Genomic DNA, 218943 nt, shown 5'->3' with positions numbered 1-218943 from the left:
TCCGAGACGCCGATCTCCCTGGTCCGGTAGCCCCGCGAGCGAAGGAACGCGGCGGCGAGGTCCTCGAAAGTCGCCTCGTCGACCGTATCGAGCGCGTAGTCGAGCTCGTTCATGGCGGACGTACGCCGATGACGGTAATCAATCCAATGTGGCGGCCCCTCGTCCCCGGTCGATCCCGAGTTCGCCATCGACCCGGTTCGGAGGGCGCTGTTCGTCAGTTGTCGACCACCGATAGAGGCAATTGTTGTTCATTATAAAACCACTATTACATAACGATCCTAAGATGTCCGTGGGTAATGTCACAAAGACACACACCGGAGCTCACGTCCGACGACCGACGGGAGCTGGCGTCGGCCTTCGGGTACGATCGGCCGACGGGCGGCGACGGTCCGACACTCGATGAGATCCGGGCGGAGGTGCGAACCGAGACCGCTCCGGAGCTCGTCTCGATGGGGGAGGCGATCCGGAGCGACCTCTCGGGGAAACTCGCCGGCGAGCTTCTGGAGGAGGCACTGGAGGAGATGCCGAGACGGTTCGAACGACTGGCGTCGATCCGCGAGGTCGGCGTCCCGCGGGGTGAGGAGGGTGCCGAGGAGCTCTATCGGGAGCTCCTCGATCCGTTCTGGCTCGTCTACGACCACCTCGAGGAGGTGGGGTTCTTCGAGAGCGTGGAGGCGAACCTGCCGGCGTTCACGCCCGAGCACGTCGAACACACCGCCCACGAACTCGTCCAGGCCGAGCCGCTGACAGAGGCGCTCGAGAAGTGTGGATTCGACGACCACGAGCGCACCGCGATGATGATGAACGTGGTGAACAACAACACGCGGCTCTCGCGGTGGACGCCGACCAGGGAGATCCCCGACGGCGTCGAGTTCAACGTCGACTACGTCCCGCCGCTGCACCAGCGCGCGATGGGCGGGGCCTTGCTGTGGCTCAACGCGCTCGACGAACACCTCTGGCGGAAGGAGATCCTGATCACGGAGACGATACTGGACGACGCCAACTGGCACGCCGAGGAGATGCTCGGCGGACTGTATCTGATGGCGCGGGCGGCTCGAGGGATCGCGGCGGGCGAGGAGGCCTCGCTCACGAACGCCCAGCTAACCGCGGCACTGACCGCCGGTGCGGCGACACTGATCGTCAGCCAGGAGGAGATGATGAAGGACGTCTTCTGGATCACCGAGGAGAAACGCGCGCCCAGCCGGGCGAGATAACGAACCAACGGAGAGGAGACACTACAATGGCAATCGAGGACGACAAGGCAATCAAGGCCGCGAGCGACACGATCGTCGAGGAGACCGAGCTGGGCTATCAGGTGTTCAACGCACCCGACGAGTCCGTTCTCCATCAGACCGATACCGACCGGATCCCCCGGTTCGACGTCACCCAGGAGATGCTCGACGAGTCCGGCGAGGACCCCGAGAGCTGGCTGATGTTCTCCAAGAACTACGAGGCCCACCGCTACACACCCTGCGACACCATCACGAAGGAGAACGTCGCTGACCTCGAGCTCGAGTACGAGATGGAGGTGGGAGCGAACTCCAGTATGGAGGGAAGCCCGCTGATCGTGCCGGGCGACCCGCCGATCATGTACCAGACCAACGGCCCGAGCCACGTGAAGGCGATCGACGCCCGCGAGGGGGAGGTGCTCTGGAGCTACACGTTCGCCGCTCCCGACGACGCGGTGCTGTGCTGTGACGACAACAACCGCGGCGTCGCGGTCTGGAACGACAAGATCTACATGACGTCGCTGGATTCAGGGGTGCAGGCGCTCGACCGGTACACCGGCGAGGAGGTGTGGTACGCGAGCACCGCGGACCACAAGGAGGGGTACTCGGCGACGTGGGCACCGATCGTCTGGAACGGGATGCTCTTTACGGGCAGCGCGGGCGGCGAGTTCGGCGTCCGGGGCTTCCACTGCGCGTTCGACGCCGAGACCGGCGAGGAGCTCTGGCGGCTCAACAACTGCCCCGAGGAGGAGTACGTCGGCGACAGCATCAAGCAGTCCGGCGGGACCAACTGGATGACGGCGACGTTCGACCCCGAACGCGAACTGCTCTACTACAACGTCGGCAACCCCAGCCCGGACTTCAACGGGACCGTCCGACCGGGCCCGAACCGCAACACCTGCTCGACGCTCTGTGTCGATCCCCACTCCGGCGAGATCCAGTGGGTCCACCAGGAGTCCGCCCACGACATCTGGGACTACGACTCGGCCCACCAGCGGATGATCATCCGCGACCTGGAGATCGACCACCTCGATCTGAAGCAGGACGTCGTCTACAACGGCGGGAAGACCTCCTGGACCTACACGATGGACCCCGACACCGGGAAGCTCCTCGTGCGGGGCCAGCCCATGACCCAGCAGGTCAACATGATGACGATGGTCCCCCACGTCGAGGAGGAACGCGACTACGTCATGTTGCCGGGGCTGCTCGGCGGCCACGACTGGCAGCCGCCGGCCTACTCCCCGGAGACTGGCCTCTGCTATCATAAGACGCTCAACACGCCCCACGAGATCTACTGGCGAAACGAGGAGTACAACCCCGGCGAGAAGTTCTGGGGCGGGATCGTCGACGTCGAACCCGACGAGGAGCTGATCCCCGACGAGTACAACGGCCACATCAGCGCGATCGTCGCCGTCGACCCCGCGACGGGGAAGGTGGCGTGGCGCGACTGGATCGACAGCGACCGTTACCTCTGGGGCGGGACGATGACCACCGCGACCGGCCTGCTGTTCGCCGGCACGCAGAACGGGAACATGATCGCGTACAACGGCGAGAACGGCGAGCGTCTCTGGGAGTTCGACGTCAGCGACAAGGCCGTCAGCGGCGACCCGGTGAGCTGGTACGATCCCGGCACCGAGAAGCAGTACGTCGCGATCCAGGTCGGCGGCAGCGGGTTCGTCGGCCGCGGGCCTCGCGGGGACCGGCTCGTGGTGTTCTCGCTCGGCGAGTGACGATCCAGCCGGCCCCGTCGGTCCGCGCGAACGTTCGTCTCACGTCCTCGGAGCCGGTCGGCGGAGTCGAGGGATGAGCGATCACGAATCGCTCGAACGGCTGGTGAGCGACGACCCCGACGTGATCGCCGACCACGCCGAGCGGCTGTACCGACGTCTGGACGCGACCGACACCCACGATCGGGTCGACGCCGGCAGGGCGCTTCGGACGGCGGCCCGACACGATCCCCGGCTCGTCGAGCCGCATTCGGACGCGCTGATCGCGCTGCTCGCCGACCCGCACGGCTCGCTTCGCCTGTCGGGCGCCGTCGGCCTCGCCGAACTGGCCGAGGCGACCCCTACGTCGGTCGTGAGGGCGGTACCGGAGCTGACCGCGCTGCTCGCGGACGACGCACCGGCGGTTCGGATGGCCGCGATCCGCGGGCTGGCCCGGATCGGCGAGCGGTTTCCCGGGGCCGTCTCGGTCGCCGACGAACCCGCCGCGGCGCTCTCTTCGGCGGCCAGCCCGCGGATCAGAACCGCCGTCCTCTCGGTGTTCGCCGCCGCGGTCCTCGCCGATCCCGCCCGGTTCCCCGAGACGGTCGGGGCCTACGAGCGCGCGCTCGACGACGACGACCCTCGGGTCCGCCGGTGTGCCGCCTCGGCGGTCGCGTCGGTCGCGAGAGTCGATCCGACGGCGCTTGAATCACCCGAACGGACGCTCGAACGGATCGAGCGGATCGAACGGCGGACCGACGCCCAACCCTGGAACCACGACGGGAAGACGACGAAGGCCGCACGGACGCTCCGTTCGGTGGTCGAGGACGACACGTAGACTCGAGTCGGTCGGAACCCCCGGTTCACCCCCGGTTCTGGGCGACGTCCCGCACGTACTCCATCCTGATCGCGCCACAGACGATTCGGACCTCGTCGCTCCTCGGCCGGCAGGTGCACGTCAGGCGCATTCCGCGTTCCTCGACCTCCTCGTCCTCCAGAAACAGGTTCACGTCCATCTCCGCCTCGCCCTCCTTGAGGACGGCGGTGCACATCGCACACGATCCCGACCGGCACTGAAACGGCCACTTCAGGTCGTTCTCCTCGGCGGTCCGGAGCAGGGACTCGTTGCGGTCGGCCTCGATGACGCCGTACTCGCTCTTCTCGAGGTCGGCGGCAGCGGCCTTCTCGAAGAGGTCGTCGTCCTCGAGGTCCCAGCCGTTCTCCTCGATCGTCCGGTAGTCGAGGTACTCGACGGTCGACGGCGGCCGGTCCTCGGCCTCCGATTCGGCGTGCGATCGGACCGCCGGGAGCTCGATGTCCATGCATCCGTGAACGACGCTAACACACATATACCTGAGGGACGATGATGTACGATACGCGGATGGTGCTCGGCCGGCAGCGAGCGTCCGGCGCCGACACGGGATCGGCGTCCTGCGGCCGGCCCGCGTCACGATCACCGGATCGGACCCCCTGGTGGGATCGAACGGGGCGGTGACCGACAGCTCGCAGGCGCCGGTAACGCTCGTCTCGAACGCCGAGCCCGCCGATGCGGGCATCGGAACATCTATGTTAACATGCGACGTGGATGGGACAGTACCGTTCATGGATCGAGACCTGAAACGAACGCTGTTGAGAGCTCTCGACGAACGCGAGGACACGTCGGTCTCCTCGCTCGCGGAGGCGATCGAGGCACATCCGATCACGACCGACCAGCGCTGTTACGAACTCCAGCAGGAGGGGTACATCCGTCAGACGTCGGCAGGGGTCTACGTCCTCACCGACTCCGGCGAGGAGTACCTGAACACCCTCACGGAGTGAGGTACGAACGGAAGGACGAACGACCCGTCGCTGGAATCGCTCCACTACACGAGCGACGCCGACGCCCGTCGCCGCGTCGCGCGTTCGACGGTGAGGGCCGTCGTCGGACGAGCGGGACCGAACGCGTGTATAAAATTCCCATGAACCCGACTACCCGAACGATAACAATTATTAGTTATCGGGGTGGGTGAACAGTCGATGGTCGAGGAAGCGATCGAGTCGTTCGTCGAGTCACAGGGGCTGTGGTTCGCGTTTCTGGTGCTGGCGACGGGCGGGGTGATGCTCCTGGCGTTCATCGAGAAACTGATCAGCTATCTGACGAGGGCGGCGTTGGGACTCGGCGTCTCGGTCTTCTCGCTGGCGATACTTTTCACCGGGTTCGAGTTCGACGACACGATCCTAGCGCTGGTGTTCGCCTCCGGCGGACTGGAGGACGTCGCCCTCGGCACGGCGCTGGGTACCGCGCTGGCGATCGTCGGGATCACGCTGGCGCTCGCGGCGATCGTCCAGCCGTTCTCCGTCGACGTTCCCCGTGACTACCTCGTATTGCTCGTCGTCTCGCCGCTGGTGCTCCTGCCGCTCGTCCTGCTGGGAACCCTCACCGTGATCCACGGGATCGGGCTGCTCGTCCTGTTCTTCGCGTTTCTCGCCTACGTCGTCTACATGGAGCACCGCCGAAACGTGCCGGTGTTCCGTGACACCGACGTCATCGAACGCGTCGAGACCGACGGCGGCGTCGAAACCGACGAGGTGATCGAAGCCGACGGCGGCATCGCGGCCCACGACCGGATCGAGCCGATCCTCGAGGACGAGTTCGTCGCCCACCGAACGTACGCCGGCTACGTCTGGATCGGTCTGGCCGTCGTCGCGCTCGCCGGCGTCGTCCTCGGTTCGATCCTGATCGAGGTCGGTTCGGAGGTCGTCGTCGAGGAGACCGGCATGGAGGAGACCGTCTTCGGCGCCACCGTCATCACGCTGCTGCTGACCTTCGAGAACGTCCTCCTCACCCTGGAGCCGGTCCGACGCGGGTTCCCCGAGATCGGCATCGGCCACGTGATCGGCAGCGTCGTGTTCTCGGTGACGGGAAACATCGGATTCGTCCTGCTGTTGGCCGATCTGGAGATCGGCACGAGCGTGCTCTACTTCCATCTCCCGGCACTGTTGGTCCTCACCGCCCTCGGAGCGTACTTCGTGGGAACGCGACGGTTACGCCGACGGCACGGCGTCCTCCTGGGGGGACTGTACGTCGTCTACTGGCTCGTCGCCGTGTTCGTCCTCGGCGGCGTTCCGATCGCCGGCTGACCGGTTCGACGCATCGTACCGTCGTTCCCCTCCGTCGCACGGACGACCCGATCGACGCGCCCTGATGGGGTCTCGCGGACGGGTACGATCAGAGGTAGTTCGCGAGCCAGTAACCGACGTAGAGCGCGAGGAGCGCCGTCCCGCCGAGGCGTCCGACGCGTCCTCGATAGAACATCGCCACGACCAGCACGAGCGAGAGCGCGAAGAACGGCCAGTGAACGGTCATGACGGCTCCGCCGGTGTCGATGGGACGGATCAGCGCGATCAGACCGGCGTTGGCGGTGACGTAGAACAGCGTGCTACCGACGACGTTGCCGACCGCGATCTCCGGGCGGCCCTTCCGGACCGGTTCGACCGTCAGGAGCAGCTCCTCGAGCGAGGCGATGAAGCTCATTACCGTCGCGCCGAAGGCGAGCCCCGACAGGTCGAACGCGTTCAACACTCCCTCGGCGCCCGCGACCGCGATGGCGGAACCGACGGTCATGAGGACGGTCGCGCCGAGCGCCACGCCGAGGTGATACCAGCCGGCGCGCGTCCCGGTCGCGGCCTCGCTCTCGTCGACCTCCTCCCCGGACTCCTCGTCGAGGCCGATCACCTCCTCGACCTCCTCGGCGACCATGTATCGCGTCTCCGTCCGCCGTTCGAGCGCGTAGATCAGGAACAGCAACGGGAGAAACGAGAGCGAGAGCAGGAGACCGTCGGTCCACGTTAGCGTCCCGGTCAGGGATAGCACCGCCATCGGAACCGGTACCGAGAGCGAGAGCAGGAGGTACGACCGCGGCACCCTCGTCTCGAAGGGCACGAGAACGCCGGCGACGCCGACGGCGACCGTGAGAACGAAGACGGCCTCGCCGAACACGGTTCCGAGCGCGAGATCGGAGAGGTCGCCGTACGCCGCCGTGATCCCGAGGATCGCGTTCTCGAGGTCCACGCCCGCGAGCACCACGGCCAGGAGGAAGCCCGATACGCCGAGCGACACCGCGCTCCGAGCCACCGCCTCGACGAACCGTTCGACGCTCCAGACGACCAGTGCTATCCCGGCGAGAAACAGCGCCACGGCGACGACGGTGGATACGTCCACCCGTGACGAATGACCCACGATCGGTAAAAAGACCACCCATTCGGCGTCTCGAACTCTCGGGACGGCGAGCGCCACCGCGCGCCGACGGACGAGGGACGATCGAAAGCGGCGGGTGATACCACTCAGCAGGGCAGTTAAGTAGGAGTATCACGATAGTCGGTGTATGTCATCGAGCCTTCCTAACATCAAGGTCGGGCGGGACGCGGAGGCGGACATGGACCCCGAGGAGCTGCCGACGTACACGGTGGAGTACCTCAACTACCAGGCGATCGCCGAACGCGAGTGGGAGATCGACGACGACGACCTCTTCGAGAAGGCTGCCGAGGCCGACCTGGAGGAGACCGACCACGGACGTTTCGAGATCAACGGGACGCGCTACCTCCTCGACGCCGCGGAGGACGAGGGCCACGAATGGCCCTTCGAGTGTCGCGCGGCCTCGTGTGCGAACTGTACGGCCATCCTCAAGGAGGGAGAGCTGGAGATGGACATGGATCTGATCCTCACGGACGAGGAGGTCGAGGAACGGAACATCTACCTGACCTGCCAGAGCATCCCGGTCAGCGACGAGGTCAAGATCGTCTACAACGCCATGTATCTCGACTACCTCCAGGACCGCGTCATCGGCGTGCGAGAAGTGTAGCGCCGATCGCCCGTCGAGTCCAACCGTTCAGTCGTTCGACAGCTCCTCGATCGCCTCCTGGAGGCGCTGATCGGCCGACGCGCTCATCACCAGCTGATCGTTCTGATATTGCTTCACCTCGGAGACGTCGATCTCGACGTCGTCGGACTCCGAGACCGCGTCGATGAGCGACGTCAGGAGCAGCGTCTGTACCTCGAGGCGGTTCTCGAGCGCGTTCATCTTGGTGAACGTCCGTTCCGCGAACGCGGTGAGCGACTCCGAGAACTCCGAGATGTTCGCCTCGTTCTGTTTGAGCCGTCGCTCGCCCAGGCTTATTCGCGCGAAGTTCTCCACCTCCGTCAGCTCGTCCTCCAACTCCTCGACGCGGTCCTCGAGCTCCCCCGTTCGGCGCGCGATCAGTTCCTCGATCTGGTAGTCGACCGTCGATTCGCCCTCCTCGCCCGTCTCGACCGTCAGCCCGTCCTTGGAAGACATACGAGCACAATTACCACGATTCGTCATATAGCTTTGGCCGCCCCTCGTCGCTTCGTTCGCGTTCGACGGCGCAGGAGGGCGGGTCAGTCGTTGGCCGAGGGCGTATCGGCCCGTTCGTTCGCCTGGAGGATGAACGTCCGCTCCGGCGGCGGGACGATGCGCAGTTCCACCGTACGGACGAGCCGGTAGTACTTGCGGTTGCCCTGATGGTAGTGTTCGACCAGGTCGGCCTCCTCTAGCGTCGAGAGGTGGTGGACGGCCGTCTTTCCGTCCATTCCCACGGCCTCGGTGAGTTCGGAGACGTACTTCGGTCCGTGGGAGAGCTCCCGGACGATCTTCAGTCGAGGCGTACTCCCCAGCACGTCGATCAGGGACACGAACGAGCCATCGTGTCGGTTAGTCATAGACGTTACTACTCTCCCACGCCCGCGACGGGGACCGGGATTAATGGTAGCGTGGATGGTACCGAGGACCATGGCGGAGGACATCGACTTCCCGGACAAGGGGACCGAGCACCGAAAGACGATCACCAGCGGCTTCTTCGAGCGCGAGGTCCACCTCTCGCGAGAGGAGACGGCGGCGTTCCTCCGTCATCTCGCGGACGGGATCGAGGACGACACACGGATCACGGTCTCGGGAGAGGACTGGGAGATCCCGTTCGCCTACCGCGAGCCCATCGAGGTCGAGGTCGAGTTCTCGAAACAGCGCGAGGGCGAGTTGGAGATCGAAGTCGAGTTCACCGAGGCGCACGACGGCGGCGCGAGCGGCCTCGACGTGAGCTGATCGTGTACTACTTCGGCCTGTATCACTGGCGCGAACGGTCACGCTCGTTGCTGCTCGCGCTCTGTGGGCTGGCGCTCGCCGCGGTCCTCCGGCGCAGTCCGGTTCGCGGCGCTCGCTTCCTCGGGCTGTTCGTGGCGCTCGGCTCGGTCGATCGTGCGAGTCGCCCGCTCTCGAAGCTGCTCCGGCCGGCGCCGTGGACGCTCGAACGCTACAAGTACGACGCGCTCGTCGCCGAACTCCCTCTCGAAGGGGCGAGTACCGTCCTCGACGTCGGTTGCGGGACTGGACGGTCGCTCGTCGGGCTCGCACCGCGGATCCCCGATGGCTGTACGGTCGTCGGCCTCGACGTCTTCGACGATCGCGTCATCCTGGGCAACGCACCGCTGCTCGCGCGGCGAAACGCCCGCGAGGCGGGAGTCGACGTAACGCCCGTCAAGGGAGACGCCGCCCGGATGCCGGTGGCGACCGACACGCAGGACGTCGTGACGGCCTGTCGGGTTCTCCACGACCTGCCCGCCGAGGACGTCGGACCGGCGCTTCGGGAGGCCCACCGCGTCTGTGCGCCCGGGGGAACCCTCGGCGTGCTCGAACTGCCCATCGTCCCCGACGGCGTCGACGATCCGGAGGCGTACTGGCGCTCCCGCGTCGCCGAGGCGGGGTTCTCGGTCGAACGGACGAAAGAAGTCGAACGACCCGGTGGCGACGAACCCTACGTCCTCGTCGTCGCGGAGCCGTCGCCGTCGGGATGGTGAGTCGGCGGTGCGGACGGGCCGTTCGCGTATCTGTACACCGGCCGAGCGCAACGGTACGGGCGGATGACGATGTGAGACGCCGTTCGGGAACTACCACTACGTACCAGGAACGGCGTGCTGAACGGAGGTGTGTCATGCAGGCAATGGTCCGGTTCGGTTCGAGGGGTTCCGCTCGACCCGTTCGGTAGTATCTCCGCTAGTTGACTTGATCGCTGGCGACGTAGGGGGTGTATGGACGAAAACGAGACGTTCGACCCCGAAACGCAGGACGCCCGCGAAGTGGCTGCGAAAGCGGGACAGGAGCCGACGGACTTCCTCTCCCTGCTTCCTCACTACTACCGAGGAGAGGTGGGTCAGATGTCGACGGCGATCAGCCGCCTCGATCTCACGATCGATTGGGCCATCGGCGTCATCGCCGCCGTGCTCGCGCTCTCGTTCGCCTCGGTCGATAGCCCGCCGTACTTCCTGTTGATCGGTATGCTCGCGTTGACGATCTTCCTCGTGTTCGACGTCAGACGGTATCGATCGTTCGACGCGACGCGGTCTCGAGTGCGTATGATCGAGGAGAACGTGTTCGCCAACGCGTTCAATCCCGAAGGCTCGGTTCACCGGGAGTGGCGAAGCGAACTCGCCGACGACCTCCGAAAGCCGACCCTGAAGGTCTCGGTTCGGGAGGCGATCACCCGACGGCTGCGACGGGTCTATCTGCCGCTGCTAAGCGTCCTGCTCGTGACGTGGCTGTTTCGAATCAGCCTCTTCGTTCCGGGCGAACGGTGGTTCGAGACCGCGGCCGTACCGGGAGTTCCGGGCGCCGTCGTCGTCGTTATCGTCCTCTCGTACTACCTCGTCTCCCTCGCAGTGACCCTCTGGCCGACCTCACGGCAGGCCAAAGGGGAGTATCATGCCGTGGAGCCCGGGGAGTGGAAACGAGACGAATGAGCGTCTCGAGACGCCGCTCGAACGGCCCTCGTTCGGCTCTACACCGAACGTTCTAGTCGCATCCATCGGGTCGAGAAGAGCGTGGATCCTCGGTGCCGAAGACGTCCTCGGCGTTCGGTACGACGTGGCGGACGGCACCCGTAGCCGATGGAACTCACGGTGACCCATACGCGTCCGCGAACGCCGGTCGATTCGCTCGCTACCGGACGAACTCGACACGTCCGTCTCTGCGGCGGGTAGCTAAAAAAATCGCTCCGTCGTGTTCGGCTTACTCCTCCATCGAGAAGACGAGCAGCCGGTCGTCGCGCTCGCCGCGGCGCAGCCAGCCGCTGCCGCCGACCTGGATCGCGAGATACTGCTTCTCGGTGCCGGGGTCGTACCAGCTCACCGGGTCGCCGGAGATCGGCGCGTCGCCCGCGTCGAACTCCCAGAGGCGCTCGCCCGACTCGCCGTCGTAGCCCACGAGGTTGCCGTTCTGCGTGCCCGCGAACATCAGTCCCGTCTTGGTCGCCATCGTGCCGCCCCAGAGATAGACGTCGCTGTCGATCCAGTCCTGCCAGGCGGTCTCACCCGTCAGCGGATCGAACGCCGTGATGACGCTGATGTGGCCGTTGTAGTCGTCGGGGACCGCCTCGGTCTCGTCCTCGAGGATGCCGCCCCAGTACTTCTTGCCTGCTTCGAACTCCTCGAAGCGCCACCACGCCTCCTGGAAGGAGTTGTGGAGCTTGTGGTAGGTGATGCCGAGCTCGGGGTTGTAGCAGCCGGGCTGCCAGTCGTTGCCGCCCATGCCGCCGGGCATGAACGGAACGCGTCGCCCCTCGTCGATGTGGGGGATCATCCGGAACATGTTGAGCTGCTGGGCGCCCGGTTCGCTCCGGACGAGCAGTTCGCCGGTCTCGGCGTCCATCGTGTAGAGCCACGCCGTCTTGCCGACCGAGACGACGACGTCGCGGGTCTTGCCCCGGACCTCGACGTCGCGGATCAGGATGCGGGGCATCGCCGAGTCGTAGTCCCAGATGTCGTGGGCGGACTCCTGGTGGAACCACAGCTCCTCACCCGTCTCGAGGTCGAGACAGAGCGTCCCGGCGCTGTTGCGGTTCGGGCCCGGACGCACCGAGCCGTCGAAGTCCGGCCCGGGGTTGCCGATCGGCATGTAGATCCGCCCGTTCTCGTGGTCGATCGTCGCGGTCATCCAGTTGGTACAGGAGGACTGCTCGATGCTGTCGCCGACCCACTCGGTCTCCGGCGAGACGTTGATCGACCAGACCTCGTCGCCGCTCTCGGTGTCGATGGCGGTGTGGAAGCCCCGGACCCCGTACTCGCCACCGGCGCTTCCCGTGTAGAGCGTCCCGTCGTAGATCATCGGCGCCCACGTCGCGGAGTAGCCACGCTCGTGGTCGGCGGTGCCGTGGTACCACTCCTCCTCGCCGGTGTAGCGATCCAGCGCGACGACGCCCGAGTCGAGCGTCGTCATGAACACCTTATCGCCGAAGACGCCGGGGCCGCGGTTGTTGTCGTCACAGCAGAGTACCACGTCGTTGGGCACCGCGTACGTGTAGCTCCAGAGGACGTCGCCCTCACGGGGGTCGATCGCCTTGATGTGGTTCGGGCCGTTCGACTGGTACATGATCGGCGGGTCTCCCGGCACGATCAGCGGGGTCCCCTCCATGCTCGAGCCGGCGCCGACCGACATGTCGTGTTCGAGTTCGAGGTCCGAGACGTTGTCCTTCGTGATGACCTCACACGTCGTGTAGCGGTGGTGTTCGTAGCCACCGCCGTAGAGCAGCCAGCTCTCGGGGTTCTCCGCGGTCTCGTTCAGCATCTCCTGGGTGACGTCCACCTCGGGGATGCGGTCGATGTCGTGCTGGTGAGTGACCGACTTCTCGGGCGCGCCGAGAACTCGGTAGCCGTTGTCCGTCTCCCGTACAACCGTATCCTGTGCCGCTTTCACGGCTCTGTCGTCGTCTATTGACATGATGTGTTACCTCAGTGTGCTCGGCGATCGCATCTCCTCGGTGATCCAGAAGACGTCCTTCACGATCTCCTCCTGGTTGGTGATCATGATCGCGGCGCCGGCGGTCAGTGCCGCGGTCAGTTGGGCGTCCGTGAGTGATCCGTCGGTCGCGATGTCCCGAGCGGCCTGCACCATCAGATACAGCCCGCCGAGCATCGCCTTCACGTCCCAGTAGCCGTCATCGAGGATCTCGTCGGTGATCAGGATCCGCTTCTGCCAGAGGTGGACGTCCAGGTTCTTGACCCACAGCAGCACCCCGCCCATCGCACGCTGGTGCAGCGGCGGGACGAACTCGGTGTTGAATTCGACGCCGTCGGGAATCTCCTTGGTGGGCGTCCACCGCGAGAGCCGCGTGTTGTTGTTCACCACGTTCATCACCAACACCGTCTGTTCGTGGTCGTCGAACCCGCAGTCGTCGAGCGCCGCGGTCAGCGGCTCGGCCTGGACGAGTTCGTGGGCGGTGTGTTCGACGTGCTCGGGCGTGAACGCCGGCAGGTTCGCCTCCACGCTCTCGAAGAACCCCACCTCCTCGAGGTGGTCGTAGACCCGCCAGCCGGGCTCGACGAGCTCCCGATAGAGCTCCTCGGGCTCGCCGTCTCCCTCGGGGATCCCCGCCTCCCGTACCTCCGAGAGGCGATCGATCTGAGCAGCGAGGTTCGCCAGCTCCTCCTCGAGGAGGTCGCCGTCGAGTCTCGCCGTGAGATCGCTCCGGATCGCCTCCCCCATCGAGGCGAACTCCGGATCCGTCTCGGCGTCGATCGTCCTCCGGAGCTCATCGAGCGTCAGCCGGTCCCCGGTCGACGGCTCGCTGATCCCCAGGTTCTCCGCCAGCCTGGCGTGATCCTCGGCCGTCGTCTGTGGCCTGGTTGCGTTTGACATGGACCGTTGGGGCCAACGAATTCAACCCTATTAATCCTTCATTGTTTATATCGTATGCTTACCCATTGATTAAATATGGTTTTGAATAGTAACTATACCGTCACGTTCCGGCAGAGGAGCCCACGAACCGGCAGCAGTCGCCCGATACGAGGGCTGCGGTTCCCAACGGATCGACGTCCGAACGGCGAGCACGGAGGTGTCGACGATCGGATGTGAACGGTTCCTCGATCGAGCGGAATGCCCGAATCGAGGCGTGTTTTTATGTGGGTCGGTTGCCGAGTGACAACCACCAGCACATGAATCCGATCGCTAACACGGCGGTGAGGCTCCGGCGACCGGAATACACGGGTGAGAACCGATGTGGTCCGTGTACGTTGTTGAACCTCCTCATCGCCGCATCGCTCGCGCTCGCCCTCGCCACCGTCTCCGTCGCGTTCGCGGCGCTGTCGTTCGCCCTCGCCGTACTCGCCATCTACCTCCGGGGGTACCTCGTTCCCGGGACGCCGACGATCACGAGGCGCTACTTCCCCGAACCCCTGCTCCGGTTGTTCGGCAAGTCGTCGTACACCTCCGGCGTCACGGTCCCGGAGAACGGCGACGTGAACGGGGCGCTTGCGGCCGCCGCGATCGTCGTCCCCGGCCCGGACGACGCCTACCGGCTGGCGCCGGAGTTCCGCGAGAAGTGGAACGAACGGATCCGAAGCGTTCGGAACCGGGATCCCTCCAGGGAGGACGTCGCGACGCTGTTCGACGCCGATAGTCTGGATCGACACGGCGAGACGTCGTTCGTGCTCGACTCCTCCAAATCCCTCCGGTGGGACTCGAAGGGCGCGCTCGTCGCGGACGTCGCCGCGGGCGAACTGCTTCGGTCTGCGTTCGACGACTGGGAGTCGATCGACGCGACGACGCGAGAGGACGTACTCCGGAGGCTTCGCCTCCTGCTCGATCGGTGTCCGCGCTGTGACGGTTCGATCGAGACCGCCCGTCACCACGTCGACCCGTGCTGTCAACGGTCGTACACCGCCGTGGAGTCCTTCTGCCGGGACTGCGACGAACTGCTCACGGCGATGGACGTACCGGACACGCGCGCGGAACCGTGGGAGGAACTGGGCGTTCTCGAGAAGGGGACGTGATGGCGCCGAACGGACCGGCGTCGCGCCGAAGAGCGGTTCCGTCGTCTCATCCATGAGGGCCACGGTCAAACCGGCGTCCGTGGAGGCCGACGACGGCGTGGTGGCGCTCGACCGCGGAACGCTGGCGGAACTGGGGCTCGAGAACGGCGGGTTCGTCCGCATCGACGACGGGGACGGCCCTGGGACGGTAGCGCGGGCCACGGCCGACCCCGTCGACATCACGGACGGCGGCGGACCGGTCGTCCGGATCGGCGAGCGGCTGCGTCGCGAGGCCGGCGTCGACGTCGGGGATCGGGTGGCCGTCGAACCGGCGGAGGCGAGGGCGGCCGAACGGATCACGATCGCTCTGCCGTCGGATCTCGACCCCCGGCCGGAGGTCGGTCTCTCGGTGCGGGAGGGGCTCGTCGATCGGGTCGTGACGAGCGGGCGGACGGTCTCCGTTCGCCCCGGCTACGGCTCCGTCTCGAGACGATCGCAGTGGCGTCTCCCGGTCGAAATCGTGGAGACGGAGCCGGACGGGCTGGTCGTCGTCGAGGACTGGACCGACATCGTAGTCTCGGAGTCACCCGCGGAGGGGCTCTCGGCCGACGACGCGCCCGATCCGCGGACGTCGGCCGTCACCTACGAGGACGTCGGCGGTCTCGACGACGAACTCGAGCGACTGCGGGAGCTGATCGAACTGCCGATGCGCCACGCCGGGCTGTTCGAGCGCCTGGGCGTCGAACCTCCGCGGGGAGTGTTGCTGCACGGCCCGTCCGGGACCGGCAAGACGCTGCTCGCGAGGGCCGTCGCCGGCGAACTCGACGTTCGCGTCGAGACGCTGTCGGGTCCCGAGATCGTCTCGAGGAGCTACGGCGAGGAGGATCCGCTCGGAGCCGCGTTCGAGGCGGTCCGGGGCGAGGAGCCGGCGCTCGTCCTCCTCGACGAGATCGACGCGATCGCGTCCGATCGCGAGGGCGCCGGCGAGCCGGAACGGCGGATCACCGCCCGGCTGCTCTCGCTCATGGACGAGACGCGCGAACGGATCACCGTGCTCGGTACGACCAACCGGGTGGACGATCTCGATCCCGCACTCAGGCGCCCGGGACGGTTCGACCGGGAGATCGAGATCGGCGTCCCGAACGCCGAGGAGCGCCGGGAGATCCTCGGGCTCCACACGCGCGGAACGACGCTAGCCGAGGAGGTCGATCTCGACCGCTACGCCGACCACACCCACGGCTTCGTCGGCGCGGACCTGGAGGATCTCGTGCGCGAGGCCGCGATGCACGCGGCGAGACGGGTCCGTCCGGCGTTCGAGTCCGACGAGGACGCCGAGGCGAGCGCCGTCGAACCGATCCGCCTGACCGTCGACGACTTCGAGGCGGCGCTTCGGGGGACGGAGCCGTCGGCGCTCCGGGAGCTGTTCGTCGACGTCCCCGACGTCTCGTGGGACGACGTCGGCGGGTTCGAGGACGTCAAGGAACGGCTCAGGGAGACCGTCCAGTGGCCTCTGGAGCATGCGGACGCCTTCGAGCGGGTCGACCTCCGACCCGCGAAGGGTGTGTTGCTCTACGGCCCGCCGGGCACGGGCAAGACCCTGCTCGCGAAGGCCGTCGCCAACGAGGCCGAGTCGAACTTCATCTCGATCAAGGGCCCCGAACTGTTCGATAAGTTCGTCGGCGAATCGGAGAAGGGGGTCCGCGAGGTGTTCAGCAAGGCTCGCGAGAACGCCCCGACGGTGATCTTCTTCGACGAGATCGATGCGCTCGCGGGCGAACGCGGCCGTGAGGAGGGCGGCGCGAACGTCGGCGAGCGCGTCGTCTCCCAGCTGTTGACCGAGCTCGACGGGCTCGAGGCGCTCGAGGACGTCGTCGTGATCGCGACGACCAACCGGCCGGATCTGATCGACTCCGCGCTCCTGCGTCCGGGTCGCCTCGACCGACACGTCCCCATCACCGTCCCCGACGCCGACGCCCGCCGCGAGATCCTCCGGATCCACACGCGTGAGAAGCCGCTCGCCGACGAGGTCTCGATCGAGACGCTCGTCGAGCGGACCGACGGCTTCGTCGGAGCCGACCTCGAGGCGCTCTGCCGAGAGGCGGCGGCCGCGGCGGTCAGGGGGTACGTCCGGACGACGAGGGAGGGTCCGACCGGTGTCGACGTCGGATCGATCGAGCTGACGGGCGACCACTTCGAACGCGCATTCGAGGAGATCGAGCTGAGCCGAACCAACCGCGATCGCCTCGACTGATCCGGGTTCGACACCCTCCATCGCCGTGACTCGAACGCGTCCGATCGTGTTCGAGGACTATCTGGCGGTGTCGTGAAGGAGCTCTCCCTGTCGGAGCGCCGTCTCGATTCGTTCCCAGGTCTCGGCACGCTGCCAGCCCCAGCCGTGGTCACGGACGGCGTCGGCCGTGGCGAACTCCTCGACCGCCCGTTCGAACGTTCGACGTACCTCCTCCGGCGTCTCGTCGCTCCCCGCCGCGATCGCTCGAACGGCGTCGTCGGGCCGATAGCACGCGTCCGCCCAGCCGTGTATCGTCCGCTCGAGAAGTCGCCCGAGCAACGCGGTTCGATCGAACAGCGTCTCCTCGTGGACGACCAGCGTCGGCCCGTAGATGGGGAAGTGATCGGCGACCAGGATCGAGTCCACCGTCGATCCCTCGAGTTCCAGCCGTCGTGGATCCGAGAACGAGCCCGTGACGACGTCCACCGTCCCGGAGCGAAGCGCCTTGCGCTCCTCGCCGCCCGTGTCGACGAACTCGATCGTCTCGGCGATGGCCGTCTGCGAGACGAACAGCCGACAGAGCACGTCCGTCTCGGATCCCGCCGGCGTCCCGATCCGACGGCCGCGAAGCTGGTCGACGCTCGACAGCGGCTCGCCGAACGCCTCTCGGGTGGTGTAGAGGGCGGTCATCGCCCGCTGGTAGAGGACCGCGATCGGAACGACTGGCTTGTCGGCCGCCCGCGCGCGGACGACGGTCGCGGCGCCGACGACGCCGGCGTCGACGTCGTCGGAGAGAACGGCATCGAGCGCCCGGCGCGATCCGCGATAGTGTGCCAACTCCATGGAAAGCCTCTCCCACCGATCGCCCTCGAGGTCGGCCGCGGCGTGGAACGGAACGTGGAGGCCGTTCGGTCGCCAGTTGAGCCCGACCGTGGCGGCGGACCCGTCGGGGTCGCCGGTCGGATCCAGTTCTCCGGTGCCGTCCGCGAGGAGGGTCGACGCCCGTTCCAGGAGCTCCTCGGCGTGTCGTTCGTAGACGCGTTCGACGGTCGCCTCCGGTCCGTCGGGGACGTGCCACGCCTTCGGCGGCCGTCCACGGCCGCCACCTCGGGCCGTCGTCGTCGAGACGAGCGAGCGCCCCTCGAGCCGCGAGAGCGCGTCGGCGACGGCCGTGCGGTTCGTCTCCGTCCCGATCCGCACGGCGAGCTGCGTCGCCGGCGCGTTCGTGATCTCCTCCCGTTCGCGACGCAGAATCAGGTAGGCGAGGACGCGAGCCGCCGTCTCGCCGAGCCCCACCGCCAGTCGCTCGACGAGCTCCCGGTCGTCGTCGTCGAGGACCCAGAACTCGCGCGTGTGCATTGCTACCGTCTCGTTTTCCGGTCCGGATAAACGTATGCACGGATCGACCGGCGTCCGGTTCGACGGTCGCCGAGCGACCGAACCGCCGATCGCGGGACGGCGTGTACGGATGAGCGGTCCCTCCCGCATCATCATTCGTGCACATGTTTTAACTCGGGCCCCCTCGAATGAGATGAGGATGCTCGTACATCTCTATCAGTACAAACACGAGGAGGTCCAGTTCGACGACAACAGAACGACCGGCGAGTCCCAGACGGAGGACACCGTCGACAAGGACTCCGAGGAGTACTTCGGGGAGAACATCGATCAGTTCGACGCCGACACCTGGGAGACCGTCGAGCACGAGGGCGATCCGATCCAGCGCCGGAGCGTGACGCTCAGCGGAGTCACGGCGGTGTCGGTACCACAGGATCTCCACGACGAGGAGGACGAAGACGAGGACGAGAGCGATCCCGATCTTCCGGGGAAGTCGATCCAACTACGCCTGGGCGGCGGACTGGAGTTCCTCGACAACGCCGTGTTCGTCGAGGCTCAGGACGAGGAGCCCGCGGACGAGGAGCCCGAGGGCAAGACGTCGCCCTCGGTGTCCGAGGACTCGTAGCAACCCGACTGCGACCACCGGAGAGCGACGGACGAACCCGCGGTCTCCGGACGACCCGTCACGTTCGAAGCCGCTTTAGGCTGCGGGCAGCTATCGCGTCCAATGAGCCAGCCGAGCCCCGAGGTCTACGAACAGGGTCGCGGGATGGACGCGCACAACGAGGTGATGCGCTCGATTCGTGCGCAGAAGGACCGAACGTACGACCCTCACGAGCCGACGCGGGTCTGGATCGACGAGGACAACACGCCCGACGGCGTCCGCCAGTCGCTGACGATCATCCTCAACACCGGCGGCTGTCGGTGGGCGCGCGCCGGCGGCTGTACGATGTGTGGCTACGTCGCCGAATCGGTCGAGGGCGGCAGCGTGAGCCACGAGGCGCTGATGGACCAGATCGAGGTCTGTCTCGACCACGAACGCGAGGAAGCCGACGAGGAGAGCCCGCTGATCAAGATCTACACGTCGGGGAGCTTCCTCGACGAGCGGGAGGTCGGGGCGAGTTCGAGAGAAGCGATCGCGGAGACGTTCGGCGACCGAGAGCGCATCGTCGTCGAGAGCCTGCCGGACTTCGTCGAGCGCGGGAAGCTCGCGGACTTCACCGATCAGGGGCTCGCGACTGACGTCGCGGTCGGCCTCGAGACCGCGACCGACCGGGTGCGCCACGACTGCGTGAACAAGTACTTCGACTTCGAGGAGTTCGTCGCCGCCAGCGAGGCCGCGGCGGACGCCGGCGCGGGGATCAAGGCGTATCTGCTCTGTAAGCCGCCGTTCCTGGCCGAACCCGAGGCCGTCGAGGACATGAAGCGCTCGATCCGCCGATGTGCGGAACACGCCCATACGGTCTCGATGAACCCCACGAACGTTCAGCGCTACACGATGGTCGACGAACTCCACTTCCGGGGCGGCTACCGGCCGCCGTGGCTCTGGTCGGTGGCGGAGATCCTCGAGTCGACCGCGGACGTCGACGCGATCGTCGTGAGCGATCCGGTCGGCCACGGCTCTGAACGGGGCCCGCACAACTGCGGAGAGTGCGACGACCGCGTCCAGCGCGCGATCAAGGACTTCGACCTCAGACAGGACCCCTCGGTGTTCGAACAGGTATCCTGTGAGTGTGAGGCGACGTGGGAGGCGGTGATGGCCCGGGAGACGAGCTTCAACATGCCGCTCGATCGGTGACGTTAATGGCGTGCTAAGCGCCCACACGGCTGTGATTAAGAAAGTAGGTGGCGGCCCAATGCGGGACACCGTCGATCAGACGGTACCCACCATGTCAGAAGGACCGATCGACGAGGCGGTCGTTCACGGCGACGGCTGGTTCGTCATCAGGAACACCGAGAACCCCGAACAGTGGCTCGCCATCGACGAGTCGGTCGACGTCCGGCGGTAGGGCGCGACCGTCCTCAGGCGAACCCGGCGAGGATCCCCTGGCCGTCCGTGCCGCCGAGCTCCGGAAGCGCCGCCCGTTCCGGATGCGGCATCAACACCGCCACGTTTCGTCGCTCGCCGAGGACGCCGGCGACGTTGGCCGCGGATCCGTTGGGGTTCGACGCGTCGGTCACGCGTCCCTCGGCGTCGCAGTAGCGAAACAGCACCCGTCCGTCGGCCTCGAGCGCCGACAGGCGGTCGTCGCTCATCTCGAAGCGGCCCTCGCCGTGGGCGATCGGCAGTTCGATCACCTCCCCTTCCTCGTAGGCGTCCGTCCACGGCGTCGCGGCGTTCTCGACGCGCAGGTGGACGCGTTCACATTGGAAGCGAGCGCTCTCGTTGGTCGTGAACGCCCCCGGCGCCAACCCGCCCTCGGAGCCGATCTGTGCGCCGTTGCAGACCCCGAGAACCGGAACCCCCCTTTCGGCGGCCGCTCGGATCTCCCGGACGATCGGCGACCGGGCGGCCATCGCGCCCGCCCGGAGGTAGTCGCCGTAGGAGAAGCCGCCGGGCAGCAGGACGCCCGTCGTCCCCTCCGGGAGGCCGTCCTCGTGCCAGACGATCTCGCTCTCGACGTCGATCTCGTCGAACGCGCGCTTCGCGTCCCGGTCGCAGTTGCTCCCGCCGAAACGAACGATGACGACCGTCATTCTCGGCGCTCGACCTCGACGGCGTAGTCGTGGATCGTCGGGTTCGCCAGCAGACGGTCGGCCATCTCGCTCGCGCGCCGTTTCGCGGCCTCCGGCGAGTCGGCGTCGAGGTCGATCTCGAAGCGGTCGGCCGCCCGGAGGTCCTCGAGTTCGAACTCGAGGCGTTCGAGCGCCCGCCTCGTCGTCTCGGCCTCCGGGTCGAGCACGCCCGCCTTCAGCCGGACCGTGACGATCGCGGTGTATCCGGTCATCGGTCGAATTGGGCGACCGTGCCCAAAAGCTCTTTCCACTCTCGATGGTGATACACGAACGTGTATCGTCCGCGGTCGGGCGTTCGCGCCGGCGCGCAGGGACATCCTTTTGTTCGCGCCCGGCACCAGCTACGGACGATGGATGGCGCTGTGAGGCCGATACGGTGAGCCGGCTGACGGAGATCACCGTCGTCGGCCAGGACAAGACCGGGCTGATCGCCCGGGTCACGACGCTGCTGTTCGAGCGGAACGTCAACATCGAGGACCTCGATCAGGCGGTCCGCGACGGCCTGTTCAGGATGACGATGCACGTCGACGCGACGGAGATGAGCGTCACCGAGGACGACCTGCGGGCCGCGCTCGCGGAGCTCGGCGAGGAGCTCGGCGTCGACGTTCAGGTCCGCTTCCCCGCCGACCGCGAGACGCAGGCCATCGCCGTGCTGGTCACGAAGGAGTCACACTGTCTCGAGGCGCTGTTCGAGGCGTGGGCGAACGGCGAACTCGGCGCGGACATCTCGGTCGTGATCGGCAACCACGACGACCTGCGTCCGCTCGCGGAGCACTACGGCGTGCCGTTTCACGACGTCGGCGACGGAAAGGGCGTGACGGACGAGGCGGAGCTGCTCGCGTTGCTCTCGGAGTACGACGCCGACCTCATCGTGCTCGCGCGCTATATGCGCATCCTCGGGCCGAACGTCGTCTTCCGGTACGAGGACCGGATCATCAACGTCCATCCGAGCCTGCTGCCGGCGTTCCCGGGGGCGGAGGCCTACCGCCAGGCCGTCGAGGAGGGGGTCCGGATCGCCGGCGCCAGCGCCCACTACGTCACGACCGATCTGGATCAGGGACCGATCATCACTCAGCGGGCGTTCAACGTGCCGAGTGACGCCGACGTCGAGGAGGTCAAGCGACGCGGCCAACCCCTCGAGGCGGAGGCGCTGCTGGAGGCGGTTCGGATCCATCTGGACACGGCTGCAGCGGTCCACCGCGGCCGCGTCGAGGTCCGCGGCGAGGGCGACTACCGGCTCGGCATGGATCCCGCCATCGACGCGATCAACCCGGACCGTCCGATCGACGGTATCGGACGGGCGTCGAGCGACGGAGCCGATTAGTCGAGCCGCCTGACCCGTTCGACGACGCCCTCGAGCGGCGGCGCGGCGAACCAGTCCTCGCCGGTGTAGGCGTTGGTCCCGGCGGCGTACAGCTCCGAGGCGAGATCGACCACCTCCGCCGGGAGCGGTTCCGGCTCCCTCGTACAGAGCGGGCGCCAGTCCGCGACGTCGCGGTGTTCGGCCTCGGACTTCGCCTCCCGGACGGCGGCGACCCACTCGGACTGGGTACGTTTGTGGTACTGGCGGAGGACCTCCTTCGAGACCTCCTGGCCCCCGTAGGAGAAGCGGTTCTCGTCGAACGTGCCGACGACGTCCGCGACGCGGATCTCGCCGTCGAAGTAGAGACACTCGATCTTGCCGTCCTCGTGGACGAACCCGCTCGACTCGGCCTGCTCGGTGACGACGCGGTTGACCTTCCGGGCGAGCGACTCGAGGTCCGCGAGATCGGCACGGCCGGCGATCCGGTCTGCCTCCTCGCGATCGAGATACCGGTCCGATTCCTCGTACTTCGTCGAGAACTCGACGATCGGCTCCTCGAGGTCGACGGCCTCGTCGGGCCACGCCTCGAGAGCGAGGCCGTGGTCGGCGGGGTCGGTCCGTCGACGCAGGCTCGAGCCCTCGGGCACGCGGTTTCGAAAGACGATCTCCAGGGGGATCAGGTAGTTCCCTCCACCGACCTCGTGGTAGGCGTCGTAGTCGTACTCGCGGCCGTCGTGGGGGAGGTCCGGCACCCGCGTGAGGTCGATAGCCATCGCCGTCGGCGGGGTTGAACGCCCCGCCAACGGGCCGTGTTCGTCGCCCTCTCCCACCCCGCGGTAGTGGGTCGGGACCCCCGCCCCCTCCAGGCGCTCGAAGTTGAACGCGCCCATCGTACAGAGGCTCGCTCCCTTCCGTGGCACCTCGTCGGGCATCGGCCCCCAGTCGAAGACGGAGTAGGCGTCGGTGAAGACGAACGCACCCCGTCCCAGCGCGTCGGCGGTCGGCTCGCGGTCGATTCGGAACCGTTTAACGCTCGTCATCGTCCCTCCCGCGGTTCATGCGGGTCGTCGTTCGGGCCGCGTCATGAAGGTTTCCCGTTCGCGTCACGGGCCGCCCGCCCTCCTGTAAGCACGTGTATAATAATGACCGTTTGATACGAACGACGAGTATGGGTACCGTACCGTGTCCCGACTGCGTCGTCGAGGGAATCGAGATGCCGCTGATGATCGACGGCGAGTGTCTCCGCTCCGCCCACGACTCCGTCTCCGAGGCCGACCCGCCGTCACCCGCGATGCGCTGGTGGATCGACACCGGCCCTCTCGACCCGTTGACTTCCGCCTTCGCGCCCGATCGACGGTAGGTGAGGGTCGGTTACACGTTCGCGGTCGGTGACGACGTCCAACACCGCTTTCGGCCTCGCCGGCCTGGCTCCGTCATGGACGAGACGCTCGACCGGCTGGCGAGCGCGATTCGCCGGGCCGACTCGACGGTCGCGCTGACGGGCGCGGGGGTCAGCACCGCGTCGGGGATCCCCGACTTCCGCGGCGAATCGGGGATCTGGGGGACGCGGTTCGACCCCGCCGACTTCCGCATCGGACGGTTCCGCTCGGATCCGGCGGGGTTCTGGACCGATCGACTCGACCTCCACGAGGCGATGTTCCCCGGCGAGGTCGAGCCCAATCCCGCCCACGAGGCGCTCGCGGAACTGGAGTCGGCGGGCCGTCTCGACGCCGTGATCACCCAGAACACCGACGGGCTCCACCAACGAGCGGGCTCCGAGCGCGTTCTGGAGCTCCACGGCAACGCTCGGCGAGTCGTCTGCATGGACTGTGAACGTAAATCGGACGCCGCCCCCGTCCGGGAGCGCGTTCGCGACGGCGAACGGCCGCCGCGGTGTGAGTGTGGCGGACTCCTCAAACCCGACGTAGTGCTGTTCGGCGAGTCGCTGCCCGAGGCGATCCTCGCGGACGCCCGGCGGCGTGCGAGCGAAAGCGACGTCTTCCTCGCGATCGGCTCCTCGCTCAGCGTCGAGCCGGCGGCGTCGCTTCCGCGGGCCGCATCCCGGCGGGGAACGCTCGCGATACTCAACCTCGATCCGACGCCGCACGACTCGCTGGCTGCTGTCGTGGTGCGGGCGGACGTGACCGAGGCGCTGCCCGCGCTGGTCGAACGCCTGTCGTAGGCCGCCCCTGGTTTTATGGTCACGATCCACACACGGCAGGTATGACACGCGGCGTCCTGCTGCCGAACGTCTCCGAGTCGGCGTCCGAGGTCGCGACGCGAATCGAGGCGCTGGGCTACGATGCGATCTGGACCGGCGAACTGTGGGGAACCGACGCGTTCGTCCAGCTGACGACGCTCGCGGCCCACACCGAGGGGATCGCGCTCGGGACCGCCATCGCCAACGTCTTCTCGCGCTCGCCGGCCGTCCTCGCGAGCGCCGCGGCGGCGCTCGAGGAGCGCTCGTCGGGCCCCGTCCGGCTCGGGGTCGGAGCGAGCACCCCGAAGGCGATCGAGGACCTCCACGGGTTCGAGTACGACCGGCCCATCCGTCGAATGCACGAGACGGTCGAGCTGGTGAAGGCCTACACCGCGGGCGACGGGCGCGTCGAGTACGACGGCGAGTGTTTCTCGACCCGGGACTTCCCGGCGCTCGAGGCCGACGTGTCGGTCTACACCGCCGCTCTCGGGCCGGCCGCACGCCGGGCGACGGGTCGGGTTGCCGACGGCTGGCTCCCCCACAACATACCCTTCGAGGGGCTCTCCGGGGCGTTCGAGACCGTCTCGACGGCGGCTCGCGAGGCCGGACGCGACCCCGAGGGGATCGAGGTCGCCCCGTACGTCCCGGCGGCGGTCGCCGAGGACACCGAGGAGGCACGCGGCGTCGTACGCGGCCACCTCGCCTACTACGTCGGCAGCGGCGAGGGGTATCGCCGGGCGGTCGGCGAGCGGTTCCCGGAGGAGGTAGACCGGATCGCCGAGGCCTGGCACGCCGGCGAGCGCGGGCGGGCGCGTGAGGAGGTTACCGACGAGATGGTCGCGGCGTTGGGAGCGGCGGGAACGCCCGACGAGGCGCGCTCGCGGCTCTCGGCGATCGAGGGGCTCGAGACGGTCGACGAGCCGATCGTCGTCGTGCCGTCGAACGCGGACGACGCGACGGTCGAGCGCACGATCGAGGCGCTCGCCCCGTAGACCGCGGACCTCAGACGATCTCGAGGATCTCGCGCAGGTCGGTCAGGCGGTGATCGACGGCCGGTCCGTCGTCGGCGCCGTAGGCCGCCGTCCGCATGCCCGCGCGCTTCGCCCCTTCCATGTCGTGGGGGTAGCGATCCCCGATCATCAGCGAGCGCTCGGGTTCGACCCCGGCGGCGTCGAGCGCCGCCTCGAACATCGCGGAGTCGGGCTTGGTCCGACCGACCATCTCGGAGGTGGTGATCGAGTCGAACCGGTCGAGGACGCCGAACGTCTCCAGGATTCGCCGCCCCTCCGCGGTGTCGACGTCGCTGATCACGCCCAGGTGGAGATCGCGCTCGGAGAGGGCCTCGATGGTCTCGACCGCGCCGGGGTTGGCTTCGATCGACTCCCGGAGGGCGCGTTCGAATATCGGCTCCCACTCATCGGCCGGGACGTCGCCGACCGCGGCCATCGCCCGCTCGTAGCCCTCGCGAGCCGAGCGGAACTCGGTTCCCTCGCGCTCGCGGAAGTGGGCGCCGAGCTCCGCGCGCCAGGTCTCGAGCACCGCGTCGGGATCCCCGAGTTCCCGGCGTTCACAGAGCTCCGCGACGAACCGTTCGTGGGCCGTCCGAACGGAGGAGCTGTCGAGGATCACGCCGCCGATGTCCCAGAAGGTCGCGTCCATGCGCGTGGGGTGCTACCGACGGCCGTTGCATATTCCTGTCGGTGGACGGGCTCGTCCGCCGAGGCCGCCGACGAGACGAACCGAACGCGGCCGGGACGATGAGGACCGCACGACCGGTCACCTTTTTGCCGTCGGCCGTTCCCCATAGGGTGATGGCCGTCGAGCCCGAAACCGCCCGCGAGTTCGCGTTCGATCACCGTGCGGTGACCGACCAGTCGTTCGAGAACGCGCTCGAGAAGGCACGCGCGGGCGATCGGCTCTCGGTTGCGGACGGGACGGAGCTCCTCGCGACGGGCACCGACCACGAAGGGATCGACCCCGAACGAAAGGAACGGGTGCTCGAGGCCGCCGACGCCCGCCGTGCCGAGGTCGTCGGCGAGGAGGTCACCTTCGTCGCGAACCTCAACAACAACGTCACCACGGCGTGCAACACCGGCTGTCTGTTCTGTAACTTCAAGGACACCGCGAGCAACTTCGAGCGCGCCTCGGAGGTCGAGCACCCCGGCTTTACGAAGACGCCAGCCGAATCGAGGGAGATCGTCGCCGACGCGCTCGAACTAGGGATCTACGAGGTCTGTTCGGTCTCGGGGCTACATCCGGCGTTCGCGCTCGACGGCGAACACCTCGAGATCCTACGTAGCGCGGCCGACGACCGCGAACTGAACTTCGAGCCGCCGGAGCGCTACGAGACGGACCCCGGGACGTACGTCGAGCAGATGGAGGCGATGAGCGTCGGCGGCGTCCACCTCCACTCGATGACGCCCGAGGAGGCCTACCACGCCCGCCGGGGGACCGACTGGAGCTACGAGGAGGTGTACAGCCAGCTGGCCGAAGCGGGACTTGACAGCGTTCCCGGGACGGCCGCGGAGATCCTCGTCGACGAGGTTCGCGAGGTGATCTGCCCGGGGAAGATCGGCACCGACGAGTGGGAGCGGGCGATCGAGGCCGCCGCGAACGTCGGGCTCGACACGACGGCGACGATAATGTACGGCCACGTCGAGAACGAGGCCCACCGCGCGATGCACCTGAAGCGGATCCGCGACCTGCAGGACCGTACCGGCGCGATCACCGAGTTCGTCCCCCTCTCGTTCGTTCACCACGACACGCCGCTCTACGAGCGCGGGGTCGTCTCGGGCGGCGCGAGCACCGACGAGGACGAACTGATGATCGCCGTCTCCCGACTGTTCCTCGACAACGTCGAGAACGTCCAGTCGAGCTGGGTGAAGTACGGCGACCAGCAGGGCCTGAAGATGCTCTCGTGTGGCGCGAACGACTTCATGGGGACGATCCTCTCGGAGGAGATCACCAAGCGCGCGGGCGGCGAGTACGGCGAGTTCCGCGACGTCTCAGACCTGGTGGAGATGATCGCCTCGGTAGGAAGAGTGCCCGTCGAGCGCTCGACGGATTATCGAACGAAGCGACGGGTGGAGCTCCACGGCGGTCCGTACGGGCCGATGTTGGGTCCGGAGGCGGACGGGACGCCGATGACGCGATGACCGTTGGAGTACGATATGGTTCCGGTAGGCGATTACCACTGATCGGTGGCTCGGACGGTCAAGAGATCCACTATCCCCAGCCGCCGCAATCGCTCACTCGCCTTTGAGAAAGGCGAGTTTGTAGTACGTGCCGTTGAACGACCACCGGATCCGATCGGACGCCCGCTCCTGAACCTCGCTCACGTCGATCGTCTGTTCGCGCGGACCGTCGACCAGCACCGACCCCTCCTCCGGTCGGTACGTCATCTCCAGCGCGTTCTCGTTGGCGTCCTCGGCGACGGTCAGGAACGTCTCGATCCGGTCGTCGAACTCGACCCACGCCGAGTCCTCGAGTTTCGTTCCTTCCTCCTCCAGCCCACGGGCGTCGAGCGTGACCGGCTCCGCGTGCTCCGGGTTCCAGTCGTAGTGGCGCTGCAGGGCCTCCTCGGAGAGGAACGTCGCGGAACACCGGATACAGTCGAACTCCTCCTCTCCCTCCCGTGGGATCCGCTCTGGTCGTTCCATAGTCGATCGGTGTATTGGGTACCAACTGAGTAATGCTAACCTATGACGCAGCATCATTCTTTCGCCGACATGGCCATCGACCTGTCTAGAACGACGAATTACGATCGAGATAACGTACCGGCTCGCATAGCAACGCTTCTACGGCCGGCAATACGCCTGATTTTGACAACCATCGGACAAGGTCTATCGCGAGAAGCGGTGGGTAGGGTTTGACGGCGGTCTGTAGGGCCACGGCTGGAGCCGAAGGTAGACGGAACGTCGATGACGAGTGATTAACGAACGGATGCCTACGGTAACCCGTGCTACACTGCTGAAAAATAACAGTCGACTGGTGTCGTCAGCTCTTAGAGCTCGCTGACGCTCGACTCGCCGAGAACGGTGACCTGCACGATGAGATCGTCGAAGTTCTGCAGGATGTCTCGAATGTTGTCCTGGATGACCAGACGAAGGACATCGCCGCCGTTCGTCTGGATCAAACGGGAGACTTCGATGTCTTGGAGGATGTTGATATCTCCGCCGTCAGTGGTGATGATCTCCACGTTAATGTCCTGAAGTGTGACGTCGTCAATGACGTCGACGTTGACGTTGTTGAGAACGATCAGACCGCGCACATTGCCGGTCTGTTCATTGACGTTGAGTCGGCTAGTATCGACGTCGAAGTCCCCGGGGTCCTGCGCAGCAGCACTCCCGCTGAATGCCGTAATACCTGTAGCCGCGACGCCAGTCGCGGCGGCTCCTTTCATGAACGTTCGACGGGTTCGCTCGGATGGGTTTTGGTCTGTCATGGTTTGCCTCCGCGCTGGGTCACAGCGCGTACTCGACCCCATGGCCGCTCTGTACTAAAAGCAGGTCCCTGATGAAGTCTACTGTCATGAATTTTCCTGCTTCAAATAACCTCCAGTAGGATAGTAAACATAGTCCATTGTTCACAACACTCACGATCCGTTCGGCGGCACTCGATGCCTCCGTCGGATCGGCGGCAGGCGTGAACGAACGGTCGTCGGGACGTCCATGACGACCTTTGCGACCCGAACGCCCGTCTCGTCGTTTCCTGATCACGTCGTACGGAAGACACAACGCCTATTCTCACCCGGTCCCTGGTGACTCTCGATGATGAACACCACCCACGGGGCGGTCGGCGTCGCGTTGGCCTCCGTCACCGTGGTCCTCCTCCCGGAGTTCGCCGTCGTCGCCGCGGTCGCCGCGCTGCTGGGGAGCGTCTTCCCCGACCTCGACCTGTTCGCCGGCGTCCACCGGCGGACGCTTCACTTTCCCGTCCTCGGCTGGGTCGTCGCCCTGCCCGCGACGGCCTGGGCGGCGCTCTCGCCCTCTGCGGCGAGCGTCAGCGTCGCCTTCTTCTCGCTCGGAGCGGCCGCCCACGCCGCGATGGACGCCGCCGGCGCGGGCCACGAGCTTCGGCCCTGGGATCGGACCTCCGAGCAGGCGGTCTACGCGCACGTCCCCGGCCGGTGGATCGCCCCCCGGCGCTGGATCCGGTACGACGGTGCCCCCGAGGACCTGGGACTGATGAGCCTGGCAACGGTGCCGACGCTGCTCCTCTACACCGGCCCCGTGCGGGCGATCATGCTCGCCGCGCTCGGGATCTCGGCCGTCTACACGCTCATCCGAAAGCGAATGCCCGAGCTCACGCCCGAGTGGCTGAAGTGAGCACCGACCGATAGCGACGTCCCGCCTCGTTCTCGGCCTCGATCGCCTCGCGGATCCGATCGGAGAGCCAGTCCGCCTCGACGTGACGCTCGTAGACGGGCAGGCGTTCCCGGAGGGGAACGCCGCCCGCCTCGGCGATCTCCTCGAGTTCGCGGAGCGCGGGCCACGCGTAGTCGGGGTTGACGTGGTCGTCCGTCACCGGCGACACACCCCCTAAATCGTCGATCCCGCAGTCCAACAGATCCCGGGCCGGCGCGAGGTTCGGCGGCGTCTGGATCGACACCTCCTCCGGGAGGATCGCGCGGGCCATCGCGGTCGTTCGGCGCAGCGTCTCGAGGGTCGGGGAGCCCTCGCGCCAGCGCTGGTTGTTCGAGACCGGCTGGACGATCACCTCCTGGACGTGTCCGTGGCGCTCGTGAAGCTCGCGGATCGCGAGGAGGCTCTCGGCCCGGTGGCGCCACCCCTCGCCGATCCCGACGAGGATTCCCGTCGTGAACGGGACCCCGAGTTCGCCCGCGGTCCGGATCGTATCGAGGCGCTGGCCCGGCGACTTCGCCCGGGGACCGCCGTGGGCCGTGACGTCGGCGGTCGTCTCGAGCATCACGCCCATGCTCGCGTTGACGTCCGCGACCTCGGCCATCTGCGCTGCGGTCTGGTCGCCGGGGTTCGAGTGCGGGAGCAGACCCACGTCGAGGGCGAGTTCGCACATCTCGCGCAGGTACGAGTGGATCGAGTCGTGGCCCCACCTCTCGAGCTGATCGTGGATTTCGGTGTAGCGGCCGTCGGGATCGTCACCGAAGGTGAACAGCGCCTCCGTACAGCCGGCCTCGACGCCGGTCTCGAGGATCTCCCGTACCTCCTCGCGGCTCAGCAGGCTCGCCTCGCCGGGAGGGTCGAAGTACGTGCAGTAGGTACAGGTGTAGCGACACGCCGTCGTCAGGGGGACGAAGACGTTCCGCGCGAAGGTGAGCGCCCCGGCGGCCGAGACGTCCGCGGGCGTGACCGACAGCGCACGCTCGATCGCCTCCTCGTCGATCGAGAGATCGATGCCGTACTCCGCCGTCCCCGGAATCATCGTTCCTCGGTCGACCGCCCAGCGGTAAAAACCCCGCCGTCGGACGCGGCGGACCGGACGCCCGGATTTATACGCGGACCACGCGTCGGACCGTGCATGTCGTCCAGTTCGGTGCTCCTCGAGGAGCACACGTGGCCGGAGGTCGAGGCGGCGCTCGAGGCGGGAACCCGGACGGCGGTGATCGCCGTGGGCTCGATCGAACAGCACGGACCACACCTGCCCCTGGTCATGGACGCGCTCGCGGGCGACGAACTCTCGCGGCGCATCGCCGAACGGCTGGGCGACGCGATCGCGGCCCCCACGATCCGACCCGGCTGCTCGGGCCACCACATGGCGTTCCCGGGAACGATCACGATACCCCCCGAAACGCTGATGGATCTCGTCCGCTCGTACTGTCGGTCGCTCGACGCACACGGTTTCGAACACGTCGTCCTCCTCCCCACTCACGGCGGGAACTTCGCGCCGGTCGAGACGGTCGCGCCCGAGATCGCCCGGGAGATCGACGCGAGCGTGATCACGCTCGCGGACCTCGAGGAGAACATGCGGCTGATGAACGAGGGGCTGCGCGAGGCCGGCGTGGAGTACCAGGAGCCGGTGATCCACGCAGGGGCGGCCGAGACGGCGATCGTCCTCGCGGTCGCGGAGGGACTCGTCCGAATCGACGAGCTCCGCGCCGGTCACGAGGGCGAGGTCTCGGTTCCACGGCTGCTGAACGAGGGGTTCGACGCGATCAGCGAGAGCGGCGTCCTCGGCGACCCCCGCGAGGCGACCTCCGAGGCCGGCGAGGCCATCCTCGAACGGATGACGGACGCGTACGCCGAGCGAATCGAGGCCGAGCGCGACGCCGTCTGAGCGCTCGGCTCCGTGAACTCGTCTTCGGCCGTGACGGACGACGTGTCCTTCAGTTCTGATCGATACCGGCTCGTGAGGCGTCAGCTACCCGTTCGACGAGGCACCCCGCGACGACCATAGCGTTATCTCCCCTATCGTCCTCTCTCGGAGCATGCCGGACACCAAGAGGGGGCGAGAGAAGCAAGCTCGTGACGCGGAGAACCGTCAACGGGAACGGGAGCTCCAACAGGCGCGTGACCGAGCCGACGAGGCGGAGCCCCCGGGCGACGACCGGGACGAGGCGAACGAGGTCCCTCGCGAGGAGGACGAGGGTCCTGACTCGTCCCGTGAGTGTCACCGTCGCGGCTGTACCGAGCCGGCGGCGTTTCTCGTCCTCGAACGCTACCAGGAAGAGACCGGTCACGGTGCCGTCGAGGCGGAGGCCGTCCTGTGCCGGACGCACACCGCCGAGGAGAGCCCCACGAACCTCGACGGCGCCTACCCGGAGTACGTGTTCCGTGTCGAGCCCGTGCCGGGGACGGCTGACACGAACGCGTCGTAACGAGGGAGTTCACCGAGAGGTCCCACGGCTGACGGAAGTGAGGTGTCTCCGAGCCGGTCTCGTCTCTCCTCGGCTCACCTAGTGACGGCGAGGCGACTCTCCCGCTCGACGAGTTCGAATCCCGCGTCGCGCAACCAGTCGGCGGCCGCGCCGTCACCGTGGACGAGCAGCTCCACCAGATCCGAGCGTTCGTCGACGTCGGTCGCGAGTCGGTGGGAGTCGACGACGCCCAGCGAGCCGAGTTTCGCGGCGGCAGCCCGGTGTTTCAGGAACGAACCGCCGTGGTAGTCCGCCCGGAACTCGGAGTGGCGGACGACGAGCGCGTTGGTGCCGCCGCCGCGGCCCGGCGCGATGACGACGTCGCCGGCGGTCGCGAACAGCCGCTCGAGCGAGGCGGGCGTCGCGAGCGGCAGATCCGCCATCACCACGCTCGTCGGGAGGTCGTCGAGCGCCGCGTTCACCGCGGGCGTCAGCGGCCGGTCGTCGACGGTGACCGGCGCGTCGGCCTCGAGGGGGGCGGTCGCGAGCACCTCCGGATCGCCGCCGGCGCCGCGAACCGCCCTGAGGACGTCCGCGAGCATCGCGAGCGCGAACTCGAGGCGTTCCTCGCCGGTGAGGACGTCAGCGAGGCGGGTCTTCGGCCGCTCGGCGGCGACGGGAACGACGACGCGCATTCGAGGCGGGATCGACCGGCGCCGGTATTAAACGGCCGGGTTCAGAAGAGGGGATCGAGTTCGTCGCTCTCGTCGTTGACCAGGCGTTCGAGGTTGCGAGCGCTCCCCGCACGGATCTCCTCGATGTTCTCCTGGGCCTCGATGGCGACGCGTTGAAGCTCGCGGATCCGCGGGACGTCGTTGACCCCCGAGAGCAACAGCACGGCGGAGACCTCGCGGGCCCCGGAGACGGGGTAGTCGCCCCCGCGGACCTCCATGCTGCCGGTCTGCTCCTCGATCCACCTCCGCCCGCGCTCGATTCCCTTCCGGTTGAGATGGCGGGGTGGGCCGGCCATCACCAGCAGGGCGCGTTCGGTCCCCTCGACCTCGCAGGGCAGCGTCAGCCGGCCGAGTGCCGCCTTCCGGACGAGGCTGGTGATCCGGTTGGTCGTGTGGGCACTGTCGATCCCGTCGTCGTTCCCGCGGGTGAAACGCGAGAGCAGTCCGCCGCCGGCCTCCTCGTCCGAGAGAGGTTCTGATGCGTAGCCGACGGTGGAGACGCCCCCGCCCGCGAGGGTGTTGATGATCTCGCTCGAGTCGACGACGCTCTCGGCGACCTCGTCGCCCGCGCTTATCTCGCCGGCGCCGAAGAGGATGCCGAACCGGGTGACGATCTCCTCGTTGATCTCCCGGTAGCCGCTCTCGACCGACTCGCCCGTCTGTCGCCAGGCGTCGTTGTCGAAGACGAGCAGGTTGTCGACCTCGCGGACGAACGTCTGTAGCGACCGAGCGGCGTTCAGCGTGTAGATGCCCCCCTCCTCCTCGCCGGGGAGCACGCCCAGCCCGTAGACCGGCTCGGTGTAGATCCGCTTCAGGTGCTTCGCCAGAACGGGCGCGCCGCCGCTTCCGGTGCCGCCGCCCATCCCGGCGACGATCAGGAACGCGTCGATCTCGTGGGTCGGAATCGCGTCGATCGCACCCTGGATCTCGTCGACGTCCTCCTCGGCGACCCGCGCGCCCAACTCGTTGTCGGCGCCGACGCCGTGGCCCTTCACGCGCGACTGGCCGATGAGTACGCAGTTCCCGTCGGGGACGTGCTCGAGCCCGAGCAGGTCGGCCCGCGCGGTGTTGACCGCGATCGCCGCGCGGACGACGTCGCTTCCGTGCCGGTCGTCGTGGGCCAGAAAACGGTCGACGATCTTTCCGCCGGCCTGTCCGAATCCGATCATCGCGAGTTTCATAGTATGGACGTGTTCTCCGTTACACTAACAGGTAGCATGTATGATATAAGTTTTGTGATATATAGGGTCGAAACGAACTCCGCGTGATCGAGGGGCGGCCGACGCGGGCTACTCGGTCTCGAGGTTCGGCTCGTCGCCCTCGGCGTCGCCGATGATGACCGTGTTCTCGTTGAGCGTCTTCTGTGCCCGCCGGAGCCGCTCGGAGAGTGCCTGGTGGGAGACGCCGAGCTTCTCGGCCAGCTCCGCCTGGGTGATCCCGCGGGGAACGTCGTAATAGCCGAGCTTCGTCGCCGCGGCGAGCGTCTCCTGCTGTTCGTCCGAGAGCCCGAACCGACCCTTTCGTTCGTCGTCGAGCTCGTAGATTCGAACGACGTCGAACCGGAGTCCGTGGTCGTCGGCGAAGTCGTAGGTCCGCGAGAGCGAGTCCCGGTCGGGAAAGAGCACCCGGACGTGCCAGCCGTCGTACTTGCCGCGGGCGTGGAGGATCGTCCCCTCCTCCTCCAGAAGGATGTGGATGACCATCTCGATCGAGTCGACCCACTCCATTCGGTAGAGCTGATCGCCGTCGACCCTCGAGATCAGCTCGTACTCCTCGACGGTCTCGTCGGTCGAGAGCGTCTCCTCGAGCGCGTCGGGGTCGTCGGCCGTCAGCCAGGCAAAGGGCATCACCCGACCGTGATCGTGGGCGACGAGCCGTTCGATCTCCACCTCCAGATCCGAGAGCTCCCGGAACGTCGGCCCCAACGCGAACTCGTCGGCGGGGATGTTGAGCTCCGCGATCGTACCCATACCGGGTTCTCGAAGCAGGGGAGTAAAAGCGCCCCGCTATCGAACGCCGAGGTACTCCTCGAACGTCGTCATCTCGCTCTCCGAGACGCCGAACGCGTCGACGTCGTTGTCGGAGACCCGGTTGTCCGCCTTGAGTCCCCTGAACTGGTCGGGGCCAAGTCGCAGGCCCGGGACGACCCCCATCACGCTCATGCCGACCTTCGACAGCGACATGGGGAGCGGGACGATCGTAACGCTCCGTCCCTTCGATTCGAAGACGAGTTCGGTCATCTCGCGCAGGCTGTACACCTTCGGGCCGCCGAGTTCGTACGTCTCGTTCGCACGGTCGTCGTCCTCGACGCCGTCGGCGAGCATCGGCGCGAGGTCCTCGACGTGAATGAGCTGGAAGAACGTCCGCTCGCCGCCGCCGGGCAGCGGATAGAGGGGGCCGACCGGGGCGAACATCTGCTTCAGCTTCGTCGTGTACCCGACGATCTCGTCGCCGTCGCCGAAGACGATCGAGGGACGATAGATGACGTACTCGAGGTCGGCCCCGCGGACGATCTCCTCGGCGCGGGCTTTCGCACGGTGGTAGGACGTCAGATCCTCGTCGCCCGTTATGAGGCCGCTCATCTGGACGAATCGCCTGATGTCGGCATCCTCGGCCGCGTTGAGGAGGTTTTCGGTTCCCCCACGGTGGACGCGATCGTGCATCTCGTTGCCGCCCTCGGGTTCCCACAGCGGCGAGAGCGCGACGAGGTTGACGACGGCGTCCTGGCCCTCGAGCGGCGTACGGAGCGAATCGGGGTCGGTGACGTCGCCCTCGACGACCGTCACTCCCTCGGGGACGACGCTCGCGTCGGGCGAGCGCGCGAGCGCGGTTACGTCGTGGCCCCGGTCGTGAAGCTCGGTGCAGAGGCGTCGTCCGATGAATCCCGTCCCGCCGGCTACGAGCACCTTCATGGCGGGATCTTATGCCCGATTCGCCCTAAAGCTACTCACTTCACCGGGGTCGGCGACTCCGACACACTATACTGTGCCTTCCGCGAACGCCCGGTATGCTCGTCACTCTCGAGGGCCTCGACGGCAGCGGCAAGACCACGGTCTGGGAGGCGCTCCGGGACGCACGTTCCGACGCCGTCTTCACTCGCGAGCCGACCGACTCGTGGTACGGCGAGGCGGTCTCCCGGTCGATCGCGGACCCCGACGCCGACCCGCTCGCCGAACTGTTCCTCTACACCGCGGATCACGCCGATCACCTCTCGCGGGTCGTGCGGCCCGCGCTCGACGAGGACCGGCTCGTGATCTCGGATCGCTACTCCGACTCGCGCTACGCCTACCAGGGGGCCGCCTTAGAGGGCGTCGTCGATCGGCCGATGGAGTACGTCCGGGAGGTCCACGCGCCCTTCACCCGGCCGCCGGACCTGACGATCTACCTCGACGTCGACCCCGAGACCGGGGCCGAGCGCAGCGGCGCGACCAACAAGTTCGAGCAGGCGTCGTATCTCGAGTCCGTCCGGGAGAACTACGAACGCCTGCTCGAGGCCGAGCCCGAGCGGTTCGTGCGGATCGACGCGACCCGACCGCCCGGGGCGGTGTTCGAACGCGTCGAGGACGTCCTCGGTTAGCGACCCTGGCGGCGGGCCAGGTCGACCTCCTCGGGCGTGGGCATCCAGAACAGATCGATCGCGTAGCCCAACAGGAGGGGGAGCAGTACCGTCACCATCGCCACGGTGTTGCGGTCGATCCGGCCGAAGACCGGCAGCTGGCCGACGATCAGGAGCGAGATCGTGAGCACCAGGGGAACGAGAAACAGCGAGAAGAGGACCACCCCCATGCGCGTGTCGAGGCGCAGGCGGAAGAACCGGATGAGCACCGACGCGATCACCGTGTGCAGACCGACGACGACGCCGAGCCCGATCACGGCTCCGAGACTGACCATGGAGCGGGTAGGTGACGCCCGTCCTTTGGGGTATCGGAATCGCTTTGGCGTCCCCGCGACTCGGAGCGGGCATGTACCGCGTCATCGACGAACACCCCCTCTCGAAGGCCGGCATCGACGAGGCGACGGCGCGGTCGCTCTATCGCGACCTGGTCCGAACCCGACGGTTCGACGAGCGTGCGGTCGCCCTCCAGCGCCGCGGCTGGATGAGCGGCTATCCGCCGTTCGAGGGCCAGGAGGCCTCGCAGGTCGGCGCCGCCCACGCCATGCGCGAGTCGGACTGGCTCGTCCCCACCTACCGGTCGAACGCCGCCCAGATCGCCCGCGGCGTGCCGATGAGCGACGTCCTCCGGTTCCGGCGGGGCCACCCCGAGTACGCCTCCGGTCACGAGCTGCCGATCCTCCCGCAGTCGGTACCGATCGCGAGCCAGCTCCCCCACGCGACGGGGCTGGGGATGGCGATGAACTACGCCGACGACGACGCGGCGGTGCTCTGCTGTTTCGGCGACGGCGCGACCAGCGAGGGCGACTTCCACGAGGCGCTCAACTTCGCGGGCGTCTTCTCGACGCCGACGGTCTTCTTCTGTGAGAACAACGGCTGGGCGATCTCCATGCCCCGGGAACGCCAGACCGCGAGCGAGTCGATCGCGATCAAGGCCGACGCCTACGGCTTCGAGGGCGTCCAGGTCGATGGCAACGATCCGCTCGCGGTGTACGGCGTCGTGCGCGAGGCGCTCTCCGCGGCGCGTGCGGGCGAACCCGTACTGGTCGAGAGCCTCACCTACCGACAGGGGGCCCACACCACCAGCGACGACCCCTCGCGCTATCGCGACGAGGAGGACCTCCCCGACTGGCGGACGGCCGACCCGCTCGAACGCTACGAGACCTACCTCCGCGAGGAGGGTGTGATCGACGACGCTATCATCGAGACGATCGCCGAGGAGACCGAGGAGGAACTCGCCGAGGCCATCGAGCGGGCCGAGTCGGGCCCGGCGGCCCGACCCGAGGACGTGTTCGACCACGTCTACGAGTCCGGAGACCCGCGGCTCGAGAAGCAGCGCGACCGCCTGCTCGAGTTCCTCGCCGAGCACGACTCGCGGCGCCCGCGCTAGTCGAGCGAGATGTACGTCTTCGTGTCGGCGATCCCGTCGAGCCCCTGGATCCCGGAGGAGGCGGCCTGAAGCACCTCGTACACCTCGTCGGTCTCGACCTCGGCGATGATGTCGTAGTTGCCGGCGACGATGTGGGCCTCGGTGATCGCCTCCAGTTCGCGGGTGGCCTCGACCATCTCCTCCGACCTGCCGGCGCCGGTCTTCACCATGACGAATGCGTGAACCATCGACTGTGTGATACTCTACCATGGATCAAAAACCTTTGCCCGGCGGAGGGACAGGGTAACATTATTCACACACCCCGGCGTAGGGTGGGCCATGCGATTCATCATCGGCGGCGGAGGCCGAGTGGGGCTGCGCACGGCGCGCGTGCTCTCCTCGGAGGGCCACGAGGTCACCATCGTCGAGCGTGATCCGGACGTGGCCGACCGCGCGAAAAACGAGGGGTACGAGGTCGTCGAAGGGGACGGTTCGCGCGAGACGGTGCTCGAGGACGCGGGGATCGCCGAGGCCGACGCGTTCGGCGCGCTCACGAGCGACCTCAACACCAACTTCGCCGCGTGTATGATCGCGAACCACCACGGCTGTCGGACGGTGATGCGGATCGACGAGGACTACCGCGAGGAGATCTACCGCGAGTACGCCGACGAGGTGAACGAGGTCATCTATCCCGAACGCCTGGGCGCGATCAGCGCGAAGAACGCCCTGCTCGGGGGGAACGTCCGGGCGATCGCCGACATCGCCCAGCACCTACAGGTGGTCGAACTCACCGTCCAGCCCGACTCGCCGATGCGGGGCTACACGCTCAGCGAGATCGAACTGCCCGCCGACGCGACGTTCCTCGCGTTCGGCAAGAAGGACCGGCCGATGGAGATCCCGTCGCCCGGTCAGTCGCTCGAGGCCGGCGACCGCCTCGCGGTACTCGCGGACTTCAGCGTGCTCGACGACGTCCGACAGCTGATCGTCGGCGACGGCAACCGCGCGGCCGCAGGAGGTGTCTGAACCATGGTTACTGCATACGTCATGATCAAGGCGAACACGGGAGAGGCCGACCGACTCCGGGACTCGGTCGAGGAGATCGAGGGCGTCGAGAGCGCCCACATCGTCGCCGGTGACGTCGACATCATCGCGAAACTCGACGTCGACTCGCCGGCACGGGTGAAGGAGATCGCTGCCGACGGGATTCAGGGGATCTCCGGCGTCGAGGACACCCAGACGTACATCGCGATGGACTAAACCGGCCCGCCCTCGTCGTAGTTCTGCGTCGCCCGATCCAGCAGCGACGCGGCCGGTTCCCGGTAGTCGTAGCCCGGAATCAGCCCCTGCATCCACGTCCCCTCGACGTACTCGACCAGCGCCTTCGCGTTCTCGGCCGCGCGATCGGGACGGTCGCTGGTGAACGTCATCTCGACGCGTACCGACTCGCCCTCGCGGCGCACCTCGGGGACGATCGGCTCCAGCCCCCGGCCGGCCTGGTGGGGTTCCTCCAGACGGCGCTCGAACGTCTCGAACCAGCCCTCCTCGACCACCTCGGCGACCGTCTCGCCCTCCACGACGGCGTCGAGGGTCGGCGGGGTGACGATCACCCGGTAGCTGACGCCCTCTCCGTCCGCCGTGGTCTGGGTCCGAACGCGCGAACCGAGGGGCGTGGTCGTCACCGCGTACCCCTCCGCCTCGGCCTCGAACGCCTCGTGGCCGTCGAACGCTCGCTCCATGTCGTCTGCGTGGGTCACGTCGGAGGGAGGGGATCCGCGAGTAAGGGGGTTGTGCTTACGCGTTCTCGTCGTCGGGGCTTCTGGCCGCGCCCATCGTGTCGACGTCGTAGTTCTCGCGTTCGTCGATCCCCCGGAGGCGCTGGTCGATCCGCGTCTCGAGGTCGTCGGCGCGCTCCTCGTCGACCTCGCCGGCCTCGCGCAGTTCCCGTAGCTCCTCGCGGGCGCGTTCGAGCTGCTCGTGGGCCCGCTCGTCGTCGGTAGTGTCGATCGCGTCACCCAGCGTCGCCTCGATCTCGTCGAGTGAGTCGGCCATACCGGGGGATCGATCCGCGCGTCCCTATAGATGGGGGATCGACCCCGAAGAGGAGAACGAGCAGCGCCCCCTCGAAGTCGAACGACCGCCTGGTCGCTTTCACCGCCCCGCCGGTTCGGAAGAACACTCTTCTACGCCAGCACCGAACGGCGCCGTATGACGGACACCGCCTGGGACGCCGTCGACAGGGCCATCGTCCACCGGCTCCAGCAGAACGCCCGAACCACGATCACGGACGTCGCGGAGGCGGTGAACGTCTCCGACAACACGGTCCGCAACCGGATCCGACGGCTCGAGGAACGGGGAGTCATCCGGGGCTACCGCGTCGACGTCGACTACAACCGGATCGGCGTGCAGCACCACTACCAGTTCGTCTGCACGGCGAGCGTGAGCGAGCGCGAGGCCCTGGCCGACGAGGCCCTCGAGGTTCCTGGCGTGATCGAGGTCCGTACGCTCATGACCGGGACGCGGAACGTCTACGTCACGGCCGCGGGCTCCGACAACGACGACATCACCCGGATCGCGATGGCGCTCGACCAGTTGGGGCTGGGGATCGAAGAGGAGGACCTCATCCGATCCCAGACCCACCAGCCCCTCGACGGCTTCCGTCGACAGGAGAACCAGTAGCAGACTTCGAGAAACGCAGTCCTCTTATACTGAAGGATAAGTTTTTATAATTATTGATGCTATGGGAGGTGATGAAACGCAGTCGGTCGGTCGAGACCACCCTGACCGAAGACGTCAACGCGAGCGAGAGGATCCTACGGACCATCGCCGGCGTGGAGGGAATGGACCCGATCGAACTCACCCCGCCGCTCTACTCGGTCGTCGACCCCGAGGCGCTTGACGCGTTCGTCGAGTCGCTTGGCGAGCGATCGGGATGGATCGAGTTCGATTACCGAGGCTACCAGGTGACCGTCGACGGCGCCGGCGGCGTCAGCGTTCACCTCGTAGATGCGGACGAGACGAGCGGGCCCTGAGCCTCGACGCAGCCGGTCCGGAACCCGACGTCCATCCGTCGCCCGATTCGCCGAAGGGGAGATCCGATCGTGACAGATCTCCGTACACCACCGTTTTGTGAGTCCGTCGGATAGGTCTCGACATGGTCGACTCACGCGCGCAGGGCGGTAACCCGTCTCGCTCCGTCGGACTCCGGAGTGCTGCGTCCGGCTGGCCGGCATCTCGATCCGGCCGAAGGACGGTCGTCCTCCCACGCCGACCGACGGACGTCGGAGGAATCGAATGGTAGACGTCGCGTTCTCGGTTGGGGGGATCCTCCTCGCGCTCTTTCTGGTGATCCTGAACGGCTTCTTCGTCGCCTCCGAGTTCGCCTTCGTGCGGATCCGCTCGACCACCGTCGAGACGCTCGTCGAGGAGGGAAGGACGGGCGCCGCCGTGCTGGAGGAGGCCGTCGACAACCTCGACGACTACCTCGCGACCACGCAGCTCGGGATCACGATCGCCTCGCTCGGACTGGGCTGGGTCGGGGAGCCGGCCATGGCGGCGCTCATCGAGCCGGTTCTCGAGTCGTTCCTCCCCGAAAGCGCGATCTCCCTCGTCGCGTTCGCGGTCGGATTCGGGTTCATCACCTTCCTCCACGTCGTCTTCGGGGAGCTGGCGCCGAAGACGATCGCCATCCAGAAGGCCGAGCGGATCTCGCTGCTGGTCGCCCCGCCGATGAAGTTCTTCTACTACCTGTTCCTCCCGGGGATCATCGTGTTCAACGGCACCGCCAACTTCTTCACCCGGATGGTGGGCGTCTCGCCCGCCTCGGAGACCGACGAGACGCTCAGCGAGGAGGAGATCCTGCTGGTGCTCGGGCGGTCGGGCCAGCAAGGCGCCGTCGACAAGGAGGAGGTCGAGATGATCGAGCGCGTCTTCGATCTGGACGACACCGCCGTCAGACAGGTCATGATCCCGCGTCCTGACGTAGTGAGCGTCCCCGCCGATCTCACCCTCTCGGAGCTCCGCTCGACCATCGTCGAGTCGGGTCACACCCGTTATCCCGTTCTGGACCCCGAGAACGACGACGAGATCGTCGGGTTCGTCGACGTGAAGGACGTACTGGGGGCGACCGAGGCCGGCAGGGACGGGTCCACGGCCCGCGACCTCGCCCGCGATCTGATCATCATTCCGGAGACGGGCCGAATCGACGACCTGCTCGAGGGGTTCCAACGCGACCGGAGCCAGATGGCCGCGGTGATCGACGAGTGGGGTGCCTTCGAGGGGATCGTGACGATCGAGGACGTCGTCGAGGAGCTCGTCGGCGACCTCCAGGACCAGTTCGACGTCGACGACCACGAACCCTCGATCGAGCGTCTCGACGGCGCGTACCTCATCGACGGAGGCGTCTCGATCACGACGGTCAACGAGGCGCTGGACGCCGAGTTCGAGCGGACGGAGTTCGAGACCATCGGAGGGCTGGTGTTCGATCGACTGGGTCGTGCGCCCGAGGTCGACGACGCCGTCTCGGTGAACGGCTACCGGCTGACGGTCGAGGGCGTCGACGGGGCACGGATCTCCTCGGTCGTGGTCCAGGAGGAGTCCGCGGGGGCCGAGGAGTCGGATTCGTCCGGTTAGCGGATCCAGTCGGTCGCCGAGTCCGTTCGGATGCTCGACGGCGCGCACACCGCGGGGGAAACCGTCCCGAACGGCCGCCGGTTCCGTGGACCGTCCACCCAGGATGCGCGATCGTGTCATCCCAGATAACGTCCTACACGAGGTCGTACCATCACGAAGCGGCTCGACTGCGTGATCGAGGGGTGCCATGCGATCATCGGGGTGAGAACGAGGAGACGGTCATGGCACGAGCCGGAGCAGACGCCGAGGAGGCGCACCCCGAACTCGACCTCGACGAGGAGACGACGGAGACGACCAGATCCGCCATTCAGGACGTCTGAGCGTCCGATCATCCCGACCGAGGACGACGGACGGCGACGAGAACGGAGACTCGTTGCTCCCCGTCAAGAACGGAAGCGACGGACGGACCGGAGCCGCTCGAGGACCCGATACCCACCCCGCGACTTCCCGGCGGACGCCCTCGCCCTCGTCCTCGTTCCAGTCTCTCGACGTCGAGCGAACTCGCCCTCCTCACTCCCCTCCTCGGGCAGCGACCAGTTCGGTTTCGAGCCGGACGGCGTTGGTGACGTTGTCCATCAACGGCGAGGTGGCCTCGACTCGCTGCCGGAGTTCGGCGAGTTCCTCCTCCGATGCGTCCGCGTCCACGTGGACGGTACAGCTCACGGAGTCGTACCCCGCGCGGACCTCCTCGTCGATGCCGAGGAATCCCCGAAGGTCGACGTCGCCTTCGAGCTCGAACCTCAGTTCGTCGAGTTCGATGTCCATGGCCGCGGCGTTCGCCGCGTAACCGACGCTCAGACACGAGCCGATGGCGGCGAGCAGGAGCTCTACTGCGTTTGGCGCCGTTCGTTTCCCGAGGATCTGTTCCGGTTCGTCCCCCTCGATTCTGAACTCCCGGGTGTGGATTCGTTCTCCGGCCTGATCGAAGTCGTCGATCGACGTCACACACTGCAGGCCGTCGGTCCACTCGGTCTCCGCACGGAACCTGAACCGACCGGCCGCCGGTTCCTCGGTTATCGTTTCGACCGCTCGGCCGAGCTGCGCTACGTCTACTCCGTTCTTAATTGACATGGTCCCTCGTCCCTCCGCGAACGCCGGCCGGACCCGGGTCGATCGTCCGATCCGTGCGGTCGCCGTACGGGAGCCCGATCTCCGGATCTCCCGCTAGATCACCACGAGCGGGAGGAGGATGTAGGCATCCCCTGGGATCCGTGCAGCCGACGAACGGCGGGCATCGGCTGCAACTGAGATCCCCGGCCGAACGGACGGGCGGTTCGCGTGTCGGTCGGTACGTCGACCGGGTCCGAGGTACGGGCACTGGAGGCGGCGATGCGGCGACGAGCCGTGGACGGAACGTGCCCCTTGACCGCGGTCATCCGTACCGACTCGGTCACTCCGCGACCATCTCGCGAGCGAGCGGTCGCGCCTCGCGTCGATGGGACTCATAGGTTGACTCGGCCCACTCGCGTACCTCCGGTGCGTCGGTATCGAACAGCACTCGTACGATCCCGCTGTCGGGATCGTATCCGCTGATCCCGACTCGGTGCTCGAAGATGCTGATCCCGTAGGCCGGCACGTCGTCGTGCAACAGAACGGTGAGGTTGCCGCCGTCGAGGGGGTCGGAACAGTGCTCGGGATAGCTCGAGAGGACGCGGCGGGCGACGCTGGGTGGATCGATGATCTCCGTCCGCATACCGTCGACGATCCGTTGGCGGAGTTCGTCACGACACGGTTCCAGCAGGGCGACGTCGAACCCGACGAAGCGAAACCGCTCCGACTCCTGGAGCAGCGACACGAATCGGTTCACCGGGCAGTACGGGTCGTCGACCTCGGCGACCGTCACGACCGCGTCGGAGGTCGTCTCGATGCTGAGACCGATCCCCTCGATCGGGAGCAGATGCCAGACGTCGCGTAGCTCCTGTTCGGTCTCGATTCGGTCGATCAGTTCCCTCATTCCCGCAGCCACGAATCCACCCAGTTGCGTCGCCTCGTACCGGTGCCCCTCCCTCCGTATCCACCGGCGCCTCTCGAACTCACGCAGCATGCGCCCGATCGTGGACCGTGACGCTCCGGTCATCGAGCGGAGTTCTCCTCTGGTTCGAGGTCGTTCAGTCAGCGCATCGAGCGATGTAACGCGGTGTTCGGATCTCGCCAGGAACTCGATCTCGTCGAGCGGTGACTCTCTGGTACTTGGTGTCATGATGGACGTACGAGTATATCACTATTAGCCGTTCGGTTTTCCGGGAAAAGAGGTTCTTCACTCGAGACGGTTGGACGGGCCCCGCCTTCCCCGTCGGGATCGGCCAGTGACTCCGCTCGAGGCGTAGCCGTCCATCGCGTTCGAGGGGAGTCGACCACCAGCGGCCGGAACGCCGGGTGAGGGCTTCCCGGGGACGCCACTCTCCGGCCGAGCGACACTCTTCTACCATCTAATGGTAACGAAAGGATTTCATTGCCATTTTGGGGCAACACTTATCCGTCTCAGGACCCTCCCTCTGAATGCGAACCGGGCGTCGCACCCACGAGCGAACCATCGACGCCCGACCGAAACGCTACAACACACTAACCATGACGAACGCAACCACACCGATCCAGGCCGCCTTCGAGATGCAGCGAGAATCGATCAAGCAGACCCAGCAGCTCTTCGAGCAGAGCCTCGAACTCCAGCAGAACGCCCTCGAGGCGTTCATGCACAACGGCATCAGCGCCCAGCGATCCGCCCAGAAACAGGGTACCGAGCTCTTCCAGCAGCTCGCCAACGCCCAGTACGACGCCATCGAGTCGGCCGTCGACGAGGACGAGATCCGCTCGGCGGTGGACGAGCAGTTCGAGCAGAACGCTCGACTCACCCAGCAGCTCCTGAACGCCCAGTTCGAGCAGGGCGCCGAACTCATCCAGCAGCTGTTCAACGCGCAGTACGACGCCGTCGAGTCGGCCGTCGACGACGAGCAGTTCCGCTCGGCGATGAACAGCCAGCTCTACGACTTCGAGGCCGCCCAGGAGGAGGCCTGGGACGAGTTCGAGTCCGAGTTCGTCGCGGCCTTCAAGGAACTGGGCGCTCAGCAGCAGCGCGTAGTCGCCCAGTCGGTCGACACGTTCCTCGACGCCCAGCAGGACGCCGAGCAGCAGACGATCCAGGGCGTCCAGCAGGCTCAGAACGCCGCCCAGACCGCCCAGCAGCAGACGCAGCAGGTCGCCGAGACCGCTCAGCAGCAGGGCGAGCAGGTCGCCCAGACGGTCCAGCAGCAGACCCAGCAGGTCGCCGAGAGTGCGGCCGAGGGTGCAGAGGAGATCGCCGAGGAGAGCGCCGAAGCGGCCGAACAGCAGACAGAGGTCCAGGTCGACGCCGCCGAGGACGTCGCAAGCGAGAGCGCGGACGTCGACATCGACGTCGAAGACGAGGACGACGGTCAGGAGCTCGAGTCCATCGAGGGCCTCGGCCCGACGTACGCCGACCGACTCCGCCAGTACGGCATCCAGTCGGTCGAGCACCTGGCGCAGGCCGACGGCGAGACGGTCGCCGACGCCGCCGAGATCTCCGAGGAGCGCGCGGGCGAGTGGATCACCAGCGCGCAGTCCCAGGCCTAATCCGACACGCGCGAGCTTCGCTCCCTCGACCGGGACGACACACCGTTCTTCTTATACTTCAGCGGATAGCGGCCGCTCTCGATCCCGGATCGGTTTTCGATCGGTCTCGAATCGATTCGGTTCGCGAACCAGCGATCCCGGGAACGATCCCGAACACGTGTTGAAGCTACCGGCTTGCCGCCTCATTCGCCGATCGGTTCTGGCCCGTCGTCGTTCGAGAGCTCAGTACGATGTCCTCGGTTCCATCAGGAATCGATCCGGGCGATCCTGACGGTCGGACCTACTTCTCACCACCGCCGAACAGATCAGCGAACGCGTCGGCGAACCACCGTTCCGTACCCGAGAACGAGTCCTCGTCGCCTCTCTTCCTCTTGAACTCCTCGTACGTCAACAGCGCCCGGCTCTCGCCGACGTTGGCGCCCGCCAATGCCCCGATACCCGCGACCGTACCCGCGGCCTCCCGACTCACCAAGCCGCCGACCGCCGCGCCGATTGCCGCACCAATGGCTGCGTACTTCGCACGGTTCAGCCGCCGCCTGAGACGATCCATCATGTGCCGTCTTCGCGGAGCGGATGGTTAAACGTGTCCTCTGATGGAACTCCTCCCCCGTCTCGCGGGGTCACGCGACGGTGGCTCTCGGACACCTCGCTCGAGAGTGCCGTGGGGGGCGGTCTCAGGCCGTCGACGGGAGATCCGCCGCACGGATGATGAGCCGTACTCGCGACACGCGGTGCGGTTGCTCGCGGACCTACCGTGGTAGCCCACTATACGTCTCCGGAATCGGTATTATATTACAGACGATGTTTTACAATATTATTGATATCCTTCTAACAAAAATACCAAGTATGGGACGGCGCTACCGTCTGATACGTAGTGCAATGACATATCACATCGGTCGGCGAACGGTACTGAAGGGGGTTGCAGGGACCGGACTTACACTGACCGTCAGCGGGATCGCGTCGGCTAACGAACGGACTCGATATCTGGTGCGGGTCGGACGGGATCGTGCCGCTGACCGTATAGAACGAGCAGGATACGAGATCCGAAACGAACTGGCGGCGGGTGAGGTGCTACTCGTAGAGGGTCCTGAGGATAGTCAGGACGACCTGCGGAACGTCCGCGGCGTGCAAATCGCCATACCCGACTTCGAAGTCCGGCTCGAGGACCCCATCGGAGAGCAGGAAGCCGGGGTCACTCGAGACCGGCCGGAGTACTGGGACCTCCAGTGGGACAAGCACGTCACCGACGTCGAACAAGCCCACGACATCGCAACCGGCGACGGAACGACCATCGCCATCCTCGATACGGGAATCGACCATACCCATCCCGACCTTGGGAACGTCAACGTCGAGAAAAGCCGCTCCGTCTACGGCGGCGAACTCCGTCAACATACCGGAGACCCACATTACCACGGTACACACGTTGCCGGTATCGCAGCCGGGACCGGCGAGGAAGGTATCCTCGGAACGGCACCGGATGCCGAACTCATCTCGCTCCGTGTCTTCACGTTTGGGGAGGAGGAACAGCCCGATTTCTGGAGCGACCTTCTGCTCGCGCTCGAATACGCAGCGGACCAGGGAGCCGATGCTGCGAACATGAGTATCGGGACGCTTGAGACGCTTCCGCCACAGGTGAACGCCGGCGGTGTTCGAGGCGTCATGCAGCCGGTAATGCACCATGCCACCCGGCAAGGGACGGTGGTCGTCGCAAGCGCCGGCAACCACGGTGAAAGCCTCCAGCAGGGAGGCACCTTCACGATCCCCAACAGCCTCTCCGGCGTCATGAGCGTCAGTGCGACCGGTCCGAACGACGAACTCGTCTTCTACTCGAACTGGGGAACCAACGAGATCGACGTCGGCGCCCCCGGTGGCGGATACGAAACCCTGGAGAGAACGCTCGATCCGGAGGCAGACGTCGACTGGCCGTACCCGACGAATCTCGTGCTGTCGTCGTTACCGACTGCGGAGGGGGATCCGCGAGTTCCGGGCCGGTACGGATATCTCGGTGGGACGTCGATGGCAGCCCCACAGGTGGTCGGCGCTGTCGCATTGGTGAAGGACGCACATCCCGACCTGAACGCCAAACAGGTCGAAAACGCGATCAAGCAAGGAGCAGACCTCGTTAGAGGACGCGGCGATTCGGAACTCGGCGCCGGACGGCTGAACGCTCACGACGCACTAGAGTGAGGTCCGATCGACCCGTCTTCTGTTCTTAGACTACCGTCGAGATGATTTGAACCCCGCGAGACGGTCGGCCTCGCTCCGCTCGGCCGCTGCGGCTCGCCTGCTCAAATCCCGCGTAACGACTTCACGGCTCGCGGGGGTGGTGAGCACACGCTCGCTTTGCTCGCGGTGCTCACCGAGTTGCTCGCCGTAGAAGTGCGCTGGCTGGGATTTGAACCCAGGTTGTGACCATGGCAAGGTCACGTGATACCACTACACTACCAGCGCCCTGTTGCACGCTTCGGTAGTCCGGAGGCGAGTATAAGGCTTGCGAATCCCGGATGCCGATGCGGGGGCGTCGTCGCTCGGTTTCCAGCGTGTTCGGGCGTGTGAAACGCACGCAGCCGTACGCGAAAACGCCATCCTTTTAGGGTCCCGTACGATATCTTCGTCACAGTCTAGTGGCGAGGCGCGAAAGTGGCTGGCATGACCGTCAGCATACTCGTGCCGTCATCGCTGGTCCGGGAGGCCGAGGACAAACGCGAGGCGACTCGCAAACTCGGCTACGTCGCCCGCGCGGCGACCGTCTTCCGGGCGGACCGCCTGTGTGTCTTCCCCGATCGCGATGGGGAACGCAGGTGGGGTGGCGGGTTCGTCGAAACCGTACTCGCGTACGCCGCAACGCCCCCCTATCTCCGAAAGGAGGTATGGGATACGCGGGACGAACTGGAGTATGCGGGCGTCCTGCCCCCGCTTCGCGCCACGCCACGGACCGGCTCCGGATCGGACGATTCGGGGTCGTTAAGACAGGGAATCGTGACCGAGGTCGGACCTGAAGGGCGCGTACGGGTCAATTGCGGACTGCAACACCCACTCTCGCTCCTCACGCCTTCCGGAATGGAGGTCGAGGAGGGGGAACGCGTGACCGTCAGGATATCTTCGCGACGACCGGTCCGTGCGAAGCTCGAGGACCGGCCCCTCCCGGGGCTGGCCGTCGAGCGCACGGACCTTCCGGCAGCGCTCGGCCGTCCGGACGCGGGCGTCCGCATCGCCACCTCTCGCCTCGGCGAGAGGCTGACGATCGAGCGACTGGGGACGCTCTCGGCGCGCATCCAACGCGACGGAACGACCGTCGCGTTCGGCGCGCCGGGCCGCGGGCTGCCGGAGATGCTCGGAGTGGAGGCCGAACGTGTTGCCGCCGGCGACGGGTCGGCGGAGGCCGTCGAACTCGGATCGGACGCACCCGATCGGTTCGACCTTTGGCTCAACACGATCCCAAACCAGGGCAGCGAGACGGTGCGAACGGAGGAGGCGATGTTCGCGTCGCTCGCCTGCCTGACGCTCACGGAGTGAGACAATGCCACAACCAAGCAGACCACGCAAAGGCTCGTTGGGGTTCGGTCCACGAAAGCGCGCGACGGGCGAAGTCCCGCGCTTCAACTCGTGGCCGGACGATGACGGACAGCCAGCGCTTCAGGGATTCGCCGGCTACAAGGCCGGTATGAGCCACGTGGTGATGGTCAACGACGAGGCCAACTCGCCGTTGGAAGGGACCGAGCAGACGGTCCCCGTCACCATCGTGGAGACCCCGCCCATGCGGGCGGTCGCCCTGCGCGCGTACGAAGACACGCCATACGGGATGCAGCCCAGCGTCGAGGTGTGGGCCGAGGAGTTCGACGACGAGCTCCACCGCGTCCTCGATCTCCCCGAGGAGGCCGACGGTTCGGCCCGCGGGGAGCTCGAGGAGGCCCTCGAGGAGGGGCGGATCGACGACGTCCGCCTCATCACCCATACCTCGCCTGCAGGGATCAAGAGCGTGCCCAAGAAGAAGCCCGACGTGATGGAGACACGCGTCGGCGGCGGCTCGATCGACGAGCGCGCCGAGTTCGCGCTCGAGCTGCTCGACGCCGACGGGACACACGAGATGACCGACGTGTTCCGCGCCGGCGAGTACCTCGACGCGAGCGGCGTCACGAAGGGTAAGGGTACGCAGGGTCCCGTCAAGCGATGGGGTGTCCAGAAGCGAAAGGGCAAACACGCCCGCCAGGGCTGGCGCCGTCGGATCGGCAACCTCGGCCCGTGGAACCCCTCGCGGGTTCGCTCGACCGTCCCCCAGCAGGGTCAGACCGGCTACCACCAGCGCACCGAACTGAACAAACGCCTCCTCGCCGTCGGCGAGGAGGACGACGTCAACCCGGACGGCGGGTTCGTCAACTACGGCGAGGTCAGCGGCCCGTACGCACTGATCAAGGGCTCGCTGCCCGGACCGGACAGACGCCTGCTCCGGTTCCGGCCGGCGGTCCGGCCCAACGACCAGCCACGACTGGACCCCGAGGTCCGGTACGTATCGACCAGCTCGAACCAGGGATAACCAATGCAAGCGAAAACGATCGACCTGGACGGAAACGAGGCGGGCGAGATCGATCTCCCGGAGGTCTTCGAGACGACCTACCGGCCGGATCTGATCAAACGCGCCGTGCTCGCCGCCCAGGCCAACAGAACACAGGACTACGGTAGCGACCCGTTCGCCGGCAAGCGGACGTCGGCGGAGTCGCTCGGCACCGGCCGCGGGATGGCCCGCGTCCCCCGCTCGAACGGACAGGGCCGACGCGTTCCGCAGGCCGTCGGCGGCCGGCGGGCCCACCCGCCGAAGGCCGAGAAGGACCGCACGCAGAAGGTGAACAAGAAGGAGCGACAGCTCGCCGTCCGCTCGGCGATCGCCGCCACCGCGGACGCCGAGCTGGTGGCCGAGCGCGGCCACCGCTTCGAGGAGGACGTCGAGCTGCCGCTGGTCGTCAGCGACGAGTTCGAGGAGCTCCTGAAGACCAAGGAGGTCGTCGCGTTCCTCGAGAGCGTCGGCCTCCACGCCGACGTCGAGCGCGCCGACGAGGGCCGGAAGGTCCGCGCGGGCCAGGGCAAGACCCGCGGACGCAAGTACAAGGAGCCCTCGTCGATCCTCTTCGTCACCTCGAGCGAGGCCGGCCCCTCGAAGGCCGCACGCAACCTCGCCGGGGTCGACGTGGCGACGGCCCGCGAGGTCGGCGCCGAGGACCTCGCGCCGGGGACCCACCCGGGTCGGCTGACCGTATGGACCGAGAGCGCGATCGAGGAGGTGGCCGACCGATGACGGTCCAGCACCCCCTCATCACGGAGAAGGCGATGAACGACATGGACTTCGAGAACAAGCTCCAGTTCATCGTCGACCTCGACGCCACCAAGCCGGAGATCCGCGAGGACATCTCGGAGCGCTACGACGTGACCGTAACGAAGGTCAACACACAGATCACCATGAACGGAACCAAGAAGGCGACCGTGCGGCTGTCGGAGGACGACGACGCACAGGACGTCGCCTCGCGAATCGGGGTGTTTTAGATGGGGCGACGAATCCAGGGCCAACGGCGCGGTCGAGGCGGCTCGACGTTCCGTGCGCCCTCGCACCGCTACAAGGCGAACCTCTCGCACCGACGCGCGGAGGGCGACGTGCTCACCGGCACCGTCGTCGGCATCGAGCACGACCCCGCACGGTCGGCGCCGATCGCCGACGTCGAGTTCGAGGACGGCGACCGCCGGCTGATCCTCGTCACCGAGGGCGTCGGCACCGGCGACGAGATCCAGATCGGCATCAGCGCGGAGATCAAGCCCGGCAACACGCTGCCGCTGGCGGAGATCCCCGAGGGCGTGCCGGTCTGTAACGTCGAGTCGAAGCCGGGCGACGGCGGGAAGTTCGCCCGTTCGAGCGGCGTCAACGCGACGCTGATCACCCACGACCGCAAGGCCGCGGTCGTCCAGCTCCCTAGCGGGGAGGTCAAACGGCTCTCGCCGCAGTGTCGCGCGACGATCGGCGTCGTCGCCGGCGGCGGACGGACGGAGAAGCCGTTCGTGAAGGCCGGTAACAAGTACCACAAGATGAAGAGCCGCGGTACGAAGTGGCCGAAGGTCCGCGGCGTGGCGATGAACGCCGTCGATCACCCGTTCGGCGGTGGTGGCCGCCAGCACCCCGGTCGGCCCAAGAGCGTCTCGCGCGACGCGCCGCCGGGACGGAAGGTCGGCGACATCTCGTCGCGACGCACGGGCAGAGGTGGTAACAAATGAGTTCATCAGACTTCAGAACCGGCCGTGAAGGTGAGTTCACCTATCGCGGCCACACGCTCGACGAGCTACAGGAGATGTCGCTCGAGGAGGTCGCGGAACTGCTGCCCGCTCGACAGCGGCGAAGCATCGATCGCGGCCTCACCGAGGAGAAGCAGAAGCTGCTCGAGGAGGCCCGCGAGCGCGGCGAGGAGGAGACCGCGAACGATCCGATCCGAACGCACCTGCGGGACATGCCCGTCCTGCCGGCGTTCGTGAACAAGACGTTCTCGGTCCACAACGGCCAGAGCTTCGAGCGCGTCCAGGTCAGACCCGAGATGCTCGGGCACTACCTCGGCGAGTTCCAGCTCACCCGCCAGTCGGTCGAACACGGCCAGGCCGGGATCGGCGCGACCCGTTCCTCGAAGTTCGTGCCACTGAAATGACGAGGTGACAAGCATGGGAATCAGCTACAGCGTGGACGCGGATCCGGAGACGACGGCGAAAGCGATGCTTCGGGAGCGTCCCATGAGCCACAAGCACAGCAAGGAGGTCGCTCGCGCGATCAAGGGGATGACCGCCGGCGAGGCCGCGGAGTACCTCGAGGCGGTCGTGAACGAGGAGCGGTCGGTCCCGTTCAAGTCCCACAACTCGGACGTCGGCCACCGAAGCGACATCGACGGCTGGGACGCCGGTCGTTACCCCGAGAAGGTCTCGAAGGCGTTTCTCGACCTGCTCGAGAACGCGGTCGGCAACGCCGACCACCAGGGGTTCGACGGCGAGTCGATGACGATCAGCCACGTCGCCGCCCACAAGGTCGGCGAGTCGCCGGGGCGCAAGCCCCGCGCGATGGGGCGGGCCACCGCGTGGAACACCCCCCAGGTCGACGTCGAACTGATCCTCGAGGACGAGGAGGAGGATAACTGATGGCCGACGAACACCAGTTCATCGAGAACGGCCTCCAGCGCTCGCAGATCGACGAGTTCTTCGCGACCGAGCTCGAGCGCGCCGGCTACGGCGGCATGGAGGTCGCGAAGACCCCGATGGGCACCCAGATCGTGCTCAAGGCCGAGAAGCCCGGCATGGTGATCGGCAAGGGCGGGAAGAACATCCGGAAGGTCACCCGGGAGCTCGAGGAGCGCTTCGACCTCGACGACCCCCAGATCGACGTTCAGGAGGTCGACGAGCCCGACCTGAACGCACAGATCGTCGCCGACCGACTGGCGAACGCCCTGGAGCGGGGCTGGTACTTCCGGAAGGCCGGCCACACCACGATCGACCGGATCATGGACGCCGGCGCGTTGGGCGCGGAGATCGTGCTGGCCGGGAAGGTCACCGGCGCGCGATCGCGCGTCGAGAAGTTCAACCGCGGCTACATCAAGCACAATGGCGAGCCCGCAGAGGAGATCGTCGACGCGGGCCAGGGTACCGCGGTGATGAAGCTCGGCACGATCGGCGTCAACGTGAAGATCATCCCGCCGGGCGCGCGACTGCCCGACGACTTCCAGATCCACGAGGACGCGGACGTCGAGGATCTGGTCGCCGACGCCGCCGAGACCGACGAGGGCGTCGAGGAACTGCTCGAGGACGTCGACGAGGAGGTCGTCGAGGGCGAGGGCGTCGCCGAGAGCGGCGACGCCGCCGAGGAGGGCGCCGTCGAGGCGATCGACCAGGCCGAGGAGACCGGCGTCGACGAGGAGTTCGTCGAGGAGCCCGAAGAGGTCGCCGAGGAGGAGTTCGTCGACGAGGCCGGCGCGGCCGACGACGAGGTGACCGAGGAGGTCACCGAGGAAGTCGACGAGGAGCCCGAAGAGCTCGACGAGGACATCGAGGCCGAGGCAGCGGAGCTGGTGGCCGAGATGGAGAGCGAGGAGGAGGGCGATAGCTGATGGCGATCCTCCACGTCGACGAGGTTCGTGACATGACGCCCGCCGAACGCGACGTCGAGCTCGAGGAGCTCGAGACCGAGCTGCTCAACATGAAGGCGGTGAAGGCGGCGGGCGGCGCGCCGGAGAACCCCGGTCGGATCCGGGAGCTCAAGCGGACGATCGCCCGCGTGAAGACCGTCCAGCGCGAAGAAGGAGATCTAGAGTAGATGGCACTCACACCCGAGACCCTCGCGCGACACGAGCTCAACGGCCTGTGCGTACGGGCCGTCGCCGCCGACAACCCCGACCTCGTCGGGATCGGCGGGCGCGTCGTCCGCGAGACGACCAAGACGCTCTCGATCCGCGAGGGATCGCGGGTGTGTCAGGTGCCGAAGTCGGGCACCGTCTTCGAGTTCGAACTCCCCACAGATGAAGCCGCGACCGCCCGAGAGGGGGTCGGGATCGCGTCCGAACCGCGTGCCGACCGGCACGACGGCGACGGCGCGACCCACGTTACGGTGGATGGCGACAGACTGCTCTCACGACCCGCCCGACGCACGGAAACAACAGGTGATTCGAAATGGCGATAGGATTAGACGTAAAAACACCACCAGAACCGGACGATCCGGACTACGACTACGAGAAGTGTCCGTTCTACGGCGATCTCCCCGTTCGAGGCCAGGTCCTCGAGGGAGTCGTCGCGAGCGCGGACATGGACAAGACCGTGATCGTCGAGCGAGAGTACGACGTCTTCGTGCCGAAGTACGATCGGTACATGAAGCGTCGGTCGCGCGTCCCGGCACACGTGCCGGGCGTGCTCGACCACGTCTCGGTCGGCGATCAGGTAAAGATAGCAGAGACACGACCGCTCTCGAAGACCAAGAGCCACGTCGTCGTCGAGGTCACCCAGGCCGAACCCGAAGTCGGCCCGATCGACCCGACGGTAGAGGCCTCTCCCGACGAGGAGGAGACCTCGAGCGATGTGGAGACCGAGGCCGCCGGAGGTGAGGAGTGATGGAGGCGCTGAAGGCCGACGTCACGAAGGGACTCTCGAAGGGCGCGCTCATCAACTGCGCCGACAACACCGGTGCCCGCGAGCTGAAGCTGATCAGCGTCTCGGGCTATTCGGGCGTGAAGAACCGCCAGCCCCAGGCCGGGGTCGGCGACAAGATCACGGTGTCGGTGACGAAGGGCACCCCCGAGATGCGCCGACAGATCCTCGAGGCGGTCGTCATCCGCCAGCGCCAGTCGATCCGACGACCCGACGGCACGCGCGTGAAGTTCGAGGACAACGCCGCCGTGGTCATCGACGACGCAGAGGAGCCGCGCGGGACCGAGATCAAGGGTCCGATCGCGCGCGAGGTCGCAGAGCGCTTCGGAAGCGTCGCGAGCACCGCGACGATGATCGTATAGAACCATGAGCAGACAACCACGCAAACAGCGAAACCAGACCGCAGACGCGCCGCTACACGAGCGTCACTCGCAGGTCAACGCGGCGCTGGACGGCGACCTCCGCGAGGAGTACGGCGTCCGGCGCACCCGCGTGAACGCGGGCGACACGGTCGAGGTGATGCGCGGGGACTTCGCCGGCGAGACCGGCGAGGTCGTCTCGGTCGACCTCAGAAACGCCGTCGTCCACGTCGAGGACGTCACCGTCGAGAAGGCCGACGGCGAGGAGGTGGCGCGTCCACTCGACGCGAGCAACCTCCGCATCACGGGGCTCGACCTCTCCGACGAGGTACGCGAGGCGCGTCTGGAGGGTGATGACGAATGAGCAAACACCAGAAACGACTGTCAGTACCGAACTCCTGGCCGGTCGAACGAAAGACGGCGAAGTACACCGTGAAGGCCCGCGCGGGCCCCCACGGCGAGAACGGCGTCCCGCTCGTGATCGTGCTGCGGGACGTACTCGGCTACGTCGACTCGACCAAGGAGGCGAAGTACGCCGCCAACGAGGGCAACGTCCTCGTCAACGGCGAGCCCGTTCGTGACGTGCGGCGTCCGATCGGGATGTTCGACATCCTCGGGTTCGCGGAGCGCGAGGAGTACTACCGCGTGTTCCCCGACGAGGGCGGACGCCTCGCGCTGACGCCGATCGACGCCGAGGACGCCGACGGCAAGCTCGGCAAGATCGTCGACAAGCGCCAGGTCCCCGGCGGCCAGACGCAGCTCCAGCTGCACGACGGCCGGAACCTCCGCGTCGAGGACGGCAGCGAGTACTCGGGCAAGGACTCGATCGTCATCGGCTTCGAGGACGGCGAGATCCTCGCGCACTTCGTCTACGAGGAGGGCGCGCTGGTCACTGCGGTTCGGGGCCAGCACGCCGGCGAGATCGGGACGATCGAGGCGATCGAGGTGATCCCCTCGAGCGCGCCCAACACCGTCACCGTCGAGACCGACGACGGCACGTTCGAGACCGTCGAGGAGTACATCGTCGTGATCGACGAGAACTTCGTCGGCGGGGACGCCGCTGCGTCCGATGGGGACGCCGCCGCGACCGACGAGGACGCCGCCGGAGGTGAGGACGAATGAGCGAGTCCGAAGCCGAGGGCGAGGGCGAGTTCCACGAGATGCGCGAGCCCGTCGTCGAGAAGGTCGTCGTCCACATGGGCGTCGGCACCGGCGGGCGCGAGCTCGCGAACGCCGAGGACATCCTCGAGGAGATCACCGGCCAGGAGAGCGTCCGCACGCAGGCCAAACGGACCAAACCCGAGTTCGGCATCCGCGAGGGCGACCCGATCGGCGCGAAGGTCACCCTTCGCGGCGAGAACGCCGAGGAGTTCCTCGAGACCGCGCTGCCGCTGGCGACGCTGTCGGGCAACCAGTTCGACCGAACCGGCAACGTCAGCTTCGGCATCGAGGAGCACACCGAGTTCCCCAGTCAGGAGTACAACCCCGACATCGGGATCTTCGGAATGGACGTGACGATCAACCTCGTGCGGCCGGGCTACCGGGTGAAGAAACGCGACATCGCCTCGCGACAGATCCCGTCGAACCACCGGCTCGACGCGCGGGCCGCGATCGCCTACCTGAACGAGCGGTTCGACGCCGGCATCGGCGACCAGGAGGACGACGAATGAGTGAAAGCGAAAGCGAGACGGGCGAGCACGCCGCGAAGCGCACCGCACAGCGAGAGAAGTGCCAGCGATGTGGCCGCAAGCAGGGCCTCGTCGGCAAGTACGACATCTGGCTGTGTCGACAGTGCTTCCGGGAGATCGCCCGCAACATGGGGTTCAAGAAGTACAAATGACAGCGAACGATCCGTTCAGCAACGCGCTTTCGGGGCTGAACAACGCGGAGAGCGTCGGGCATCTGACGCACACGGTATCGCCCGCCTCGAACCAGATCGGCTCCGTACTCGAGGTCCTCTACGACCGCGGGTACGTCGACGGCTTCGAGTTCGTCGACGACGGGAAGTCGGGTCGGTTCGAGATCGAACTGAAGGGTGCGATCAACAGATGCGGTGCCGTCAAGCCCCGCTACTCGGCGGGCGCCGACGAGTTCGAGAAGTGGGAGAAGCGGTTCCTCCCCGCCCGTGACTACGGGACGCTCATCGTCACGACGAGCCACGGCATCATGAGCCACTACGAGGCCCGCGAACAGGGCATCGGTGGCCAGGTGATCGCGTACGTCTACTGACCATGCCACGAACAGAAATCACACTACCGGAGGAGGTTTCGGCCGAGGTCGACCACCTCGAACTGACGGTCTCGGGGCCGGACGGCGAGGTCACTCGCCGGCTGTGGTACCCGGACGTCTCCGTCTCGACGGGGACGACCACCGTCGAGGAGGAGACCGACGATGGCGAGACCGAGCAGCGCGAGGTCGACGCGGTCCTCATCGAGAGCGACGAGGAGGACGCGAAGACGAAGGCGACGCTCGGCACGTTCGAGAGCCACGTCCGCAACATGATCCGCGGCGTGAGCGAGGGGTGGGAGTACCGGATGGAGGTCCTGTACTCGCACTTCCCGATGCAGGTGTCGGTCGAGAACGACGAGATCGTCATCGAGAACTTCCTCGGCGAGCGAGCGGCGCGACGGTCGTCGATCCACGGCGACACCGAGGTCGAGATCGACGGCGAGGAGCTCGTCCTCCGCGGTCCGAACAAGGAGGACGTCGGCCAGACCGCCGCGGACATCGAACAGCTCACGCGGGTCAGCGGCAAGGACAACCGCGTGTTTCAGGACGGCGTCTACATCGTCGAGAAACCCAAAGGAGGCGTCTAAATGGCCGAAGAAGAAGAGCACGAGGAGACCGAGACCGAGACCGAAGTCGAACAGGAGACCGAGGACACCGAGGAGGCGACCCCCTCGGAGGACGAGCAGGCAGCCCCCGACGACCCGGTCGAGCTGAGCGACATCAGCGGCGTCGGCGACGCGAAGGCCGACGCGCTGCGCGAGGCCGGCTTCGAGACCGTCGAGGACGTCAAGGCGGCGAGCCAGGGCGAACTCGCGGACGTCGAGGGGATCGGTAACGCACTGGCCGCACGAATCAAGGCCGACGTCGGCGGACTCGAGGTCGAGGAGGAGACCGAGGCCGACGTCGAGGACACCGAGCCCGAAACCGAGGTCGAGGAGACCGAGGCGGCCGAGACCGAACTGCAGGCGCGCGGGCTCACGGAGAAGACGCCCCAGCTCGACGACGAGGAGGTCCGCCTCCTCGGCGAGCGAGCCCGCGTCAGCAAGCCGCAGTTCAACCGCCAGGACTACCACATGAAGAAGCGAACGCCGACCTCGTGGCGCCGCCCCCGCGGCGGGCTCTCGAAGCAGCGCCGTCGCATCAAGGGGAAGGGTCAGGTCGTCAAGGCCGGCTTCCGCACGCCGACCGAGGTCCGCGGTCGTCACCCGAGCGGCTTCGAGGAGGTCCGCGTCCACAACGTCGACGACCTCGAGGGCGTCGACGGGGACCGAGAGGCAGTGCGCATCGCCTCGTCGGTCGGCGCACGCAAGCGCGAACGCATCGAGGAGGAGGCAGAGAACGCGGGCGTCCGCGTTCTCAACCCCACGTACGTCGAAGTCGAGGTGAACGAGGAATGAGCGATCTCTCGGCACAGAAGCGACTGGCGGCGGACGTTCTGGACGTCGGCAAGAACCGCGTCTGGTTCGATCCCGAGGCGCAGGGCGAGATCGTCGACGCGATCACCCGCGAGGAGATCCGCGAGCTCGTCGACCAGGGGATCATCCAGGCGAAGGACAAGCGCGGCAACTCCCGCGGACGGGCGCGAGAGCGCCAGAAGAAGCGAGCCTACGGCCACCAGAAGGGCGCGGGCAAGCGAAAGGGGAAGGCCGGCGCGCGCCAGGACGAGAAGGAACAGTGGCAGAATCAGATCAGAGCACAACGTCGACGACTGCGCGAGCTCCGCGACGAGGGCGAGCTCTCGCCCGGCGAGTACCGCGAGCTCTACAACAAGGCCCGCGGCGGGGAGTTCCGCAGCGTCCGCTACATGACCAACTACATCGACAACGAATACGGTGACGAATAATGGCAACAGGACCACGCTATAAGGTGCCGATGCGTCGGCGCCGCGAAGTCCGAACAGACTACCACCAGAGGTTGCGCCTGCTGAAATCCGGCAAACCTCGTCTGGTTGCTCGCCAGAGCAACAAACACGTCAGGGCGCAGCTGATCACGACCAGTCCACAGGGCGACGAGACGCTCGCGAGCGCACACTCCTCGGACCTCGCCGACTACGGCTGGGAGGCCCCGACGGGGAACCTCCCCTCGGCGTATCTGACGGGGCTGCTCGCGGGAAAACGCGCGCTCGAGGCGGACGTCGAGGAGGCGGTCCTCGACATCGGCCTCTACACGGCGACGCCCGGCAGCACGCTGTTCGCGGTCCAGGAGGGCGCGATCGACGCGGGCCTCGAGATCCCGCACAGCGATTCGGTGCTGGCGGACTGGAGCCGAACCCGCGGCGAGCACATCGCGGAGTACGCAGAGCAGCTCGACGAGCCGCTGTACAGCGGCGAGTTCGACGCAACGACCCTTCCCGAGCACTTCGATGAGGTTCGGGAGACCATCATGGAGGAGTAAGCATGTCACAACGAAACGACGGGTGGGAGCCCGTCACACGGCTCGGCCGACTCGTCCGCGACGGCGAGATCGAGACGATGGAGGAGGCGCTCAACTCGGGACTGCCGCTGAAGGAGACGGAGATCGTCGACCAGCTCCTTCCCGGCCTCGAGGACGACGTACTGGACATCAACATGGTCCAGCGGATGACCGACTCGGGCCGCCGGGTGAAGTTCCGGTGTGTCTGCGTCGTCGGCAACCGCGACGGCTACGTCGGCTACGCGGAGGGCCGTGACGACCAGGTCGGCGGCGCCATCCAGAAGGCGATCGGCATCGCGAAGCTGAACATCATCAAGGTCGACCGCGGCAGCGGCTCCTGGGAGGACCGCGCGGGCGGCACCCACTCGCTGCAGCGAAAGTCGACCGGCAAGGCCGGCAGCGTCACCGTCGAGGTCATCCCGGCACCGAAGGGCCTCGGGCTCGCGGCCGCCGAGACCGTCCGCAGCGTGCTCGAGCTCGCCGGCATCGAGGACGCCTGGACGAAGAGCCACGGCAACACCCGGACGACGGTCAACCTCGCGAAGGCGACGTTCAACGCGCTCGAGAACGCCTCGCAGTCGCGGGTGCCCGACCACGTCCAGGAGCAGCGACAGCAGGAGGTCGTCGAATGATGCAGGCGGTCGTCCAGATCCGCGGCGACGTCAACATGGACTACGACGTGGAGGACACCCTCTCGATGCTGAACCTCCACCGAGTGAACCACTGTGCGCTCGTCCCCGAACACGAGACGTTCCGCGGGATGATCGCGAAGGTGAACGACTACGTCGCCTACGGCGAGCCGAGCAGCGAGGTCGTCGAGACGCTGATCCGCAAGCGAGCGGAGCCCGCCGAGGGCAGCGGCGAGATCGACGACGAGTGGCTCGCGGAGAACACCGAGTACGACTCGGTGGAGGCGCTCGCGGAGGCGCTTCTCGACGAGGAGACGACGCTGGGAGAACAGGGGCTCACGCCCGTCCTCCGGCTCCACCCGCCGCGTGGCGGTCACAAGGGGATCAAGCATCCCGCGAGCCAGGGCGGACAGCTGGGCAAACACACGACCGAGGAGATCGACGACCTCCTCGAGGCGATGCGATAACAATGACGAACAAGAAACGACGCCAGCGCGGTTCGCGCACGCACGGCGGCGGCACGCACAAGAACCGGCGCGGCGCCGGCCACCGGGGCGGACGCGGGGCTGCCGGACGCAGCAAACACGAGTTCCACAACTACGGGCCGCTCGGCAAACACGGCTTCACTCGACCGGAGAAGGTCAAGGAGACTGTCCTCACGATCGACGTCCAGAAGCTCGACGAGGACGCCCCGCTCTACGTCGCGGACGACCTCGCGAGCGAGGAGGACGGGAGCTACCACCTCGACGCCCGGGACATCGTCGAGGACGGCCACGAGGCCGACGCGGTGAAGGTGCTCGGCGGCGGCCAGGTCCGCAACGCGCTCTCGATCACCGCGGACGCCTTCTCCGCGAGCGCGGTCGAGCTCGTCGAGGAGGCCGGCGGCGAGGCGATCGTCTCCGAGCGCGGACAGGTCGAGGAGGAGTCCGACGAGGAGGACGGCGAATCAGAACCACAAAGTATTGAACCAACGGCTGACGAAGCGTAATCAATGACCTGGAAGGAAGCCGCCGAACCGATTCTCACACGAATGCCGGGGGTGACGCGTCCGGAGGGGCACATCCCCTTCAAACGCAAGCTGACGTGGACGCTCGGCGTCCTGCTCGTCTACTTCTTCCTGACGAACGTCTACCTCTGGGGGCTGCCCGAGGCACAGGCCGGTCAGGACATCTTCGGGAACTTCCGGTCGATCCTCGCCGGCGAACAGGGGACGATCCTCCAGGTGGGGATCGGACCGATCGTCACCGCGAGTATCGTCCTCCAGCTGCTGGGCGGCGCAGGGCTGCTGGGACTGGACACGAACGACCCGCGCGATCAGGTGCTGTACCAGGGCCTCCAGAAGCTGCTGGTGGTCGTGATGACCGCCCTGACCGCGTTCCCGATGGTGTTTCTCGGCGGTTTCCTTCCCCCGAGCCCCGAACTCGCGGCGGCGTACGGCCAGACGACGGTCCAGACGCTGATCTTCGCACAGGTGTTCGTCGGCGGGGTCTTCATCCTGTTTCTCGACGAGATCGTCTCGAAGTGGGGCGTCGGCAGCGGGATCGGACTGTTCATCATCGCCGGCGTGAGCCAGCGACTCCTGGGCGGGCTGTTCGCCTGGGGCGGGCTGCCCGGCGACGTCGGCATCATCCCGACGTGGTTCTCGATCCTGTTCGGCCAGACCTCCTTCCCCTCGTTGCTGACGAGCGAGGGACTCCAGGAGCTCTTCCTCGGGCAGGGGGCGCTGCTCGCGATCATCACCACGATCTTCATCTTCGCGGTCGTGGTCTACGCCGAGTCCGTCCGCGTCGAGATCCCGCTCTCGCACGCCCGCGTGAAGGGCGCCCGCGGTCGGTTCCCCGTGAAGCTGATCTACGCGAGCGTCCTGCCGATGATCCTCGTTCGCGCGGTGCAGATGAACATCCAGTTCCTCGGGCGGATCCTCGACTCGCAGCTCGGGACGATGCCCGCCTGGCTCGGTGTCTACTCGAACGGCCAGCCCCAGTCGGGGCTGTTCTACTACCTCAACCCGATCCAGCAGCCGGGCGAGTGGATGTGGTGGCTCGGGCAGGCCGCCCAGGCCCCCTGGCAGATCATGCTTCGGGTAGGGATCGACCTCACCGTGATGGTCGTCGGCGGGGCGGTCTTCGCGATCTTCTGGGTCGAGACGACCGACATGGGCCCCGAGGCGACGGCGCGACAAATCCAGAACTCCGGGATGCAGATCCCCGGGTTCCGGCAGAACGTCGGCGTCTACGAGAAGGTCCTAGAGCGGTACATCCCGCAGGTGACGGTCATCGGCGGCGCGCTCGTAGGGCTGCTCGCCGTGATGGCGAACATGCTCGGCACCATCGGTGCGGTCTCCGGCACGGGACTGCTGCTGGCGGTGTCGATCACCTACAAGCTCTACGAGGAGATCGCGGAGGAGCAGATGATGGAGATGCACCCGATGATGCGCGAGATGTTCGGCGGACGGTAACGTATACCGTTACTCGCCGAAGCACAACGCTGCTCTCTTGGAATCCCCGTCCTCTCGGGGATGCACCACGGCTTCCCTTCCACTCGCGAGTGTGCCGTTCCGTTTCCGCACGACCGGCTTGACGGGTTGGGAGGTCTACAGCTTCGTTCTTCGGTTACCGATCCACCACTATTCTCGGACGTTCTGCTGTCGTCAGTGCGGGTGACTCTCGTGAAGAGTGACGCTTCACCGACTGTTCGACGGCTACGTAATGCGAACCTCGAGATAGGCAGCCTCCCGTTCGGTCGAGATCTCGAGTAATGTGACGCGGGACGTATCGAGCATCTCTACAGGTCGAGGCTCATCGAGGTGTCCGGTGTAAGACGAATCGTCAGTTCGTCTCCGGCCTGGAAGTCGGGATCCTCAGAGCGTATCCGAGTACACCTCGACGACGGCAGCGGCGATGGCCTCCCAGTCGTCGGTCCGGGCGTCCCAGCTCTGTTCGATCTGAACACCGCCGTCGCCGCCGGCGATCCAGTTGGCGAAGTTCTCGGGCGAGTCCCCCGCGTAGGGTCCGTCATCGGCGAGGTAGACGTCATACTTCCCCTCGGCCATCCCGTCGATCTCGTCGCGGAACTTCATCCTCAACGATCTGGAGGCGGTACCGCCGATAGCGATTCCCGGTTCGGAAAACCCGTGGAAGCTCACTGCGTGCGTGAATCCTCGATCTCCGATTCGATCCAGTTTCGGAAAGGCTCGCCTGTCGATATCGGTCGAGGTGATATGCCATCGGTCATACGCGCCACCACCGTCGTTGTAGCCGACGCACGACCATTCCGTCACGTCCAGTGCCTCGGCAACGTAAGCCGCCTGTTCGTCAGTCCGGTATTCGATCCAACCACCATGAACCGCACAGGCGACCAGATCGGATTGCTCGCCGTCATCGACGAGGATCTCTCCGTACTCGTCGTGTTCGTCCGCCTCCCCCCTCGTTTCGTACTCCGGATGCGGCGCATTCGCTCGAACGAATCCCGAAGTGTTGTTCTTCAACCCCAATCTAGCGAGCCCTTCCTTGTTCATCTCGACCGTCCCAGGGGAAGAAGCGGTCCCGACGACCGTATAGAGTCCGGAGTCGTACGTGCTGTGGAAATCGTCGCTTCCGACCCGTATCTGCTCACCGATCTCGATACCTCCCTCCTCCAAACGATCCTCGCCGACCGTACAGTGCTCCCGCCTGAGCGTGGCGTCACCGTTGTATCGGCGTATCGTGATCGAATCCGTTGCCTTCCCGTTCCGAACGAGCGTTTTGGCACCGACGCTCAGCCCGAGACTCGAGCCGACTGCCTTCATCACTTTTCTACGAGTAGTTGTATTCATATCCTAAGTAAGATTAAATATACTATTATAAATATGTTTATTATAAAATTATAGGGTAAACTCCGATCACGTCTCGTCTCAGCAAGGGGATACGAGAGTCGTATGTCGATAGAGCGATCTCATGGTGCAGTAAACGGATCACTCCGCGTTTCCCGATCGATTACCGTACTGAGTTTAGAAGCCGAGATGATTCGTGCTAGATATTTATTTATAGATATTTCTGCTAGCTCTCTCGTCGAAGAACTCCATTAGAAAACTGTACGGCCGGATGTAATGTGAGTTGTTCGGGGGACGTCGTATGCCTGTTGAGCGGTTTCTGATCGTATGGGCGTCTCTTCGTTCGCACGATCAATGGTCTGTCGGCTCCGTCACATCCACTCTCGTCCTCCCCTCCGATAGCGCTTCGACTGGGATCTAGCGGGATCGTACTCCTCGGCGAGTTCGTGCACCCGGAGCTCGCGTTCGCCGATCTCGTCGGCCAGTCCCCGCAGAAACGACGCGACCGTGTCTCTATTCGTGGTCGGTTTCGAGGCCTCGTTGAAGTCATCAGGTGAACCAGTGGACTACCCGTGAACGGTGATCGTCAACGGATTCAGTAGAAGTACTCCGGGGGCGGCAATGTACAGCCGAGTATCCGCCGTGAAGGTCATGGACCGTTCGAGACCGCAGGCGGCCCTACTGAAACGGATATCGGCACTCCGTGATAGGGCGAGATTTCTCGACGGGGATGCTAACGACGCGACGGACACGGAGACTGACTATCACAGGAGCTAACTTTCCGCTTCCCCGAGGCGGGATCATGAGCGGTCGCTACCGGTTGACGAGCGTCGACACCGTCAGCGAGGAGGGAGCCTGGTTGTTCACGGTACGTGACGGCCACGGCGAGGAGCGGGAGGTGTTCCTCGTTCCCTGCGAGGACGACGAGAGCACGGTCGAGGCGTGGGTCAACAGCTGTACCCACGAGGCCCAGCCCCTGTATCGCGAGGGCGTGGGCACGGTAGTTCGCGAGGGAGAGGTGGTCTGTCCGAAGCACGGCTCGACGTTCGACGCCTGTTCGGGCCACTGTGACAACGGTCCCGCGGCGGAGACGACGCTCCCGGACGTCGACGTCTCGGTCGAGAACGGACAGGTCTATCTGACCGACGACGACGTCCGGTTCCTCCGGGAAGGCGCGAGCAGCGACGACGAGGAGGACGGCGGCCCGAGCTCGACCTCGCACCTCCGGTTCTGAGCAGCGACCGACCCCGTCCGAACGGATAAGGCCGGCTCTACCGCCCCACCGTCGGTCCCACGTAGCGCCGCCGCTGAAACAGGTAGACTCCGCCGACCAGGAGCATGATCAGGGGGGCGAGCACCAGCGAGAACACGGCGAACAGCGGCGGGTAGGTGTAGCGACCCACGCCGGGCTTCCACTCGAGTTCCGCGGCGCGGACGTGGCGGACGTCGACGTTGATCGCAAGGACGAACAGCCCAAACCCGATGACCCAACAGAGAGCGCCGACCAGCAGTCCCGAGAGACCGAACGCCAGTGCGGCGACGCCGCCGACGAGACACCAGACCGGACCGAGCGCGATCCAGTAGTGCCAGCGCGAGGCGGCGAGCCACTCGTCCGACGGCGGCTCGACCGCGTTCACGCCGGCGAGGCCGGCGTTCCAGTAGCGCATCAACAGATACCAGGTACCGACCACGAGCGACAGCGGATACAGCACCCCACCGACGGCGTAGAGCCGCGGATCCGGATCCCAGTCGTCGTTCCCGGTCCGTCGTGCGTCGAGGGAGAGCGAGCCCGAGAGACACGCCGACACGAACACGATCGCTCCGGCGATCGGTGTACTCACGCTCGATACGGACGATCCGAGCGTCCACCAGATCCGGGCAAACGGCAGGACGAGGATGCCGACCGCCAGCGCGCTCGCGGTCAGATACCACCACCGGGACGGGTCCGATCGATCGGTCATGGGACGGGTGTGTTCGTGTTCGTATATATCCCTCCAGGTTCGAGGAGGTGGAATCCGTCGGGTGCGAGCCCGCCTTCCGGTGTGGGCTCGGCGCTTCGGTGGACGCGTCTCGTCGGTGCCGTCTCGGGAGAGGATTCAAGTCCTCCGCCACGAGACGTGAGTGACGATGAGCACGCGCGACGACGACCTCCTGATCGGCGAACCTGACGACCTGGGAATCCGGAGCGGCGACGACGGCGAGGCGTTCGATTACTACCTGCTCGCGCCCGACAGGGGGGAGTTCGGCTTCGATGCCGCCGAGATCAAGGATCTCACCTCGATGCTGGATCGAACGCTGGGGAACGGCTGAGGCGTCGCCAGCCCCGGTCCGCCGCGATCCGATCGGCCCTCGTCCGTGCGATAACGTTTTTCAATCGGATAGCCGTATCTCCGCCGTGGACGACAGAGTCACGGCCGTCACGAGCGGCCTGCTCGCCACCGCAGCGATGCTCGCGTTCATGTGGCCCATAGACGCGTTCACGTCGCACCGACTGGAGGCACATCGGGCCATCGCCGAGATGCTCAACGCGCCGGAGAGCGTCGGCGTGGCGGTCTTCGTGATCGCCGGAACGCTCGTGTGGCCGCTCGTGTTCTTCGCGATCGGCCAGCATCTCGCTCCCCGCGAAGTCATGCGAGGGGTGGTGTTGTCACTACTCCTCTGGATCGTCTTCTCCGTCGTCTTCGTCCCGACGGTCTCCCTGAGCTACTTCCTGGTCTTCATGGTGCTCAGCCTCCTGGCCCATCTGGTCTACGGGTCGGTGCTCGGGTTCACCTTCGCTCGACTCGGCGGGGAACACCGGTGAACGGGTCGGTCGAACGGACGTGACCGATCCGCACCCGGGACGTCTCGGCAGTTGGATCCGTCCACCCGATAGGAGCATATAACCCGCCAGGACCGAAACCACCGGTATGCGGACCGAACACGCCCTCCACGTCGGGGACGCCCGCGATATGTCACTGGCCGACGAGTCGGTCGAACTCGTCGTCACGTCGCCGCCGTACCCGATGATCGAGATGTGGGACGAGGCGTTCACGGACCTCGACCCGGCGATCGGAACCGCCCTCGAGTCGAACGACGGCGACGCGGCCTTCGAGCGGATGCACGCCGTCCTCGACGAAGTCTGGACGGAGCTCGATCGGGTGCTCGCGGAGGGCGCCATCGTCTGCGTCAACGTCGGCGACGCCACCCGGACCGTCGGAGATCGCTTCCGGGTCTATCCGAACCACGTCCGGATCACGCGGACGTTCCGCGAACTCGGGTTCGATCCCCTCCCCGACCTCCTCTGGCGAAAGCCTGCGAACAGCGCCGCGAAGTTCATGGGCTCGGGGATGGTGCCGCCGAACGCCTACCCGACGCTCGAACACGAACACGTGCTCGTCTTCCGCAAGGGCGGTCCCCGGTCGTTCGAACCCCGATCGGAGCGGCGCTACGAGAGCGCGTACTTCTGGGAGGAACGAAACCGGTGGTTCTCCGACCTCTGGACCGACGTGCGTGGGATCGCCCAGCCCCTCGAGTCGGACGACCTGCGCGATCGCTCGGGGGCGTTCCCGTTCGCGTTACCCTACCGGCTGATCAACATGTTCTCGACCTACGGAGAACGGGTGCTCGACCCGTTCTGGGGGACTGGAACGACGACGCTGGCGGCGATGGTCGCCGGACGGAACTCGGTCGGGTACGAGATCGACGAGGCGTTCGTCGAGGCGTTTCCCGACCGGATCGAAGGAATCGAGGCGTTCTCGCGGCGCGTGCTCACGGACCGCCTCGACGCCCACCGGGAGTTCGTCGAGCGCGTCGGCCGCGAGGAGCTCTCCTACATCGCGGAACACTACGACGTGCCCGTCCGGACGAAACAGGAGCGACGCATCCGGTTCTACGCGGTCGACGCCGTCGAACGGACCGAGACCGGTTACGAGGTCGTCCACCGCCCGTTCGACCCGGCCGGTTGACCGCGACCCCCGGGCTCGAAACGAAACCGCGTGACGTGCGGTAGGCCAACGTTTTTCAGGGGGGTGATCCTACGGGTAGCATGAAGTTCGTCATCGTCGGGTACGGTCGCGTCGGGATGCGGACCGCACGGATCCTCCACGAGGAGGGTCACGAAGTCGCCATCGTCGACGACGATCCGGAGAAGGTGAAACGCGCCCGCTCGGCCGGGTTCGAGGCGGTCGAGGGCGACGGCGGCAACGAGTCCGTGCTCGAGTCGGTCGGCGTCGAGGAGGCGGACGCGCTCGCCGGGCTCACGGGCGACCTCAACGTCAACTTCGCGGCGTGTTCGGTCGGGACCCACCACGGCTGTCGGACCGTCATGCGGATCGACGACGACTACCGCGAGGAGATCTACAAGAAGTACGCCGACGACGTCGACGAGATCATCTACCCCGAGCGACTGGGGGCGGCCGGCGCGAAGACCGCCCTGCTGGGCGGCGACTTCAACCTCGTCGCGGACCTCACCGAACGGCTCCAGCTCACCACCGTCACCGTTCGTGAGGGCTCGCCAGCGATAGGAAAGCGGGTTAGCGAGGTCGAACTACCATCGGGCGCACGGATCTACGCCCACGGAGCGGCCGGGGCGGCCATGACCATTCCCATGCCCCGGACGACGATCGAGGCCGGCGACCAGGTGGCGGTGATCGTCGAACAGGAGAGCGTCGAGGGGGTTCGGGCCGCCCTCCTGGGGGCCGAGGGACGGAACGCTGCGTAGCAGGGAAAGGGGAGGGAAGGGGGAGTAAACGCCCCGGTGGATAGACGTCGCGAACGGGCCATAAATCTATGTCAGACGATCGCACGACACGTATCAGCTGGGAGCGACTTTTCGAGCGCGGGGAACGGGCGGCGACCGACCTCGCGACGATCGAGCGCGAGGTCGCCGCCCGGAGGGAGACGAGCGATGGGTGATCGACCCGATCCCGGACGGATCGTCGCGGACGCCGACGTACTGGCCGCTGACCTGCTCCTCGGTGGACCCGCGCGGGAGGTGATGGACCTGATTCGAGCACACTCGTGGCTCGAACTCGTCGCCACCGACGAGCTACTCGACGACGCCGAGGCGGTGGTCCGAGAGCTCGCGAACGACGACCTCGCAGACGACTGGCGTCGGCGGATCGCGGCGCTCGTTACCGTCGTCGAACAGCCGGCGGGCGACCATCCCGCGCTGGCCGCCGCGTACCGCGGCAAGGCGGGACACGTCCTCACCTTCGACGAATCGCTCCGGAGCGCGCGTGCGGGCGCCGAACTTCGCGCGCGGGTGGAAACGAGCGTGAAGTCGCCCGGCGCCTTCCTAACGGTGTTCGATCCCGAGGGGCTCTATCCGGCGGTGGTCGGAGGGGAGTATCCAGGCCCCGACTGCGATCCGCGCGAATGACCACAAAGCGGATATAGCCGTGTTATCATGTATCGGTGATGAGATCGATAGCGTTCGAGGAGGGGCTGTACGCCGTGCTCGCCCTCTCGGTTTCGGTCGCGGTCGTCGCGATCGCGCTCGCGGTGTTGAGTTGCGGGGCGGACGGGAGATGTACGATCGGCGGGGCGGTGATCGGGGTTCGCCACCTCGGGGCGGTGACGGCCGGAAGCGGCCTCCTCATCAGCGCGGTCGCCCTCTCCGGGCGGGTAGGCGGGAGAACGCGTCCGACGTGATTCGCGTCGGATCGAGGAGCCGCTGAACCACGTACGAGAGGGGACGGAACGAGGGATTCGGACGGCACGTCGGCTCGGCGGGGATGGAGTGATCGTTCGTTCACCCGTCACTTCGAGATCCGTCGTTCCGCTCGGCGAGCCAGTCGGCGAACTTCGAGAGGGCCCGACCTCGATGCGAGACGGCGTTCTTCTCCTCGGTGGACATCTCCGCGAACGTCCGGCCTCGGTGTTCGAAGATCGGATCGTAGCCGAAGCCGCCGTCGCCGCACGGCGCGACGATGCGGCCTGGGACGGCACCCTCGAACGTCTCGACGGTGTCGTCGTCGGCGTAGGCGACCACGGCTCGGAAGCTCGCGGCGTCGTCGTCCTCGCGGGACGCGAGTGTTCTGACGCGCTCGATTCCGAGGCGGTCCTCGACGTACGAGGAGTAGGGGCCCGGAAAGCCGTCGAACGCGTCGATGAACAGCCCCGCGTCGTCGACGAACACCGGTTCGCCGACCTCCTCGAAGGCGTCGCGGGCGCCCGCCGCAGCGATCGCACCCAGATCCTCCGACTGGATCTCGGGGTAGTCGTATGCCACCCGCTCGACCGGCTCGGGAAGGTACTCTCGAGCCTCGCGGACCTTGCCGGGGTTGCTCGTCACGAACCGGAGCATACCCGAAGCGGGAACTACAGCGAGAAAGCGGCGTCGATCGCTCAGTCGTCGTCGACGATGACCTCGACGGGCTCCTCCTCCTCCGTTTCGACCTCGCCCTCCGCGCCGCCGCGCTCCTGCCAGAGCAGGACCGCTGCGACGACGAGGACGATCCACGACCGCCAGTTCGCGAGGTTCAGGGTGTAACCGATCCCGAACGGCTTCTCGACGAGCATCCCCTTTCCGGGCTGCCAGTAGGCCGACAGCAGTCGACCGATGCTCGGTCGCTCGAAGTTGTACGGTACGCCGAACAGCGTTCCGGAGTCTTCTTTCTCGACCATGTTCGCAACGACGCCCTCCCGGATTATGAAGGTTAGTGTCCCCGGATCGAAGGACGGAACGGGACCGATCAGAGGGCCGGATCGGGGTTCGGCGTTGAGACGGGCGAGAGACGGGCGGTTACCGGTATCGACCGCGTCCCTCGATCTCGCGCAGGCGTTCGAGGACCGCCGGATCGCCCGCTTCGCGGTAGCCGGCCTCGAACGCCTCCCGGCAGGCGTCGGCGTCCTCGGCCGTGCCGGCGAGGCTCCGCTCGAAGACGTGGAGGTCCATCGCGTAGTCCTCGAGGTGGTCGGTGTGATAGCCCAGCCCGAAGTCGATCGCGTACGTCCGTCCGCTTCCGATGCGAACGTTTCGCGGCGTCGGATCCCCGTGGACGAACCCCGCCTGGTGCATGCGGGCGAGATGGGCGCCGACCGTCCGCACCCGTTCGGGGACGAGCGCCGCGAGGAGGTCCGACTCGCCCACCCGTTCGAGGGTGAGAGCGCCCTCGCGGCGGTCGACGTCGTACACCACCGGCGTCGGGACGCCTGCTCGGCGGGCGAGACTGGTGAGCCGCGCCTCCCTCGCGGTTCGCTCGCGACGCAGGCGGGCGTCGAGGTCGGGGTGGCGATACGCCTTCGGACGGCGGCGCTTTCGAACCCGATCGGCGCCGATCTCCACCGTCGCCTCCGCACCGATCACCGCCGTCGCCTCCGCGCCGATCACCGCCGTCGCATCCGTCTCGGTATCGCCCTCCGGGCGCCGCGAGACGGACTCCTCGCCGCGCCAGCCCACCGCGACCTGGTCCGGTCGGAAGTCGGAGTCGACGCTCGACTCTTCGATCGCGAGGGTGTCCCCCGCGTTCGCCATCTCGGATCCCAGCATCGCGATCATTCCCGCGTTGTCCCGGAGGAATCGGGGCTCGGGAGCGTAGAACTCGGCGCCGCGGGCCTCGCACATCGTCTCGAGCATGCCCCGCAGGCGGGCGTTCTGTCCCACCCCGCCCCCGAGGACGAGCTCGTCGTTTCCGGTGAGCGACAGCGCGCGTTCGGCGACCTCCGTCAGCATCGCGAAGACGTTCTCCTGCAGCGAGAAACAGACGTCCTCGACTCGCTCGCCGGAATCGACCGCCCCCTTCGCGGCGCTCATCAGTCCCGAGAAGGAGAAGTCCATCCCCTTGACGACGTAGGGCAGGTCGAGGTACTCGCCGTCGCGGGCGGCCTCCTCGACCTTCGGGCCGCCGGGGTGCGACCAGTCGAGGTGGCGGGCGAACTTATCGAGCGCGTTTCCCACGCCGGTGTCCATCGTCTCGCCGAGCACTCGATACCGGCCGTCGTGATAGCCCAGAACGTGAGCGTTCGCGCCGCTGGCGTTCAGACAGACCGGGTTCGCGAATCCGGATCGGTGCCGGCCGATCTCGAGGTGGGCGACCATGTGATTCACGCCCACCAACGGAACGTCGAGCGTCTGGGCGAGCGTGCGCGCGGCGGTGCCGACGATCCGAAGACAGGGACCGAGCCCCGGCCCGCGCGAGAACGCGACCGCGTCGATCTCCCCGCGATCCACCTGTCCGAGCACGCGCTCGACGACGCGTGGGATCGCCTCCGACATGTGTTCCGCGGCCTCGCGTGGGTGAATGCCGCCGCTCTCGGGCACGTAGGGATCGGACTCGATGAGAACGTCGTTGCTCCCGGGATCGAAGTACGCCGCGCTCGCCGCCCACGCCGTGCCCTCGATGCCGAGAACGCGCATCGTCTCCGACTACCGCGGCGTTACTGCCACTCGGTGTAGCTACAGCGACCGCAGTGCATGCGGTCACCGTAGTCGCCGAGGAACGAGTCGCCACACCGGGGACAGTGCTCGCGCTGCGTCGAACCGTCCTCATCGTAGAGCTCGTAGCGGGCCATCTACGCCTCCTCGCCCTCCTCGGCGGAGTCGGCGTCGTCGGCGCTGATCTTGTTGCGCTTGAGCATGTGTTCCTGCTCGACGTCGCGCGCGAAGCCGGGGCTCTCGTAGACCTTCGCGTAGCCGACGGTCGTCCGCATGCCGAACTTCGTGTTCATCTCGCGGATGACGACCTCCTCCGCGTCCTTGTTGAGCTTCGCCGCGAGGCTGTCGCGCACGGAGAGCCGCGAGGGCGTCGCCTCGTCGTGGGTGATCTCGAACGTCACGTCCGTTCGATGCAGCATCGGGTTCTCCTCCTGCGAAAGTACTTCGATGTCCATGGTCAGTTACCTCGTACTACCCCGTGAAACCCGTAAAAGGATTTCGACACGCACTTTTTTGCGGCGAGGGGTCGCGGAGCGACCCCGAGCCGGAAAAACCTGCACTAAAAAGGCGCTCGCTCACTCCGTTCGCTCGCGGTTCGTAAGTGAACTCGATTTCTACGGCGCCATCTCGTCGACCGCCTCGAGGCCCTCGTCGACGATGCGGAACTGGACGGTCTCGCCCGCGGGCTTCGAACGGTGTTTCTCGAGGGTCGCACGGCGGTTCCCGCCGCGGAACCGGTCGATCCGCAGCACGGTCCCGGTCCAGTGTTCGAGCGTGTTGCCCCCCAGCGCGCGCACCCGGTCGGCGTCGGGGTCGGTGAACACCTGGTTCGTGATCAGCACCGCGAGGTTGTGCTTTCGTGCGAGCGAGAGCAGGTGGGTTATCTGACGAGCGACGGAACGAAGCGCGTCGCCCTCGCGCTCGTCCTCGGTGCGCTGGAGCCGGTAGAAGCCCGTCGCGCTGTCGAGCACGACCAGCGAGACCTCGCTCGCGAGCTCCTCGACGTCACGGACGGCCTCCTCCTGTTCGTCGAACGTGTGGGCCTCGCTCACGATGATCCGACCCGATAGCGTCTCGAGGTCGTCCCCGTCGGCACGCGCCCGGAGGAGCTGCTCGAACCGGTCGACGGAGATGCCCTCGGTGTCGACGTAGACGACCCGCTCGCCGGCGGCGGCGCACTCGACGGCGGCACAGAGCGCGACGTTCGTCTTGCCCGCGGCGGGCGGGCCGTAGACCTGCGTGACGGTGCCGCGCTCGACGCCGCCGCCGAGCAGTTCGTCGAGCGGCTCACACCCCACCGGGATCGCGTCGTTCACGCGCCGCCGTTGGCCCGCCCGAGCCAAAAGCGCCGCGATACCGCGGCGGGAAAACGTTTAACGATCCGCCCGCGAACGTCGGGCGTGATCGTCGTCGCCACCGAGGACTTCGAGGTCTATCACGGAGTCGTGAACGAGCTCCGCGAGCGGGGGGTCGTCTTCACTACGATCGAACCCGGCGACGACCTCCCCGAGGGGACGAGCGTCGTCGTGGTCGGCTCCGACGAGCGGGCCTTCGACGGCGTCGAGACCGTCCACGCCGAGCCCGCAGCGCCCAGGCAGGCGGTCGAGACCGCGCTATCGATCCTGCGCGGCGGCGAGGGCCGAACCGTCATCGGCGTCGATCCGGGCGACCGGCCGGGGATCGTCGTCCGTTCGGGCCCCGTCGTCGTCGCCGCCTTCCAGGTGCCGCTCGCGGACGCCACCGAGGTGATCCGCGAGGAGGTCCGCGACGGGGTCGACCCGTTGGTACGGATCGGCGACGGCGCACGCCTCCAGGGAGCGACGATCGTCAACGCCCTCGAGGACGTCCGGGTCGAACTCGTCGACGAGACGGGGACGACGCCGTCGCTCGGCACGGGCGCGCGAGGGATGGGCGACGTGCTCGCAGCGGTGAACATCTCGCAGATGGAGGGAGAGGCCATCGACGTCCGCGAGATCGAGCCCACCGAGGGGGAGCTCACGACAATCAAACGCCGCTCGCGCGAGCGTTCGTCCGAGAACCGCGAGATCGACGCCGAGCTCGCGAGGCGGGTCGCGACCGGCGAGCTCACCGTCGAGGAGGCGCTCGAGGAACACCGCGAGGAATAGCCTACCCCTCGCCGGCGTGGGGAGCGTCCTCGCGGACGGTCGCCCCGACGGCCAACGCCGCGCCGATCATCACGAGGTTCTTGACGATGTACTGTCCCTCGAGCGTCAGCGCGTGAGGAAATCGCTCGAACGTCACCTCCGGAAGCAGAACGAGCGGGAGGAAGGTGCCGGGCATCTGCAGGAACAGCAACAGGATCCCGAGTCGGATCAGCGGCCGGTAGAGCAGACAGAGCCCGATCAGCACCTCCCAGACGCCGAGAACGGGGACGAACAGCTCCGGGGGCACCACGTAGACGGTGTTGGCGACGAGATCGGCCGCGGGACTCAATCCGAGCGGCTTCAGCGCGCCGAACCAGACGAAGACGACGCCGATCGCGTACCGAAGCAGTCGCAGCCCCCACCGGTCCATCCAGCCGGCGATCGCGGTGTCGAGCGAGTCGAGACGCCGTTCGAGCCGCGCGGTGTCATACGGAATGAGGTCGGATGCCATGGTGTGACGACGCTCGTCCCTTCGTACGACGAACCGCTCCATAACGGTTCGTGATGTGATAACGATCGACACGACCGAACGGCCGTCTCACATGCGCTCGTCGTGCCACACCGCCTCGGCGAGGCGCACGATCTCGCGGATCGGACGGCCGGTCTCGCCGGCGACGGCGGCCGCGTCGTCGTACTCCGCGCTGACGTCGTAGACCTCGTTCGACTCGTCGCTCGCGACCTTCACGTCCACCTCGTACTCGACGCGGTCGATCTCGACGGTGACCGTCTCGATACGCCGGCTTGCGACCCAGCGGTGTGCACCCGGATTCGCACGCACTCCCAGCGTTCCGGTCTCCTCGGCGAGTCGACGTGCGACACGTTGGGCGTCCTCGGGCCGACAGATCACCTTCACGAGGTGGCCCGGTCGCGACTTCTTCATCGTCACAGGCAGGATCGAGACGTCGCGCGCGCCCACGTCCGCGAGCGTCTCCTGCAGCCCCCCCAGGACTTCCGGGGGGACGTCGTCGACGTTCGTCTCCAGAACGCTGATCTCCTCGCGAGCCAACTCCTCGCTCTCGCCGACGATCGCTCGCAGCACGTTCGGATGTTCGGGAAACTCCGCGTCGCCCGCGCCGTAGCCCGACCCGTCGACGCGGAGCGCGGGAAGCGTCTCGCTTCCCTCGGCGACGCCCGCGAGGATCGCCGCGCCCGTCGGGGTCAGCAGTTCGCGCTCCACGGGGCCGCCCCGGATCGACCAGTCGGCGCGTTCGGCGATCTCGACGACGGCGGGACCCGGGATCGGGTAGCTGCCGTGGCTCATCGACGTCTCGCCGCCGCCGACCGCGAGGGGCGTCGTCACCACTCGATCGGGATCGAGGTCGGAGAGCAGCGCGACCGCGCCGACGACGTCCGCGATGGCGTCGTCCGCGCCGACCTCGTGGAAGTGGATCGACTCGAGCGACTCATCGTGGACCGCGGCCTCGGCCTCCCCGAGGATCGTGAAGACCTCGATCGCCCTCGACTCGACGTCGGGAGCGAGTCCCATCGACTCGACGAGGTCGACGACCTCCCGGTAGGAACGGTGCGGCCCCGCGCCCTCGGCGTGTCGATCCCCGGACCCGTCGCCATCGGAGCCGTGACCGTGCTCGTGTTCGTCGTCGTGATCGTGATCCATCGCCTCCGGATCGAACAACACGTCGACGGCGGTCGCGCCGATCCCGTTTCTGATCGTATCGGTGATCGAGTACCGTATCCCGAGGGCGTCCTCGACCGGATCGAGCACGGCGGGATCCGCGCCCGCGGCGAGCAGCGCGCCGAGCAGCATGTCCCCGCTTGCACCGGTCCGGCCGTCGAGCGCGAGCGTGCGCATACCCACTCTGCGGGCCGGGGGGCAGAAAGGTGCGCCGCTTCACCCGCGAGACCGCCGACCGTCGGCGAAAGCGCGCGCGGTCGGTAGCGTTTTGTAGGCCACGCACATACCATCGCGTGCGAACGACTGACACACGAGATGCGAAGAACGCATCGCCGCCGGCGTCCACCAACGCAAGACCTATCGGCGCCGGAACCCGACATCCAACCAATCCCCGCATCCCCATCATGAACGAAGTACAACTCGAGGTGGCGAAAGCCTACCCGAACGACTCGGGACGAGGAATCGCCCGCCTCGACCCCGATACGTTGTTACACCTGAAGCTGAGTCCCGGCGACATCATCGAGATCGAGGGCGGCGACACTACCGCCGCGAAGGTCTGGCGTGCTGACCGCCAGGACTGGAACACCGATACCGTCCGCGTCGACGGGTTCACCCGTCAGAACGCCGACGTCGGCATCGGCGAGCGCGTCACGATCCGCAAGGCCGACGCCACGAAGGCCGAGAAGCTCGTGCTCGCCCCGCCGGAGGAGGCGTCGGTGCAGTTCGGCTCCGACGCCGCGGGCATGGTGAAACGCCAGATCCTCAAACGGCCCGTGGTCGAGCGCGACATCGTTCCCGTGATGAGCTCGACGAACCACCCGTTCATGCGCTCTCCCGGACAGGCGATCCCGTTGATCGCGGTCGAGACCGAGCCCGATGGCGTCTGTCTCATCACCGAGGACACGGAGGTCGAGCTGCGAGAGGAGCCCATCTCGGGCTACGAGAAGACCGGCTCGGGCATCACCTACGAGGACATCGGCGGCCTCCAGAGCGAGATCCAGCGCGTCCGCGAGATGGTCGAGCTGCCGATGAAACACCCCCAGATCTTCAAGAAGCTCGGCATCGAGCCGCCCCAGGGGGTCCTGCTCCACGGCCCGCCGGGCACCGGTAAGACGCTGCTGGCGAAGGCGGTCGCCAACGAGACGAGCGCGAGCTTCTTCTCGATCGCGGGCCCCGAGATCATTTCGAAGTACTACGGGGAGTCAGAACAACAGCTCCGCGAGATCTTCGAGGACGCCAGCGAGGAGTCGCCCTCGATCATCTTCATCGACGAGCTCGATTCCATCGCGCCCAAACGCGAGGACGTCACCGGCGAGGTCGAGCGCCGGGTGGTCGCCCAGCTGCTGACGATGATGGACGGTCTCGAGTCCCGGGGCCAGGTGATCGTCATCGCGGCGACGAATCGCGTCGACAGCGTCGATCCCGCGCTCCGCCGGCCGGGCCGCTTCGATCGGGAGATCTCGATCGACGTGCCCGACGAAACGGGGCGCGAGGAGATCCTCCAGATCCACACCCGCGGGATGCCGCTGTCGGACGACGTGAGCCTCCCCGAACTCGCCGACGACACCCACGGCTTCGTCGGTGCGGACATCGAATCGCTGACGAAGGAGGCCGCGATGAAGGCCCTCAGGAGATACCTCCCCGAGATCGATCTCGACAAGGAGGACATCCCACCCGAGCTGATCGAGCGGATGATCGTCCGGCGCGACGACTTCCGCGGGGCGCTCAACGAGGTCGAACCGAGCGCGATGCGCGAGGTGCTCGTCGAGCTGCCGAAGATCTCCTGGAACGACATCGGCGGGCTCGAGGACGCGACCGAGGACATCAAAGAGAGCGTCGAGTGGCCGCTCACCAACCCCGGGCGCTTCGAGCGCATGGGGATCGACCCGCCGGCGGGCGTGTTGCTCTACGGTCCGCCCGGGACGGGCAAGACGCTAATGGCGAAGGCGGTCGCCAACGAGACCAACGCTAACTTCATCTCGATCCGCGGCCCTCAACTGTTGAGCAAGTGGGTGGGCGAATCGGAGAAGGCGATTCGCCAGACGTTCAGGAAGGCCCGTCAGGTCTCGCCGACGGTGATCTTCTTCGACGAGCTCGACAGCCTCGCGCCCTCGCGCGGCGGGGAGGTCGGAAGCAACGTCTCCGAGCGTGTCGTCAACCAGCTGTTGACCGAGCTCGACGGGCTCGAGGAGATGCAGAACGTGATGGTGATCGCCGCGACTAATAGACCGGATATGATCGATCCCGCGCTGATCCGTTCGGGCCGGTTCGACCGACTGGTGATGGTCGGCCAGCCCGACGAGGAGGGTCGTCGCGAGATCCTCCAGATCCACACCCGCGACATCCCGCTCGCGGCGGACGTGAGCCTTCGCGAACTCGCCGAGATCACCGACGGCTACGTCGGCAGCGACCTCCAGAGCATCGCGCGCGAGGCGGCGATGGCCGCGCTGCGCGAGGACACCGACGCGGAGGTCGTCGAGATGCGCCACTTCCGCCAGGCGATGGACTCGGTCCGGCCGACGATCACCGAGGACATCCTCGACTACTACGAGCAGATCAAGGACGAGTTCACCGGCGGCACCGCGGAACCCGGCCGCGGCCGCCCCGAGAGCCGCATCGGGTTCCAGTAGCGCGATTCGTCCGTTTTCCGTAGCGTTCTAGGTCGGCCATCGGACCGGCAGTGCTGACCGCCCGCCGGTAGCCGCAGGCAGACCACCCATCTGATCGCGAGCCGTCAGCAAAACCATGCGCACGTTACCGGTACTGGCCGATGGGAGCTTCGTTCTGATAGGCGTGTTCGTCCTGCTGTTGCTCGCCGGCTCGGCCGGCTACTGGGTCTATCTCGACGGGACGAAGCGGGGGATCGACTGCGCGCCCTGGTGGGGACTCGGCGTCCTCTGGCTGTTGCTCCTGGGCGTCGTGCCGTGACTGATCGCGCTGGTCGTCTACCTCAGCAGGCGGTGACTCAGACGGGGTCGCGTTCCGGATCGAGGCGTCGTTCGAGCGCGAGCAGCCTCCGATGGTCGTCCTTCGCGTCCTCGTGGGCCTGCTGATCGTCGGCCGAACGATCGACGAGCTCCCGGAGGCGCTCCTCGCGTCCGTACGCGATCACCGTGTCGCCGGCGGTGATCTCGTCCTCGGCCGCCGGCGCGCCGACGTACGTGCCGTCTCCCCGCTGGATGCCGAGGATCACCACGCCCTCCTCGGAGCGCAACTGGAGCTCTCCGAGGCTCTCGCCGGCCAGCCAGCTATCCTCGCTCACCGCCAGATCGGCGACGTGGTAGTCGCGATGGAGGTTGAGCAGCCGGGTGTAGTCCCGGAGTTCGAACGAGGCGGTGCGATCGAGCACGCGTTTGATCGCCGGCGTGAGCAGCCGGTCGAACCAGGTGCTCCGCGCGAGGGCGATCAGGACGAACGCTGCCCCGACGAGGATGACCAATCGTTCGAGACGGGTGGCCGGATCATGGAGGTGACGAGCCCGACGTTGCCCAGCCGCATGAGGTTCTTCACGACCCGGCGCCGGGCGGGGTAGGCAACCGTCTCCTCCGCCTCCTCGGTGGTGAAGCCGGCCCCCGAGTACGCAGAAAGCGCCTGCATCGACGCCACCTCGCGAGAGAGGCCGGTCATCACCAGCGCGACGGTGCCGACCCGCACGATGAGCATCGAGAGGGCGATGATCAGAATGAGTGAGATCAGCGCGTACATGTTCGTCCGTAGGCGATCGAGCCAAATAGATCCGTCAAATTTCGAGTGATGATAACATGCGAAAAGCAGATTCGGTTCGGATGATCGGTCAAATACGACTAATCGGCTCAGTCAACCTTCGATTTCGCTTCCATTTCAGTCACGTCATATCTCTCCATGTAGGCGGAGCGAACAGATTCCAAATCCTCGCTTAGAAGATTTCCCCAATCATCAACATCATCTATTGTTTCATCCAGATGTGAAAATTCCTCCTCAAATCTATTATTACGTAACGCCATCAGATTCCTCTCAAACGGCTCAAAAATCTCGTGAGTTCTATCACTTGGTGCAAATCCGAGCAGTACCCACTCTGTGAAATCATCACCAAAAAAGTATGGTACATTCTCCCAATTGATCTCGTCCTGAGAATCCCCAACCGTTACCGGGGGATTCTCAGGGAGTGCTTCTTCTTTGTTTTCTACCCAATCGCTGAACTCTCTCTGAATATGGTCGCGAAGCTCAAGACGTAGTTCGGTGTACGCAAATCCATACGTGGATATTAGATCACGGTAGATCTCGTAGTCTTTCGCGACTGTGAATCCGTCTCTGTTTAGATCCGCGATCATCTCTTCAGTAAGCTCGTCACCAAGCGATAGGTTTGGATACAAACACCGGTCGGAATATCTACTGGTGTCTCTCTCATCTATTCGCTGATTATTGTTCCTCACCTGATTTAGGACGGGATCTATTCCTTCAGTAACGAGAGAAAGTATGTACGGTCTCCTCCTCTCGTTTTTCGTTTCCTCCAAGCTTCTTCGTGTTTGGATCGCATACCACGCTGTAAGTGCAACTAGTACTACTGTTGCAGAAGCCTGCAAACCGTTTGCTCCCCATTGGAACGTGGCAACTGCCAAAATAATAATTGCTATGATAACTGTTAGAAGTGCAGCAATTCTCAATCTAAACTGATTCATTCTGCATGAAGACCCTCTGAATTAGATCGTCTTAATTCAATGGTCGCAATAAAATCAATCCCATCGAAGGTAGCCTGACTTCCGGGGTTGACCACATAAAGGCCGCGAGCGCTTAGCGCTCGCGGCCTTTTTGGTGGAGATTTTTGCGCCGAGTGGTTCGCGCTTCGCGCGAACCCGAGGCGTAAAAAGGTCCGCTAGAAAAGGAGTTCGTCGTCGTTCTCGACCATGTAGAGCGTCCGCGCGCTGATGTTGACGGCGTGGTCGCCGACGCGCTCGAGGTCGCGAACCGTGAGCAGGAGCCTCGAGACGTCCTGGAGCATGGCCTCGATCTCGCTCTCGTCGGTGCCGTCGCCGATCTCCGTCTCGATCAGGTCGCGGACGACGACCTCGCTTGCACGCTCGCAGCGCTCGTCGACGTCGTCGTCGCGTTCGGCGATCGCATAACAGGACTCGACGTCCTCCGCGGCGTAGGCGGCCATCGCGTCCTCGATCATCTCGAGGGTGATCGCGCCGATCCCCTGGACGTCGACGTCGGGATAGAGGTCGCGGGTGGCCTGCTTGCTGTACTTCCCGAGGTTGGTCGCGAGGTCGGCGATCCGCTCGAGGTCGGTGATGATCTTGAACGACGCGGCGATGAAGCGCAGGTCGCCCGCGACGGGCTGCTGGAGCGCGATCAGGTCGGTACAGTTGCGCTCGAGTTCGAGGTACATCTCGTTCACTTCGGCGTCGCGGGTGATCACCTCCTCCGCGAGCACCTCGTCCTTGGATTCGAGCGCCGCCAGCCCCATCCGCAGGCGCTCCTGGACGACCTCGCCCATGTAGAGGACGTCCTGGCGCAGCTCGTCGAGCTTCTGCTGGTAGCTTTTGCGTGCCATTAGCCGAACTTACCGGTGATGTAGTCTTCGACCCGCTGGTGGTCGGGGTTCTCGAAGATCCTGTTGGTCTCGCCGAACTCCACGAGCTCGCCGCCGGTGAGGAACACGGCAGTCTTATGCGAGATTCGAGCGGCCTGCTGCATGTTGTGGGTGACGATCACCACGGTGTAGTCTTCGGCGAGCTCCTCGATCAGGTCCTCGATCTGGGAGGTGGCGACGGGGTCGAGCGCGCTGGCGGGCTCGTCCATCAGCAGGACTTCGGGATCGGGCGCGATGGCCCGCGCGATACAGAGGCGTTGTTGCTGGCCGCCCGAGAGGTCCAGTCCCGAGGAGTCGAGCTTGTCCTTCACCTCGTCCCACAGCGCCGCACGTTTGAGCGCCTGCTCGACGTTCTCGTCGGTGGCCTCCTTGCCCTGGACCTTCAGCCCGTACGTGACGTTCTCGCGGATCGACTTCGGGAACGGGTTGGGCTTCTGGAACACCATCCCGATCTTGCGCCGGAGCGCGACCGGGTCGACGTCCTCGTCGTAGACGTTCTTGCCCTCGAACAGCAGTTCGCCCTCGACGCGGGCGCTCTCGACGAGGTCGTTCATGCGGTTGATACATCGGAGGAACGTGGACTTCCCACAGCCCGACGGGCCGATGATCGCCGTCACCTCCCGTCCGGGGATCTCGATGTCGATCGAGTCGAGCGCCTGGTCGGAGCCGTAGTAGACGTCGAGGTCACGGCTCTCGATGACGGTTCGTGCGGCCGACGAGCCGGAATCGTCGGTCGGTCGCGTTCGTTCCTCCGAGATGCCGCCAGTGCCCGGATTCGTCGACGCGATCGATTCGTAGCCCTCGTCCGGTTCTGGCGTCGTCATGTTCTCCTGTGTCATGTTGAGTTCTCCGTCTGATACTTGTTGCGGATGAGTATCGCGATCGAGTTCACCGAGAGCAGCACCACCAGCAGCGTCACGACGCCCGCCGAGACGACGCCGTACTGGAAGGCCGTATCGGGATAGCTCGACCAGGTGTAGATCTGCATCGGCATCGCGCTGAACTTCGCGAACAGCCCGGTCGGCACGCCGAAGACGGTCGTCGGCACGCCGATCATGATCAGCGGTGCTGTCTCGCCGATCGCTCGCCCGAGCGCGAGGATCGTCCCGGTCATGATGCCGGGCAACGATCGCGGCAGAACGACGTTCCGGATCGTCTGTCGTTTGGTCGCGCCCATCCCGTAGGAGGCCTGTCGAAGGGAGTCGGGCACCGACCGGATCGCTTCCTGTGCGGAGATGATGACGATCGGCAGGATCAGCAGCGAGACGGTGAAGCCGGCGACCAACAGCGTCCCGTAGCCGAAGTTGACGAGCTGGACGAACAGCCCGAGGCCCAACAGCCCGTAGACCACGGAGGGAACGCCCGCGAGGTTCGCGATGTTGAGCTGGATGAACCGCGTCAGAGCGTTGTCCGAGGCGTACTCCTCGAGATAGATCGCCGCACCGACCCCGAGCGGAAACGTGATGAGCGCGATGAGCACCATCAGGAGGATCGAGCCGACGAGCGCCGGGAAGAGTCCTGCCTCCTCGGGAAGCGGGTGAGGCGGGCTCGTGAGGAACTGGAGGTCGAGCCAGCCGACGGCGTCGACGGTGACGTAGGCGAGCAACACCCCGAGCGTGACGATGCCCAACAGCGTCGCCGCGAGCGTGACGTACTCGAAGACGACGTCCTTCCATCGGCTGACCTCGCCGAACGCCGTCCCCTCGGATTCGGTTTCGACCGCCATCAGCGATACACCTCCCGGTAGCGTGAGGCGACCCACTCGCTTATCAGGTTCATGGCGAACGTGATGACGAACAGCGCGAGCCCGACCGCGAAGAGGCTCCGGTAGGCGATCGACTGGCCGGTCACGTCGCTCGCGCCGAGCTGGACCATCGCTGCGGTCATCGTCTGGATCGAGTTGAGGAAGATCCCCGCGGGGTCGGTGAGGTCGACCAGTCGGGGTGTGTTCCCCGCCGCGATGGTGACGGCCATCGTCTCGCCGATTGCCCGGCTGAGCGCGAGGATGTACGAGGAGGCGATGCCCGAGACCGACGCGGGGACGACGACGCTCGTCGAGACGGTAAAGCGCGTCGCGCCCAGGCCGTAGCTCGCCTCCCGAAGCGAGTCGGGAACCGCGCTCATGGCGTCCTCGCTGATCGAGGAGACCATCGGGATGATCATGATGCCGACGATGATGGAGGCCGAGAGCGCGTTGAACGTGCTGATCGTCGGGAAGACGACGCTCAACGCCGGCGTGATGTACACCAGCGCGAAGTAGCCGTAGACGACCGTCGGCACGCCGGCGAGCACCTCGATCGCCGGCTTCAACGCCGACCGGGCGCGATCGCTGGCGTACTCGCTGAGGTAGATGGCCGTCAGGAGCCCGACCGGCAGCGCGATCACGGCGGCGCCGAACGTGATGACGAGCGTTCCGGTGATCAGCGGGAGCACGCCGAAGTTGACGGGATCGTTAGCGGGACTCCAGGTCGTTCCGGTGAGGAACTCGACCGGCGACACCTCCGAGAAGAAGGTCGCTGCGTCGCCCAGTAGCGTGAGGACGATGGCGAGCGTGGTGAGTACGGACAGCAACGCACAGGTGAAAAAGCCGATCCGATAGGCGAGTTCCCGCGTGTTCTGTCCCCCCTTGCGGGTCAGATCGGGCGTCGTGGCGTCGCTCATCGTCGGTCGATACACCTCGGTTTCGGTCCGTCGAACCCCGTGGGGATCGAACGGAGGCTCTGTCTGGTCATGTCACGTCCTCGATGGCCTCGTCGAGACGGGCGAGGTTCTCGTCGCGCTCCTCCTCGGTGATCGGGACGTACCCGACGTCCGAGACGAGGTCGGTCGCGGCCTGTTCGATGAAGAAGCGAAGGAACTCCCGAACGGCGGAGTCCGCGAGCTCGGCCTTCGCGGCGTAGGTGAACAGCGGCCGCGAGAGGGGGCGATACTCGCCGCTCTTCGCGGTCTCGAGCGTGGGTTCGATACAGCCCTCGCCGTCGTCGATGGCGAGCGCCTTGATCGAGTCGGGGTTCTCGCTGTAGTACGAGAAGCCGAAGTAGCCCATCGAGTACGGCGATCCCTGAACGCCCCGAACGATCGTCCGGTCCTTCTCGGTCGCCGAGTAGTCGTTGCGGTGGTTCTCCTCCTCGCCGATGACGGTCTCGCGGAAGTAGTCGAAGGTGCCGCTGACCGTGTCGGCACCGTAGAGTTCGAACTCCTCGTCGGGCCACTCCTCGCGGACGTCGCTCCAGCGCTCGGCGCCGCCAACCCGCCAGATCTCCCTGAGCTCGTCGATGGTCACGCAGTCGACCCAGTCGGCCTCGGGATTCACGACCACGGTCAACGCGTCGGTGCCGACGGTGAACTCGATCGGCTCGACGCCGTTGGTCGCACACTGGGAGCGTTCCTCGTCCGCGATGGGGCGGCTGGCGTTGTTGAGGTCGGTCATCCCCGGGCAGAAGAAGTTCGAGAACCCCCCGCCGCTGCCGGTCTGGCTGACCGAGACGTTCACTTCGGGGTTCCGCTGGACGAAATCGGAGGCGATCGCCTCCGCGATTGGGAAGACGGTGCTGCTTCCGGCGATGTTCACCTCACGTTCCTCGCTGCTGAGCGCCCGGGTACAGCCGGTTAGACCGACGGCGCCCGCCGTGCCGGTCGCGGCCAGGACGTCGCGTCTAGAGACGGAACCGGTCGGCCACCACGACCTGTCTGACCACATCGTCAGAACGTGCTCGTCATGACGATAAATATCCTACTATGATTGCTATATAGTAGTATGTACGTTCGCGGTTCGGAGGGCCGGAGCGGAGAGATCGACCCTCCCCGTTCAAACCGCCGTCTCGTCCGGTAGCTCGTTCGATCCGCCGGACCGGTCCCGGCTCCGAGCCGCGACGACTGCCGATCGATACATTTACTATATAGTCATAGCCAGATTTACTACATCCGAACGGAAATCGGGAGTCATGGACACGCGAAAGGTGCAGATCACCGGCGGGTCGACGTTCACCGTCTCGATCCCCAAGGAGTGGGCGCTCGAGAACGGGATCGAGGCCGGAACCGAGGTCAGCTTCCACCCCGAGGGCGAGTCGTTGTTGCTCACGCCGCGCCGCGGCGACGAGCCCGTCGAGGGGACGCTCGACATCGCCGACCTCGACGGCCGGGATCTGACCCGTGCGGTCGTGACGATGTACGTGAGCGGGTTCGACGTCATCCACCTGGAGACGGACCGGGTCAGCGCCGGGCAACGCCGGAGCGTCCGTGACGCCACCCAGGGGCTCGTGGGACTGGAGGTGGTCGAGGAGACCGGCGACCGCATCGTCCTCCAGGACCTGCTCGACTCCGGCCAGCTCTCGGTGCACAACGCCGTCACCCGGATGCGCCTGATCGCGACAACGATGCTCGCCGACGCCGTCTCCGCGCTGATCGACGACGACGACGACCTCGCGACCGGCGTGATCGAGCGTGACGACGACGTCGACCGGCTCTGGTTCATGGTCTCGCGGGTGTTCCGCTCGACCCTGCGAAACCCGGGCGCCGCGGCGGAGATCGGTCTCGGCCGCGAGACGTGTTTCGACTACCACTCGAGCGCCCGCCAGCTCGAACGCATCGCCGACCACTCGGCGAAGATCGCCCAGATCGCGCTCGACCTCGGGACGGTGCCCGAGGAGGTCACGGAGGCGCTCTCGGCGCTCCACGAGGACGCGGTCGCCATCGTGGAGCGGGCGATGGACGCCTTCCTCGAGGACGACGGGGACCGTGCGACGCGGCTCGCGAACCAGGCCCGCGAGGAGGTCGAGGCGATCGACGAGCACACCCGGACCGTCGACGAGCGCATCCGCTCCCTCGACGACGCCCATCAGGCGCAGTTCCTCGGACTGGTGGTCGACTCGCTCTCGCGGACGGCGGACTACGGCGGCAACATCGCCGAGACCGCGCTCCAGCGGGCCGCACCGAGACCGTAATCAGGAGCGAGGCTCGAAGGGATCGAATCGAGTACCGCAGAACGGTCGGAGGTTACTCGTCGAGGAGAACGGCGTTGACCTGCCCGTCCTGGCCGGGACGAGAGGTGACGCGCGCGCGGCCCTCGCCGGTCTCGATGACTGCGCCCTTCGTGATGATGTTTCGTCGGACGTAGTTGGGGTTGGCGGCGTTCTCGACGACGTCGCGGATCTCGCTGCTGACGACCTCGCCGTCGGCGGAGACGTTCGCGACGTCGGTAGCGATCACACGGACCTTTCGGGTGTTGCCCCGCGCGTCGACGGTCTTGAACTTCCGATCGCCGACCTGGGTCTCGGTGGGCTGGCGACCGATCTGGTGTTTCTTTCGCTTCTTCATCGGGCGCAGTCGCCCGCCGGTTCGCTTCCGGGTCGAACGGCCGTGGTCCTTCATGCCCGTTCGGAGAGCCGGTGGCTACTTCAATGGATCGCATCCGAACCGCTTACCTGCGTGCTCGCGCCAGTATCGGCGAATGAGTCTGCGGGTCGCCGTCGCCGCGCCGTTCCAGGGTACGGGCACGCATCGGATGGAGGAGAGCGCGTTCGTCGTCGCCCTCTCGCTCGATCGGGACTGGTTCTCGCCGGATCAGGCCAAACGCCTGATCAACGTCGCGGTCGGAGAGGGGTTGCTCGAGCGAACCGACGCGGGACTCGAGGCCTCCTTCGCCGTCGAGTCCGTCGAGATCCCCGAGGGGTTCTCGCCGGACGAGGAGCTGCTGGCGGAGCGTTCGCCGTTCGAGCGGCTGCTGGACACGATCGTCGCCGAGGGGATCGAGAGACGGGTCGCGGTCGCGCGGATCAACGAGCTCCAGCGTCGCCTCGGCGTGACGATCGAGGTCGCGGCCGTCGTCCTCGCCCGGCGCGAGGGGGTCGACGTCGAGCGGGAGCTCCCGGCCGTTCGCGAGACGCTGACGAGCGACCGTGGAAGGTAAGCCCGCGCCGTGCCACTCGCCGATATGGTCGAGGAGCGACTCGAGGACGGGCGGCGCATCGCACAGCTGCTCGCCTCGGAGATCGACGGCCGGACCGACGGCATGCTGGCCCGTCTCTCGGTGGTCGACGCCGACCGCGAGGTCGAGCCGACCGTCGACGGCGCGTTCGCCTACGGGATCGAGGCCGACGGCGAGCGCCTCGCCGACGTCCACGTCCACCCCGAGCGCGCACATCTCGAGTTCGAACTCGAGAGCACCCAGGCGGCGGTCGTCGACGCCGCCGACCGCGAGGGGCTGCGGGTGCGGCCCAAGGCGGTCGTCCCGCCGAGGACGCTCGTGTTCCTCGAGGACGGCGCACAGGTGAAACGCGCGCTCGCGACGATCGAGGCGGCGCTCGCCGGCTAATCGAGCTCGCGGACGATGGCGGGAAGCCGTTCCGTGAGGGCGGCGCGATCAACGTGGACGTCGGCCCGGGGGTCGGGGTCGGGCCCGCCCGGATAGCAGACCTGAACCACGAACAGCCCCGCCTCCGACGCGCCGACGACGTCGGCCTCGATGCTGTCGCCGACGTAGACCGCCCGCTCCGGAGCGACGTCGAGCGCGTCGAGTATCGCCTCGAACGCACCGCGATCGGGCTTTCCGGCCTCGAGTTCACCGGTGATCACCGCGGCGTCGAACAGCCCCTCCCAGCCGAGCGTCGCGAGCTTATCGCGCTGGGCGAGCACCGGACCGTTGGTGAGGAGGCCGACCTTGTAGCGCTCGCGCAGGTCGGCGATCAGCGTCTCGGCGTCGTCGATCGGTTCGAGGTCGTCGGCGATCGCCGTTCGGTAGGCCTCCGCGAGGGCCTCCCCGTCGTCGTTCCCGCCGAGCAGGTCCGCGAAGATGGGCGCGCGGGTCTCGTGGGCGTGGGCTCGCTGGTGAGCCGCGCCGTACTCCTCGCGCGAGAAGTCGACGGGGACGTCGGCCGTCGCGGCGGCCTCGGCGAGCAGGGTGGCTCGGTCGCGTCGGACCACCGCGAGGGTGTAGTCGAGGTCGAACACGACCGCACTGAGTGCCATACCCTCCGTACGATCTCCTCGGATTTGAGCGTGTCCACATGCGGATCCGAAGCTTGTAGTAGTGACCCAGCCAGGTTCGAACATGCAGTTCTTCGAGCGGCTGCGCGACCGGATCGAGACGACGGGGAGCATCGTCTCCGTCGGGCTCGATCCCGACCTCGATCGCCTCCCCGAACGCATGCACGACCACGACCTCCCGCGATGGGCGTTCAACCGTCGCATCATCGACGCGACCCACGAGCACGCCGCGGCTTACAAGCCCAACGCGGCGTTCTACGAGGACCCCGATGGTTGGCGTTCGCTGGTCGAGACGATCGCCTATGCCAGGGGCAAGGACGTCCCCGTCATCCTCGACGCCAAGCGCGCCGACATCGGCAACACGACCCGCCAGTACGCACGGCTGCTCGATCAGGCGGACGCCATTACGGTCAACCCCTACATGGGCCGAGACTCCCTCGAGCCGTTCCTCCAGCGTGAGGGGGCCGGCGTGTTCGTGCTCTGTCGCACCTCGAACCCGGGCGGTGCGGACCTCCAGGATCTCGAACTCGCCTCGGGCGAGCGCGTCTACGAGCGGGTGGCCGCCCTCGCGGACCTGTGGAACGCGAACGACAACGTCGGGCTCGTCGTCGGCGCGACCGCGCCCCAGGAGCTCGAATCCCTTCGAGAGAGCGTGCCCGACCTGCCATTCCTCGTTCCGGGGGTGGGCGCCCAGGGCGGGGACGCCGAGGCCGCCGTCGAGTTCGGGCTCGCGGACGGGGTCGGTCTCGTCAACTCCACGCGGGGGATCATCTTCGCCGGCGAGTACGGCTCGCCGAGCTCCCGGACGCCGTCCGGGAACGCGGGCGAGGACCACGAGGCGTTCGACAAGGCCGCCGGCGAGGCCGCGAAACGGCTGAAACGGCGGCTGAACGAGCATCGGTAGTCCGACGGAAGCGCCGCCGCACCCGGACGCCGGACCGATTTATGTAGCTCCCCGAACGGGTATGGACATGGACGACCTCACGCACCGTAGCGAGGTGGCCGAACGTGCCGCCCGCGCCGGGGGCGACCTCGCGCTCGATCGGTTCCGCACCGACATCCCCGTCGAGACCAAGGACGGGAAGACCGACGTCGTCACCCAGGCGGATCGGGACGCACAGAGCCACGTGATCGAGGTGATCCGCGAGGAGTTTCCCGACGACACGATCGTTGGCGAGGAAGACGGCGTGGAGCCGAGCTCCACGGACCATGCGAGCGGGCAGAGCCCGCGAGCAGAGGAGGCGCTGAAGGAGGTCCCCGAGGAGGGCCCCGCCTGGGTGATCGATCCGATCGACGGCACCGCGAACTACGTCCGCGGGATCCCGATCTGGGCGACCAGCGTCGCGGCCGTGATCGACGGCGAGCCGGTCGCGGCGACCAACGCGATGCCGGCGCTCGAGGACTGCTACGTCGCCGACGGCGAGGAGACGCGGCTGAACGGCGAGGCGATCTCGGTGAGCGAGCGCGGGGACCCCAAGACCTGTATGGTCTCGCCGACGCTCTGGTGGGACTTCGAGCAGCGCGGGGAGTTCGCCGCCGCGGTGCGGGCGATCATCGAGCGCTTCGGCGACATGCGTCGGTTCGGCTGTGCACAGGGGACGCTGAACATGATCGCCGACGGCGGCCTCGACGGGGCGATGAGCGACGTCCGGCCCAACCCCTGGGACACCGTCGCCGGGATCCACCTCGTTCGCAAGGCGGGCGGACGGGCCACCGATCTCGAGGGCGAGCGCTGGCGCCACGACAGCGAGGGGCTGGTCGTCTCGAACGGAACCGTCCACGAAGCGGTGCTCGAAGCGATCCGCGCCGTTCGCCGCTGACCCTCGCGGTCGCGACTGTCGAATCGAGGGGGGCGGCCTAGCGGAGGCCGACGCCGCTACACCGCACGCAGCTTCCCTTCTGACGGTCGTAGTGGGCGTCGCAGACGAGCGCGCCACAGCCCTCACATCGGTGGCTCGCCCGCGCGCTCTCGCAGTGCTGACAGAGTCCGGTGACGCTCATACTTCCGATACCGGTTCGAGCCGCTTGACTCCGACGGCCGGATCGGCGGGACGTTTACGGTGGTCGGCTCCGTAGCCCGCACGTGACAGGATCGCGGCTGCTCGTGGGGCTCGCGTCGGTGTTCGCGGGGAGCGCCGTCCTCATGCTGATCGTCGCGTCGGTCTATCGGACCCCGGTACCGCTCGCGATCGCGGCGCCGTTCGCCCTGACCGGCTACCTGATGTGGTATCAGGGGACCGGCCGCCTCGAACGACGGATGCGCGAACGCGTACGGAGGGGACGGGGAGACACGGTCGGAGCGCACGGGACGCGGGCGGGCGGCGGTCGCCTCGGCGGGGCCCGCCGGCGTACCCGCACCGACCCGCGCCGGCCGCCGGAGCGATCGGGACCGAGCCGTCGAGAGGCCTACCGGATCCTCGGGCTCGACCCCGGCGCCGACGAGGGACGGGTGAAGCGGGCCTATCGCGAGCGAGTCAAGACCGTCCACCCCGACCGCGGCGGCGACGAGACGGAGTTCAGACGGGTCAAGAGCGCCTACGACCGGCTGACCGAGTAACGCGAACGACCGCGAGCGGCTCCGTGTGTAGTGTTATCACGCTACGAGAACGTTTTTGCTACTCGTTCCCCAACCCCCGTCCATGAGCCCCGACCGGGCCGTGTTGCAGGAAGCGATCGATCACGGCGAGAGGGAGGGCGGCAGCGTCGAGTTCAAGGAGCGGCTCACCCGGACCCAGCACCTGGAGGGCGGGCGATTCGAGAGCCTCGCGGCACAGCTCCGCCACCGCGTGCTCTCGGGCGACGGCGAGGCGACCTACGTCGTTGGCGTCACCGACGGCGGCGGCATCGCGGGCATCAGCCCCGACGCCTTCTCGGAGTCGATGGACGTCCTCTCGATCCTGGCCGAGGAGGCCGACGCCCACATCCACGACGTCCAGACCTGGGGGGTCGACGGCGAGGGCGACGGCCACGGCAACCGTGCGGTCGACGATCACGGGGAGGAGGGCTCCGCGAAGGGCCTGGTCGGCGTCGCCACCCTCAGAACTGGCGCGATGCTCGAGACGGACGACGACCACATCGTCGTCGGGACGGCGGGCCACGTCGACCACGGCAAGAGCACGCTGATCGGCAGCCTCGTCACCGGCCGGGCCGACGACGGCGACGGGGGGACACGCGGTTATCTCGACGTCCAGCCCCACGAGGTCGAACGCGGGCTGTCGGCGGACCTCTCCTACGGCGTCTACGGCTTCAGGGAGGGCGAGCCGGTGAGAATGGACAACCCCCACCGGAAGGACGACCGCGCCGGCGTCGTCCGTGAGGCCGACCGGCTGGTGTCGTTCGTCGACACCGTCGGCCACGAGCCGTGGCTGCGGACCACCATTCGAGGACTGGTCGGCCAGAAGCTGGACTACGGGCTGCTGACGGTGGCGGCCGACGACGGTCCCACGCGGACGACCCGCGAACACCTCGGGGTGCTGCTCGCAACCGACCTCCCCACCGTCGTCGCGATCACGAAGGTCGACCTCGTCGACGAGGAGCGCGCGGCGGAGGTCTCTCGAGAGGTCGAACGCCTGCTCCGGGAGGTGGGTCGGACGCCGCTCCCGGTCGCGCGCCACGGCGTCCGGACGGCGATCGAGGAGATCGACGAGACGGTCGTTCCGATCGTCGGGACCAGCGCGGTCACCGGCGAGGGACTCGAGGTGCTCGACTCGCTGTTCGAGAGGCTGCCGAAGCAGGCGCCCGACGAGGGCGATTTCCGGATGTACATCGACCGGACCTACTCCGTCACCGGGGTCGGAGCGGTCGCGTCGGGTACCGTGAAGTCGGGCAGCGTCGAGACGGGCGACGAACTGCTGTTGGGCCCGCTCACGGACGGCAGCTTCGCCGAGGTCGAGGTCCGCTCGATCGAGATGCACTACCACCGGGTCGACCGGGCGAGTTCGGGCCGGATCGTCGGCATCGCGCTGAAAGGGGTACGCGAGGCCGACATCGAGCGGGGGATGGCGCTGTTGCCCCGCGATTCCGCACCCGAACCCGTCAGGGAGTTCGAGGCCGAGGTGATGGTACTCAACCACCCCACCCGGATCTCCGCGGGCTACGAGCCCGTCGTCCACCTCGAGACCGTGAGCGAGGCGGCCGTCTTCACCCCCGAGGGCGGACGACTGCTGCCGGGCGACACCGGTCGAACCCGCGTACGCTTCAAGTTCCGGCCCTACCTCGTCGAGGAGGGCCAGCGCTTCGTCTTCAGGGAGGGCCAGAGCAAGGGCGTCGGCACCGTCACCGACGTGAACCCGGTCCCCGAGACGTGACGGGCCGTCCGTGATTCGAATTCGGGTTCGAAGCCGGTAGGAGCTCCCGACGTTCGATCTTCGAAGCCACGCATGGGAACGACTTCGGATGACGACGTTCGACCGCGGTGATAACCGGTGAACGTTCGATCCCGACGGCTCTGATCCCGGAAGTCAAAGCCCCAAACGAGGTAAACGGGCGACCCGTACCAGGATCCATGAGCGTTCAAGCCGCGTTACAGCGCGTTCTGACGAACCCGGTCCTCCTCGGGGGGTGGATCGTCCTCGTTCTCGTCTCACTCGGCGCCCTCGTCCGGGACCTCCGAAGGAACAACCAGGCACTCGGAAGCCTGATGAAGTACGTCTGGGGGTTCACCGTCCTCTACTCGGGGCCGATCGGGCTCGCGGGCTACTGGTATTCGGGACGCGCCCAGATCGCTCACGATTCGCTCTGGCGGCGTGGGTTCCGGTCGGTCAGTCACTGCTACTCCGGATGTGGGGCCGGCGAGATCTCCGGCGTCGTTATCGCCGTAGGATTACTCGCGCTGGGAAACCTCTATGCCGCACTCATCACGTTCACGCTCGCCTACGTCTTCGGCTACGCGATGACGATCGGACCGCTCATGCAGGAGGGCGTCCGTTTCGGGAGGCGACGATCGACGCGTTCTACTCGGAGACGGCCAGCATCGCGGTCATGGAGATCGTCGCGATCTCGACCGACCTCTGGCTGGCCGGAGAGGCGACGATGGGGGACGTCCTCTTCTGGTCTGCGCTTGTCTTCTCGCTCTCGATGGGGCTGCTCGCCGCCTATCCGGTCAACGTCCTCCTCATCGAACGCGGCGTGAAGGAGGGGATGATGAACCCCGCCGAGATGGGGTAGCCCACCGACGCTCGGACCGTGACGGAGGCCGGTTCGGGACCGTTCGATTCCGTCGGCTTCGGTCCGGCTCGGTACTCGTTCACGCACACGTCACTCCTCGAGGGCGTACGTCCCATCGCGCCGGTCCGCGAGTCCGAACAGCGCGAGCCAGCCGAGAAGCCGTTCGACCCGTTCGCGCCAGATCGCCTCCCAGTCGGGATTGCGGTGGCGCTCCCAGCGCGGGACCGCCTCGAAGCGCTCGAACACCTCGTCGACCGCGAGCGGCTCTCCCGCATCGTCGAGGATCGTCCGGACCTCCCGGGCGCCGTAGACCCCTTCGAGCAACGCCTCTCCGAGCCCGTTCGGGTCGTCGCGCGTCCGATGGTAGCCTGCGTCGCCCTCAGCGGCGAGACCCAATCCTCTGAGGAAGCTCAGCCAGTCACGGGCGGTCTCCGCGTTGACCACGCAGGCGCGATGAACCAGCCGCTCACAGCAGCTCTCCTCGGGTTCGGGGACGAGGGGAAGCCCGTCACGGATCTCGAGGAGCCGGTCCACCCCGTCCGGCGGAGCGGGCACCGGCTTGATCCTCATAGTCCGAAGCTCGCCGTCAGAAGCTTCTCGTTCGTCTGCCCGTAGTGGTGGGTCCCCCCGCCGAGCACGTCGATGGTCACCTGTGCGGGCGCGAAGACGGACTCGGGGACGTCGTAGAGCTCCCAGTCGGCGTCGGCGAAGATCTCCTCGAACGGCGTGCCGTACTCGTCGCTGGCGGTCGAGACGACCTCGTCGAAGCGCTCGAACTCCTCGCGGACGACGACGTGGGCCCGTCCGCCGTAGGCCAGCGCGTCGTTGGTCCGGCCGATCGCCGTCTTCTCGTCGTCGGCGACGGGCGCGAGCGGGGCGCTCGCGCTCGTACTGACGATGTCGAGCGGGTCGTAACCCAGCTCGGAAAGCCGGAAGACCGCGAGTTCGGCGGCGCGGGCGGCCATCGTAACGCTGCCCGAGAGGCTGGCCGTCGAGAACGCGGGCAGAAACACCGAGGCGGGATCGACGCCCGCGAGGTCGGCGACCCGTTCGGCGGCCGCTTCGGTGGGGAGGTCCTCGCTCTCGATCGAGAGCACGGCGAACTCGAAGACGTCCTCGTAGCCGACGCGGGCGAACTCCTCCTCCTCGGCGACCAGCGCGCGGGCGGGTCCGCTGCCGAGCCCCTCGAAGTCCTCGACGGAGAGCTCCCAACCCGCCTTCTGCGAACAGAGGATCGCCAGCGCGGGTTGGTCGGTCGAACACTCGACGTAGGGTATCGGAGCGCCCCCAACCTCGTCCATTCGGGTCTGAACGGTCGCCAGCCCCGAGGTCTGGAGCTCCGCGAGCAACAGGCCCGCCTCGATGCCGCCGTCGGCGTGAACGCCGAAGTCGAGCACCGTCGTCCCGGTGTCGAGCTCCCCGACGACGACGTTGAGCTCGTCGGCGAAGTCGATGGCCTCGTCGGCCAGCTCGATCGCCATACGGTTGAGACTGTCCATACGTCGGGTTTCGACGGCGACCTAATGGACGTGACGATCCGGTCGACCGCTGTGAGCCCCGTACGCTACGTGTCGGAGCGCGCCTCGCGGCCGAGCTCCTCCTCGACGGCCTCGACCTTCTCGTCGGCGGTCTGGTCGCTCGCGCGCTTGTCGTCGATCTTCAGGTGGGTACTGACGCGGTCGCCCTCGACCGCCTCGTGGGCGGCCTGGGCCGCGGCGAACAGCTCGCCGATCTCCTCGGCCTCGATCACCGTCCCCATCGCGTTGGTCTCATAGGAGACGTCGAACTCCTCAAGTGCCTCGACGCCCTTCGCGACCTCGTCGGCCATGCTGCCTTCCTTGACGGGTGCGACGCTCAGATACGCGATCACGGTCATGATCGGTACGAGGTCACCGTATTACGTAAAAGCGGCCCCTGCGTTGGAAACGCGTTCCTGTACGGAGGACGAGTGCGGATGGCGACGCTAACTCAGTCGTCGTCCAGTCCGTAGCGGGTTCGGTAGGGGTAGCGCTCGGAACGGTAGAGCACGAGGTGGAGGACGAGCGCGATGGACAGGAAGACGACGTTCCACGCGGTCGAGTCGTACGCGATCACGTCGATGACGAGCGTTTCGCTCGACAGCGGCCAGAGCGGAGCGAGCGCCGCGTCGGGCGCCGCCGAGAGGAGATCCGCGAAGACGTGGCTGAGCCCGCCGGCCCAGAAGGCGCCGGTCGTGAAGACGAACGTGGTCCCGCGGGTGATCGAGTCGCTGTGTATCAGCCGGTGGGCGTTCAGGAGGGGCGTACAGGCGTACGCCGCGACGACTCCGAAGAGGACGCCGACGATCAGCACGAACGGGACCGTGTGGGTCAGCCCGTGGTGCTGGAGCAACGAAGAGGCGAAGAGCCCCTCGAGCCACAGATCGACGTCGGGGAGCATCGCGGTGACGAGCGTGAAGGCGGCGAACGTCACGGAGGGACGCCGACCCCAGAGGAACCAGGCGGGCGTCGCGAACAACAGCGCCATCCCGACGTGACCCAGCAGTTCGACCATGGCCCGCATCACTGCTCGGGACGTATATAGATTCAATGGTACGTCGGGATCAACGGCGACGAACACGCCGTTGCGCCTCAAGCACGACGTCCCACTACCGATAGCGGTTCCACGCGTATCTCGACGACCGAGGAGACGACCACGGCTGATCCGGGTCGCGTCGGTCGAGCGGAGTTCAGTATCGTCGTATGAGATTTATCGACGGCGCGTCGGCCACCGACACACGGCTCAGGAGGGTCGGCGGGGCTCGCGAAGCCGCCGTTCGCTCGAACTCGCCCGTGGAGAGTGGGTCACATCGATCCGATCTACCGAGTCGCGACGACGGTCGGTAGCGGACCGATCCGGTGAGAGGGACTCCGTTCGTCGGCCGATATCGATCGAGAGGAACTCGTCCGGCGGTCTCGAAACGTCGGATGACGTATCTCTCCTCCGCTCGGTTGGTAGATGGTCGGGAACGCGGTCTTCGATCCGGTTCGCGGCTCGTCCGGTTCCTGCCGTCGGTTACGGTGCCTTCGATCGTCACGGGTCACCCGGCCGCCGAAAGCAACGAGCGACGGATCGACAGCCGTCTCGACGTCGGACGACCATCCATCGACCGAGACTCGAACCTCCTGCCGGCGGGCCTGTAGAAGGATATCGGGATACAGCATAGGACGGCCTCATAAATCGATAACCGCTCTATAGAACCGCGTGGGCGGCGGTGATGTCTCCGTTTTCTCGGAGGTGATCGCCTCGAAAGGCCGGAGGCCATCAGCGGACCCGGTTCGAGACGGCGGTTGGTACGGACGAAACGAGGCCGATGTCGAGCTCCGGACGAGAGGAGCGAACCACACCGGACCGTTCCTCGGTTGCGTTGCGACTCGATCGGTTCGAATTTCTCCCGTTCGGTCGCAAAACTGCTTCGCGATCTTGCCGGCTACTCAGAACGCGGAGCGTTCTCATGAAGCCGGAAAGAAGGGATTTAATCACGGTCGTTTCGCTGGCGCTTCACTCCCTGATTCAACTCCTTCCGTGCGATTCGCCGCGCTCACGAACGTGTTCATGCGGCAAGAATGCGAGGGAAGGGATTTGAACCCTCGAACCCCTACGGGAGCGGGTCTTAAGCCCGCCACTTTTGGCCAGGCTCAGCCACCCTCGCGCGTCCTCCCCTATTCCGGTGACCGAAAAGTGGGTTTCGGTCGGGCGATCGCCTCAACACACAACAGATATATTATGTTTACTGTCGTACTATTCGTACATGGATAGACGCACCCTGCTCCTCTCGGGGGCGGCGCTCGCCCTTGCGGGCTGTCTCGGCTCGGGCTCCGGCGGAAGCGGCGGTCCGGGAACCGATCCCGACGCGGAGCCGACGACCGACCTCGACGTGAGCGAGGAGACCCTCGAGAGCCTCGTCGAGGGGAACACCCGCTTCGCGTTCGACCTCTACGACTACCTGCGCGGGAGCGAGACGGGGAACCTGCTCGCCTCGCCGTACAGCGTCTCGGTCGCGCTCGCGATGACCTACGCCGGCGCCCGTGAGGAGACCGAAACGCAGATCGCCGAGGCGATGCGTTTCTCGCTCGAGGAGGAGATCCATCCTGCCTTCGCGGCGCTGTACCACGAGCTCGATGCCCGAAGCGAGGTCGAGACCGACGACGAGGAGAGCGACCCCTTCGAGCTCGCGACCGCGAACGCGGCGTGGGGACTCGAGTCCTACCCCTACCGCGAGGAGTACCTCGAGCTGGTCGAACGCTACTACGGTGCCGGCTTCCGGACGGTGGACTTCGAGGGCGACCCCGAGGGTGCGCGCGAGGAGATCAACGACTGGGTCGCCGGCCGAACGGAGGAACGCATCGACGACCTCCTCCCCGAAGGATCGATCGACGAACTCACCCGACTGGTGCTCACGAACGCACTGTTCTTCCGCGCGACCTGGGCGGAGCCCTTCGAGGAGGAACGCACCGAGGACGCCCCGTTCACCGCGCTCGACGGAGCGACGGAGGACGTACCGATCATGCGCCGGGACGGCAGCTTTCCGTACACCGAGGTCGGCGGCCACCAAGTCATCGATCTTCCCTACGTCGGCGAGGAGGTGGGGATGGTCGTCGTCCTCCCCGCGGAGGGCGAGTTCGAGCGCATCGAGGCCGGCCTCGACGTCGGTCGCTTCTCGACGCTCGACGACGCCTTGGAACCGCGCGAAGGGACGATCGCCCTTCCGCGCTTCGGGTTCGAGTCAGGGTTCGCGCTCGAGGAGGCGCTCTCGGCGCTCGGGATGGAGGTCGCGTTCGACGAACGCGAGGCGAACTTCGACGGGATCGCACCGCTCGAGGAGCTCGATGGCAACCTCTACGTCGACGACGTCTACCACGATACGTTCATTGCCGTCGACGAGGAGGGGACGGAGGCGGCCGCGGCGACGGGCGTCGTCATTCGCGAGGAGTCCGCGCCGGCCGATCCCTTCGAGATGATCGTCGACCGACCGTTCCTCTTCGCGATCCGGGACCGGCCCACCGGGTCGGTGCTGTTCCTCGGACGGGTGGTGGACGCGGTCGCAGCGCAGTAGACCGCCGCCGTCGTGATCCGACCCGTGTCCGGGGATCGACGACCGCCTCCGAGAGCTACCAGTCGACGCTCAGCGTGCCGTCACCGTGCGGATCGGGCGCGATCTCCTCGTCGGTTCGTCGGTCGACCACGTGGATGACGCCGCGGTCCTTCTTCGCCGGACAGAGCTCGGCCGCGCGAACGTTCTCCTCGAGTTCGTCCTCGCCGATGAAGTACGAGCGGGGTTTGGCGATCCCCGTCTCGAAGTCGAGCTCCCAGTTCCGTGAGGCCTCGGCACACTTGCCCGCGCCGAAGCACTTGTTCGCCTCGAAGATGATCTTGTACGGTTTCTCCTCGACCGGCGGCGCGTTCGATTCGCCGATCTCGCTCGCACGGACGACGCCACCGTCGTCTGAATCGCTCATACCTGCGAGAAGGGGCGCGCGGACTTTCGACTGTCGGTTATCGGTCCACCGTCACGGACTCGATCTCGACGGGTTCGATCGGCTGATCCTGGGCGTCGGTCTCGACCTCGCCGATCCGCTCGACGACGTCCATCCCGTCGATCACCTGCCCGAAGACGGCGTGGCGGTCGTCCAGATGGGGCTGGGGCGCGAGCGTGATGAAGAACTGCGAGCCGTTGGTGTCCGGACCGCTGTTGGCCATCGAGACGGTTCCCGCCGAGTCGTGGCGCAGTTCGTCGTGGAACTCGTCGTCGAACTGGTAGCCCGGGCCGCCCCGGCCGGTGCCGGTCGGGTCGCCGGTCTGGATCATGAACTCCTCGATGATCCGGTGGAAGACGACGCCGTTGAAGAGCCCGTCGCCCCGCGTCTCGCCGGTCTCGGGGTCCTCCCACGTGGTGGTGTCGGGAGCGGGGTCGGCGTCGGCGGCCGGGTCGTGTTCGGCCAGATTGAGGAAGTTCTCTACCGTGCGGGGCGCACGCTCGTCGTAGAGTTCGATCTCGATATCACCCACCGATGTGTGCAGCGTCGCGGTCGTGGCCATAGCTGGTCCGTCGACACAGGCGGGTAAAACGCTGGTGGTCACGAACGCGGTACGGCTCGTTCGCCGAGCGCCGCTCACTCGGCCGACGGCTCGACCGGCGGGTTCAGCGCGATGACGTCGACGAGCACGAGCAGACCAAGGAGGGCAGCCCCGACGAGCGCGGCGTGCGTGGAGATCCCCAGGACGCTACCGACCATGAGCGCGAGGAGGAACGCCGTCGGGATCGCCCACAGCGCGAGGTCGTACCGTGTCGCAAAGGTGAGGGCCTCAGCCAGCGTTTCTGCGGAACTCCACTCCGGATCGTACCGGTGACGAGCCTGACCGGTCATCGACATCACCCCGCCGTATTATTCGCGTGCTATCCACAAAAATCCTGCCCGGATTAATGGGGATCGCCCTCGGAGGGAAGGTATGGTACGCGGTACCCACTCCGCCGAACGGCTTACCCTCGCGCGGCTGCCCTCGGGCCTCACGGTCGAGACGACGCTACACCGATACGAGGGCGCACGCGATGGCCCCACCCTCTACGTTCAGGCCGCCCAGCACGGCCGGGAAGTGAACGGAACCGCCACCCTCAGACGGTTCCACGAACGAGTCGACCTCGACGCGCTGGCGGGGACCGTCCTCGCCGTTCCCGTCGCGGACCCGCTGACGTTCGATCGCGTCTCCTACACCACACCCGAGCAGCTCGACAGCGTCAATCCGAACATGAACCGAGCTTGGCCGGGCGACGTCGACGGGACGCTCCACGAGCGGATGGCCGCTACCCTCTGGGAACACGCGAGTTCGGCCGATGCCATCGTCGACCTCCACACCGGCAGCCCGGAGATGCTCACCCACGTCGTCTTCCGTGAGGACGACGACGACTCCCGACGGCTCGCCGAGGCGTTCGGCACCGATCTCTTACTGGCGGAACAGGCCGAGGAGGACGCCGACGAGATGTGGGCGGAGCGCAACTTCGACGGCAAGCTCCGCGTGGCGGCCACCGGCGAGGGGATCCCCGCGATCACGCCGGAGCTCGCGTACAACAAGCAGATCGTGAACGACGCGGTCGAGACCGGCGTCAAGGGGCTGTTCAACGTCCTCCGGGCGCTGGGGATGCTCGATGGCGAGCCCGAGGAGAACGGCGAGGCGATCCTCGCCCGTAACCATCTCGGCCGGGTGACGGCGGTCGCCTCGGGGCTGTTCCGGGCGAACTCCGATCTCGGCCTCGGCGACCGGATCACCGCCGGCACGCCGCTCGGAACGCTCTACGACCCGACGACATACGAGGTGCTCCAGGAACCGGTCGCGGACCGCGACGGGATCCTGTACGCGCTCACCAAGGAGGCGACGGTCACCGGCGGCGAGAAGCTCGCAAACGTCGCGCTCGTGCTCGACTAACGCCCAGAGAGTTCCGCGACGTCCCGGCGGAGCCGATCGGCATAGCGCAGTCGTAGCCCGCTCGCCTCCGACTCATCGAGCCGGTCGGGGCCGGAGAGTTCCACCGCGATCGGCTCGTAGGCGCTGGGCTCGAGTCCCATCGATCGCAGGTACGCAGTGACGTCGTCGGCGGGCCCGTCGAAGACCGCCTGCCGGGTGAGCTTCTCGAGCGCCGCGAACGGCGGGATCGTGATCGCGTCGTCGCCGACGCCCGGCTCGTCCCCGATCCCGAGGGGAAGCTCCTCGGTGCGGCGGACGAGCCGTTCGACCTCCTCGACCAGCCGGAAGACCTGGCTCGGAAGCGCCGTGTCCGGCGTCCGCCACTCGACGGTCGGCGAGCCGAAGCGGAGCCGGACCGGCGTCAACACGGCGTTCTCCGCTCTGACGTATCGCTCGAACGTCGCGTCGTCGATCCCGCGCTCGTGTGCGAGCGTCCGGAGCTCCGCGTAGGCGCCGTCGAGGCGGGCGTTCCACTCGCCGAGCGACTCCATGTACTCCCAGAGGTCGCGATAGCGCGAGAACGCCGCCCCGGTTCGTCGGCGGTAGGCGTACGCCCGCGAGCAGTACGCGAGGCGTTCGCCCTCGTAGTACGGCGAGGAGGAGACGAGCGCCAGCGCGGGATCGAGCGCGGTCAGCAGGTTCACCTGCTCGACGACGTTTCGCTTCTCGAAGTGAACGTGCGTGCCGGCACAGTGCTTCGCGGCGTCGATCCCCGGCCCGTAGAGGCGCTCGAGAAAACGCCCCCGATCGGTGACGGCGGGCATCGCGTCGGCCGTGAGCGGCGTTCCGAGCGGAACGACGTGTACTCCCTCGCGTTCGGCGGCGTCGAGCACCGCCCGCAGTGCCTCGATGAACTCCCGTTCGAGCGCCTCCACGCCGGAGGCGGGCGGTGTGACGACCTCGATCATCGGGGCGACGAACTCCCCCTCGACGCGCTCGTGGGCGTCGAGCAGCGGCCGGCCGTCGGTCAGCCGTCCCTCGCCGTCGACCACCCAGTACTCCGACTCGAGTCCCAGTTGCATCCCGCCCGATCCAGACCCGAGACGAACAAGAAGGTTGTGCCTGCGCCGATCGACGGGTCGAGGCGCCGTTCAGAACGCCTGCAGGTCCTCGAGGACGGCCTCGGCCTCGCCGCTCTCGAGCACCTCGCGGGCGCGCTCGAGGCCGGCGTCGATCGAGTCTGCATCCTCGCGGGCGTAGATCCGAAGCGCGGCGTTGAGCGCGATCGCGTCGGCGAACCGATCGTCGCGCTCGCCCGAGAGCACCTCGCGGGTGATCCGTGCGGAGTCGGCCTCGACGTCCTCGACCTCCAGGTCCTCGCTCTCGAAGTCCATTCCGTACTCGCCGGTCTGGACCTCGAAGTCGGAAAAGTCGCCGTCGTCCCACTCGGCGACCTTCGTCAGCCCGGGCCGGACGTCGTCGTAGCCCTCCATCCCCTGGAACATGAGCACGCGTCCGAGCGACTGCTCGCTTCGCTCGAACGTGTCGACGACCTTCTTCGCGAACGGCAGGTGATAGAAGCTGCCCAGGTGGACGTCGGCGTTCGCGGGGTTCGCGAGCGTCTCGATCGTGTTAACGAACGTCCGTACGCCCATCCGGTCGCGGTGGCTGTGGAGTTCGTGGACGCGCGGGTTGAAGTTGGGCTGGTAGTAGAAGCCGAAGCCACACTCGTCGACCATCTCCGCGCTCTCCTCGGACTCGAGGTCGGTCCTGACGTCGAGTTCGTCGAGGACGTGCTTGTAGGCGGTCGCCTTCTGGGTCGGGACGTGATCCCCCGAGTGGGTCACGACCGGGGTACCCGCGGCGGCCGCGACGACGCCCGCGCCCACGCCCAGCAGCGCGGAGGTGTGCTTGCCGTCGTAGTTCGCCCCGCAGTCGACGGGGTCGCAGTCGGGCTCGGCGACGCGGACCGACTCGCGCATCACGTCGGTGAACGCCGCGAGCTCCTCGGGCTCGTTTCGCTTCCAGCGGTTCGCGAGCCAGAACGCCCCCAGCGTCGTGGGGTCGGGCTCCAGGTCGAGGATGCGTCGGAACGCCTCCTCCGCCTGATCGTAGTCCATGTCGTCGGCGGACTTCGGACCCGATCCGACCACCTCGCTCATCAGCCGTTTGAGCGGCCACTCGCCGTACGCCTCGGTCGCTTGGGCCATACGTACCGTTTGGGAGCGCCGTCGCAAAAACGTCCCGCTCTACGGGTATCGAGGTCTTCGACCGGCCTCTCCACCCGATCCCGCCCGCGTTTCCGCGTCTCGTCTTCGATCCGCTCGGTCGAACCCATCCGATCGAAAGCCGCCGCGAGAACCGGAGCCGTCAGTTCGCCGTCCCGTCGATTGCCCGGATCTCGCCCGTCGAGAGCAGCCGTTCGACGTCCTCGCGGGACTCGATGTGGATCGGCTCCGCCAGCCGTCCGGCCCGCGTCTCGAACGGCCTCGAACCCACGCGCCTGAACGAGACGTAGCGCTCGCCCACGCCGGTGACGACGTATCGATCGATCGAGGGCGCCGTCTGCTCGAACACTAATCCCTCGGTCACCGCCGGTTGCCGTAGCTGTACACCCGTAGCCATACCTCCCTTACGACGCGGTCCGTCATGAATATTTGGTACTCGGTAACGATCCACAGGAGGATCGGGCCGGCGGTCCTCATCGGTATCCCGAACCGGTACGCTGTAATGGACGCGGCGCCTATCCGGGGGAAATGAGTACGCCCGACGCCGGCTGGCGGGTCGGCCTCGACGACGTCGACGCCGCGCTCGTCGACGGCTACCAGAGCGGCTTCCCGGTCGAGCGACGACCGTTTCGCGCCGTGGGCGAGGCCCTCGGGATCGGGGAGGAGGAGGCACTCGCGCGCGTCAAACGCCTCCGTGATCGAGGGGTCGTCCGGCGCTTCGGCGCGGTGTTGAACCCGCCCGTGATCGGCAGTTCGACGCTCGCGGCCGTCCGTGCCCCCGAGGAACGCTTCGAGGAGATCGCGAGCGTCGTGAACGAGTATCGGCAGGTCAACCACAACTACCGGCGCGATCACGAGTGGAACATGTGGTTCGTCGTCACCGCGGGCTCGCGGGAGACCCGCGACCGTATCCTCGAGGAGATCGAGGAGCGAACCGGCCACCCGGTCCTCGTGTTGCCGATGCTCACCGACTTCTACATCGACCTCGAGTTCCCGGTCGTGAACGCCGACCGCTTCGCCCGCGAGACCGACACGGAGGGACGACTCGCCCGCGCGAGCGCCGTGGACGGGACCGGCGCGTCCGCGGACGCCGAACGGGTGTCGGCTACCCGCATCAGCGAGGAAGCCACGGGCGACCTCTCGGGACTCGAGGCGCGGGTGCTCCTCGAGATCCAGGAGGGGCTCCCGCTCTCGGCGACGCCGTACCGCGACGTCGCCCGCTCGCTCGGCGCGGAGACCGACGACGTCCTCGCCGCCGTCGACCGGCTGCTCGCCGAGGGCTGCATCAAGCGCATCGGCTGTGTGGTAAACCACGTCGTCACCGGGTTCGACGCCAACTGCATGGTCGTCTGGGACGTCCCGGACGACGACCTCGACGAGCGGGGAGGGGCGGCCGGGGCGCTGCCGTACGTCACGCTCTGCTATCACCGACCGCGCCGACCCGAACTCGACTGGCCGTACAACCTCTTCACGATGATCCACGGGCGCGATCCGAAGGCCGTCGACGAGAAGATCGACGAACTCGCCGCCGAGCATCTCCCCTACGAGCACGAGCGGCTCTACTCGACGGAGACGTTGAAACAGACCGGAGCGCGATACGGCGAACTCCTCTCCGAGTGAGGGCGTCCGAGACTCAGCTTCGTGCGGTCGTGTAGAGGACCGGGCCGATGACGACCAGCGCGACCCCGAGCAGCTTGTAGGGGAGCGGTGCGAGGTTGCTCGGAGCGAGCATGAACAGGAAGCCGAAGAGGATCACGTTCATCGAGAGGAGCTTCTTCGAGAGCGCGAGCGAGCCGAGCACCGAGGCTACGAGCGCCAGAACCAGAACCTGCCCGAGGTTGTAGCTCTGGATGATATCGTCCAGGAGGTCGAGCGGGACGAACTCAAGCATCTGTGGTCGGCTATCGAGTCGATTCAGTCTTTAACCTTCCGTTCCGCCTCCTCGGGACCGCGCTCGGGACCCGTGAAGTCGAGCGGGCGGAGCCAGACGTACCAGACCACCAGAACCATTCCCGTGTAGCCGAGCACCCAGACGGCGCGTCCGAGAAGCGGCTGGCCGAGGATCACCGACGCGACGTAGTTCAGCACCCCGGGGACGACGATTCCCGACACGAGCACGAGGACGAACGCCGCCTTGTTCGAGAGCTCGACCATGGCGACGGTTGGGCCCCGAGCGCCCTCAATCGTACGGTTCGCGGTCGTCGAAACCCGCCGACTGCGAACCGGGACGAACGGGACGTTGTGCTCCGTACGGCGGGACGCGATGGCTCGCTCGCAGGCTATATGTCGTTCGAGGGTGAACCCTCGCGAATGTTCGTTCGGACGGTGTTCGAGTTCTACCGCGCCCACTGGATATCGCTCACGTTCGGCCTCGGGCTCATGGCGCTGTATCTCGCTTCGGCGATGGCACACCGGGACTACTGGTACGCGCTCGCGGGCGTGGTCGTGGTCGTCTCGGGGGTAGGGTGGCTGTGGCACCGGTACGAGCCGTAACAGAGGTGTTTTGTGTTCGGTCGTGGAAGCCCGCCGTATGCGCTCACGGGAGGAGATCCGGAACCGAGTCGAGGAGCTCGAGTCGACGTACGACGAGCAGGACCCGCCGTCGTCGCCGCTCGAGGACGAACAGGAGGCAGTGTTGTTGCGCGCGATCGAGGAGCTCGAGTGGGTGCTCGAGGAACGCGAGGAGCCGCCCGAACACTGAGCCGATCGGCGTCGGAACTCGAATCGAGAGGAGCCGACCGAACGGACGACCGCTGGAGCGCTCTTCGAACGGGGCGGCGCGATGGAGCGGTCGCCCCGGAACTCGATCGACGCGTGGTCGATCAAATCACGGTTCTCGGAAGGGAGATCGAACCGCCGTGGTCGTTCAGTACTCGAAGACGTCGTAACGAGCCTCGCCGTTGATGTCGTTGTCGTTCGTCGTGACTGGACCGGCGCCCGAGACGACGGAGATACCGTCGCGTACGTCGCCGTGCAGATCCATCGAACAGTCCTCGATGCTGACCGACTGAGCGCCGGACATCACGCGGATGGCTTCGGTCTGGTTGATCGACATGTCGACGTGGATGTCGTCGATCTCGATGTCGCCACCGTCACAGCGAACCGGACGCTGGCCGCCGAAGCCAGAGATGTTCGTATCGTAGACGAACTCCGTGCCCGTCAGCGAGCAGTCGTCACCGTCGAGGCGAACGCCCGCGACGTTGGTGTTCTCGACGAATCCGCCCTCGACGTGGACGTCGCCCGAACTGTTCGAACAGTAGATACCGTTGTCGGGGAACGGACCGATGTGACAGTCTCGAATCGTGACGCTGCCGGTGTGGTAGTTGCTGACGAGCAGGCCGGTGCCACCGCGCCCGCCGCTGACGTCCGCGCCGCCATCGGGCATGCTGACGTTCGAGACGGTACCGCTGCCGCCGCTCGAGTGGACGCCCACCAGCATCGGGCCCTTGCCGGCGGTGTCGTGTTCGCCCTCGATCGTGACGTCGCTGATCTCGAGGCTATCGTTCGCGTGACACTCGAAGACGCGTCCGCCCGCACCGCCCGCGCTGATGTCGGCGGTGAGCCCCTTGACCTCCAGATCACCGATCGGACTCTTGTAGGTTCCCAGCTTACAGACGTAGCCGTTCGTCGGACTGACGTCGATCGTCGCGTCGGTACCGACCATCCCGAACTTCTCGAGCCCCGTCACTCGCAGCGTCCCGCTCATCTTGTACGTACCCGGGGGGAACTTGACGAGGGTGTCCTCGCCGGCGACGCTGTTGAGAACCGAGTGGATGGACGCGTTGCCGTCGTTGTCGGCGCCCGCCTCGACGATGTCGACCACGTTCGAGTAGCCCGACGCGTCGACGTCGTCGGTCTCGTCCTCCTCTTCCTCTTCGGTCTCCTCGGACTCGTCGGACTCCTCGGAGCTACCGGAGCCGCCGGCCGGATCCGCGGACTGGCCGTTGATCGTCACGTCGACGGGCGCGTCGGTCTCGAAGTCGGTGATCTCGCCGTCGAAGGCGTACGAGTCGGGTTCGCGGGTCGTTCGGCCCGTCACCGTCGATCCGCTGATCTGATCGTAGGAGTTGATCGTCCCGCCGTTCTCCTCGACCTTCTCGACGTCGCCGCTGGCGGTGAACTCGTAGTGGGCGGTCTCTCCTCGCCCAACGATGGTGATCACGTTCTCGGAGTGGGCGCTGCCTACCGCGCTGAGCGCGGGCGTCACTGCCAGTCCTGCGAGCGTTCCGAGGTAGTTCCGGCGGCTGGTCGAGGGAGCGTCGTTGCGATCGTCGCTATCGTCTAGGTCGGACATGATGACGTTATCGTAACACCCCCGACCGACGTGTAAATACGCCCTGGTATCTTATTTATCCCGAGTAGAGTATTAGTATGGTTTATATTCGCCTAGAAAATAGTAGTCGATACGATAATGATAAATAGTTTTGGTACCATCGGGCCGCTGAGAGCGTTCTGGTCGGGTAAAACGCCACATGAGGTTAATCGTATCTCTCTAGTAAACATCGTAACGAGTAGGAGTATGTGGCAGGATTATTATCGATAACGGATAACAGGATCGTCAGTTCGATCGGTTGATACGATTTGGCCGGGATCTCGTCACGACCTGCACCAGCAAGCGACAGCTCTATCCATCGGCGAACCCGGGTCCGGGTCCGATCGGTTTCGGAGGACACGTGCCGGCCGGGACGTGAAGCGGACGACGACGCGTGGCCATCGGCCGACCTCAAGCGCGACGGAGTTGACGCAGAAGCGCTACTCGTCGATCCGGGTCGTCCTCGACCGTGACCGACGCGCACTCGACGTCGTCGAGCGTTCGAAACCGCGACCGATCGTCGGTCGCCCACGATCACCCAGATATCGCTCATGTCCCTCGAAAATCATGTATTTCATTCGTGAAAGCCATCAGATGACACGGAACGTCGTACGATCCTCGGAGTTATTTTTCGATGATTCAGTTCTGGAATGTGCGCTCGGGCGGACGGTATGCCGCTCCTACGCCGGTTTCTGGTCCGACGCCTCGTGATGAAAGACCTAAGTGCCAGTCGATCGATTTACTGATATTATGGGAGTTCCTGCAGTCGTGCTGGCTGCCGGTGAAGGGACGCGTCTGCGTCCCCTGACCCGGAACCGGCCCAAGCCGATGCTGCCAGCCGCCAACAAACCGATCCTCTCGTACGTGTTCGACGGCCTGATCGAGGCGGGCGTCACGGACATCACCGTCGTCGTCGGTTACAAACGTAGCCGCGTTCAGGACCACTTCGGTCCGAACTACCGGAACGTCCCGCTTCAGTACGTCGTACAGGACAAACAGCTCGGTTCCGGGCACGCGTTGTTGGCCGTCGAGGAGGAGTTCGACGAGCCGTTCCTCGTCGTCTACGGCGACCAGATCATCGCGTCGTCGATCATCGGGGACGTCCTGAACGCCATGAACGAGAACGACGCGGCTGCCACCCTCGGCGTCCTGGACCACAACCGGGTCGAACACTACGGGGGCGTCATCCTCGACGACGGCGGGGTGACCGACCTCGTCGAACGTCCAGAGGACGAACGCGAGTATCAGCTCAACGCCGGCGTCTACGGCGTCAAGCCGGCGATCTTCGAGGCGATCCGGAACGCCGAACCGCGCGAGGGCGAACACTCGCTGATCGACGCGCTCTCGTGGCTGGTCGACTCCGAGGAGACGGTCGCGGGGACGGTCACCGGGGGGCTATGGGTGGATGCGACCTACCCGTGGGACCTCCTCGAGGTGAGTCGCGACCTCTGTCTCGCGGGCGTCGTCGGCGAGAGCCGCGAGGAGCGCATCGACGACAGCGCGAACGTCCACGAGACGGCGGTCATCCGCGAGCCCGTCGTGATCGGGCCCGATTGTGAGGTCGGTGCCGGCGCGGTGCTCGGTCCCTACGCCTGTCTCGGCGAGAACGTCACCGTCGAGTCGAACGCCGTCGTCGACGACTCGGTGCTCGACTCGGACACCCGCGTCGGTCCGAACGCGACGGTCGTCGACTGCGTCACCGGCCAGGGCGCCCATATCGGAGCCGCAGCGACGGTTCCGGGCGGCCCGGGGGACGTGCGCGTCGGCAATCGAGTGTTCGAGGACGAACAGCTCGGCGCCGTGGTGGCGGATCGAGCGCACGTCGAGGGCGGCGTGAACTTCGCGCCCGGAACCATGATCGGTTCGGACGCGACCGTATACGCCGGGACGACGGTGCGTGGAACGATCGCGGACGAGACGGTGGTGAGATAACATGTGTGGAATCATCGGCTACGCCGGCAGCGGGCGGGATCGGGAGGTCCTCGACGTGCTCCTGACGGGACTGTCGGGCCTGGAGTATCGCGGCTACGACTCAGCGGGGGTGGCACTCGCCGACGACAGCATCTCCGTGATGAAGCGCGAGGGCGAACTCGAGGAGCTCGAGGCCGCGCTCGAGGAGCACGGCTCCCCCACCGGAAACGTCGGCATCGGCCACACCCGCTGGAGCACCCACGGTCCGCCTTCCGATCGGAACGCCCATCCCCACACCGACGACGAGGCCAGGGTCGCGGTCGTCCACAACGGCATCATCGAGAACTACGAGCACCTGCGCGAGGAACTCTCCGCCGCGGGGTACGTCTTCAAGAGCGACACGGACACCGAGGTCGTCCCCCACATGATCCGCCACTACCTGGAGGAGGGACTGGACGACGAGGCGGCGTTCCGGAAGGCGGTCTCGCGGCTCGAGGGAAGCTACGCGCTCGCGGCGGTCTTCCGCGGTTCGGACACCATCTACGCCACGCGACAGGACTCGCCGCTCGTGCTTGGAGTCGCCGACGACGGCCACTACCTGGCGAGCGACGTCCCTGCGTTCATCCAGTACACCGACCGAGTGATCTACCTCGAGGACGGCCAGTTCGCGGCGCTGACCGGCGACGAGGTCACCGTCAGCACGGCCGATGGAACGGTGGTCGAGCCGCCCGTCGAACGCGTCGAGTGGGACGCCGAGGACGCCGGCAAGAGCGGCTACGACCACTACATGCTGAAGGAGATCAACGAGCAGCCCCGATCGCTGCGCCAGTGTCTCCGCGGTCGGGTCGACGAGCTCGAGGGGGAGATCACGGTCGAGGAGCTCGACGAGCTCCCGGCCCCCAGACGGGTGCAGTTCGTCGCCTGCGGCACCTCGTATCACGCCGCGCTCTACGGCGAGCTGACGCTTCGCGAACGCGGGGTGCATGCCCAGACGTTCCTCGCGAGCGAGTACGATCACGGTTCGGTGCCGATCGACGAGGAGACCCTCGTCATCGGCGTCACCCAGAGCGGCGAGACCGCGGACACGCTTCGGGCGCTCCGACAGGCGAAACGGATGGGGGCGTCGACGCTCGCGGTGACGAACGTCGTCGGCTCCTCGGCGGCCCGCGAGTGTGACTACACCATGTACATCCGCGCCGGCCCGGAGATCGGCGTCGCCGCGACCAAGACCTTCGCCACCCAGCAGACCGCCCTCACGCTGGTCGCCGACGCCATCAAGGACGGTCAGCGCCGCGAGCTACTGGGCGCGCTCCGGAGCCTGCCCGACCACGTCCAGTCGATCCTCGACGACTCGAACGCCCGGGAGATCGCCGCCGAGTACGAGAACGCCGGAGCGTACTTCTTCATCGGACGCGGCTACAACTACCCCGTGGCGCTCGAGGGGGCGCTGAAGATGAAGGAGATCAGCTACAAACACGCGGAAGGGTTCGCTGCGGGAGAGCTCAAACACGGCCCGCTCGCGCTCGTCACCGATCAGACGCCCGTGTTCGCGGTGGTGACCGGCGACGGCGAGCGTGCGACCAAGACGATCGGCAACGTCAAGGAGGTCGAGGCGCGCGGCGCGCCCGTCGTTGCGGTCACGGACGGCCGCTCGGACATCGAACGCTATGCGGATCACGTCCTCGAGATCCCCGACACCCACGAGCGGATCGGTTCGATCCTCGCGAACGTCCAGCTCCAGCTCGTCTCCTACTGGGTCGCGAACCGCCTCGACCGCTCGATCGACAAACCGCGCAACCTCGCGAAGAGCGTCACCGTCGAGTAGCGTCCGTGGCTCCTCGGTTCGAACCGCGGTCGAACGAAGCACGTATCCGTCATCGAAATGACGGATACGTATGTGGCCCTGGACCCACGTCGCGTTCGGCTACCTCCTGTATACGGGACTGACGCGCGGCCGGTCGGGCGCGCCGCCGGGCGACGTGGCGACGCTGTGGCTGTTCCTCGGAACCCAGCTACCGGACCTGATCGACAAACCGCTCGCGTGGACGTTCGACCTGGTCCCCTCCGGACGGATGCTCGTCCACACGCTGTTCGTCGCCGTTCCGGCGTGCTGGCTGGTCCATCGGTACTGGAGACGGAGAGAAAACCCGGAGTACGGCGTCGCCTTCGGCGTCGGCTACCTCTCGCACGTCTTCGGCGACGCGATCGGATCGCTACTGCTCGGCGAATACGCCTTCGTCCGGTTTCTCGTCTGGCCGCTGCTGTCGGTCCCCGTGGACGAGCAACGGGGAATACTGTCCGAACTCGCTACGGCGGACCCGACGCTCTCGCCGGCGTTCGCGGTACAGGCGGCGATGGGTCTCGGGATCGTCGCGCTGTGGGCGTACGACGGCGCGCCCGGGATGGCCGTCGTCCGGCGTCATCTGGGCCGAGGACGGAATCGCTGAGGCGAACCGATTGCGGAACCGCGCCAACGGAACGATCCGCGGAAGGGAAGCGAGAGGGCGTCGCGACCGAGCGCTGGCGATGCAGGCAGCACGCATAACCGACTCGCGTGAGGAACGGGAACATGGTGCGCCTCTCGAGCCTCGTGATGCTCGCCGGCGTCGTCCTGCTGTTCGTCCCGATCCCGCCGGTAGCGACGATCCTCGGGATCGTCGTGATCCTGATCGGCGTCGCCCTCAGGCTGCTGACCGACAGCTGAACTCGTTCGTTGCGTTCCGTCGACGACGTACGACGAGGCAACGACCCGCGGGGCCTCGATCGGAGTCCACAAGCGGAGCCGAGCCGGCCTCACCACCTTGAAGCCCGATGTCCTCGAGATGCCGTCCGGAGGGACGGACTACCGAGGAAGTCACGGCCCTTGCTCCTCCGAGCCCGGTGAGTCGACGGTGAGGGAGTTTTCGACCAGCGTGTGATGCCCGCCGCGGAGCCGCTTCGATAGTGCCTGCTGGGAGATCCCGAGCTCGTCGGCCAACTCGCTCATCGAGACGTCCCGCGGGGTCTCGTAGTAGCCCCTCTCGAGCGCGGTCACCAGCGTCTCGTGTTGGATGTCCGTGAGGCCGGGTTGACCGTCCAACCGCGGCTGGGTCAGCTCGTAGAGGCGGTGCAGTTCGACCTCCAACTCGTGCTCCTCGAGGTAGCGCTGGAAGGCCGTCGTTCCCTCCGACGTATCGAACCGCAGCTGCAGCATCCACTGACCGTCCTCCCCCGTCGCGTCCAGAAGCGTCGCTCCGGTCCTCGTCATCGTATAGGCGACCGTCTCGACGTCCTCGACCCACTCCGCCCGGTAGAGGATCGCACCCTTCACTTCGTCGAGCTTGGTGAGATCCCTGATGGAAGGATCGTCCTCCGCCACCCGTTCGAACGTCTCGTAGTTCTCGCCGGACGTCCAGAAGCACGGGACGATGCAGTCGGCCTCGTGTGCGACGACACGCTCGACCTCAACGGTCATCCCCGGAACCTCACACAGCGTCTCGTAGAGCGCGAACTCCTCGGCGGGAACGCTGAACTCGACGATGATGCTCGTGCTACGGTCGCCCATGACAGTTGTTGATGGGACTACATAAATGGTTGTACATTCCAACCCGAGGGCTTTCGATCGATAACGGACGAGTAGTACCCGTGGGGCCCGCCCCGACCCGTGGGGGAGAATGGATGAGCTCGCGTCCGCACTCATGGTCACTGAAGAGGCGGATGGGGTCCCACATCACGGGTGCCTCTGACATCACCCGTTTTCGTCCGGACCGACGACCGTCGAGACCGTTCCATCGAAGGCTTCAGCGATCGAAGGCGGCTGTACCGCTGCTCGCACGGTTTTGAGACGGGCAAGCCGCTCCGATCACGGGAACGGTTGGATGTTTGAACTATCGATACAGCTACGGTCCGAGCGCTCATTGGAGAAGTGGAGGAGTGGAATCGTGATATCGTGATCGAGGGGAGAGGCGGCAAGGAGGGGAGGGACTGACGGATGCTGGGGCAACTGTTTCAGCTGGCCCGAAGCGGCGAGCGGTCGGACTACGACGAGCTGACCTGCCCGACGACGGGGAGACGGTTCGCGACGAGGGACACCGACCCGATCGAGTGGGACCCGATCGTCGACCACGGAACGGGCATCGCGACGTACGAGTGTGGCCAGTGTAACGACCGCCACACGTTTCTCTGGAGTCCACGGACGCCGGTGTTGCTCGCCGAGAGCGATCGCGGTAAGCGTCGAGATCCGGAGGAGAGGCTCGATCGGTCCGCGTTCCGGCCGGCGGGCGGATCGGACGACGGTTCGCTATCGCGCGGTTGAAGTGGACGTGCGGACTCGCTCGGCCATGGACGGGACCAGTTACGGCTACACCACCGACGTCCGGTATCGCGATCTCGATCCGAGAGGTCACGTCAACCACGTCGTCTACGTCTCGTACATGGAACAGGCGAAGGGAGCGTTCCTCAGGGAGGTCGTCGGGGTGGCGCTCGACGAGGTGAACACCGTCGTGCGCTCGCTCGACGTGGAGTACGAGCGCTCGATCGAGAGCGGCCAGCAGGTCACCGTCGACCTCCGGGTCGAGAACGTGGGCGAGACCAGCTTCACGATCGCCTACCGACTGAGCGCCGACGGTCGACTCGTCGCGACCGCCGAGACGGTCTCGGTGCTGCTCGACGAGAGGGGAAAGCCACGCGCGATCCCCGATCGCTGGCGACGGCGGATCGAGGAGTACGACCGCGGCGACCGCGGTGAGCCGATGTAACCGCCGGTAGTCACCGTCGCACCCGCTCGAACCGGCGGCCGTAGATCCGGGGTCGGGGCTTCGTCCGCGAGTGGCGGACTCGCCGGGGTACCGTCGACACCCGCGTCGAGATCGAGTCGGGAAGCGGACCCCGTGAGCGCGTCGAGCGTGCCGTCGGGTTGCGCGAGCCGGAGTGACGTCCGGATCCGCCGAGCTTCCGCTGGTTCGCCTCGTACAGATCACGGATCGTCGCATGGGTCTCGAGCAGCGCGACCCGGAACGCGTCGATCGCCTTGCCGATGCGCTGTTGGAGGGCCTGTTGTCTGCTCTCGGCGCCCAGAAACGCGTTCGCCGTGTTTCGAAGGAGGTCGCTCTCCCCGTTCTCGTCGTCGTCCGACGCCGAACCGTCGTCAGCACCGATCGCCTCGCCGTTCTCCTCGAGGAATCGCTCGATCTCCTCTCGGAGCTCTCGCTCCTCCTTTCTGAGCGACGTCAGGTCGACCGCCCGCCAGAGCTCCCGGAGATCGACCGCCTCGTACAGTTCGGCCAGATCGATCGCCCGGGCGGCGTCGCCGGCCTGGATCGCGCTCGAGAACTTCTCGGCCTCGATCGCGTCGGGGAACTCCTCGAAGTCGATCGCGTCGGGAAGCTCCTCGAAATCGATCGTCTCGAGGACGTCGAGCGCCTCGTCGACGATCGTCCAGAGGCCCTCGGCGATCTCGATCACGGTCTCGTCGTCCGCCTCGGCGACGATCGCCGACTTGAGCGCCTCGAGGCGCACCGAGAGCACCTCGAGCAACTCGGGGAGCCGGACCAGAACCGTCTCCTCCGCTCCGGGGCGGTCCTCGGAACCCTCCGTCGTCGACGCCCCCGTGTCGTCCGCCGTCGACGCCGCGCTTCGGCCGGTCGGCTCGGGGGGTCGCTCCGCCGACTCGCGTTCCCCGCCGGCCGTGCTGGTCGCTCCGCGGTCGCGGGCGTCGCCGTATCGGTGTCCTCGGGCCATGGCTCTCCCCCTAGCAGAGGTCGCCGTCGGAGAAGAACCGCTCGCCTGCCGGGGCCGGTGATCGTGAAGACGGCCACCGACGGCCGGCGGGGCGACGTCGGAGCCCGGCCGTTCGCCGAGCAGTGGACGTGCCGGTCGACGGCGGGGACGCGACGTCGCTCCGGTCGCCTCGGGGCCATGGAGGCGTCGTCTCATCGAAGCCGGTCGGGACGCTCGAGATCGATGAGCCCGCGCCGGCGGGCGTGCTCCTCGCGGCGGGCCTCGTGATCGGATCGGCGCCTTCACGGCGGTTTCGCCGGTGATACCACGGACGCTCGCCGCGCGCGAAGGAGCCTTCGGCTACCGCGTACCGATCAGGGAGTACCGACGTGCTCGTGGCGTCGATAGAGGTAGTAGAGCGCGACGATGATGCCGACCACGGGCGCGGCGAGGAAGTTGAGCAGTCCGACCAGCCCGTAGAGGATGGGGTCGGGCGACCAGGCCACCGTCGACTCGGTGAGCTCGGTCGCGTCGAGGTAGAGCGCGACCGGGAGCAGGAGCGTGAGGACGAGCCCGAGCAGCGCGTAGATGGCGACGATCCCGACGACCAGCGCGACGACGCCGGACATCGCCGGTCCGACGACCCCCCGATCGGGTCCCGCGGGCCCCATCGGTGCCGTCGCGGCGCCGACCGAGGCGAAGAGAACCACCGCGAGGAGCGTGAGCGGGATCGCGAGCAGGCTGTAGACCGGATAGGCGGCGATCCAGTACCACCACCGGGACTCGTCGTCGACCGCCGCCGTCGCCTCCGGATCGGTGGACGTCTTCGGAAGCTCAGCGAGGGAGGACGGAGAACTCGGGTCGTTCATAGGACCCCGTACGCGCTCGACGAACATCGAGATTGGGGTGTGAGCTCGTCACGGCGTTCGCGATGCGCTCGCATCGGGGTCCGGTCCGCACGCCGGGGCGATCGTGCCTCGGACTCCGAGACCGACGTCGATGCGTGCTCGTCGTCTCGGTCCGTAGGTGTCCGATCGCGCTACCTCCCGACGGATCGAACCGGAACCGGGACCGGGGTGTCAGTCGTCGGCGGTGACGCCCGCGGTCGCCCCGTCCCAGACGCCCGCTCCGAAATCGACCGCGCCGTTCCAGTGGCCGACGAGGGTCGCGACCGCGAGGTCGCCCGTGATGTTCGTCATCGTCCGGAGCCGATCGAGGATCGGGTCGACGCCGGCGACGAACCCGACGACTTCGAGCGGGAGGCCGAGCTGGGTCAGCACGAGCGTCAACATGATCAGACCCGTCCCGGGGACGCCGGCCGAGCCGATGCTCGCGAGGACGGCGATCGCGACGACCGTCACCTGTTCGCCGAGCGACAGCGAGACGCCGACGAGGTTGGCCGCGAAGACCGCAGCGACGCCCTGATACATCGCCGTGCCGTCCATGTTGATCGTCGCGCCGAGCGGGAGCGAGAAGCCGTAGATCCCCTCGTTGATCCGCAGGTTCTCGTCGGCGTTCGACATCGTGACCGGGAGCGTCCCGCTCGAAGAGCGGATGCTCAGGGCGGTGATCATCGCCTCCTTGGATCCCACGAGAAACGCGCCGGGCGATTGTCGGGCCAACACCGCGATCATCGCGCCGAGATAGACGACGGTGATGTGGATCGTGACGGCGATCAACAGCGCGAGGATCAACAGCGCGAACGGAACGAGCGCGTCCGTACCGGCCTCGCCGAAGACGGCGGCCATCAGCGCGAACACGCCGATGACGCCGTACTCCATGATCCCCCAGACGATCTTGAACAGCGCCTCCGCGCCCGCCTCCATGATGTTGAAGATCGATTCGACTCCGTCACGAACGGTCTCGTCGTGTGATTCCTCGCGGAGAATCGTCAACGCGAGCCCGAAGACGAGCGCGAAGAAGATCGTCGGCAACACGTCGCCGTTGGCCATCGCCCCGATCGGGTTCTCGGGCACGATCCCGAGGAACACCTCGACGAAGCCGGGCGCTTCGGCGGTGTCGAACTCGGCCTCGGTCAGCGTCAGCCCCTCACCGGGATCGATGAGGTTCGCGATGACGAGGCCGATCGCGACGGCGATCGTCGAGGTGATCGCGTAGAGCGCGACGACCTGCCCCCCGACCTTCCCCAGCGTCGAGGGCGCGAGCTGTCGGACGCCCATGATCAGCGTGAACACGACGATCGGGATGACGATCATGCTCAGCAGCCGGACGAAGAGGTCGCCGAGCGGTTGCAGCGCCGTCGCGGGTTCGCCCACGATCAGTCCGACGAGCGATCCGAGGACGAACGCCGCTCCGATCCGATAGACGATCGGGACTGCGCGGTATCGGTTCCAGAGGGTTCGTGAGGTGGTCGTGGATGTTGACATCGATCATCACACCTAGTGAACGCTACGTGTTCCTCCTCCGGGAGGGGTAAAAAATCACGGGTGTGGCGCTCGAATCGGCGTGTGATCGAAGGGCGACCCGGCCGAAGCCGCGGCCGCCACCGCGATCCGGTCGCGCGATCAGATCACCCGTTTATCTCCTCGTCGATCTGCTGCTGTGCGTCATCGAGCGCGTCCTGGGCGCTCTTCTCCTGGACGAGCGCGTTGTTCGCCTGGGTGTAGACGATCTCCGAGAACGTCGGATACGCCTCGATCGCCGGTCGAGCCTGGGTGCGGTCGAGGATCCCCTCGAACACCTCCAGTAGCTCGAACTGTTCGCGGGCTTCCTCGTCCTCGTAGATCTCCCGTCGGACCGGCAGACGGCTGTGTTCGAGCGCCATGATCTCCTGGGCCTCGATCGAACTCATGAACGTGGCGAACTGCTGTGCGGCCTCGGCGTTCTGCGCGAAGGCGTTGATGAAGACGTTCCAGCCGCCGAGACAGGAGTTGGCCGCGTCGGGCTGGCTCTCGTGGGTCGGCAGCGGCGCAACGTCGAACCGGCCTCGGACCTCCGAACCCTCCTCGTTCATCAGCGAGACGGCGTAGGGCCAGTTTCGCATGAACAGCGTGTTGCCCTGTTGGAACGTCTCGCGGTTCTCGTCCGTCGAACTCGAGGGGACGTGGCCGGGCGTCACCCCGTACTCGTGGATCAGGTCGACGGCGTGCTGGAGCGCCGCAACCCCCTCCTCGCTGTTGACGACGATCTCCTCGCCCTGCTCGACGCTTCCTCCCATCCCCCACAGCCAGTTGAGCCACATGATCGTGAGCCCCTCGTTGGTTCCGCCCTGCCAGACGTAACCGTTCCAGTCCTCCTCGTCCTGCTCCATGATGTCCCGGGCGGTCTCAACGAGTTCCATATACGTCTCCGGCGGCTCGTAGCCGTACTCCTCGAGGACGTCGCTGCGGTAGTACAGCGCGTTCGCGTCCGTGTGGATGGGCATCGCGTAGAGGGTGTCATCGATGGTGACCGCCTCGACGGGCGTCTCGATCATGTTCTCCGTGTGTCCCTCGGGGTCGTCCATCTCGGCCGCCCAGCCGTTGGCCGCGAACTCCCCCGGCCAGATGATGTCCATGTTCCCGACGTCGAAGTCCGACGACTGGGCGACGAACTGGTTGACGTAGTACTCCCGGGCGGCCGCCGCTTCCGGGGCGATCTGCTGGGTGCTCACCTCGACGCCGCTTTCCTCCTCGAAGGCGGGCGCGAGGTCCTCGGCGTCGGCTCCGAAGTAGCCAGGGTAGACATACTGGAGTTCGTCAGACCCTTCCCCGTCGCTGTCGTCGCCGCCGAAACAGCCGGCGAGGGCCGCACTGCCTCCGAGCGCGATCGTTTTCAGAAGCCGCCGACGCTGCGTATCAGACATGCGTACCTCGTTTCGAACTGACGACAATAATCGTTACCCCGGCGTGCGTCGTCGGGCCGTCGAAACGTATCATGCAGGGCATATTTTTATGTGGGAGTTTGGAGTCCCTCGTGTACGGATATGGCAAGCGATACTGGGGAGGGGTACTCCCGATCCAGCGGCGGGGACCTCCGATCCGCACTGGAGGACCGGTACCGCCGCTACAGGAAACGGCGGTTCACCGACGGGGAGATGGCGGCGCTCCTGCTCGTTCCCGTCCTCACGTATCTCTTCCTGGTCTCCTACTACCCCATCATCGACACCGTCTGGACCAGCCTCCAGACGGGCGCGCTGTTGCCCACGCGCGAGGCGGAGTTCGTCGGACTGGGGAACTACGTTTCCGTGCTCTCGAGCGCCTCGTTCTGGAACGCGTTTACCGTGACGATGATCTACACGTTCGTGAGCGTCCCGGTCGAGATGGTGATCGGACTCGGGCTGGCGCTGCTGGTCAACCGCGACTTCTGGGGGAAGTACGTCGCACAGGCGGCGATCCTGTTCCCGTGGGCGCTGCCGACGATCATCAACGCGCGCATCTGGGCGTGGCTCTTTCACGGCGAGTACGGCGTGATCAACGACCTGCTCGTACGCGTCGGGATCCTGAGCCAGCCGTTCCCGTTCCTCTCGCATCCGGACGTCGCGCTGGGCGCGATGCTGTTCGTGACGATCTGGAAGACGAGCTCGTTCGTCGCGCTGATCCTGCTCGCCGGCCTACAGTCGATCCCCGATCACCTCTACGAGGCCGCACACATCGACGGTGCCTCGGTGTTCCATCAATTCTGGTCGATCACGCTTCCGCTGCTCAAGCCCGTCATCCTCGTCGCGCTTATCTTCCGGACGCTGCCGGCGTTCCAGGCGTTCGGCCTTCCCTACGGCCTGACCGGCGGCGGCCCCGGCGAATCGACGACCACGCTCGTCCTCTGGGCCCACCAGCACACGTTCAACAACCTCGAGTTCGGCGAGGGGGCCGCCGCGGCGACGATCATCACGCTGATCGCGATGACCATCTGCGTGATCTACGTCGCGACGCTCTACGAACCGGAGGTGCGCTGACGTGAGCTCCGACAGCGGACGCCGACGATTCGATCTCCAGCGGGTCGGCGAGCTCCTCGGCTTCTACGGGTCGATCGTCCTGATCTGTTTGGTGTCCTTCTTTCCGATCATCTGGATCCTCATCACGTCGCTGAAGCCGGCCTCGCGGGTGATCACCTTCCCCGTCGAGTACGTCCCTCGGACGGTCACCCTCGAGAACTACGTAACGGCGATCCAGCAGGCGCCGTTCGCCCGGTATCTGCTCAACAGCCTCATCGTCGCGTCCGGGACGGCGATCATCTGCGTCGTGCTGGGGTCGATGGCCGGCTACGCGCTGTCTCGCCTCGACTTCCGGTTCAAGCTGCACGTGCTAATGATCATCCTCGTCTCGGCGATGTTGCCGTTCTTCGGCCGGCTCATCCCCCTGTTCGAACTGGCGCGGGAGACCGGCCTGTTGAACAGCTACCTGGGGCTGATCATCCCCTATTCGGCGTTCCAGCTCCCGTTCGCGGTGTGGATCTTCCAGGCGTACTTCAAGGAGCTGCCCGACTCGCTCGAGGAGGCCGGACTCATCGACGGGCTCTCGCACATCGGCGTGCTGTTTCGGATCATCCTGCCCGTCTCGGCGCCCGCGATGGCGACGACCGCGATCATCGTCTTCATCTACGCGTGGAACGAGTTCCTCTTCGCGCTGACGTTCATGACCGAGGACCAGATGCGGACGATCACCGTCGGCATCGCCCTCTATCAGGGCGAGTACACCTACCCCTGGGCGACGATCTCCGCTGCAGTCTTCATGTCGATCGTCCCCCTGTTACTGTTGATGCTGTTCTTCCAGCGCAAGGTCGTCGAGGGACTCACCGCGGGCGTCGGGAAGGCGTGACGATGTCCTTTGCCGACCGCGCTCCACCGTCCGGCTGCACGCAGGCGCGCCCGATTAGACGATCAATTCGGAGCCGTCGGCGAGATGTCGGCGGGCGACGTCGGGGTCGATCTCGATTCCGCGCGTTTCAGGTCGCGCCACGGCACGCCGCCGCCCTGAGGAACGCGGTGCTCCGGGTCCATGCGTACCGGTATCGTTGTGGAGAACGATAGGTTTGCCCTCCGTCGGAACGGACGACCGAGATGACCCGGCGGATCGGTACGCGAAATCCAGACAGCTAGCGGGTCTCCCGGCTGGTCGTGAGAGCAAGGGAGAGACTTATTAGCGCTGTTCTCAATGGATTGTGAGGAAAACCACCATGGGTCGAGTCGACGTAACGGGGTTGACGAAGCGCTACAGCGAGGGGAGCGAAGAGGAGGTCGTCGCCGTCGAGGACCTCGACCTCACGATCGAGGACGGGGAGTTCCTGGTGCTGGTCGGGCCATCGGGCTGTGGGAAGTCAACCACGCTTCGCTGTCTGGCGGGGTTGGAGATGCCTACCGAAGGGTCGATCGCCCTCGACGGGGTCGACGTCACCGACGACCGACCCAAGGAACGCGGGGTCGCGATGGTGTTCCAGAACTACGCGCTCTATCCCCACATGACCGTCCGCGAGAACATGCGCTTCGGGCTGAAACACACCACCGATCTCTCGAGCGCGGAGATCGAGGAGAAGGTCGAGTGGGCGGCCGACCTCCTCGACATCACTGAGCTCCTCGATAAGAAGCCGAAGGAGCTCTCGGGCGGCCAGCAACAGCGCGTCGCGCTCGGCCGGTCGATCGTTCGCGATCCGGAGATCTTCCTGATGGACGAGCCGCTCAGCAACCTCGATGCGAAGCTCCGGACGACCATGCGGACCGAGCTCCAACAGCTCCAGTCCGACCTCGAGGTGACGACCGTCTACGTAACCCACGACCAGACCGAGGCGATGACGATGGGCGATCGCATCGCCGTGCTTGATAAGGGCAAACTCCAGCAGGTCGGCACGCCGCTCGAGTGTTACCACGAGCCGGCGAACGCGTTCGTCGCGGGCTTCATCGGCTCGCCCAGCATGAACTTCCTCGACGTCACCTACCGTGACGGCCGACTGGAGGCCGACGAGTTCACCTACGAGATCACCCCGGAGATCGAACGTGCACTCGAGGACGCGCCCGCCGAACTGTCGCTCGGCATTCGACCCGGGGACGTCGAGCTGGCCGACCCGTCGGTAGAGAACGCGATCCCCGCGACGGTCGAGGTCGTCGAGCCGATGGGCGAGGTCACCCAGCTGTATCTGGACGTCGGCGGGCAGTCCTACACCGCAAGCGTCAGCGGCGAGCTCCGGATCGACGACGACCAGCAACTCCACGTCGTCTTCCCGCCGGAGCGCGTCCACCTCTTCGATCGTCGAACGGGCGAGGCGGTGAAGAACCGCGAGGCGATCGACGAGGGGGAGGCGCTCGAGGCACACATGGTTACGGCGGAGTGACGACCGCGCGGTCGGCCGTCGTCGATCGGTCGCCGTGTGGTCGAGGGCCCGAAGACGAGTACGCCGTCGAACCGGTAGACGGCAGCCGGAAGGCGGGTTCCGTGGTGCGGGTCAGTTCCAGGGCGCGTACTCGCGGTCGATGATCCGGTGCTCGCGGTCGATTCCGTCGATTCGTTCGATCTCCTCCCGGTCGAGCTCGAGCTCCCGTGCCGCGAGGTTCTGGCGGATGTGGTCCTCGCTGGTCGAGCGCGGGACGACCGCGACGTTCTCCTTCGAGAGGAGCCACGCCAGCGCGACCTGTGCGGCCGTCGCGTCGTGGGCGTCGGCGACGTCGGTGATCTCGGGGACGTCGAAGACCTCGCCGCGCGCGATCGGACAGTAGGCGACCAGCCAGTGGTCGTGTTCGACGGCGTACTCGCGAAGCGCCTCCTGCTGGAGAAGCGGGTGGCACTCGACCTGGTTCGCGAACAGCGGCGCATCGAGGACGTCGAGGGCGACGTCGAGCGTCTCGGGTTCGAAGTTCGAGACGCCGACGTGCCGGACGGCGCCCTCCTCCCGGAGCTCCTCGAACGCGCCGAGCGTCGTCTCGGGGTCGTAGCAGCCCGCCGGCCAGTGGACGTAGAGCAGGTCGACGTAGTCGGTTCCGAGCCGGTCGAGACAGGCCGAGACGGCCTCGCGGACGTCCTCGCGTTCCGGGCCGGGGACGTCGACGTGGACCGTCTTCGTCGCGAGGAACACGTCCTCGCGGGGAACGTCGGCACGCCGCATCCCCTCACCGACGTACTCCTCGTTCTCGTAGACCTGCGCGGTGTCGAGGTGTCGGTATCCGGCGTCGAGCGCCGTCCGCACGCAGTCGATCCACTGCTCCCTGTTCGACGCCGAGTACGTCCCGAGTCCGATCCGGGGCATCGCTCCTGGCATGCTCGAGACCAGTAGGGGCGGGTAGATCAACGTGATGCTCGCCGCACCGTCAAGAGGAACGCCGGGGGTGCTTCGGGGTCGTCGAACAGCTCACGCGGGTCCGTTCGGATCGCTCGAGGGCGGTCGAGCGGCCGGATCAGTCGGCTACGGCCTCGGCCTCCTCCTGAAGGCGGCGTTCGGCCTCGTCACGGTCCTCGGGGTAGCCGACGTCGATCCGCCAGCCGTCGAGTCCGATCGCGTCGATCGTCCGACCCGAACGGATCAGCAGGTCGATCGCCTCGCTGATCTCGTACTCGCCGCGGTTCGAGGGCTGGACGAGATGGCACGCGTGGAATATCTCCGGCGTGAACGTGTAGAAACCGGTCATGACGAGGTTCGTCGGCGGGTCCTCGGGCTTCTCGACCACCTCGGTGATCTCGCCGAGGTGGTTCGTGTCACAGACGCCGTAGCGGGAGGCCTCCTCCCACGGCACCTCCTCGACCAGGAACGCGGCGTCGGCGCGTTCCTCCTGCTGGCGCCGCACCACGTCGGCGAGGTTCGCGTTGAAGATGTTGTCGCCGAGCATCAGCATGAACTCCTCGTCGATGTGGTCCTCGACGGTCAGCAGGGCGTGAGCCAGGCCCAACTGTTCGCGCTGGTGGGCGTAGGTGATCGGGATGCCCTCGTAGCTGTCGCCGAAGTGCTCGATGATGTGCTCCTTCATGTAGCCGACGACGACGACGAACTCCTCGGCGCCGAGTTCAGCGAGCCGGTCGAAGCAGTGGGCGACGAGCGGCTTTCCGTCGACCTCGACCATCGCCTTGGGCTTGTCGTCGGTGAGCGGGCGCAATCGAGTCCCCTTGCCGGCCGCGAGTACGACTGCTTTCATTCTACGATTATGGTCTCACTACTGTTGTAAATATATTCGGATGAAGCAGGTCAGGAACGTTCTCACCGCCGAACGCGTCAGAGGACCGGACGGCCGGATCGGGCGAGCGATGCACGGATCAGCCGTCCGCACCACGGTCGCCCGGCCGGCGAGCATCGACCCACCCGACGAGGAGCGCGAGGGCGCCGCTCGCGATCGTCGGCCAGCGGTCGGTGCTGAGGTAGAGGCCGGGCGTCGGGGGTTCGTACCCCGTCAGCGGCCACAAGACGGCGTAGGAGTGGCCCGACGGGTTGATCAACAACAGGTCCAGGAGGTGGTGGGACGCCGCCCCGAGTGCGAGCAGGACGAACACCCGTCTCCGGTGGCGCGAGGGGACCAGGAGGGTGCCGACGAGAACCGCGACGACGGATCCGCCGGCGGTGTGGAGGGCGAACCAGTCGAACGGAACGCCCAGCAGCGACTCGACGCGGTAGCTAGGGGCGAGGAGCCGGGCCTTCGTCATGTCGGGGATCATCGCACCCATCATCGCAACGGTGACGTACGGCGGTCCGAGCCACTCGTAGCGCCACGACGCGACCGTGGCGGCGGCGTAGGCGACCAGGACGTGCGTCAGCAGATCAGGCATCGCGTACCTCCCGGGGTTCGAAGCTCGAGGTCGAGGGATCGAACCGCCAGTCACGGAGGAAGCGCCCGAGCACCCAGAGACCGGCGACGAACGAGACGATCCAGGCGTAGTACGTCTCCCACCGGGAGACGACGACGGTCTCCTCCGCGTCGATCGTCCCGCCGGGCCGAGCGGTACCGAAGACGCGAAGCTCCTGGCCCGGCTCGACCGGTTCGTCGACGTTCTCGATCGTGAGCGTCAGTGCGCCGTCGATGTCGTCTCGGTGCTCGACGACGACCGGGTCGACGGCCACGACGGTGCCCGAGACCTCGACCCGATCTCCCTCGTAGGCGTCGTAGTTCCCGTCGAGGGCACCGTGGTCGGGATAGCGGTTCATCGACGGGTCGGGTGCGAGCGTTCCGGCCCCGACGAGTAGCCCGAACAGGACACAGAGCAACACTGCCAGACCCAGGAGACGGCTCCCGAGACGATCGATCATCCTCGAGTCATCCGAACGACGGAACCATAGCTCCGTCGACCCCTAGCGATACCGCGCGGCCGAACGGCGGGAACCGCGATCCTACGCTTCCGACTCCGATCCGGAGTCCGAACCGGACTCCAGGCTCATTCGGAGCTGTTTCTTGAGGTAGCGATAGCCCATGACGGCGATCAGCGCGGAGACGATCGCGCCGGGGACGCCGTATCGTTTGTAGCCGAACTTCATCGCCTTCCTCGCGATCGCGAGTGTGGTGACCATGTCCTCCATCGTTCGCCACGAGGTGGTAAAAATCCGGGCCCGGCATGCTCAGACCGCGCCGGTGCTCGCGGGTTCGGAAGATCCGTCCGGCCGACGGCGCCGGTCGGGAACGGACGTATCCAAACGCTGATTACGCCGAGAGAAGACGGTGAACGTAATGAAAGTCGCAGTCGTCGGCAGCGGCTACGTCGGGACGACGATCGCCGCCTGCTTCGCCGATCTGGGCCACGACGTGACCGCGATCGACATCGACGAAGGGATCGTCGAGGGGCTCAACGAGGGGCGCGCGTCGATCCACGAACCCGGACTCGACGACCTGCTCGCCGAGCACGCCGGCGGGCGGCTCCGCGCGACGACCGACTACGACGCGATCACCGACTGCGAGGTGACGTTCCTCGCGCTGCCGACCCCCTCGCGCGAGGACGGCAGCATCGACGCCTCGATCATCGAGACCGGCGCGCGCTCGGTCGGCGAGGCGCTCGCGGGCACGAGCGAGGAGCATCTGATCGTCGTCAAGAGCACCGTGATTCCCGGGACCACCGAGGAGCGCCTCGTCCCCGCGATCGAGGAGGGCGCCGGCGAACGCGTTGGCGACCGGATCAGGGTGGGGATGAACCCCGAGTTCCTCCGCGAGGGAACCGCAGTCACCGACTTCCTCGACCCCGATAAGGTCGTGCTGGGAGCGGACGACGACTGGGGCCACGGGCGGCTCCGCGCCGTCTTCGAGCCGCTGATCGAGCGGGCCGATCCCGCCGTGATCGAGACGGAGATCCGCGAGGCCGAGATGATCAAGTACGCGAACAACGCGTTTCTCGCCTCGAAGATCAGCCTGATCAACGAGATCGGCAACGTCTGCAAGGAGTTCGGCGTCGACGCCTACCGGATCGCCGACGCGATCGGTCTCGACGACCGGATCGAGGCGAGCTTCCTCCGCTCGGGCGTCGGCTGGGGCGGCTCGTGTTTCCCGAAGGACGTCGACGCGCTCCGGGCGGCCGCCCGCGAGGCTGGCTACGAGCCCGAACTGCTCGATGCGGTCGTCGGCGTGAACGACCGCCAGCCCGATCGCATGCTCGCGCTGCTCGAGAGACACGTCGACCCCGCCGGAAAGCGCATCGCGGTTCTGGGACTCGCGTTCAAGCCCGGCACCGACGACGTCCGCAACTCGCGGGCGATCCCGGCGATCGAGGGCCTCGAGCGACGCGGGGCCGACGTGGTGGCGTACGACCCCGTCGCGACCGAACGGATGCGCGAGCTGTTCCCCGACGTGGAGTACGCGGAGAGCGCGGCGGCCGCCCTCGACGGGGCTCACGGCGTCCTCGTCGTCACCGACTGGGACGAGTTCGCCGCCCTCGACGACGAGTTCGGGACGATGGAGGAGCCGGTCGTGATCGACGGTCGACGGATCGTCGAGCCCCGCGAGGGGATCACGTACGAGGGGTTGACCTGGTAGATGCAGGCGGTCGTTCCGGCCGCGGGAGAGGGGACCCGTCTGCGGCCGCTCACCGACGAGACGCCGAAGGCGCTGATCGAGGTCGCCGGGAAACCGATCCTCACCCACTGTTTCGAACAGCTCGTCGAGCTCGGCGTCGACGAGTTGATCGTCGTCGTCGGCTACGAGAGCGAGGCGATCCGCGAACACTACGGCGAGGCGTTCGAGGGAACGCCGATCAGCTACGCCGAACAGGCCGAGCAACGGGGCCTCGCTCACGCCATCGCGCAGGCCGAATCCCACGTCGACGGCCCCTTCCTCGTCATGAACGGCGACAACGTCCTCCGGGGCAACCTCGAGGAGGTCGTCGAACGCTTCCGTCGTGACGACGTCGACGGTGTCCTGCTGGTCGACGAGGTCTCCGAGGCGGAGGCGCGCCACACGGGCGTGATCGATCTCTCGGCGGAGGGCACCGTCCGATCGATCGTCGAGAAGCCGGAGAACCCGCCGTCGCGGCTCGTCACCACGGGGTTCGCCGCCCTCCCCCCGGAGACGATCGAGGCGTGTCGACGGATCGAATCCTCGGGACGCGACGAGTACGAGCTCCCGGACGCGTTGACGCTGCTCGTCGAGGAGGGGACACGGATCGAGACGATCGAACTCGACGGCTGGCGGGTCAACGTCAACACGCCCGCGGACGTCGAACGCGCGGAGACGCTACTGTAGCGAGGATTCGGGCCGGACCGGGTCGACGACGGCCGACGAATGCAGGCGTGGGGTTGAACTCCCTCAAGCAGTCACCGTCGACCATGCAGGAAGAGGAGTTCGTTTTCACGGTGCAGCGACACGCGAACATCGAATCGGACGACGACGCCTACGCGGCCACGACCGCTACGCTCCGGACGCTCGGCGAACGGATCACGCGCGGCGAGGCCGAGGACATCGCCTCCCAGCTCCCGGCGACCCTCGAGAACGCCCTGACGGATCCGAACGACGAGCGGCCCGAGGCCGAGGAGTTCCCGGTCGACGAGTTCGTCGAGCGGGTCGAGGAGCGAGAGCGCGACCGGATCGAGGAGGCGACGATCGACGGCGGGCTCCACGCACAGGCCGTGACGACGACGCTGGGCGAGGCGGTCAGCGGCGGCGAGCTCGATAACGCGCGCGAACAGCTCCCCGAGGAATTCGAGGAGCTGTTCGAGCCGGTCGATATGAGCGAGGAGCAGTTCTAAGTCCCGAAAAGGCGGATCGGACCGATTTACACGTTCCACCTTCCTGCACATCACGCCATCGCTCGTTCGGAGAGCACCGCGTCCTCGACGGTCGGGACATCCGTGACCCGGCAGTCGAAGCGGGGCCTTTTTGACCTTCTTCGGGGTCTCTACGGTATGGACGACGCTCCGGAGATCGGCGAACTCGTACCGCCCGACAGGACGCTGATGGGTCCCGGACCCAGCGACGTCCACCCGCGCGTGCTCCGCGCGATGGCGACGCCGCTGGTCGGCTACCTCGACGGGTTCTACGTCGAGATGATGAACGACGCGACGGAGGCGCTTCGGTACCTGTTCCGGACGGAGAACGAACACACGCTCGCGGTCAGCGGCACGGGATCGGCCGCGATGGAGACCGCGTTCGCGAACCTCGTCGAGCCCGGCGAGACCGTTCTGGTCCCGTCGAACGGCTACTTCGGCGAACGGATGGGGGAGATCGCCGCCCGCGCGGGCGGTGACGTCGTCACCGTCGACGCGCCGTGGGGCGAGCCGCTCGATCCGGCGGCCGTCGAGCGGGCGTTCGACGAACACTCCCCGACCGTCTTCGGGTTCGTCCACGGCGAGACGAGCACGGGCGTCCGCCAGACGGACGTCCCCGAGCTGACCCGCATCGCCCACGCGAACGACGCCTACGCGATCGCCGACACGGTGGCGTCGCTCGGCGGCGTCGAGTTCCACACCGACGAGTGGGAGGTCGACGTCGTCTACTCGGGCTCCCAGAAGTGCCTCTCGGCGCCGCCGGGCGCGAGCCCCATCACGTTGAACGACCGCGCGATGGAGAAGGTTCGCTCGCGGGAGGAGCCGGTCCGGTCGTGGTATCTCGACCTGGAGGGGGTCTGGGAGTACTGGGGTGACGACCCCAGCTACCACCACACGGGCCCGGTCTCGACGACGTACGCGCTGCGCGAGGCGCTTCGCATGGTCGTCGAGGAGGGTCTCGAGTCGACGTGGGAGCGCCACGAGCGCGTTGCCGGCGCGCTCGTGGCCGGCGTCGAGGCGATGGGCGTCGGGCTGAACGTCGCCGAGGAGCACTGGCTGCCGACGCTCAACCCCGTTCGCGTCCCGTCGGCGGTCGACGACGGCGCCGTCGTCGACCGGCTGCTCGCGGAACACGGTATCGAGATCGTCAGCGGGCTCGGCGCCCTCGAGGGCGAGGTCTTCCGCGTCGGCTGCATGGGCCACTCCGCACGGCCGGCGAAGGCGCTCGGGTTCGTCTCGGCGTTCGGCTCGGCGCTCTCCGCGGCGGGCGCGGACGTCGACCCCGAGGCCGGGATCGCGGCGGCGGGCCGCGCGCTCGACGACGATCGCTGACGACTGCGGATCGACGGGAGAGCGGTCGAACTATGGACGAGCGTTCTGCAGTGACGATCGATGGTTCACGAGGGCCGGACCTACTACGGCTGGGTCGTCGTCGGGGCGTGTTTCCTCGGCTCGTTCGTCGTCTTCGGACTCTCCTATTCCTTCGGCGTCTTCTTCGAGCGGATGCTCGCGGAGTTCGGCCGCTCGCGTGGCACGACGTCGATCGCCTTCGGCGTCCAGTCGCTGATGCTGTATCTCGGCGCCGTCGGGATCGGCGTGTTGATCGACCGCTACGGCACTCGCCGAATGCTCGCGGTCGGGGCGGCCGTCCTCTCGTTCGGGCTGGTCTGGACCAGCCGTGCGGAGTCGCTCGCCGTGCTCGTCGTCGCCTACGGCGTCGTTACGGGACTCGGGCTGAGCGTCGTCTTCGTCGTCTCCTACGCGACCGTTCCCCGGTGGTTCGACCGCAGACAGGGACTCGCCGGCGGCCTGGCGTCGGCCGGTCTGGGCGCCGGCATGCTCGTCGTCGCACCCGCCGCGGACGCGCTGATCGTACGATTCGGCTGGCGGTCGGCGCTGCTGGTGATGGCCGCCGGCGTCGTCGTGCTGCTATGCGCGATGATCGGCGCGATCCGTGACGAACCCGAACCCGAGGAGGTCCCCGAACGGGAGTTCGACGGCGGTTTCCACGCGAACGAGCGGACCGCTCTGGGAGAGCAGTTCGCGGACGTCGTGGCGATCGCCCGCTCGCCGGCGTTCCTCGCGCTGTTCTGTGGCTGGCTGCTGATCTACACCACGCTCTACGTCGTGCTCGCCCACCTCGTCGTCCACGTCCTCGACCTGGGGCTCTCGCGGACGGTCGGCGCGACGGCGATCGCGCTCGTCGGCGGGACGAGCGTCGTCGGGCGGGTCACCGTCGGCCACGCCGCCGACCGACTCGGTCGCGTGCGGACGTTCGCCGCCTGTTCAGCGGTCATGGGCGCGGCGACCCTCGTGCTCCCCGCGCTCGACGCGGCGATACCGCTGTTCGCGTTCGCGGTCGTCTACGGCTTCGCCTACGGGGGCAACGGCGCGCTGCTCGCGCCGCTGACGGCCGACCTGTTCGGTCGGGAGAACATCAACGCCGTGTTCGGTCTGCTCTCGACGTCACTGGGGATCGCGGGGCTCGCCTCTCCGTACGTCGCGGGCGCCGGCCACGACGCGATCGGCAGCTACACGCCGGCGTTCGTCGCCGCGGGGCTGGCGGCGCTGGTCGGCGCCGGCGCGATCGTCGCCGCGGGTCGCCTCCGGGAGTAGAACCGTCGCACAGTGAGTTCCCCGGGGCGGTTCGAGCGAGGCGCTTCCGGCCACCGGGGCGAGGAACTATGGCCCGACGATCCGAGGACCCGTGCATGCGCGTAGCCGCGTTCAGCGAACTGATCGGTCCGGACGGCGTCTCGATCGAGGAGCGCGACGACCCCCGACCGGAGCCCAGTCAGGCGGTCGTCGACGTCGAGGCGTGCGCGATCAACCGCCACGACCTCTGGATCCTCCAGGGGGACTCGGCGATGGTCGATGCGGCCGACCTCCCGTTCGTCTCGGGGCTGGACGTCGCCGGCGTCGTCGAGCGCGTCGGCGAGGACTGTGACGTCGACCCGGGCGATCGGGTGGTGCTCTGTCCGAACCAGAGCTGTGGGACGTGTCGCTACTGTCGAGAGGGCCCCGAGAACCGATGTGTCGAGTTCTCACTCTATCACGGCGGGCTCGCGGAGGAGGCGCTGGTGTCGGCCGACCGGCTCGTTCGCCTGCCCGACGGCGTCGGGCCGGCCGCCGCGGCGGCGCTGCCGACGGCGTACGTGACGGCGTGGCACATGATCCGTCGGGCAGGGATCGGCCCCGGTGATCGAGTGCTCGTTCCCGGCGCGACCGGCGGCGTCGGCGTCGCCGCGATCCAGCTGTTGGGCGTCCTCGGCGCGCGTTCGGTCGGAAGCTCCCGATCGGCCGAGAGGCTCGAGCGCGTCGCCGCCCTCGGCGCCGACCACACGATCGAGAGCGACGACCCCGAAGAGATGGCCGACGAGGTCCTGGAGGTCGGCGAGACGACCGCGGTGCTCAATCACCTCGGCGGCGGCGGATACCTGAAGGCCGGGCTGCGGACGCTCGAACGCGGCGGCCGGATGGTCGTCTGCGGACGCACGGCGGGCGACGTGGGGGAGATCGACGTGAGTTCGGTCTTTCTCTCCCACCACCACGTGATCGGGAGTACGATGGGCACGCAGCCGGATCTCGAACGGCTGGTGGAGATGACCGCGGATGGCGCCCTCGAGCCCGTCGTGGACGGCGAGTTCGACCTCGAGGAGACCGCCGCGGCGTTCGCCGCGATGCAGGAGGACGACACGGTCGGCAAGCTGATCGTCCGTCCTTAATCGATCGGAGACGTCGTGCGCGGACCGGCGGAACGGTCTAGAGCAGACCCATGATCGTCTGGGCCAGCGACTCCGCGGTCAGCGCCGAACTGACGAACATCAGGACCACGACGGCGAGGAACACGGCCTTTTCGAGTCGCGTGACGTCGAAGTACCGCGAGACCGCCGCGTACAGCGCGACCGCCGTGATCGGCAGGCCGATCACGCCGTTGACCGCCGGCATCGTGATCGCGAGCGTGACCGGCGTGAAGTCGGTGAACGCGAGGATCGGCAGCGCCAGCAGCACCGAGAGGATGATCAGCGAGTTGACGACGCCGCGGAACCGGTAGTCGCCGAACCGGGTCTTGTGGCCGTACGCCTGAGGAACGATGAACCCCGCGCCGAACAGCGTGCCGGTTGCGCTGGTGAACGAGGCGGCGCCCGCCCCGATGAGGAACACGTCGAGCGCCCACGGGCCGAGCGCTGCCGCGAGCGGTTCTCCAGGGGCCGTCAGGGTGACCTGTCCCTCGGGGATCGTCATCGCCGCGACCGTCATCACCGCGACGCTCAGCACGATCACCGTCACGAGCCCGACCGTGTGATCACGCCGGTAGCGCGACACCAGTTCCCAGTCCTTCGTCTTCGCCATGCTCGTCTGGATGAAGAAGTTGGGGTAGTAGACGGTGGTCCCCATCAGCGCGATGATCATCGTGAGATACCCGAAGTCGGAGACGATCTGAGGAACGAAACCCTGGGCGATCGACTCCAGCGGAAGGTCGAGCCCGAGCACGATGACGAGATACGAGGCGAAGATCGCCAGCGCGAGCGCCGCGATCACTCCCTCGATTCGGTTGTAGAGCCGAAGCTCGACGAGCGCGACCCCGAGCGCGGCGGTGAGGATGATGCCGACGTAGAGGTTCGCGAGCGGCGTGAGATAGACGACCACGGCGCCGGCGATCGAGTAGTTGGCCACGCTCCAGAAGTGCATGATGAACGAGAGCCCGATCGCGAACGGTTTGGCCGCGGTCTCGCCGATGACGTCCTTGATGTAGGCCATCAGCGGGCGATCGTCGGCGGCGAGGCGCGCCGACATCTCGTGCATTCCGAGCCCCACGAACAGCGTCACCGGTAGCACCCACAACAGCCCGAAACCGAAGTTGGCGCCTGCCTCGGAGAGGATGAACACCGACCCCGCACCGAAGATGTTGGTGGCGAACAACAATCCGAGGCCGTACTGGCGGACGAGTTCCTTCGTATGTCTTACTGGCTGCTCCAGATAGTTGCCCGTGCTCATGTGATCGGTCTCGTCCCGGCTCTGGTCCCATGATAGCATAAGGTCTAAGCTTGCAATCCCATATATACATTAATTTTATCAATAGAAATAAATGAGTATCCTCGAAAAGGGATCTCTGAGGCCGAGCTACGAAACAGGTATAAACTCCACCGTCTCCCGCCGATCGGAGGTCGCGAGACGACTTCTCGCGTGTCGGCGCGTTCGACGGATCGGCCCTCACCTACCCTTTCGGTGGAGGGCCGAGTCCAGATGGAGGATCGAAGCACGCTATTCGTGTGTCAACGCGGTACGCAGACCGTGGCGCCACGAGACGACACGGGAGAACGCGAGGAGAACGGTGCGGGAGGGAAACGGGGGAGTGCCAACGGTGTGGACGGCCGGCGCCGGGAGACGCGAAGCGCTGTCCGGCGTGTGACTTGACTATCGGCCGCGCCTCGAAGGTGCTGCGGTCGGCGTCGTGATACTCGGCGCCGTCTCGCGATATCGGTCCTCGGCTCCTGGTTCATCGTACCCCGGTGGTGCTCGGCCTCGGCATGCTCCGTCTCTCGCCGTTCATGACCGTCACGAACAGCGATGTGATGCCCGGCAGCGCAGCGCCGACCGGAAGACGGCCGGAGGACTGACCCCGTCGGTCTCCTCGAGATCGGGATCCGCGTCCTCACCCTCGACGGGACTGGGACATTCCGCGAGCGCCATTGCGCTCGCCGAACCCCTTCTCTCGATGAACCGCCACCGGTGAAGCGTCCTTCTCGTTTCTTCCTCTCAGCGGTCGAACGCCGATGACCGCAGAGCGCCGCTCCCGTTCCGACTCCTCGCGCGCCGGCGCGTCGCGAACCGATGAGGACGGGGGGAGGCGACGGTATAACCGTCTCGGCGTGCTACCGGTTCCATGGCGACCATCGCCGAACTCCACATCCCCGCGGACGAGTTCGTCCTCCAACATACGCTCGACACCCTCGACGTCGACTTCGAGATCGAACGGATCGTCGCCCACGATCCCGAGGAGATCATGCCGTACATCTGGGCGACGGGCGCCGACTCGGACGAACTCGAATCGACGCTAGAGGAGGATCCGAGCGTCGACGAGATCGATCGAATCGCCCGGCCGGACGACGCCGTCCTCTACCAGATGCACTGGCTCGACTCGATCCAGACGCTCGTTCACATCCTCATCGAGGAGGAGGGGACGATTCTCGTCGCGGAGGGGAACCGAAGCGGCTGGTTCCTCCGGGTGTTGTTCCCCGATCGAGACTCGCTCTCGCGGGCCTACGACTTCTGCCGGGAGAACGGCCTCTCGCTCGACGTCCAGCGGATCTACAACGTCGACGATGGGCGGCAGGGCCGGTTCGGCCTCACCAACGAACAGGAGGAGACCATCACCGCGGCCTACGAACGGGGGTACTACGACGTTCCCCGCGGCGTCTCGCTTAGCGACTTCGCCGAGGAGCTCGACGTCTCCCACCAGGCGCTCTCCGAGCGGCTCCGACGCGGCCACAAGACGCTCGTCGAGAACTCGGTCGTCCTCGGCCGCGGCGAGGAGGAGGACGAAGAGGACTGATCGAACCGACGGGATCGTTCGGCCGCCAGCTTCGGACGACGCCGGCGTGCGAGGACACCACGTCGCCGGCCTTGACCGAGGCACCCGGCCCCTCGGTTCGACCAGCAGCGAGACTGGTGCCGAGCGAAGGCCTCTCAGGAGGTCCGCTTCCAGGACGACAGGTCGAACGCCGACGTAACGCGCTTTACGAGGTTCGACCCGGACTCGGTCTCGACCTCGACCGCCGACGGACGCGTTATCGAGTCGTCCCGTTCGAGTCGGAGAATCGTCACTCCCTGCTCGGTCGCCGTTCGCAGCAGCTCCGTCGAGGGGTCGTCGTCGACCGAGAGCACCAGCGGTCGGGCCTCGAGTCGCTGAGCGACTAGGTCGATGTAGCGGACGTCCCCCGCGTCCACGCCGGAGTGGACGTCGGCGACGAGCTGCTGATCGAGGAGCGCGTCCTGGGCCCGGAGGTGGACCGGATACGCTTTCTCGCCGTCACGCACGGTGATATCGACCTCGACCTCGAATCCGCGCGATTCGAACTCGTCGGCCAGCAGGTCTCTGGCGTCGATCTGGGACGAACACCATCGTTCGCCGTCGTCGGAGAGTCGGTAGTCGTAAAGGGTATTCTCGATCGCCTCCTCGGGCGGACAGAGGTGGAGACAGTCCCGACACCAGAGCCGGTGGGCGGGCGTGTCGAACCGCTCCTCGCACTCCTGACAGCGGTGTTTTCGCTCGATCGTCAGCTCCGAGGAGTCGAATCGCGCGTCGCAGTTCGGACAGCGGTGTTCGTCCGATAGGTCGTTTTCCTCGAACTCCGTCGACGGGCCGACGTAACCACATGAATCGTGCTCGAAGAACGCGGGCCGGTCGGTGTGGGTCGACTCACAGTACGGACACGCCGTGATGAACTGCAGGCCCCCCGTCCGGCAGGAGGGACAGACGTACGTCTTTGAGGTGTACTCCTTCTCGAGCAGCCCCACCCCGGCCAGCGAATCAAGCGTCTCCCGGGGGGACGCTCCGTGGAACTCGAGGTAGTGCTGAGCCTCGGTATACTCGACCCGTCCCTCCTCGTCGATCGTCGGTTCGACACCCGCGAGCGAGCCGTCGCTCAACGCCGAGAGCAGCCGCAGCGCGTCAGCTCTAACCATAGCAAGTCATACGTATTCAACCATAAGAATCTACGTAGTCGTTACTATTCATCTCGTCTTCACGACGGTTTTTGCAAATCCGCGATCGGACGAGAGTCGATCGCCGTCGAGAACTTGCCCGACGATCGTGCGACAATGTCGCGATGGCCGATGTCTCGGCCGTGTTCGTCCGCCAGTTAGCCGCAGCACGGACTGTCCCGCTGTGTGCTCTTGCTGGCATTGGAGTAATTTGATATAGTATAGGTTCGAAGCCGGAGACGACATGGCTTCCGCCGGAGAGGTCCGTCTCGTCTCAAGGCTCTACGACCAGCCGGACGCGTCGTTTGAGCCCCGAATTCGGGACGGCGTCGTCGAGTACCCGGCCGCCGCGTCGATGTTGGACGACCGGGATCGTCCCACGACCAGCACGCTCGACGACCTCGCCGATGCCGGAGTCCTGAACAAGCGGTACACGACCAAGTCCTACGTCTGTCCCGGCTGTACCAGCACCGATCTGAAGTACATTGGGGCGTGTCCTCGGTGTGGAAGCACGCACACGATCGGTCGAACGGTGGTCCGACACGCCGACTGTACCCATGCGAGTCCGCCGAAGGAGTTCGAACGGTCCGACGGGAGCCGGCACTGTCCGACCTGCGGACTCGCCGTCGACGGCACCAACCTGGAGTACAACCAACGGAACATCTGTCGAGAGTGCGAGGCCGAGTTCGCCGATCCCGACGATCGAATGCAGTGTCGTGAGTGTCGCAACACGTATGCGCCGATGCGAGTGGCCGAACGGACGCTCTACGAGTACTCGCTGACCGCTCGAGGGCAGGAGTGGTACGAAACGCAGATCAGGGCCCGGGAATTACTCGTGGAACGACTCGAGAATCGTGGATTCGAAACGGCGGTGGACGTCGCGGTCGCGGGCGACGACGGCGAGTACCCGGTTCACGTCCGCGCCGAAGAGCCGTTGCTGGATACGCGGGTTGTGGCTGATGTCCACGGCGACCCGTCCACGGCTGACCTCGATCACCTCCGAACGGCGGCCGAGCACGCGGACGCCACCGGGATCGTGATCGTCACGACGCCATCGATTCCCGCGGAGACGGCGAGGCTCATCGAGGGGAGAGGACTGAACCTCCTCGCACTCCACCCGGACAACGGCCTCACCAGAGAGTGGACGACGGCGGAGGCGTCCTCTGCCCCGTCCTCGTCGTAACGCCGTCTCGGCCCCCGATCAGCGAGCGGACCGGGCCAACATGCTTGACGCAGTACTAATCATAGGGGTTGAATTGCCATATAACAAACCATAATAATAAGGATAATATACTTGATCTCGGTATGAACAGGCGATGACTACTAGCGAAGCGACGATGTCGGCGCCAGTGAAGAGCGGTGACGCCTCGTACTGGAAGACGATTCGACGGGACGGCGAGGGGTCTACGCGATGAGCTACTCGAGTTCAGGAATCCTCGACGCCCTGGAGTTCTCGCCGATCGGTGGAGGACCAGCGTACAGCGAGTCGGCGGGGAAGCTTCACCCCTCGGAGGCCGACGTCGAGGTATCGACCGCCGATGGGCTGCTCGAGGCGCTCGACGGCTCCAGCGACGTCATCGCGATCGCGAACGACGCGGTGATCGACCTCACCGGCGTCAACATGACCGACCTCGGCTCGAAGACTCTCGTCTCGTATCGTGGGTGGGACGGTCAGGACGGTGCGCTCATCTACACGGACAGCCGGGGCTACTACGGGAGCCGGCCGTACACGCTGTTCTACTCGTTCGGGAGCCCACGCGTGACCGGCCTCCGGATCCGCGGGGCGCGTTACGACGAGGAGTTCACCCGCTGGGACTACGCCGACAACCTCGCGCGCGGAATCATGCTCCGCGGTCCGGGCGGGGAGATCGACAACTGCGAGCTGTGGGGTTGGACGTGGAACGCAATTCATCTACGGGGAGAGGGCGAAGAGATGATCACCGAGGCGGAGGTCCACCACAACCACGTCCACCAGTCCTATCAACTCGGCTATGGCTACGGCGTGGCCATCTGGCGCGGATTCGGGGAGATCCACGACAACTACTTCGACGAGGTGCGCCGCTCGATCTCCGGTTACGGTTGGTGGAACTCGGGCTACGTCGTCGAGAACAACGTCTTCGGACCTCAGCACCAGTCCCACAGCATCGATATGCACTGTCTCGAAGAGAACGACGCGAGCGCGCGGGTCGGCGACGATCAGGACGATCCGAACTACGACCTCCGTGCCGGCGGTGAGATGGTGATACGGAACAACACCTTCACCTACGAGACGAACATCGACGGTGGTCCGGTCAACACGATCGCGATTCGGGGTGTGCCGTGGGAGGGCGTCTGGATCGAGGACAACCGCTTCACGCATCCGGAACGACCGCCGTACAACAGCGGGAACACGCAGGAGGGATTCGCCTGGCGCCAGGTCAATCTCAACCTCTCGGGGTGGGGCGACATCCCGCAAGACGACGAGGGCTACACGCTGAACTGGACCGACGAGGGCAACCAGTTCGCCGCGCCCGACACGCCGCGGGAGTCGGGCGTCGGCGCCCCGGTCGACCTCGGGGGCGGCGAGACGATCCTCACGGTCAGCGGGGGCGGGTCGCGGTCGTACTACACGTTCTCCGTCGACGGTGATGTCGAGAAGTCCGAGGCGTACGGCGGAACGATCAATCCGAATGACGAGATCACCGCCTACGATGGCGACGACCTCGACACAATCGTCGCGGGCTGGACAACCAACGAGCCGGATTCCTACGTCATCGACGGCGAGATCACAAGCCTCAGCGCCAGCGCCTCGCCCGACGTCTCGATCAACGGCGAAACGGTGAACCCCAATCAGTTCGGCGCAACGGTGATAACCATCGAAGGTCGGGGTGAGACGGCCAACTATGAACTCGAGTTCGCCGGCGACGTCGAGAAATCGACCACGTACGGCGGGACGATCAACTCCTACGACGAGATCAGCGACTCGACGGTGGCGGGCCGAACGACGCGCGAGCCGGACTCGTTCATCTTCACAGGTGAGATCACCGGGTTCAGCGCCGATTCGCCCGTCGACGTCTCGTTCAACGGCCAGCCCACCGGGCTCTGGTTCTAAGGCTCGAGCGATCCCTCCCGTGGCTCGATCCCCAGAGAGCGAACGGTCGTCCATTGTCGGTGATGCTCTTCGGAGAAGACGGGAGACGGATCGCTCCATTCGTAGTCTACACTCGCCGCGACGACGACGGTCGCTCGACCGAACAATCACTGGGGCGACGAAAGCGCCGTTCCGGACTCTACTTCGCCAGCAGTTCGACCGTGAGCCGCTCGTCGCCGTGTATCGTGATCTGCCGCGTCTCCTTCCGGTAGCCGTCCGCGGTGACGGTGAGTTCGTACTCGGTCGACTCCAACTGCGCCTCGAGCATCATCAACACGACCCCGCGTCTGTCGGTGTGGTCCGACCCGTGACCCGACACCGAGACCGTCGCCTTCTTGATCGGGCATCCACACGAGGCGTCCCGGACGATGACACACAGGTCGTCGTACCAGTCGATGTGAAGGGGGATCTGCAGCTTTTTCTCCGTCCCGTCGACCGTCAGCGTCTCAGAGACGGACTCCCATCGATCCTTCTCGACCCTCAGCTCGTAGGCGCCGGTCCCCACCTCGAACGTCACCACGCCCGATTCATCGGTCAGCTTCTCCTCTGTGCCGAGGGTCACGTGAACGTCGCTCATCGGGCCCTCCGCCTCCAGTCCGGTCACGGTGACGGTAACGAGACATCTCGTATCGACACCGTCCGAGCCGTCCTCGGAGTCGTCCGCCCTTGTAGGGCTGACCCCGATGGACAGCATTCCCGCTGCGACACCGCTCCCGATGACGACATCGCGTCTGGAGACCGGGTGACTCGGACCAGGCGTCGGCGACTGTGCGTCCGACGAAGCGTCCTCTGTGGATTCCATTGGATTCCCGTTAGAGGGGTTCCGGAACCGTATTATATATTCCGGAAGGAAATACAGTTGATGGAATCTCGTTTGCAATCGAGTAATAGTCGGAGTGTCTGTAGGTCCGACCGATCCGGTACGGAGTTCGTGGCGACCATCGTGCGACCTGTCACCTCGGTGTTTCGTGCAGACGATTGAATAACGAATCAAATATGTCTTCCACGCGAACTCAGAGGATTGAGACACGTGTTACCTGGTGAGATCTCCCGTGGCCGGACGATCGTGGTACTGACGCTGATGGCGTGCATCCTCCTCGTCGGTTATGCCGGCTGGGATACCGACGGTCCCTCCGAGGGCGAGGACGCCGAGAACGACGAGGGTGACGATCTGGAGAAAGCCGACGGCGAGGCCGATGACGACGGAGAGGAGGGACCGAACGCCGGAGAGAACGAGACGAACGGGAACGATCGTGAAGAGGGCAACGAGAGCCCCCCGCCGGAGGATGGCGGTGAGGGCGAACCCGCCGAGGAGTACGCCAGTCCCGACGAGATCCGACTCGCGGGAGTCACCCATATGGAGAGCGAGAGCTGACTCGATCACGACGAGATCACCCTCTCGAACACGAACGACGAACTCCCGCTCCCGATCGGCGGCTGGGAGGTCGAGACCGACAGCTCGGACCAGCGGATCTCGATTGAGGAGGGCGTCGTGATCGAGCCCGATGGGACCTACACGATCCAGTTCCAGAGGGGCGAGAAGGCCCTGAACGAGGACGGCGGCGTGATCCGTCTCTACGACGCCGACGGCGACCGCATCGGATCGTGGGATCACGTCGGCTCTCCTAGCGCGCCACCAGCGGCGAGCGACGCCGAGGACGTCGGGTACGTCCAGGTCATGGTCCTCGACGCGAGAAACGGAGAGGGAGAGGACGCGGAGGTCGTCCTCACCAACGAAAGTGGTGAGACGCTCGACGGAACCACCGACGGCGCGGGCGTGACGACGGTACAGGAGGTCCCGTACGGCGAGTACGAACTGACGATCACCCACGACGAGTACGCCGACCACGACGAGACGATCGTCGTCGACGAGGAGAGGACCGAGACGACGATCGAACTCGACCCATCCGAGACCGTTACCCGAACGTCGGCCGTGGAACCGACGAGCACGGTCGTCGTCCGATCCTCGCTGCACACACCTTCGTGAGCCGTCTCTGACCCCGAGTCTCCGGCCCCGCGACCGTCGACGACGTGGCTTCGAGCCGTCGATCGGTTCGACCCTATCGCGGCTCTGGTCCCGCCAGTCGTGCCATCGGTGTTCGGCGACTACTCGAGGCGCGCTCGGAACTCGGCGGTCGAATCGCGCCAGGCGGCGATCAGGTCGTCGTCGTTCTCGTCGTCCCACGGCTCGATCGCGTCCTCCGCGTCGAGGCACTCGACGGTCCGGCGAACGCCCTCCTCGAAAGGGATCGTATACTCGAAGTCGAGGTCGCGGCGGGCCTTCGCGTTGTCGAAGACGGTGCTGTACCGGAAGTGATCCTCGAGCATCCCCGTCCGATCCGGGACGGCGGCGACGAGCAGTTCGGTCGGGACGTGGACGAGGTCGGGTTCGGGCGCGCCGAGCGCGCTGGCGACCCGCCGGTGGTACTGGTTCCAGGTGATGACCTCCTCGCTCGTGACGTGGTAGGCCTCGCCGTAGGCCGTGCGGTTTCCGACCGCGTTCACGAACGCGCGGGCGACGTCCTCGCGGTGACAGGGGCCCCACAGCGAGGTGCCGTCGCCGTGGACGACGATCGGCTTTCCCTTCCGGATTCGATCGACGTAGTAGGTCCCGGTTCCGAGCGTGTGGAGTACGGGTCCGCCCTCGCCGTAGGTGCTCCAAGGCCTGATGACCGTCGTCGCGAACGCCTCGCCGTGGGCGTCGAGCAGGACGTCCTCGGCGGCCGCCTTCCTCGCGCCGTACTCGCTGACCGCGGGTTCGCGGGCGGCGCTCTCCGTAACGGGGTTGCGCTCTGGCGGCCGGTGGTAGACGTCGACCGTCGAGCAGAAGACGTACTGTTCGATCGCGTTCCCGAACGCCGAGACCGCCTCCTCGGCCCGTTCGGGGGTGAAACAGACCATGTCGATCACACAGTCGATCTCGAGCGCCCGGAGTTCGCGGAGCCGTTCGACGTCGTTTCGGTCGCCGTGGACGAACTCGACGGAGTCGGGGACCCGTGCGTCCGACTCGCCGCGGGTGAAGCAGACGACGTCGTGGTCGGCCGCGACGAGTTCCCGGGTGATCGCCGTGCTGATGAGTCCCGTCCCGCCGACGAGGAGTACTCGCATGGAGCGAGTTCACGCTCCGTCCGTATAACTCGCCACCCGGAGACGTCCTCCAGCGATGGGTCGTCGGAGGACGCGCCACGCTCCTCCGAACGCTTAAGCGGGGAACGACCGATCCCCCGCCATGAGATTCGGCGTGTACGCCAACCCACAGACGGCGACGCGGGAGAGCGGCCTCGAGCTCCGGGAAGGGATGCTCCGGATCGCGAGGACGGCCGACGAGTCGGGGTTCGACGGGGTGATGACGGGCCAACACTACCTCTCGGACTTTACGCAGCTACAGCTACTGCCCTTCCTCGCGCGACTCACCGGCGAGGTCGAGTCGATGGAGATCGCGACCGGCGTCGTTCTCCTTCCCCTCCATCACCCAGTCGAGATCGCGGAACAGATCGCCACGATCGATGCACTCCACGACGGGCGGACGATCCTCGGCGTCGGGGCAGGCTACCGGGACGTCGAGTTCGAGGCGTTCGACGTGCCCAAGCGCGAGCGCGTTCCCCGACTCGTCGAGGGGCTCGACCTCCTCCGGCGGTTGCTTACCGAGGAGCGCGTCAGCCACGACGGCGAGTTCTACTCGCTCGACGATGTCTCGATCCCGATCCGACCCGAGGACCCGCTACCGGTCTGGCTGGCCGCGAACTCCGATCGAGCCGTCGAGCGCGCCGCCCGTCTCTCGGACGCGTGGCTCGTCAACCCCCACTCGACGATCGACGAGATCGCGACGCAGAAACGCGAGCAGTACGATCCGATCCGAACGAGCCGTGGCGAGGACACCGCGGTGCCGGCGATCCGCGAGGCGTTCGTCGCTCCAACGAGTGAGGAGGCGCTCGAGATCGCCCGCGAACACCTCGAGGAGAAGTATCAACGGTACATCTCGTGGGGGCAGGACGAGGCGATGGAGGACGCTGCGGACCTCCACAGACCGTTCGACGAACTCGCGGAGGACCGGTTCCTGCTCGGAACGCCGGCGGAGGTCTGTGCGGAGATCGAACGCTACGAGGAGGAGTTCGACGCGAGCTACGTCGTCGTCCGTTCGCACTGGCCCGGCCTCCCCTACGAGCGCGCCTGCGAGTCGATCGAGCTGATGGGCGACGAGGTGCTGCCGAACGTCTGAGGGACGGACCGACGAGTCGTGGATCGATCGGCGGTCGCCTGCTCGGAACGGCCAACTCGCGGCTGTGAACCACGCTCCCGAGGAAGTCGCTGGAAGCCGGTCGATCCGGTACCGATCGGCCTCCCGAGCGCGTCGACGGTGCCGTATACCGGCCTCTCGAACGGTCCTACGGCTGCGCTTCGGCCGCCTCGGCGAGCCGTCGGGCGACGAACAGCAGCGTTCGCATCCGGCTCTCGAAGCCCACCGCGCCGGTTCGGAACGACGCCTCGGCGGCCTGCTCGGCCTCGTCCAGCACCCGAAGCGTCCGTTCGTCGTGATCGGCGTCGTCCACCGACTCGCGGAGCTCGCGATAGGTCGACCACGCGCCCGCGTACTCGGCCTCGTTCACCTGGAGTTCCGCCTCCTCGATCAGTTTCGCGTCGGGCACGGCGATGCTCATGACGCTTAGTATGACCGTTATGTAATAAATTTTATCCTTTTTGAGTTGATCGTCCGTCGGAGAACGCGCGTTCGTCGCCTCCTCACGCGTCGGGTACTTCGCTCGTCGGCACCGCCGCATCGCGGACTGCTCCCGAGTCCGGACGGGGGCGGGAACGGGTCGAGCCGTCGTTCGATCCCGGACCGGGCCCTGACCGTCGCATCTGCAGGCACAACGGCCAAGAGCCGACTCCACACACTACCTCCTCGAGCGGCGGTAACACACAGCGATGAACTGGAGCATCCACCACCGCAACCGCGGTACGACGATCGGAGTGACGGGTTCCGGAACCAGGATCGACCACCGCGACGGCGGCGTGAGGGCCGCCGTGTCGGATCGCCGAGAGGGGGCGGTAGCATGACCGCTCACCCGGAGGAGCGAGCCTCGAAGTCGATCGACGCCGATCCAGGAGGCTGGGAGCGGATCGCCTCCACGGCGCTCGGCGGGGCGCTCGTGTTGTACGGCCTCGGACGACGCTCGGTCGTCGGAACGGTAGCGGCGCTCGCCGGCGGGGTGCTGCTCTACCGGGGCGTTCGCGGGAGCGACCGTCCGTCCACTCCCGGGACGAGCGCCGGAGACGCCGCCGAAGGCCGCGAGAGCGGGGTAGAGGTGGAACGATCGGTCACCGTCGGGAGACCCGCGGACGAACTCTACGAGATCTGGCGGGATCCCCAGCAGCTATCGCGAATCGTGGGGCGGGCGGGCGAGGTGAGCGACGCGAACGACGACCGTCAGCGCTGGACGGTGGACGCTCCGCTCGGACGGAGCGTGGAGTGGGAGACTCGGATCGTCGAGGAACGGCCGGGCGAGCTCCTCCGCTGGGAGTCCCTCGAGGGTTCGAGGGTGTCCGGCGAGGGTTCGCTTCGGTTCCGGGAGGCGCCGGGCGATCGGGGGACGGAGGTGACGCTCAGCGTTCGCGTGGACCCACCGGGAGGTGCGCTCGGATCGTCGGTGATCGAGCGGCTGAACGTCGCGCCCGACGCGGTCGCGGGCGAGGCGCTGCGGCGCTTCAAGAGTCTCGCCGAGACCGGCGAGATCCCCTCGACCGAGCACAACCCCTCGGCTCGCGGACGCGGCGATCTCGTGTGAGGACGTCGGTCAGGGTCGCTCGGTAGCGAGGGGCTCCGGGACGTCCGTCGCGGTCCAACGCGGCCGGATCGAGACACCGGCGTTGCTGGCCTCACGTTCCGCGTCGGGAACCGGTAGACCGCTCGCGATCGGCGGTCGCCCGCCGTTGCCGAGAACTACCGGCGTTCGCGCGCCCCCCACTCCATGAGGCCGTCGTGGTCCGCGATGAGCCCGTCGACGCCCGCGTCGATGAGGACCTCGGCCTCGTACCAGGTCCTGGTCGTCCAGACGTTGACGTCGCGGCCGGCCTCGTGTGCCTCGGCGATCAGGTCGATCTCCTCGAACTCGGCGGGTACCCACTGTTCGTATTCGGGTTCCTCGGAGGCGAAAAAGGGCGTATCGAGGAGCATCGTCAGCGGCGGGTGGACCGCCTCGCAGTCGTACCGCTCCGTGACGTCCAGGCCCTCGGACAGGGACTCCCAGAGGAGGAACGCGGCCGGAACGTCCGGGACGATCTCCCGGGTTGCGGCGAGCGCACCCTCCCAGAACGTCGACACCAGCAGGTCGTTGTCGTGGTCCGTGGCGATCGCGTAGGCGTCCTCGAGCCACGCCCACTCCTCCCGTTCGTCCGCGGGATCGGACACCGACCCGTGGGCCACGTCCTCGGAGCCGGCCTTCACGTCGAGGTTCACGCCGATGTCCGGGGGAATGACGGCCATCACTTCCTCCAGTCTCGCCACCGTCTCGCCGCTTCTCAGCACCTCGGCCCCGAAGACGGTCTCGCTCAGCTCCTGAAAGACCTGGCCGCCGTCGAAGTCGGTGAGATCACACAGGGGGTCGTCGTGGAGGACCGCCACGTCGCCGTCGGCCGTCGGGGCGATGTCGATCTCGATCCACTCCGGCCGTCGCTGACCGAGCCATCCCTCCTCGCCGCTGTGAGAGGCGTACTCCGCCGCACTGACCGTGTTCTCGGGGTAGAGACCCGCGAACGCACGGTGGGCGATGAGCAGCGGCTCGTCGCGTTCCTGGGGCTTCTCCTCAGCCGCGTCTCCGGCCTCACTCCCCTCTTCGGCGGCCGCCCGGGTGCCGAGGGCACCGACGGAGAGCACGCCGGTCGTGCCCGCCAGGAACGTCCGGCGGCTGGTCGATGCGCGGTTCGTCCCGGTGGCCTCCTCGTCCCGCTGGTCGTGCACCATGGTTCGAAACGAGAGTAGACCATGATAAATTTAGGTGATAGTAGAGGGTATCGCTCCGGAGGAGACCGTATCGGCCGTCGGAGTCGGTTCAGTGATGGGAAATGGCGCGGTCGGAATCGACGCGGGAAACTACGAGGTGGGGCTGACGGGAGTCGTGGGGTTCCGAGCTTCCGGGATCCAGAACTCAGAGTCGGTCGTGAAACCACGACTCCGGATCGAGGAGGTCGTCCGCGGTGACGCGGATCGTCCGCGCGTCGATCCGCGTGACGCCCTTTGAGACCGGGACGAAGCCGCCGAGCGGGGGGAGGTACTTCCGGATCCACCCCGCCGTCCGGTCGATCTTCGAGACGTTCCGCGGCTCGTAGTACCGAGCTTCGAGCGTGTAGGGCGGCTCCAGCCCGGTGTACGGCGGAATCTCGCCGATCCGATCGACCGCGGCGGCGCCACCCCGACGGATCTCGGCACGGACTGCCTCGGGGTCGCGATGCTCGGCCGACTCGCGGCCCGAGCCCCGTTTGGTCGCGACGGTCTCGATCTCGGGGACGAACTGGCGGGCCTCGAGCGTCGCCTTGTCGTCGCCCGAGAGGAAGACCGTGGGGACGCCCTGTAGTCCCGCGAGCAGGGCGCGGCAGGCGAACTCGCCGACGAACGTTCCGTTGAGCTTGTAGTAGTCGATCGCCAACGAGGAGTAGGTGTGACAGAGCGGTGCGTTCGGCGAACCGGCCATCGCGTGTTGGCCGACGAACGCCATCGCGTCGTACGCCTCCATCTCGAAGTACGGTCGCCCCTCCCCGAGATACCGTGCATCGTCGAGGTCGGACTCGCGAAGCCCGCCGGTGCCGTGGCCGTCCCAGACGTCGATCGTGGCTCCGGGCTCGCTGGATCGAACGCCCGTGACGAACGCGTTGACCTCCCGGGCGAGCCGGTCCATCGCGGCTCCCTTGCGCTCCTCGCGAACCGTCCGGGTCTGTGAGAACGAATCGACCCCGGTGACGCCCTCGAGATCCGTGATCACCAGCAGATGCACGTACGGACGACCGCCGGGAGGGGAGGAAAGCGCTTCGAGACCGGACGCCGTCCGGAGCCGAAAAGCGGAGGCGAACGGACCGCCCTAACCCGGCGATCCGCCGTACCCCGGTAGAGCGTAGCGTACGCCCGTCGCCGGTCGAGGAGTCCGCCGGCGTTCTCCGGACCGGCCGATCGGCGATCGACGAACGCGTGGCTCCGGGCACGTCACTGTCGGGACTCGATGCGCTCCCAGTCGGCGTGCTTCCACTCGAGTCCGCGAGGGTTCGCCGGCGGGGACAGGGGACTGGCCGGGAGGCCGGCGCTCGGCTCCGGATCGTTGTACGCTCACGGCGCGACGTCGTTCGGCGCGTCGGGGTAGAACAGGGCCGCGAGCGCGTGGAGGTGCTGTCGGCCGACGCCCAGTTCGGTCTGGCCGCCGCCGTACATCCCGATCCCCTCGTCGAGGCAGTGCTCGATGAGCCCGAACAGCCGTTCGACGGACCCGCAACGCGACGGCTTGAGGTTGATCCACTCCGGCGTGAATGGGAGCGCCTCGACGCTCGCGGCGTCGGTGATCGGCGCGTCCCAACTGATCCGGTCCTCGCACCCCTCGAACAGCGACCGGGTCCCGTCGGTCAGGACCGGGTCCTCGATCAGGGCGTCGGGAAGCGCCTCGACGAGCGACCGGTAGAGCGTCGGATCCGCCGACTGATCCACCATCGTCCCCTCGTAGTGACCCTTCAGATCGACGATCCGGACGGCGCCGGTCGCCGCCAACCCGTCGACGAGCGCCGGCGTCCACGCCGACGCCGCGTCGAGCTTGAACTCCAGGTCGGGATCGATCTCGAGCCACCTCGCGACGCGGTCGAACGCCGGCGGATCGCCGAGCCGGGTGCTGACGAGGAACCGAACGGGGTCGTAGCTTCGATCGAGGGCGGTGGCGAGGTCGATCCCCGCCTGTTTGAGCGCGAGGTCGAGCGCGGCGCTCTCGAACGCCCACCGACGGTAGGCCCGCGACGCCTCCCGTGCGGGAGCGGCCTCCGGAAACAGGTCGATCCCCTCGAGCGTGGCGGAGAACTCCTCGACGGTGTACGTCCCCGGGAGCGGGAGGTCGGCCGGCGACTCGACGAACGACCGGTGGTCCGCCGCGTCGTACGTGACGTCCTCCCCGAGCCCCGTCTCGCCGCCGCCTCGAAGCGAGACGTGGGTGCTCGGACGGGTGAACCCCGGCGTCTCCGGTCGTTCGTCCTGAAGCGACAGGAGGACGCTTATCCTGGCGAAGTCGCCCGCACAGCTTCGCTCCCGAAACTCGAGGTCGCACCCCTCGATCTCGAGCGGGAGGTCCGCGACCCGGTCGTACAGTGACATGAAGAACCTACATCGCCGATCGACAAGAACCCTCCCGCCGGTCGCGATCGAGAGCCAAGCGCTCGGACGGCGACCACGGCGGGAGGCGTGGTCGTCGCTTCGAGGACTCCCTGTAATCGCAAGCGGCAGGCGTTTGCGAGTGGCGTCCCTCCATCGAACGGCATGCAAACGCTAGTCCACCTCGTCTCGGGAGACGAGACCGAACAGGAGACCGCGCTGAAGATCGCCAGAAACCTGCTGGACGACGAGAGCGGCGACATCGACGACGTCGCGATCGTCGCCCAGGCGGGCGGCATCGGGTCGGTGACGACCGACGGGGCCTACGAGGATCGAGTGGAGTCACTGCTGGCCGACGGCGTCGCCTTCAGGGCCTGCAGCAACACGCTCGCGGCGATGGACCTCGAGGAGTCCGACCTCATCGAGGGGGTCGAGACCGTCCCCGAGGGCGCCGTCGAGGCCACGCGCCTCCAGACCGAGGGGTACGCGTACCTCCGACCGTAGGAGCGCCACGACGCGTCGGCGGGTCGGCTACCAGCGCCCGTCGTCCCCGTCGGAGGGGTCGAATCGTCGGCTGAAGGGATCCGTTCGTCTCAGACCACACGGTTCACGAACGCGTCGGGCTCGTCGTTCGCGTAGGCGGCGAGGTTCGTCGCGAAGAGGGCGGCGATGCGGTCGGACTTGGCGGGCGTCGAACCCGCCATGTGCGGCGTCATGACGACGTTCGAGAGGTTCCAGAGCGGGGAGTCGTCCGGAAACGGCTCCTCGGAGAAGACGTCGAGCGCCGCCCCGCGGATCACGTCCTGCTGGAGCACGTACGCCAGCGCCTCCTCGTCGACGATCTCACCCCGGGCAATGTTGACGAGCACCGTATTCGACTTCATCGCGCTCAGCTCCCTGGTACCCAGTAGTCCGCGGGTCTCCTCGGTGAGCGGGCACGCGACGACCAGATAGTCGGCGCGCTTCAGCACCTCGAACAGCCCGTCGGGCGCGAACGCCTCGTCGACCGCGTCAGGGGCCGTCTCCGGGTGGGCCTTCGTCCCGATCACCGTCATGTCGAACGCCTTTCCGTAGTGGGCGACCCGTTCCCAGATCGCACCCAGCCCGATGATTCCGAGGGTCTTCGCCCGGATCTCGCCGCCCTCGTAGCGCTCCCAGACGTTCCGGGACTGCTGTCTGATCCCCGTGTGGATGCGGCGCTCGAAGGTGAGCAGGTACCCGAGCACCTGTTCGGCGACCGGCTCGGCGTGGACGCCCGCGGCGGTCGTCAGAACGATCCCGCGCTCCTCGAGCGCCTCGAGGTCGAAGAAGTCGACGCCGGCCGACAGCGCCTGCACCCAGCGGAGGTCCGGCGCGTCGTCGAGGAAGGAACTCGGGAGGAACGCCGCCAGGACGACCTCCGCGGATCCGAGCAGTTCCGCCGACTCGGGCGGGGTGCGTGCGACCCGGAGATCGACGTCCGGCACCGCCCGTTCGATCGACTCGCGTAGCTCGTCGGTGGACGCCCAATGGCTCGCATCGACCGTGTGTGAGAGGAGTACCTCCGGACCACTGCTCATGTTCCCGATCGTCGCGCCCGAGAACGAAATAGGTGAGCGACGCGACGGCGGTCCGAAGCGGGTCGCCCCGGTGACGGGAGGGCCGGAACTCGAACGAGGTATGGAAGTTCGGCCAGCGCCGAGGGATGAACCGACTGCCACGATACGAAATCGAGGAGGGTCGCCGTTCACCGCCTCGACCGTTCGAGGATCGCGTGGAACGGCTTCGATCGGCAAGGAGGGCTGGATGCACCCTGTAGCTTCACGCTCGGGAGCGATACTTCCGACTCACGGCCTTCCAGCGGCCCGTTCGGAACAGCCAGTAGTTGATCCCCCCGGGGACGAACGCCTCGAGCAGGAACGCGAGATAGAGACCGACGATCCCGAGCGGCGTGAACAGGCCGAGCGCCGCTGCCGGCAGGGCGAACGCGTACCGACCCAGCAGCGAGGCCACGAACGGGAGGCGGGTGTCGCCGGCACCCAACAGCGCGCCCGCCGCGGCCCCGTCGATTCCGAATCCGATCGAGCTGATCGCGCCGACGCCGATGAAGACCGCGGCCTGCGCGGTCTCGTCCGGTCCAGTGACGAACAGACCGGCGATCGGCTCGGCGAGCAACACGACCGGGACGGCCAACCCGACGTAGAGAACCAGGGAGAGCCGGACGATCGCCGCGCCGTAGGCGCCGGCCTCCTCCTCCTCGTCCGCGCCGAGGTGCCGGCCGACGAGGGAGCTCGAGGCGAGCGACAGCCCCCAGTTGATGCCGTTGATCAGGCTGCGCACCCGGCGACCCGCTTCGAAGGCTGCGACGATCGCCGGCCCGAACGTGGCGGCGATCCACAACAGCGGGAAGACGACGAGCCCCTCCGCGAGTCGCCGACCGATCTCCGGCAGCGAGACCTCCAGCAGTTGGCGGGCGATCCCCGGATCGAGCCAGGGGCCGGCCACCGTGATCGGGATCGGACTGGGGGCCATCCCCAACCCGCCGTAGGATCGGCCGGCCATCCCCCACGCGAGGACGCACGTCACGGATCCGGTCGCGGCAGTCGTGCCGATCGCCGCGCCGGCGACGCCCAGCCCGAACCCGAAGATGAGCGCGGCGCTGAGGACGACGTTGAGAAGCGCGCCGCCCGCACGCACCACCATCTCGGTGAACGTATCACCGACGCCCGTGTACGTCCGACTGGCGACGAGGTTGAGGAACTCGAGGGGCACCGCCGGGGCGACGAGGACGAGGTAGACGCTGCCGTGGCGAAGCGAGTCCGGGCTCGCGCCGAGGAGGCCGATCAGCGGTTCGGCGAACCCGGCGAAGAGGACGGCGATCGGCGTCGCCAGCACGAGCGCGACCAGGACGCTCTGGGAGACGACGGTCGACGCGCGGTCGTTTCGCTCGCCGCCGAAGTGCTGTGAGACGAGGCTGACGGTCCCGCCCGCAAGGCCGAGCCCCAGCATCAGCACTACCTCCCAATATGCTAGCGCGAACGCGAGACCTGCAGTGGCGGTCGTGCCGACGGCGACGCCGACCATCGCGAGGTCGGCGGTCTGTTTCGACATGATGGCGAACCCGGTGACGATCCGGGGCCAGGCGAGGTCCTTGGTCGGGTGGAACCGCTCGGCGTCGATGATCCCGGCGCGCTCGAGCAGGCCGGCGACGACGTCGATCACGGCCGTAGCTCGCCCCTCATCCATCGACCGTTTCGCCACCGACGACTTCCGTATGTCGTCTCGAAGCGCACCGAACTCGGGAAAAACGATTAGCGACCGGGTCGTGTATCCGGAGGCATGACACGACGAGTACTCGTCGCGATGACACAGTCCGAGGAGTCGGAGCGGGCGGTCGAGCACGCGGTTTCGACGTTCCCGGACGCCGAGATAACGGTCCTCCACGTGATCAACCCGAACACCTACTACGGCGCCGAGGGCGAGATGAGCTACCGCCACGTCGTGGAAACGGGCGAGGAGCGGGCCGAGGAGCTCTTCGAGATCGCGACGGAGATCGCGGAGCGCCACGGAGCGTCGATCGCGACGGAAACCGCGTTCGGAAACGCGCGACACGAGATCCTGGCCTACGCAAAGGAGCATGACGTCGATCAGATCGTCATGGGAAGCCGCGGCAGATCGGGGATCTCGAGGGCACTGCTGGGGAGCGTGGCCGAGGCGGTGACGAGACGCTCGCCCGTTCCGGTCACCGTCGTCAAGTGAAGCCCGGCGTTCGAAACCGCGCTCGCCAACGCGTCAGAATCGAGGGCGAGAGCGACGCTCGAATCTATGGCCTTTTCCCGCTGGCGGCGCACCTCCTCGCATGGGTATCGAACCTGGCGATCAGGCGACGATCGAGTACACCGGACGACTGACCGACGAGGACGGGATGGTCTTCGACACCTCACGCGAGCGCGTCGCCGAGGAGGCGGGCCTCGCCAACGCACAGCCCGACCGGGAGTTCGAACCGATCACGGTCGAACCCGGTGCGGGACAGCTCATCGAGGGGTTCGAGGAGGGGCTCATGGGGCTGGAGGAGGGCGACGCCGAGACCATTACCGTGCCGCCGGAGAAGGGCTACGGCGAGAAGAGCGACGACCGGATCATGGAGGAGGACCGAGAGGAGTTCGAAGGGCTGCTCGACGGTGAGACCCCCGAGGAGGGGATGATGATCCAGACCGAACAGCAGCAGGTCGGGGAGATCGTCCACGTCGACGAGGAGGTCGTCCGCATCGACTTCAACCACGAGCTGGCAGGCGAGACCCTCGAGTTCGACGTCGAGGTCGTGTCGATCGACTGATCGGGAAAGGCTCGTTCTCGCGGCAACGTTGCTCCGCGGATACATCGTCCGGACGATTCGAACGAGGGGCCCGAGCATCGCTGACCTACCGGGCCCGGCCGCCCTCGGGAGGGTGCTTGCCGCTCGTCCGAGATCCCGATCACAGAGGGGGATCAGGACCGAACCCGATCGGCGACGGAGACGACGCCGACACCGACCGTAGCGACCACGAGAACGACCAGGAAGAGGACGAAGAGCGCACCGACACCGGTCCCGTCGTAGCCGGCGGTCTCGGCCAGGCGTATCGCGCCGAGGACGACGGCCGATACGACGACGGCGGTCCAGAGCTTCCGTTTCGTCGGGACCGAATCGTCCATGGGTAATGGTAACACTGCTAATTATCTATAACGTTTTGGGCAGTAGTATTTATCGTAACTATTCCGACGGGGTAGTCACTTCACCTCGAAGGGGTGTCGGGACGGAACAGCAACGGTGGCCCGTCGCGGTTCTGCCCGTCGGACCGCTGATCGTACGCCGTCTCCCGATCGGCGTCCAGAACGAACGGTCCCTCCTCGGGGGTTCGCTTCGTCACCATCGCGGCACGGAAGACATACGAGGTGAGGACGGCGTACGGCGCGAGCGCGATGGTGTACGCGAGGCTGATGAAGACGGTCAGCGGCGCGTATCCGAGGACCGTCACGTTCGGATTCGCCGGATTCCCTATTACTCGAACCGTCCCGTTTATCGTCGCCCCCATACGCACCTCATAGCGAGGGATCGCAAAAAAAGCCGGTCGGGACGATAGCTCGGGGCTGGTTCGATCGCGTTGGCGTATCGGAATCGGTACGAAGGGAACTAGGAGCGATCGATCACGCGGTTCGATCGGCCCAGGGACGCAGGATCGCGTCGACGGCTTCGTTCATCGGCACATCGACGCCGACGTCGTCCGCGTGTCGAACGACGGAACCGTGGAGCGCGTCGAGTTCCATTCGCTTGTCGTGCGTGAGATCGTAGTGGAGCGACGAGTACATCCCCGGATCGAGATCGCGCGCGAAGTCGAGCCACTCGGCGACGGTCGATTCGGGCAGATCGACGCCCTCCGCCCGAGCGACCGCGGCCACCTCCTCCATGATCCGACGGTACATCGCCCACGAAGCGTCGGTCTCGCGGATCTCGCCCACCGGAAGCCGGGTCGTCGCCGTCATCCCCGCCTGCGCACAGATGAAGGTGAACTTCCGCCAGAGTTCGACGCGGATCTCGTCCGCGAGCACCGCCTCGATCCCCTCGCTCTCCGATAGGGCACGGTCGAGCGTCTCGATGCGGTCGGTTCGTCGGCCGTCGAGTTCGCCGACGACGAACCGGGCCGGACCGCCGGTGTGCTCGACGACACCCGGTTCCGCGATCGTCGAGAAGACGTAGGCGACGCCACCGACCACGTGCTCCTCTCCGATCGCGTCGGCGAGCCATCGCTCGTTGTCGACGCCGTTCTGGAACGACACGACGGCCGTCTCCTCCCCAAGAAGCGGGGACAGATCCGTGGCGGCGTCGCGGGTGTCGTACGCCTTTACGCAGAACAGCACGTAGTCACAGGGCCCGATGTCGGCCGGGTCGTCGGTCGCGGGTAGATCGACCGCGGCGTCCCCGAGGACGCTTACGACACGCAGCCCCTCGGATCGGAGCGCGGCGAGGTGCTCACCTCGTGCGATGAGGTGGACCTCGTGGCCCGCATCGGCGAGCCGAGCGCCGAGGTAGCCGCCGACCCCTCCGGCACCGAACACGGCAAATCTCATGTCCTCCGTACGGACGGACCGGTGAAATAGGTCACCGTCGTTTCGGCTCGCCTCCGTTCAGCAGGCCGTGTTCACCTGAACCGGGTGGTAGAGGGATTCCTTCATGCAGACGGCCGTCTGTAACGGCAGTCGTCGGACTCGGCGGTCCGTCGGACGGCGACCGGCGACGGTCGCCGAACCCTGTAGCTGGATCTCGACCGGTGTCACCCCCTCAACAGACGTGGCCACCCCCGTCGACCCACACCGTTTCGCCGGTGACGTACGAGGCCTCGTCGCTCGCGAGATACAGGTACGCGCCGGGGAGCTCCGCCGGCATCGCCGCCCGCAGCGGCAGATCCGGCGTCTCCCCGGTAGGACCCATCTCCTGTGCTTCCTCCTTCCAGCCCTCGCGGATCTCGGTGGCGACGGGACCGGGAGCGACGGCGTTCACCCGAACCCCCTCGCCCGCGAGTTCGAGCGCGGCGCTGCGCGTGATCATCCGGATCGCGCCCTTGGTCGCGGCGTAGTGCGAGTGGTCCCACGCGGCGCGTCCCTGCGTGTTCGAGGCCGTGTTGATGACGACGCCCGGCTCGCCGCGTTCGATCATGTCGTTCGCGGCCTTCTGGGTCCCGAAGAACGCTCCGCGGGCGTTGACCCCGTGGACCTGCTCGAACTCCTCGGGCGTGACGTCCCGGAACCGACGCTTGGTGTAGAAGCCCGCGTTGTTGATCATGACGTCGACGCCGGAGGACGACGTCCCACGAGCGGACGGGCCCTGCCCGTCAGCGCCGCCGAACTCGCGGGCCGCCTCGATGACGTCGTCGATCTGGTCGGGGTCGGAGACGTCACACTCGGCGTACGACGCCGTGCCGCCACGCTCGCGGATGGCCTCGTGTGTCGGTACCTCGGCGGCCGTGTCCTTCGGATCGGCGCGGACGTCCACGTTGAGCACCGTCGCGCCCGCCTCGCCGAACGCCAGCGCGACCGCGCGGCCGATGCCGGAGCTGCCGCCGGTGACGACGACCGTTTCGCCGGTGAAATCGGGATTGAGCGAACCCATGACGGAGGGATGGACGCGTACCACCTCAGCGTTGGTATGGCGGCGAAGCGGACGAGAAGCGTACGATCGGAGAGCTACCCGGATCCACGAACCACCCGATACGCGGACGAGCCCGTCGAACCGCGTTGGGTAGTGAGGGGATTCAGCGGGCGGACTGAATCCGGAGTGCGTCCCTTCCGAACGATCAGTCCGTGAGTCGGCGTCACTCGGGACGGTACATGCCCGTAGAGGATCGCTATCCGCCAGTATCGACGGTGGCCTGTCCGGTCAGTGGTCGAGTGTACCAGAACGCCCAGAGAATCAACACGCCCTGGAGGGGGAGTCGTCCCCAGCGAACGACGCCGGAGGGATCGCCACCGCCCGGTAGCCCCTCGATACCGACCCCGTGAGTCGCCATGTAGACGTTTGCTGGGAAGATCGCTACGAGCAACGCAACCGTCGCCCACGCTGCGTGCCGTCGAGTGCGAGGAATCAAGAGCCCGATCCCGACGGCTATTTCGGCGAGTCCGGACAGATAGACGAGTGCAAGCGCTGCTGGAAAGACCGGTGGGACGATCTGGACGTAGAGCTCGGGTACGACGAAATGCAAGACGCCCGCGACGACGTATGCCGATCCCATCAGATACACCAATGGGCGCTTGAGCCGGCGAAGGACTCCATTCATCGTTGCCGGATACTTCTCACGGAGGTGAAACGGTTTCGTCCACGGAGTGGCACAGTCGATGGGAGCGACCGGCCGTTGGCTCACGGAAAGTGAGATCGAACCGCCACACGCAGCCGTGTACGTGTACCGTGGAGACTCGAAACGAGACGTCGAAACCAGGGTCGTTCTCCGTCACGGCCACTCCGGTTCGACGCCGACGAGGTCGGCGCTGACGCGCCAGAGTCGCTCTCGGAACTCGGGATCGGTCGCGGCTGGCGCGGGCTCCTCCGGACCGTCCGTCCCGACGTACCGGCCGGAACGGCGTCCGTACTCGGGCGCCGTCGCGAGTTCGACGAGCCGGTCGGCACCCGTCTTGGGGGTCGTGCCGAACCCGGGGACCGCCGCGGCGATCCGCGCGAACAGCCGCGTTCGGAGCCCGGCGTTCCGGAACAGCCCCGTCGACGGGATGAACCCCGGGTGAAGGCAGTTCGCGACGATGGCGCTCCCGTCGTCGAGCCGGTCTGCGAGCTCGACGGTGAACGCGACGTTCGCCAGCTTCGACCGGGCGTAGGCATCGAGCGCGCTGTACTCCCGCTCCAGCCGGAGATCGTCGAAGTCGAGCTCTCCGCGGGCGTGGACCCCGGAGGCGGTGACGACGACGCGCGCGGTGGGCGCCCCGCGGAGCAGGTCCAGCAGGTCGTGGGTGAGCAGGTACGGCGCGAGGTGGTTGACGGCGAGGGTGAGCTCGACGCCGTCCTCGGTGATCGTGCGTTCCCCTTTCGAGAGTCCGGCGTTGTGGACGAGCACGTCGAGGCAGTCGTACGTGTTCGCGATCTCCGCGGCCAGCCGCCGAACCGCGCTCTGGGTCGCGAGATCCGCTCGATGGAAGCGAACCGCGCCGGCCGTCGACGTCGTCAGGTCGTCGGCGAGCTGACGACCGCGGGTCTCGTCGCGGCCGACGATCGCGACCGTCGCGCCTTCGGACGCCAGCTTCCGGGCGGCGACGGCGCCGATACCGCTCGTCCCGCCCGTCAGCAACACCGTCAGGTCGTCCCCGGGTCGGTCCATGGTCGGTGATCGCGGGCGAGGTACAAAACCGGTGGGAGCGCCCGCCGTGGCTCGGTCGATCCGGGGGACGTGTCGTCGTCACCCTCATTCGGATCGAGGCGTCTTCAGCTGTCGATGTGTCGGCTGCCTCGGTTTCGTTCGGTCTCCTCCCGACACAACGGAACGGAATGAAAGGACTTTTACCATGGTATGGCAACACACGACTATGGGCTATGAGTTACGCTGCCCCCGCTGTGGTTCGGGACCGCTGATGTCGGTCTTCGAGACGTTCGAGACGGCCGATGAGTTCCGCAACGAACTCGATCCCACGAACTGTCACTCGTGTGAGGAACGGATCAAGCCGGCGGTCGGCGTGGTTCCGGACACGTAATCGGAGCCAGCCAGTAGCGACGGCGGGGATGGGGCGCTACGAGGGGGAATCAGGCGTCGACGGACGTACCGGACACGGGCGGGCTGTGATTTCGGAACCGTGATACGGTCGCGTCCCGACGCTCGAGCCGAGAGATCGGACGTTCCATGACCGCTCCACACTACACCAGCACCAGCCGACGCACGCTTTTGCGAGCCACCGGGGTGCTCAGCGTCCTCTCCACCGCCGGCTGCGTCGATGACTTCGACGACGGCGACGGCTCGGCGTCGAACGGTGGCGACAATGACGGCGGGGACGAGGGGACCGAGGGAGGTTCTACTAGCGGATTCGAGGTCGAGGAGGTACTCGAGGGGCTCACCCACCCCTGGGGGCTCGCGTTCCTGCCCGATGACTCGCGAGCGCTCGTCACCGAGCGTTCCGGTCGCCTGGCGCTCGTCGACCGCGAGGATGGTGGCCTCGAACCGGTCGAGGGTACGCCGGAGGTGTACGCGGAGGGCCAGGGCGGCCTGCTCGACGTGACGCCGCATCCCGAGTTCCCTGAGGAGCCGTGGGTCTACCTGACCTACGCCGCGACGAACGACGAGGGCGAGTCGGCCACCCATCTCGGGCGGGGCCGGCTCGAGACCGACGGGCCGCGACTCGCGGGGTTCGAGGTGCTGCACGTGGCGGAGCCGTTCGTCGACTCGGACGCTCACTTCGGCTCGCGGATCGTCTTCGGCGAGGACGACCTGCTCTACATGACGACGGGCGACCGCCAGTCCAAGGAGTTCGGCCCCGACCACGTCGCCCAGGACACGTCGAACGAACTCGGCGCCACGCTGCGGCTCACGCCCGACGGCTCGATCCCTGAGGGGAACCCGTTCGTCGACGATCCCGATGCGGAGGACGAGATCTTCAGCTACGGCCACCGGAATCCCCAGGGGATGACGCTCCACCCCGAGACGGGCGCGATCTGGCAGAGCGAGCACGGCGAGGGGGACGGCGACGAGATCAACGTCATCGAGGCGGGGGGCAACTACGGCTGGCCCGTCGCGACCTACGCCTGTCACTACGGATCGGAGGAACCGCTCGGCGACCGACCCCCCGAACGCGAGGACATGGTGGAGCCGGTCCACTACTGGGAGTGTGGCACCGGCGGCTTCCCGCCGGCCGGAATGACCTTCTACGACGGCGAGGCGTTTCCCGACCTGCAGGGCGACCTGCTCGTCGGGAACTTAGCCGAGGAGTACCTCGGTCGGCTCGCCGTCGACGGTACCGACCTCGAGGAGGTCGAGCCTCTGCTGGACGGGCGCGGCTGGCGGATCCGCGAGGTCGCGGTCGCGCCCGATACGGGTCACCTCTACGTGCTGGTGGACGCCGAGGACGCGCCGCTCGTTCGCCTGGTACCGGAATAACAAATGACGATCGTGTCGAAACGACATGGAGATGGAGATCAATATCGCGTATCTGCTGGAGCCGGATCGAAGCCACACATGCGTAGTCCGTCTACTTCTGGGCGGTGAGTTGGAAGGCGGTTCGACGCGGGACAATATACACTCGTAGTTCGCCTGGAACCCCTCTAGACCAGACCACCCATATTCCGCTATGACGATCTCTGTGAGGACCTGACTGCGCCGATTCGGTGTTCGCGGATAAAGGCGTGCTCGGAGTGGGCGAACGGACGATTCAAACGCTCGTAGGCAACTTGAGACCGGGGAAGGGGTGACTACTCTGATCGTGAGAGTCAGTCTTGAAACACACGAAGAATCCTTATTCAGTCTTAAGTTGATATTTGGTGATGTTACCGACATTTCACCGTAGGATTAGCGGGCTGTACTGCAACCGCCAGCGAGCCGCCCACGGCCACACATTCGAACACACGTTCGACTCACCCGGCGTTTACAAGTACTACTGTACGCCCCACGTGGCGATGGGCATGAAGGGAGCAATCTTCGTCGGCCTCGAGTAGACGTCTCTCGAACTCCACACGCATTCTCAAAACGAGGCAGCGATGAGAGTGTCTCTACTTGGCATCCAGCAAGACGAAGGCTAGATCTGTACTTTGGGCCCTGACACGAACGCTGTTCGCAGCTCGGTGATAGTTGCTTCGGAGTTGGGAGGTAGATGGGGAAACGCGCGTTCGCAGAATCACCATGCACCAAGGGTGCCAGGTCGCCAGTCGAAGCCCGTGGTGGACCTCCGAGGTTGTCGCGAGCTCTCGTTTGAGAGGGCAAGACATCAATCCTCGAACGCGTTACGGCCTGCCCTGGCGGCGGTCTCAGGCCTCTGCAGGTAATCCGCCGTCCGCCGATGGCATCGAACACGGCACCGTTGATCTCGATCGGAAATCAGCTCCCAAATGTGAGAATACGGCCGTCGTTCGTGCTGTCGATACAAAAATGGATTCGCCGAATTGGAAGAGCTCGTACGATAGAAGCGTGGGTTCACCGCCGAAGTCCAAGCGAAGAAGAGAGACCGGTTACACGCCAGCAGTACCGATCGTTCCAGTCACTGTCTGAGCGGCAGCGCCCTCAGACTCAGCCGATTCCAGGTCGATCGTCCTCTCAGTGGTCTCCTCGTTGACTGTGATCGTCTCGGAGTGGGTCGTATACTCATCGTGTTCGACGGTCAACTCGTACTCACCATACGAGATGTCTCGAATCGTAGTCACTCCGGCTCCATCAGTACTGCCCGTCAGTTGCGTATCTCCGTCTTCGAGAACGACGTTCGCATTCTCGACGCCTTCACCACTCTCTGCATCGATGATCTCGAACTGAACGTATCCTTGCTCGTCTCCCTCATCCGATGCAGGCGGGCTGCTAGGCGAGCCCACGTGATCCCAGGAGCCGACATGATTCCCCTCCGCGTCGTAGAGGTGAACGACCCCGCCGTCCTCGTTGAGTACCTTTTCTCCGTCCTCGAGCTGGATGGTCCGGGTGTCTCCGGGCTCAATGACGGTCCCCTCATCGATGGAGATGCGCTGATCAGTCCCCTCGAACGCGATCTCCCAGCCGCCGATCGGGAGCGCGAGTTCATCGTTGGTGTTGGCTAACGTGATCTCATCGCTGTCGAGGTCGGAGTCACTCTCCATGTGGGTTACCCCATCGACGCGAATGTCGTCGGGACTCGCGTACTCAGTGGCTTCGTCGGTGTCGTCCGTTTGGTCACTCTGGTCCGTTTCGTCGGTATCAGTGGTCTCCTCGGTCTCGTTGGTTTCGGTAACCCCGGAGGCGTTCTCCGGTGTGGAGCTCGTGTTGACATCCGACTCGGTTTCGTTCGTCTCGTCACCATCCTCTGCGCCCGGCGGGTCTTGCTCCGCCTCCGTTGTGTTGTTGGTCTCCTCCGGGGTAGCAGTCGTGTTGTTCGCCTCCGCGAGATCGTCGGTCGTGTTGTTCGCTCCGTCGGTCTCGTTGGTACCGTTGGTCTCGTTGTTTTCTACGGTAGAATCATCGACACCTAGCCCGGAACAACCGATGAGGAGGACACAGCCTATTACTACGAGAATTGCGACCGTTCGTGGGTTCGGAGATGTTATTCTATTCATGTGACGGTCTACGTATCTAATATGGATTTTACCCACTCTACCATGAAAGTATCTACATAGAAGTCGAGTAGTGACGGTCGCTGAACGAGCCCGTCGAGCAGGAGCCGAACGCAGTTACGCGTATGCCCGCAGCCAGAGCACGACCAAGACGACCAGACCACGCCCGATATCAGATCCTGCGTGTCGTCGATATCACATCTTAGACGGTCCTACAGATGAGATGCCGACATGGCATCGTAGTGCAGGATATCATGGTTGGAGACGGTTGCTTAATCGATCCATCTGTTTCGAGAACGAATTTATCATCTATTTACCTGAGCTACTTCAGAACATATATTACAGTAGCGGAACGGGTCTAATGAGACTTGGATGAACTCTGCAGACGACACTACTCAGACAACTCGCACCTCACAACCGGACGCACGTCTTCCGATCTCCCGACGGGACGTCCTCCTCACCGGCACTGCTGGCGTCGGGCTGATCGCGTCGTCAGGCGTTTCAGGCGCGACCAACCATGAGACGTCATCGGAATCGGAGGACTCCTCGAGCATGGATCTCAATACCATCCTGGTGACTGGTCTTGAAATCGACGGTCCCTTAGAAGATTGTGTTGTGGAGTACCAAAACGAGCGAAAGGAAACCGACGAGTCGGGAACCGTTGACTTTCAAATCAGCGAAGACTCCGCTGAAGTAACGCTGGAAAAGGAGGGATGGCAGAACAAAACAGAGACGGTAGAGGCGGGTGAAACCGATCAGGAGATACACGTCCCAATGTACGTCGTCAATACGCTCGACCCCTAGACGGACTCCTGTCGATATCCACTCAAGAACGTACGAGTATCAGGGACGCTCCGAAACCGGTCGCTCCAACGAAACCGGAGTCGCGATGAGGAGCGATAAACCGGTAGAATCGACCGAATATGTCCCGATCGTCGAAGGTGGCTCTCACTTCGAAGGCCAACAGGTCGGGACAACTACCGGCAGTCGACTCCGTATCGAGGTGCTAGCGTCACGATCACCTCGTCGTATCGATCTCCGTGTTCTCACTCGGTTCGGCTGAAGTCGGCTGGCCCGCCTCGTTTCCTGGACCGCAGATGATCGGTAATCGTAGCGGGTGGCGAGTCAACCGAACGACCGACTAGATCCAGTTCCCCGTCGACTCACCGTTGAACGACACGTCGACTACTTCGTCCGCACTGAACTCGGTCAGTGCGCCCGAGAAGACGTACGAGTCGGGTGCGTTGGTGGTTCGACCCGTCACCGTCGTCCCGCTGATCTGATCGTAGTCGTTGATCGTTGCGCCGTACTGTTCGGACTTCTCGATATCGGCATTGACGCTGAATTCGAGTTCGTAGCGTGCCGTCGCCCCCCGACCGGCGATCGTGATCACCGTCTCGCCGAACTCATCGGGATCAACCGACTCGCCGTCGATCGAGATGTCACCGGGGTCGCCGGTACTGCTCGTGCTGAAGCTCGTGATGTCGCCTTCAAGGACGAACGAGTCAGATTGGGTGGTCGTCCGGCCGGTAACGATCGTATCGTAGTCGTTGTAGCCGATGATCGAGTCGAACTCGTTAATCGTCGCATCGTTCGCGTTCGATTTCTCGACGCCACCGTCGACGCTGAACGTGTAGTAGACCGTCTCGCCCTGCCCGTTGATCGTCAGCACATCCTCTTCGTCCTCCTCTTCCTCCTCGTCCTCGCCGAGCGTATCGGGATCGACTTCTTCGCCGTTGATCTGTACCTCGATGCCCTCGTCAGCCTCGAAGCTGACGATCTCGCCGGTGTAGGCGAACGAATCCGGTTCATTGGTGGTTCGACCCGACACCGTCGAGCCGCTGATCTGGTCGTAGGAGTTGATCGTCGCGCCGTACTGCTCGGATTTCTCGACGTCGCCGCTTATACTGAATTCGAACTCATAGTAGGTGGTCGATCCGCCGCCGGCAACCGTGATCACGTCCTGGTCGTCTTGCTCTTCTTCTTCCTCTTCGTCTTCGCCGAGCGTATCGGGATCGACCGATTCACCATTGATCTGCACCTCGATGCCGTCGTCGGCCTCGAAACTGGTGATTTCACCAGTGTAAGCGAACGAATCAGGTTCGTTGGTGGTTCGTCCCGATACCGTCGACCCGCTGATCTGATCGTAGGAATTGATCGTCGCGCCGTACTGCTCGGACTTCTCGACGTCGCCGTCGACGCTGAACTCGAACTCGTAGTAGGTGGTCGATCCGCCGCCGGAGACCGTGATCACGTCCCGCTCGTCCTGTTCTTCCTCCTCTAGTTCTTGCTCTTCACTTTCGATCCAGAGGCCGGTGGATTGGCCGTTGAACGACACGTCGACCGCTTCGTCCGCCCTGAACTCGGTTAACGCGCCCGAGAAGACGTACGAGTCGGGTTCGTCCGTGGTTTGGCCCGACACCGCCGTGCCGTTGACCTGATCGGTGGAGTCGATCGTTGCGCCGTACTGTTCGGACTTCTCGATATCGGCATTGACGCTGAATTCGAGTTCGTAGCGTGCCGTCGCCCCCCGATCGGCGATCGTGATCACCGTCTCGCCGAACTCGTCGGGAGTAATGGATTCGCCGCCCAGCGATATCGCGGCGGGACCGCCGGTGCTGCTGGTGCTGAAGCTCGTGATCTCTCCCTCGAGGACGAACGAATCGGACTGATTGGTTGTCCGACCGGTAACGATCGTATCGAAGTCGCTGTAGCCGATGATCGAGTCGGACTCGTTGATCGTCGCATCGTTCGCGTTCGATTTCTCGACGCCACCGTCGACGCTGAACGTGTAGTAGACCGTCTCGCCCCGTCCGTTGATCGTGACGACGTCCTCTCCCTCCTCCTCGTCCTCCTCGTCTTCCTCGTCCTCGCCGAGCGTGTCGGGATCGACCGGTTCGCCGTTGATCCGCACCTCGATGCCGTCGTCGGCCTCGAAACTGGCGATCTCGCCGGTGTAAGCGAACGAATCCGGCTCGTTGGTGGTTCGACCCGACACCGTCGACCCGCTGATCTGGTCGTAGGAGTTGATCGTCGCGCCGTACTCCTCCGATTTCTCGACGTCGCCGTCGACGCTGAACTCGAACTCGTAGTAGGTGGTCGACCCGCCGCCAGAGACCGTGATCACGTCCCGCCCGTCCTGTTCTTCCTCCTCGTCTTCCTCGTCCTCTTCGTCCTCTTGGTCTTCGTCCTCTTGGTCTTCGTCTTCCTCCGGCTCCTCGCCACCTCCTCCGACGAGGTTGACCGGGGCACCATACCCCGATTCCCAGGGCGTATCGGGTGCACCGAACTGGTTGTCGGTGTCGTTCCAGTTCCGCGTATAGCCCTCGTCGTCCTGCGGGATGGGGTCCCATCCCGAGAGGTTGAGGTTGACCTGGCGCCAGGCGAACCCCTCCTGATCGTTGCCGCTGTTGTACGGTGGCCGCTGGGAGTGTGCGAACCGGTTGTTCTCGATCCAGACCCCATCCCACGGGACGCCACGGATCGCAATCGCGTTGATCCCCCCACCGTGGACCCCCTGGTCCATGCAGAAGGTGTTGTTGCGGACCCGCATCTCGCCGCCTGCGCGAAGATCGTAGTCAGGGTCGTTCGGATCATCGCCGACGCGAGCGGTGGCCCGGTTCTCCTCGAGGCAGTGCATGTCGACGGTATGGGAGTAGTGGCGCGGCCCGAAGACGTTGTTCTCGACGACGAACCCCGAGTTCCACCAGCCGTATCCGGCGATGGTGTGGCGGGTCTCGTCGAAGTAGTTGTGATGGATCTCGCCGAACCCACGTCTAATGGTGATCCCGTAACCATATCCGAGTTGGTAGGATTTGTGGATGTGGTTGTGGTGGACCTCCGCCTCGGTAACCGTGCTCTCTCCGTCACCTTTGAGGTGGACGGCGTTCCAGGTCCAGCCGAAGAGCTCGCAGTTGTCGACTTCGCCGCCGGGACCGCGAAGCCGGATGGCCTGAGCGAGGTTGTCGTCGTAGTCCCAGCGGGTGAATCCCCCCGTGGCTCGAGCACCTCTGATGCGAAGACCCGTCACACGCGGGCTACCCGCCGAATCGAACAGCGTGTAGGGGCGGGTTCCATAGTAGCCGCGGCTGTCGGTTCGGATCAGGGCACCCTCCTGTCCGTTCCGTCCGCGATAGGAGACGAGGGTTTTGGAACCGAGGTCGATCTGGTTCTCGCCGGTGAGGTCGATCACCGCGTCGTTCGCGATCGCGATGACGTCGCTGGAGCCGTCGAGCGCGCTCAGAAGCCCATCGGCGGTCGATACCTCGGTATCGGCGTCCGACGGATGAAGCTTTCCATCGTACTGGGCTCCGCCAGCAATGGACGACGATTCTACGGCCCCTAGGACATCTACATCAGCGTAGCTCATACGGAGATCCTTCAAATAGATCGACGCCAAATGGTTCCATCACGAGTGCAGTAAGCCGCGTTTGAATCTGGTCGCCCGAGGCCGAAGATCGTTCTGCTGAGCACAGATTCCACCGATTCCATTTCTCTCCATTAATAGCACGCGATACAGAATTTGGGTATTTCATCCTTATGATTTCAAAATATGGTGGCGCAATTATGATAGATATATAGAGTTATAATACTTATACTTCTGATCAATACCTAGTCTCAATGGAGTTGCCTTTTTGAATTTCACATATGAAAGATACGAAATGAAATGGTGTCCAGATAACGGGTAGGAGAGAAGATACCAAGCAATACCGGACTAGGTCCGCTGAGCGGACAGAAGATCGCGAAAGTGAGAACTCAACGTGCTCATTTACAGGAATGTCCGCAAGAGAAATGGATGAGCGCCTTTCCCGGTGTCCTCGCTAAAACCTATGCTAGTGGCTTAAATCATAGATTCAATCTCAGAATCCGAAATAACATTACACTGATATTTCTTCCCACTCTATAACTGAGTGATATAACCAACACAAGCATTTAACTTAGTAGAATAATGGAGTATTAGATGGGTACTCCGGAGTCGATGAAGTATTCCAGGGAGACTCCGCCAGTATCCAGCCTCTGACAGTGGGGGAAGTATGCCCAACTTCTCCCACTATACATGAAATATTCGGAAGTAATGGACGAACTCCTTTCCGGTTTTTAGTCTCGGACCAATAGGCATGTACTTTTGTGTATCTCTAGCTGACGGTGGCTTAGCGATACGGTCGCTATCACCGTACCTCGGGAAACGGCTGATCGCAAAGAGAAATTGGATGACTCACTATGCTGTTTAAAAGCAGAGACGATGAACCTCATTAGGCAGAGAGCTCCTGTGAGTCTCGGGTTGGCTCTCTGCAGAGTAGAAACACTCCCAACCGCCGCTCCGAGGAACAGGTCATCTCCGAGTAGGCATTCACCTCCGTTGGTCCTTATCAGTGTTCGCAACCGCAGCGACGGCTTCGCTGAAGATCGCAGCAATATCGTCAACCTGCTTTTTCGATACGATCAATGGTGGAAGGAACCGCACGGTGGCACTTGCGCGCCCACCGAGTTCGATGATCAGTCCGCGGTCGAAACACTCAGCTTGAACGGCCTTCGCGAAATCAGCGTTTGGTGCGAGTGGACCAGCACCCTGCCACTCAGCATCAAGGTCGACGAACTCAACGCCAAGCATGAGACCACGTCCACGAACGTCCCCGACCACGTCGAAGCGCTCAGCCATGGTTTCGAGCTTGTCGCGCAATCGGGCCCCGACGTTAGCAGCGTGGTCGTCAAGGTCGTTCTCGAGCATGTAGTCGATGGTCGTTTCGCCGGCGGCCATTGCGAGCTGGTTACCGCGGAACGTCCCCGCGTGAGCGCCGGGTTCCCAGACATCGAGCGACTCATCGTAGACAACGACTGCAAGCGGCAGACCACCACCAATGGCCTTCGAGAGCGTGATCATGTCGGGCGTAATATCCGCGTGCTCGAAGGCGTAGGTCTCTCCCGTGCGGCCCAGCCCGGCCTGAATCTCATCGACGATTAGTGGGATGTCATGGTCATGCGTGATGCGTCGCATCTCTCGGAGCCACTCACCCGGCGCGGGGATCGCCCCTCCCTCGCCCTGGACGGGTTCCAGAATCATTCCCGCGGGATCGGTGATACCGCTCTCCGGGTCCTCGAGGAGATTCTCGACGTAGGAACTCGCGAGGCGATGACCGTCCTCACCACCGACCCCAAAGGGGCAGCGGTAGTCATAGGGATAGGGAAGATGGTGTACATCGGCCATCAATCCTGGGATCGATTCCTTGGCGTCGGTATCACCCATCAATGAGAGGGCGCCATTAGTCATTCCGTGATATGCACCCTGGAAGCCCAGAATCGTCCGGTTGTCCGTTGCGGTCTTCACGAGCTTGAGGGCGGCTTCGACCGCGTCCGTCCCCGCTGGACTACAGAACTGCACTTTCGCCGAGTTCCTAAACTCATCAGGAAGGCTTTCGAAGAGCGTATCAATGAAGCGTGCTTTCGCTGGCGTCGAGATGTCGAGGGTGTGAATGGGCCGATCAGCGTCGAGCGCCTGCTTCATCGTCTCGACTACCCGGGGATGATTATGGCCGAGGGCGAGCGTCCCTGCCCCCGCAAGACAATCATAGTAATCGTTGCCATCCATGTCTGTGACAGTAATGCCATGGGCTTCTTGGATAGCCAGCGGCAGGTGACGGGGGTAGGTCCGTGCATTCGACTCTCGCTCGGCCTGGTGGGCGAGAATCGCGCTGTTTCCGCTCTCGGTATAGTTCATTTCGTACTACTCACGTCATGTGTTAGTTTCGATAGCCAATACGCGTTCTTTACTGGTCGGGAGGTCCACATGCAGTATTTTCACCTGAACTAGACCTCATAAATCCATCGGGGATCAGGGGACCTAATAATACGATAAGAGAACCGACCTCTTGGTCGAGAAACGCTCCGAATCGGGTCGGGAGATCACCCTGTGGTAAGCGATCGACGCGTTTGGCTACGAATCGGTGGGTTCGCTGTAAAGTACAACCGGTTCAGTATGACTGCTACGCCTTCCGATGTAATCTCCGCGTTCGTCGCAAAAGATCTCGTGGTACCCGTTGCTTACTGCACAGCCATTCTGATCGAGAATATACCAATACGCGCCGAGACGCCCGATTGGTGTTCCATCTGTCAAGTACGATGTCTTGTGTCAATGCGACGGATATTCGATCCTTGGACGGGAATATGCCGTTAGTTTGTTGTCAGCACTCCTTTCGTTAGAACGAGATTTGGACATGGCGCAATAATCCAACAACACTATTATATAATAATCTACGGATTGGTAATTTGAGTTATGTTTACTGCGAGTTGCCACGAATTCGTGTCCTTCAGTACATCACAACCGGTTCCTCTTGGGGATGAGCCGCTGTAAAGGGACAGAGACCGGTTACAGAGCCCACTATCTGACGTGTGAACAGTAGTTATATTTGTCTCGCGGCGGCTAGTCCCTCATGGGGCTGGCGGGTTACCAGAGAGACCCTGAGAAACGGACGAACTCTCTGGTGTTGCGCTCATGGTCATGACGCACCCCGCCGGTGCCATTTAGCGACTTTATCGGTAGTGACTACTACAGCGCGTTGGCAAGGTAGGATCCAGATTCACACCTCGCACGAAGGGAGCCGTTGAGAAACGGTATGAAACGACGTGCAAGAAATCGGTTTGACCAATTAATGACTGTGTGATACGGCTGGTAGCGCTACTCTCAGCGAGCGAAGGCGTAGAAACAGAGTAAATGTTCCTAAGGCGACGCGTTATGATATTCCGCGTCGCTGTAGTGTATACATTTGAGCCGTGATATGTAATCGGGAGGAATTTTTATACTTCATCTGAGATTTTCTGTTAATTATCTGCGGTCTCAACGACCCGAAAGGCCTTGAGAGGGATACAAATACGAACGGTACTGTGAATCAGAGAGTCGCCATGGCCGGCTCTACCCCGTTCTCGATACGTTACTCAACACGGGTCTTGTAAAGAAAGACAAACACGATCTTCGGACCACCAAGTACATGCTGACCAGCGCGTGGTTGAGCCACCGACGGGAATCGAACAGAGGGAGGTCGCTAAAGGGTAGATCACGTTTGCTCTTCACCATGCTATTCCCACTAGCAATCTGAGCTCCCTGGTTCACGTTCGCAGCGAACAGTGCTTATAGGGAACGGGCGTAGTCACAGGAGGAACAGTGAACTCGATCGTCGTTTCGAACGATCTCGCCCTGATCACAACGAGGGCAGGGTGACCGGCGGCGGTTCAGGGCTTGGAGCCGTCGTTCGAGTTTCGCTATTCGCTGGTCCTGTTCCTCGATACGGGTCTGGAGCTCACGAATCTCTTCGACCAGGGCTTGTTGCACCATCCTCACCACCCTATATAACGATATTGATCGTTATGTGTTTTTCTATCATATCTCCACAATGATTAGTAGAAACGATCAATATTCGTCTACAAATCTACTGGTAGTCACACTGAATCGGCTCTTTTCGGCCCCATTCATAGAACGAACGACGAGCCTGATTAGCTTTCGCGAGTCTCATCTCCAGTTGTGGCTCGGTTTTTCCTGGTCAGTACGGTAGTGGACTGTCAGTGGAGCAACAAGCTTCAGAGTCGGCAGTAGAAGCGTCCACTAGGGCTGACCCGGTATCGTTCCTGGGGAATCGAAGACGAACGCAGCGAGGTTTACATGAGGCGAGTAGACACATACACGTAGTTCCGCTGGGATCTCAATAAAACAACCCCCCATGCAACCATGAAGAAGTACGGCGACTTATTCGATGAGACGACTCCTGATGACAGCGTCCTTGCCGACAAAAGCGCGCTCAATCCGCTGGCCGAACCTGATGGATCATCGCTCGCGAGAAACAACAGCGCGAACTCGCGACGATCCTCAACGGCATCCACAAGGGCTACCTCCCGCCAACCGTCTCGCTCCACGGACCACCAGGGACGGGGAGTATCACTTCTGGAAGCTACCAGCCAGTTCAGGTACTGATCACGGTCTAGATGAGTAGCAGATATTCGCGATTTTAGGGTGCATTAAACGACAGACGTCTCTTCTTGATATCATTAACCACGCCAACTGATATCGAAGAAGCAAGCAGCCTCACCCGACGAGTTCGCTTTCGTCGAAAGTAGCGAAGAGACGGGTGCGGTCCGTCTCGCACTCAGCATGCGAAGCGGTGCGAGGCGGTGTACCCCCCGCTACTTGCCCCTTGTATACAGCCAGCAGTACGACCCAAGTAGTGCGCTAGTTCAAGGGCGGTGGGACGACCGGTTGAACGAGCATCGTCTCAGCGGCCTCCGTTCGTCGACTCGCTACTTTCGGCGAAAGCGTGCCTCTCGGTTGCTTCCTCGCCGATTTCGTCCTCATAGATCTGCCACAGCGCGTCCGGGACGTCGTCGCCGGCCGCAACCAGCCGTTTGTTCGCACCGCTCTTCGTGCCGCTGCCGGGTTGGCACTCGAAGCAGTCCCACTCGGTCGCGAGCGCGCCGAACGCGTCACCGACGGTCTTATGGGTAAGTTCGACGCCAAACCCATGACCCATTGTGATGATCGCCGGGACATCGACCGATCCACCGTTGCCGATCGGGTTCGTCTCGCGATCGATCTGACGGAGCACCTCGTTGCGTGCGAGGCGTTTGGCGCGCTGCTTCTTGGTACCCCTCTGCTGGTTGCGCTGGGCTCGCAGTTGGGCTCGCAGATGCTGGACTTCGGTCTCGAGTTCGTCGACCCGCTCGACGATCGCGTCGACCTTCGCGATGGGATCGGTCTCAGCGGTCGTGTCGCTCAGGCCATGCAGGAGGCGTCTGACGGCGGCCATCTCGAGCGAGCCCTCCCGAACGGTCTCTCGTTCGAGACGGGCAAGACGCGAACCCATCGGGTCTTCCGCCGAGGAACCCTCAGAGCGTGGCACGACCGTCCTCCGGATCGCTGCGAACGACGCGCTCGATACCCAGAAGCGTCAGCGACGACGTCTGGGTCGCGGCGTCCATCGTACAGCCGAGACGAGCCTCGGCCAGCAGTTCGGTCGCGCCGAGCGTCGGATCGGAAACGGTCGCCGGTCGACAGGTCCGACAGTAGAGGCGTGGAACCGACCAGGTCTCGTCGCCGGCGTATCGAACCGCGTAGGCGGTGACGGGATCGCCCTCCTGGAGGGGCGTCTTGCAGTAGCTACAGCGGGTCTCCTCGGGTCGGTAGCCGGCGAGGAGCTGTGCTGCAGGTGCGGTGATCAGCACTGGCGCACCTCACAATCCACGGCGTGAAAGCGCTCGCGATGGAGGTCCCGCTCGTGGATCGATTCACGATTACAACTGGTAGATTGCCAGTAGGTGGTCGCGTTCGGGATCGCTGCCGGTTCCCAGAACGGGCCACGGATGTACTCGTCAGTTGACGAGACGATACTGTTTTCCGGGGGTGAGTGGCTAGTACTCATTGCTTCTCCTACCCGAGAAGCACGGTCGGTGCTGCAACACCGGCCTTCTGTGAAGGCGATGTGCTTCCCAACAGTTAGTATATGCGCTAACTACATAAGTATTCACATTTGCTAATCTTAGAGTATATGCTAATCTGAGAGACTATTTGGCAAATACTACAACGGAGATAGGCGAACGAAAGAGTATGGCCAAAACACGTGCGTTGTTGACTGAAACTGAGCGGAAGCAACTCGCTGGTGAGGAAGGAGATGAGCGTAAATACCAGGCGACATCTCGGGTCAGACGACGAATCAATGAAGAGCTAACAACAGACGTGAAAGTGCTGTCTGAGCATCACCCTGATCTCTTTTCAGAGATACAGTCAGTCGTCTGTGAAGAGTAGGAGCTTGGTCAACTAAACGGCTTTATCGGGAGTAATCCATTCGTAAGGTGATTACTCCACTTTCGCTCCGGTAGCCGTACACTCAAGCGGATCGCCGCCGTATGGCCCTCGAACACAGCCCTCCATGTCGTCCTCGTCCGCAACCGCCCGGATCGCCTGCGCCTCGCCACCCTTCGTCGAACGAGCGACGGCGACGGAACTCGAGGACTGGCTCGCCTACTTCGAGCCCGACCTGGTCCTCCTCGCGGGCGAATCCGCGGCACTGCGGGCGGCGAGCGTGCTTCGCCGCCACCTCGGGTCGGGGACGGGATTCTTTCAGCCGGCGGGTAACGCGCCGGCGAGCGGACCGCGAACGATCGACGGCGTCCAGTTCGTCCTCGCGCCGTCGACGACGGCGCTCGAGGAGATCGCGGCGTACGAGGAGAGCGAACTCGATCCCGACGAGCCAACCCACGTGCTGAGCGGACTGCTCGATTTAGACGTGGACACGACGACGCTCTCGACCACGCTCGTCGGCCGCGAGGAGTATCGAAGCGCGCTCGATCCCGAGCGTCTCGCCGGTGAGTACGTCCACGTCTCGACCCGGCTTCCGGCCGACTACCGGCGCGACTGGGACGACCTGGCGGTCGTCGGCGGGGGTGCCGAGTCGGGCGCCGCTGGCACGCCGCTGGTCGCGCTCGACTGTCGGAGCGACGGACAGGTACTCACGCGGACGCTCCAGCCTACCCGCCTCGGGCTGCGGGCGCTCGACGGCGTCGGCGTGACGCGCGCTCGGCGGCTCCGCAAGGCGGGGTTCGGCGACCGCGTCGCGGTCGCCGACGCGGACGCAGCTACTCTCGCCGACGTTCGGGGTCTCGGACGGACGACCGCCGAGCGGATCCGACGAAGCGCCCGCGCCGTCGCCCACGGTGAGGTCGTCCGCGAGTCCGACGAGTCACTCCCGTACGGTGATCCCGTCTTCATCGATATCGAGACCGACGGGCTGGCACCCACGATCACGTGGCTGATCGGCACCCTCGACGGCTCCTCGGACGGGGAGTACCGCTCGTTTCTCGCGACCGACCCCGACGAGCCGGGCTGCGCGATCGAGGCGTTCATGGCGTGGTACACGACGAACGCGAGCGACCGCCCGATCGTGGCGTACAACGGCTGGAACTTCGATTTCAGCGTGCTCCACGACCACATCGTCGAGCACTGCCCGGAGTACGAGGACGACTGGACCGACACCTACCGGTTCGATCCGTACCGGTGGGCCGTCGAACAGGGCAACGCCGTCCTCCCGGGCCAGACGAACACACTCGAGGACGTCGCGAGCGTGCTCGGCTACGAACGGGCCGAGACGGGCCTGACGGGGGCGGCGGTCGCCCGCGCCTATCAGGCGTGGATGGCGGACCGTTCGCCCGCGACGGAGCTTGACTGGGAGCGGTTCGACGCCTACTGCGAGGACGACGTCCGGGCGCTCGCGACGGTCTACGAGGCGCTCGAGGCGAGCGGGCGGATCGTCTCGACCGGCGAACCGACGCGCGACGTGCGCGAAACGACGACACAGGGGAGCCTCTCCGACTGGTGAGTAGAGAAATGAGCTCGGACGACCCACTAGCACACCTGACGACGGCACGAGGACTCGAGGAGACGTTTCCACGATACGAGGGACAGCTGGAGCACGCGGAGACCGTCCCGGCCGCGGCGGGCGAGTACGTCGATCCACGCGAGATCCTCCGCGGCGAACTCGCCATACCATTTAGAGAGACGGTCGGCGAGCTGTTCACCCACCAGGCCAGAGCGCTCGATCGCCTCGCGGCGGGCGAGAACGTCTGCGTCGCGACCTCGACGTCCTCGGGAAAGACCTACGTCTACGCCCTGCAGATCGCGCGGAACCACCTCGCGAACCCCGAGTCGACGGCGCTGCTGGTCTACCCGACGAAGGCGCTCTCGCGGGATCAGGAGGGGGAGCTCACCGCCTTTTTCGCCGACCTCGGGCTCGATCTCTCCGTTCAGGTGTACGACGGCGATACCCCCCAGGACCGCCGCAAGCGAATCCGCGAGACCGCCGACGTGATCATCACGAACTTCGCCGGCGTGAACGTCTATCTGGGCACGCATACCCGGTGGCGATCGTTTCTCGCGAACTGCGAGCTCCTCGCGATCGACGAGTCCCACACCTACACGGGCGTCCACGGGATGCACGTCGCGTGGACGGTCCGCCGACTCCGACGAGTCCTCGAGCAGTACGGCAGTGATCCACGGCTCGTCTGTACCTCCGCGACGATCGGCAACCCCGCCGAGCACTCCAAACGTCTGACGGGGAAGTCGTTCACCGTCGTCGACGAGGACGGCTCGCCGCGGGGCGAGCGCGACGTCGCGTTCTGGAAGCCGCCGGTCGACGAGGAGGCGCTCTCCCCCGACGCCGAATTCGAGGACTTCCGGCGAGCCCAGACCAACCCCGTCCGGGAGGCGAGTTCGGTCCTCGCGCACCTGGGACTGAACGGCGTCCAGACGCTGCTGTTCGCGCGCAGCCGGAAGAACGCGGAGCTCGGCGCGAAGTACGCGGCCGATGCGGCGAACCGACATCCGCAGTCGGAGTCGAGCTACCTGAACGTCGAACCGTACCACGCGGGGCTAGGCAAGGAGACGCGCCGCAGCACCGAGTACCGGTTCAAGAGTCGTCAACTCGAGGGGTTGACGTCGACGAACGCCCTCGAACTGGGGATCGACATCGGCTCGATGGACGCGACGATCCTCACGGGCTATCCCGGCACCCGCCAGTCGTTCTGGCAGCAGGTGGGACGCTCGGGCCGCGAGGAGGCCGACGCGCTCTCGGTGTTCGTCGCCCGGGCCGACGCCATCGACCAGTACGTCCTCGATCATCCCGAGTACGTCCTCGGGGAAGCGATCGAAGACGCGGTCATCGGTCTCGAGAACAACCCGGTCTACGCCCAGCACGTCCTCTGTGCCGCCCACGAACGCCCGCTGACCGAGGCGGATCGCGAGTGGTTCGACGGCGATCGGCTGGACCGGGCCATCGAAATGTGGTCGGACGCCGGGAACCTATCGGGGGATCTCTCGCGAAGCGTCCGCTACACGGGTCCGCCGCGTCCCCAGTCGACCGTCTCCATGTACGCGACCTCGGACGTGCAGTTCGAGGTCCGCTGTCCCGACGGCGAGATCGACATGGAGCCGATCGACAGGGAGCGGGCCTACCGCGACCACCACGAGGGGGCGCTGTTCCTCCACGCTGGCGCCCAGTACGAGGTCCGTGAGTTCGAAGAGAGCGGCCCGACTCCCTTCATTAGTGTGCGGGGGGTCCGGACGGACGAGTACACCGAGACCACCTCCGAGAAGGCGGTCCGGAACCTCGACGCGACGGCGACGCGCGATCTCGGCGACGGCTATCGACTGGCGTGGGGGACCGGGACGGTCGAGATCCACTACACCCACTACCAGCGAAAGGAGATCCGGACGAACGAGGCGAGCACGCCGCTACGGCCGACGGGGCTTCCGCCGATCGAACTCGAGACGGAGCTCGTCTGGCTCGAGACGCCGCCCTCGCTGCAGGACGCGGTTCTCGAGGAAACGGGGCTGGATCCAGGCTCCGCGACGCCGGGCGAGGTCATGGAGGTCTTCGGCGGCGGGCTCCACGGCGCCGAACACGGGATGATCAAGCTCACGCCGCTGGAGCTGCGGATGGACACGTCCGACCTCGGCGGGCTGAGCACGCCGGTCCACGAGGAGACCGGCGTCCCGACCTGGTTCATCCACGACGCGGTCGAGGGCGGACTCGGCTTCAGCAGTCGGATCTACGACCGCTTCGAGACGATCGCCCGACGGACCCGCGAACGGATCGCGGGGTGTGACTGTGCGGGGACGGGCGGCTGTCCGGCGTGTATCATGGACTCGCAGTGTGGCAATCAGAACCGCTATCTCCACACCGACGCGACCGTGCTGGTCCTCGATCGGGTGCTCGAGCGGTTCGATGCGGTTGATTTGGAGGGGACTATTTCGGATGATGGGACCGGAAACGTCGATGGTGGCAACGTCGTGCGCTGAAGAAGCATTCACAACCTACACAATTACAATCAATTCGAAGGCGATCGAAAACAACGACGGAGAGTACGCCGCAACAGGTCGTCAACCGCGAATAGGTGTCGGGACTCCTAACCCGTTCGTCCTCTCTGAGGGCCCCTAGCAGGACTACGAGCGGGTGAACCGCGCGCTCAAGGAACGGGTCGAACGGCAGGCATGAGGCGTTTGTGGGCCGACGATCCCCGCTGTGCACGATAAGGGACCCACGAGTGGTTCGGCGGATGTTGGGCGGCTGATAGGCAGAGCATACTGGTAGTTGGCCCGCCGACCGAGCGGGAGTGTTTCGTTCCTCAAGGTCATCGACGGAGAATATTGAATTATCGAACATTATGGTTCAACGCGTTACTTCTCGGGAAACATATTACGAATGCGTCGATAAGACTGAAGTCCCTATTGAAGCGAATCCAGAACGTCCCTCCCTAGCGCTAAGCAAGCGGGACGAAAAATTCACTATGGACGATAAGATTTTCAACAGGCGGCAACTGCTGAGTACGGCCGGAGTCGGTATCGCCGGACTCGGACTGGGTGGACGGGCGCTGGCGAACCATAACGCCGCGAACGAGGAGTACCTCCAGTCGATCGATCACCAGTTCGAACTCCGGCGGAACAACGACCCGAACATGGACGAGGACGGTATTCGGGAGGTGCTCGCGGAGGAGGAGAGCGGGTTCGACGGCGATCTGATCTGCTTCGCCGCGAACGACTTCGGCCAGCCGCGGGTCTTTCTCCCGGAGCACGTCTCGGACCAGGGCGACGCCCTCCAGGCTGTCGTCGACGCGATCCACGAGCGAAAGTGGGGCGCGCGCAACGCGGCGCTCCGCGACGTCCGCGATCGGATGTTCGAGGACGTCCAAGGGGTCCACCAGTGTCTCGGTGCCGTCCTTCGCGACGAGGGTCACGCCGACTACGACATCGACTACCCGGCGACCGGCGCCTACAACTTCCTGACGATCCGCCAGGTGATCGGGCTGGTCGACTGGCTGGCCAACGCCGACGAGGAGTACGTCGACGGGCGGCGGTTGACCTACTGATCGGTGGCTGGCTGACCGCATAGTACGAAACGTATCTGATCCGACCGTGAAAACGCATACTCGCTGGGGCCGGTGAACAACTTCACGTCTTCGAGGTGCATAACCTCGTACCGGCTCATCTGAGACACACTGCCCCTGTGTTCAAGTGTCGGGAGTATTCGTTCGATAAACTCACAGTTACTGTCAAGAAGAGTGCGAGTAGTATCCTAATCACGTAGTCTGTCGGCAGGGCTATCGCCTATGGACGCGTATATATCATCAGCTATACCTCTCGTGACCTGTTCTCGAGTAGAAAATATAGTCGGAAAACAGTGATGACGACACGTTGGATAGAGGAACGAGAAACGACGTCACGAGACGGGACGACCGCGACATACGGGATGGGACGACGCAAATTCATGACCTTCGCAGCGCTCGTTGCAGCGGGAGCTATGAGCGCCACTCCGGTACAGGCGTCACACACACCCAGTCATCTGAGGCTCTCTCTGGATACCGGCACGCTGTTCAGAAGCATGAATTGCGGATCTGCCTCGCCCTACATGGCACATTGGGATACTCCCAACGGGCAGTCCTATGAGAGCTTTGCAGAGTATGTCTTCGGCGAGGAGGTGGATGAAAACGGTGATCCAGTAGACGAGGTAGACACGATCTCCGCACGGACGATGACGCAGCCGGCGAACGATCTGAAAGCACGGGCGCGAATCGGACGTCGGTTCAAGGTCGTCGGGGATACCGCTCGTCATTGTGAAATCACTCTTACCGGAGGGGGTGCGTCGTGGATAGAGACCGGCACTGACGATCTCGCGATCGGTGAAATCCGAGGGATCATCCGCGATCAGACGGCAAAGGAGACGGTTGCGAAGACACGCCTCGCCCACAGTCGCGTCCGAAATGGCGCCACCGCTGAGAAGCAGTGGAATATCGGGTGGAGTCACGAAGTCGTCCTCATCCCCGGGCATACGTATACGGTCTCTCTCGAAGTCCGGTCGCGATGCGTCCGATCGATGGCCGCTGTTGACGGAAACAGTCGCAACAACTGCCACGCTGACGTCAATGCGGACGTCTTCTGGGTGAGTGTTTCTCCCTTCTTTTAAGCTGCTCTCACTTCTCCTTCGAAGTCTCATACCGGTGACAGCGGATGTGTGGTATCAGCCCCGAAGAAGTCAGTCGACAGTACGTGAATCAACGTCTCAAGCATCTTAGTGAACACGGATACATGAGGAATATCCTCGAAACGGGTGTGTACGAACTAGCGAACGATCCTCAAGAGAGTGAATAAAAGTAGTCGAACGAAAAATTAGTTGCCCAAATATCAGAAAATGCCAGCCGATAATCGAAACACCGATAACGGAATTCCATAACATACGAGTGAATGGAATTGACCGATAGTCGAATTCTCGTTACTGGCGGTGCTGGCTTCATCGGCTCCCATCTTACCGATCGACTACTCACCGAGGGAAACGAGGTCGTCATAGTCGATAACTTCACCAATAGCGATGCGTCAGGAGTCCCCGACGAGGCGGAGCTGATCGAAGGAGATCTCACGGACAGCGATCTCGTGAGCGAGGCGATCGACGGCGACATCGACGGCGTGTTCCACCTCGCCGCGCGCAAGGCCGTCAACGACGAAAACCCGCGCCAGCAGTTCGAGGCGAACAGTGCAATGACCTACAACGTCCTCGAGGCGATGGACGAGGCCGGCGTCTCGGAGATCGCCTTCACGTCCTCGTCGACGGTCTACGGCGAGGCGCCCCGTCCGACACCGGAGGACTACGCGCCGCTGGAGCCGATCAGCGTCTACGGTGCGAGCAAGCTCGCCGACGAGAGCTTGCTCTCGACGTACGCCCACACCCACGGCATGACTGTCTGGAACTTCCGCTTTGCCAACATCGTCGGCTCAGGGCTTCGCGGGGCGGTAATCCCCGACTTCATCGAGAAACTCCGCAACGATCCCGAGACGCTCACCATCCTTGGTGACGGCCTCCAGGAGAAGTCCTACATGTATCTCGAGGACTGTCTCGACGCGATGTTCCATGTGATCGAACGCACAGATCGGCCAATGAACACGTTCAACCTCGGGACCCGAACGACAACCTCGGTCAATCGGATCGCCGACATCGTGAGCGATGAACTCGGGTTTGACCCCGAGTACGAGTACACGGGCGGCGAACGCGGCTGGACCGGTGACGTCCCGAAGATGCGCCTCTCGATCGAGAAGCTCTCCGGACTGGGATGGGATCCTGAATACGAGAGCGATCAAGCGGTGCGGGAGACGGCGCGCGAACTCAGAGAAGAGATGGAGTAATCGTCACTTAGAGGACGCAATTGCAACCTAGCAATACGCCTCGTCAGCAAAACATATTGCGCTCCTGTCGAGGCCTTCTCTGGAGGAAAGGGTGGGCTAAATGGGGCGAGGCTTCAGAAGGACAGTCCTTGGGGATAAATCGAATCGGATCGGAACATTGAGTAGAGCTGTAACATGATGACCAGCAATCCGACTAACGGTTGTTATAACTACTGTACTGAATCTATATGACCTCTTTTAAACACGTATAGTAGAAAATACTTCTCGATGCTAGGAATTATGTTTTTGTATGTGTAGATAACACGGCTCGCTATGTTAATGATCGATGTATTCAGACGGGAGGTATTGACGAAAATTACTGCTGCGATCGGTCTCTCCTCTCTCGGGGCGGGGAGAGCAGTGGCTCAGGAAGTCAACGAATACAACGTTGGCACGGCGTCACCAGCCGCAGAACAGGCAGCGAGTGACGTGGCCAACGAGGTCAGTCAGGTTCTCAACTGGGACGGCGACGAGAAGACGATTACCGGCGTTTACTCCCAGGAGGCCATCGACAACCTCGACAACCGGCCAGACGTGCGCTACACGGAGATCAACGGAACGTATCAGGCGATCAGTGAGACGCGTCCATGGGGAATCGATCGAGTTGATGCCGACGTCGCTCACTCGAATGACGAAACGGGTGGCGATGACACCGATGGCGAGGGCGGTGCCCACGTCTCGATCATCGACAGCGGAGTTGACTATGGGCACGGTGACTTGACTACCAACTACATTGACGGCAAGGACTTCGTTAATGATGACGGCGATGCGATGGATGACAACGGGCACGGGACCCACGTCGCAGGCACCGGTGATGCAGAGGACAACGATCAGGGCGTGATCGGCGTCTGTACTGCTGCACACCTCCACGCCGCAAAGGTTCTGAACTCAGACGGGTACGGGTCCTGGTCCAATATCGCCGCCGGTATCAAGTGGACCGCAGATCAAGGACACGATGTCGGCAATCTGAGCCTTGGTGGCACCTCTGGTTCACGGACGGTGAGGGACGCCTGTCAATACGCATATGATAACGGCGTGCTCCTCGTGGCCGCAGCTGGTAACGAGGGACCAAGCCCTAATAGCGTACTCTACCCCGCCGTCTACGAGGAGGTCATCGCCGTCAGCGCAACGGATAGGAGTGACGACATCGCACGCTTTTCCTCCACTGGTCCGGAAATCGAACTCGCTGCACCCGGGGTCAACGTTCTCTCAACCACGTTAGGCGGTGGTACTGGCGAAAAATCTGGAACCTCGATGGCGAGCCCCCACGTCGCTGGGGCCGGTGGACAACTCATGGATAACGGCTATACAAACAGGGAGGCCCGCACGAAATTACGAGACACGGCAGAAGACATCGGTCTCTCCTCGACCGAACAGGGCCACGGCCTCGTGAACGTGGCTGCGGCGCTCAGCGACGATAGCAACAGCTCTCCAACGGTCGACAGTCTCTCACTGACCGAGGTCGAGACCGACAATGACGATGCGGAGTTCGACGTCGGCTGGCAGGTCAGCGACTCCGATGGCGACCTCGACTCGGTTGACCTGACGCTCACGGACGATACCGACGGCGAGACCGAGGACACCGCCTCCATCGACGTCAGCGACGACTCCGCCAGCGACACCACTCGGCTGGTCGCGTCCGGTGACGACGGCTCGAGCAACAGTTACACCGCCGAACTGATCGTTACCGACACCAACGGGGCGTCGTCGTCTGACACCGCGACGGAGACCGAGTCCGAAGACACGACCGACGCCTCCGCGCCGACCATCGACTCGTTCAGCGTCAGCACGCGCACCACCGGCGTGTGGTTCCGCGCCGAGTCCGACTGGGCAGTCTCCGACGACGACGGTGATCTCGACGCGGTCACTACCGAATTACTCGACTCCGATCAGAACGTCCTCGACAGCACGAGCTCGAACGTGAGTGGCTCAAACGCCAGCGGCTCCCACGAGGTCCGCACCCGCAATAGCGACTCCGATGTGGTCAGGCTGACGGTCACCGACGCGGCCGGCAACCACACGTCGGATACCAGGGACGTTTAGGGGTGGCAGCACTTCCAGGCCAAAGCGATCTGCTCTTCTCGTCGATAGTCTCGGCAGATTACGATGCTCAAATGTGACTCCACTGATCAAAGACCTTCTGGCTCGGGCTCGGGATCGTCGTCGCCTCTGCTGGTGCCGTGGTAAACGCCGGACGCTCGAGTGCACGTCGTCTGTCGTCTCAAAAAGGGGGATCACTCGTCCACGAGACATCTATGGATCGGTACGGTAGCATACTAGTCCAACACCCAGGAGGAACCCTCGGCTCGTTCCTTGTCGCGGATGGGAGGAGGACGGATCGGTCATCCTGACGACTCGTCGGTAAGATCGAGTTCCGAAAAGAGACGACCGGTAATGACCCGTTCGACGATGGTCAGTAACTGGTCGTCGTCAGTCGTGTAGTCGGCAAAGATGCCAAGCGGGATTTCACCGCCCGCAACATCGTGGTGGCCACCGCCACTCCCGACGTCTTCGAACGTCGTTCTGAGCACGTTACCGACGTGAATTCGTGGATCTGGCGACCGGGCACTGAGGTGAATGGCTTCGTGGACGATCCCAAAGACGATGACCGTTTCGACGCCTTCTAGTGTTGCAAGATAACCGGCTGCCTGCGGGACTGCATCCCGTTCGGTCGTCCGACCGATATGAGAGATGAGCACCGCCGATCTCGTCGTGCGGTTATCGATAGCAGTCGCGATAGCGTCGAGGGTCGCTCCGGTAATTGATGGTGTCGAAAGCTGTCGAAGCAGGTCGCGATCCATGTGGTCGTGAAGGTATCCCGCCGCGTCGTATTCCTCGCGGGTCACGCCGCGAAGGAAGTTGAGGGTCTCACGACGGATGGCAAATAGGAGTGCTGTTGCAAGTACGGAGTCAGGGTCGATGTCGAGAGTGCGAACGTACTGGGTGAGAATCGTTGCAGCTGCTCCGATCTCCTCACGGTGATCGACGAACCGGGCCTCGATGTTCTCGGCAGGATGGTGGTCGATCACGATATCCACGGGCGTCCCCTCAGGAACCTGGTTGTTCGCGCCTGGAACCGAATGATCGACGAATGCAAGCAACAAATCCGCGGGCCGGTCCTGGAGAGTTGGGGGTTCGAACGATTTGAGGCCAATATCGAGCAGATTGACGAACGCCCGGTTCTGTTGATGAGAAATATCTCCGCTGTAGAGGATGTGGCGCTCGTCGATACCGGCCACAGCCGCAATCCGCCCCACTGCAAGCGCGCTCGCGAGACAATCCGGATCGGGGTTGTTATGACAGACGATGTCGAGTTCGCTGCCTTCGGCGAGGAGTTCGTGGAGCTAGTGCTCCTTGCTCATTATTCGGTATATCAGTATATACTCAGAAATACATAACTGTCGCAGGTCTCCTTGCGGGCGTTGTTCTTCTCGTGATTGGATCGACTGAGACGCTCAGTCAGATTGAGCAGTACGTGGGTGAGCCAGTGATTCGGGGAGGCCAGTAAGGAGACTCTCTACGTGGTGGATGAGTCTGGGCACGTTCTTCGAGGCGTCAACAACGGTGGCGACATACAGTGGCACGACCTCCCTGGGTGTGAGGCTTCGTTCCTTCCGCAGCAGTGAGCACCTTCGTAATCGTCTGACTATCGATAACGAGCCCAGCAGGAGCCTTCTCGGTATAATCGCGAACATCGCGAGCACTGAACCGTGCCCGGTCCTGATTGGTCGTCAACTCCCCGTCGGCGAGCATCATCCACATAAAGAGGAACAGCAGGTTCGTCAACTGTGGCGCATCCAGCTGCGACTTGATCATACAGAACGCACTCTAGTAGAATCTCCAGAGCATGCAGATCTGAGGGACCCCACGTTGTCTGTCGAGCCCTCCACTAACATACTCAGTGTCTGACCTGAAGCCGACGTGCGTCGGACGTGTGTGCGACTCATTTCGTGTGGAGATATTTATGAGTCCGGTGAGAGAGGATGAGGACTGCGCTGGTCTCAGTCACGACGAGCGATCAGTTGCAAGCGCCGGACAGCTGCCTCTGTATCGCCGTCGATCACCTCCCAATCTGCATCGAGGAGCGGAAAGAGTCTGAGCAGCGGTGGAACGCCTGCTGACAGGCGGTAACAGGCTGCCGACGTACAACAGAAGTGAGCCCCATCGCTCGTCTTCCAGACATCAATCACTGTCTCATCCTCCGGTGCGCAAAGGACGAACGCGAGATCGGTCGTCTCCCCCAGCGGAAGCATCGTCTCAGGCGCAACTCGTTCAGAGGATTCGAACAGCTCTGACGTCGCTGGTACGGAATCCTCCTTCCCCATTTCATCCTGGCTCACTCCCGGCAATTTATTAAGGATTGGTCTACTCTCCATATTTCATTTGAATAATCGTTGTCATTCCTGGGTCAGCTGTCCGTCAGACGTAGGCAAGCCGTACGTCAGACGCACGTCAGACCCCTCCGTTTCAAGTGGAACCGAAATGGATGAGTACTGGCTTTCAGAATCAGTGCTACAAGCAGTCACCTGGGTCTTGATCGTAAAACTTCGTCAGACCCGGCGATCAGGACGCTGGATGCATCGGAGAAGCGAGGCAAGCGAATAACTATGCTCCTGAGCGTCCAGTCTCAAACTGAACCACATTCATCCCATGAGTGAGGAGGGAACTGATCCACCAACTAATATCCAGGGAGAGTGGATCTGTGCTCGCGCCTGCGTAAATGGCACTCGCTGTCTCCAGCGAGTCACGACGCCCGGTGCCGCGTGCGTGGTCCATGAAGAGGCCTCACCAATTGTTTCTCCTGGTGCGGGTCGAAACGACGAGTGAGCCGGATGGACACCGCGATGATAGTGGTGGCGAACCCAACGAGCTCATCAGCATCCACCTGACAGCCAGCTACCGGCCAGTCTCACTCCGGTACCGCTCTGCACAGTTCAGATAGGGAGTTGATCATCAGTGAGAGTCATCTGCACCCGCGGAGTATATACCAAAAACTAATGATATCCCGGGAAATATGTTCATTATGGAAGACCTGACGGCGTTTCAGCGTGACGCGCTCTACGTCATCGCCGGCTTAGATGACCCGCATGGGCTTGCGATCAAGGACGACCTTGAAGAGTACTACGAGAAGGAGGTTCATCACGGGCGCCTCTATCCGAATCTCGATACGCTTGTCGATAAGGGACTCGTCAAGAAAGGTCAATATGACAACCGAACCAATTCCTATACGCTCACACAACGGGGCCGCCGCGAGATCGAAGCCCGTCGTGAGTGGGAAGATCAGTACACGTCCTTTAGCGGGTGAGGATGAGCTGAGTTGCGGGGTTATGGTTGTAGGCGTGATTCAACTGCATTCATGTCTCGCCGTGTTGCGCATCTTCATTAGAGAGCACGGGGCTTTCGCTTGTTCAAAGTAGACCATCTTGTCACCAATTATGGCGAGTTACCGGTTTTAAACTCGGAAACTCACTAAGCTATATTACTCGTCGCTTCGACATTGCTTATATACCCAGCCGATGACTGAAACCACCTCACGAAATCCGGCAACTCAAAAACAAGCCAAGACCTGGTTCATTCCGGAACAGATCGAACGCTTCCGGGCGGCATCCAGAAGGGGACGAAGCGCGACACCTATCTCAACCTCTCTCCCGCGACGACGCGCCAACTCCGACGCTACCGATCGAGCGCGTAGAAGACGACCGATCAGATCTACGGCCATCTGTGGCAGCACTGAAGGACCAGACCACTCGGCTCTACTTCTCCAGCGACACACCGAGACGATCATCACGTTGCTCGCCGACATGGGGCTTCGCGTCAGCGAACTCGTCGCACGTGACTAAAAAGTGGCTGAGTCCGTATTAGTCCGACTCGTTGAAACCACCGCTCTCGTTGGTTTCGTTGAGACCGCCAGTTTCGTTAGTCTCGTTGTCATCGCCGAGACCGCCAGTTTCGTTAGTCTCGTTGTCGTCGTCGAGACCGCCAGTCTCGTTGTCGTCGTCGAGACCGCCAGTCTCGTTGGTCTCGTTGCCGCCAGTCTCGTTGGTTCCGTTCTCTTCACCGTCTTCACCGTCTTCGGCGCCTTCGCCGCCTTCGCCGCCTTCGCCGCCTCCACCACAGCCCGCGAGCGCGACCATCGTTGCTGCGCCTGCTGCTCCAACGAACTGTCGTCTGCTGAGTTTCTTGGAAGAGTCCATGGACTCCATTCCACGTCCATCCTGATAAGACTCGGGAAATCTCCTTAGGACTCTGATCCGACCATGGATGTCTGGCACAATTTCAACAGTACAGGCGTTGGCCTTGTGTAACACTGCCGCCTAACCAGGCAAAGTGCTACACAAGCTGAGACTGTCACTTTTGAGACCAAAGCGCGAGACTAAGTAGCACGACAGCGTATAGAAAAGAGCCGGCAGTACTACCCTACTGCCGTCTGCTGAGTTTCAGGAGGACCACTCTACTCGGGGTGGGTTCCCCATCACGTATGCAGATATCTGGCGACATCGCCTGAATCAAGCGGCTGCTCTCTGCGGAGAGGGGATGGGCCATAGCGGCAGGTGGTGATGTTACGCCGCTCGGCGTGCCAGAGCGGCCGCTCGGGCCCATCAGCTGCACGGTACATCTCACGGCGGTGTGCGTCCCAGTTCACGTATTTTGGCACAGGGGTGTTTCGAAAGCAGCTGTGATACTCAGGACAGCGCAAAGTAAACACTGAAGCGTGTGAGGAGCTAACACACATCATGATTGGCAAATTAGAAAAAGAGGTTGACGTGCTGGGTCGGCACCTCCAAGTTCTAAATACAATCGTCGCAAACGAGCCGATCGGTATCGTCAAGACAGCAAACGAGCTCGAATATCCGCATCACAAAGTTCGTTATTCGCTCCGGATGCTTGAAGAAGCAGATCTCATCAAACCGACAACACAAGGAGCCGTTACTACCGATCAGGCTGAGGAGTTCATCTCGACGCTCAATGACGACCTCACCGCAGCAATTGATAGACTTCACATGATGAAAATTGACGCTCCCACCATCTCGTAGTTCTGGGACGCGAAATGTATAGATTTCGGATTGATGATAATAGAGTTCTTCTTCTATGACCTCAATACACCACCGATCGCGAGAAGGATTGCGAAAAACAGGACGGCAGCGGCTAGCCCACTGCCGCCGAGGAGGCCAGTGACCGGATCGATCACACCAGTCACGCCGAGAACGGTCGTGCTGATCACGATGAACCCTGCGAGGAGTATCCCACCGAGGGCACCCGCAAGCAAGCCATGCCATGCACCGTTCGCAACTCCACCGGTAGCGAGCCATCCCGCGATGAATCCACCGATCAACCCGCCACCAATCTGTCCGATCACTGGGAGTGCAAGACCGAGTACACTAATGAGTAATCCTACCACGAACTCGGTAATGACCGCAGACCATCGCACCAGATAATGGGATAGGAGTCTGAAAACCAAAAGCCGAGCGCAGGCTACTGCCAGTAGTGGGTTCGCACAAACGACCGTATGGACCCGGTCAGCCTGAGTTCTTGCCGAGGATACTGAAGGAGGCAGGGGACTAGTAGTGATGACACCGGGTTCGCCGCCAATACGGCCGGGATTCGTGCTGTTCGAGTATGCCATGAATATCAGATTCCGCCCTCGTCAGCCGTCGAGTTGTCTTCAAAGTACGCTGCGAGCGCGTCGTCCTCTAGTGGTTCGTACTGCTCGGAGTCGGTGTCAATGGTCGCTACATCGACAGTCTCCGGTGAGAGAGCAGCGTCACTTTCGGCGGCGAGTACTCGAACCGCTAAGCCGATTCTACCTCCAAGCGTCAGATCTGGGTGATACTCTTCCTCAAGATGGGGCTGAATCTTGGCTCACTCGGAAGAAGAAAATAGCGGTGTTGAGACAGAAGGATCAGGATTCACAACACATGGCTGGAACTCATCCTCATTTTCCGGTGGGATGACGGCCAACACGTTTTCAGCTAAGGCCCGGTGCGCACGCCGAAACCGCTTCGACGGCGCTTGCGGCGAAATCCCAACTCCTCAGCCAACTTGCTCAGCCGTGTCTCGCAAGGCGACTCGCCGATCCTGTGTTCCTTATAGTTCAGGAGGGGCGAAGCGCCAGGCTTGGATGGCAGTATCGGCAGAGTTGACCCAGAACAACACATGATTGGCTGACCCTCTACTGAGGATGACTCATCCACGATCAAATTCCAATCTAGCACGCCAGGAGGTCTCTGAAGAGGAATGTCGTTCTTTGAGTTGGTCACGGACCGCAAACGCAAATTCGCGTCCAGCATCTCCTTTGACCCGGTATCGGCGTTCGATATCGCTTCCCTGAAGCGTGAGATAATTGCCTCGAAGCAGAAATTCACAGACCGGGGGATTCATCTCTTCAAGACGGAACGCCATGAACTGCGTATCGAATCTGCCGGACTTGACGTCGATAACTCGGTGATTAGTGAGAAGCAGTTTCCGAGAAGGCGCTCTCCCATACCAGAGAGTCCACCATCGGTCCCTTGTACAGTCGATTCCAAGGAGTACCGTCTCGTCGTCGGAGAGGTGGTCCTCAAGCAACGAGCGAGTTGTCTCGTCAAACTCATCGACGCTGGAATAGACAGATCCTGTCATAGACGTGTTTCTAAGTAGAATCGACTAAACAATAGTGATGAAGGTTCTTCTGAGAAGAATTCGAGTTTTTGAGTTCTGATTAAAAGTGAAACGACACTAAATCTCATAATGTGTGGAGTTTCCAACTCAGCAGGTATCGAACTGCTTGCGAATGCGGGCTATTCGCGAGAGGAAATTACGGAGAGCTACAACGACTCCAGGATCAAGGAAAGATCTATTCACCAGAGGGGGGGGGTATGTGCGACTTGTCTGAGAGCCCAGCTTCGCGATCCCCAAGATGAAGTCGACAGTGCTTGGTAGACGTATCCGACTTGATGGTTCCTAACCACTTTCCCTTGGACTACACCTCAATGTTGATTGATTCCGATAAACTACCACTTTCGTGACCGCTTGCCACATTACTATCGCTAGTATTTCTCTAGTCATCACTCTCCTCTTCGTTTTCAATTAGGTCGAGCTCGTCATCTGAGCTTTCCGGAGTACCGTCTTCAAGTCTGTCTGCATTGCTCTCTTCATCACTATCGCTGGCATTTCTCTGGTCCTCACTCTCCTCTTCGTTTTCAATTAGGTCGAGCTCGTCGTCTGAGTTTTTCGAAGCATCGTCTTCGTCTTCAGCTCTGTCTGCATTGTTCTCCTCATCACTATCGTTGTCGGTCGGAGCGTCTTCATCCTCATCAGGAGATGATTCATTAGCGCTCTCGGCTTCTGAGTTATCAGCGCCCTTTTGAACTGTATCGTCACTGCTTTCCTCTATATCGCCATCGTCGCTGCCTTCGTAGGTATCGGTCGGGTCAAGCGAACATCCAGCAAGAGCTGTAATTGATGCAATCCCAGTACTAGCGAGGAAAGTTCTGCGTCGCATACCCTATCGGGAATCACTACCATTAAATATTACTTCTGTATCTCTCTGAGAAACTCTCTGAGAGAATGAACATGGTGTGGTAAATGACCGCACCCGCGTCTCTTCTACTCTTTCGCCACTGCGCAGTCACTCGCACCGTCCAGCTCAAAGCCGCTCCACGTATAGTCGTATTCGAGATCGCTGTTGATGCCGACGAACTCGGTCCAGTGGTTCCATCATACTGAACCCGGCCTCAGCACTGAGTAGCCACACCGATTGATTGAGGAGTTCTAAGAAAGAGACTCTTCTACCAAATAACGCGTCTCAGCTAGCGGTCTGGATTTCTTCCCGCCGGGGGCTGCTCGCGGTCGCTCTTGGAATCAGTTCGGTGGTCCTCCGCTGGCAAGTAAAAGATATTCGTATGTGCCTGTTGTCATAGGGCGTCCCTGTTGTCTACGTCTGGACTCACGTCGCCTCTCCGATCCGAGTGGGAGATCAGTTGACACGGTCTAGACCCGTCCAGCTCACGCGCGGGCGATGGCAGAATCGGAATTTTTGATTGCCGGGTGGCGCGCCATGTCCTAGTGGCGTCCCGTTACCGCTGTGCATGAAACAGATATCATTCTCGTCGGCGACTATGTGCTCACAGGGACCAGATGGGGTTACATATCCGCAGATCGTCATAATCAATACACCTGGCTCACTACTTTGTGTTTGTTTCTCGAACAGAGGGTAGGGCCTCTTAACCATCTACTCACAGGGATCTGGAGGCGTGATCGTGAGAGGGAGCTGCTCATTATCACTGCCGGGGGACGTACAGAAGCCGCGGCGGGCGTGAAATCTGACCTCCTACAGTCGGGGCCACGCCCGCGCTATCACCCCCTATGCGGCTGGCTCGTATCAGTGTTAACGTTGCACACGCCGCCGCGTTATCACCGGGCAGATGGACAAGCCATGGTTGCGAGGAGTGCCGCGGTTGATTGACCGCCGGACGAACGGGCGCTTCGGGCGTCAGTTGTCCGGGTCGGGTGGTCCGATGGCCTTCGTGGCAGAATAAGATGATACCGTAACCACGACCGCCACCTCTCTCGCGGATCGGTTGGCTCTACAAGCTACCTACACCCTCACTGAAATAGAGATCTAACGGAATACAACCTCCAGGGTCTCGTACCGACACGCTGTACGGTACGGCCAACTCATCAGTATCGTCGTTCCTCGAGAAGATCGACCGTCCGTTCTGTTGTCATTCGTGAGAGCTCCTCGGGTTGTGTAGAGTCGCGACGACGAGCTCGTCCAGGAACGAAAAACAGAGCGGAGATCAATCGATCGCTAAACATGGAACGGCATCTGACCGATAGCAGTCTCAACACCGCACCGACGGATGAAGTGGACGAGCTGATCGAGCAGGAATTGTTCTGAGGCGTGTCCGGTCGGAGTAGCGAGTGAGGATCGACTGCTCTTCAACAGCCCACCGACGGCTACGACGTATTGACGATAACGGAGACTCGAGAAGCGCGCGTCCTCCTCGATCACGCTCGTTACCGGCTCTTCCCGCCAATATCGATTCTCCGTTCCGTCCCGACTGATAGGGCGTAACGAGTCGAGGATCACTGCGCCATCTCGACCTGTGATCGCAGTCTCAAGACGCCGAGCGTCGCGCTAGTTCGAGGTGTAATGTCTACTGACGGTGACAAGCGAGCCGCCTGTAATCGAGAGGACTACCGGGTCTCCTGCGTACTCGACAACGGTTCCCGACCTAGCGTCATCGGCTTCGCGCCGCTGATCGGAGTACCCGCCAGTTACTCACCTACCGTGGAGGATCGGTGAAATGCTTATCCAACCGTGAGGACAGTGTACGTACGAAGGTGACCGGGGGATGGGAACGAGTAAAGTCAATTTCCGACTTCCAACGAGGCTCATCGAGAAAGCAGACGTAGCGGCCAAAATCACCCACAAGAACCTGACGGAACTCGTCACGGAGGCGCTCCGAGAATACTTAGCGGAGATCGAAGACGAGGCGTTCCAGGAGGCTGTCGTGGAACTCTATCTCGACGATCAAATCGGTTTTGAGGTCCTGAAGGAGTTCATCGGCCGGCAAGACGCTGAATCCGTTCGCGCTTCGAAGACCCTCCTCGATCACGGCGGCGAGCTCGCTGACGACCTCGCGGAACTGTAGATGCTCGTTGCGGACACTAGCGCGTTGGTTTCTCTGGCCACTGTCGATCTCCTCCCACCGGTACTCGCTGAATTCGACGTTCAGACGACCGAAACGGTGATCGCGGAGCTCGAAGGAACCGTGGAATACGACGATCCAGCAGAGGACGCCGCACGACGAGTTCTGCGACACCGCGAACACCTAACCGTCCATACTGTGGACGATCCGAGATTCGAATCCTCGCGAATCGACATCGGAGAAGGAAGCTGTGCAGTTCTTGCCCGAGACGAAGCCGTGGATTTTCTGCTCACCGACGATCTGCGGGCGCTTCCCGAACTCCAACCGCTGGTTGCTGTCCGAGCTGCGATTTCGTCGATCGTCGTGAACGCACTCGTCAACCGCGGGGCCATTACGCGGTGTGAGGCACGGATGAAACTCGAGGAGATGGCGGACGCCCGTGATTGGCTAGAAGCACCGATCTATCGACGAGCACAGCGCCTCTTCGAGGACGAGCCACTCGGTTCGGAATAACGGGGCGTGTTTGGACACGGAGCTGGCAGAATCAGCGATTCTTCTGGCCCTCATTTGGAATGAACTCGCTGGTCAACGGGAATTGCGTATCGATCGCTGAGTAGCCGAATGAGATCGACCCGAATATTTCTCAGTGAACTACCCCGCCCTGCTCGCGTTGCGGTCTCGCTAAGGACCGGCTTCCTGTTTCGATAACGCTTATTGGATGCGGGTGCGGGCAGCAACGGCCACAACCGCGAGGCTCGTGGACGCGTACTCGCTACGGATCACGGGGAGTACAGGCGGTATCTCGATAGTTCTGATAGATGGTCGCGACCAAGAGGCGTGTTTCGAGCATGGCAAATCGGTCGCCAATACACCGCCGTGGACTAGCCGCGAACGGGAAATACGCCGATCAAGGAAGCGCGTCCTCTAACTTCGGGTGTCCTCGCAGCCCGTAATAGATGGGGCGTATCCCGACCACCTTGATAATTAATGGTACGAATATACATGCCTATAGCTCACACGTTCTTACGGTGGTTACGACCAGCCACCAATTGTCAGAGGCACATCTGGCTTCGCGCCAGTGAAAACCGGGAAAGGAGCTCATTCCTCCTTCCGGTTACTCATCCACGCGGTGAAGCGACATCGGCAATGTCGAGAATCGTGGCTCGGGTGTGTGTAGAGAGCTACCTGCTACCAGATGATATCAGTCGTGGTTTCAGTGTTAGTTTTCAGTTGATTCTTCTGTGTAATTTTTGGAAAGGTGATACTCAGTATCGATCCGCCTTACTCAGCCCAGTTGAACAAAGGGGATATATACCACTTCAGATATGAAGAAAATGAATCAATTACAAACCGAGCGATAATTATCACGGCGGTAGTGACCTGGTCGCTATCCCACTCAGCCGTCAGAGGCACACTGGTACACGCCAACTAACGAAAGACCGGGAAAGGAGCTCATCCATCCTCCCGGTTATTTCGTGGGGTGGAAACGAGTTGGGCACCTCCTCCCACCTGCTGTCAGAGACTGGATGCTGACAGAGTCTCGTTAATCATTGACTCTGCTGGAGCATCCATTTCACAATTACCGTTCAACTTACTTAATCATTATCTATGTATCTTAAGAGAGTATAATAGAGGATCATAAAGTAGTGTGTCGGTATGCAATCGGAGCACTGTCGTCCACCAGCGGAATCGCGACGGCCCGCTGAGTCGTCGTGGCCGCGGCGTAGGTGCCTCTTCATCATTGAACAGATGGGTAATGTCGCTGAGACTAACATATGGACGATGGTCGTGGTCAGCGAAGAGATCCAGCCCCTGTACTACGGCACCCTGATCGGATGCCATCGTTACTCCTGGCCGTAGTAGTCGTCGGTCGTGGAGACCGAACTGGCGGTCGTCTGGGCCGCGTACGAGGCCAGTCGGTCGTCGTCGCCGATAGCCCAGTACCGCACGGACGAGACCCCGATCCTCGAGACGGGAGAGGACGGCCCCAACGCTCCCTCCAAGTTTCTTGCATGCGTTCGTCGGGGTCCATTCCTGTTCCTCCAATCGGGTGTAGACTGCTGGCTTCCTTGTACCCACTCAGTGAACCAGTATTCACGCCCCGAAACCGTTCCGTGGCTGAAACTGATTATCGCTATCTGACCCCCATTAACCCTCATCTCTGGTTTTCCAGTGGCAAGAAAAACCCTTTGTGATCATATGAGAAAGACTCACGCATGGCCTCGGGATTCGACGAGGACCTGCTCGAAACTGCGGTTGAGCGTCGGGCGGTCCTGACTACGCTGGCCGAGGCCCCGCATCACCGGCGCGAGCTCCAAGAGACACTTGACATCTCTAAGACCACGTGTCACCGCATCGTCCGAACGTTCGACAATCACGGGCTGTTGCGCCGTACCGACAACGGCTACACGCTCTCGACGAAAGGGGACCTCGTCGCCGAACAGACCAGCAAGTACGTCCGACATATGCGTGCGGCGTGCCATCTCGGACCGCTCGCGGAGGCCTTCGAGGACACCGAGTTCGAGTTCGATGTCGAATTGTTCTCTGACGCGCGGGTCACCCGTCCCGAACCGGACGATCCGACACTGCCGATCAGTCACGAGTTCCAGATCTTCCAGGACTCGGATTCACATTTGCTGCTCGATTACAATCAGTATATTCCGCCGCTGTACATCGAACAGTTGGCCGAAATCATCCTCGAACAAGGCATGCAGCTCGAACAGACCGTCCCCAGGGAGATGGTCGAAGAGCGACTGGAGCGGTTTGATGATCTCCACAGACAGCAGGTTGAAGGCGAGATCGACGCGACGATCTCGTATAACGTCCACGACGGAATCCCGTTTGGTATGACCATCTACGACCGGTCGCACGTAGTCCTGCGAGCGTACGACGACGAGACCGGTTCCATCGCGGTGCTGGTCGATACCGACGATCCGGAAGCGGTCGCCTGGGCCGAGGAGGTCTACGAGCACTATCGCGGAGGGGCTAGGTCGCCCGAGGAAGTCGAGAGCCTCCCCGATTGGACGCCCAGCCCCGATCTCGATATCTGAGCCCCAACCCGACCGGAAAGTTCGTTTCATGACCCGCAATCGTTCCGTGCCGTGCAAGCGTTCCCCGAGGAGTGACTGAGTCCGATGAGTGACTACAACTCTCCCCCCACGGTAGTGCTTATGAGGTCAGGTATGAGCGAAACCCAGTCCATGCAGCCGGAGAGAACGAACGACGGAATCGGCATCGGACCCCGATCGAAATCCATCTCGGAGATACGATGCGCCGTCTCAGATCACCTCGACGAGATGGACGGCAGTTCTACCGTCAATCGCCTGTTGACGGCACGCTACCGTCATCGTCTGTTCCCGCAGGCCTCGGGTCGCGTTCTTGGTGTCGTCTGTGGCACAGGAACGAACTTCGAGTACCTCCCTGAGCCGACAGAGTACGTCGGAATCGACATCAGCCAGGAAATGCTCGCTCGGGCCGAGGATCGATTCGAGCCACTCGCGCGCGGAGAGACGCTTCGAGAAATGGACGCCCAGGACCTCACCTTCGACAGCGGGAGTTTCGACACTGTCATCTCGTCTATGTCGACGTGTTCTCCGACCCGGTCGTCGCCTTAGAAGAGATGAGGCGAGTCTGTAGGCCCGACGGGCAGATCCTTCTCCTTGAGCACGGACGGAGTAGCGTCGGTCCAATCGCCTGGATTCAGGACTGGCACGCCGACAGGCGGTACGAAAAGACGGGCTGTCGGTGGAATCAAGACCCGCTGGCCGTCGTGGTCCAGTCCGTGCTTGCCGTCGAGGAGTCTACGAGTGGCTTTTTCGGGATGATTACAGCTCTCAAAGCGTCCCCATAGACGAGATTCACGGAAGCACTATTATCGCCTAGTGAAGATGCCTCCACTTGAGACCGGTATCTCGATGTGCTTGAAACGCTCTCTATAACACTGGATGGCTGCTCTATACCATGGGCACTGACAGGAAGCACAAGTTTCGTGTTACAGGGGGTTCCTCTGACGCCAAACGATATCGACGTGCAGACGACCGAAGAAGGGGCCTATGTGATTGAAGAGGAGTTTGCAAAGCAGGTTATCGATCCAGTATCGTTCTCTGAATCGGAACCAATCCGCTCTCATTTCGGGTTGCTTGAACTCAATGACGTTCGTATCGAAGTTATTGGTGCAGTCCAGAAGCGCCGATCCGATGGAACATGGGAAGCGCCGGTCGATATCACTGCACATCGCACGTTTGTAGAGTTCAAGGAACATCGTATTCCCGTGCTCTCGCTCGACTATGAAGCGAAAGCGTATGACCGATTAGGCCGGACAGAGCGAGCTGCGCTTCTCTCAGAATATACTGATAAGTAAGTTTCTGAAGAGATAGGAGAGCACGGTCGATGATCGACTGATGCAACGCAATTCAACCGAAACAAACGAAGTGATCTTGCTGAATAGCTGCTCTGTATTCAGTAGCCTGTTTCTCTCAGAATCACGGCCGACTACACTCATCCTGTGAATTAGCGAGGCTTCATTCCAAGTTCTGAACCACAGACTTGATGGCAAGTTCGCGCAACTGCTCCCACCAGAGACGGGGGCGGACGAATGCGCCGCATTGCTGCTTGGTAGCCGCGTTCACCGTTTCGTTCGCGTTCCGCTGATGCTCGTGAAAAGAGCTTAAGCAACGGTCCCTCATGGAGGTACTATGACGCGGTTCTCGATCCCGGATCTCGAAGACCGATCGGGGGTGGACAAACAGCCCGGAGAGACGGTCGCCGAGTATCTGCGGCGAGTCGGGCAACGCACCGATCTTCCGCCCGAGGACGTGGAGGCGGTCATCCGGTATACGGATCACCAGCAGTTCAGTCCGGATCCGTCCTCCATGGACGCCGCCGACGTGCCGCTCGACGAATTTCTCCAGGCGGCTGAAGAGCTCGGCGAGAGCGATCAACCAACCGGTAGGGATGCTGACCCTCGTGCAGATCCGAGCGAGCAACAGGAACGGAGTATCTCCCAGGAGATGTCCGGCCCTTCCCCTGATAGCACTCGCGGAAGCGAGACCGACGACGAGACGTCGTACGTGTATCCCGTGCTGGTGGTACTCGGCATCGTAATGATCGTCGCCGCCGCGCTCGTCGTTGGGGGTGGTCAGATACCGGGTACCGATGTCGACCTGATGTCGACCGACGACGATGTCGACGAGACCGAGACGACCGAACCAACGCAAGCCAACGAAACTGGGACGGACGAGCCACTCACGGACAACGAGACTGGCACGGACGACCCAGCTCAAGCCAACGAGACCGAAGCGGCCGTGGTCGATTCCGCGGCTGAAGCCGAGGGACAACTCGAGGTAACAGACATGGCCGTCGATTCGTCCCTCGAGCCCGACGAGGAGTTCATCGAACTCACGAACACCGGTGAGACGGCGCTTGATATGTCCGACTGGACCGTTCGTGACCGCGAGGGTGGCGCGGTCGACACTCGGGGGGTGGATCCGGTTACGTTCCCCGATGGGTTCGTCCTTGAGGCAGGCGAGAGCGTTCGGATCGTCACCGGACCGGGCCAAGACACGGAAGATACTGTCCACTGGGGCTACGACACACGAAACTGGCACGAGGACGGTGACGTGATCATCGTCCTCGACGGCAACGGCGAGGAAGTGTTGCGATACCAGTACGGCTCGCCACCCTGAACGGTGGGTTGGACACCACGTTCATGCCGGAATAGGCCCTCCGGCCGTCGGTTGGTTTTGGATCGTCGTTCGATCGCGTCCTCGATCGTCACTCCATCTCCGCTATGAGTTCGCGCGCGGTCTCCCATCACCGCCTCCGGGAGGTCCGCGGTGTCGATCCCGCATCCTGGTGGTGATCCGAACGCGAATCTCTATGCGCAACTGAAGCGGGACGTCCTCGACCGTGTTCCACAGATCACGGCCGTCGAGTACGTTCCCGACGATATTGAGGCCCGGCAGCTGCGGCTGCGTTTCGATCCGGCCCGTCTTGATCCGCCAACAGGCCCTGACTCCCCGGAACTGACTGTCAAGTGGTATCGACAGAATCCCCACGATTGGTTCCGGATCAACTCCACTGATCCGAACACGGGTTTTCACGCTGGCTGGCACCAGGACGAGGACCATTCCGATCTCGGGCGAGCGCATTTCCAGTACCTGGTCACCGATGACGAGGACCGCCGAGGCATCACGTTCGACACGAGGTCCCCTCGCTGATCCTCTGGGAAATCGTCGAAGAACTCCTCGAGGACGTCCATCCAACCTACCAACACGCGAACGAGGAATCATGAGCCCCGAGAACGCGCCGATCGACGTTTAGCGCGAGAGCTGCCAGTGCGTCGCCCAGCGGTTCCTCGTCGTCGTCCCGGACGGCTTCAAGGATAGGTGGGTGTGATGCGAGCACGGATGCAGATCAAAGTGAAGCGGCCGAGCGACGTCACCTACGAGGTCCACAGCGGCGGCGTCGCCGTCGAGTTCCCGAAACGCCGATTCTGACATCACTCGGGCGGCCGCTGCCCCTCGGCCGTTCACCTAACGTGGCGAGAGAACCCGCTCGATGGCCTCTTCTGGGATCGCCGAGACGAGCAGGCTAAGGCGCTGCTGCGGTCGGTAGCGTAATCGATTCGCCCGTAGGTATCCCGCCGAGGGCGCCGAAGAGTGTCGATGAAGCGTGTTTTCGCTGGCGTTAAAATGTCGAGGGTGTGGAGGGGGCGCGGCGTTGAGCGCCACCGTTAGTCGGGCGTCGCGGCCGCAAATACGGCGAGGTGGTCGGACACCTGAGGCGAGCCGAGCCGCTCCGCCTCGTTGACCGTCCAGTCCCCCTGGAGCCATATGTAGTCGATGCGCCGTTGTGGGTCGGAGGCACTGTAGGTCGGTCCTTCGTCGCGCCCGTGACCGGCCGCCATCCAGGCATCAGTAAACGCCGACGTCATCGTCTCGTACATGGGTTCAGTAGGTTTGAAATTGAAATCACCCATGATGACCGCGCGGTCGACATCGCCGAGTTCATCGATGAGCAGCTCCGTGGATTCGGCTCGCTTGTCGCCCGGCTTTCCGAGTTGGAAGTGGGTCACGGCCACTGGGAGTTCACCAAACGGCGTTCGCAGGTCGGCAACCAACACCCATCGTGGCGGGGAGTCGTGGGTCGGCAGTTGAACCACCCGCGTATTCTCGATCGGCCAGACCGACAGAAGCGAAACGCCATATCCGCCAGCGCGGGTCGGGACTCCGTAGGCGTAGTGATAGCCGAGCCGGCGGGCCAGCCACCGAACGCCGTTGACGTTGCCTGAGGTGATGCGGGTGCCCTCGGTTTCCTGGAGGCCAATGACGTGAGCGTTGGCCTCCCGAAGCAACGCCACCAGTGGTTCGAGGTTGTACTCGCCGGCATCGCCTCCGGAGAAGTAGCGATGGACGTTGTAGGTCAGCACCCTGATCGGCGGTGCCTCGCGTTCATCCGCCGGAACCGAGCGACCCGGGGCGCCGAGCCCCGTGAGACCGAGAACTCCCAGCCCCACCATCGAGAGGAGAGTGCGGCGGTCACGAGCGTGGGCAGGAACGGATCGCGCCGGGAACGGGACAACGATCAGCACCGAGATCGGCAGCAGCGTGCCGAGTGCCAACAGGAACTCGGCGGTCAGGCCGCGAGTGAGACCGTCCACTGGTGACGGCATGAACGGCCAGTTCACCGCGCTGACGTACAGGAACGCGAGCTGGAGCGCACCGAGCTGTGCGACGGCGAGTTCAGTACCCGCCCCCAGTGACGACCGCGTGTCGGGTTGACTTCCGATCGCCAGCAGGACGACCGCGCTTACCTGCGCGAGGAAGACGAACGGCATCCCCCACGTATCGAGCCACAGCAATGCTGTGAGTGAAGCGATAAACAGGCAACTCCAGACCACAGCGGATGAGCGGTCGAATACGCCAAACCGATCCGCTGAATCCACACTGGTGAACGGACGCAGCCACACACGCTCGAACCCCGCGGTCTGAACGGCTCCACGCAGGCTCGACCGCTCGACCAGCCACGTTCCGACGAGGAGACCGAGGAGCCCCAGTCCTGCAGTGATCGCATACGGCCGTAGCGCCCACGTTGATAGCGAGTGGAACGCGCCGAGGTAGGTCGCTTGGACGATCAGAAAGACACCCAACGGCGAGAGCGGTGGGAACGGGCCGTCGAACGACGGACGAACCCGGCCGTCGGTAGCAGCCACGAGCAACAGCCAGCAGCCGATCGCCGCGGTTAGCAGGACGACCAGTATCCCTCGGCCGATAGTGGTAGCGAAGAGCGGCGCGGTATCGAACCAGGCCCGGAGGCTGGCATAGAGGGCGACGCCGAGTCCGGCACCGACCGCGAACCTCGCCCGGAGGTCCGCTAGCAGAACCACAAGCACGGTCGTTACCCCGATCACTCCAACCGACCCCGCGATCGCGGCAAGGATGGGGTCCGGCACGATCGACACACTGGTCCCTCCAATGCCGATCGCGAACCACCGTCCGGGCGTCCAGACCGTGGGCCACTGGGCCGAGACGGGTACCGTCCATCCGGTGATCAAGAGCAACACGAGTAGTGCGGTCGCGTTCAGGCCGCCGATTTCGAAGTTCAGAACGAACACCCGGGTGATGACCCACTGAAACACCTCCAGCCATATCGCAACGAGAACGCCCACGAACGCGAGCCGGCCGAATCCATGCCGGTCTGCCTCGCAGTTCGTCATGCTGAGGTCGTACCCCGCAGCCGCAATAAACGCCTAGACGAATTTAGGCGGGATCCTGGTCGTGACTACCGGTGACGAGCCGAATCGACCCGTGCCCCAAACGGAGAAGAACGCGGCACCCTTCTGCCCAGGTGAGTGCGTAGACGAGGCTCAACAACGGAACGAGCAGCGAGTACGATCCACGACTAGTATGGCGTGTTGCTGCGATGCGGTGGCGGCGCATTCGCGAGGACATCGAGTTCCTAAAGCAAGCCATTCACCGCATCAATCGAGAGATGGGAAGTGATGCCGATACGTCGGCATCGGCAGACCATCGGAACGCGGAATGTCTGATGGATACGACGATGCAGATGGGAGTCGCTTCCCAGCGATCGTCTCGAGGCGGCGACTAACTGGCGCTACAGCCGATCTCCATCGTGAAACCGACAGATGCATGCCTCTCAGAGTCCTTCAGATAGATGAGGGATGTCGTGCCATTCGGAGAAACAACCAGGCACACTTCACCACCCCGACAATGGCAAACACGGACTTCGTTCCATCGAAAACTACCAGGACCGACGTACAGATCGGATTGGTCGTCGCCGACCAGCGAACCGGCGACCTTCGACAGGTGATCTACGCCGACGCACGGATCGTTCTCATCCGCGACGAGACGGACGCGACGACGCTGATCCCCCGCAGGACGTTCGAGACGGAGCTAGGGACGCGCTATCAGGCCCGCCCCACGGCCGACCTCCACATCGACGGCGGCCAATACGAACAGCTCCGTGCTCGTCTCGCCGAGTACGACGACCAGGACGGCCGAAAGGCACGCCACAAGGCCGACGCACTGCGGGAGGCGCTCGACCTTCTGGAGGATACAGCGGTCGACGAGCCGGACCGCGCCGACGAGCAGAAGCAGGAACAGGAGCCGGAGATCGAGGTCGCGTTCGAGGAGATTCCGGGAATCGGCCCGAAAACGGCCAGCCACCTTCGACAGAAGGGAATCGTGACCGTTGCGGACGTCGACGCCGCGAGCGACGAGGTGTTGCGGTCGATCCCGGGGATCGGCCCTGACGCTCTCGAGAAGATCCGCGCGTTCGTCGACAAGCACCGATAGTAGACAGAACCTGCGTCGGTGGTAGCTCGGGAAAGGCTCGTCTTCAACTCACCCGGCAAGTGAACTACCCCGCTCTGCTCGGCTTACGGCCTCGCAGAGGGCGGGAAGGAGTATCGAGGCGGTGGTCCGGGCTCATCGGCACCGGTCTGCCTCCGGCCCTATCTCGTCTGGAACTCAACGAGTTCGACTTCGAGTTCGAGTTCGCCTTCATCGGTGTAGGTAGCTGCGTAGGGAGCGATACCACCCTCAGAGCCGCGGATACAGGCCTTCTGGGTGAGGGCGCCGTCGAGCGTCGTTTCGACGAAGAAGCACTCGAGACCCGCGTAGCTCCGCTTTTCAGTGACCTCCGTGATCTGTGTTCCGTCGTCGGTGCTGCTCTGCTTGTAGTTGCCGACGGCTGGGTCGGTAAAGCCCATCTCGAAGAGGTACATCAGGGAGACACCCTGGAGAGTGGCGATGGGTGTGTACGCTTCGTTGAGAAACAGTTGGGCGGAGAACTCGTCGGCGGGTCCAGTAGTCGTCGAGTGGAACTGCTCGCTGCCGAACTCGTAGTCCACGCTTGCGGTCAGTTCGTCGCCGCCAGCAGCCTCAACGTCGTACACCAGCCGCCCGGTGACCTGCTCGCCGGTTTCCTTGTCCATCCCCGCAAGGTCGAACTCATAGTAGCCTGGCTCACTCATATTAAACCAGTTGTCGTCTGTCTGAGACACCGCGTCGTTCGTCGAGCCGGCTCCATCCCCGGCGCTGGCGTCACCGCCGTTGCCGTTGCTGGCGTCAGTGTCGACACCCCCATCGGACGAGTCTCCGTTCGAGTCATCGGACCCGCTGTCATCGCCCCTGTTTTCAGCTGTCGCGGTCGTGGCGTCGGCCGTGTCGTCGTTCCCGCCGAGGCCGCCGATCCCGGTACACCCCGCGAGAACAACGGCAAAGGCCAGTATCAGTGTCGTGATGACGCGTCTGTTCAGTCGTCCACCGCCATGTGATTGGTGCATGATGTCGTAGTTCGTGTCGTCTGTCTGTTCGTTGTTACTCGTCGTAGCCCGTCAGACTGGTAGATGCGCTCTATCCGAGAGCCTCCGAGAAACGATGTCTCGAACCAGTCAATGCCGGTTTGATCGGACGGAGTTGGTTCACGTGCGCCGAATTCGGCGAACGTCACCTCCACCAGCCCATCCACTGGAATCGACAACCCGGGCGTGGTTTCCGCGTAGATGGTCGTCCGCGCTCCTATCGTGCTTACATCAATTTGTCGGCGATGCCTGCGGCAACGGGGATCCGTGGGGTCTTGCCCTGGTACGCTTTGATCATGAGGTAGATCCAGATGGCGAATCCGCCGAGCGCGAGAACCAGCCAGACCAGCCCGAGCACCATCGAGACGATGCTCCCGACGAAGAAGGTGCTCGTACTGGAGAACAGCACCGTCGTCATGACCGTTCCGACGATGCTCAACGCAATGTACGCGACGAAGACCACGCCCGAGAAGGCCATGCTCTGGGCGGCGTGGAACCGCACGAAGTCGTTTTCTTTCTCGATCAGGAAGAAAATCAGCCCCGTCACAAAGCCGAATAGGTATGAGAGCGCTCCTGCGACGTTCTCGTCCAATCCGGATTCGCTCTCTACGGTCGCAACCGCTGGTTCGTCGTCGATTTCATGTGTCGTGCTTGCCATTAGTTCCTTCTCCTGTCTGTTGCCGTTGGTTGCTCATTCGTCCCACGAACGAGGTCGTGTCATCCGTCAGCACCTATCAGAAGGAATGGAACCAGATTATAGTTACCGAGCGGGATTGGTTCAGGCCGTGACACCGTCTCAGGTCGTGGGATGGTGGTTCCTGCTGAGGATCGATCCACACAGTAGTGGATGGTATGCGAGTGGCCACTCCTCTCAAACGCTTATACCATCGATCGTAACAGGCACGGGAGCTGTTGAGTCAGTGTACCTGTAAGATACGTTTAATACGCGTATGGTAGAATGTAGCACTGAGGATGGATACTGAGCGGCTTATCGAACTCATCAGGCGTGCTCCGGTCCTGCAGGTACTGCAAGAAGAGGGTGCGGCGGACCGACGGGAGTTAGAGCAGCATCTGAACGTCTCAAAATCCACCGTCCATCGATTCACGAGAGCACTCAGGGAGTACGGCCTGATCGAGCGCGCCGACGGTAAATTCGTGCTCACGTCCCTAGGCGAGGTGAGCATTGCGGAAGTCACAGCGTTCGGAACGTCCATTGAGACGCTGTGGGAACTCGCCCCGGTCTTGGAGGCCGCAAGCGCCAACGGCATCGAGATCGACGTGGCGGCGTTCACCGACGCAACCGTAACGATCGCCGAACCCGGTAACCCCTATCGGCCGGTGAACCGATTCATGTCGTTGATAAGCGAAACCGAGACGCTGCGTGGTCTCGACCCCGCCTCGATCAACCCGCTGCACCTAGACGAGATCTATGAACGCATCGTCACCGGCATGCACACCGACGTCGTCTTTCGGCCGGCGGTCGTTGAGGAACTTCTGACATCGAACTCCGATCGAGCCCGGACGGCCTTCGAGAGCGGGAATCTCACGATTCGGACGCATGACGATCTCCCCTTCGGACTGACGCTCGCTGACGACCGGATCGGGGTCGGGATCTACGGGGACGAGATGGGCCTCTTGCGGCTGTACGTCGATACTGACGCGCCCGCCGCTTACGAGTGGGCCGAGGAGGTCTACACTGACTACCGTGATACCGCAACCGAACTCACGGAGCACACCGAGCTTTCTCGATTACCGCCCGTCCAAGTACTCAACACCGACAACTAATACAAGCCTTCTCGGAGGATCGCGGCGGTTGTGACCGACAGTGCGGTGATGAAAACGATCGCATCGGCATCGTCGATCAGCTCGTCGACTGTTTCAGTGCCCTGTTCCTCGGCGTACCGTTTGACCAGTGCTGATGTGTCAAAAAGGCGGTCGTCATCGAACGCGCTCGTCCCGATCCTCGAGAAAGAACAGCAGAACATCATTGGCGTCGTTCTGTCGAAAGAGGTCGTCCCGATCGACGAACGGATCGCACAGCGCGCTGGGCGGCTACACGGCGAGCTCTACAACGATGGGACGCCGGTGGACATGCACGACTGTCTCATTGTGGCGACGTCGATCGACTTCGAGGAGCCTGTCGTGACGCGCAACGTCGATCACTTCGAACGAATCGACGACGTCCAGGTCGTCGACTGGAACGCGTTCTGAGAGTAGACGCAGCGACGAAACAACCCCTCCGCCACCATGAGCAAGTACGACGGTCTCTTCGACGAGACGGTCCCCAGTGACAGCGTCTTTGCCGACAAGGGTGCGCTCGACCCGTTAGCCGAGCCCGACGAAATCATCGCCCGTGATAAACAGGAGCGCGAACTCGCGACGATCCTCAACGGCGTCAACGAAGGAGATCTCCCGCCGACGGTGTCGATCCACGGGCCACCAGGGACGGGAAAGACGCTGACGACGCGGCGGGTGTGTCATGAGTTCGCGTCCCGGCACGCAGACGTCGCCGTCGCGTACGTGAACAGAACGGCAGCTGTCTCTCGAAGCGAGATACCTGTCGAAGGAAGTTGCACTGCGAGCGCTCTGCGGGCGCTCGCAGTGCTCTCCTCGCCTCAGCACTCAAGCGATGAGGACTCCAAGGAGACTGTACGTGGTTCTTGGGTGTGCATAATAACCGACTCCACGAACTGCTCACTCTTTGCCTAGACAGTGCCAATCAGACCAAGTACTATACATGTTGATATATTGTATACTATATGGAGAAAAGCGGTTCAACACGGCGCAAGGCTCTCCGTTCACTCGGTCTCGGAGGACTTCTGCTTTTAGGGGGCTGTTCTGGTGAGCAAGCGTCCTCCGGAGAGACCGAGGAGACCAACGAAGCGGAGATGGAGAACGAAACCAACGACACGGAGAACAATCGGACCCAGAATGTAGACTCCGATCGGGTAGAAATAAGCGGCATTCCCGTCCATAGGAACCAGTACGATTTAGTAGAGCTCCCGTTCGAAGGGTGGCCTCAGTACGGCGAGGAGCGAATCCTCCCGCCATACTGCGAATATCCCAACGCCGCTGCTGTCGACGAGGAAATCCCTGATCTTCAGATGAACACGGTCACATTGATGGAAGTGGAGGACGATGAGGGTCACCATCCGCTACGAACGACACGGACGATGATGCGGCTGATTCATTGCTACCGCGAGAGTGATGGCGACGAGCGCTACCTCGAGAAGGCTGACTCGATCTCTGCGGCGCTCGTCGATATCGCCACCGAGCAGGACGGCGCGCTCTATTTTCCATACACGTTCGATTGGTCGAGTCCCGGCGGTGAGCAGCCATTATACTCGCCATGGTTCGGTGGGATGTCCCAGGGGACCGCGCTCACTGCTTACGCACATCTCTACGAGGTGACCGGCAGCGAGCACTACCGCGAGCTCGCGGATCGGGTATTCCAGAGCTTCACGAACGTCCGGCGTACCACCGGCGAGGACGATATTTGGACGACGGTCGTCACTGAGACCCCTACCGAACTCTCAGACGAGGAGATGGGCTACTTTTGGATTGAGGAGTATCCAACTGAGCCACCAAATCACGTGCTCAACGGATTTGTCGTCGGACTGTTCGGATTGTACGACTACTGGCTTCATGTCGGCGGTCAGAAGAGCGCGGACGTCCTGCAGGCGGCACTCACTACTGTCGAGGATCACATCGATGATTTCCGTGAACCCGGTGAAATCAGCTGGTACGCCCTGAGCCGCGGGTATCGAGGAAACGTCCACTACCATAGTACACACATCAACCAGTTGGAACTGCTGTACGATCTCTCCGGCCACGAGCGCTTCTTAGAGGCAGCTGAGACGTTCAGAGAGGATCATGCCTACAAGGAGTATCGGCCTGATCGACGGTAGGATGATCTCACGCGATCTAGTTACAGTGCCGAGAAACCGGAGGATACGTGGAAGAGACTACAGAGGGAGATAGAGCCGGCACTGTTAAAGAAATCGGGATGCCGACAAACTTTTTGACATTCTCCTGCTCCGAAAGGGGCGAGATTTCTCCTTGGGGGTTCGGCTACCGACCCACGGAGGCAACTTGCGGGTTCGCACGCTGTTCCTTAGGACAAGCGCGTGATGACGCCAAGAACGATGACGAGGCGAACGAACGAGCTTCGGAAACAAGAATGGCTCATCACGATGACTCAGCATGGTGGAAACAGAGCATGTGACTGTTGTGTGGTCCCCTCCTAATCCGGAACGTACCACGGATGGGTCGCTTCTACGCCATTTCGCGTCCAGAGCTGAAGCTGGTCAGGTCCTCTCTTCGTTGTTCGAGTTCCTCGATCTCGCGCCGAAGCTCTTCAGCGTCTTCACTCTCGGTTGCTGCGAAGCCGACCTTACGAATCAAAGTTAACTGAATATAACAGCGAAAGTGTCTGAATCTTGTGCATAAGTGCGAACTATTTTATGGCTATCTTGCCTTTGCGAGTGATGCTTGAATGGACAGAGAGATTGGAGTGATAGAAACCCGGAACGTGCTACGTAACGGTAAACAGTTCGCTCTCAACAACCAGTCAAACATTCAACTATAATGACAGACGATACCCATCCCGAACCGGCCGATAGTACTGATCCGTCTCCGATTAGCCGCCGTTGGACACTTAAATCCATAGGCGCATTCGCCGCGATGACTGGGATTTCCGGCACGGCGGCCGCTGACCCGCCGTTCAGCAACGACGACAGCCAAGACCAGGATTTCCCCGACGACGGCTGGTCGCCGGACGGCAGCGTGGAACCTGCACAACTCACCGACAAGAATCGTGGCCAGCTTATTGCTTCAATTCCAAACGATGCAAAGCGACGCATTAACCAAGCTGACCTGTTCGCCCCACTGACGGTGCTTGCCGCCCAGCAGAACAACGACAAACCAACACCTGGCGAGAACGGTCTCAGCACCTTCAAACGGATTAGTGAGGGTGATATGCGCTATCGGCTGACTGTCAACGACGCCAACAACCTCTCGAACATCACCTAAAGTCACATCCACCACGCCGCGTCTGGCGAGTCTGATAACCGCCCATTCGTGTTTCTCGCACGGTTTGACACGCAGCTTGACGGCAACGGTGAAGGTAGTCCGCGTGACTCGCCTGTGACCGTCGAAGATACATTCTCTAACGTCCGGATCACTGATGATGATCCCGAAGTGCCTATCGACGACGAGGCGGACGATGTGGACTCGGACGAAGACCTCGACGCGTTCATCGAGGATTTGTTTGCGACCCCCCGCGAGTACCAAAACAACGTCCATACGCTTCAGTTCCAAACCGAGGCGATCCGTGGCCAAATCCTTCCGGCGAATTTCGGCAAGCTCTCGCGTGAAGAGCTGATCTTCACAGTACTCGCGACCGCCGGCCTTGACGGCCTCTCAGGTGGCCCACCGTTCGGGAACAAACGAGCGGCGAGAGGGAGACGAGACTGATAACGGCTGGTAATTAAACACCGCGCTTAACCCTCATTTTGCTGATGCCACGGCGAGCAAGGTTCAGACACCATTACAATCACGATCGACCAAATCAAGCGCTAGATGGTCAAACGCCTGCCGAGGAGGTGCTGAACTAGACAGTGCCGATTTTATTATCGTTTCACCTGAATACCATACAATTCGGAATATTTCGCGCCTTCCTGAACGAGTTCATTGTGCTGTCCAACCTCTGTAATCCGCCCCGCTTCCACGGTGTAGATCCGATCAGCGTTCTTAACTGTCGACAGCCGGTGTGCGATCGTGACGGGTGATCTCTCCTTTGTTGACGAACACTACCTCAACGACCACGTGCTCCACGTGACGTATCAGTCCGAGGAGATTCACAGCTAGGAGGGCTAGAAGTCATAGATGCAGGCGTTCCGGACGACGTTTCCAGACGTGGACGGTATCGACTACAACCGGATCACAGAGGTGAGATTGTCCTGATCAGATACATGCGTCGTGGCACCCACAAGGGTGAGCGTATAGGCATTGAACCGGCGGGAGAGGAAGCCAAATCGAGCAGAATGGAGTTTAACCGCTTCGAGGACAGTCCTTCAGTCCGCTTCGGCTTCCACTTCGCTCGCGTCCTGGAGACGGCGTTCGGCCTCGTCGCGGTCCTCGGGGTAGCCGACGTCAATGCGCCATCCGTCGAGCCCGATCGCGTCGATCGTTCGGCCCGAGCGGATCAGCAGGTCGATCGCCTCGCTGATCTCGTACTCGCCGCGGTTCGAGGGCTGGACGAGGTGACAGGCGTGGAATATTTCCGGGCTGAACGTGTAGAATCCGGTCATCACGAGGTTCGTCGGCGGATCCTCGGGTTTCTCAACGACCTCGGTGACCTCGCCGAGGCTGTTAGTGTCACAAACGCCGTAGCGGGAGGCCTCCTCCCAGGGCACTTCCTCGACGAGGAACGCGGCGTCCGTGCGCTCTTCCTGCTGGCGCTGAGCGACGTCCTCAAGGTTCGCGTTGAAGACGTTGTCGCCGAGCATCAGCATGAACTCCTCGTCGATGTGATCCTCGACGGTCAACAGCGCGTGGGCCAACCCCTTCTGTTCGCGCTGATGGGCGTACGTGATCGGGATCCCCTCATAGCTGTCGCCGAAGTGCTCGATGATGTGCTCCTTCATGTAGCCGACGACGACGACGAACTCCTCGGCGCCCAGATCAGCGAGCTGCTCGAAGCAGTGCTCGATAAGCGGTGTCTCGTCGACCTCGACCATCGCCTTGGGCTTGTCCTCCGTTAGGGGTCGTAGCCGGGTTCCCTTGCCGGCAGCCAGTATGACGGCTTTCATGAATAGGGGATCGTCTCGTCTTGTTAAACATGTTATGGTATAAGAATTAATGCGCCAGAAGAGACCGGAATCACGGCTGTGGTCGGCTAGAGTGGCTTCGAAATCCAGTTGAACCCCTGTGATCAAAGGCAGCGAGTCATGATGCATTGATCTCTCCAATGACTAACCGCGAATGAACCACTGTTCGCTGATAAGCACTCGCTGCAAGCCAGCTTGATTCGGACCATGTCTACCAGCGCGTTTCATCAATCACTGTCGCTGAACTCTTTGCGGGGGTTCCGCGTTCGCCGAACCCCGAGAAAGAACAGCAGAACATCATTAGCGTCGTTCTGTCGAAAGAGGTCGTTCCGATCGACGAACGGATCGCACAGCGCGCTGGGCGGCTACACGGCGAACTATACAACGATGACATTCCTCCCCGCCGTTTCGGCGGGGCTTCCCTTTCAAGGGAATTCCGGCCTGCTATCGAGGCCGTAGGTTTCAGTCCGAATACGCCGAAAGCGTCATCTGTGCGGGGTTCGCACTCGTCTCTCGGTGGACTGTGGCGGTGTCACTACCGCACCTGTCCTGTGGTGAGTCATCGCGTTCCGGTTTCCAAGGAACGCTCTCTCCCCACGGGTCAACGCGACCGGCAATCCTGATACGGCAGGTCGTAGGGCGTCACAACGTCGTTAACCGCCGACATCGTTGTTGCCCGTGCATCGAACGCGTCGTACAACGCCTCGCGGTAGGTGGCGAGAAGGCGACGAAGATGAAGCTCCTTACCCCGTGTCGGTGAGGCTAAGGTTGCTTCAAGCGTCTTCGTCACCGTCTCTGCCATACCACACGCTACACATCATTCACGCTTAATTATATTGAACCCCAGACAATAGGTTGTGGAGCGAAGAAACGTCACAATCACGAAAGAACAGGAGGAGTGAATGCGAGAGAATCACAGTAACCTGTCAAGCCTCGTCAGAGAGTGTATTGACAACGAACGTGGGGAATCCAGCAATGCAGAATAACGCTGTTTGCGTAGAGGGACTTACGCGATTCCCGCCCGCCCTTCGGCCTTCGGCCTCAGGACGGGATTCGCTCGCTGTTTAAAAATGGGATCAGACAAGTACGACGATCTCTTCGACGAGACGGCCCCTGCTGACAGCGTCTTCGCCGACAAAGGCGCGCTCGATCCGTTAGCCGAACCGGACGAGATCATCGCCCGTGATGAACAGGAGCGCGAACTCGCGACGATCCTCAACGGTATCCACGAGGGCTATCTCCCGCCGACCGTCTCGATCCACGGACCGCCCGGAACGGGAAAGACCCTGACGACGCGACGAGTCGCTGAGGAGTTCGCCGCTCGGACCGAGGATCTTGCTGTTGAGTACGTGAATCTCAAGGAGTGTCGAACGATCTTCAGCGCGGCCAACGAGATCTATCTCGAACTAACCGGCGACCGGAAGAAGTCGTATGAAGGACTGGACGGCGTCTTCGAGGGGATCTGGATCGCGCTGGAGGCGTACCCGCAGTATACGGTCCTGATCCTCGACGAGATCGACCAGCTCCAGCACGACACGAACTACGATCCAAACGAGTTTCTCTACCGACTACTGCGCGGCGAGGGGAAGCTTAAACGCGGGATCGATCTCTCCGTGTGGCTGATCAGCAACCGACTCATCGAGGTGGATCTCCGCCTCGACAGCAGGGTCGAAAGTGCGATGAGTACTGAAGAGGTGTTTTTCGGTCCATATGGATTCCATGAGTTAGCCGACATTCTCATTCCACGTCTAGTGCGTGCATTTGCCGACGAATCCGTCACACCAGGAGCAGCAAAGCATGGAACAAGACAGGCTGCAACTCGCTGGGGCGATGCACGCAAAGGTCTGACCCTATTTCGTAATGCAGGAGAAATAGCAAATCAACGTGAATTAGCGACCGTGACAAGAGAGTGCATTGATGATAGTCTTGAAGCGACAGAACAGAACGCAATCATGGAGAAGCTAACTCAGCTACCGTTAAATCATGTAGGGGTCTTAGTAGCAGCCACCAGTTGGACAGATAAACAAACCGGTGAGATCGTCCAACCTGTAACTACAGAGCAGATACGTGAGTCGATGGAAAGGGGGATTATCTTAAACCCACCATTAGGAAAGCGGGCAATTCAAGGCGTCGTTACAGATCTCGAAACGATGGGATTGCTCGAAACCTGGATCGAATCACGAGGGCGCGAGGGGCGAGTGAAGCAACACAAAACGACGTTTGATCCCCAGCTCGCCGGAGAAATCAGGGAGAACCATCCCGACCTTTCCTAACTCCCTGTTCGAACCAAACAGGAGAGGAACAGTCGCGGTAGCCGACTCGTACCAGTGGCGATGTTTTACTGGCGATTCTCCTGTGAACTTGGAGCTTCCAGAGCTACTTTCGTCGAAAGTAGCGAGAAACTGGGTCCGTCCCGCCTCGCACCGTCCATGCGAAGCGGTGCAAGGCGGTAGACCCACTACTACCGAGATGTTAATTACAGGCAATAGGACACGGCTAGTAGTGGACTAGTGCAAGGGCGGTGGAACGACGGGCTGGAACGGGGCCATCTCAGCACACCTCGTTCGTGTCGTCGCTACTTTCGCCGACAGTGGTCTCAGGGGTTGCTGTCTTGGCGGTGTCAGCTCGGTAGCATTCCCAGAGGGCTTTGGGGATCGCATCATCAGAGGCGACCAGCCGTTTGTTCGGGCCCTCCTTCGTACCACTACCGTCCTGCAGCTCGAAGCAGTCCCACTCGGTGGTGAGTGTCCGGAACGCGTCACCGACGGTCTTGTGGGTAAAGTCGACGCCCAGTCCGTACCCCATTGTGATCACCGTCGGGACGTCCACGGCACCGCCCTCGCCAATCGGGTTCGTCTCGCGATCGATCTGACGGAGCACTTCGTTGCGTGCGAGGCGTTTCGCGCGTTCCTTTTTCGTGCCCTTCTGTTGGTTACGCTGAGCGCGTAGCTGTGCCTCAAGGCGTTGGACCTCGGTCTCGAGTGTCTCGATGCGCTCGACGATCGCGTCGACCTTTGCGACTGGATCGGCGTCGGCCGTGGTGTCGCTCAGGCCGTGGAGGAGCCGGCGGACGGCGGCCATCTCGATCGATCCCTCGCGGACCATCTCGCGCTCCAGTCGGTCGAGGCGGGCGTCAGTTGATCCGTCCGCAGTCGATCCCTCAGAGCGTGGCACGGCCGTCCTCCGGTTCGCTCTGAATAACGCGTTCGATGCCGAGCAGCGTCAGCGACGTCCGCTGAATCGCCGCATCCATCGTCCAGCCGAGGCGACCCTCGACCAATAGTTCGGTCGCACCGAGCGTCGGCTCCCCGATTGTCGATCGACACGTTCGACAGTACAGGCGGGGGACGCACCACGACTCGTCGCCGGCGTACCGAACTGCGTAGGCGCTGACGCGATCACTCTCTTGGAGGGTGCTCTTACAGTAGCTGCAGCGCGTTTCCACGAGTTGAAAGCCGGTCAAGAGCTGTTCGGCGGGCGCGGTAACCAGCATTAGCGGCGCACCTCGCAGTCGGGCGCATGGAACCGCTTCCGGTGGAGATCCTGTTTCCGGGTTGATTCACGATTACAGGACCTACATCGCCAGTAGGTGGTCGCGTTCGGGATCGTCGGCGGCTCCCAGTACGGGCCGCTGATATACTGCCCAACAGTGGTTGCTGGAGCGATACTATTTTTTGATGGTGGGTTGCTAGGACTCATTGCTTCTCCTGATCGGGGAAGCGCGGTCCGGTGTGACACCACCGGGCCAGTTCTACTTACTGGCGATACCGCGCTTTGCAGCTCATAGTAAGAGGGGTGCTCTATAAAACTTTGTGGTGCAAGTGTTCCTATAGAACACTGCTATTAAGGGTGTTTTAGTAAGTAGATGGAGTACACAAGGATGAAATCAGACGCAGTTGAATATTCGCTAAATGGATACCCCCTCAGATCTTAACGATACTGACAGAGAAATCCTTACGCTGCTCGCTAAAGGGCGAGAAACGAGAGGATCATTAGCTGATCAGATCGACAAACACGAGAATTATATTGGAGAACGTCTGAAATGGCTACGAGTCTATGATTTAGTGCGTTACCACCACAAAGAAACGGGATTGTATGAAATTTCGGATAAAGGTGAGGAATGGATTTCAAAGACCGTCGCGTAGATTAACTTGAAAGTTCATGAGAAGGCGGTCTGAGAGCCGAAAATCAACTGCCAGGAAGGAATTTGGTGGGTTTGTTCAGCGTACTGAGCAACATTGGGGAGCGTAAGGATCATAGCTGGTCACTGTTCGGCTGTAGTGAAAATAGGGAATACCAGCTGCTACCTACAACCGAATGAGCTACCCCCCTAGTCCTGTCCCGTACCACTCTACGGACTGCCATTTCACTAGTGCGATCGAAAGCGATGTTGGCTCTAAAAATCTAGAAGCCCATAATTCACCTAGACCGAGAACGGAAACTGGACCCCGTTCAGACGGCCATCCATGACACGCTACGATGTCCTCTTCGACGAATATTCCAAGTGTGAGCTTCGGTCTGTACTTGGCGACGCTAATGAGAGCGTTCAGTTTTTCTCTTCTCGAGGCGTTTTGTTCATCGTTTTCAGGCACATATCTGTAGTGTTTGAGTATTAGATGGGTTTCGTCGTACTCATAGAAGTCCATCCGTTCATTGGCGAGGACCGATCCCGTATCAGAGAGTCGCAACCGATAGGGGAGGCCTCGAGCGTCGTCTCGCGCACACTTCGCCAGCGTCAGTAGCAGACGAACTGAGACGCTACGCCGAAACCAATCCCCGCCACGCTTAAGTTACGTATACACGTACGTTTACGTGTATGGTGACAAAGACGCTCACAATCACGGAGGATGCCTACGAGCGCCTCAAATCACACAAACGCGAGGACGAGAGCTTCAGCGATGTCGTTACCCGCCTCACGGCAGCACGTGCCGACCCCTCGAAGGCCCGCGGACTGTTCGACGGGACCGACGCCGGCATCGATCACGACGAACGCCACGCGCGACTGGGCGAGGAGATCGACGAGCATCACGATGAACTGTTTGGACAGTAGCCTCCTAAGCGATTACCTGCGCTCCGACAGCGCCGGTCACGAGCGAGCGGCCGCGGTGATCGAGGGGTACGACGGGACATGGTACGTTCCGACGCCCGTCCTGTGGGAGATGCTGCGATACGGCGCGCAGGCCGACCGCCAGGATGGCGTCGCGAGGACGGCCTCGGCGCTCGACTGGTTCGAGGCACTCCCCGTGACCACGGCGGCGGTTCGGGAGGCGGCGCTGATCGAGGCCGAGCTGCTCGATCGGGGCGCGCCGATCAACGCCGTGGACATGCTGATCGCGGGCATCGTCCGCGAGGCTGGCGGAACGATCGTCACTCGCGACGGCGACTTCGAGCGCGTCGACGGGTTGGCCGTCGAGGCGTACGACTAGTTCGGGAGGAACGATCCGACCGGTCCTCGGCCGAAAACGAACCGAACCGAACCGAGAAACCGAACCGAGAGAGGACTACCGGTCGATCGAACTCGGGAAGAACGACGAGAACACGGTCTGCAGTCCGTCACGCGGGCCTGGGTCGTCCCCCTCGTAGCCGATCGACTGCTTGACGGCGCCGATCAGCAGAGAGACCACTGGCCACAGCGCGAACAGCCAGAACAGGTGGAACACCTGGAGAACCTCCAGCCGGGTGAACGTGTTCCCGAGGAACCTGAGAAAGCCCAGCATCGCCAGGGAAACCGGGCTAATGGACCCGAGTCGCTCGCGGACACGCGATCCGAATGATCGTGGATCAGTGTCGGTCGACGTTCTGTCCATTACATTGAATGTAGGCGGGTAGAAAAGTGAACTACCCCGCCCTGCTCGGCCTTGCGGCCTCGCTGAGGACGGGGTCGTCCGAGAGACCGAAGGTCTCTCGTGATCACGAAAGGCGCTCTGCGCCTTTCGAACGACTTCCTGTTTCCAAGACGCGCTTTGCAGGAACCGAATCGGTTCCCGTAGGGAGCGCAGTCTCCGCAGGTCGTTCGAAAGACGCTACGCGTCTTTCGTGATGACGAGAGAGCTCCGCTCTCTCGAACCACATTAAATCGGGGTGAACCACCCCTACTTCTGTGAGTCCGCGAGAAAGGATGTTGTACGCCGCGTTGAGGTCCCTGTCCGCTTCGAACCCGCACGAGGGGCACGAGTGTTCGCGGACCCACAGCGGCTTCTCGGTTTCGACGCCACAGTTGGAACATTCCTTCGTCGTCCCGCGCGGATCGACCGGAACGTAGTGCGTGCCCTCGCGTTCGCACTTGTATTCGAGCATCCGAAGGGACGTCCCCCACGCGGCGGATGCTCGGTTGCGGGAGTTCGACGGGAGTTCCATCAACCCTTTCGCGTCGAGGTCCTCGACAGCAACGAGGTCGTATTCCCGAGCGTAGTAGTTCGAGAGCTTGTGGAGGAAGTCCCGACGCTTCCGCTTCAAGTCGGCGTGGCGTTGGGCGACGACCCGCTGTTGCTTGCGGTAGTTCGCCGAACCGTGTTGCTTCCGCGAGAGGTCGCGTTGTGCGCGTTCCAACCGCTCGCGTTCGTACGAGAGGCCGGGACCTTCGACGTCGGTTCCGTCGCTGTCGTGGGCGTACTTGAGAATCCCTACGTCGATGCCGACGCACTGCTCGGGGTTCTCGGGCTTCGGCGGTGTGTCGTTCTCGGTTTCGAGTCCGAGGACGGCGAACCACTCGCCCGTAGGCTCCTGCTTGACGACGACCTCCTTGATCGTAGCGTCGTCGGGGACCTCGCGGTGGTAGACCATCGGAACGTCGCCGATCGTGGAAAGAGAGAGTACAGGCCGACCGCTCGTGTTGTTGAGCTTGAAGCCGGTTTGACTGTACTTAATCGAATGATATTCCTGCGGGGCCTTCCACTTCAGTTCGCCGACGCGGTAGCCGTTCTCTTTCCGCCCCTTCAGCGTCGAGAGGTTGTCGTACAACCGCTGAACGACTTTCTGCAGCACTTTCGAGTGAACGTCCTTCAGATCGTCCCACTCGCGTTTGAGGTCGGGGAGGAGTGACTGTTCGGAGTAGGCGGAGGTTCCGTCTACTCGGTTGAGTCGGTGAAGGAAGTGGTTGTAGACCTGCCGGCAGGTATCGACAGTCCACGCTAACCGTTCGTGGAGTTCGTCGGTCGGTTTGAGCCGACACCTGTAGTTGTAGCGCATGGCCTACTCGTCGGATGGATCGGGATCGGAAACACGGACGACTTTGACCTCGGCACCGATCCACCGCTTCGGAACAGTGATGTGAGCACCACCGCTCCCGAACGGTTTCACGGTTCGGTCGAGGACTTCTTTGGCGTCGTCGGTTTCGTACCGATCCATTACCAGAGTATATAGTTTGCATATAGTTAAGCATACCGGTGGCGTGGGCCTGCGGGCCGGCAGTATCGCACGAAAGACAGACGATGACGGCGTCATCAGAACGCAAAGCGTTCTGATTGGCTAACGAGACGCTTCGCGTCTCGTGAACGCTGTATCCCCTCCCTACGACCTCGCTTCGCTCGGTCGTTGAGGAAGGGGCCTTAGCGCCTGAATTTAGGTAAGCGTTCTGTGAACTCAGCGTCACGTGATCCACCCGCAGCTGAGTGATAGGTCTCAGCGTCCATGCTGCATACAGAGCGCGTATCTCACACGACAACGAGTTCAGACTGCAATCGTTCAACGGACCAGTGGATGGGGCACTCAGGATTAGGATTCTTCGGTGCCGTTGAGCCCAGGTCGAACAGCCGGCGTCATGGGTGAGGACCAGACGACACTCGATCAGTTGGTGAAGCAGCGGTATGCAGCGTTGGTCGATACCTGAGAACGGACGATCGCACGGGCGTCGTAAGGGATGGCATCGGTTGCTGGCACCGTAGCGGATCGAGGATCTGGTACGAAGCTTGTTTGAGACAGGGGACTATCGCCACGTCCCTCAGAGGAGTTCTTCAGGCTCGATAGCGCCATGTTCGACCAATTCAGCATCGAACGAGACGAGCGGGGAGTCAATTGATTCCGCGGATGTGAGAATTAGCGCATCCATCGGATATAGTAGCGTCTCCGATTGCAACTGATTCGCAGCTACGATATCGGAGGCATCAGGAAACGTTACGGTGGTTTTACGAGCGATACGATCCTCGATTCGATCGATCCGCTCGCGTTCGAACGCCTTCTTTTTCGAGAGAACGCTACGGAGCTCCATTACGTTTAATATCGACGTATGTCCCTCATCGATCTCGTTTAGTAGACGAACGGCAGTGGTCGATCGTTGTTCATCAGAGACGACGGCGGCAACGAGAACGTTCGTATCGAAAAACGCCTTCATGTACGCTCGCGTAGCTCACGAACCTCATCGACGGCGTCGACATCGACGTTTAACGCGAGAGCTGCCAGTGCGTCGCCCAGCGGTTCTTCGTCGTCGTCTTCTTGAGAGTATCGTTCGAAATCATCGGCCGTGAGGCTCATGTATCACACTCGTTCGGCGGCAATCAAAAACCCTCTGGGAGGGGCGATCAATACGGGCCGTATCGAATGGAAATGAGACCGTACATCGTTCGATCGGACATACTGTCGTCGAAAGTAGCGAGACTCGGGGTGGGTTCCGCCTCGCATCCGGCATGCGATGCGGTGCGAGGCGGGAGACCCACCGCTACCGCGAGATTAGTTACTACTGGTGCGGTAGCGATGAGAAGCGGACGAGAGTGGTGGCGGCGGGACGACGGGCTGGAAGACGGCCATCTCAGGCGCCCCTGTTCGGTCGGTCGCTACTTTCGGCGAAAGCGTTCTCTCTGGTTGCTTCCTCGCCGGTCTCGGCTTCGTAGAGCTGCCAGAGGGCCTCCGGGACATCGTCGCCGGTCGCGACCAGGCGTTTGTTCGCGCCCTCCTTGGTGCCGCTGCCGTCCTGCAGCTCGAAGCAGTCCCACTCGGTCGCAAGTGCTCGGAACGCGTCGCCAATGGTTTTGTGGGTGAACTCAACGCCAAGGCCGTGGCCCATGGTGATCACCGTCGGGACGTCGACTGATCCGCCGCCCATCGGGTTCGTCCCGCGATCAATTTGGCGGAGCACCTCGTTGCGCGCGCGACGTTTCGCGCGTTCCTTCTTGGTGCCCTTTTGTTGGTTGCGCTGAGCGCGGAGTTGGGCCTCAAGGCG

244 protein-coding genes, 2 tRNA genes and 11 pseudogenes (2 of these 257 cut by a window edge) are annotated in these 218943 nt (G+C 64.3%); 140 read left to right on the top strand and 117 right to left on the bottom strand.

What is annotated here, in order from left to right; translation table 11 throughout:
* Positions 1–113 carry the 5' end (the start) of a hypothetical protein gene (locus V0Z78_RS05140; RefSeq protein ID WP_336343553.1) on the bottom strand. Its footprint begins 1060 nt before the window's first position, so 113 of the gene's 1173 nt are visible here — the first part of the coding sequence; it begins with the start codon at positions 111–113; the stop codon falls past the left edge of the window.
* 183 nt (positions 114–296) lie between these two features.
* Here V0Z78_RS05140 and V0Z78_RS05135 point away from each other — a divergent pair, with 183 nt between their 5' ends.
* The 3 genes from V0Z78_RS05135 to V0Z78_RS05125 all read left to right on the top strand — a co-directional run bounded on the left by V0Z78_RS05135 (position 297) and on the right by V0Z78_RS05125 (position 3773).
* On the top strand, positions 297–1214 hold the full coding sequence (locus V0Z78_RS05135; RefSeq protein WP_336343552.1) for a hypothetical protein: 918 nt from the start codon (positions 297–299) through the stop codon (positions 1212–1214).
* 26 nt (positions 1215–1240) lie between these two features.
* On the top strand, positions 1241–2959 hold the full coding sequence (locus tag V0Z78_RS05130; protein WP_336343551.1) for a pyrroloquinoline quinone-dependent dehydrogenase: 1719 nt from the start codon (positions 1241–1243) through the stop codon (positions 2957–2959).
* Positions 2960–3032: 73 nt separating this feature from the next.
* Positions 3033–3773, top strand: a complete 741-nt coding sequence (locus V0Z78_RS05125; protein WP_336343550.1) for a HEAT repeat domain-containing protein — start codon at positions 3033–3035, stop codon at positions 3771–3773.
* Between the two features lie 25 nt (positions 3774–3798).
* Here V0Z78_RS05125 and fer (V0Z78_RS05120) read toward each other — a convergent pair whose 3' ends face one another.
* On the bottom strand, positions 3799–4257 hold the full coding sequence (gene fer / locus V0Z78_RS05120; RefSeq protein WP_336343549.1) for a ferredoxin Fer: 459 nt from the start codon (positions 4255–4257) through the stop codon (positions 3799–3801).
* Between the two features lie 169 nt (positions 4258–4426).
* On the opposite strand from fer (V0Z78_RS05120), the gene V0Z78_RS05115 reads away from it, so the two are divergent.
* Both V0Z78_RS05115 and V0Z78_RS05110 read left to right on the top strand, forming a co-directional pair.
* On the top strand, positions 4427–4753 hold the full coding sequence (locus tag V0Z78_RS05115) for a hypothetical protein (protein WP_336343548.1): 327 nt from the start codon (positions 4427–4429) through the stop codon (positions 4751–4753).
* Between the two features lie 198 nt (positions 4754–4951).
* Positions 4952–6055: a sodium:calcium antiporter gene (locus V0Z78_RS05110; RefSeq protein ID WP_336343547.1), complete on the top strand. Its 1104-nt coding sequence runs from the start codon at positions 4952–4954 to the stop codon at positions 6053–6055.
* 88 nt (positions 6056–6143) lie between these two features.
* On the opposite strand, the gene V0Z78_RS05105 is transcribed toward V0Z78_RS05110, so the two are convergent.
* The gene (locus V0Z78_RS05105) at positions 6144–7136 is read right to left on the bottom strand and encodes a sodium:calcium antiporter (protein WP_336343546.1); all 993 of its coding nucleotides are present in this window, start codon (positions 7134–7136) and stop codon (positions 6144–6146) included.
* A gap of 214 nt (positions 7137–7350) precedes the next feature.
* On the opposite strand from V0Z78_RS05105, the gene fer (V0Z78_RS05100) reads away from it, so the two are divergent.
* Positions 7351–7776 (top strand): ferredoxin Fer, encoded by a 426-nt coding sequence (gene fer / locus V0Z78_RS05100; RefSeq protein ID WP_409338723.1) that lies wholly within the window; start codon positions 7351–7353, stop codon positions 7774–7776.
* A gap of 27 nt (positions 7777–7803) precedes the next feature.
* Here fer (V0Z78_RS05100) and V0Z78_RS05095 read toward each other — a convergent pair whose 3' ends face one another.
* Complete coding sequence (locus V0Z78_RS05095; protein ID WP_336343545.1) at positions 7804–8250, bottom strand: hypothetical protein; 447 nt, start codon at positions 8248–8250, stop codon at positions 7804–7806.
* 83 nt (positions 8251–8333) lie between these two features.
* Positions 8334–8627 (bottom strand): ArsR/SmtB family transcription factor, encoded by a 294-nt coding sequence (locus tag V0Z78_RS05090; RefSeq protein WP_336343544.1) that lies wholly within the window; start codon positions 8625–8627, stop codon positions 8334–8336.
* A gap of 97 nt (positions 8628–8724) precedes the next feature.
* On the opposite strand from V0Z78_RS05090, the gene V0Z78_RS05085 reads away from it, so the two are divergent.
* From V0Z78_RS05085 to V0Z78_RS05075, 3 genes are all read left to right on the top strand, one after another.
* A complete protein-coding gene (locus V0Z78_RS05085; protein ID WP_336343543.1) occupies positions 8725–9033 on the top strand; it encodes an amphi-Trp domain-containing protein in 309 nt (102 codons plus the stop codon).
* 2 nt (positions 9034–9035) lie between these two features.
* Entirely contained in the window at positions 9036–9785 is a 750-nt protein-coding gene (locus V0Z78_RS05080) for a class I SAM-dependent methyltransferase (protein ID WP_336343542.1), read from the top strand.
* A gap of 231 nt (positions 9786–10016) precedes the next feature.
* Positions 10017–10724: a DUF2270 domain-containing protein gene (locus tag V0Z78_RS05075; RefSeq protein WP_336343541.1), complete on the top strand. Its 708-nt coding sequence runs from the start codon at positions 10017–10019 to the stop codon at positions 10722–10724.
* A gap of 268 nt (positions 10725–10992) precedes the next feature.
* Here the strand turns inward: V0Z78_RS05075 and V0Z78_RS05070 are convergent, their stop codons facing one another.
* Entirely contained in the window at positions 10993–12699 is a 1707-nt protein-coding gene (locus V0Z78_RS05070) for a pyrroloquinoline quinone-dependent dehydrogenase (protein ID WP_409338674.1), read from the bottom strand.
* 6 nt (positions 12700–12705) lie between these two features.
* On the bottom strand, positions 12706–13617 hold the full coding sequence (locus V0Z78_RS05065) for a hypothetical protein (protein ID WP_336343539.1): 912 nt from the start codon (positions 13615–13617) through the stop codon (positions 12706–12708).
* 377 nt (positions 13618–13994) lie between these two features.
* On the opposite strand from V0Z78_RS05065, the gene V0Z78_RS05060 reads away from it, so the two are divergent.
* Both V0Z78_RS05060 and V0Z78_RS05055 read left to right on the top strand, forming a co-directional pair.
* Positions 13995–14750 (top strand): hypothetical protein, encoded by a 756-nt coding sequence (locus V0Z78_RS05060; protein WP_336343538.1) that lies wholly within the window; start codon positions 13995–13997, stop codon positions 14748–14750.
* Between the two features lie 52 nt (positions 14751–14802).
* Positions 14803–16980, top strand: coding sequence for an AAA family ATPase (locus V0Z78_RS05055; protein WP_336343537.1), 2178 nt, complete (start codon positions 14803–14805; stop codon positions 16978–16980).
* Between the two features lie 57 nt (positions 16981–17037).
* Here the strand turns inward: V0Z78_RS05055 and V0Z78_RS05050 are convergent, their stop codons facing one another.
* Positions 17038–18318 (bottom strand): ABC transporter substrate-binding protein, encoded by a 1281-nt coding sequence (locus V0Z78_RS05050; protein ID WP_336343536.1) that lies wholly within the window; start codon positions 18316–18318, stop codon positions 17038–17040.
* A gap of 178 nt (positions 18319–18496) precedes the next feature.
* On the opposite strand from V0Z78_RS05050, the gene V0Z78_RS05045 reads away from it, so the two are divergent.
* The 3 genes from V0Z78_RS05045 to V0Z78_RS05035 all read left to right on the top strand — a co-directional run bounded on the left by V0Z78_RS05045 (position 18497) and on the right by V0Z78_RS05035 (position 20303).
* Positions 18497–18919, top strand: a complete 423-nt coding sequence (locus V0Z78_RS05045; RefSeq protein WP_336343535.1) for a hypothetical protein — start codon at positions 18497–18499, stop codon at positions 18917–18919.
* A gap of 102 nt (positions 18920–19021) precedes the next feature.
* On the top strand, positions 19022–20092 hold the full coding sequence (locus tag V0Z78_RS05040) for an archaeosine biosynthesis radical SAM protein RaSEA (RefSeq protein WP_336343534.1): 1071 nt from the start codon (positions 19022–19024) through the stop codon (positions 20090–20092).
* Between the two features lie 58 nt (positions 20093–20150).
* Positions 20151–20303 carry a hypothetical protein gene (locus V0Z78_RS05035; protein WP_336343533.1) on the top strand — a complete coding sequence of 51 codons (153 nt, stop codon included), beginning with the start codon at positions 20151–20153 and terminating at the stop codon, positions 20301–20303.
* 13 nt (positions 20304–20316) lie between these two features.
* Here V0Z78_RS05035 and purQ read toward each other — a convergent pair whose 3' ends face one another.
* Both purQ and purS read right to left on the bottom strand, forming a co-directional pair.
* A complete protein-coding gene (gene purQ / locus V0Z78_RS05030) occupies positions 20317–20991 on the bottom strand; it encodes a phosphoribosylformylglycinamidine synthase I (protein WP_336343532.1) in 675 nt (224 codons plus the stop codon).
* Positions 20988–21242 (bottom strand): phosphoribosylformylglycinamidine synthase subunit PurS, encoded by a 255-nt coding sequence (purS, locus tag V0Z78_RS05025; protein WP_336343531.1) that lies wholly within the window; start codon positions 21240–21242, stop codon positions 20988–20990. Before purS ends, purQ begins: the two co-directional genes overlap by 4 nt.
* Before the next feature lie 164 nt (positions 21243–21406).
* Between purS and V0Z78_RS05020 the strand changes: the two genes are divergently transcribed.
* Positions 21407–22354: a formyltetrahydrofolate deformylase gene (locus V0Z78_RS05020; RefSeq protein ID WP_336343530.1), complete on the top strand. Its 948-nt coding sequence runs from the start codon at positions 21407–21409 to the stop codon at positions 22352–22354.
* On the opposite strand, the gene V0Z78_RS05015 is transcribed toward V0Z78_RS05020, so the two are convergent.
* Complete coding sequence (locus V0Z78_RS05015) at positions 22351–23373, bottom strand: phosphoribosylaminoimidazolesuccinocarboxamide synthase (protein ID WP_336343529.1); 1023 nt, start codon at positions 23371–23373, stop codon at positions 22351–22353. The genes V0Z78_RS05020 and V0Z78_RS05015 overlap by 4 nt on opposite strands.
* A gap of 128 nt (positions 23374–23501) precedes the next feature.
* On the opposite strand from V0Z78_RS05015, the gene V0Z78_RS05010 reads away from it, so the two are divergent.
* From V0Z78_RS05010 to V0Z78_RS05000, 3 genes are all read left to right on the top strand, one after another.
* Positions 23502–23693 (top strand): hypothetical protein, encoded by a 192-nt coding sequence (locus V0Z78_RS05010; RefSeq protein WP_336343528.1) that lies wholly within the window; start codon positions 23502–23504, stop codon positions 23691–23693.
* A 75-nt stretch (positions 23694–23768) separates the two neighbouring features.
* The gene (locus tag V0Z78_RS05005; RefSeq protein WP_336343527.1) at positions 23769–24515 is read left to right on the top strand and encodes an NAD-dependent deacylase; all 747 of its coding nucleotides are present in this window, start codon (positions 23769–23771) and stop codon (positions 24513–24515) included.
* Between the two features lie 41 nt (positions 24516–24556).
* A complete protein-coding gene (locus V0Z78_RS05000; RefSeq protein ID WP_336343526.1) occupies positions 24557–25525 on the top strand; it encodes an LLM class flavin-dependent oxidoreductase in 969 nt (322 codons plus the stop codon).
* A gap of 10 nt (positions 25526–25535) precedes the next feature.
* On the opposite strand, the gene V0Z78_RS04995 is transcribed toward V0Z78_RS05000, so the two are convergent.
* The gene (locus V0Z78_RS04995; RefSeq protein ID WP_336343525.1) at positions 25536–26192 is read right to left on the bottom strand and encodes an HAD family hydrolase; all 657 of its coding nucleotides are present in this window, start codon (positions 26190–26192) and stop codon (positions 25536–25538) included.
* A 152-nt stretch (positions 26193–26344) separates the two neighbouring features.
* Between V0Z78_RS04995 and cofH the strand changes: the two genes are divergently transcribed.
* On the top strand, positions 26345–27688 hold the full coding sequence (cofH, locus tag V0Z78_RS04990; RefSeq protein WP_336343524.1) for a 7,8-didemethyl-8-hydroxy-5-deazariboflavin synthase subunit CofH: 1344 nt from the start codon (positions 26345–26347) through the stop codon (positions 27686–27688).
* Positions 27689–27781: 93 nt separating this feature from the next.
* Here cofH and V0Z78_RS04985 read toward each other — a convergent pair whose 3' ends face one another.
* Positions 27782–28192 carry a hypothetical protein gene (locus tag V0Z78_RS04985; protein WP_336343523.1) on the bottom strand — a complete coding sequence of 137 codons (411 nt, stop codon included), beginning with the start codon at positions 28190–28192 and terminating at the stop codon, positions 27782–27784.
* A 344-nt stretch (positions 28193–28536) separates the two neighbouring features.
* Positions 28537–28977, bottom strand: a complete 441-nt coding sequence (locus V0Z78_RS04980) for a twin-arginine translocation signal domain-containing protein (RefSeq protein ID WP_336343522.1) — start codon at positions 28975–28977, stop codon at positions 28537–28539.
* Positions 28978–29302: 325 nt separating this feature from the next.
* On the opposite strand from V0Z78_RS04980, the gene V0Z78_RS04975 reads away from it, so the two are divergent.
* Entirely contained in the window at positions 29303–29860 is a 558-nt protein-coding gene (locus tag V0Z78_RS04975; protein WP_336343521.1) for a metal-dependent hydrolase, read from the top strand.
* Here V0Z78_RS04975 and cofG read toward each other — a convergent pair.
* Positions 29838–30935, bottom strand: a complete 1098-nt coding sequence (gene cofG, locus V0Z78_RS04970; RefSeq protein WP_336343520.1) for a 7,8-didemethyl-8-hydroxy-5-deazariboflavin synthase subunit CofG — start codon at positions 30933–30935, stop codon at positions 29838–29840. The genes V0Z78_RS04975 and cofG overlap by 23 nt on opposite strands.
* A 96-nt stretch (positions 30936–31031) precedes the next feature.
* On the opposite strand from cofG, the gene V0Z78_RS04965 reads away from it, so the two are divergent.
* Both V0Z78_RS04965 and V0Z78_RS04960 read left to right on the top strand, forming a co-directional pair.
* Positions 31032–31787 (top strand): creatininase family protein, encoded by a 756-nt coding sequence (locus tag V0Z78_RS04965; RefSeq protein WP_336343519.1) that lies wholly within the window; start codon positions 31032–31034, stop codon positions 31785–31787.
* Between the two features lie 151 nt (positions 31788–31938).
* Positions 31939–32328: a hypothetical protein gene (locus V0Z78_RS04960; RefSeq protein WP_336343518.1), complete on the top strand. Its 390-nt coding sequence runs from the start codon at positions 31939–31941 to the stop codon at positions 32326–32328.
* Positions 32329–32402: 74 nt separating this feature from the next.
* Here the strand turns inward: V0Z78_RS04960 and cofC are convergent, their stop codons facing one another.
* The 4 genes from cofC to V0Z78_RS04940 all read right to left on the bottom strand — a co-directional run bounded on the left by cofC (position 32403) and on the right by V0Z78_RS04940 (position 35953).
* Positions 32403–33002: a 2-phospho-L-lactate guanylyltransferase gene (cofC, locus tag V0Z78_RS04955; RefSeq protein ID WP_336343517.1), complete on the bottom strand. Its 600-nt coding sequence runs from the start codon at positions 33000–33002 to the stop codon at positions 32403–32405.
* A 41-nt stretch (positions 33003–33043) separates the two neighbouring features.
* Positions 33044–34222, bottom strand: a complete 1179-nt coding sequence (locus tag V0Z78_RS04950) for a tubulin/FtsZ family protein (RefSeq protein ID WP_336343516.1) — start codon at positions 34220–34222, stop codon at positions 33044–33046.
* Positions 34223–34330: 108 nt separating this feature from the next.
* Positions 34331–35011 (bottom strand): helix-turn-helix domain-containing protein, encoded by a 681-nt coding sequence (locus V0Z78_RS04945; protein WP_336343515.1) that lies wholly within the window; start codon positions 35009–35011, stop codon positions 34331–34333.
* 36 nt (positions 35012–35047) lie between these two features.
* Positions 35048–35953, bottom strand: a complete 906-nt coding sequence (locus V0Z78_RS04940; protein WP_336343514.1) for a complex I NDUFA9 subunit family protein — start codon at positions 35951–35953, stop codon at positions 35048–35050.
* A 95-nt stretch (positions 35954–36048) separates the two neighbouring features.
* Here V0Z78_RS04940 and tmk point away from each other — a divergent pair, with 95 nt between their 5' ends.
* Positions 36049–36618, top strand: a complete 570-nt coding sequence (gene tmk, locus V0Z78_RS04935; RefSeq protein WP_336343513.1) for a dTMP kinase — start codon at positions 36049–36051, stop codon at positions 36616–36618.
* On the opposite strand, the gene V0Z78_RS04930 is transcribed toward tmk, so the two are convergent.
* Positions 36615–36932, bottom strand: a complete 318-nt coding sequence (locus V0Z78_RS04930; RefSeq protein ID WP_336343512.1) for a hypothetical protein — start codon at positions 36930–36932, stop codon at positions 36615–36617. The genes tmk and V0Z78_RS04930 overlap by 4 nt on opposite strands.
* A gap of 71 nt (positions 36933–37003) precedes the next feature.
* Here V0Z78_RS04930 and pdhA point away from each other — a divergent pair, with 71 nt between their 5' ends.
* Complete coding sequence (gene pdhA / locus V0Z78_RS04925; RefSeq protein ID WP_336343511.1) at positions 37004–38044, top strand: pyruvate dehydrogenase (acetyl-transferring) E1 component subunit alpha; 1041 nt, start codon at positions 37004–37006, stop codon at positions 38042–38044.
* Here the strand turns inward: pdhA and V0Z78_RS04920 are convergent.
* Positions 38041–38271: an Lrp/AsnC ligand binding domain-containing protein gene (locus V0Z78_RS04920; RefSeq protein WP_336343510.1), complete on the bottom strand. Its 231-nt coding sequence runs from the start codon at positions 38269–38271 to the stop codon at positions 38041–38043. The two genes, pdhA and V0Z78_RS04920, sit on opposite strands and share 4 nt — an antisense overlap.
* A 91-nt stretch (positions 38272–38362) precedes the next feature.
* Between V0Z78_RS04920 and V0Z78_RS04915 the strand changes: the two genes are divergently transcribed.
* Together V0Z78_RS04915 and V0Z78_RS04910 are read left to right on the top strand one after the other, a co-directional pair.
* Positions 38363–39046 carry a potassium channel family protein gene (locus V0Z78_RS04915; RefSeq protein WP_336343509.1) on the top strand — a complete coding sequence of 228 codons (684 nt, stop codon included), beginning with the start codon at positions 38363–38365 and terminating at the stop codon, positions 39044–39046.
* Between the two features lie 3 nt (positions 39047–39049).
* Complete coding sequence (locus V0Z78_RS04910) at positions 39050–39280, top strand: Lrp/AsnC family transcriptional regulator (protein ID WP_336343508.1); 231 nt, start codon at positions 39050–39052, stop codon at positions 39278–39280.
* Here the strand turns inward: V0Z78_RS04910 and V0Z78_RS04905 are convergent.
* Positions 39277–39777 (bottom strand): DUF5813 family protein, encoded by a 501-nt coding sequence (locus V0Z78_RS04905; protein WP_336343507.1) that lies wholly within the window; start codon positions 39775–39777, stop codon positions 39277–39279. The genes V0Z78_RS04910 and V0Z78_RS04905 overlap by 4 nt on opposite strands.
* Positions 39778–39814: 37 nt before the next feature.
* Positions 39815–40072 (bottom strand): hypothetical protein, encoded by a 258-nt coding sequence (locus V0Z78_RS04900; protein WP_336343506.1) that lies wholly within the window; start codon positions 40070–40072, stop codon positions 39815–39817.
* Positions 40073–40228: 156 nt separating this feature from the next.
* Between V0Z78_RS04900 and V0Z78_RS04895 the strand changes: the two genes are divergently transcribed.
* The 3 genes from V0Z78_RS04895 (at position 40229) to V0Z78_RS04885 (ending at position 42652) form a co-directional block, all read left to right on the top strand.
* Positions 40229–40699 carry an Lrp/AsnC family transcriptional regulator gene (locus V0Z78_RS04895; RefSeq protein ID WP_336343505.1) on the top strand — a complete coding sequence of 157 codons (471 nt, stop codon included), beginning with the start codon at positions 40229–40231 and terminating at the stop codon, positions 40697–40699.
* 71 nt (positions 40700–40770) lie between these two features.
* Positions 40771–41052 carry a HalOD1 output domain-containing protein gene (locus tag V0Z78_RS04890; RefSeq protein ID WP_336343504.1) on the top strand — a complete coding sequence of 94 codons (282 nt, stop codon included), beginning with the start codon at positions 40771–40773 and terminating at the stop codon, positions 41050–41052.
* 262 nt (positions 41053–41314) lie between these two features.
* Complete coding sequence (locus V0Z78_RS04885; protein ID WP_336343503.1) at positions 41315–42652, top strand: hemolysin family protein; 1338 nt, start codon at positions 41315–41317, stop codon at positions 42650–42652.
* Between the two features lie 510 nt (positions 42653–43162).
* Here the strand turns inward: V0Z78_RS04885 and V0Z78_RS04880 are convergent.
* Together V0Z78_RS04880 and V0Z78_RS04875 are read right to left on the bottom strand one after the other, a co-directional pair.
* Positions 43163–43723, bottom strand: a complete 561-nt coding sequence (locus V0Z78_RS04880; RefSeq protein WP_336343502.1) for an OsmC family protein — start codon at positions 43721–43723, stop codon at positions 43163–43165.
* 319 nt (positions 43724–44042) lie between these two features.
* A complete protein-coding gene (locus V0Z78_RS04875) occupies positions 44043–44852 on the bottom strand; it encodes a helix-turn-helix transcriptional regulator (protein WP_409338673.1) in 810 nt (269 codons plus the stop codon).
* A gap of 299 nt (positions 44853–45151) precedes the next feature.
* Between V0Z78_RS04875 and V0Z78_RS04870 the strand changes: the two genes are divergently transcribed.
* On the top strand, positions 45152–46240 hold the full coding sequence (locus V0Z78_RS04870) for a helix-hairpin-helix domain-containing protein (RefSeq protein ID WP_336343500.1): 1089 nt from the start codon (positions 45152–45154) through the stop codon (positions 46238–46240).
* Between the two features lie 280 nt (positions 46241–46520).
* On the opposite strand, the gene V0Z78_RS04865 is transcribed toward V0Z78_RS04870, so the two are convergent.
* On the bottom strand, positions 46521–46793 hold the full coding sequence (locus V0Z78_RS04865; protein ID WP_336343499.1) for a hypothetical protein: 273 nt from the start codon (positions 46791–46793) through the stop codon (positions 46521–46523).
* A 155-nt stretch (positions 46794–46948) separates the two neighbouring features.
* Between V0Z78_RS04865 and V0Z78_RS04860 the strand changes: the two genes are divergently transcribed.
* The gene (locus V0Z78_RS04860) at positions 46949–48427 is read left to right on the top strand and encodes a S8 family peptidase (protein WP_336343498.1); all 1479 of its coding nucleotides are present in this window, start codon (positions 46949–46951) and stop codon (positions 48425–48427) included.
* A gap of 193 nt (positions 48428–48620) precedes the next feature.
* Here the strand turns inward: V0Z78_RS04860 and V0Z78_RS04855 are convergent.
* A tRNA-Gly gene (locus V0Z78_RS04855) sits at positions 48621–48691 on the bottom strand.
* 198 nt (positions 48692–48889) lie between these two features.
* Here V0Z78_RS04855 and V0Z78_RS04850 point away from each other — a divergent pair.
* Genes V0Z78_RS04850 through secY form a run of 25 tightly spaced genes read left to right on the top strand, consistent with a single transcriptional unit; the run spans position 48890 to position 63477 of the window.
* A complete protein-coding gene (locus tag V0Z78_RS04850; protein WP_336343497.1) occupies positions 48890–49756 on the top strand; it encodes an RNA methyltransferase in 867 nt (288 codons plus the stop codon).
* A 4-nt stretch (positions 49757–49760) separates the two neighbouring features.
* Positions 49761–50774: a 50S ribosomal protein L3 gene (locus V0Z78_RS04845; protein WP_336343496.1), complete on the top strand. Its 1014-nt coding sequence runs from the start codon at positions 49761–49763 to the stop codon at positions 50772–50774.
* A 3-nt stretch (positions 50775–50777) separates the two neighbouring features.
* Positions 50778–51530 (top strand): 50S ribosomal protein L4, encoded by a 753-nt coding sequence (gene rpl4p, locus V0Z78_RS04840; RefSeq protein ID WP_336343495.1) that lies wholly within the window; start codon positions 50778–50780, stop codon positions 51528–51530.
* Positions 51527–51775 carry a 50S ribosomal protein L23 gene (locus tag V0Z78_RS04835; RefSeq protein ID WP_336343494.1) on the top strand — a complete coding sequence of 83 codons (249 nt, stop codon included), beginning with the start codon at positions 51527–51529 and terminating at the stop codon, positions 51773–51775. The genes rpl4p and V0Z78_RS04835 overlap by 4 nt, the downstream gene beginning before the upstream one ends.
* A complete protein-coding gene (locus tag V0Z78_RS04830) occupies positions 51776–52495 on the top strand; it encodes a 50S ribosomal protein L2 (RefSeq protein WP_336343493.1) in 720 nt (239 codons plus the stop codon).
* A complete protein-coding gene (locus V0Z78_RS04825; RefSeq protein ID WP_336343492.1) occupies positions 52492–52917 on the top strand; it encodes a 30S ribosomal protein S19 in 426 nt (141 codons plus the stop codon). Before V0Z78_RS04830 ends, V0Z78_RS04825 begins: the two co-directional genes overlap by 4 nt.
* A gap of 13 nt (positions 52918–52930) precedes the next feature.
* Positions 52931–53398 carry a 50S ribosomal protein L22 gene (locus tag V0Z78_RS04820; protein ID WP_336343491.1) on the top strand — a complete coding sequence of 156 codons (468 nt, stop codon included), beginning with the start codon at positions 52931–52933 and terminating at the stop codon, positions 53396–53398.
* The gene (locus V0Z78_RS04815; protein WP_336343490.1) at positions 53398–54360 is read left to right on the top strand and encodes a 30S ribosomal protein S3; all 963 of its coding nucleotides are present in this window, start codon (positions 53398–53400) and stop codon (positions 54358–54360) included. Before V0Z78_RS04820 ends, V0Z78_RS04815 begins: the two co-directional genes overlap by 1 nt.
* A complete protein-coding gene (gene rpmC / locus V0Z78_RS04810; protein WP_336343489.1) occupies positions 54360–54566 on the top strand; it encodes a 50S ribosomal protein L29 in 207 nt (68 codons plus the stop codon). Before V0Z78_RS04815 ends, rpmC begins: the two co-directional genes overlap by 1 nt.
* Positions 54567–54929, top strand: coding sequence for a ribonuclease P protein component 1 (locus tag V0Z78_RS04805; RefSeq protein ID WP_336343488.1), 363 nt, complete (start codon positions 54567–54569; stop codon positions 54927–54929). It begins immediately after the preceding gene.
* The gene (locus V0Z78_RS04800; protein ID WP_336343487.1) at positions 54920–55354 is read left to right on the top strand and encodes a 30S ribosomal protein S17; all 435 of its coding nucleotides are present in this window, start codon (positions 54920–54922) and stop codon (positions 55352–55354) included. The genes V0Z78_RS04805 and V0Z78_RS04800 overlap by 10 nt, the downstream gene beginning before the upstream one ends.
* The gene (locus V0Z78_RS04795) at positions 55354–55752 is read left to right on the top strand and encodes a 50S ribosomal protein L14 (RefSeq protein WP_336343486.1); all 399 of its coding nucleotides are present in this window, start codon (positions 55354–55356) and stop codon (positions 55750–55752) included. Before V0Z78_RS04800 ends, V0Z78_RS04795 begins: the two co-directional genes overlap by 1 nt.
* A 4-nt stretch (positions 55753–55756) precedes the next feature.
* Positions 55757–56113: a 50S ribosomal protein L24 gene (gene rplX / locus V0Z78_RS04790; RefSeq protein WP_336343485.1), complete on the top strand. Its 357-nt coding sequence runs from the start codon at positions 55757–55759 to the stop codon at positions 56111–56113.
* Positions 56110–56871 (top strand): 30S ribosomal protein S4e, encoded by a 762-nt coding sequence (locus tag V0Z78_RS04785; RefSeq protein WP_336343484.1) that lies wholly within the window; start codon positions 56110–56112, stop codon positions 56869–56871. The genes rplX and V0Z78_RS04785 overlap by 4 nt, the downstream gene beginning before the upstream one ends.
* Positions 56868–57419 (top strand): 50S ribosomal protein L5, encoded by a 552-nt coding sequence (locus tag V0Z78_RS04780; RefSeq protein WP_336343483.1) that lies wholly within the window; start codon positions 56868–56870, stop codon positions 57417–57419. Before V0Z78_RS04785 ends, V0Z78_RS04780 begins: the two co-directional genes overlap by 4 nt.
* Positions 57416–57589 carry a 30S ribosomal protein S14 gene (locus V0Z78_RS04775; RefSeq protein ID WP_336343482.1) on the top strand — a complete coding sequence of 58 codons (174 nt, stop codon included), beginning with the start codon at positions 57416–57418 and terminating at the stop codon, positions 57587–57589. Before V0Z78_RS04780 ends, V0Z78_RS04775 begins: the two co-directional genes overlap by 4 nt.
* Positions 57586–57978 (top strand): 30S ribosomal protein S8, encoded by a 393-nt coding sequence (locus tag V0Z78_RS04770; RefSeq protein ID WP_336343481.1) that lies wholly within the window; start codon positions 57586–57588, stop codon positions 57976–57978. The genes V0Z78_RS04775 and V0Z78_RS04770 overlap by 4 nt, the downstream gene beginning before the upstream one ends.
* Positions 57979–57980: 2 nt before the next feature.
* Positions 57981–58565, top strand: a complete 585-nt coding sequence (locus V0Z78_RS04765; RefSeq protein ID WP_336343480.1) for a 50S ribosomal protein L6 — start codon at positions 57981–57983, stop codon at positions 58563–58565.
* Entirely contained in the window at positions 58566–59375 is an 810-nt protein-coding gene (locus V0Z78_RS04760; RefSeq protein WP_336343479.1) for a 50S ribosomal protein L32e, read from the top strand. It abuts the gene before it with no gap.
* The gene (locus V0Z78_RS04755) at positions 59372–59821 is read left to right on the top strand and encodes a 50S ribosomal protein L19e (protein ID WP_336343478.1); all 450 of its coding nucleotides are present in this window, start codon (positions 59372–59374) and stop codon (positions 59819–59821) included. The genes V0Z78_RS04760 and V0Z78_RS04755 overlap by 4 nt, the downstream gene beginning before the upstream one ends.
* A complete protein-coding gene (locus V0Z78_RS04750) occupies positions 59821–60372 on the top strand; it encodes a 50S ribosomal protein L18 (RefSeq protein WP_336343477.1) in 552 nt (183 codons plus the stop codon). Before V0Z78_RS04755 ends, V0Z78_RS04750 begins: the two co-directional genes overlap by 1 nt.
* Before the next feature lie 2 nt (positions 60373–60374).
* Positions 60375–61022: a 30S ribosomal protein S5 gene (locus V0Z78_RS04745; RefSeq protein ID WP_336343476.1), complete on the top strand. Its 648-nt coding sequence runs from the start codon at positions 60375–60377 to the stop codon at positions 61020–61022.
* A complete protein-coding gene (rpmD, locus tag V0Z78_RS04740) occupies positions 61022–61486 on the top strand; it encodes a 50S ribosomal protein L30 (protein ID WP_336343475.1) in 465 nt (154 codons plus the stop codon). The genes V0Z78_RS04745 and rpmD overlap by 1 nt, the downstream gene beginning before the upstream one ends.
* A gap of 2 nt (positions 61487–61488) precedes the next feature.
* Positions 61489–62007: an uL15m family ribosomal protein gene (locus V0Z78_RS04735; protein ID WP_336343474.1), complete on the top strand. Its 519-nt coding sequence runs from the start codon at positions 61489–61491 to the stop codon at positions 62005–62007.
* A gap of 3 nt (positions 62008–62010) precedes the next feature.
* Positions 62011–63477, top strand: coding sequence for a preprotein translocase subunit SecY (gene secY, locus V0Z78_RS04730; protein WP_336343473.1), 1467 nt, complete (start codon positions 62011–62013; stop codon positions 63475–63477).
* Positions 63478–63879: 402 nt separating this feature from the next.
* Here secY and V0Z78_RS04725 read toward each other — a convergent pair whose 3' ends face one another.
* Positions 63880–64806 carry a poly-gamma-glutamate hydrolase family protein gene (locus V0Z78_RS04725; protein ID WP_336343472.1) on the bottom strand — a complete coding sequence of 309 codons (927 nt, stop codon included), beginning with the start codon at positions 64804–64806 and terminating at the stop codon, positions 63880–63882.
* Between the two features lie 826 nt (positions 64807–65632).
* Here V0Z78_RS04725 and V0Z78_RS04720 point away from each other — a divergent pair.
* Positions 65633–66064 carry a Rieske (2Fe-2S) protein gene (locus V0Z78_RS04720; protein WP_336343471.1) on the top strand — a complete coding sequence of 144 codons (432 nt, stop codon included), beginning with the start codon at positions 65633–65635 and terminating at the stop codon, positions 66062–66064.
* 37 nt (positions 66065–66101) lie between these two features.
* Here the strand turns inward: V0Z78_RS04720 and V0Z78_RS04715 are convergent, their stop codons facing one another.
* Positions 66102–66791 (bottom strand): hypothetical protein, encoded by a 690-nt coding sequence (locus V0Z78_RS04715; protein ID WP_336343470.1) that lies wholly within the window; start codon positions 66789–66791, stop codon positions 66102–66104.
* Positions 66792–66957: 166 nt separating this feature from the next.
* Between V0Z78_RS04715 and V0Z78_RS04710 the strand changes: the two genes are divergently transcribed.
* The 7 genes from V0Z78_RS04710 (at position 66958) to V0Z78_RS04680 (ending at position 70464) form a co-directional block, all read left to right on the top strand.
* On the top strand, positions 66958–67140 hold the full coding sequence (locus V0Z78_RS04710; protein ID WP_336343469.1) for a hypothetical protein: 183 nt from the start codon (positions 66958–66960) through the stop codon (positions 67138–67140).
* Positions 67141–67225: 85 nt separating this feature from the next.
* Positions 67226–67633, top strand: coding sequence for a DUF6789 family protein (locus V0Z78_RS04705; protein ID WP_336343468.1), 408 nt, complete (start codon positions 67226–67228; stop codon positions 67631–67633).
* 106 nt (positions 67634–67739) lie between these two features.
* Positions 67740–68777 (top strand): DNA-methyltransferase, encoded by a 1038-nt coding sequence (locus V0Z78_RS04700; protein WP_336343467.1) that lies wholly within the window; start codon positions 67740–67742, stop codon positions 68775–68777.
* An 80-nt stretch (positions 68778–68857) separates the two neighbouring features.
* A complete protein-coding gene (locus tag V0Z78_RS04695) occupies positions 68858–69532 on the top strand; it encodes a potassium channel family protein (protein WP_336343466.1) in 675 nt (224 codons plus the stop codon).
* Between the two features lie 68 nt (positions 69533–69600).
* Positions 69601–69726 (top strand): hypothetical protein, encoded by a 126-nt coding sequence (locus tag V0Z78_RS04690; RefSeq protein ID WP_336343465.1) that lies wholly within the window; start codon positions 69601–69603, stop codon positions 69724–69726.
* Positions 69719–70192: a DUF7384 family protein gene (locus tag V0Z78_RS04685; RefSeq protein WP_336343464.1), complete on the top strand. Its 474-nt coding sequence runs from the start codon at positions 69719–69721 to the stop codon at positions 70190–70192. The genes V0Z78_RS04690 and V0Z78_RS04685 overlap by 8 nt, the downstream gene beginning before the upstream one ends.
* A 38-nt stretch (positions 70193–70230) precedes the next feature.
* Positions 70231–70464 (top strand): hypothetical protein, encoded by a 234-nt coding sequence (locus tag V0Z78_RS04680; RefSeq protein WP_336343463.1) that lies wholly within the window; start codon positions 70231–70233, stop codon positions 70462–70464.
* A gap of 100 nt (positions 70465–70564) precedes the next feature.
* Here V0Z78_RS04680 and rdgB read toward each other — a convergent pair whose 3' ends face one another.
* The 6 genes from rdgB to radB all read right to left on the bottom strand — a co-directional run bounded on the left by rdgB (position 70565) and on the right by radB (position 74505).
* Positions 70565–71119, bottom strand: a complete 555-nt coding sequence (rdgB, locus tag V0Z78_RS04675; RefSeq protein ID WP_336343462.1) for an RdgB/HAM1 family non-canonical purine NTP pyrophosphatase — start codon at positions 71117–71119, stop codon at positions 70565–70567.
* A gap of 41 nt (positions 71120–71160) precedes the next feature.
* Positions 71161–71439 (bottom strand): DUF5808 domain-containing protein, encoded by a 279-nt coding sequence (locus V0Z78_RS04670; RefSeq protein ID WP_336343461.1) that lies wholly within the window; start codon positions 71437–71439, stop codon positions 71161–71163.
* Positions 71440–71557: 118 nt separating this feature from the next.
* A complete protein-coding gene (locus tag V0Z78_RS04665) occupies positions 71558–73171 on the bottom strand; it encodes a bifunctional N(6)-L-threonylcarbamoyladenine synthase/serine/threonine protein kinase (protein WP_336343460.1) in 1614 nt (537 codons plus the stop codon).
* Between the two features lie 20 nt (positions 73172–73191).
* Positions 73192–73326, bottom strand: a complete 135-nt coding sequence (locus tag V0Z78_RS04660) for a 30S ribosomal protein S27ae (protein ID WP_336343459.1) — start codon at positions 73324–73326, stop codon at positions 73192–73194.
* The gene (locus V0Z78_RS04655) at positions 73327–73644 is read right to left on the bottom strand and encodes a 30S ribosomal protein S24e (protein ID WP_336343458.1); all 318 of its coding nucleotides are present in this window, start codon (positions 73642–73644) and stop codon (positions 73327–73329) included.
* 159 nt (positions 73645–73803) lie between these two features.
* Entirely contained in the window at positions 73804–74505 is a 702-nt protein-coding gene (radB, locus tag V0Z78_RS04650; RefSeq protein ID WP_409338672.1) for a DNA repair and recombination protein RadB, read from the bottom strand.
* Positions 74506–74589: 84 nt separating this feature from the next.
* Between radB and V0Z78_RS04645 the strand changes: the two genes are divergently transcribed.
* Complete coding sequence (locus V0Z78_RS04645; RefSeq protein WP_336343456.1) at positions 74590–75315, top strand: hypothetical protein; 726 nt, start codon at positions 74590–74592, stop codon at positions 75313–75315.
* A 1-nt stretch (position 75316) separates the two neighbouring features.
* On the opposite strand, the gene V0Z78_RS04640 is transcribed toward V0Z78_RS04645, so the two are convergent.
* Complete coding sequence (locus tag V0Z78_RS04640) at positions 75317–75805, bottom strand: hypothetical protein (RefSeq protein ID WP_336343455.1); 489 nt, start codon at positions 75803–75805, stop codon at positions 75317–75319.
* 87 nt (positions 75806–75892) lie between these two features.
* Positions 75893–77164 carry a nickel pincer cofactor biosynthesis protein LarC gene (gene larC / locus V0Z78_RS04635; protein WP_336343454.1) on the bottom strand — a complete coding sequence of 424 codons (1272 nt, stop codon included), beginning with the start codon at positions 77162–77164 and terminating at the stop codon, positions 75893–75895.
* 227 nt (positions 77165–77391) lie between these two features.
* Between larC and V0Z78_RS04630 the strand changes: the two genes are divergently transcribed.
* Positions 77392–79617, top strand: a complete 2226-nt coding sequence (locus V0Z78_RS04630; protein WP_336343453.1) for a CDC48 family AAA ATPase — start codon at positions 77392–77394, stop codon at positions 79615–79617.
* A 115-nt stretch (positions 79618–79732) separates the two neighbouring features.
* A complete protein-coding gene (locus V0Z78_RS04625) occupies positions 79733–79915 on the top strand; it encodes a hypothetical protein (RefSeq protein WP_336343452.1) in 183 nt (60 codons plus the stop codon).
* 37 nt (positions 79916–79952) lie between these two features.
* On the opposite strand, the gene V0Z78_RS04620 is transcribed toward V0Z78_RS04625, so the two are convergent.
* From V0Z78_RS04620 to V0Z78_RS04585, 8 genes are all read right to left on the bottom strand, one after another.
* Positions 79953–80426, bottom strand: coding sequence for a cation:proton antiporter regulatory subunit (locus V0Z78_RS04620; RefSeq protein WP_336343451.1), 474 nt, complete (start codon positions 80424–80426; stop codon positions 79953–79955).
* The gene (locus V0Z78_RS04615; RefSeq protein WP_336343450.1) at positions 80393–80692 is read right to left on the bottom strand and encodes a hypothetical protein; all 300 of its coding nucleotides are present in this window, start codon (positions 80690–80692) and stop codon (positions 80393–80395) included. Before V0Z78_RS04615 ends, V0Z78_RS04620 begins: the two co-directional genes overlap by 34 nt.
* Positions 80693–80799: 107 nt before the next feature.
* Positions 80800–81645, bottom strand: a complete 846-nt coding sequence (locus V0Z78_RS04610; protein WP_336343449.1) for a hypothetical protein — start codon at positions 81643–81645, stop codon at positions 80800–80802.
* A 194-nt stretch (positions 81646–81839) separates the two neighbouring features.
* Positions 81840–82520: a phosphate signaling complex protein PhoU gene (gene phoU / locus V0Z78_RS04605; protein ID WP_336343448.1), complete on the bottom strand. Its 681-nt coding sequence runs from the start codon at positions 82518–82520 to the stop codon at positions 81840–81842.
* Positions 82520–83398 (bottom strand): phosphate ABC transporter ATP-binding protein PstB, encoded by an 879-nt coding sequence (gene pstB / locus V0Z78_RS04600; protein WP_336343447.1) that lies wholly within the window; start codon positions 83396–83398, stop codon positions 82520–82522. The genes phoU and pstB overlap by 1 nt, the downstream gene beginning before the upstream one ends.
* A complete protein-coding gene (gene pstA, locus V0Z78_RS04595) occupies positions 83395–84285 on the bottom strand; it encodes a phosphate ABC transporter permease PstA (RefSeq protein ID WP_336343446.1) in 891 nt (296 codons plus the stop codon). Before pstA ends, pstB begins: the two co-directional genes overlap by 4 nt.
* Positions 84285–85220 (bottom strand): phosphate ABC transporter permease subunit PstC, encoded by a 936-nt coding sequence (gene pstC / locus V0Z78_RS04590; protein ID WP_336343445.1) that lies wholly within the window; start codon positions 85218–85220, stop codon positions 84285–84287. The genes pstA and pstC overlap by 1 nt, the downstream gene beginning before the upstream one ends.
* A gap of 67 nt (positions 85221–85287) precedes the next feature.
* Positions 85288–86259, bottom strand: coding sequence for a PstS family phosphate ABC transporter substrate-binding protein (locus V0Z78_RS04585; RefSeq protein WP_336343444.1), 972 nt, complete (start codon positions 86257–86259; stop codon positions 85288–85290).
* A 244-nt stretch (positions 86260–86503) separates the two neighbouring features.
* On the opposite strand from V0Z78_RS04585, the gene V0Z78_RS04580 reads away from it, so the two are divergent.
* Positions 86504–87502 carry a PhoU domain-containing protein gene (locus V0Z78_RS04580; protein ID WP_336343443.1) on the top strand — a complete coding sequence of 333 codons (999 nt, stop codon included), beginning with the start codon at positions 86504–86506 and terminating at the stop codon, positions 87500–87502.
* Between the two features lie 52 nt (positions 87503–87554).
* Here the strand turns inward: V0Z78_RS04580 and V0Z78_RS04575 are convergent, their stop codons facing one another.
* Entirely contained in the window at positions 87555–87929 is a 375-nt protein-coding gene (locus tag V0Z78_RS04575; RefSeq protein ID WP_336343442.1) for a 30S ribosomal protein S8e, read from the bottom strand.
* A gap of 79 nt (positions 87930–88008) precedes the next feature.
* Between V0Z78_RS04575 and V0Z78_RS04570 the strand changes: the two genes are divergently transcribed.
* Positions 88009–88467 (top strand): DUF2240 family protein, encoded by a 459-nt coding sequence (locus V0Z78_RS04570; RefSeq protein WP_336343441.1) that lies wholly within the window; start codon positions 88009–88011, stop codon positions 88465–88467.
* A 24-nt stretch (positions 88468–88491) separates the two neighbouring features.
* Positions 88492–88872: a hypothetical protein gene (locus V0Z78_RS04565; RefSeq protein WP_409338722.1), complete on the top strand. Its 381-nt coding sequence runs from the start codon at positions 88492–88494 to the stop codon at positions 88870–88872.
* On the opposite strand, the gene V0Z78_RS04560 is transcribed toward V0Z78_RS04565, so the two are convergent.
* The gene (locus V0Z78_RS04560; RefSeq protein WP_336343439.1) at positions 88869–89525 is read right to left on the bottom strand and encodes an HAD family hydrolase; all 657 of its coding nucleotides are present in this window, start codon (positions 89523–89525) and stop codon (positions 88869–88871) included. The two genes, V0Z78_RS04565 and V0Z78_RS04560, sit on opposite strands and share 4 nt — an antisense overlap.
* Positions 89526–89607: 82 nt before the next feature.
* On the opposite strand from V0Z78_RS04560, the gene pyrF reads away from it, so the two are divergent.
* Together pyrF and V0Z78_RS04550 are read left to right on the top strand one after the other, a co-directional pair.
* A complete protein-coding gene (gene pyrF / locus V0Z78_RS04555; protein WP_336343438.1) occupies positions 89608–90447 on the top strand; it encodes an orotidine-5'-phosphate decarboxylase in 840 nt (279 codons plus the stop codon).
* A 67-nt stretch (positions 90448–90514) separates the two neighbouring features.
* A complete protein-coding gene (locus V0Z78_RS04550; protein ID WP_336343437.1) occupies positions 90515–91363 on the top strand; it encodes an inositol monophosphatase family protein in 849 nt (282 codons plus the stop codon).
* A 37-nt stretch (positions 91364–91400) separates the two neighbouring features.
* Here V0Z78_RS04550 and V0Z78_RS04545 read toward each other — a convergent pair whose 3' ends face one another.
* Positions 91401–91544, bottom strand: coding sequence for a hypothetical protein (locus V0Z78_RS04545; RefSeq protein ID WP_336343436.1), 144 nt, complete (start codon positions 91542–91544; stop codon positions 91401–91403).
* An 82-nt stretch (positions 91545–91626) separates the two neighbouring features.
* Between V0Z78_RS04545 and V0Z78_RS04540 the strand changes: the two genes are divergently transcribed.
* The 3 genes and pseudogenes from V0Z78_RS04540 to V0Z78_RS19005 all read left to right on the top strand — a co-directional run bounded on the left by V0Z78_RS04540 (position 91627) and on the right by V0Z78_RS19005 (position 94709).
* Positions 91627–92100: a J domain-containing protein gene (locus V0Z78_RS04540; protein ID WP_336343435.1), complete on the top strand. Its 474-nt coding sequence runs from the start codon at positions 91627–91629 to the stop codon at positions 92098–92100.
* A gap of 82 nt (positions 92101–92182) precedes the next feature.
* Positions 92183–93850 carry a GTPBP1 family GTP-binding protein gene (locus V0Z78_RS04535; protein WP_336343434.1) on the top strand — a complete coding sequence of 556 codons (1668 nt, stop codon included), beginning with the start codon at positions 92183–92185 and terminating at the stop codon, positions 93848–93850.
* Between the two features lie 197 nt (positions 93851–94047).
* Positions 94048–94709, top strand: a pseudogene (locus V0Z78_RS19005) (DUF4396 domain-containing protein).
* Positions 94710–94799: 90 nt separating this feature from the next.
* On the opposite strand, the gene V0Z78_RS04520 reads toward V0Z78_RS19005, so the two are convergent.
* The 5 genes from V0Z78_RS04520 to V0Z78_RS04500 all read right to left on the bottom strand — a co-directional run bounded on the left by V0Z78_RS04520 (position 94800) and on the right by V0Z78_RS04500 (position 98379).
* Entirely contained in the window at positions 94800–95279 is a 480-nt protein-coding gene (locus V0Z78_RS04520; protein ID WP_336343432.1) for a hypothetical protein, read from the bottom strand.
* The gene (gene mch, locus V0Z78_RS04515; RefSeq protein ID WP_336343431.1) at positions 95276–96208 is read right to left on the bottom strand and encodes a methenyltetrahydromethanopterin cyclohydrolase; all 933 of its coding nucleotides are present in this window, start codon (positions 96206–96208) and stop codon (positions 95276–95278) included. The genes V0Z78_RS04520 and mch overlap by 4 nt, the downstream gene beginning before the upstream one ends.
* 65 nt (positions 96209–96273) lie before the next feature.
* Complete coding sequence (locus V0Z78_RS04510) at positions 96274–96585, bottom strand: MTH1187 family thiamine-binding protein (RefSeq protein WP_336343430.1); 312 nt, start codon at positions 96583–96585, stop codon at positions 96274–96276.
* Between the two features lie 92 nt (positions 96586–96677).
* Positions 96678–97241, bottom strand: coding sequence for a metal-dependent hydrolase (locus tag V0Z78_RS04505; RefSeq protein WP_336343429.1), 564 nt, complete (start codon positions 97239–97241; stop codon positions 96678–96680).
* 1053 nt (positions 97242–98294) lie between these two features.
* Positions 98295–98379: transfer RNA gene (locus tag V0Z78_RS04500), tRNA-Leu, on the bottom strand.
* Positions 98380–98478: 99 nt separating this feature from the next.
* Here V0Z78_RS04500 and V0Z78_RS04495 point away from each other — a divergent pair.
* Entirely contained in the window at positions 98479–99783 is a 1305-nt protein-coding gene (locus V0Z78_RS04495; protein ID WP_336343428.1) for a serpin family protein, read from the top strand.
* 55 nt (positions 99784–99838) lie between these two features.
* Here the strand turns inward: V0Z78_RS04495 and V0Z78_RS04490 are convergent, their stop codons facing one another.
* From V0Z78_RS04490 to V0Z78_RS04480, 3 genes are all read right to left on the bottom strand, one after another.
* A complete protein-coding gene (locus tag V0Z78_RS04490; protein ID WP_336343427.1) occupies positions 99839–100186 on the bottom strand; it encodes a ferredoxin in 348 nt (115 codons plus the stop codon).
* Between the two features lie 37 nt (positions 100187–100223).
* Positions 100224–100766, bottom strand: coding sequence for a peptidylprolyl isomerase (locus tag V0Z78_RS04485; RefSeq protein ID WP_336343426.1), 543 nt, complete (start codon positions 100764–100766; stop codon positions 100224–100226).
* Positions 100767–100840: 74 nt separating this feature from the next.
* Positions 100841–101101 carry a hypothetical protein gene (locus tag V0Z78_RS04480; protein WP_336343425.1) on the bottom strand — a complete coding sequence of 87 codons (261 nt, stop codon included), beginning with the start codon at positions 101099–101101 and terminating at the stop codon, positions 100841–100843.
* A 76-nt stretch (positions 101102–101177) separates the two neighbouring features.
* On the opposite strand from V0Z78_RS04480, the gene V0Z78_RS04475 reads away from it, so the two are divergent.
* On the top strand, positions 101178–102149 hold the full coding sequence (locus V0Z78_RS04475; protein ID WP_336343424.1) for a succinylglutamate desuccinylase/aspartoacylase family protein: 972 nt from the start codon (positions 101178–101180) through the stop codon (positions 102147–102149).
* On the opposite strand, the gene V0Z78_RS04470 is transcribed toward V0Z78_RS04475, so the two are convergent.
* The 3 genes from V0Z78_RS04470 to V0Z78_RS04460 form a co-directional block, all read right to left on the bottom strand.
* A complete protein-coding gene (locus V0Z78_RS04470; protein ID WP_336343423.1) occupies positions 102146–103210 on the bottom strand; it encodes a glutamate-cysteine ligase family protein in 1065 nt (354 codons plus the stop codon). The genes V0Z78_RS04475 and V0Z78_RS04470 overlap by 4 nt on opposite strands.
* A 69-nt stretch (positions 103211–103279) precedes the next feature.
* Positions 103280–104338, bottom strand: coding sequence for an anthranilate phosphoribosyltransferase (locus tag V0Z78_RS04465; protein ID WP_336343422.1), 1059 nt, complete (start codon positions 104336–104338; stop codon positions 103280–103282).
* A 160-nt stretch (positions 104339–104498) separates the two neighbouring features.
* Complete coding sequence (locus V0Z78_RS04460; protein ID WP_336343421.1) at positions 104499–104753, bottom strand: hypothetical protein; 255 nt, start codon at positions 104751–104753, stop codon at positions 104499–104501.
* Positions 104754–104884: 131 nt separating this feature from the next.
* Between V0Z78_RS04460 and ahbB the strand changes: the two genes are divergently transcribed.
* Positions 104885–105976, top strand: a complete 1092-nt coding sequence (gene ahbB, locus V0Z78_RS04455; protein WP_336343420.1) for a siroheme decarboxylase subunit beta — start codon at positions 104885–104887, stop codon at positions 105974–105976.
* A gap of 13 nt (positions 105977–105989) precedes the next feature.
* On the opposite strand, the gene V0Z78_RS04450 is transcribed toward ahbB, so the two are convergent.
* Together V0Z78_RS04450 and V0Z78_RS04445 are read right to left on the bottom strand one after the other, a co-directional pair.
* Positions 105990–106247, bottom strand: a complete 258-nt coding sequence (locus V0Z78_RS04450; RefSeq protein ID WP_336343419.1) for a hypothetical protein — start codon at positions 106245–106247, stop codon at positions 105990–105992.
* A 23-nt stretch (positions 106248–106270) separates the two neighbouring features.
* The gene (locus tag V0Z78_RS04445; protein ID WP_336343418.1) at positions 106271–106510 is read right to left on the bottom strand and encodes a hypothetical protein; all 240 of its coding nucleotides are present in this window, start codon (positions 106508–106510) and stop codon (positions 106271–106273) included.
* A 156-nt stretch (positions 106511–106666) separates the two neighbouring features.
* On the opposite strand from V0Z78_RS04445, the gene V0Z78_RS04440 reads away from it, so the two are divergent.
* Positions 106667–106849, top strand: coding sequence for a hypothetical protein (locus V0Z78_RS04440; RefSeq protein ID WP_336343417.1), 183 nt, complete (start codon positions 106667–106669; stop codon positions 106847–106849).
* A 37-nt stretch (positions 106850–106886) separates the two neighbouring features.
* Entirely contained in the window at positions 106887–107057 is a 171-nt protein-coding gene (locus V0Z78_RS04435) for a hypothetical protein (RefSeq protein WP_336343416.1), read from the top strand.
* 165 nt (positions 107058–107222) lie between these two features.
* Here the strand turns inward: V0Z78_RS04435 and V0Z78_RS04430 are convergent, their stop codons facing one another.
* Complete coding sequence (locus V0Z78_RS04430; protein WP_336343415.1) at positions 107223–108650, bottom strand: hypothetical protein; 1428 nt, start codon at positions 108648–108650, stop codon at positions 107223–107225.
* Between the two features lie 768 nt (positions 108651–109418).
* Between V0Z78_RS04430 and V0Z78_RS04425 the strand changes: the two genes are divergently transcribed.
* The 4 genes from V0Z78_RS04425 to V0Z78_RS04410 all read left to right on the top strand — a co-directional run bounded on the left by V0Z78_RS04425 (position 109419) and on the right by V0Z78_RS04410 (position 113283).
* Positions 109419–110600, top strand: coding sequence for a sugar phosphate nucleotidyltransferase (locus tag V0Z78_RS04425; protein ID WP_336343414.1), 1182 nt, complete (start codon positions 109419–109421; stop codon positions 110598–110600).
* 1 nt (position 110601) lies between these two features.
* On the top strand, positions 110602–112404 hold the full coding sequence (glmS, locus tag V0Z78_RS04420; RefSeq protein ID WP_336343413.1) for a glutamine--fructose-6-phosphate transaminase (isomerizing): 1803 nt from the start codon (positions 110602–110604) through the stop codon (positions 112402–112404).
* A gap of 70 nt (positions 112405–112474) precedes the next feature.
* On the top strand, positions 112475–113026 hold the full coding sequence (locus tag V0Z78_RS04415) for a metal-dependent hydrolase (RefSeq protein WP_336343412.1): 552 nt from the start codon (positions 112475–112477) through the stop codon (positions 113024–113026).
* Between the two features lie 122 nt (positions 113027–113148).
* Positions 113149–113283 (top strand): transporter, encoded by a 135-nt coding sequence (locus V0Z78_RS04410; RefSeq protein WP_336343411.1) that lies wholly within the window; start codon positions 113149–113151, stop codon positions 113281–113283.
* Positions 113284–113433: 150 nt separating this feature from the next.
* On the opposite strand, the gene V0Z78_RS04405 is transcribed toward V0Z78_RS04410, so the two are convergent.
* The gene (locus tag V0Z78_RS04405; RefSeq protein WP_336343410.1) at positions 113434–114123 is read right to left on the bottom strand and encodes a bacterio-opsin activator domain-containing protein; all 690 of its coding nucleotides are present in this window, start codon (positions 114121–114123) and stop codon (positions 113434–113436) included.
* A 426-nt stretch (positions 114124–114549) separates the two neighbouring features.
* Between V0Z78_RS04405 and V0Z78_RS04400 the strand changes: the two genes are divergently transcribed.
* Positions 114550–114873: a hypothetical protein gene (locus V0Z78_RS04400; RefSeq protein WP_336343409.1), complete on the top strand. Its 324-nt coding sequence runs from the start codon at positions 114550–114552 to the stop codon at positions 114871–114873.
* A gap of 25 nt (positions 114874–114898) precedes the next feature.
* Positions 114899–115315 carry an acyl-CoA thioesterase gene (locus tag V0Z78_RS04395; protein ID WP_336343408.1) on the top strand — a complete coding sequence of 139 codons (417 nt, stop codon included), beginning with the start codon at positions 114899–114901 and terminating at the stop codon, positions 115313–115315.
* A gap of 10 nt (positions 115316–115325) precedes the next feature.
* Here V0Z78_RS04395 and V0Z78_RS04390 read toward each other — a convergent pair whose 3' ends face one another.
* Positions 115326–116297 (bottom strand): hypothetical protein, encoded by a 972-nt coding sequence (locus V0Z78_RS04390; RefSeq protein ID WP_336343407.1) that lies wholly within the window; start codon positions 116295–116297, stop codon positions 115326–115328.
* 128 nt (positions 116298–116425) lie between these two features.
* Here V0Z78_RS04390 and V0Z78_RS04385 point away from each other — a divergent pair, with 128 nt between their 5' ends.
* The gene (locus V0Z78_RS04385; RefSeq protein ID WP_336343406.1) at positions 116426–116599 is read left to right on the top strand and encodes a hypothetical protein; all 174 of its coding nucleotides are present in this window, start codon (positions 116426–116428) and stop codon (positions 116597–116599) included.
* Between the two features lie 51 nt (positions 116600–116650).
* Here V0Z78_RS04385 and V0Z78_RS04380 read toward each other — a convergent pair whose 3' ends face one another.
* From V0Z78_RS04380 to V0Z78_RS04370, 3 genes are all read right to left on the bottom strand, one after another.
* Positions 116651–117145, bottom strand: a complete 495-nt coding sequence (locus V0Z78_RS04380; RefSeq protein ID WP_336343405.1) for a hypothetical protein — start codon at positions 117143–117145, stop codon at positions 116651–116653.
* 210 nt (positions 117146–117355) lie between these two features.
* On the bottom strand, positions 117356–118663 hold the full coding sequence (locus V0Z78_RS04375) for a dicarboxylate/amino acid:cation symporter (RefSeq protein WP_336343404.1): 1308 nt from the start codon (positions 118661–118663) through the stop codon (positions 117356–117358).
* Between the two features lie 143 nt (positions 118664–118806).
* Positions 118807–120081, bottom strand: a complete 1275-nt coding sequence (locus V0Z78_RS04370; RefSeq protein ID WP_336343403.1) for an ABC transporter substrate-binding protein — start codon at positions 120079–120081, stop codon at positions 118807–118809.
* A gap of 120 nt (positions 120082–120201) precedes the next feature.
* Here V0Z78_RS04370 and V0Z78_RS04365 point away from each other — a divergent pair, with 120 nt between their 5' ends.
* The 3 genes from V0Z78_RS04365 (at position 120202) to V0Z78_RS04355 (ending at position 123539) form a co-directional block, all read left to right on the top strand.
* Entirely contained in the window at positions 120202–121170 is a 969-nt protein-coding gene (locus tag V0Z78_RS04365) for a carbohydrate ABC transporter permease (protein ID WP_336343402.1), read from the top strand.
* Between the two features lies 1 nt (position 121171).
* Positions 121172–122032, top strand: coding sequence for a carbohydrate ABC transporter permease (locus V0Z78_RS04360; protein WP_336343401.1), 861 nt, complete (start codon positions 121172–121174; stop codon positions 122030–122032).
* A 358-nt stretch (positions 122033–122390) separates the two neighbouring features.
* Positions 122391–123539, top strand: coding sequence for an ABC transporter ATP-binding protein (locus V0Z78_RS04355; protein WP_336343400.1), 1149 nt, complete (start codon positions 122391–122393; stop codon positions 123537–123539).
* Between the two features lie 111 nt (positions 123540–123650).
* Here V0Z78_RS04355 and V0Z78_RS04350 read toward each other — a convergent pair whose 3' ends face one another.
* From V0Z78_RS04350 to V0Z78_RS04330, 5 genes are all read right to left on the bottom strand, one after another.
* Positions 123651–124460 (bottom strand): aldo/keto reductase, encoded by an 810-nt coding sequence (locus V0Z78_RS04350; protein WP_336343399.1) that lies wholly within the window; start codon positions 124458–124460, stop codon positions 123651–123653.
* A gap of 136 nt (positions 124461–124596) precedes the next feature.
* Positions 124597–125328 (bottom strand): UTP--glucose-1-phosphate uridylyltransferase AglF, encoded by a 732-nt coding sequence (gene aglF / locus V0Z78_RS04345; RefSeq protein WP_336343398.1) that lies wholly within the window; start codon positions 125326–125328, stop codon positions 124597–124599.
* Between the two features lie 118 nt (positions 125329–125446).
* Complete coding sequence (locus V0Z78_RS04340; protein WP_336343397.1) at positions 125447–125953, bottom strand: metal-dependent hydrolase; 507 nt, start codon at positions 125951–125953, stop codon at positions 125447–125449.
* Positions 125946–126431 (bottom strand): hypothetical protein, encoded by a 486-nt coding sequence (locus tag V0Z78_RS04335; protein WP_336343396.1) that lies wholly within the window; start codon positions 126429–126431, stop codon positions 125946–125948. Before V0Z78_RS04335 ends, V0Z78_RS04340 begins: the two co-directional genes overlap by 8 nt.
* A gap of 81 nt (positions 126432–126512) precedes the next feature.
* Positions 126513–126689 (bottom strand): hypothetical protein, encoded by a 177-nt coding sequence (locus V0Z78_RS04330; RefSeq protein ID WP_336343395.1) that lies wholly within the window; start codon positions 126687–126689, stop codon positions 126513–126515.
* 157 nt (positions 126690–126846) lie between these two features.
* Between V0Z78_RS04330 and aglM the strand changes: the two genes are divergently transcribed.
* From aglM to V0Z78_RS04300, 6 genes are all read left to right on the top strand, one after another.
* Positions 126847–128139, top strand: a complete 1293-nt coding sequence (gene aglM, locus V0Z78_RS04325) for a UDP-glucose 6-dehydrogenase AglM (protein WP_336343394.1) — start codon at positions 126847–126849, stop codon at positions 128137–128139.
* Positions 128140–128844, top strand: a complete 705-nt coding sequence (locus V0Z78_RS04320; RefSeq protein WP_336343393.1) for a sugar phosphate nucleotidyltransferase — start codon at positions 128140–128142, stop codon at positions 128842–128844. It begins immediately after the preceding gene.
* Between the two features lie 83 nt (positions 128845–128927).
* The gene (locus V0Z78_RS04315) at positions 128928–129347 is read left to right on the top strand and encodes a DUF2267 domain-containing protein (protein ID WP_336343392.1); all 420 of its coding nucleotides are present in this window, start codon (positions 128928–128930) and stop codon (positions 129345–129347) included.
* A 156-nt stretch (positions 129348–129503) separates the two neighbouring features.
* Positions 129504–130697, top strand: coding sequence for a pyridoxal-phosphate-dependent aminotransferase family protein (locus V0Z78_RS04310; RefSeq protein WP_336343391.1), 1194 nt, complete (start codon positions 129504–129506; stop codon positions 130695–130697).
* Positions 130698–130757: 60 nt separating this feature from the next.
* Positions 130758–131981, top strand: coding sequence for an MFS transporter (locus tag V0Z78_RS04305; protein WP_336343390.1), 1224 nt, complete (start codon positions 130758–130760; stop codon positions 131979–131981).
* A 95-nt stretch (positions 131982–132076) separates the two neighbouring features.
* Positions 132077–133090 carry an alcohol dehydrogenase catalytic domain-containing protein gene (locus tag V0Z78_RS04300; RefSeq protein ID WP_336343389.1) on the top strand — a complete coding sequence of 338 codons (1014 nt, stop codon included), beginning with the start codon at positions 132077–132079 and terminating at the stop codon, positions 133088–133090.
* Positions 133091–133127: 37 nt separating this feature from the next.
* Here the strand turns inward: V0Z78_RS04300 and V0Z78_RS04295 are convergent, their stop codons facing one another.
* Positions 133128–134363, bottom strand: coding sequence for an NRAMP family divalent metal transporter (locus V0Z78_RS04295; protein ID WP_336343388.1), 1236 nt, complete (start codon positions 134361–134363; stop codon positions 133128–133130).
* Positions 134364–134924: 561 nt separating this feature from the next.
* Complete coding sequence (locus tag V0Z78_RS04290; RefSeq protein WP_336343387.1) at positions 134925–135059, bottom strand: hypothetical protein; 135 nt, start codon at positions 135057–135059, stop codon at positions 134925–134927.
* A gap of 193 nt (positions 135060–135252) precedes the next feature.
* On the opposite strand from V0Z78_RS04290, the gene V0Z78_RS04285 reads away from it, so the two are divergent.
* Complete coding sequence (locus V0Z78_RS04285) at positions 135253–135921, top strand: helix-turn-helix domain-containing protein (protein ID WP_336343386.1); 669 nt, start codon at positions 135253–135255, stop codon at positions 135919–135921.
* Between the two features lie 134 nt (positions 135922–136055).
* Here the strand turns inward: V0Z78_RS04285 and V0Z78_RS04280 are convergent, their stop codons facing one another.
* Entirely contained in the window at positions 136056–137054 is a 999-nt protein-coding gene (locus V0Z78_RS04280; RefSeq protein ID WP_336343385.1) for a TackOD1 domain-containing metal-binding protein, read from the bottom strand.
* 262 nt (positions 137055–137316) lie between these two features.
* Here V0Z78_RS04280 and V0Z78_RS04275 point away from each other — a divergent pair, with 262 nt between their 5' ends.
* Together V0Z78_RS04275 and V0Z78_RS04270 are read left to right on the top strand one after the other, a co-directional pair.
* The gene (locus tag V0Z78_RS04275; RefSeq protein WP_336343384.1) at positions 137317–138255 is read left to right on the top strand and encodes a TackOD1 domain-containing metal-binding protein; all 939 of its coding nucleotides are present in this window, start codon (positions 137317–137319) and stop codon (positions 138253–138255) included.
* A 228-nt stretch (positions 138256–138483) separates the two neighbouring features.
* Positions 138484–140163: a hypothetical protein gene (locus tag V0Z78_RS04270; RefSeq protein ID WP_336343383.1), complete on the top strand. Its 1680-nt coding sequence runs from the start codon at positions 138484–138486 to the stop codon at positions 140161–140163.
* A gap of 178 nt (positions 140164–140341) precedes the next feature.
* On the opposite strand, the gene V0Z78_RS04265 is transcribed toward V0Z78_RS04270, so the two are convergent.
* Entirely contained in the window at positions 140342–141082 is a 741-nt protein-coding gene (locus tag V0Z78_RS04265) for a peptidase associated/transthyretin-like domain-containing protein (RefSeq protein ID WP_336343382.1), read from the bottom strand.
* 186 nt (positions 141083–141268) lie between these two features.
* On the opposite strand from V0Z78_RS04265, the gene V0Z78_RS04260 reads away from it, so the two are divergent.
* Together V0Z78_RS04260 and V0Z78_RS04255 are read left to right on the top strand one after the other, a co-directional pair.
* Positions 141269–141577, top strand: coding sequence for a hypothetical protein (locus tag V0Z78_RS04260; protein WP_336343381.1), 309 nt, complete (start codon positions 141269–141271; stop codon positions 141575–141577).
* Positions 141578–141694: 117 nt separating this feature from the next.
* Complete coding sequence (locus V0Z78_RS04255; RefSeq protein ID WP_336343380.1) at positions 141695–142189, top strand: carboxypeptidase-like regulatory domain-containing protein; 495 nt, start codon at positions 141695–141697, stop codon at positions 142187–142189.
* A gap of 119 nt (positions 142190–142308) precedes the next feature.
* On the opposite strand, the gene V0Z78_RS04250 is transcribed toward V0Z78_RS04255, so the two are convergent.
* The gene (locus V0Z78_RS04250; protein ID WP_336343379.1) at positions 142309–143310 is read right to left on the bottom strand and encodes an NAD-dependent epimerase/dehydratase family protein; all 1002 of its coding nucleotides are present in this window, start codon (positions 143308–143310) and stop codon (positions 142309–142311) included.
* 121 nt (positions 143311–143431) lie between these two features.
* On the opposite strand from V0Z78_RS04250, the gene V0Z78_RS04245 reads away from it, so the two are divergent.
* Positions 143432–144421: an LLM class flavin-dependent oxidoreductase gene (locus tag V0Z78_RS04245; RefSeq protein WP_336343378.1), complete on the top strand. Its 990-nt coding sequence runs from the start codon at positions 143432–143434 to the stop codon at positions 144419–144421.
* A 166-nt stretch (positions 144422–144587) separates the two neighbouring features.
* Here V0Z78_RS04245 and V0Z78_RS04240 read toward each other — a convergent pair whose 3' ends face one another.
* A complete protein-coding gene (locus V0Z78_RS04240; RefSeq protein WP_336343377.1) occupies positions 144588–144860 on the bottom strand; it encodes a hypothetical protein in 273 nt (90 codons plus the stop codon).
* Positions 144861–145256: 396 nt separating this feature from the next.
* Here V0Z78_RS04240 and V0Z78_RS04235 point away from each other — a divergent pair, with 396 nt between their 5' ends.
* Complete coding sequence (locus V0Z78_RS04235) at positions 145257–145988, top strand: SRPBCC family protein (protein WP_336343376.1); 732 nt, start codon at positions 145257–145259, stop codon at positions 145986–145988.
* A 155-nt stretch (positions 145989–146143) separates the two neighbouring features.
* Here V0Z78_RS04235 and V0Z78_RS04230 read toward each other — a convergent pair whose 3' ends face one another.
* From V0Z78_RS04230 to V0Z78_RS04220, 3 genes and pseudogenes are all read right to left on the bottom strand, one after another.
* On the bottom strand, positions 146144–147163 hold the full coding sequence (locus tag V0Z78_RS04230; protein WP_336343375.1) for a glycerophosphodiester phosphodiesterase: 1020 nt from the start codon (positions 147161–147163) through the stop codon (positions 146144–146146).
* 184 nt (positions 147164–147347) lie between these two features.
* Complete coding sequence (locus tag V0Z78_RS04225) at positions 147348–148190, bottom strand: M55 family metallopeptidase (RefSeq protein WP_336343374.1); 843 nt, start codon at positions 148188–148190, stop codon at positions 147348–147350.
* 206 nt (positions 148191–148396) lie between these two features.
* Positions 148397–149539 (bottom strand): annotated as a pseudogene (locus V0Z78_RS04220) (hypothetical protein).
* A 162-nt stretch (positions 149540–149701) separates the two neighbouring features.
* Between V0Z78_RS04220 and V0Z78_RS04215 the strand changes: the two are divergent.
* The gene (locus V0Z78_RS04215; protein WP_336343373.1) at positions 149702–150040 is read left to right on the top strand and encodes a DsrE family protein; all 339 of its coding nucleotides are present in this window, start codon (positions 149702–149704) and stop codon (positions 150038–150040) included.
* An 89-nt stretch (positions 150041–150129) separates the two neighbouring features.
* Here V0Z78_RS04215 and V0Z78_RS04210 read toward each other — a convergent pair whose 3' ends face one another.
* Complete coding sequence (locus tag V0Z78_RS04210; RefSeq protein WP_336343372.1) at positions 150130–151095, bottom strand: D-2-hydroxyacid dehydrogenase; 966 nt, start codon at positions 151093–151095, stop codon at positions 150130–150132.
* A gap of 241 nt (positions 151096–151336) precedes the next feature.
* Positions 151337–152761 carry an MATE family efflux transporter gene (locus V0Z78_RS04205; protein ID WP_336343371.1) on the bottom strand — a complete coding sequence of 475 codons (1425 nt, stop codon included), beginning with the start codon at positions 152759–152761 and terminating at the stop codon, positions 151337–151339.
* Positions 152762–152854: 93 nt separating this feature from the next.
* Between V0Z78_RS04205 and V0Z78_RS04200 the strand changes: the two genes are divergently transcribed.
* Positions 152855–153274 carry a universal stress protein gene (locus V0Z78_RS04200; protein ID WP_336343370.1) on the top strand — a complete coding sequence of 140 codons (420 nt, stop codon included), beginning with the start codon at positions 152855–152857 and terminating at the stop codon, positions 153272–153274.
* A 100-nt stretch (positions 153275–153374) separates the two neighbouring features.
* Positions 153375–153851 carry an FKBP-type peptidyl-prolyl cis-trans isomerase gene (locus tag V0Z78_RS04195; protein WP_336343369.1) on the top strand — a complete coding sequence of 159 codons (477 nt, stop codon included), beginning with the start codon at positions 153375–153377 and terminating at the stop codon, positions 153849–153851.
* A gap of 152 nt (positions 153852–154003) precedes the next feature.
* Here V0Z78_RS04195 and V0Z78_RS04190 read toward each other — a convergent pair whose 3' ends face one another.
* From V0Z78_RS04190 to V0Z78_RS04165, 6 genes are all read right to left on the bottom strand, one after another.
* Positions 154004–154207: a hypothetical protein gene (locus V0Z78_RS04190; protein WP_336343368.1), complete on the bottom strand. Its 204-nt coding sequence runs from the start codon at positions 154205–154207 to the stop codon at positions 154004–154006.
* Between the two features lie 80 nt (positions 154208–154287).
* Entirely contained in the window at positions 154288–154530 is a 243-nt protein-coding gene (locus tag V0Z78_RS04185; protein ID WP_336343367.1) for a hypothetical protein, read from the bottom strand.
* Positions 154531–154699: 169 nt separating this feature from the next.
* Positions 154700–155620 (bottom strand): 2-dehydropantoate 2-reductase, encoded by a 921-nt coding sequence (locus V0Z78_RS04180; protein ID WP_336343366.1) that lies wholly within the window; start codon positions 155618–155620, stop codon positions 154700–154702.
* A 211-nt stretch (positions 155621–155831) separates the two neighbouring features.
* Entirely contained in the window at positions 155832–156659 is an 828-nt protein-coding gene (locus V0Z78_RS04175; protein ID WP_336343365.1) for an SDR family NAD(P)-dependent oxidoreductase, read from the bottom strand.
* Between the two features lie 235 nt (positions 156660–156894).
* On the bottom strand, positions 156895–157278 hold the full coding sequence (locus V0Z78_RS04170) for a DoxX family protein (protein ID WP_336343364.1): 384 nt from the start codon (positions 157276–157278) through the stop codon (positions 156895–156897).
* Positions 157279–157494: 216 nt separating this feature from the next.
* On the bottom strand, positions 157495–158370 hold the full coding sequence (locus tag V0Z78_RS04165; RefSeq protein WP_336343363.1) for an SDR family NAD(P)-dependent oxidoreductase: 876 nt from the start codon (positions 158368–158370) through the stop codon (positions 157495–157497).
* 205 nt (positions 158371–158575) lie between these two features.
* On the opposite strand from V0Z78_RS04165, the gene V0Z78_RS04160 reads away from it, so the two are divergent.
* The 3 genes from V0Z78_RS04160 (at position 158576) to V0Z78_RS04150 (ending at position 160688) form a co-directional block, all read left to right on the top strand.
* The gene (locus V0Z78_RS04160) at positions 158576–158740 is read left to right on the top strand and encodes a hypothetical protein (RefSeq protein WP_336343362.1); all 165 of its coding nucleotides are present in this window, start codon (positions 158576–158578) and stop codon (positions 158738–158740) included.
* Between the two features lie 146 nt (positions 158741–158886).
* Positions 158887–160134: a PQQ-dependent sugar dehydrogenase gene (locus tag V0Z78_RS04155; RefSeq protein ID WP_336343361.1), complete on the top strand. Its 1248-nt coding sequence runs from the start codon at positions 158887–158889 to the stop codon at positions 160132–160134.
* A gap of 383 nt (positions 160135–160517) precedes the next feature.
* Entirely contained in the window at positions 160518–160688 is a 171-nt protein-coding gene (locus tag V0Z78_RS04150) for a plastocyanin/azurin family copper-binding protein (protein ID WP_336343360.1), read from the top strand.
* 510 nt (positions 160689–161198) lie between these two features.
* Here V0Z78_RS04150 and V0Z78_RS04145 read toward each other — a convergent pair.
* Positions 161199–162263 (bottom strand): carboxypeptidase regulatory-like domain-containing protein, encoded by a 1065-nt coding sequence (locus V0Z78_RS04145; protein WP_336343359.1) that lies wholly within the window; start codon positions 162261–162263, stop codon positions 161199–161201.
* 549 nt (positions 162264–162812) lie between these two features.
* Here V0Z78_RS04145 and V0Z78_RS04140 point away from each other — a divergent pair.
* On the top strand, positions 162813–163064 hold the full coding sequence (locus V0Z78_RS04140; RefSeq protein WP_336343358.1) for a hypothetical protein: 252 nt from the start codon (positions 162813–162815) through the stop codon (positions 163062–163064).
* A 337-nt stretch (positions 163065–163401) separates the two neighbouring features.
* Here V0Z78_RS04140 and V0Z78_RS04135 read toward each other — a convergent pair whose 3' ends face one another.
* Both V0Z78_RS04135 and V0Z78_RS04130 read right to left on the bottom strand, forming a co-directional pair.
* Positions 163402–166629: a hypothetical protein gene (locus V0Z78_RS04135; protein WP_336343357.1), complete on the bottom strand. Its 3228-nt coding sequence runs from the start codon at positions 166627–166629 to the stop codon at positions 163402–163404.
* A gap of 981 nt (positions 166630–167610) precedes the next feature.
* Positions 167611–168975, bottom strand: a complete 1365-nt coding sequence (locus V0Z78_RS04130) for a diaminobutyrate--2-oxoglutarate transaminase (protein WP_336343356.1) — start codon at positions 168973–168975, stop codon at positions 167611–167613.
* Between the two features lie 2001 nt (positions 168976–170976).
* Between V0Z78_RS04130 and V0Z78_RS19000 the strand changes: the two are divergent.
* Positions 170977–171179, top strand: a pseudogene (locus tag V0Z78_RS19000) (Cdc6/Cdc18 family protein); the annotation flags it as partial.
* 338 nt (positions 171180–171517) lie between these two features.
* On the opposite strand, the gene V0Z78_RS04125 reads toward V0Z78_RS19000, so the two are convergent.
* On the bottom strand, positions 171518–172105 hold the full coding sequence (locus tag V0Z78_RS04125) for a hypothetical protein (protein WP_336343355.1): 588 nt from the start codon (positions 172103–172105) through the stop codon (positions 171518–171520).
* 22 nt (positions 172106–172127) lie between these two features.
* Complete coding sequence (locus V0Z78_RS04120) at positions 172128–172463, bottom strand: hypothetical protein (protein ID WP_336343354.1); 336 nt, start codon at positions 172461–172463, stop codon at positions 172128–172130.
* A gap of 382 nt (positions 172464–172845) precedes the next feature.
* Between V0Z78_RS04120 and V0Z78_RS18995 the strand changes: the two genes are divergently transcribed.
* The 7 genes from V0Z78_RS18995 (at position 172846) to V0Z78_RS04090 (ending at position 182544) form a co-directional block, all read left to right on the top strand.
* Complete coding sequence (locus V0Z78_RS18995; RefSeq protein ID WP_409338671.1) at positions 172846–173043, top strand: hypothetical protein; 198 nt, start codon at positions 172846–172848, stop codon at positions 173041–173043.
* Between the two features lie 124 nt (positions 173044–173167).
* Positions 173168–174613, top strand: a complete 1446-nt coding sequence (locus tag V0Z78_RS04115; protein WP_336343353.1) for a ribonuclease H-like domain-containing protein — start codon at positions 173168–173170, stop codon at positions 174611–174613.
* Between the two features lie 8 nt (positions 174614–174621).
* Positions 174622–177090 carry a DEAD/DEAH box helicase gene (locus V0Z78_RS04110; protein WP_336343352.1) on the top strand — a complete coding sequence of 823 codons (2469 nt, stop codon included), beginning with the start codon at positions 174622–174624 and terminating at the stop codon, positions 177088–177090.
* 488 nt (positions 177091–177578) lie between these two features.
* Complete coding sequence (locus V0Z78_RS04105; protein WP_336343351.1) at positions 177579–178157, top strand: hypothetical protein; 579 nt, start codon at positions 177579–177581, stop codon at positions 178155–178157.
* Between the two features lie 398 nt (positions 178158–178555).
* Positions 178556–179251, top strand: a complete 696-nt coding sequence (locus tag V0Z78_RS04100) for a hypothetical protein (RefSeq protein WP_336343350.1) — start codon at positions 178556–178558, stop codon at positions 179249–179251.
* Positions 179252–179529: 278 nt separating this feature from the next.
* A complete protein-coding gene (locus V0Z78_RS04095; RefSeq protein ID WP_336343349.1) occupies positions 179530–180462 on the top strand; it encodes an NAD-dependent epimerase/dehydratase family protein in 933 nt (310 codons plus the stop codon).
* Between the two features lie 312 nt (positions 180463–180774).
* On the top strand, positions 180775–182544 hold the full coding sequence (locus tag V0Z78_RS04090; RefSeq protein WP_336343348.1) for a S8 family serine peptidase: 1770 nt from the start codon (positions 180775–180777) through the stop codon (positions 182542–182544).
* Between the two features lie 299 nt (positions 182545–182843).
* On the opposite strand, the gene V0Z78_RS04085 is transcribed toward V0Z78_RS04090, so the two are convergent.
* Positions 182844–183809 carry a DHH family phosphoesterase gene (locus tag V0Z78_RS04085; RefSeq protein WP_336345161.1) on the bottom strand — a complete coding sequence of 322 codons (966 nt, stop codon included), beginning with the start codon at positions 183807–183809 and terminating at the stop codon, positions 182844–182846.
* Between the two features lie 693 nt (positions 183810–184502).
* On the bottom strand, positions 184503–184826 hold the full coding sequence (locus V0Z78_RS04080) for a hypothetical protein (protein ID WP_336343347.1): 324 nt from the start codon (positions 184824–184826) through the stop codon (positions 184503–184505).
* Between the two features lie 698 nt (positions 184827–185524).
* Between V0Z78_RS04080 and V0Z78_RS04075 the strand changes: the two genes are divergently transcribed.
* Complete coding sequence (locus tag V0Z78_RS04075; RefSeq protein WP_336343346.1) at positions 185525–185806, top strand: PadR family transcriptional regulator; 282 nt, start codon at positions 185525–185527, stop codon at positions 185804–185806.
* 553 nt (positions 185807–186359) lie between these two features.
* Here the strand turns inward: V0Z78_RS04075 and V0Z78_RS04070 are convergent.
* Positions 186360–186695 (bottom strand): hypothetical protein, encoded by a 336-nt coding sequence (locus tag V0Z78_RS04070; protein WP_336343345.1) that lies wholly within the window; start codon positions 186693–186695, stop codon positions 186360–186362.
* A gap of 540 nt (positions 186696–187235) precedes the next feature.
* Between V0Z78_RS04070 and V0Z78_RS04065 the strand changes: the two genes are divergently transcribed.
* Positions 187236–187535, top strand: coding sequence for a hypothetical protein (locus V0Z78_RS04065; protein ID WP_336343344.1), 300 nt, complete (start codon positions 187236–187238; stop codon positions 187533–187535).
* 53 nt (positions 187536–187588) lie between these two features.
* Here the strand turns inward: V0Z78_RS04065 and V0Z78_RS04060 are convergent, their stop codons facing one another.
* Positions 187589–188125, bottom strand: a complete 537-nt coding sequence (locus tag V0Z78_RS04060) for a DUF5518 domain-containing protein (protein ID WP_336343343.1) — start codon at positions 188123–188125, stop codon at positions 187589–187591.
* Between the two features lie 611 nt (positions 188126–188736).
* On the opposite strand from V0Z78_RS04060, the gene V0Z78_RS04055 reads away from it, so the two are divergent.
* Positions 188737–189138, top strand: a complete 402-nt coding sequence (locus V0Z78_RS04055) for a hypothetical protein (protein WP_336343342.1) — start codon at positions 188737–188739, stop codon at positions 189136–189138.
* Positions 189139–189538: 400 nt separating this feature from the next.
* Here V0Z78_RS04055 and V0Z78_RS04050 read toward each other — a convergent pair whose 3' ends face one another.
* Entirely contained in the window at positions 189539–189982 is a 444-nt protein-coding gene (locus V0Z78_RS04050) for a hypothetical protein (protein WP_336343341.1), read from the bottom strand.
* Positions 189983–191837: 1855 nt separating this feature from the next.
* Between V0Z78_RS04050 and V0Z78_RS04045 the strand changes: the two genes are divergently transcribed.
* A complete protein-coding gene (locus V0Z78_RS04045) occupies positions 191838–192137 on the top strand; it encodes a CopG family transcriptional regulator (protein WP_336343340.1) in 300 nt (99 codons plus the stop codon).
* Positions 192138–192647 (top strand): hypothetical protein, encoded by a 510-nt coding sequence (locus tag V0Z78_RS04040; RefSeq protein ID WP_336343339.1) that lies wholly within the window; start codon positions 192138–192140, stop codon positions 192645–192647.
* Between the two features lie 259 nt (positions 192648–192906).
* On the opposite strand, the pseudogene V0Z78_RS18990 reads toward V0Z78_RS04040, so the two are convergent.
* Positions 192907–193038, bottom strand: a pseudogene (locus tag V0Z78_RS18990) (cytochrome P450); the annotation flags it as partial.
* Positions 193039–193978: 940 nt separating this feature from the next.
* Positions 193979–194213: pseudogene (locus tag V0Z78_RS18985) on the bottom strand (MarR family transcriptional regulator).
* Positions 194214–194350: 137 nt separating this feature from the next.
* Here V0Z78_RS18985 and V0Z78_RS04035 point away from each other — a divergent pair.
* From V0Z78_RS04035 to V0Z78_RS04015, 5 genes and pseudogenes are all read left to right on the top strand, one after another.
* A complete protein-coding gene (locus tag V0Z78_RS04035; RefSeq protein ID WP_336343338.1) occupies positions 194351–195184 on the top strand; it encodes a helix-turn-helix transcriptional regulator in 834 nt (277 codons plus the stop codon).
* A gap of 132 nt (positions 195185–195316) precedes the next feature.
* Positions 195317–195748 (top strand): class I SAM-dependent methyltransferase, encoded by a 432-nt coding sequence (locus V0Z78_RS04030; RefSeq protein ID WP_336343337.1) that lies wholly within the window; start codon positions 195317–195319, stop codon positions 195746–195748.
* Positions 195749–196050: 302 nt separating this feature from the next.
* A complete protein-coding gene (locus tag V0Z78_RS04025; protein WP_409338670.1) occupies positions 196051–196494 on the top strand; it encodes a nucleotidyltransferase domain-containing protein in 444 nt (147 codons plus the stop codon).
* A 334-nt stretch (positions 196495–196828) separates the two neighbouring features.
* Positions 196829–197818, top strand: a complete 990-nt coding sequence (locus V0Z78_RS04020; RefSeq protein ID WP_336343335.1) for a lamin tail domain-containing protein — start codon at positions 196829–196831, stop codon at positions 197816–197818.
* Between the two features lie 150 nt (positions 197819–197968).
* Positions 197969–198426: pseudogene (locus V0Z78_RS04015) on the top strand (hypothetical protein).
* A 441-nt stretch (positions 198427–198867) separates the two neighbouring features.
* Here the strand turns inward: V0Z78_RS04015 and V0Z78_RS04010 are convergent.
* A complete protein-coding gene (locus V0Z78_RS04010; protein ID WP_336343333.1) occupies positions 198868–200850 on the bottom strand; it encodes an endonuclease/exonuclease/phosphatase family protein in 1983 nt (660 codons plus the stop codon).
* A 514-nt stretch (positions 200851–201364) separates the two neighbouring features.
* Between V0Z78_RS04010 and V0Z78_RS04005 the strand changes: the two genes are divergently transcribed.
* Positions 201365–201949: a helix-hairpin-helix domain-containing protein gene (locus V0Z78_RS04005; RefSeq protein WP_336343332.1), complete on the top strand. Its 585-nt coding sequence runs from the start codon at positions 201365–201367 to the stop codon at positions 201947–201949.
* A gap of 158 nt (positions 201950–202107) precedes the next feature.
* Here the strand turns inward: V0Z78_RS04005 and V0Z78_RS04000 are convergent, their stop codons facing one another.
* Together V0Z78_RS04000 and V0Z78_RS03995 are read right to left on the bottom strand one after the other, a co-directional pair.
* A complete protein-coding gene (locus V0Z78_RS04000; protein ID WP_336343331.1) occupies positions 202108–202941 on the bottom strand; it encodes a hypothetical protein in 834 nt (277 codons plus the stop codon).
* A gap of 244 nt (positions 202942–203185) precedes the next feature.
* Positions 203186–203617: a DUF4870 domain-containing protein gene (locus tag V0Z78_RS03995; RefSeq protein ID WP_336343330.1), complete on the bottom strand. Its 432-nt coding sequence runs from the start codon at positions 203615–203617 to the stop codon at positions 203186–203188.
* 314 nt (positions 203618–203931) lie between these two features.
* Here V0Z78_RS03995 and V0Z78_RS03990 point away from each other — a divergent pair, with 314 nt between their 5' ends.
* From V0Z78_RS03990 to V0Z78_RS03960, 7 genes and pseudogenes are all read left to right on the top strand, one after another.
* Positions 203932–204744, top strand: a complete 813-nt coding sequence (locus V0Z78_RS03990) for a helix-turn-helix transcriptional regulator (RefSeq protein WP_336343329.1) — start codon at positions 203932–203934, stop codon at positions 204742–204744.
* Positions 204745–204879: 135 nt separating this feature from the next.
* A complete protein-coding gene (locus V0Z78_RS03985) occupies positions 204880–205170 on the top strand; it encodes a PIN domain-containing protein (RefSeq protein ID WP_336343328.1) in 291 nt (96 codons plus the stop codon).
* Between the two features lie 36 nt (positions 205171–205206).
* Positions 205207–205515, top strand: a pseudogene (locus V0Z78_RS03980) (AAA family ATPase); the annotation flags it as partial.
* 203 nt (positions 205516–205718) lie between these two features.
* Positions 205719–206867, top strand: coding sequence for a D-glucuronyl C5-epimerase family protein (locus tag V0Z78_RS03975; protein WP_336343326.1), 1149 nt, complete (start codon positions 205719–205721; stop codon positions 206865–206867).
* Between the two features lie 679 nt (positions 206868–207546).
* Positions 207547–207990, top strand: a complete 444-nt coding sequence (locus V0Z78_RS03970; RefSeq protein WP_336343325.1) for a hypothetical protein — start codon at positions 207547–207549, stop codon at positions 207988–207990.
* Positions 207991–208104: 114 nt separating this feature from the next.
* Positions 208105–208434 carry a hypothetical protein gene (locus tag V0Z78_RS03965; RefSeq protein WP_336343324.1) on the top strand — a complete coding sequence of 110 codons (330 nt, stop codon included), beginning with the start codon at positions 208105–208107 and terminating at the stop codon, positions 208432–208434.
* A 59-nt stretch (positions 208435–208493) separates the two neighbouring features.
* Positions 208494–208574, top strand: a pseudogene (locus V0Z78_RS03960) (IS6 family transposase); the annotation flags it as partial.
* Positions 208575–208589: 15 nt separating this feature from the next.
* On the opposite strand, the pseudogene V0Z78_RS18980 reads toward V0Z78_RS03960, so the two are convergent.
* From V0Z78_RS18980 to V0Z78_RS03950, 4 genes and pseudogenes are all read right to left on the bottom strand, one after another.
* Positions 208590–208742, bottom strand: a pseudogene (locus tag V0Z78_RS18980) (ABC transporter ATP-binding protein); the annotation flags it as partial.
* A gap of 291 nt (positions 208743–209033) precedes the next feature.
* The gene (gene aglF, locus V0Z78_RS03955; RefSeq protein ID WP_336343323.1) at positions 209034–209771 is read right to left on the bottom strand and encodes a UTP--glucose-1-phosphate uridylyltransferase AglF; all 738 of its coding nucleotides are present in this window, start codon (positions 209769–209771) and stop codon (positions 209034–209036) included.
* Positions 209772–210251: 480 nt separating this feature from the next.
* A pseudogene (locus tag V0Z78_RS18975) lies at positions 210252–210407 on the bottom strand (RNA-guided endonuclease TnpB family protein); the annotation flags it as partial.
* Position 210408: 1 nt separating this feature from the next.
* A pseudogene (locus V0Z78_RS03950) lies at positions 210409–210591 on the bottom strand (RNA-guided endonuclease TnpB family protein); the annotation flags it as partial.
* A 268-nt stretch (positions 210592–210859) separates the two neighbouring features.
* Here V0Z78_RS03950 and V0Z78_RS03945 point away from each other — a divergent pair.
* Positions 210860–212062 (top strand): Cdc6/Cdc18 family protein, encoded by a 1203-nt coding sequence (locus V0Z78_RS03945; RefSeq protein WP_336343322.1) that lies wholly within the window; start codon positions 210860–210862, stop codon positions 212060–212062.
* Positions 212063–212339: 277 nt separating this feature from the next.
* On the opposite strand, the gene V0Z78_RS03940 is transcribed toward V0Z78_RS03945, so the two are convergent.
* Together V0Z78_RS03940 and V0Z78_RS03935 are read right to left on the bottom strand one after the other, a co-directional pair.
* Positions 212340–212963, bottom strand: coding sequence for a hypothetical protein (locus tag V0Z78_RS03940; protein ID WP_336343321.1), 624 nt, complete (start codon positions 212961–212963; stop codon positions 212340–212342).
* A complete protein-coding gene (locus V0Z78_RS03935; RefSeq protein WP_336343320.1) occupies positions 212950–213282 on the bottom strand; it encodes a hypothetical protein in 333 nt (110 codons plus the stop codon). Before V0Z78_RS03935 ends, V0Z78_RS03940 begins: the two co-directional genes overlap by 14 nt.
* A gap of 418 nt (positions 213283–213700) precedes the next feature.
* On the opposite strand from V0Z78_RS03935, the gene V0Z78_RS03930 reads away from it, so the two are divergent.
* Entirely contained in the window at positions 213701–213934 is a 234-nt protein-coding gene (locus V0Z78_RS03930) for a hypothetical protein (RefSeq protein ID WP_336343319.1), read from the top strand.
* Positions 213935–214111: 177 nt separating this feature from the next.
* Here V0Z78_RS03930 and V0Z78_RS03925 read toward each other — a convergent pair whose 3' ends face one another.
* Complete coding sequence (locus V0Z78_RS03925) at positions 214112–214435, bottom strand: hypothetical protein (protein ID WP_336343318.1); 324 nt, start codon at positions 214433–214435, stop codon at positions 214112–214114.
* A 170-nt stretch (positions 214436–214605) separates the two neighbouring features.
* Here V0Z78_RS03925 and V0Z78_RS03920 point away from each other — a divergent pair, with 170 nt between their 5' ends.
* Together V0Z78_RS03920 and V0Z78_RS03915 are read left to right on the top strand one after the other, a co-directional pair.
* Positions 214606–214839, top strand: coding sequence for an antitoxin VapB family protein (locus tag V0Z78_RS03920; RefSeq protein WP_336343317.1), 234 nt, complete (start codon positions 214606–214608; stop codon positions 214837–214839).
* Entirely contained in the window at positions 214820–215215 is a 396-nt protein-coding gene (locus tag V0Z78_RS03915) for a PIN domain-containing protein (protein ID WP_336343316.1), read from the top strand. Before V0Z78_RS03920 ends, V0Z78_RS03915 begins: the two co-directional genes overlap by 20 nt.
* Before the next feature lie 75 nt (positions 215216–215290).
* Here the strand turns inward: V0Z78_RS03915 and V0Z78_RS03910 are convergent, their stop codons facing one another.
* From V0Z78_RS03910 to V0Z78_RS03885, 6 genes are all read right to left on the bottom strand, one after another.
* The gene (locus V0Z78_RS03910; RefSeq protein ID WP_336343315.1) at positions 215291–215506 is read right to left on the bottom strand and encodes a hypothetical protein; all 216 of its coding nucleotides are present in this window, start codon (positions 215504–215506) and stop codon (positions 215291–215293) included.
* A gap of 193 nt (positions 215507–215699) precedes the next feature.
* Complete coding sequence (locus V0Z78_RS03905) at positions 215700–216977, bottom strand: RNA-guided endonuclease InsQ/TnpB family protein (RefSeq protein WP_336343314.1); 1278 nt, start codon at positions 216975–216977, stop codon at positions 215700–215702.
* Between the two features lie 3 nt (positions 216978–216980).
* Positions 216981–217136: a DUF2080 family transposase-associated protein gene (locus V0Z78_RS03900; RefSeq protein WP_336343313.1), complete on the bottom strand. Its 156-nt coding sequence runs from the start codon at positions 217134–217136 to the stop codon at positions 216981–216983.
* 592 nt (positions 217137–217728) lie between these two features.
* Positions 217729–218118, bottom strand: coding sequence for a type II toxin-antitoxin system VapC family toxin (locus V0Z78_RS03895; RefSeq protein WP_336343312.1), 390 nt, complete (start codon positions 218116–218118; stop codon positions 217729–217731).
* Positions 218115–218258, bottom strand: coding sequence for a hypothetical protein (locus tag V0Z78_RS03890; RefSeq protein ID WP_336343311.1), 144 nt, complete (start codon positions 218256–218258; stop codon positions 218115–218117). The genes V0Z78_RS03895 and V0Z78_RS03890 overlap by 4 nt, the downstream gene beginning before the upstream one ends.
* 274 nt (positions 218259–218532) lie before the next feature.
* Positions 218533–218943, bottom strand: partial view of a hypothetical protein gene (locus V0Z78_RS03885; RefSeq protein ID WP_336343310.1) — the 3' portion only. It continues 210 nt past the right edge of the window; 411 of the gene's 621 nt are visible here — the last part of the coding sequence; its start codon lies off the right edge, out of view — the gene reads right to left on this strand; its stop codon occupies positions 218533–218535.

Source organism: Halalkalicoccus sp. CG83 (genome assembly GCF_037081715.1).
Taxonomy (GTDB): domain Archaea; phylum Halobacteriota; class Halobacteria; order Halobacteriales; family Halalkalicoccaceae; genus Halalkalicoccus; species Halalkalicoccus ordinarius.
This window is presented reverse-complemented; position numbering and strand designations above follow the sequence as displayed.

Coding starts and splice junctions, on each gene's coding strand:
- V0Z78_RS04250 (WP_336343379.1), bottom strand. CDS start 143,310: ATGCGAGTACTCCTCGTCGGCGGGACGGGACTCATCAGCACGGCGATC.
- V0Z78_RS05015 (WP_336343529.1), bottom strand. CDS start 23,373: ATGACGAGCGTTAAACGGTTCCGAATCGACCGCGAGCCGACCGCCGAC.
- V0Z78_RS04105 (WP_336343351.1), top strand. CDS start 177,579: ATGGACGATAAGATTTTCAACAGGCGGCAACTGCTGAGTACGGCCGGA.
- V0Z78_RS04070 (WP_336343345.1), bottom strand. CDS start 186,695: ATGGACTCTTCCAAGAAACTCAGCAGACGACAGTTCGTTGGAGCAGCA.
- V0Z78_RS04355 (WP_336343400.1), top strand. CDS start 122,391: ATGGGTCGAGTCGACGTAACGGGGTTGACGAAGCGCTACAGCGAGGGG.
- V0Z78_RS04415 (WP_336343412.1), top strand. CDS start 112,475: ATGTGGCCCTGGACCCACGTCGCGTTCGGCTACCTCCTGTATACGGGA.
- V0Z78_RS04570 (WP_336343441.1), top strand. CDS start 88,009: ATGAGTCTGCGGGTCGCCGTCGCCGCGCCGTTCCAGGGTACGGGCACG.
- V0Z78_RS04280 (WP_336343385.1), bottom strand. CDS start 137,054: ATGGTTAGAGCTGACGCGCTGCGGCTGCTCTCGGCGTTGAGCGACGGC.
- V0Z78_RS05050 (WP_336343536.1), bottom strand. CDS start 18,318: ATGCACACGCGCGAGTTCTGGGTCCTCGACGACGACGACCGGGAGCTC.
- pstC (WP_336343445.1), bottom strand. CDS start 85,220: ATGAGCGACGCCACGACGCCCGATCTGACCCGCAAGGGGGGACAGAAC.
- V0Z78_RS04580 (WP_336343443.1), top strand. CDS start 86,504: ATGGACACGCGAAAGGTGCAGATCACCGGCGGGTCGACGTTCACCGTC.
- V0Z78_RS05055 (WP_336343537.1), top strand. CDS start 14,803: ATGAGGGCCACGGTCAAACCGGCGTCCGTGGAGGCCGACGACGGCGTG.
- V0Z78_RS04175 (WP_336343365.1), bottom strand. CDS start 156,659: ATGGGTTCGCTCAATCCCGATTTCACCGGCGAAACGGTCGTCGTCACC.
- V0Z78_RS04695 (WP_336343466.1), top strand. CDS start 68,858: ATGAAGTTCGTCATCGTCGGGTACGGTCGCGTCGGGATGCGGACCGCA.
- V0Z78_RS04685 (WP_336343464.1), top strand. CDS start 69,719: ATGGGTGATCGACCCGATCCCGGACGGATCGTCGCGGACGCCGACGTA.
- V0Z78_RS04230 (WP_336343375.1), bottom strand. CDS start 147,163: ATGGTGCACGACCAGCGGGACGAGGAGGCCACCGGGACGAACCGCGCA.
- V0Z78_RS05065 (WP_336343539.1), bottom strand. CDS start 13,617: ATGTCAAACGCAACCAGGCCACAGACGACGGCCGAGGATCACGCCAGG.
- V0Z78_RS04630 (WP_336343453.1), top strand. CDS start 77,392: ATGAACGAAGTACAACTCGAGGTGGCGAAAGCCTACCCGAACGACTCG.
- glmS (WP_336343413.1), top strand. CDS start 110,602: ATGTGTGGAATCATCGGCTACGCCGGCAGCGGGCGGGATCGGGAGGTC.
- V0Z78_RS04375 (WP_336343404.1), bottom strand. CDS start 118,663: ATGTCAACATCCACGACCACCTCACGAACCCTCTGGAACCGATACCGC.
- V0Z78_RS04750 (WP_336343477.1), top strand. CDS start 59,821: ATGGCAACAGGACCACGCTATAAGGTGCCGATGCGTCGGCGCCGCGAA.
- V0Z78_RS04450 (WP_336343419.1), bottom strand. CDS start 106,247: ATGCTTGAGTTCGTCCCGCTCGACCTCCTGGACGATATCATCCAGAGC.
- fer (WP_409338723.1), top strand. CDS start 7,351: ATGGACCCCGAGGAGCTGCCGACGTACACGGTGGAGTACCTCAACTAC.
- V0Z78_RS04980 (WP_336343522.1), bottom strand. CDS start 28,977: ATGACAGACCAAAACCCATCCGAGCGAACCCGTCGAACGTTCATGAAA.
- V0Z78_RS03890 (WP_336343311.1), bottom strand. CDS start 218,258: ATGAGCCTCACGGCCGATGATTTCGAACGATACTCTCAAGAAGACGAC.
- V0Z78_RS04670 (WP_336343461.1), bottom strand. CDS start 71,439: ATGGTCGAGAAAGAAGACTCCGGAACGCTGTTCGGCGTACCGTACAAC.
- V0Z78_RS04075 (WP_336343346.1), top strand. CDS start 185,525: ATGGAAGACCTGACGGCGTTTCAGCGTGACGCGCTCTACGTCATCGCC.
- V0Z78_RS18995 (WP_409338671.1), top strand. CDS start 172,846: ATGGCCAAAACACGTGCGTTGTTGACTGAAACTGAGCGGAAGCAACTC.
- V0Z78_RS04115 (WP_336343353.1), top strand. CDS start 173,168: ATGTCGTCCTCGTCCGCAACCGCCCGGATCGCCTGCGCCTCGCCACCC.
- V0Z78_RS04050 (WP_336343341.1), bottom strand. CDS start 189,982: ATGCGACGCAGAACTTTCCTCGCTAGTACTGGGATTGCATCAATTACA.
- V0Z78_RS04655 (WP_336343458.1), bottom strand. CDS start 73,644: ATGGACATCGAAGTACTTTCGCAGGAGGAGAACCCGATGCTGCATCGA.
- V0Z78_RS03915 (WP_336343316.1), top strand. CDS start 214,820: ATGAACTGTTTGGACAGTAGCCTCCTAAGCGATTACCTGCGCTCCGAC.
- pstA (WP_336343446.1), bottom strand. CDS start 84,285: ATGGCGGTCGAAACCGAATCCGAGGGGACGGCGTTCGGCGAGGTCAGC.
- V0Z78_RS04885 (WP_336343503.1), top strand. CDS start 41,315: ATGGTAGACGTCGCGTTCTCGGTTGGGGGGATCCTCCTCGCGCTCTTT.
- V0Z78_RS04975 (WP_336343521.1), top strand. CDS start 29,303: ATGATGAACACCACCCACGGGGCGGTCGGCGTCGCGTTGGCCTCCGTC.
- V0Z78_RS05130 (WP_336343551.1), top strand. CDS start 1,241: ATGGCAATCGAGGACGACAAGGCAATCAAGGCCGCGAGCGACACGATC.
- rpl4p (WP_336343495.1), top strand. CDS start 50,778: ATGCAAGCGAAAACGATCGACCTGGACGGAAACGAGGCGGGCGAGATC.
- V0Z78_RS04335 (WP_336343396.1), bottom strand. CDS start 126,431: ATGATCGATCGTCTCGGGAGCCGTCTCCTGGGTCTGGCAGTGTTGCTC.
- rpmC (WP_336343489.1), top strand. CDS start 54,360: ATGGCGATCCTCCACGTCGACGAGGTTCGTGACATGACGCCCGCCGAA.
- V0Z78_RS03930 (WP_336343319.1), top strand. CDS start 213,701: ATGGATACCCCCTCAGATCTTAACGATACTGACAGAGAAATCCTTACG.
- V0Z78_RS04140 (WP_336343358.1), top strand. CDS start 162,813: ATGGATCTCAATACCATCCTGGTGACTGGTCTTGAAATCGACGGTCCC.
- V0Z78_RS04445 (WP_336343418.1), bottom strand. CDS start 106,510: ATGGTCGAGCTCTCGAACAAGGCGGCGTTCGTCCTCGTGCTCGTGTCG.
- V0Z78_RS03900 (WP_336343313.1), bottom strand. CDS start 217,136: ATGGATCGGTACGAAACCGACGACGCCAAAGAAGTCCTCGACCGAACC.
- V0Z78_RS04795 (WP_336343486.1), top strand. CDS start 55,354: ATGGAGGCGCTGAAGGCCGACGTCACGAAGGGACTCTCGAAGGGCGCG.
- V0Z78_RS04065 (WP_336343344.1), top strand. CDS start 187,236: ATGATTGGCAAATTAGAAAAAGAGGTTGACGTGCTGGGTCGGCACCTC.
- V0Z78_RS05000 (WP_336343526.1), top strand. CDS start 24,557: ATGACACGCGGCGTCCTGCTGCCGAACGTCTCCGAGTCGGCGTCCGAG.
- V0Z78_RS04155 (WP_336343361.1), top strand. CDS start 158,887: ATGACCGCTCCACACTACACCAGCACCAGCCGACGCACGCTTTTGCGA.
- V0Z78_RS04520 (WP_336343432.1), bottom strand. CDS start 95,279: ATGAGGATCAAGCCGGTGCCCGCTCCGCCGGACGGGGTGGACCGGCTC.
- V0Z78_RS04755 (WP_336343478.1), top strand. CDS start 59,372: ATGAGCGATCTCTCGGCACAGAAGCGACTGGCGGCGGACGTTCTGGAC.
- V0Z78_RS04090 (WP_336343348.1), top strand. CDS start 180,775: ATGTTAATGATCGATGTATTCAGACGGGAGGTATTGACGAAAATTACT.
- tmk (WP_336343513.1), top strand. CDS start 36,049: ATGCTCGTCACTCTCGAGGGCCTCGACGGCAGCGGCAAGACCACGGTC.
- V0Z78_RS04495 (WP_336343428.1), top strand. CDS start 98,479: ATGGATAGACGCACCCTGCTCCTCTCGGGGGCGGCGCTCGCCCTTGCG.
- V0Z78_RS05045 (WP_336343535.1), top strand. CDS start 18,497: ATGCTCGTACATCTCTATCAGTACAAACACGAGGAGGTCCAGTTCGAC.
- V0Z78_RS04095 (WP_336343349.1), top strand. CDS start 179,530: ATGGAATTGACCGATAGTCGAATTCTCGTTACTGGCGGTGCTGGCTTC.
- rpmD (WP_336343475.1), top strand. CDS start 61,022: ATGCAGGCGGTCGTCCAGATCCGCGGCGACGTCAACATGGACTACGAC.
- V0Z78_RS04285 (WP_336343386.1), top strand. CDS start 135,253: ATGGCGACCATCGCCGAACTCCACATCCCCGCGGACGAGTTCGTCCTC.
- V0Z78_RS04505 (WP_336343429.1), bottom strand. CDS start 97,241: ATGGTCGAACTGCTGGGTCACGTCGGGATGGCGCTGTTGTTCGCGACG.
- V0Z78_RS04235 (WP_336343376.1), top strand. CDS start 145,257: ATGACCGCTCACCCGGAGGAGCGAGCCTCGAAGTCGATCGACGCCGAT.
- V0Z78_RS04035 (WP_336343338.1), top strand. CDS start 194,351: ATGGCCTCGGGATTCGACGAGGACCTGCTCGAAACTGCGGTTGAGCGT.
- larC (WP_336343454.1), bottom strand. CDS start 77,164: ATGCGCACGCTCGCGCTCGACGGCCGGACCGGTGCAAGCGGGGACATG.
- V0Z78_RS04150 (WP_336343360.1), top strand. CDS start 160,518: ATGTTACCGACATTTCACCGTAGGATTAGCGGGCTGTACTGCAACCGC.
- aglF (WP_336343398.1), bottom strand. CDS start 125,328: ATGAAAGCAGTCGTACTCGCGGCCGGCAAGGGGACTCGATTGCGCCCG.
- V0Z78_RS04850 (WP_336343497.1), top strand. CDS start 48,890: ATGACCGTCAGCATACTCGTGCCGTCATCGCTGGTCCGGGAGGCCGAG.
- V0Z78_RS04395 (WP_336343408.1), top strand. CDS start 114,899: ATGGACGGGACCAGTTACGGCTACACCACCGACGTCCGGTATCGCGAT.
- V0Z78_RS04785 (WP_336343484.1), top strand. CDS start 56,110: ATGAGCAAACACCAGAAACGACTGTCAGTACCGAACTCCTGGCCGGTC.
- V0Z78_RS03995 (WP_336343330.1), bottom strand. CDS start 203,617: ATGGCAAGCACGACACATGAAATCGACGACGAACCAGCGGTTGCGACC.
- V0Z78_RS04405 (WP_336343410.1), bottom strand. CDS start 114,123: ATGGGCGACCGTAGCACGAGCATCATCGTCGAGTTCAGCGTTCCCGCC.
- V0Z78_RS04720 (WP_336343471.1), top strand. CDS start 65,633: ATGAGCGGTCGCTACCGGTTGACGAGCGTCGACACCGTCAGCGAGGAG.
- V0Z78_RS05075 (WP_336343541.1), top strand. CDS start 10,017: ATGGACGAAAACGAGACGTTCGACCCCGAAACGCAGGACGCCCGCGAA.
- aglM (WP_336343394.1), top strand. CDS start 126,847: ATGAAAGTCGCAGTCGTCGGCAGCGGCTACGTCGGGACGACGATCGCC.
- V0Z78_RS04950 (WP_336343516.1), bottom strand. CDS start 34,222: ATGAAACTCGCGATGATCGGATTCGGACAGGCCGGCGGAAAGATCGTC.
- purS (WP_336343531.1), bottom strand. CDS start 21,242: ATGACCGGATACACCGCGATCGTCACGGTCCGGCTGAAGGCGGGCGTG.
- V0Z78_RS04700 (WP_336343467.1), top strand. CDS start 67,740: ATGCGGACCGAACACGCCCTCCACGTCGGGGACGCCCGCGATATGTCA.
- V0Z78_RS04640 (WP_336343455.1), bottom strand. CDS start 75,805: ATGGCATCCGACCTCATTCCGTATGACACCGCGCGGCTCGAACGGCGT.
- V0Z78_RS03920 (WP_336343317.1), top strand. CDS start 214,606: ATGGTGACAAAGACGCTCACAATCACGGAGGATGCCTACGAGCGCCTC.
- V0Z78_RS04340 (WP_336343397.1), bottom strand. CDS start 125,953: ATGCCTGATCTGCTGACGCACGTCCTGGTCGCCTACGCCGCCGCCACG.
- V0Z78_RS04910 (WP_336343508.1), top strand. CDS start 39,050: ATGGTTACTGCATACGTCATGATCAAGGCGAACACGGGAGAGGCCGAC.
- V0Z78_RS04370 (WP_336343403.1), bottom strand. CDS start 120,081: ATGTCTGATACGCAGCGTCGGCGGCTTCTGAAAACGATCGCGCTCGGA.
- V0Z78_RS04005 (WP_336343332.1), top strand. CDS start 201,365: ATGGCAAACACGGACTTCGTTCCATCGAAAACTACCAGGACCGACGTA.
- V0Z78_RS04010 (WP_336343333.1), bottom strand. CDS start 200,850: ATGACGAACTGCGAGGCAGACCGGCATGGATTCGGCCGGCTCGCGTTC.
- V0Z78_RS04760 (WP_336343479.1), top strand. CDS start 58,566: ATGGCCGAAGAAGAAGAGCACGAGGAGACCGAGACCGAGACCGAAGTC.
- V0Z78_RS04135 (WP_336343357.1), bottom strand. CDS start 166,629: ATGAGCTACGCTGATGTAGATGTCCTAGGGGCCGTAGAATCGTCGTCC.
- V0Z78_RS05035 (WP_336343533.1), top strand. CDS start 20,151: ATGCGGGACACCGTCGATCAGACGGTACCCACCATGTCAGAAGGACCG.
- V0Z78_RS04860 (WP_336343498.1), top strand. CDS start 46,949: ATGAGCCGTACTCGCGACACGCGGTGCGGTTGCTCGCGGACCTACCGT.
- V0Z78_RS03895 (WP_336343312.1), bottom strand. CDS start 218,118: ATGAAGGCGTTTTTCGATACGAACGTTCTCGTTGCCGCCGTCGTCTCT.
- V0Z78_RS04240 (WP_336343377.1), bottom strand. CDS start 144,860: ATGAGCATCGCCGTGCCCGACGCGAAACTGATCGAGGAGGCGGAACTC.
- V0Z78_RS04800 (WP_336343487.1), top strand. CDS start 54,920: ATGGCGATAGGATTAGACGTAAAAACACCACCAGAACCGGACGATCCG.
- V0Z78_RS04995 (WP_336343525.1), bottom strand. CDS start 26,192: ATGGACGCGACCTTCTGGGACATCGGCGGCGTGATCCTCGACAGCTCC.
- V0Z78_RS04365 (WP_336343402.1), top strand. CDS start 120,202: ATGGCAAGCGATACTGGGGAGGGGTACTCCCGATCCAGCGGCGGGGAC.
- V0Z78_RS04610 (WP_336343449.1), bottom strand. CDS start 81,645: ATGAATCAGTTTAGATTGAGAATTGCTGCACTTCTAACAGTTATCATA.
- aglF (WP_336343323.1), bottom strand. CDS start 209,771: ATGAAAGCCGTCATACTGGCTGCCGGCAAGGGAACCCGGCTACGACCC.
- V0Z78_RS04945 (WP_336343515.1), bottom strand. CDS start 35,011: ATGGGTACGATCGCGGAGCTCAACATCCCCGCCGACGAGTTCGCGTTG.
- secY (WP_336343473.1), top strand. CDS start 62,011: ATGACCTGGAAGGAAGCCGCCGAACCGATTCTCACACGAATGCCGGGG.
- V0Z78_RS05005 (WP_336343527.1), top strand. CDS start 23,769: ATGGACGAGACGCTCGACCGGCTGGCGAGCGCGATTCGCCGGGCCGAC.
- V0Z78_RS04020 (WP_336343335.1), top strand. CDS start 196,829: ATGACGCGGTTCTCGATCCCGGATCTCGAAGACCGATCGGGGGTGGAC.
- V0Z78_RS04490 (WP_336343427.1), bottom strand. CDS start 100,186: ATGAGCGATTCAGACGACGGTGGCGTCGTCCGTGCGAGCGAGATCGGC.
- V0Z78_RS03945 (WP_336343322.1), top strand. CDS start 210,860: ATGGGATCAGACAAGTACGACGATCTCTTCGACGAGACGGCCCCTGCT.
- V0Z78_RS04315 (WP_336343392.1), top strand. CDS start 128,928: ATGCAGGAAGAGGAGTTCGTTTTCACGGTGCAGCGACACGCGAACATC.
- V0Z78_RS04550 (WP_336343437.1), top strand. CDS start 90,515: ATGGACGACCTCACGCACCGTAGCGAGGTGGCCGAACGTGCCGCCCGC.
- V0Z78_RS04400 (WP_336343409.1), top strand. CDS start 114,550: ATGCTGGGGCAACTGTTTCAGCTGGCCCGAAGCGGCGAGCGGTCGGAC.
- V0Z78_RS04295 (WP_336343388.1), bottom strand. CDS start 134,363: ATGAGCACGGGCAACTATCTGGAGCAGCCAGTAAGACATACGAAGGAA.
- V0Z78_RS04060 (WP_336343343.1), bottom strand. CDS start 188,125: ATGGCATACTCGAACAGCACGAATCCCGGCCGTATTGGCGGCGAACCC.
- V0Z78_RS04435 (WP_336343416.1), top strand. CDS start 106,887: ATGCGCTCACGGGAGGAGATCCGGAACCGAGTCGAGGAGCTCGAGTCG.
- V0Z78_RS04575 (WP_336343442.1), bottom strand. CDS start 87,929: ATGAAGGACCACGGCCGTTCGACCCGGAAGCGAACCGGCGGGCGACTG.
- V0Z78_RS04805 (WP_336343488.1), top strand. CDS start 54,567: ATGGCACTCACACCCGAGACCCTCGCGCGACACGAGCTCAACGGCCTG.
- V0Z78_RS03975 (WP_336343326.1), top strand. CDS start 205,719: ATGGAGAAAAGCGGTTCAACACGGCGCAAGGCTCTCCGTTCACTCGGT.
- V0Z78_RS03925 (WP_336343318.1), bottom strand. CDS start 214,435: ATGGACTTCTATGAGTACGACGAAACCCATCTAATACTCAAACACTAC.
- V0Z78_RS04960 (WP_336343518.1), top strand. CDS start 31,939: ATGCCGGACACCAAGAGGGGGCGAGAGAAGCAAGCTCGTGACGCGGAG.
- V0Z78_RS04215 (WP_336343373.1), top strand. CDS start 149,702: ATGCAAACGCTAGTCCACCTCGTCTCGGGAGACGAGACCGAACAGGAG.
- V0Z78_RS03970 (WP_336343325.1), top strand. CDS start 207,547: ATGACAGACGATACCCATCCCGAACCGGCCGATAGTACTGATCCGTCT.
- V0Z78_RS04465 (WP_336343422.1), bottom strand. CDS start 104,338: ATGGCCCAAGCGACCGAGGCGTACGGCGAGTGGCCGCTCAAACGGCTG.
- V0Z78_RS04920 (WP_336343510.1), bottom strand. CDS start 38,271: ATGGTTCACGCATTCGTCATGGTGAAGACCGGCGCCGGCAGGTCGGAG.
- mch (WP_336343431.1), bottom strand. CDS start 96,208: ATGGACAGTCTCAACCGTATGGCGATCGAGCTGGCCGACGAGGCCATC.
- V0Z78_RS04625 (WP_336343452.1), top strand. CDS start 79,733: ATGCGCACGTTACCGGTACTGGCCGATGGGAGCTTCGTTCTGATAGGC.
- pdhA (WP_336343511.1), top strand. CDS start 37,004: ATGTACCGCGTCATCGACGAACACCCCCTCTCGAAGGCCGGCATCGAC.
- V0Z78_RS04545 (WP_336343436.1), bottom strand. CDS start 91,544: ATGAGCGTCACCGGACTCTGTCAGCACTGCGAGAGCGCGCGGGCGAGC.
- V0Z78_RS04045 (WP_336343340.1), top strand. CDS start 191,838: ATGGGAACGAGTAAAGTCAATTTCCGACTTCCAACGAGGCTCATCGAG.
- V0Z78_RS04100 (WP_336343350.1), top strand. CDS start 178,556: ATGACCTTCGCAGCGCTCGTTGCAGCGGGAGCTATGAGCGCCACTCCG.
- pstB (WP_336343447.1), bottom strand. CDS start 83,398: ATGACACAGGAGAACATGACGACGCCAGAACCGGACGAGGGCTACGAA.
- V0Z78_RS04660 (WP_336343459.1), bottom strand. CDS start 73,326: ATGGCCCGCTACGAGCTCTACGATGAGGACGGTTCGACGCAGCGCGAG.
- V0Z78_RS04835 (WP_336343494.1), top strand. CDS start 51,527: ATGACGGTCCAGCACCCCCTCATCACGGAGAAGGCGATGAACGACATG.
- V0Z78_RS05135 (WP_336343552.1), top strand. CDS start 297: ATGTCACAAAGACACACACCGGAGCTCACGTCCGACGACCGACGGGAG.
- V0Z78_RS04480 (WP_336343425.1), bottom strand. CDS start 101,101: ATGTCGATGACCGGTCAGGCTCGTCACCGGTACGATCCGGAGTGGAGT.
- V0Z78_RS04390 (WP_336343407.1), bottom strand. CDS start 116,297: ATGGCCCGAGGACACCGATACGGCGACGCCCGCGACCGCGGAGCGACC.
- V0Z78_RS04665 (WP_336343460.1), bottom strand. CDS start 73,171: ATGCGCGTTCTCGGCATCGAGGGCACGGCGTGGGCGGCGAGCGCGGCG.
- rplX (WP_336343485.1), top strand. CDS start 55,757: ATGAGCAGACAACCACGCAAACAGCGAAACCAGACCGCAGACGCGCCG.
- V0Z78_RS03935 (WP_336343320.1), bottom strand. CDS start 213,282: ATGCTGGTTACCGCGCCCGCCGAACAGCTCTTGACCGGCTTTCAACTC.
- V0Z78_RS04430 (WP_336343415.1), bottom strand. CDS start 108,650: ATGTCCGACCTAGACGATAGCGACGATCGCAACGACGCTCCCTCGACC.
- V0Z78_RS04350 (WP_336343399.1), bottom strand. CDS start 124,460: ATGCCAGGAGCGATGCCCCGGATCGGACTCGGGACGTACTCGGCGTCG.
- V0Z78_RS04460 (WP_336343421.1), bottom strand. CDS start 104,753: ATGGCTACGGGTGTACAGCTACGGCAACCGGCGGTGACCGAGGGATTA.
- V0Z78_RS04535 (WP_336343434.1), top strand. CDS start 92,183: ATGAGCCCCGACCGGGCCGTGTTGCAGGAAGCGATCGATCACGGCGAG.
- fer (WP_336343549.1), bottom strand. CDS start 4,257: ATGGACATCGAGCTCCCGGCGGTCCGATCGCACGCCGAATCGGAGGCC.
- V0Z78_RS04680 (WP_336343463.1), top strand. CDS start 70,231: ATGAGATCGATAGCGTTCGAGGAGGGGCTGTACGCCGTGCTCGCCCTC.
- V0Z78_RS04080 (WP_336343347.1), bottom strand. CDS start 184,826: ATGGGGAAGGAGGATTCCGTACCAGCGACGTCAGAGCTGTTCGAATCC.
- V0Z78_RS04915 (WP_336343509.1), top strand. CDS start 38,363: ATGCGATTCATCATCGGCGGCGGAGGCCGAGTGGGGCTGCGCACGGCG.
- ahbB (WP_336343420.1), top strand. CDS start 104,885: ATGAGTACGCCCGACGCCGGCTGGCGGGTCGGCCTCGACGACGTCGAC.
- V0Z78_RS04585 (WP_336343444.1), bottom strand. CDS start 86,259: ATGTGGTCAGACAGGTCGTGGTGGCCGACCGGTTCCGTCTCTAGACGC.
- V0Z78_RS04245 (WP_336343378.1), top strand. CDS start 143,432: ATGAGATTCGGCGTGTACGCCAACCCACAGACGGCGACGCGGGAGAGC.
- V0Z78_RS04290 (WP_336343387.1), bottom strand. CDS start 135,059: ATGGCGCTCGCGGAATGTCCCAGTCCCGTCGAGGGTGAGGACGCGGAT.
- V0Z78_RS04780 (WP_336343483.1), top strand. CDS start 56,868: ATGAGCGAGTCCGAAGCCGAGGGCGAGGGCGAGTTCCACGAGATGCGC.
- V0Z78_RS04330 (WP_336343395.1), bottom strand. CDS start 126,689: ATGGTCACCACACTCGCGATCGCGAGGAAGGCGATGAAGTTCGGCTAC.
- V0Z78_RS03910 (WP_336343315.1), bottom strand. CDS start 215,506: ATGCTGGGCTTTCTCAGGTTCCTCGGGAACACGTTCACCCGGCTGGAG.
- V0Z78_RS04965 (WP_336343519.1), top strand. CDS start 31,032: ATGTCGTCCAGTTCGGTGCTCCTCGAGGAGCACACGTGGCCGGAGGTC.
- V0Z78_RS04300 (WP_336343389.1), top strand. CDS start 132,077: ATGCGCGTAGCCGCGTTCAGCGAACTGATCGGTCCGGACGGCGTCTCG.
- V0Z78_RS04270 (WP_336343383.1), top strand. CDS start 138,484: ATGAGCTACTCGAGTTCAGGAATCCTCGACGCCCTGGAGTTCTCGCCG.
- V0Z78_RS04725 (WP_336343472.1), bottom strand. CDS start 64,806: ATGAAGGCAGTCGGCTCGAGTCTCGGGCTGAGCGTCGGTGCCAAAACG.
- V0Z78_RS04380 (WP_336343405.1), bottom strand. CDS start 117,145: ATGAACGACCCGAGTTCTCCGTCCTCCCTCGCTGAGCTTCCGAAGACG.
- V0Z78_RS04440 (WP_336343417.1), top strand. CDS start 106,667: ATGTTCGTTCGGACGGTGTTCGAGTTCTACCGCGCCCACTGGATATCG.
- V0Z78_RS04930 (WP_336343512.1), bottom strand. CDS start 36,932: ATGGTCAGTCTCGGAGCCGTGATCGGGCTCGGCGTCGTCGTCGGTCTG.
- V0Z78_RS04055 (WP_336343342.1), top strand. CDS start 188,737: ATGTCGTTCTTTGAGTTGGTCACGGACCGCAAACGCAAATTCGCGTCC.
- V0Z78_RS04710 (WP_336343469.1), top strand. CDS start 66,958: ATGAGCACGCGCGACGACGACCTCCTGATCGGCGAACCTGACGACCTG.
- V0Z78_RS04310 (WP_336343391.1), top strand. CDS start 129,504: ATGGACGACGCTCCGGAGATCGGCGAACTCGTACCGCCCGACAGGACG.
- V0Z78_RS04110 (WP_336343352.1), top strand. CDS start 174,622: ATGAGCTCGGACGACCCACTAGCACACCTGACGACGGCACGAGGACTC.
- V0Z78_RS05095 (WP_336343545.1), bottom strand. CDS start 8,250: ATGTCTTCCAAGGACGGGCTGACGGTCGAGACGGGCGAGGAGGGCGAA.
- V0Z78_RS04895 (WP_336343505.1), top strand. CDS start 40,229: ATGACGGACACCGCCTGGGACGCCGTCGACAGGGCCATCGTCCACCGG.
- V0Z78_RS04410 (WP_336343411.1), top strand. CDS start 113,149: ATGGTGCGCCTCTCGAGCCTCGTGATGCTCGCCGGCGTCGTCCTGCTG.
- V0Z78_RS04040 (WP_336343339.1), top strand. CDS start 192,138: ATGCTCGTTGCGGACACTAGCGCGTTGGTTTCTCTGGCCACTGTCGAT.
- V0Z78_RS05010 (WP_336343528.1), top strand. CDS start 23,502: ATGGGTACCGTACCGTGTCCCGACTGCGTCGTCGAGGGAATCGAGATG.
- V0Z78_RS04820 (WP_336343491.1), top strand. CDS start 52,931: ATGGGAATCAGCTACAGCGTGGACGCGGATCCGGAGACGACGGCGAAA.
- V0Z78_RS04765 (WP_336343480.1), top strand. CDS start 57,981: ATGCCACGAACAGAAATCACACTACCGGAGGAGGTTTCGGCCGAGGTC.
- V0Z78_RS04130 (WP_336343356.1), bottom strand. CDS start 168,975: ATGAACTATACCGAGAGCGGAAACAGCGCGATTCTCGCCCACCAGGCC.
- V0Z78_RS04145 (WP_336343359.1), bottom strand. CDS start 162,263: ATGAATAGAATAACATCTCCGAACCCACGAACGGTCGCAATTCTCGTA.
- V0Z78_RS04170 (WP_336343364.1), bottom strand. CDS start 157,278: ATGGGATCGGCATACGTCGTCGCGGGCGTCTTGCATTTCGTCGTACCC.
- V0Z78_RS04880 (WP_336343502.1), bottom strand. CDS start 43,723: ATGTCAATTAAGAACGGAGTAGACGTAGCGCAGCTCGGCCGAGCGGTC.
- V0Z78_RS04770 (WP_336343481.1), top strand. CDS start 57,586: ATGACAGCGAACGATCCGTTCAGCAACGCGCTTTCGGGGCTGAACAAC.
- V0Z78_RS04305 (WP_336343390.1), top strand. CDS start 130,758: ATGGTTCACGAGGGCCGGACCTACTACGGCTGGGTCGTCGTCGGGGCG.
- V0Z78_RS04870 (WP_336343500.1), top strand. CDS start 45,152: ATGCGAACCGGGCGTCGCACCCACGAGCGAACCATCGACGCCCGACCG.
- V0Z78_RS04775 (WP_336343482.1), top strand. CDS start 57,416: ATGAGTGAAAGCGAAAGCGAGACGGGCGAGCACGCCGCGAAGCGCACC.
- V0Z78_RS04160 (WP_336343362.1), top strand. CDS start 158,576: ATGGGCTATGAGTTACGCTGCCCCCGCTGTGGTTCGGGACCGCTGATG.
- V0Z78_RS04210 (WP_336343372.1), bottom strand. CDS start 151,095: ATGAGCAGTGGTCCGGAGGTACTCCTCTCACACACGGTCGATGCGAGC.
- V0Z78_RS04735 (WP_336343474.1), top strand. CDS start 61,489: ATGACGAACAAGAAACGACGCCAGCGCGGTTCGCGCACGCACGGCGGC.
- V0Z78_RS04845 (WP_336343496.1), top strand. CDS start 49,761: ATGCCACAACCAAGCAGACCACGCAAAGGCTCGTTGGGGTTCGGTCCA.
- V0Z78_RS04875 (WP_409338673.1), bottom strand. CDS start 44,852: ATGACACCAAGTACCAGAGAGTCACCGCTCGACGAGATCGAGTTCCTG.
- V0Z78_RS04890 (WP_336343504.1), top strand. CDS start 40,771: ATGAAACGCAGTCGGTCGGTCGAGACCACCCTGACCGAAGACGTCAAC.
- V0Z78_RS04565 (WP_409338722.1), top strand. CDS start 88,492: ATGGTCGAGGAGCGACTCGAGGACGGGCGGCGCATCGCACAGCTGCTC.
- V0Z78_RS04830 (WP_336343493.1), top strand. CDS start 51,776: ATGGGGCGACGAATCCAGGGCCAACGGCGCGGTCGAGGCGGCTCGACG.
- V0Z78_RS04180 (WP_336343366.1), bottom strand. CDS start 155,620: ATGAGATTTGCCGTGTTCGGTGCCGGAGGGGTCGGCGGCTACCTCGGC.
- V0Z78_RS04615 (WP_336343450.1), bottom strand. CDS start 80,692: ATGTACGCGCTGATCTCACTCATTCTGATCATCGCCCTCTCGATGCTC.
- V0Z78_RS04470 (WP_336343423.1), bottom strand. CDS start 103,210: ATGCAACTGGGACTCGAGTCGGAGTACTGGGTGGTCGACGGCGAGGGA.
- V0Z78_RS04940 (WP_336343514.1), bottom strand. CDS start 35,953: ATGAAGGTGCTCGTAGCCGGCGGGACGGGATTCATCGGACGACGCCTC.
- V0Z78_RS04815 (WP_336343490.1), top strand. CDS start 53,398: ATGGCCGACGAACACCAGTTCATCGAGAACGGCCTCCAGCGCTCGCAG.
- V0Z78_RS03990 (WP_336343329.1), top strand. CDS start 203,932: ATGGATACTGAGCGGCTTATCGAACTCATCAGGCGTGCTCCGGTCCTG.
- pyrF (WP_336343438.1), top strand. CDS start 89,608: ATGCAGTTCTTCGAGCGGCTGCGCGACCGGATCGAGACGACGGGGAGC.
- V0Z78_RS03905 (WP_336343314.1), bottom strand. CDS start 216,977: ATGCGCTACAACTACAGGTGTCGGCTCAAACCGACCGACGAACTCCAC.
- V0Z78_RS04475 (WP_336343424.1), top strand. CDS start 101,178: ATGGTACGCGGTACCCACTCCGCCGAACGGCTTACCCTCGCGCGGCTG.
- V0Z78_RS04510 (WP_336343430.1), bottom strand. CDS start 96,585: ATGACCGTGATCGCGTATCTGAGCGTCGCACCCGTCAAGGAAGGCAGC.
- V0Z78_RS04205 (WP_336343371.1), bottom strand. CDS start 152,761: ATGGATGAGGGGCGAGCTACGGCCGTGATCGACGTCGTCGCCGGCCTG.
- phoU (WP_336343448.1), bottom strand. CDS start 82,520: ATGGCACGCAAAAGCTACCAGCAGAAGCTCGACGAGCTGCGCCAGGAC.
- V0Z78_RS04560 (WP_336343439.1), bottom strand. CDS start 89,525: ATGGCACTCAGTGCGGTCGTGTTCGACCTCGACTACACCCTCGCGGTG.
- V0Z78_RS04320 (WP_336343393.1), top strand. CDS start 128,140: ATGCAGGCGGTCGTTCCGGCCGCGGGAGAGGGGACCCGTCTGCGGCCG.
- V0Z78_RS05085 (WP_336343543.1), top strand. CDS start 8,725: ATGGCGGAGGACATCGACTTCCCGGACAAGGGGACCGAGCACCGAAAG.
- rdgB (WP_336343462.1), bottom strand. CDS start 71,119: ATGCTCCGGTTCGTGACGAGCAACCCCGGCAAGGTCCGCGAGGCTCGA.
- V0Z78_RS05110 (WP_336343547.1), top strand. CDS start 4,952: ATGGTCGAGGAAGCGATCGAGTCGTTCGTCGAGTCACAGGGGCTGTGG.
- V0Z78_RS05125 (WP_336343550.1), top strand. CDS start 3,033: ATGAGCGATCACGAATCGCTCGAACGGCTGGTGAGCGACGACCCCGAC.
- V0Z78_RS04165 (WP_336343363.1), bottom strand. CDS start 158,370: ATGGACCGACCCGGGGACGACCTGACGGTGTTGCTGACGGGCGGGACG.
- V0Z78_RS05040 (WP_336343534.1), top strand. CDS start 19,022: ATGAGCCAGCCGAGCCCCGAGGTCTACGAACAGGGTCGCGGGATGGAC.
- V0Z78_RS04485 (WP_336343426.1), bottom strand. CDS start 100,766: ATGGCCACGACCGCGACGCTGCACACATCGGTGGGTGATATCGAGATC.
- V0Z78_RS04190 (WP_336343368.1), bottom strand. CDS start 154,207: ATGGACGATTCGGTCCCGACGAAACGGAAGCTCTGGACCGCCGTCGTC.
- V0Z78_RS04900 (WP_336343506.1), bottom strand. CDS start 40,072: ATGGCCGACTCACTCGACGAGATCGAGGCGACGCTGGGTGACGCGATC.
- V0Z78_RS04690 (WP_336343465.1), top strand. CDS start 69,601: ATGTCAGACGATCGCACGACACGTATCAGCTGGGAGCGACTTTTCGAG.
- V0Z78_RS04825 (WP_336343492.1), top strand. CDS start 52,492: ATGAGTTCATCAGACTTCAGAACCGGCCGTGAAGGTGAGTTCACCTAT.
- V0Z78_RS05070 (WP_409338674.1), bottom strand. CDS start 12,699: ATGTCAATAGACGACGACAGAGCCGTGAAAGCGGCACAGGATACGGTT.
- cofC (WP_336343517.1), bottom strand. CDS start 33,002: ATGCGCGTCGTCGTTCCCGTCGCCGCCGAGCGGCCGAAGACCCGCCTC.
- V0Z78_RS04030 (WP_336343337.1), top strand. CDS start 195,317: ATGAGCGAAACCCAGTCCATGCAGCCGGAGAGAACGAACGACGGAATC.
- purQ (WP_336343532.1), bottom strand. CDS start 20,991: ATGACGGTCGTCATCGTTCGTTTCGGCGGGAGCAACTGCGACCGGGAC.
- V0Z78_RS04715 (WP_336343470.1), bottom strand. CDS start 66,791: ATGACCGATCGATCGGACCCGTCCCGGTGGTGGTATCTGACCGCGAGC.
- V0Z78_RS04195 (WP_336343369.1), top strand. CDS start 153,375: ATGGGTATCGAACCTGGCGATCAGGCGACGATCGAGTACACCGGACGA.
- V0Z78_RS04985 (WP_336343523.1), bottom strand. CDS start 28,192: ATGGAACGACCAGAGCGGATCCCACGGGAGGGAGAGGAGGAGTTCGAC.
- V0Z78_RS04865 (WP_336343499.1), bottom strand. CDS start 46,793: ATGATGGATCGTCTCAGGCGGCGGCTGAACCGTGCGAAGTACGCAGCC.
- V0Z78_RS04745 (WP_336343476.1), top strand. CDS start 60,375: ATGTCACAACGAAACGACGGGTGGGAGCCCGTCACACGGCTCGGCCGA.
- cofG (WP_336343520.1), bottom strand. CDS start 30,935: ATGATTCCGGGGACGGCGGAGTACGGCATCGATCTCTCGATCGACGAG.
- V0Z78_RS04200 (WP_336343370.1), top strand. CDS start 152,855: ATGACACGACGAGTACTCGTCGCGATGACACAGTCCGAGGAGTCGGAG.
- V0Z78_RS04125 (WP_336343355.1), bottom strand. CDS start 172,105: ATGGGTTCGCGTCTTGCCCGTCTCGAACGAGAGACCGTTCGGGAGGGC.
- V0Z78_RS04425 (WP_336343414.1), top strand. CDS start 109,419: ATGGGAGTTCCTGCAGTCGTGCTGGCTGCCGGTGAAGGGACGCGTCTG.
- V0Z78_RS04000 (WP_336343331.1), bottom strand. CDS start 202,941: ATGCACCAATCACATGGCGGTGGACGACTGAACAGACGCGTCATCACG.
- cofH (WP_336343524.1), top strand. CDS start 26,345: ATGGCCGTCGAGCCCGAAACCGCCCGCGAGTTCGCGTTCGATCACCGT.
- V0Z78_RS04275 (WP_336343384.1), top strand. CDS start 137,317: ATGGCTTCCGCCGGAGAGGTCCGTCTCGTCTCAAGGCTCTACGACCAG.